The organism is Cohaesibacter intestini (genome assembly GCF_003324485.1).
GTDB classification, from domain to species: domain Bacteria; phylum Pseudomonadota; class Alphaproteobacteria; order Rhizobiales; family Cohaesibacteraceae; genus Cohaesibacter; species Cohaesibacter intestini.
On sequence record NZ_QODK01000003.1, the window covers coordinates 343,935 to 574,620 of the forward strand.

The 230,686-nt window shown below is 55.9% G+C and carries 185 protein-coding genes and 3 tRNA genes (2 of these 188 only partly in view); 100 read left to right on the forward strand and 88 right to left on the reverse strand.

What is annotated here, in order from left to right:
* The 7 genes from DSD30_RS12320 to DSD30_RS12350 all read left to right on the forward strand — a co-directional run.
* Positions 1 to 140, forward strand: the final stretch of a protein-coding gene (locus DSD30_RS12320; RefSeq protein ID WP_114009983.1) for an NADP-dependent oxidoreductase. Its footprint begins 895 nt before the window's first position; 140 of the gene's 1,035 nt are visible here — the last part of the coding sequence; the start codon falls outside the window, past its left edge; its stop codon occupies positions 138 to 140.
* Positions 141 to 286: 146 nt separating this feature from the next.
* A complete protein-coding gene (locus DSD30_RS12325) occupies positions 287 to 1,429 on the forward strand; it encodes a hypothetical protein (protein WP_114009984.1) in 1,143 nt (380 codons plus the stop codon).
* A 330-nt stretch (positions 1,430 to 1,759) separates the two neighbouring features.
* Positions 1,760 to 3,370, forward strand: coding sequence for a bifunctional metallophosphatase/5'-nucleotidase (locus tag DSD30_RS12330; RefSeq protein WP_114009985.1), 1,611 nt, complete (start codon positions 1,760 to 1,762; stop codon positions 3,368 to 3,370).
* Between the two features lie 173 nt (positions 3,371 to 3,543).
* The gene (locus tag DSD30_RS12335) at positions 3,544 to 4,209 is read left to right on the forward strand and encodes a cysteine hydrolase family protein (RefSeq protein WP_157967686.1); all 666 of its coding nucleotides are present in this window, start codon (positions 3,544 to 3,546) and stop codon (positions 4,207 to 4,209) included.
* Positions 4,210 to 4,391: 182 nt separating this feature from the next.
* A tRNA-Pro gene (locus DSD30_RS12340) sits at positions 4,392 to 4,468 on the forward strand.
* A 308-nt stretch (positions 4,469 to 4,776) separates the two neighbouring features.
* Positions 4,777 to 6,582: a vWA domain-containing protein gene (locus DSD30_RS12345; RefSeq protein WP_114009987.1), complete on the forward strand. Its 1,806-nt coding sequence runs from the start codon at positions 4,777 to 4,779 to the stop codon at positions 6,580 to 6,582.
* A 61-nt stretch (positions 6,583 to 6,643) separates the two neighbouring features.
* Positions 6,644 to 8,884, forward strand: coding sequence for a hypothetical protein (locus DSD30_RS12350; RefSeq protein WP_157967687.1), 2,241 nt, complete (start codon positions 6,644 to 6,646; stop codon positions 8,882 to 8,884).
* A 53-nt stretch (positions 8,885 to 8,937) separates the two neighbouring features.
* On the opposite strand, the gene DSD30_RS12355 is transcribed toward DSD30_RS12350, so the two are convergent.
* The 3 genes from DSD30_RS12355 to DSD30_RS12365 all read right to left on the reverse strand — a co-directional run bounded on the left by DSD30_RS12355 (position 8,938) and on the right by DSD30_RS12365 (position 10,773).
* A complete protein-coding gene (locus tag DSD30_RS12355; protein WP_114009989.1) occupies positions 8,938 to 9,681 on the reverse strand; it encodes an SDR family NAD(P)-dependent oxidoreductase in 744 nt (247 codons plus the stop codon).
* A gap of 57 nt (positions 9,682 to 9,738) precedes the next feature.
* The gene (locus DSD30_RS12360) at positions 9,739 to 10,215 is read right to left on the reverse strand and encodes a MarR family winged helix-turn-helix transcriptional regulator (protein ID WP_114009990.1); all 477 of its coding nucleotides are present in this window, start codon (positions 10,213 to 10,215) and stop codon (positions 9,739 to 9,741) included.
* Between the two features lie 144 nt (positions 10,216 to 10,359).
* Positions 10,360 to 10,773: a DoxX family protein gene (locus DSD30_RS12365; protein WP_114009991.1), complete on the reverse strand. Its 414-nt coding sequence runs from the start codon at positions 10,771 to 10,773 to the stop codon at positions 10,360 to 10,362.
* Positions 10,774 to 10,988: 215 nt separating this feature from the next.
* Between DSD30_RS12365 and DSD30_RS12370 the strand changes: the two genes are divergently transcribed.
* The 4 genes from DSD30_RS12370 to DSD30_RS12385 all read left to right on the forward strand — a co-directional run bounded on the left by DSD30_RS12370 (position 10,989) and on the right by DSD30_RS12385 (position 14,021).
* Positions 10,989 to 11,888, forward strand: coding sequence for a LysR family transcriptional regulator (locus DSD30_RS12370; RefSeq protein ID WP_114009992.1), 900 nt, complete (start codon positions 10,989 to 10,991; stop codon positions 11,886 to 11,888).
* A gap of 135 nt (positions 11,889 to 12,023) precedes the next feature.
* Positions 12,024 to 12,176, forward strand: coding sequence for a hypothetical protein (locus tag DSD30_RS21545; RefSeq protein ID WP_157967688.1), 153 nt, complete (start codon positions 12,024 to 12,026; stop codon positions 12,174 to 12,176).
* Between the two features lie 27 nt (positions 12,177 to 12,203).
* Complete coding sequence (gene ygiD / locus DSD30_RS12380; protein ID WP_114009994.1) at positions 12,204 to 13,028, forward strand: 4,5-DOPA-extradiol-dioxygenase; 825 nt, start codon at positions 12,204 to 12,206, stop codon at positions 13,026 to 13,028.
* A 24-nt stretch (positions 13,029 to 13,052) separates the two neighbouring features.
* Positions 13,053 to 14,021 (forward strand): glutathione S-transferase family protein, encoded by a 969-nt coding sequence (locus tag DSD30_RS12385; RefSeq protein ID WP_114009995.1) that lies wholly within the window; start codon positions 13,053 to 13,055, stop codon positions 14,019 to 14,021.
* A gap of 26 nt (positions 14,022 to 14,047) precedes the next feature.
* Here the strand turns inward: DSD30_RS12385 and DSD30_RS12390 are convergent, their stop codons facing one another.
* Entirely contained in the window at positions 14,048 to 15,016 is a 969-nt protein-coding gene (locus DSD30_RS12390; RefSeq protein ID WP_198662935.1) for a pyridoxamine 5'-phosphate oxidase family protein, read from the reverse strand.
* A gap of 24 nt (positions 15,017 to 15,040) precedes the next feature.
* Positions 15,041 to 15,667 carry a glutathione S-transferase family protein gene (locus DSD30_RS12395; RefSeq protein WP_114009996.1) on the reverse strand — a complete coding sequence of 209 codons (627 nt, stop codon included), beginning with the start codon at positions 15,665 to 15,667 and terminating at the stop codon, positions 15,041 to 15,043.
* A 151-nt stretch (positions 15,668 to 15,818) separates the two neighbouring features.
* Here DSD30_RS12395 and DSD30_RS12400 point away from each other — a divergent pair, with 151 nt between their 5' ends.
* Complete coding sequence (locus DSD30_RS12400; protein WP_114009997.1) at positions 15,819 to 16,733, forward strand: LysR family transcriptional regulator; 915 nt, start codon at positions 15,819 to 15,821, stop codon at positions 16,731 to 16,733.
* Between the two features lie 154 nt (positions 16,734 to 16,887).
* The gene (gene yghU, locus DSD30_RS12405) at positions 16,888 to 17,751 is read left to right on the forward strand and encodes a glutathione-dependent disulfide-bond oxidoreductase (protein ID WP_114009998.1); all 864 of its coding nucleotides are present in this window, start codon (positions 16,888 to 16,890) and stop codon (positions 17,749 to 17,751) included.
* Between the two features lie 73 nt (positions 17,752 to 17,824).
* Here yghU and adhE read toward each other — a convergent pair whose 3' ends face one another.
* A complete protein-coding gene (gene adhE / locus DSD30_RS12410) occupies positions 17,825 to 20,521 on the reverse strand; it encodes a bifunctional acetaldehyde-CoA/alcohol dehydrogenase (RefSeq protein WP_114009999.1) in 2,697 nt (898 codons plus the stop codon).
* 850 nt (positions 20,522 to 21,371) lie between these two features.
* Here adhE and iolB point away from each other — a divergent pair.
* Both iolB and DSD30_RS12425 read left to right on the forward strand, forming a co-directional pair.
* Positions 21,372 to 22,169 carry a 5-deoxy-glucuronate isomerase gene (gene iolB / locus DSD30_RS12420; RefSeq protein WP_114010001.1) on the forward strand — a complete coding sequence of 266 codons (798 nt, stop codon included), beginning with the start codon at positions 21,372 to 21,374 and terminating at the stop codon, positions 22,167 to 22,169.
* An 83-nt stretch (positions 22,170 to 22,252) separates the two neighbouring features.
* Positions 22,253 to 23,155, forward strand: a complete 903-nt coding sequence (locus DSD30_RS12425; protein ID WP_198662936.1) for a DMT family transporter — start codon at positions 22,253 to 22,255, stop codon at positions 23,153 to 23,155.
* A 126-nt stretch (positions 23,156 to 23,281) separates the two neighbouring features.
* Here the strand turns inward: DSD30_RS12425 and DSD30_RS12430 are convergent, their stop codons facing one another.
* From DSD30_RS12430 to DSD30_RS12440, 3 genes are all read right to left on the reverse strand, one after another.
* Positions 23,282 to 25,345 carry a putative bifunctional diguanylate cyclase/phosphodiesterase gene (locus DSD30_RS12430; RefSeq protein WP_198662937.1) on the reverse strand — a complete coding sequence of 688 codons (2,064 nt, stop codon included), beginning with the start codon at positions 25,343 to 25,345 and terminating at the stop codon, positions 23,282 to 23,284.
* A gap of 394 nt (positions 25,346 to 25,739) precedes the next feature.
* Positions 25,740 to 26,366: a GNAT family N-acetyltransferase gene (locus DSD30_RS12435; RefSeq protein WP_114010004.1), complete on the reverse strand. Its 627-nt coding sequence runs from the start codon at positions 26,364 to 26,366 to the stop codon at positions 25,740 to 25,742.
* The gene (locus tag DSD30_RS12440) at positions 26,297 to 27,223 is read right to left on the reverse strand and encodes a LysR family transcriptional regulator (RefSeq protein WP_198662939.1); all 927 of its coding nucleotides are present in this window, start codon (positions 27,221 to 27,223) and stop codon (positions 26,297 to 26,299) included. Before DSD30_RS12440 ends, DSD30_RS12435 begins: the two co-directional genes overlap by 70 nt.
* 146 nt (positions 27,224 to 27,369) lie before the next feature.
* Here DSD30_RS12440 and DSD30_RS12445 point away from each other — a divergent pair, with 146 nt between their 5' ends.
* On the forward strand, positions 27,370 to 27,957 hold the full coding sequence (locus DSD30_RS12445; protein ID WP_114010427.1) for a flavodoxin family protein: 588 nt from the start codon (positions 27,370 to 27,372) through the stop codon (positions 27,955 to 27,957).
* A gap of 206 nt (positions 27,958 to 28,163) precedes the next feature.
* Positions 28,164 to 29,051, forward strand: a complete 888-nt coding sequence (locus tag DSD30_RS12450) for a DUF1499 domain-containing protein (RefSeq protein ID WP_157967690.1) — start codon at positions 28,164 to 28,166, stop codon at positions 29,049 to 29,051.
* Positions 29,052 to 29,101: 50 nt separating this feature from the next.
* Here DSD30_RS12450 and DSD30_RS12455 read toward each other — a convergent pair whose 3' ends face one another.
* Positions 29,102 to 30,016 carry an MBL fold metallo-hydrolase gene (locus tag DSD30_RS12455; RefSeq protein WP_114010007.1) on the reverse strand — a complete coding sequence of 305 codons (915 nt, stop codon included), beginning with the start codon at positions 30,014 to 30,016 and terminating at the stop codon, positions 29,102 to 29,104.
* A gap of 472 nt (positions 30,017 to 30,488) precedes the next feature.
* Between DSD30_RS12455 and DSD30_RS12460 the strand changes: the two genes are divergently transcribed.
* Entirely contained in the window at positions 30,489 to 31,040 is a 552-nt protein-coding gene (locus DSD30_RS12460) for a PAS domain-containing protein (RefSeq protein WP_114010008.1), read from the forward strand.
* Positions 31,041 to 31,099: 59 nt separating this feature from the next.
* Complete coding sequence (locus DSD30_RS12465) at positions 31,100 to 32,260, forward strand: methyl-accepting chemotaxis protein (protein WP_114010009.1); 1,161 nt, start codon at positions 31,100 to 31,102, stop codon at positions 32,258 to 32,260.
* 215 nt (positions 32,261 to 32,475) lie between these two features.
* Here DSD30_RS12465 and DSD30_RS12470 read toward each other — a convergent pair whose 3' ends face one another.
* The 3 genes from DSD30_RS12470 to DSD30_RS12480 all read right to left on the reverse strand — a co-directional run bounded on the left by DSD30_RS12470 (position 32,476) and on the right by DSD30_RS12480 (position 36,622).
* Positions 32,476 to 34,107 carry an alpha-D-glucose phosphate-specific phosphoglucomutase gene (locus DSD30_RS12470; protein WP_114010428.1) on the reverse strand — a complete coding sequence of 544 codons (1,632 nt, stop codon included), beginning with the start codon at positions 34,105 to 34,107 and terminating at the stop codon, positions 32,476 to 32,478.
* A gap of 169 nt (positions 34,108 to 34,276) precedes the next feature.
* Positions 34,277 to 35,176 carry a DMT family transporter gene (locus DSD30_RS12475; RefSeq protein WP_114010010.1) on the reverse strand — a complete coding sequence of 300 codons (900 nt, stop codon included), beginning with the start codon at positions 35,174 to 35,176 and terminating at the stop codon, positions 34,277 to 34,279.
* A 75-nt stretch (positions 35,177 to 35,251) separates the two neighbouring features.
* Complete coding sequence (locus DSD30_RS12480) at positions 35,252 to 36,622, reverse strand: MATE family efflux transporter (RefSeq protein WP_114010011.1); 1,371 nt, start codon at positions 36,620 to 36,622, stop codon at positions 35,252 to 35,254.
* A 154-nt stretch (positions 36,623 to 36,776) separates the two neighbouring features.
* Between DSD30_RS12480 and DSD30_RS12485 the strand changes: the two genes are divergently transcribed.
* Positions 36,777 to 36,971 carry a hypothetical protein gene (locus DSD30_RS12485; RefSeq protein WP_114010429.1) on the forward strand — a complete coding sequence of 65 codons (195 nt, stop codon included), beginning with the start codon at positions 36,777 to 36,779 and terminating at the stop codon, positions 36,969 to 36,971.
* 126 nt (positions 36,972 to 37,097) lie between these two features.
* On the opposite strand, the gene nqrM is transcribed toward DSD30_RS12485, so the two are convergent.
* Entirely contained in the window at positions 37,098 to 37,352 is a 255-nt protein-coding gene (gene nqrM / locus DSD30_RS12490; protein ID WP_114010012.1) for a (Na+)-NQR maturation NqrM, read from the reverse strand.
* A gap of 111 nt (positions 37,353 to 37,463) precedes the next feature.
* Positions 37,464 to 38,525 (reverse strand): FAD:protein FMN transferase, encoded by a 1,062-nt coding sequence (locus DSD30_RS12495; RefSeq protein ID WP_114010013.1) that lies wholly within the window; start codon positions 38,523 to 38,525, stop codon positions 37,464 to 37,466.
* A gap of 352 nt (positions 38,526 to 38,877) precedes the next feature.
* Between DSD30_RS12495 and DSD30_RS12500 the strand changes: the two genes are divergently transcribed.
* The 7 genes from DSD30_RS12500 (at position 38,878) to DSD30_RS12530 (ending at position 45,761) form a co-directional block, all read left to right on the forward strand.
* Complete coding sequence (locus DSD30_RS12500; RefSeq protein ID WP_114010014.1) at positions 38,878 to 40,227, forward strand: Na(+)-translocating NADH-quinone reductase subunit A; 1,350 nt, start codon at positions 38,878 to 38,880, stop codon at positions 40,225 to 40,227.
* Between the two features lie 3 nt (positions 40,228 to 40,230).
* Entirely contained in the window at positions 40,231 to 41,439 is a 1,209-nt protein-coding gene (locus DSD30_RS12505) for an NADH:ubiquinone reductase (Na(+)-transporting) subunit B (RefSeq protein WP_114010015.1), read from the forward strand.
* Entirely contained in the window at positions 41,432 to 42,244 is an 813-nt protein-coding gene (locus DSD30_RS12510; RefSeq protein ID WP_114010016.1) for a Na(+)-translocating NADH-quinone reductase subunit C, read from the forward strand. The genes DSD30_RS12505 and DSD30_RS12510 overlap by 8 nt, the downstream gene beginning before the upstream one ends.
* Complete coding sequence (locus DSD30_RS12515; protein ID WP_114010017.1) at positions 42,244 to 42,903, forward strand: NADH:ubiquinone reductase (Na(+)-transporting) subunit D; 660 nt, start codon at positions 42,244 to 42,246, stop codon at positions 42,901 to 42,903. Before DSD30_RS12510 ends, DSD30_RS12515 begins: the two co-directional genes overlap by 1 nt.
* 2 nt (positions 42,904 to 42,905) lie before the next feature.
* Positions 42,906 to 43,514 carry an NADH:ubiquinone reductase (Na(+)-transporting) subunit E gene (gene nqrE, locus DSD30_RS12520; RefSeq protein WP_114010018.1) on the forward strand — a complete coding sequence of 203 codons (609 nt, stop codon included), beginning with the start codon at positions 42,906 to 42,908 and terminating at the stop codon, positions 43,512 to 43,514.
* Positions 43,515 to 43,526: 12 nt separating this feature from the next.
* Positions 43,527 to 44,747 carry an NADH:ubiquinone reductase (Na(+)-transporting) subunit F gene (gene nqrF, locus DSD30_RS12525; RefSeq protein ID WP_114010019.1) on the forward strand — a complete coding sequence of 407 codons (1,221 nt, stop codon included), beginning with the start codon at positions 43,527 to 43,529 and terminating at the stop codon, positions 44,745 to 44,747.
* A gap of 318 nt (positions 44,748 to 45,065) precedes the next feature.
* Positions 45,066 to 45,761, forward strand: coding sequence for a GntR family transcriptional regulator (locus tag DSD30_RS12530; RefSeq protein ID WP_280955313.1), 696 nt, complete (start codon positions 45,066 to 45,068; stop codon positions 45,759 to 45,761).
* A gap of 86 nt (positions 45,762 to 45,847) precedes the next feature.
* Here the strand turns inward: DSD30_RS12530 and DSD30_RS12535 are convergent, their stop codons facing one another.
* The 3 genes from DSD30_RS12535 to gcvP all read right to left on the reverse strand — a co-directional run bounded on the left by DSD30_RS12535 (position 45,848) and on the right by gcvP (position 51,175).
* Positions 45,848 to 46,318: a hypothetical protein gene (locus DSD30_RS12535; RefSeq protein ID WP_114010021.1), complete on the reverse strand. Its 471-nt coding sequence runs from the start codon at positions 46,316 to 46,318 to the stop codon at positions 45,848 to 45,850.
* A 466-nt stretch (positions 46,319 to 46,784) separates the two neighbouring features.
* Complete coding sequence (locus tag DSD30_RS12540) at positions 46,785 to 48,200, reverse strand: L-serine ammonia-lyase (protein ID WP_114010022.1); 1,416 nt, start codon at positions 48,198 to 48,200, stop codon at positions 46,785 to 46,787.
* Positions 48,201 to 48,304: 104 nt separating this feature from the next.
* Positions 48,305 to 51,175: an aminomethyl-transferring glycine dehydrogenase gene (gene gcvP, locus DSD30_RS12545; RefSeq protein ID WP_114010023.1), complete on the reverse strand. Its 2,871-nt coding sequence runs from the start codon at positions 51,173 to 51,175 to the stop codon at positions 48,305 to 48,307.
* A gap of 425 nt (positions 51,176 to 51,600) precedes the next feature.
* Here gcvP and DSD30_RS12550 point away from each other — a divergent pair, with 425 nt between their 5' ends.
* Positions 51,601 to 52,278, forward strand: a complete 678-nt coding sequence (locus tag DSD30_RS12550) for a helix-turn-helix domain-containing protein (protein ID WP_114010024.1) — start codon at positions 51,601 to 51,603, stop codon at positions 52,276 to 52,278.
* Positions 52,275 to 52,769 carry a GNAT family N-acetyltransferase gene (locus DSD30_RS12555; protein WP_114010025.1) on the forward strand — a complete coding sequence of 165 codons (495 nt, stop codon included), beginning with the start codon at positions 52,275 to 52,277 and terminating at the stop codon, positions 52,767 to 52,769. The genes DSD30_RS12550 and DSD30_RS12555 overlap by 4 nt, the downstream gene beginning before the upstream one ends.
* Positions 52,770 to 52,843: 74 nt before the next feature.
* Here the strand turns inward: DSD30_RS12555 and DSD30_RS12560 are convergent, their stop codons facing one another.
* Positions 52,844 to 53,644: a tellurite resistance TerB family protein gene (locus tag DSD30_RS12560; RefSeq protein ID WP_114010430.1), complete on the reverse strand. Its 801-nt coding sequence runs from the start codon at positions 53,642 to 53,644 to the stop codon at positions 52,844 to 52,846.
* 293 nt (positions 53,645 to 53,937) lie between these two features.
* Between DSD30_RS12560 and DSD30_RS12565 the strand changes: the two genes are divergently transcribed.
* A complete protein-coding gene (locus tag DSD30_RS12565; protein ID WP_114010431.1) occupies positions 53,938 to 54,180 on the forward strand; it encodes an RND transporter in 243 nt (80 codons plus the stop codon).
* Between the two features lie 16 nt (positions 54,181 to 54,196).
* Here DSD30_RS12565 and DSD30_RS12570 read toward each other — a convergent pair whose 3' ends face one another.
* Positions 54,197 to 54,784, reverse strand: a complete 588-nt coding sequence (locus tag DSD30_RS12570; protein ID WP_114010026.1) for a TetR/AcrR family transcriptional regulator — start codon at positions 54,782 to 54,784, stop codon at positions 54,197 to 54,199.
* Between the two features lie 128 nt (positions 54,785 to 54,912).
* Here DSD30_RS12570 and DSD30_RS12575 point away from each other — a divergent pair, with 128 nt between their 5' ends.
* Positions 54,913 to 55,542 (forward strand): NAD(P)-dependent oxidoreductase, encoded by a 630-nt coding sequence (locus DSD30_RS12575; protein ID WP_114010027.1) that lies wholly within the window; start codon positions 54,913 to 54,915, stop codon positions 55,540 to 55,542.
* A gap of 7 nt (positions 55,543 to 55,549) precedes the next feature.
* Here DSD30_RS12575 and DSD30_RS12580 read toward each other — a convergent pair whose 3' ends face one another.
* Positions 55,550 to 56,086, reverse strand: coding sequence for a cysteine hydrolase family protein (locus DSD30_RS12580; protein WP_114010028.1), 537 nt, complete (start codon positions 56,084 to 56,086; stop codon positions 55,550 to 55,552).
* A gap of 153 nt (positions 56,087 to 56,239) precedes the next feature.
* On the opposite strand from DSD30_RS12580, the gene DSD30_RS12585 reads away from it, so the two are divergent.
* Positions 56,240 to 57,232, forward strand: a complete 993-nt coding sequence (locus DSD30_RS12585; protein ID WP_245418461.1) for a helix-turn-helix domain-containing protein — start codon at positions 56,240 to 56,242, stop codon at positions 57,230 to 57,232.
* A 20-nt stretch (positions 57,233 to 57,252) separates the two neighbouring features.
* Here DSD30_RS12585 and DSD30_RS12590 read toward each other — a convergent pair whose 3' ends face one another.
* A complete protein-coding gene (locus DSD30_RS12590) occupies positions 57,253 to 58,059 on the reverse strand; it encodes a phosphodiesterase (RefSeq protein WP_198662940.1) in 807 nt (268 codons plus the stop codon).
* 657 nt (positions 58,060 to 58,716) lie between these two features.
* On the opposite strand from DSD30_RS12590, the gene DSD30_RS12595 reads away from it, so the two are divergent.
* The 7 genes from DSD30_RS12595 to DSD30_RS12625 all read left to right on the forward strand — a co-directional run bounded on the left by DSD30_RS12595 (position 58,717) and on the right by DSD30_RS12625 (position 65,588).
* Positions 58,717 to 59,346 carry a GNAT family N-acetyltransferase gene (locus tag DSD30_RS12595; RefSeq protein WP_114010029.1) on the forward strand — a complete coding sequence of 210 codons (630 nt, stop codon included), beginning with the start codon at positions 58,717 to 58,719 and terminating at the stop codon, positions 59,344 to 59,346.
* A 261-nt stretch (positions 59,347 to 59,607) separates the two neighbouring features.
* On the forward strand, positions 59,608 to 60,423 hold the full coding sequence (locus DSD30_RS12600) for a DeoR/GlpR family DNA-binding transcription regulator (RefSeq protein WP_114010030.1): 816 nt from the start codon (positions 59,608 to 59,610) through the stop codon (positions 60,421 to 60,423).
* On the forward strand, positions 60,420 to 61,493 hold the full coding sequence (locus tag DSD30_RS12605) for an ABC transporter ATP-binding protein (protein ID WP_114010031.1): 1,074 nt from the start codon (positions 60,420 to 60,422) through the stop codon (positions 61,491 to 61,493). Before DSD30_RS12600 ends, DSD30_RS12605 begins: the two co-directional genes overlap by 4 nt.
* Positions 61,494 to 61,633: 140 nt before the next feature.
* Positions 61,634 to 62,914: an ABC transporter substrate-binding protein gene (locus DSD30_RS12610; RefSeq protein ID WP_114010032.1), complete on the forward strand. Its 1,281-nt coding sequence runs from the start codon at positions 61,634 to 61,636 to the stop codon at positions 62,912 to 62,914.
* Between the two features lie 72 nt (positions 62,915 to 62,986).
* Positions 62,987 to 63,856, forward strand: coding sequence for a carbohydrate ABC transporter permease (locus tag DSD30_RS12615; RefSeq protein WP_114010033.1), 870 nt, complete (start codon positions 62,987 to 62,989; stop codon positions 63,854 to 63,856).
* Positions 63,853 to 64,686 carry a carbohydrate ABC transporter permease gene (locus tag DSD30_RS12620; RefSeq protein ID WP_425359465.1) on the forward strand — a complete coding sequence of 278 codons (834 nt, stop codon included), beginning with the start codon at positions 63,853 to 63,855 and terminating at the stop codon, positions 64,684 to 64,686. Before DSD30_RS12615 ends, DSD30_RS12620 begins: the two co-directional genes overlap by 4 nt.
* 80 nt (positions 64,687 to 64,766) lie before the next feature.
* Positions 64,767 to 65,588, forward strand: a complete 822-nt coding sequence (locus tag DSD30_RS12625) for a sugar phosphate isomerase/epimerase family protein (protein WP_157967692.1) — start codon at positions 64,767 to 64,769, stop codon at positions 65,586 to 65,588.
* A 113-nt stretch (positions 65,589 to 65,701) separates the two neighbouring features.
* Here DSD30_RS12625 and DSD30_RS12630 read toward each other — a convergent pair whose 3' ends face one another.
* On the reverse strand, positions 65,702 to 67,036 hold the full coding sequence (locus DSD30_RS12630) for an MFS transporter (protein WP_114010035.1): 1,335 nt from the start codon (positions 67,034 to 67,036) through the stop codon (positions 65,702 to 65,704).
* Between the two features lie 27 nt (positions 67,037 to 67,063).
* Entirely contained in the window at positions 67,064 to 67,339 is a 276-nt protein-coding gene (locus tag DSD30_RS12635; protein WP_280955314.1) for a metal-sensing transcriptional repressor, read from the reverse strand.
* 427 nt (positions 67,340 to 67,766) lie between these two features.
* Here DSD30_RS12635 and DSD30_RS12640 point away from each other — a divergent pair, with 427 nt between their 5' ends.
* The 4 genes from DSD30_RS12640 (at position 67,767) to DSD30_RS12655 (ending at position 71,939) form a co-directional block, all read left to right on the forward strand.
* Positions 67,767 to 69,659, forward strand: coding sequence for an acyl-CoA synthetase (locus DSD30_RS12640; RefSeq protein WP_114010036.1), 1,893 nt, complete (start codon positions 67,767 to 67,769; stop codon positions 69,657 to 69,659).
* A 285-nt stretch (positions 69,660 to 69,944) separates the two neighbouring features.
* Positions 69,945 to 70,733, forward strand: coding sequence for an energy-coupling factor ABC transporter ATP-binding protein (locus DSD30_RS12645; protein WP_114010037.1), 789 nt, complete (start codon positions 69,945 to 69,947; stop codon positions 70,731 to 70,733).
* The gene (locus DSD30_RS12650) at positions 70,734 to 71,363 is read left to right on the forward strand and encodes an energy-coupling factor transporter transmembrane component T family protein (RefSeq protein WP_114010038.1); all 630 of its coding nucleotides are present in this window, start codon (positions 70,734 to 70,736) and stop codon (positions 71,361 to 71,363) included.
* A gap of 30 nt (positions 71,364 to 71,393) precedes the next feature.
* The gene (locus tag DSD30_RS12655) at positions 71,394 to 71,939 is read left to right on the forward strand and encodes a biotin transporter BioY (protein WP_114010039.1); all 546 of its coding nucleotides are present in this window, start codon (positions 71,394 to 71,396) and stop codon (positions 71,937 to 71,939) included.
* Between the two features lie 85 nt (positions 71,940 to 72,024).
* Here the strand turns inward: DSD30_RS12655 and DSD30_RS12660 are convergent, their stop codons facing one another.
* Positions 72,025 to 72,441 carry a gamma-glutamylcyclotransferase family protein gene (locus DSD30_RS12660; protein ID WP_198662941.1) on the reverse strand — a complete coding sequence of 139 codons (417 nt, stop codon included), beginning with the start codon at positions 72,439 to 72,441 and terminating at the stop codon, positions 72,025 to 72,027.
* A gap of 50 nt (positions 72,442 to 72,491) precedes the next feature.
* On the opposite strand from DSD30_RS12660, the gene DSD30_RS12665 reads away from it, so the two are divergent.
* The 3 genes from DSD30_RS12665 to pgl all read left to right on the forward strand — a co-directional run bounded on the left by DSD30_RS12665 (position 72,492) and on the right by pgl (position 75,182).
* Positions 72,492 to 72,956, forward strand: a complete 465-nt coding sequence (locus DSD30_RS12665; protein ID WP_114010040.1) for a GNAT family N-acetyltransferase — start codon at positions 72,492 to 72,494, stop codon at positions 72,954 to 72,956.
* Between the two features lie 303 nt (positions 72,957 to 73,259).
* Positions 73,260 to 74,264, forward strand: a complete 1,005-nt coding sequence (locus DSD30_RS12670; RefSeq protein WP_114010041.1) for a glucokinase — start codon at positions 73,260 to 73,262, stop codon at positions 74,262 to 74,264.
* Between the two features lie 228 nt (positions 74,265 to 74,492).
* Positions 74,493 to 75,182 (forward strand): 6-phosphogluconolactonase, encoded by a 690-nt coding sequence (gene pgl, locus DSD30_RS12675; protein WP_157967693.1) that lies wholly within the window; start codon positions 74,493 to 74,495, stop codon positions 75,180 to 75,182.
* 91 nt (positions 75,183 to 75,273) lie between these two features.
* Here pgl and DSD30_RS21550 read toward each other — a convergent pair whose 3' ends face one another.
* The gene (locus DSD30_RS21550; protein WP_138149374.1) at positions 75,274 to 75,507 is read right to left on the reverse strand and encodes a hypothetical protein; all 234 of its coding nucleotides are present in this window, start codon (positions 75,505 to 75,507) and stop codon (positions 75,274 to 75,276) included.
* 136 nt (positions 75,508 to 75,643) lie between these two features.
* Between DSD30_RS21550 and DSD30_RS12685 the strand changes: the two genes are divergently transcribed.
* Positions 75,644 to 77,215, forward strand: a complete 1,572-nt coding sequence (locus DSD30_RS12685; protein WP_114010044.1) for a Re/Si-specific NAD(P)(+) transhydrogenase subunit alpha — start codon at positions 75,644 to 75,646, stop codon at positions 77,213 to 77,215.
* Between the two features lie 13 nt (positions 77,216 to 77,228).
* On the forward strand, positions 77,229 to 78,662 hold the full coding sequence (locus tag DSD30_RS12690) for an NAD(P)(+) transhydrogenase (Re/Si-specific) subunit beta (protein WP_114010045.1): 1,434 nt from the start codon (positions 77,229 to 77,231) through the stop codon (positions 78,660 to 78,662).
* Positions 78,663 to 78,748: 86 nt separating this feature from the next.
* On the opposite strand, the gene DSD30_RS12695 is transcribed toward DSD30_RS12690, so the two are convergent.
* A complete protein-coding gene (locus tag DSD30_RS12695) occupies positions 78,749 to 79,648 on the reverse strand; it encodes a LysR family transcriptional regulator (protein WP_114010046.1) in 900 nt (299 codons plus the stop codon).
* A 146-nt stretch (positions 79,649 to 79,794) separates the two neighbouring features.
* Here DSD30_RS12695 and DSD30_RS12700 point away from each other — a divergent pair, with 146 nt between their 5' ends.
* Positions 79,795 to 80,649 (forward strand): NmrA family NAD(P)-binding protein, encoded by an 855-nt coding sequence (locus DSD30_RS12700; RefSeq protein WP_114010437.1) that lies wholly within the window; start codon positions 79,795 to 79,797, stop codon positions 80,647 to 80,649.
* Positions 80,650 to 80,997: 348 nt separating this feature from the next.
* On the opposite strand, the gene nagA is transcribed toward DSD30_RS12700, so the two are convergent.
* From nagA to DSD30_RS12720, 4 genes are all read right to left on the reverse strand, one after another.
* Entirely contained in the window at positions 80,998 to 82,158 is a 1,161-nt protein-coding gene (gene nagA / locus DSD30_RS12705) for an N-acetylglucosamine-6-phosphate deacetylase (protein ID WP_114010047.1), read from the reverse strand.
* Positions 82,159 to 82,263: 105 nt separating this feature from the next.
* The gene (locus DSD30_RS12710) at positions 82,264 to 83,085 is read right to left on the reverse strand and encodes a GntR family transcriptional regulator (RefSeq protein WP_114010048.1); all 822 of its coding nucleotides are present in this window, start codon (positions 83,083 to 83,085) and stop codon (positions 82,264 to 82,266) included.
* A 3-nt stretch (positions 83,086 to 83,088) separates the two neighbouring features.
* A complete protein-coding gene (locus DSD30_RS12715; protein ID WP_114010049.1) occupies positions 83,089 to 83,985 on the reverse strand; it encodes a glucosamine kinase nucleotide-binding domain-containing protein in 897 nt (298 codons plus the stop codon).
* Between the two features lie 293 nt (positions 83,986 to 84,278).
* On the reverse strand, positions 84,279 to 85,691 hold the full coding sequence (locus DSD30_RS12720; RefSeq protein WP_114010050.1) for a vWA domain-containing protein: 1,413 nt from the start codon (positions 85,689 to 85,691) through the stop codon (positions 84,279 to 84,281).
* Positions 85,692 to 86,169: 478 nt separating this feature from the next.
* Here DSD30_RS12720 and guaD point away from each other — a divergent pair, with 478 nt between their 5' ends.
* Positions 86,170 to 87,477 (forward strand): guanine deaminase, encoded by a 1,308-nt coding sequence (gene guaD / locus DSD30_RS12725; protein WP_114010051.1) that lies wholly within the window; start codon positions 86,170 to 86,172, stop codon positions 87,475 to 87,477.
* On the opposite strand, the gene DSD30_RS12730 is transcribed toward guaD, so the two are convergent.
* Positions 87,474 to 88,703 (reverse strand): NAD(P)/FAD-dependent oxidoreductase, encoded by a 1,230-nt coding sequence (locus DSD30_RS12730; RefSeq protein WP_114010438.1) that lies wholly within the window; start codon positions 88,701 to 88,703, stop codon positions 87,474 to 87,476. The genes guaD and DSD30_RS12730 overlap by 4 nt on opposite strands.
* 98 nt (positions 88,704 to 88,801) lie before the next feature.
* The gene (locus tag DSD30_RS12735) at positions 88,802 to 89,878 is read right to left on the reverse strand and encodes an aminotransferase class V-fold PLP-dependent enzyme (RefSeq protein ID WP_114010052.1); all 1,077 of its coding nucleotides are present in this window, start codon (positions 89,876 to 89,878) and stop codon (positions 88,802 to 88,804) included.
* Between the two features lie 316 nt (positions 89,879 to 90,194).
* Here DSD30_RS12735 and purU point away from each other — a divergent pair, with 316 nt between their 5' ends.
* Both purU and DSD30_RS12750 read left to right on the forward strand, forming a co-directional pair.
* A complete protein-coding gene (gene purU / locus DSD30_RS12740) occupies positions 90,195 to 91,067 on the forward strand; it encodes a formyltetrahydrofolate deformylase (protein ID WP_114010053.1) in 873 nt (290 codons plus the stop codon).
* A gap of 563 nt (positions 91,068 to 91,630) precedes the next feature.
* Positions 91,631 to 92,251, forward strand: a complete 621-nt coding sequence (locus DSD30_RS12750) for a TetR/AcrR family transcriptional regulator (RefSeq protein WP_114010055.1) — start codon at positions 91,631 to 91,633, stop codon at positions 92,249 to 92,251.
* Here DSD30_RS12750 and pbpC read toward each other — a convergent pair.
* The 3 genes from pbpC to DSD30_RS12765 all read right to left on the reverse strand — a co-directional run bounded on the left by pbpC (position 92,226) and on the right by DSD30_RS12765 (position 101,587).
* Positions 92,226 to 94,379: a penicillin-binding protein 1C gene (gene pbpC / locus DSD30_RS12755; RefSeq protein ID WP_245418462.1), complete on the reverse strand. Its 2,154-nt coding sequence runs from the start codon at positions 94,377 to 94,379 to the stop codon at positions 92,226 to 92,228. The two genes, DSD30_RS12750 and pbpC, sit on opposite strands and share 26 nt — an antisense overlap.
* Before the next feature lie 14 nt (positions 94,380 to 94,393).
* Complete coding sequence (locus DSD30_RS12760) at positions 94,394 to 99,943, reverse strand: alpha-2-macroglobulin family protein (protein WP_198662942.1); 5,550 nt, start codon at positions 99,941 to 99,943, stop codon at positions 94,394 to 94,396.
* A 339-nt stretch (positions 99,944 to 100,282) separates the two neighbouring features.
* Entirely contained in the window at positions 100,283 to 101,587 is a 1,305-nt protein-coding gene (locus tag DSD30_RS12765) for a UDP-glucose dehydrogenase family protein (RefSeq protein ID WP_114010057.1), read from the reverse strand.
* A gap of 550 nt (positions 101,588 to 102,137) precedes the next feature.
* Between DSD30_RS12765 and DSD30_RS12770 the strand changes: the two genes are divergently transcribed.
* The 4 genes from DSD30_RS12770 (at position 102,138) to DSD30_RS12785 (ending at position 111,388) form a co-directional block, all read left to right on the forward strand.
* Complete coding sequence (locus DSD30_RS12770; protein WP_114010058.1) at positions 102,138 to 103,784, forward strand: SEL1-like repeat protein; 1,647 nt, start codon at positions 102,138 to 102,140, stop codon at positions 103,782 to 103,784.
* Between the two features lie 505 nt (positions 103,785 to 104,289).
* A complete protein-coding gene (locus DSD30_RS12775) occupies positions 104,290 to 107,736 on the forward strand; it encodes a pyruvate carboxylase (protein WP_114010059.1) in 3,447 nt (1,148 codons plus the stop codon).
* 146 nt (positions 107,737 to 107,882) lie between these two features.
* Positions 107,883 to 110,324: a beta-mannosidase gene (locus DSD30_RS12780; protein WP_198662943.1), complete on the forward strand. Its 2,442-nt coding sequence runs from the start codon at positions 107,883 to 107,885 to the stop codon at positions 110,322 to 110,324.
* A gap of 41 nt (positions 110,325 to 110,365) precedes the next feature.
* Positions 110,366 to 111,388 carry a Gfo/Idh/MocA family protein gene (locus DSD30_RS12785; protein WP_114010440.1) on the forward strand — a complete coding sequence of 341 codons (1,023 nt, stop codon included), beginning with the start codon at positions 110,366 to 110,368 and terminating at the stop codon, positions 111,386 to 111,388.
* Positions 111,389 to 111,408: 20 nt separating this feature from the next.
* Here the strand turns inward: DSD30_RS12785 and DSD30_RS12790 are convergent, their stop codons facing one another.
* The gene (locus DSD30_RS12790; protein ID WP_114010061.1) at positions 111,409 to 112,392 is read right to left on the reverse strand and encodes a TDT family transporter; all 984 of its coding nucleotides are present in this window, start codon (positions 112,390 to 112,392) and stop codon (positions 111,409 to 111,411) included.
* Between the two features lie 160 nt (positions 112,393 to 112,552).
* Here DSD30_RS12790 and DSD30_RS12795 point away from each other — a divergent pair, with 160 nt between their 5' ends.
* Positions 112,553 to 113,443, forward strand: coding sequence for a LysR family transcriptional regulator (locus DSD30_RS12795; RefSeq protein ID WP_114010062.1), 891 nt, complete (start codon positions 112,553 to 112,555; stop codon positions 113,441 to 113,443).
* On the opposite strand, the gene pfkB is transcribed toward DSD30_RS12795, so the two are convergent.
* The 8 genes from pfkB to DSD30_RS12835 all read right to left on the reverse strand — a co-directional run bounded on the left by pfkB (position 113,440) and on the right by DSD30_RS12835 (position 124,219).
* Positions 113,440 to 114,390: a 1-phosphofructokinase gene (gene pfkB / locus DSD30_RS12800; RefSeq protein WP_114010063.1), complete on the reverse strand. Its 951-nt coding sequence runs from the start codon at positions 114,388 to 114,390 to the stop codon at positions 113,440 to 113,442. The genes DSD30_RS12795 and pfkB overlap by 4 nt on opposite strands.
* Before the next feature lie 116 nt (positions 114,391 to 114,506).
* A complete protein-coding gene (gene pflA, locus DSD30_RS12805; protein WP_198662944.1) occupies positions 114,507 to 115,298 on the reverse strand; it encodes a pyruvate formate-lyase-activating protein in 792 nt (263 codons plus the stop codon).
* A 117-nt stretch (positions 115,299 to 115,415) separates the two neighbouring features.
* Positions 115,416 to 117,671, reverse strand: a complete 2,256-nt coding sequence (gene pflB, locus DSD30_RS12810; RefSeq protein ID WP_114010064.1) for a formate C-acetyltransferase — start codon at positions 117,669 to 117,671, stop codon at positions 115,416 to 115,418.
* Between the two features lie 480 nt (positions 117,672 to 118,151).
* Positions 118,152 to 119,048 (reverse strand): DMT family transporter, encoded by an 897-nt coding sequence (locus DSD30_RS12815; RefSeq protein WP_114010065.1) that lies wholly within the window; start codon positions 119,046 to 119,048, stop codon positions 118,152 to 118,154.
* Positions 119,049 to 119,241: 193 nt separating this feature from the next.
* A complete protein-coding gene (locus DSD30_RS12820) occupies positions 119,242 to 120,372 on the reverse strand; it encodes an S-(hydroxymethyl)glutathione dehydrogenase/class III alcohol dehydrogenase (protein ID WP_114010066.1) in 1,131 nt (376 codons plus the stop codon).
* A 156-nt stretch (positions 120,373 to 120,528) separates the two neighbouring features.
* Positions 120,529 to 121,518: a glutathione S-transferase family protein gene (locus tag DSD30_RS12825; RefSeq protein WP_114010067.1), complete on the reverse strand. Its 990-nt coding sequence runs from the start codon at positions 121,516 to 121,518 to the stop codon at positions 120,529 to 120,531.
* A 96-nt stretch (positions 121,519 to 121,614) separates the two neighbouring features.
* Positions 121,615 to 122,526 (reverse strand): pirin family protein, encoded by a 912-nt coding sequence (locus DSD30_RS12830; protein WP_114010068.1) that lies wholly within the window; start codon positions 122,524 to 122,526, stop codon positions 121,615 to 121,617.
* A 202-nt stretch (positions 122,527 to 122,728) separates the two neighbouring features.
* Positions 122,729 to 124,219, reverse strand: a complete 1,491-nt coding sequence (locus DSD30_RS12835; RefSeq protein WP_198662945.1) for a protein adenylyltransferase SelO — start codon at positions 124,217 to 124,219, stop codon at positions 122,729 to 122,731.
* A gap of 214 nt (positions 124,220 to 124,433) precedes the next feature.
* Between DSD30_RS12835 and DSD30_RS12840 the strand changes: the two genes are divergently transcribed.
* The 9 genes from DSD30_RS12840 (at position 124,434) to DSD30_RS12880 (ending at position 138,478) form a co-directional block, all read left to right on the forward strand.
* Positions 124,434 to 126,692: a molybdopterin-dependent oxidoreductase gene (locus DSD30_RS12840; RefSeq protein WP_114010069.1), complete on the forward strand. Its 2,259-nt coding sequence runs from the start codon at positions 124,434 to 124,436 to the stop codon at positions 126,690 to 126,692.
* 100 nt (positions 126,693 to 126,792) lie between these two features.
* Complete coding sequence (locus DSD30_RS12845) at positions 126,793 to 128,601, forward strand: sensor histidine kinase (protein WP_114010070.1); 1,809 nt, start codon at positions 126,793 to 126,795, stop codon at positions 128,599 to 128,601.
* A complete protein-coding gene (locus DSD30_RS12850; RefSeq protein ID WP_114010071.1) occupies positions 128,598 to 129,998 on the forward strand; it encodes a sigma-54-dependent transcriptional regulator in 1,401 nt (466 codons plus the stop codon). Before DSD30_RS12845 ends, DSD30_RS12850 begins: the two co-directional genes overlap by 4 nt.
* A gap of 144 nt (positions 129,999 to 130,142) precedes the next feature.
* Positions 130,143 to 131,153 carry a TRAP transporter substrate-binding protein DctP gene (gene dctP / locus DSD30_RS12855; RefSeq protein WP_114010072.1) on the forward strand — a complete coding sequence of 337 codons (1,011 nt, stop codon included), beginning with the start codon at positions 130,143 to 130,145 and terminating at the stop codon, positions 131,151 to 131,153.
* 78 nt (positions 131,154 to 131,231) lie between these two features.
* On the forward strand, positions 131,232 to 131,864 hold the full coding sequence (locus DSD30_RS12860) for a TRAP transporter small permease subunit (RefSeq protein ID WP_114010073.1): 633 nt from the start codon (positions 131,232 to 131,234) through the stop codon (positions 131,862 to 131,864).
* Between the two features lie 11 nt (positions 131,865 to 131,875).
* Positions 131,876 to 133,279, forward strand: coding sequence for a TRAP transporter large permease (locus tag DSD30_RS12865; protein WP_114010074.1), 1,404 nt, complete (start codon positions 131,876 to 131,878; stop codon positions 133,277 to 133,279).
* Between the two features lie 561 nt (positions 133,280 to 133,840).
* Positions 133,841 to 135,838 (forward strand): FAD-dependent oxidoreductase, encoded by a 1,998-nt coding sequence (locus DSD30_RS12870; RefSeq protein WP_114010075.1) that lies wholly within the window; start codon positions 133,841 to 133,843, stop codon positions 135,836 to 135,838.
* Positions 135,839 to 135,841: 3 nt separating this feature from the next.
* Positions 135,842 to 137,701 (forward strand): [FeFe] hydrogenase, group A, encoded by a 1,860-nt coding sequence (locus DSD30_RS12875; RefSeq protein WP_114010076.1) that lies wholly within the window; start codon positions 135,842 to 135,844, stop codon positions 137,699 to 137,701.
* Between the two features lie 141 nt (positions 137,702 to 137,842).
* On the forward strand, positions 137,843 to 138,478 hold the full coding sequence (locus tag DSD30_RS12880; protein WP_114010077.1) for a hypothetical protein: 636 nt from the start codon (positions 137,843 to 137,845) through the stop codon (positions 138,476 to 138,478).
* Positions 138,479 to 138,518: 40 nt separating this feature from the next.
* Here DSD30_RS12880 and DSD30_RS12885 read toward each other — a convergent pair whose 3' ends face one another.
* From DSD30_RS12885 to DSD30_RS12900, 4 genes are all read right to left on the reverse strand, one after another.
* Positions 138,519 to 139,280 carry an SGNH/GDSL hydrolase family protein gene (locus tag DSD30_RS12885; RefSeq protein ID WP_114010078.1) on the reverse strand — a complete coding sequence of 254 codons (762 nt, stop codon included), beginning with the start codon at positions 139,278 to 139,280 and terminating at the stop codon, positions 138,519 to 138,521.
* 217 nt (positions 139,281 to 139,497) lie between these two features.
* On the reverse strand, positions 139,498 to 139,758 hold the full coding sequence (locus tag DSD30_RS12890) for a hypothetical protein (protein ID WP_114010079.1): 261 nt from the start codon (positions 139,756 to 139,758) through the stop codon (positions 139,498 to 139,500).
* Positions 139,759 to 139,768: 10 nt separating this feature from the next.
* Complete coding sequence (locus tag DSD30_RS12895) at positions 139,769 to 141,175, reverse strand: MBOAT family O-acyltransferase (protein ID WP_114010080.1); 1,407 nt, start codon at positions 141,173 to 141,175, stop codon at positions 139,769 to 139,771.
* A 131-nt stretch (positions 141,176 to 141,306) separates the two neighbouring features.
* Positions 141,307 to 143,799 (reverse strand): GDSL-type esterase/lipase family protein, encoded by a 2,493-nt coding sequence (locus tag DSD30_RS12900; protein ID WP_114010081.1) that lies wholly within the window; start codon positions 143,797 to 143,799, stop codon positions 141,307 to 141,309.
* Positions 143,800 to 144,538: 739 nt separating this feature from the next.
* On the opposite strand from DSD30_RS12900, the gene DSD30_RS12905 reads away from it, so the two are divergent.
* Complete coding sequence (locus tag DSD30_RS12905) at positions 144,539 to 146,176, forward strand: CapA family protein (protein ID WP_157967695.1); 1,638 nt, start codon at positions 144,539 to 144,541, stop codon at positions 146,174 to 146,176.
* 374 nt (positions 146,177 to 146,550) lie between these two features.
* Positions 146,551 to 148,245, forward strand: coding sequence for a methyl-accepting chemotaxis protein (locus tag DSD30_RS12910; RefSeq protein WP_114010083.1), 1,695 nt, complete (start codon positions 146,551 to 146,553; stop codon positions 148,243 to 148,245).
* A 656-nt stretch (positions 148,246 to 148,901) separates the two neighbouring features.
* Here DSD30_RS12910 and DSD30_RS12915 read toward each other — a convergent pair.
* Entirely contained in the window at positions 148,902 to 150,470 is a 1,569-nt protein-coding gene (locus tag DSD30_RS12915) for a diguanylate cyclase domain-containing protein (protein ID WP_114010443.1), read from the reverse strand.
* 422 nt (positions 150,471 to 150,892) lie between these two features.
* On the opposite strand from DSD30_RS12915, the gene ggt reads away from it, so the two are divergent.
* Positions 150,893 to 152,629 (forward strand): gamma-glutamyltransferase, encoded by a 1,737-nt coding sequence (gene ggt / locus DSD30_RS12920; protein WP_114010084.1) that lies wholly within the window; start codon positions 150,893 to 150,895, stop codon positions 152,627 to 152,629.
* 70 nt (positions 152,630 to 152,699) lie between these two features.
* On the opposite strand, the gene DSD30_RS12925 is transcribed toward ggt, so the two are convergent.
* Both DSD30_RS12925 and DSD30_RS12930 read right to left on the reverse strand, forming a co-directional pair.
* Complete coding sequence (locus tag DSD30_RS12925) at positions 152,700 to 153,524, reverse strand: aldo/keto reductase (RefSeq protein ID WP_114010444.1); 825 nt, start codon at positions 153,522 to 153,524, stop codon at positions 152,700 to 152,702.
* A gap of 78 nt (positions 153,525 to 153,602) precedes the next feature.
* Positions 153,603 to 154,295: a GntR family transcriptional regulator gene (locus DSD30_RS12930; protein WP_114010085.1), complete on the reverse strand. Its 693-nt coding sequence runs from the start codon at positions 154,293 to 154,295 to the stop codon at positions 153,603 to 153,605.
* Positions 154,296 to 154,453: 158 nt separating this feature from the next.
* On the opposite strand from DSD30_RS12930, the gene uxaC reads away from it, so the two are divergent.
* From uxaC to kduD, 10 genes are all read left to right on the forward strand, one after another.
* Entirely contained in the window at positions 154,454 to 155,860 is a 1,407-nt protein-coding gene (uxaC, locus tag DSD30_RS12935; protein ID WP_114010086.1) for a glucuronate isomerase, read from the forward strand.
* Between the two features lie 29 nt (positions 155,861 to 155,889).
* Entirely contained in the window at positions 155,890 to 156,864 is a 975-nt protein-coding gene (locus DSD30_RS12940) for a TRAP transporter substrate-binding protein (RefSeq protein WP_114010087.1), read from the forward strand.
* Between the two features lie 177 nt (positions 156,865 to 157,041).
* Positions 157,042 to 157,551 carry a TRAP transporter small permease gene (locus DSD30_RS12945; protein ID WP_198662946.1) on the forward strand — a complete coding sequence of 170 codons (510 nt, stop codon included), beginning with the start codon at positions 157,042 to 157,044 and terminating at the stop codon, positions 157,549 to 157,551.
* A gap of 4 nt (positions 157,552 to 157,555) precedes the next feature.
* Complete coding sequence (locus DSD30_RS12950; protein ID WP_114010088.1) at positions 157,556 to 158,836, forward strand: TRAP transporter large permease; 1,281 nt, start codon at positions 157,556 to 157,558, stop codon at positions 158,834 to 158,836.
* Positions 158,837 to 158,947: 111 nt separating this feature from the next.
* Positions 158,948 to 159,265 carry a cupin domain-containing protein gene (locus tag DSD30_RS12955; protein ID WP_114010089.1) on the forward strand — a complete coding sequence of 106 codons (318 nt, stop codon included), beginning with the start codon at positions 158,948 to 158,950 and terminating at the stop codon, positions 159,263 to 159,265.
* A gap of 24 nt (positions 159,266 to 159,289) precedes the next feature.
* Complete coding sequence (gene kduI / locus DSD30_RS12960; RefSeq protein WP_114010446.1) at positions 159,290 to 160,114, forward strand: 5-dehydro-4-deoxy-D-glucuronate isomerase; 825 nt, start codon at positions 159,290 to 159,292, stop codon at positions 160,112 to 160,114.
* Between the two features lie 90 nt (positions 160,115 to 160,204).
* Positions 160,205 to 161,386: a mannonate dehydratase gene (uxuA, locus tag DSD30_RS12965; RefSeq protein ID WP_114010090.1), complete on the forward strand. Its 1,182-nt coding sequence runs from the start codon at positions 160,205 to 160,207 to the stop codon at positions 161,384 to 161,386.
* Complete coding sequence (locus tag DSD30_RS12970; protein ID WP_114010091.1) at positions 161,386 to 162,924, forward strand: UxaA family hydrolase; 1,539 nt, start codon at positions 161,386 to 161,388, stop codon at positions 162,922 to 162,924. The genes uxuA and DSD30_RS12970 overlap by 1 nt, the downstream gene beginning before the upstream one ends.
* A 55-nt stretch (positions 162,925 to 162,979) precedes the next feature.
* Positions 162,980 to 164,452, forward strand: a complete 1,473-nt coding sequence (locus DSD30_RS12975) for a tagaturonate reductase (RefSeq protein WP_114010092.1) — start codon at positions 162,980 to 162,982, stop codon at positions 164,450 to 164,452.
* A 15-nt stretch (positions 164,453 to 164,467) separates the two neighbouring features.
* The gene (gene kduD, locus DSD30_RS12980) at positions 164,468 to 165,226 is read left to right on the forward strand and encodes a 2-dehydro-3-deoxy-D-gluconate 5-dehydrogenase KduD (protein ID WP_198662947.1); all 759 of its coding nucleotides are present in this window, start codon (positions 164,468 to 164,470) and stop codon (positions 165,224 to 165,226) included.
* Between the two features lie 80 nt (positions 165,227 to 165,306).
* Here kduD and DSD30_RS12985 read toward each other — a convergent pair whose 3' ends face one another.
* The gene (locus DSD30_RS12985; RefSeq protein ID WP_114010094.1) at positions 165,307 to 166,344 is read right to left on the reverse strand and encodes a LacI family DNA-binding transcriptional regulator; all 1,038 of its coding nucleotides are present in this window, start codon (positions 166,342 to 166,344) and stop codon (positions 165,307 to 165,309) included.
* 287 nt (positions 166,345 to 166,631) lie between these two features.
* Between DSD30_RS12985 and DSD30_RS12990 the strand changes: the two genes are divergently transcribed.
* The 5 genes from DSD30_RS12990 to DSD30_RS21890 all read left to right on the forward strand — a co-directional run bounded on the left by DSD30_RS12990 (position 166,632) and on the right by DSD30_RS21890 (position 170,743).
* Positions 166,632 to 167,447, forward strand: a complete 816-nt coding sequence (locus tag DSD30_RS12990) for a TIM barrel protein (protein WP_114010447.1) — start codon at positions 166,632 to 166,634, stop codon at positions 167,445 to 167,447.
* 360 nt (positions 167,448 to 167,807) lie between these two features.
* Positions 167,808 to 168,794: an inositol 2-dehydrogenase gene (gene iolG / locus DSD30_RS12995; protein WP_198662948.1), complete on the forward strand. Its 987-nt coding sequence runs from the start codon at positions 167,808 to 167,810 to the stop codon at positions 168,792 to 168,794.
* A gap of 231 nt (positions 168,795 to 169,025) precedes the next feature.
* A complete protein-coding gene (locus DSD30_RS13000; RefSeq protein ID WP_198662949.1) occupies positions 169,026 to 170,066 on the forward strand; it encodes a restriction endonuclease in 1,041 nt (346 codons plus the stop codon).
* 9 nt (positions 170,067 to 170,075) lie between these two features.
* A complete protein-coding gene (locus tag DSD30_RS13005; protein WP_114010095.1) occupies positions 170,076 to 170,489 on the forward strand; it encodes a hypothetical protein in 414 nt (137 codons plus the stop codon).
* Positions 170,486 to 170,743 carry a hypothetical protein gene (locus DSD30_RS21890; protein WP_245418463.1) on the forward strand — a complete coding sequence of 86 codons (258 nt, stop codon included), beginning with the start codon at positions 170,486 to 170,488 and terminating at the stop codon, positions 170,741 to 170,743. The genes DSD30_RS13005 and DSD30_RS21890 overlap by 4 nt, the downstream gene beginning before the upstream one ends.
* A gap of 253 nt (positions 170,744 to 170,996) precedes the next feature.
* Here DSD30_RS21890 and DSD30_RS13015 read toward each other — a convergent pair whose 3' ends face one another.
* The 4 genes from DSD30_RS13015 to DSD30_RS13030 all read right to left on the reverse strand — a co-directional run bounded on the left by DSD30_RS13015 (position 170,997) and on the right by DSD30_RS13030 (position 174,927).
* Positions 170,997 to 171,191, reverse strand: a complete 195-nt coding sequence (locus DSD30_RS13015) for a hypothetical protein (protein ID WP_114010096.1) — start codon at positions 171,189 to 171,191, stop codon at positions 170,997 to 170,999.
* 139 nt (positions 171,192 to 171,330) lie between these two features.
* On the reverse strand, positions 171,331 to 172,356 hold the full coding sequence (locus DSD30_RS13020) for an ABC transporter permease (RefSeq protein ID WP_114010097.1): 1,026 nt from the start codon (positions 172,354 to 172,356) through the stop codon (positions 171,331 to 171,333).
* Positions 172,357 to 172,375: 19 nt separating this feature from the next.
* Positions 172,376 to 173,905 (reverse strand): sugar ABC transporter ATP-binding protein, encoded by a 1,530-nt coding sequence (locus DSD30_RS13025; RefSeq protein ID WP_114010098.1) that lies wholly within the window; start codon positions 173,903 to 173,905, stop codon positions 172,376 to 172,378.
* A gap of 83 nt (positions 173,906 to 173,988) precedes the next feature.
* Complete coding sequence (locus DSD30_RS13030; protein WP_114010099.1) at positions 173,989 to 174,927, reverse strand: substrate-binding domain-containing protein; 939 nt, start codon at positions 174,925 to 174,927, stop codon at positions 173,989 to 173,991.
* A gap of 29 nt (positions 174,928 to 174,956) precedes the next feature.
* On the opposite strand from DSD30_RS13030, the gene DSD30_RS21745 reads away from it, so the two are divergent.
* Complete coding sequence (locus tag DSD30_RS21745) at positions 174,957 to 175,103, forward strand: hypothetical protein (RefSeq protein ID WP_198662950.1); 147 nt, start codon at positions 174,957 to 174,959, stop codon at positions 175,101 to 175,103.
* Between the two features lie 795 nt (positions 175,104 to 175,898).
* Here DSD30_RS21745 and DSD30_RS13035 read toward each other — a convergent pair.
* From DSD30_RS13035 to DSD30_RS13045, 3 genes are all read right to left on the reverse strand, one after another.
* Entirely contained in the window at positions 175,899 to 177,035 is a 1,137-nt protein-coding gene (locus DSD30_RS13035; RefSeq protein ID WP_114010100.1) for a Gfo/Idh/MocA family protein, read from the reverse strand.
* Positions 177,036 to 177,116: 81 nt separating this feature from the next.
* Entirely contained in the window at positions 177,117 to 178,007 is an 891-nt protein-coding gene (locus DSD30_RS13040) for a sugar phosphate isomerase/epimerase family protein (protein ID WP_114010101.1), read from the reverse strand.
* A 116-nt stretch (positions 178,008 to 178,123) separates the two neighbouring features.
* The gene (locus tag DSD30_RS13045) at positions 178,124 to 179,227 is read right to left on the reverse strand and encodes a Gfo/Idh/MocA family protein (protein ID WP_198662951.1); all 1,104 of its coding nucleotides are present in this window, start codon (positions 179,225 to 179,227) and stop codon (positions 178,124 to 178,126) included.
* A 121-nt stretch (positions 179,228 to 179,348) separates the two neighbouring features.
* Here DSD30_RS13045 and iolD point away from each other — a divergent pair, with 121 nt between their 5' ends.
* Genes iolD through DSD30_RS13065 form a run of 4 tightly spaced genes read left to right on the forward strand, consistent with a single transcriptional unit; the run spans position 179,349 to position 183,892 of the window.
* A complete protein-coding gene (iolD, locus tag DSD30_RS13050; RefSeq protein ID WP_114010103.1) occupies positions 179,349 to 181,223 on the forward strand; it encodes a 3D-(3,5/4)-trihydroxycyclohexane-1,2-dione acylhydrolase (decyclizing) in 1,875 nt (624 codons plus the stop codon).
* A 2-nt stretch (positions 181,224 to 181,225) separates the two neighbouring features.
* Entirely contained in the window at positions 181,226 to 182,209 is a 984-nt protein-coding gene (gene iolC, locus DSD30_RS13055; protein ID WP_114010104.1) for a 5-dehydro-2-deoxygluconokinase, read from the forward strand.
* Between the two features lie 13 nt (positions 182,210 to 182,222).
* Positions 182,223 to 183,065 carry a 5-deoxy-glucuronate isomerase gene (locus DSD30_RS13060; protein WP_114010105.1) on the forward strand — a complete coding sequence of 281 codons (843 nt, stop codon included), beginning with the start codon at positions 182,223 to 182,225 and terminating at the stop codon, positions 183,063 to 183,065.
* Positions 183,062 to 183,892 carry a class II fructose-bisphosphate aldolase gene (locus DSD30_RS13065; RefSeq protein ID WP_114010106.1) on the forward strand — a complete coding sequence of 277 codons (831 nt, stop codon included), beginning with the start codon at positions 183,062 to 183,064 and terminating at the stop codon, positions 183,890 to 183,892. Before DSD30_RS13060 ends, DSD30_RS13065 begins: the two co-directional genes overlap by 4 nt.
* A 73-nt stretch (positions 183,893 to 183,965) precedes the next feature.
* On the opposite strand, the gene DSD30_RS13070 is transcribed toward DSD30_RS13065, so the two are convergent.
* Positions 183,966 to 184,964: a LacI family DNA-binding transcriptional regulator gene (locus DSD30_RS13070; protein ID WP_114010107.1), complete on the reverse strand. Its 999-nt coding sequence runs from the start codon at positions 184,962 to 184,964 to the stop codon at positions 183,966 to 183,968.
* Positions 184,965 to 185,229: 265 nt separating this feature from the next.
* On the reverse strand, positions 185,230 to 186,609 hold the full coding sequence (locus DSD30_RS13075) for a MarR family winged helix-turn-helix transcriptional regulator (RefSeq protein WP_114010108.1): 1,380 nt from the start codon (positions 186,607 to 186,609) through the stop codon (positions 185,230 to 185,232).
* A gap of 609 nt (positions 186,610 to 187,218) precedes the next feature.
* On the opposite strand from DSD30_RS13075, the gene DSD30_RS21555 reads away from it, so the two are divergent.
* Positions 187,219 to 187,356: a hypothetical protein gene (locus tag DSD30_RS21555; protein WP_157967696.1), complete on the forward strand. Its 138-nt coding sequence runs from the start codon at positions 187,219 to 187,221 to the stop codon at positions 187,354 to 187,356.
* Positions 187,357 to 187,613: 257 nt separating this feature from the next.
* Here DSD30_RS21555 and DSD30_RS13080 read toward each other — a convergent pair whose 3' ends face one another.
* From DSD30_RS13080 to DSD30_RS13130, 10 genes are all read right to left on the reverse strand, one after another.
* Entirely contained in the window at positions 187,614 to 188,726 is a 1,113-nt protein-coding gene (locus DSD30_RS13080; RefSeq protein WP_114010109.1) for an NAD(P)-dependent oxidoreductase, read from the reverse strand.
* Positions 188,707 to 191,397 (reverse strand): nitrate reductase, encoded by a 2,691-nt coding sequence (locus DSD30_RS13085; RefSeq protein ID WP_245418464.1) that lies wholly within the window; start codon positions 191,395 to 191,397, stop codon positions 188,707 to 188,709. The genes DSD30_RS13080 and DSD30_RS13085 overlap by 20 nt, the downstream gene beginning before the upstream one ends.
* Positions 191,394 to 191,729, reverse strand: a complete 336-nt coding sequence (gene nirD / locus DSD30_RS13090; protein WP_114010110.1) for a nitrite reductase small subunit NirD — start codon at positions 191,727 to 191,729, stop codon at positions 191,394 to 191,396. Before nirD ends, DSD30_RS13085 begins: the two co-directional genes overlap by 4 nt.
* Positions 191,726 to 194,167, reverse strand: coding sequence for a nitrite reductase large subunit NirB (gene nirB, locus DSD30_RS13095; protein WP_114010111.1), 2,442 nt, complete (start codon positions 194,165 to 194,167; stop codon positions 191,726 to 191,728). Before nirB ends, nirD begins: the two co-directional genes overlap by 4 nt.
* 5 nt (positions 194,168 to 194,172) lie before the next feature.
* The gene (locus DSD30_RS13100) at positions 194,173 to 195,930 is read right to left on the reverse strand and encodes an ABC transporter ATP-binding protein (protein WP_114010112.1); all 1,758 of its coding nucleotides are present in this window, start codon (positions 195,928 to 195,930) and stop codon (positions 194,173 to 194,175) included.
* A gap of 12 nt (positions 195,931 to 195,942) precedes the next feature.
* A complete protein-coding gene (locus DSD30_RS13105; protein ID WP_114010113.1) occupies positions 195,943 to 197,025 on the reverse strand; it encodes an ABC transporter permease in 1,083 nt (360 codons plus the stop codon).
* A 104-nt stretch (positions 197,026 to 197,129) separates the two neighbouring features.
* Positions 197,130 to 198,524, reverse strand: a complete 1,395-nt coding sequence (locus DSD30_RS13110; protein WP_114010114.1) for a CmpA/NrtA family ABC transporter substrate-binding protein — start codon at positions 198,522 to 198,524, stop codon at positions 197,130 to 197,132.
* 284 nt (positions 198,525 to 198,808) lie between these two features.
* A complete protein-coding gene (locus DSD30_RS13115; RefSeq protein WP_114010115.1) occupies positions 198,809 to 200,050 on the reverse strand; it encodes a CmpA/NrtA family ABC transporter substrate-binding protein in 1,242 nt (413 codons plus the stop codon).
* 8 nt (positions 200,051 to 200,058) lie between these two features.
* Positions 200,059 to 200,649 carry an ANTAR domain-containing response regulator gene (locus DSD30_RS13120; protein WP_114010116.1) on the reverse strand — a complete coding sequence of 197 codons (591 nt, stop codon included), beginning with the start codon at positions 200,647 to 200,649 and terminating at the stop codon, positions 200,059 to 200,061.
* Positions 200,650 to 200,857: 208 nt separating this feature from the next.
* Positions 200,858 to 200,932 (reverse strand) — tRNA-Gln (locus DSD30_RS13130).
* A 293-nt stretch (positions 200,933 to 201,225) separates the two neighbouring features.
* Between DSD30_RS13130 and DSD30_RS13135 the strand changes: the two genes are divergently transcribed.
* Positions 201,226 to 201,302: transfer RNA gene (locus DSD30_RS13135), tRNA-Pro, on the forward strand.
* 55 nt (positions 201,303 to 201,357) lie between these two features.
* On the opposite strand, the gene DSD30_RS13140 is transcribed toward DSD30_RS13135, so the two are convergent.
* The 3 genes from DSD30_RS13140 to DSD30_RS13150 all read right to left on the reverse strand — a co-directional run bounded on the left by DSD30_RS13140 (position 201,358) and on the right by DSD30_RS13150 (position 203,940).
* Positions 201,358 to 201,771 (reverse strand): MAPEG family protein, encoded by a 414-nt coding sequence (locus tag DSD30_RS13140; protein WP_114010118.1) that lies wholly within the window; start codon positions 201,769 to 201,771, stop codon positions 201,358 to 201,360.
* 151 nt (positions 201,772 to 201,922) lie between these two features.
* Positions 201,923 to 202,888, reverse strand: a complete 966-nt coding sequence (locus DSD30_RS13145; RefSeq protein WP_114010119.1) for an NAD(P)H-dependent flavin oxidoreductase — start codon at positions 202,886 to 202,888, stop codon at positions 201,923 to 201,925.
* 137 nt (positions 202,889 to 203,025) lie between these two features.
* Positions 203,026 to 203,940 (reverse strand): cation diffusion facilitator family transporter, encoded by a 915-nt coding sequence (locus tag DSD30_RS13150; RefSeq protein ID WP_245418465.1) that lies wholly within the window; start codon positions 203,938 to 203,940, stop codon positions 203,026 to 203,028.
* Positions 203,941 to 204,224: 284 nt separating this feature from the next.
* Here DSD30_RS13150 and DSD30_RS13155 point away from each other — a divergent pair, with 284 nt between their 5' ends.
* On the forward strand, positions 204,225 to 205,079 hold the full coding sequence (locus DSD30_RS13155; RefSeq protein ID WP_114010120.1) for a D-amino-acid transaminase: 855 nt from the start codon (positions 204,225 to 204,227) through the stop codon (positions 205,077 to 205,079).
* A 63-nt stretch (positions 205,080 to 205,142) separates the two neighbouring features.
* Here the strand turns inward: DSD30_RS13155 and DSD30_RS13160 are convergent, their stop codons facing one another.
* The 7 genes from DSD30_RS13160 to DSD30_RS13195 all read right to left on the reverse strand — a co-directional run bounded on the left by DSD30_RS13160 (position 205,143) and on the right by DSD30_RS13195 (position 216,423).
* Positions 205,143 to 206,375 (reverse strand): TIGR03862 family flavoprotein, encoded by a 1,233-nt coding sequence (locus tag DSD30_RS13160; protein WP_114010452.1) that lies wholly within the window; start codon positions 206,373 to 206,375, stop codon positions 205,143 to 205,145.
* 333 nt (positions 206,376 to 206,708) lie between these two features.
* The gene (locus tag DSD30_RS13165) at positions 206,709 to 207,365 is read right to left on the reverse strand and encodes a transglutaminase-like cysteine peptidase (protein ID WP_157967697.1); all 657 of its coding nucleotides are present in this window, start codon (positions 207,363 to 207,365) and stop codon (positions 206,709 to 206,711) included.
* Between the two features lie 733 nt (positions 207,366 to 208,098).
* Positions 208,099 to 209,691 (reverse strand): succinyl-CoA:acetate CoA-transferase ScpC, encoded by a 1,593-nt coding sequence (scpC, locus tag DSD30_RS13175; RefSeq protein WP_114010123.1) that lies wholly within the window; start codon positions 209,689 to 209,691, stop codon positions 208,099 to 208,101.
* Between the two features lie 346 nt (positions 209,692 to 210,037).
* Positions 210,038 to 211,360 (reverse strand): acetyl-CoA hydrolase/transferase family protein, encoded by a 1,323-nt coding sequence (locus DSD30_RS13180; protein WP_114010124.1) that lies wholly within the window; start codon positions 211,358 to 211,360, stop codon positions 210,038 to 210,040.
* Positions 211,361 to 211,674: 314 nt separating this feature from the next.
* The gene (gene cydC, locus DSD30_RS13185; protein ID WP_114010125.1) at positions 211,675 to 213,390 is read right to left on the reverse strand and encodes a thiol reductant ABC exporter subunit CydC; all 1,716 of its coding nucleotides are present in this window, start codon (positions 213,388 to 213,390) and stop codon (positions 211,675 to 211,677) included.
* Positions 213,387 to 215,267, reverse strand: a complete 1,881-nt coding sequence (cydD, locus tag DSD30_RS13190; protein ID WP_157967698.1) for a thiol reductant ABC exporter subunit CydD — start codon at positions 215,265 to 215,267, stop codon at positions 213,387 to 213,389. Before cydD ends, cydC begins: the two co-directional genes overlap by 4 nt.
* Before the next feature lie 142 nt (positions 215,268 to 215,409).
* Positions 215,410 to 216,423, reverse strand: a complete 1,014-nt coding sequence (locus tag DSD30_RS13195; protein WP_245418466.1) for an SLAC1 anion channel family protein — start codon at positions 216,421 to 216,423, stop codon at positions 215,410 to 215,412.
* Positions 216,424 to 216,801: 378 nt separating this feature from the next.
* Here DSD30_RS13195 and DSD30_RS13200 point away from each other — a divergent pair, with 378 nt between their 5' ends.
* Positions 216,802 to 217,281, forward strand: coding sequence for an RrF2 family transcriptional regulator (locus DSD30_RS13200; protein ID WP_114010127.1), 480 nt, complete (start codon positions 216,802 to 216,804; stop codon positions 217,279 to 217,281).
* A 16-nt stretch (positions 217,282 to 217,297) separates the two neighbouring features.
* Here DSD30_RS13200 and DSD30_RS13205 read toward each other — a convergent pair whose 3' ends face one another.
* Positions 217,298 to 218,239, reverse strand: coding sequence for a DMT family transporter (locus DSD30_RS13205; RefSeq protein WP_157967699.1), 942 nt, complete (start codon positions 218,237 to 218,239; stop codon positions 217,298 to 217,300).
* 151 nt (positions 218,240 to 218,390) lie between these two features.
* Between DSD30_RS13205 and DSD30_RS13210 the strand changes: the two genes are divergently transcribed.
* Together DSD30_RS13210 and DSD30_RS13215 are read left to right on the forward strand one after the other, a co-directional pair.
* Complete coding sequence (locus DSD30_RS13210; protein ID WP_198662952.1) at positions 218,391 to 219,260, forward strand: LysR family transcriptional regulator; 870 nt, start codon at positions 218,391 to 218,393, stop codon at positions 219,258 to 219,260.
* A gap of 261 nt (positions 219,261 to 219,521) precedes the next feature.
* Positions 219,522 to 219,770 carry a peptidase gene (locus DSD30_RS13215; RefSeq protein ID WP_114010130.1) on the forward strand — a complete coding sequence of 83 codons (249 nt, stop codon included), beginning with the start codon at positions 219,522 to 219,524 and terminating at the stop codon, positions 219,768 to 219,770.
* Between the two features lie 23 nt (positions 219,771 to 219,793).
* On the opposite strand, the gene DSD30_RS13220 is transcribed toward DSD30_RS13215, so the two are convergent.
* Positions 219,794 to 220,441 (reverse strand): class I SAM-dependent methyltransferase, encoded by a 648-nt coding sequence (locus tag DSD30_RS13220; protein ID WP_114010131.1) that lies wholly within the window; start codon positions 220,439 to 220,441, stop codon positions 219,794 to 219,796.
* 146 nt (positions 220,442 to 220,587) lie between these two features.
* Here DSD30_RS13220 and DSD30_RS13225 point away from each other — a divergent pair, with 146 nt between their 5' ends.
* Together DSD30_RS13225 and DSD30_RS13230 are read left to right on the forward strand one after the other, a co-directional pair.
* Entirely contained in the window at positions 220,588 to 221,772 is a 1,185-nt protein-coding gene (locus DSD30_RS13225; protein WP_114010454.1) for an aminotransferase, read from the forward strand.
* A 243-nt stretch (positions 221,773 to 222,015) separates the two neighbouring features.
* The gene (locus tag DSD30_RS13230) at positions 222,016 to 223,314 is read left to right on the forward strand and encodes an SDR family oxidoreductase (protein WP_114010132.1); all 1,299 of its coding nucleotides are present in this window, start codon (positions 222,016 to 222,018) and stop codon (positions 223,312 to 223,314) included.
* A gap of 3 nt (positions 223,315 to 223,317) precedes the next feature.
* Here the strand turns inward: DSD30_RS13230 and DSD30_RS13235 are convergent, their stop codons facing one another.
* Positions 223,318 to 224,376: a DmpA family aminopeptidase gene (locus DSD30_RS13235; protein ID WP_114010133.1), complete on the reverse strand. Its 1,059-nt coding sequence runs from the start codon at positions 224,374 to 224,376 to the stop codon at positions 223,318 to 223,320.
* Positions 224,377 to 224,658: 282 nt separating this feature from the next.
* Between DSD30_RS13235 and DSD30_RS13240 the strand changes: the two genes are divergently transcribed.
* From DSD30_RS13240 to DSD30_RS13250, 3 genes are all read left to right on the forward strand, one after another.
* Positions 224,659 to 225,825 (forward strand): acetyl-CoA acetyltransferase, encoded by a 1,167-nt coding sequence (locus DSD30_RS13240; protein WP_114010455.1) that lies wholly within the window; start codon positions 224,659 to 224,661, stop codon positions 225,823 to 225,825.
* A 162-nt stretch (positions 225,826 to 225,987) separates the two neighbouring features.
* Positions 225,988 to 227,025, forward strand: coding sequence for an asparaginase (locus DSD30_RS13245; RefSeq protein WP_114010134.1), 1,038 nt, complete (start codon positions 225,988 to 225,990; stop codon positions 227,023 to 227,025).
* 69 nt (positions 227,026 to 227,094) lie between these two features.
* Positions 227,095 to 227,895 carry a dimethylarginine dimethylaminohydrolase family protein gene (locus DSD30_RS13250; RefSeq protein WP_114010135.1) on the forward strand — a complete coding sequence of 267 codons (801 nt, stop codon included), beginning with the start codon at positions 227,095 to 227,097 and terminating at the stop codon, positions 227,893 to 227,895.
* A 12-nt stretch (positions 227,896 to 227,907) separates the two neighbouring features.
* On the opposite strand, the gene DSD30_RS13255 is transcribed toward DSD30_RS13250, so the two are convergent.
* The 3 genes from DSD30_RS13255 to DSD30_RS13265 all read right to left on the reverse strand — a co-directional run.
* Complete coding sequence (locus DSD30_RS13255; protein ID WP_157967700.1) at positions 227,908 to 228,540, reverse strand: response regulator; 633 nt, start codon at positions 228,538 to 228,540, stop codon at positions 227,908 to 227,910.
* A 380-nt stretch (positions 228,541 to 228,920) separates the two neighbouring features.
* A complete protein-coding gene (gene meaB, locus DSD30_RS13260; RefSeq protein ID WP_114010137.1) occupies positions 228,921 to 229,928 on the reverse strand; it encodes a methylmalonyl Co-A mutase-associated GTPase MeaB in 1,008 nt (335 codons plus the stop codon).
* A gap of 217 nt (positions 229,929 to 230,145) precedes the next feature.
* A protein-coding gene (locus DSD30_RS13265) for an RsiV family protein (RefSeq protein WP_114010138.1) crosses the window boundary here: on the reverse strand, positions 230,146 to 230,686 show its 3' portion. The gene runs 1,154 nt beyond the window's last position; 541 of the gene's 1,695 nt are visible here — the last part of the coding sequence; its start codon lies beyond the right edge, outside the window — the gene reads right to left on this strand; the stop codon is at positions 230,146 to 230,148.

The window sequence follows — 230,686 nt, forward strand, 5'->3', positions numbered from 1 at the left end:
TGACTGAATGGATAAAGCTCGGCAAGATCAAGTATCGCGAACATATGGTCGAGGGTTTGGAGAATGCGCCCTCCGCTTTCATTGATCTGCTTGAAGGCCGCAACTTCGGCAAGATGGTCATCAAGGTCGGGGCGCATTGACCGCCCTTTACCAAGCCTGAAAAGACCGTGTTAAGCCCACCACAAGGTGGGCTTTTCGGTATTGCGACAAGTGGTTGAGTTCCTTCTGGCTATTTCATAAGCTTCATCACAGAGATCAGTGCCCCCTCAGCAATGGAACTCATGCCTTGTCCCGTCCCTTGCCTTACCCGGATCTTTACACCTTGAAAGATCGCTCTCGCCTGCCTCCGGCGTTGCAGACAGCGCTATTCGAGTTGGGCAAGGCAATCCGGGAAGGAACCCTACATCCCGAGCAGATTGATGCCTTTCGTGTTGCACTGGCAGAGCTGCCCGCCTCGGCGGTCGTGGATGCAGCCGGGGTCATCTCCAAATGTGCAAAGCTCAATTGGCGGGTCGATTGGTCCACCTGCAGTCAACCCTCTGAGCAGTCGGTTTTTGATGAACTCAAGAGGGATCTGCCGGAGGGGTTGCTAAGTGTCAAAGCCCCTTTCCTCACCAAGGAACTGCGCTTGATGCAGACCCCCCCGCATCTATGTTGGTTGTTCGCCTATCACGATTCTGGCTATGTCCGGCAAATGGCGATGCACCTGATCAATATGCCACCTGCGTCTCCATTTGACGTCGGCACTCTTGTCTATCGGATGAATGACTGGGTCGCTGCTGTGCGCAAGGCAGCGCTTGATAGCGCCAAACGGCTGTTGCCGCTGACAGACACTGCGGTCATCGCCGACAGCGCTTTGTTCCTTCTTGACTATTCAAAGCACCTCATCCGATGGGATCCAGAAGCCAGAGCGTTGGTTGATACGGCAATGCAGAGATCCGAATGTCTGGCCGCCATCATAGAGCTGATCTGTGAAAGCCGTGATGGAACCGGAGCGAAAGGATTGAAGGCTCTTTTGCCCAACGAGGACCTCGACCCCCATATCCCGACATTGGCAGCAGAAGCCTCCCAGCCTCATCTGCGGGCTCTGGCCATGCAGATATTGCTCAGCGGTGAAGTCTCATGGATCGACGGTTACAAGCCGGGCCTGATCGAAGATTATCGTGGCCGCTTCATGCAGGAGCGCAATGTTGTCTGCCGTCCTCTCGGCCTGAAGGTCGATCTCGACTTCTGGATCGAGGCAGCCGCATCGGACAAATCGGCCAGTGTGCGCAAACTGGCGGCGGATGCCCTCATAGCCAGACGGGAGACTGCAAGCCCGGCACTGGATGCTTTGGCGCTCCAATTATGCACTGATCGCAATGAGGCTGTCGCGGAGCGGGCACGCTTTTACTTGGAAAAGCGGTCGAGCGAACCCGTGATGAACTGATTCAATGCTGTCTTGAAAGGCAGCTTGCACCTCTGATTGACTGGTTTTTGAGCGCTCAGAGACTACCAAAACGGGTATGTCGAGCTATTTCGACATATTTGTGGGGATCCTGATCGCGGGTCTGGTCTTCGCCCCATTGTCATGAAACAGTTGTCGCAGGCCGCTAACTTGGCTCGCACTTCAGACGGCTGACGGTGCGCTGAAGACGAAATTCCTTAAGCCATGCTGTCCATATCGCTCAGACACAAAGAAGCGGGGCTCACTTGCATGGCGGCTCTGGACGTGTCCAGACGAGGGGAGACATAGTTTCTTTTGGAGGTTTCAACCATTATGAAAACACTTTTCACTGGCGTGGCTGCCTTGGCTCTGACGGCAGGATTTGCCAGCTCTGCCAATGCGGATTTCTCTCTCAACATTCTCCATATCAACGATTTGCACTCCCGGATCGAGTCGATCAACAAGTATGATTCGACCTGCAACGCCAAAGGCGAAGAAGAAGGCAAATGCTATGGTGGTATCGCGCGCGTCAAAACGATGATCGACCAGCGTCGCGACGCACTGAAAGCCGCAGGCAAGAATGTTCTGACCATCGATGCCGGTGACCAGTTTCAGGGGTCGCTCTTCTATTCCACCTACAAGGGCGCTGCCGCAGTCGAGTTCATGAATGGCATTGGCTTTGACGTCATGGCCGTTGGCAACCACGAGTTTGACGATGGCCCGAAAGGCCTCTCTGACTTTGTTGACAAGGCCGAGTTCCCGGTCATTTCCGGCAATATCGACGTCTCCAGCGAACCGCTGCTCAAAGGCAAGATCAAGGGCTACATCGTCAAGGAAGTCGGTGGCGAGAAAATCGGTCTCATCTCCACCTTGGCAGAAGACACCGTTGAAACCTCGTCTCCAGGCGACAAGGTCATCTTCTCTTCGTCCGAGGATTATCTCAAACAGGCCGTGCAGGAACTGACAGAACAGGGCGTCAACAAGATCATCGCTGTCACCCATGAAGGTCTGCCAAAAGACATGGATCTTGCCTCCAAGGTTGCTGGCATCGACCTGATTGTTGGTGGCCATTCCCACACCTTGCTCTCCAACACCGACAAGAAGGCCGCAGCCCCTTATCCGGTGATGGTCAAGAATCCGGACGGCAAGGACGTGCCGATCGTGCAGGCCTATGCCTATTCGAAATATGTTGGCGACATCGAAGTGACCTTTGATGACAAGGGCGAAGTCGTCTCTGCCAAGGGCGATCCGATCCTGCTCGACAAGTCTGTCCTGCCGAACGAAGCCTTTGCCAAGCGCGTTGCTGAGCTGGGTGCGCCAATCGAAGAGCTGAAAGTCAAGGTGATCGGCTCCTCCAAGGCGTTGATCGACGGGTCTCGCGAAAAATGCCGCCAGATGGAATGCGAAATGGGTAACCTCGTCGCCGATGCCATGCTGGAGCGCATGAAGGGGCAGGGCATCTCCATCGCCATCCAGAATGGCGGCGGTTTGCGTGCCTCCATCAATGATGGTGAAATCACCATGGGCGAAGTTCTTACCGTTCTGCCATTCCAGAACACCGCTGCGACCTTCCAGTTGAAGGGGGCCGATGTGGTTGCCGCTTTGGAAAATGGCGTCTCTCAGGTGGAAGAAGTCAAAGGCCGCTTCCCGCAGGTCGCCGGTCTGAAATTCAGCTGGACCCGTGCCAAGCCAGTTGGCGAGCGCATCACTGCCGTTGAAGTGATGCAAGATGGCAAATGGGCCCCTATCGACATGGAAGCCACCTATGGTGTGGTCTCCAACAACTATATGCGCTCTGGTGGCGACGGCTATAAAGTCTTCAAAACCAACGGCATGAATGCCTATGATTATGGTCCGGGCCTTGAGCAGCTTGTTGCAGATTATCTGTCCAACAATCCCGATTATGCGCCCGTGATTGACGGCCGTATCAGCGAAGTCAAATAAGCGTCATTCGTTGTTTGGTATCGAACCCGGCAGGCCAATGTCTGCCGGGTTTTCTGTCGCTCGCCAAAGAGGCCAATTGGCGCACCGGCGTCATTTGGTTGAGACACGTCTGGCGAGGCTCTACAATGGCGGCGGCATTGCACCGGATGCACATCAAAAGGGGAGAAAGACGGATGAACCTGATACTGGGACTGACGCTAGCCTTGATCGTCTTTCTGATGGCCAACGGGCTTTATCGTGTGATCAATCGCCCACGGGCAAAGCCGATTGACAAGACTGCTCGACCCAACTCAGCTTTGTTGGTGATCGACATGCAGCATGATTTCACCCGTGCCAGCGGCAAGTTGGCCCATGATCCCGAGCGACGTCTTGTTGCTTTCCACCAGATCAATGAACTGGCGGCCGAGGCGCATCAGCTCGGTATCCCGGTGATCGAAATCAGTCATGCCTTCACCGATCCGCTGGAAAAACTTGTCGTCAAGATCATCGCAGGTGGCGCTGGCATCGAAGGCTCTCTGGGGCTCAAGCGAGACGATGCGCTGACCTATGAGGCCAATTATCATGTTTGGAAGCATGAGGGGGACAGCTTCACTGCACCCATGTTCACCCGCTATCTCGATGATCATGAAATCGGCCATCTCTACATCACAGGACAGGATGCAACGGCTTGCATCAACGCAACCGCCAAGGCAGCTCTCAAGCGTCATTATGACGTCACCCTGATCGACGATGCGATCCTTGCCCGCAATGGGGGAAAGTGGCAGGCAATGAAGGACAAACTCCTTGCTTCAGGGGCAAGGCTCGCAACCGGTTTGGGTTTGTCAGCAGGCCCAGTATAGCAGAGGTGATAGACCACGCCGCCGCCATTCAATCCGTGATTTCCTCATGCCACCAGCAGCCATGCGGTCAGGTCACATCCGCCTTGTTGAAATCGTCCAGCAAAAGGCAGGTAAATCATCAGCAAATTCATGCGATAAGCTTGAAAAAGTCATCGAATTGTCATACTCCAGTAAACACATGTCGGAGTGTAGCGCAGCCTGGTAGCGCACCTCGTTCGGGACGAGGGGGTCGGAGGTTCGAATCCTCTCACTCCGACCATTTTCCAAAACAGATGCCTCTTCAGAATGCCATCGGACGTGCATGCCTCAAGCCGCCGAGATGAGAATCCTTGTCTGTATTCCGTCTTGAAGAAAAAGCCGGGACATGACGGCCCACGCCTGATCATCAATCACATTTTTGTGAGCCGGTGCTTTCATACGTCCAGAAATTCAAGCAGTTACCTCTGCAGAGCCTGACCCACCTGCGGAAAGCAGTTCACTTGGTTTTACAACGACCAACTTTTCTCTATCATGAGGGAATATGCTTAGTTGTCTTGTTTGATATTGATTTGATCTCTGGGTGGAACAATGCCTTTTCCGAACCTGTTTTTCTTGCCCCGGTCGCTGGCCGTGGCAATCGTGTCTGTATGTGTCTCTTTCATCTCACTGTTTGGCCCATTGCAGGCGACGCGTGCACAAACCGCCGGGGAAGTGCTGTTCGTCCTTGACGGGTCCAACTCCATGTGGGGGCAGATTGATGGCATCGCCAAGATTGCCATTGCCAAGGATGTCATGAGTGATCTGATCACCGACTGGGATGCCAAGGTTCCCGTTGGCATGATGATCTATGGGCACAGGCGGAAAGGGGATTGTCAGGATATTGAAGTGGTGGCAATGCCCGGACAGGTCGATAGACCCCTGCTGATCGACAAGGTCAAATCCATTTCCCCCCGTGGCAAGACCCCGATCAGTCTGTCTCTGACCATGGCGTCTGCTCAGCTCCTTTTGAAAAATCTTGGCAAGTATCCCAAACCACGCTCTTCTCTGGTGCTGGTCAGTGACGGTCTTGAAACCTGTGGGGCCGACCCCTGCGAGACCGCGCGCAATCTCGATTTGGCCAATCCCGGTTTGGATGTTCATGTCATCGGCTTTGATGTCACCAACGAGGAATCCCTTGCACTTCAATGCATCGCAGACAATTCCGGGGGCAAATTCTTTCGTGCCAACAATGCCAGTGAATTGCAGGCGGCGCTGAAGGAAACCGTCAAGTTGGCCAAGGCCGAGCCCAAGCCCGCCCCGCCGCCAGCCCCACCTGCGACAGCCTCAAAGACTTCCGAGCCGGAGCCGGCGGACCCTGAGCCATCCCTGTTCCTCTATGCCAAATTGTGTGAAAGCTGCGATCGGCTCGCGGCCAACAAAGTCCGCTGGTCGGTCAAGGAAAGAGACGGAGGAAGCCTTTATGAAGGTCTCGGCATCCTTTATCCCTCTGACCCTGTTTTGGCTCCGGGACGGTATCCAGTGACCGCACGCTATGAATCAAGCGTACTGGTCCGGGACACCGAGCTGATCATCGGAGACGATGGCCAGCAAGTTGGCGCGGTCAATCTGATGGGTGGCACGGCCACACTTTTTGCCTATGCGACCGACGACAAGAGCATCGCCGCCGACCCGATACTCTATCAGTTCTTCCCCCTCAAGGATGGTAAGGCTGCGGCCAAAGCCTTGACCGAGGCGGCCTCGTCCAACAGCCTGACATGGTTGCCCGCAGGGCGTTTCAAGGTCGTGGCATCCCACGGCACAATCAAGGAAAGCGCTGAAATCGACATTCTGCCGGGAGAGAAAACCCGCCACGACTTCGACATGCGCGTGGGTTATATCCAGCCCAGCTCGGTTCTCAGCGCTGGCACCAAACCCTTGGGTGGCTTTGCGGATTATGCGGTGTTCAAGACCGAACAAGACGCCCGGACCAAACAAACCCTCGATAGCTTGCTTTTCCTGCCCGGATCGCAAAAAGCCAAGAAGCCGCTGAAACCGGGGCAGTATGTCATCAAGGCCTTCGTCAATTACAATCGCGGCGGCCCCTCGATGTCGCGAATCTTTCCGCTCGAGATCAAGGCCAACGAAACCGCAACGCCCCAGCTTGACATGCAAGCTGGATTGCTGAGCCACAAAGTCGGCAGCGCCAGCGGGCAGCGGATCATCAATATCGATTACATGCGCGCCAGCGATGACAAACGGGTCCATTACTTCAATCAAGGCACGACCAAGACGCTGGCTTTGCCACAGGATCGCTACTATCTGCGTGTGATGATTTCGGGCGGCAAGACCTTCAACACCGATGCATTCGATATCAAGGTCGGGCAGGCAACCAATCTGGATGTGGCCATTCCGTAACGTGGTCATTGCACGCGCTGGCAATGCGTCGGGGATCGGTATGAAATGCGGAGGTGGGATGATGAGTGGGACGGCAAGGGACGTGTCAAAGGGCGGGGGCAACGCCTTGGCTGCTCTCGCAGGGCTTCTGTTTGCCATGATGGCGACTGTCTCCCAGGTCGGGGCGGAGACCGGGGACAGGTTTCAAACCCTCCTGTCGCGGGTGGAAGCCTTGCAGCAGCGCGCAGGCAACAAGGCAAGCGACTGTTCCGAGGACGCATGTGGTCCCAAACAATGTCGTGGCGAAGCCCATATTCTGGCCGATCTCACCAATGTCAGAACCGCGCTGGACCGCTATGCGGAAACGCTCGAAGCCGAAGAGGCGTTGCTGGAGAAGGCCAATCTGGAGGCCATAACCAACAATGACCGCCTGTCCGGTCAACTCGAAGCCGCCCGGATTGCAGCCAGTTCATCGCGGGCAACTGACGAAATGCTCGGCACTGCGACCGAGGTTAATGGCGTCATCGACAATCTAAGGGGCATGGCCCAACAGTCCCTCACTGAGACACTCCGCAATCCGGCTGCCATCTGGGAGACGATCAAGGATCTCAATTCTCTGCTCAATCGCTTTGACCACAGCTACAACCATCTCCAGCATCAGGTGGAGTCCATCACCTACCAGCCGGATGTCAGTGATGCCGCGGCCAAAGACCGGATCAACCTCAAGGCATTGCTTGAGGATAGCCTGCTGATTGACAATTTGCCCTTGATCAACGAGGCAGGCAGGACCGCCATCAAGGAGAATAGCAGCAACGCGGTTGACGCTCTGAGCGCCCGTGACGAACTGGTCAAAATGCAAAAGGAGTTGAAGGAGCTTGGTGCAATGGCCGACACTTGGCAGAAGGAAGGCACAAAGGCCCTTTCCGACGCCAAGGCAAAAGTGCGGGCCAATGCGATGCGCAATGTCGCTTTCGCCATGACCCAGATTGCATCGCGCTATGTGAAGACCAAAATTTCCGAACCAGCCCTGACGGATTTTCGCGCCAAGATTCAAAAGGCACGTCAACAATTCGCAGCTCAGGGACATCCATATCTCAAACAAGTCGCCGCGCAGGAAGAGGTCCGCGATCAGCTCAGCCGCCTGTCAAAACTGGACGCCAAGCTGAAAAAGGCGATCGATACGATTGCGCCTTGCGCTCATAGCCGCTGCAATTCCACCACTGCGACCCGCGGGCTTGTCGATTTGCCACCGCTTGAACGCGATCCGCGCAATGGCAAAGTGCGGCTCCAAGAAGCGCAAACGGACTTGCAGGGCAAGCTCGACCAGATGGTCGGAGCGCTTGAAGGCCATCTTGAAACGGCGGCGGCAGAGCTTCACACCATCACGGATGATGATTTGATCTTCAAACCGCAATGCGCCCAGTGCCGCTCACTGGCTTTGGACCTCAAGGCCAATGGCGACAGGCTGGCTTTTGTTGGCAAACGCCTCGCCGCCTTGCCCGATACCAATGTCTCAGAATTGCGCGCCATGAAAAACAAGCGCGAGGCGCTATTGCGTGAGGCCGAAGAGGCCAATGCTCTCTACAAGGAGCGCACAGAAGGGCGCATCGGTCGCAAGTTCGGTAAGTTGCATGCGGACGGTCAGGCAGAGTTGCTTGAGATTGCACGCACCATGCGTCGTCTGGCCGGAGAGGCACGAACCCTGCGCCACAAAATCCGCCGTATCGAGGCGATCAACAATGAAAATACGGCCTTGATCCGCGCCCAGACGGCGGGAAAACAGGCCCAGAAAGCCCTGCTGGAACGCTTCTATGCCTGCAATGACAGGGTTTGTCGTGGGCAGGAAAAGCCAACACAGGCCGAGCTGATGCCAAACAATGGGGCGCAGCAAGGATCTGAATCCGTGGCAGACAGGCGCGATCCGGACTGTGATGAAGAGGCACCAGGTCGACCCGGCTCCAAAGGCGTTATGACCAAGGTCACCACGACACCGCTGGGTGCGACGCCGTCGGTCAGCACATCGGTCACGACCACCCCCCTTTCGGTGTCCGAACCATCCAGCAATCCCGCTCTTGTTGGCAAAATCACACCATCCGCCCCCCCAGTGAAACAGGAGAAAGGCGATGCAGTTCTGTTGAGCTTTCCGGGCATCTTCGAGAATGTCTATTTTTGCAACAAGCCAGGAAATGGCGGCAAATTAAGCAGATGTGTCGATGAAATCGAAACGAACGATGAGTGTTGGGTGCCGCGCTGGATCGCAGCCAAAGGCGTCAAAAGCTGCAAAGAGGCAATCGCGTTGGAGAAGAAAGGCCGTGATCAGTAGGGGAAAAAGCCACGTGTCAGACGGCCGTGAGACCATCTGACACGTGACGCTTTTTAGTGGAGATAGGCGCCACCACAAACCGGGTTATAGGTGCCGGTGACATGCCCACTTTTCGGATCAGCAAGGAAGCGAACCGTATTGGCAACATCGTCCGGTGTCGCAATCTTCTGGGTCGGAGTGAAGTTGCGGATCATCTCCTTGAACTCGTCAGGAGCGTCTTTCGTCGCATCGGTTTCCACCAGCCCAGGGGCCACAATATTGGCCGTGATGCCGTGCGGGCCGAGTTCCTGCGCGAGGTATTTGCAGAAGCTGTCCAACGCGCCTTTTGCCGTTCCATGGGCGATAAAGCTTGGCGCAGGGGCTTCCGAGAGCGTGCTGGAAATGAAAATCAGACGACCAAACCCTTTGTTCCGCATGGAATCCACGGCCAGTTTTGCGGCCTGATAGGATGCGTGCATTTCGTCGTTGAGTTTCTGGGAGAATTCTTCCCAGCTCTGGTCGACAAAAGGCTTTGCCGTGAAATGCATGTTGGCGTTCGACACCAGCACATCAACGCCACCATAGTCGCGGTCGATGGTGGCAAACATGTTGGCAAGCTCGGTATCGTCGCGCACGTCGGCACGAAGGGATACAGCCTCACCGCCTGCTTGCGTGATTTCAGCAACCAGAGCGTCGGCCGCTTCAACGCTGTTTACGTAATTGATGAAAACCCGGTAGCCATCTTCAGCCAGGGCTTTTGCACTAGCCGCACCAATACCTCTGGCTCCTCCGGTAACGAGCGCGTTGCGTTTGCTCATGTTTCATCTCCATTGTTTGATCAAGTTGTGGGAATGTTATTTGGCGCAGCTTCGCGATCAGGTCTCTGTTGAGGGGGCTGATGTCTTGTCGTTGCAACTGCGCAAATTCGTAACGATCTTGACGAGCAATTGTTTGGTGTTGACCAGCTCGTCCTTAGCGATCTCTGTCTCTGCATCGCGCAACACGGAGCGTGCGATTTCGGAGCATCGGGCGGCGAGTGCCTTGGCGTCTGGCGTGGCGATCAACACATGCTTGCGTCCATCGTCGGTGTCTTTTGTGCGTTGGACCCAGCCGCGCTTTTCAAGGCCGACAACAAGACGGCTGACGCTGGATTTTTCCAAATAGAGCGCTTCAGCCAATTCGGTTTGCGACAGGCCCTCCATATTGATCAGGACCAGAAGCGCACCCCATTGTTCGGCGGTCATGCGAATGCCCGCATGATGGAAGCGCGAAACCAACAGGTTGCTGAACAACCGGTTGGCAAGGCCCGTGAGGTGGCCCAAAGATTTTTCAATGTCATACAGCTGGGTCATGAAAGTTGTATATGCAACTAAATTCCTGCTGTCAATCGGAATGACACGATTGTCGCAGTGGTTTCCCCGGAATCGACAAAGGGGCAGGTGTTCAACCTGTCCCTTTGTTTGACGATGATGGGTCGCAAGCAAGTACGGATTGACCTACTGAGCCCAGCGCTGCTGCAATGGCAGCTTGAGGGCAAAGGCGCCGCTGCCCAGAAAGACAATGGCAATCTGAACGGCGATCCAGAAGGCAGGATATTCCCAGCCTCCGCCCTGACTGGCAAAGGAGAAGCCGTTGCCAGCATGCACAAATGTTGCGCCCAAAAGCGTCGGGATGAGCGCCAAAGCGGCGATCCGGGTGGCTGTGCCTGTGATCAGGGCGAGGCCACCGCCCAACTCGGCAAAGATGACGAGATAGGCAAACAGGGCGGGAAAGCCGAGGCTTTCGAAAAAACCGACAGTGCCGGGAATGGTGAAAACAAACACCTTGGTCAAACCATGGGAGAGGAACAGGGCACCAGAGGTGACCCGCAGGACAAAGGCGGCGAAGGGAGCGGTTTGGCTATCAATCATGGTCAGGGTCTTTCATAAAAGCTGTCGGGCGGAGTAGGGGCCACCACCTGGATTTGTGGGTATCGAAGGATGCGTCCCGTTCGGCGCTTGACTGTCTTGCGCTTCAGAGCGGGATGCCTTGGGATGGCGCCACTATGCCTCTTGACTAAATTCAATGAAATGGCGAAAAAGCGGAATGTCTATCCTTATTTTGTTCTTAATATAGGAGCCGCCCCATGGATCTCGTCGATTGCATGAAAGCCTTTGTTGCCACCGCGCAGACCGGATCCTTCACCGAAGCGGCCAACCGGCTGGGTATGTCGAACCGGCTGACATCGAAATATGTCGCAGAACTGGAAAGCCGCATAGGCACGCGCTTGTTGCAGCGAACCACCCGCAAGGTCGGTCTGACGCCGGCTGGGGAAGATTTGCTCGCACGTGCGCCTGCTCTACTGGATGAACTCGATGATCTCATCGGCTCGATGTCGGAACAGTCGAAAGGCTTTACGGGCTTGTTGCGTATTTCCGCACCCGTCACGTTTGGCGAGGTTTACATCCATGCCATGATCCGGCGGTTCGCGGCACAGCATCCCGCCTTGAAGATCGATCTGCGCCTCAGTGATGCCTATATCGATCTGGCCAAGGAGGGCATCGATCTTGCCTTTCGCATCGGGACGCCCAGTGTCTCGTCCCTCAAGGCCCGCAAGTTGGGCATGCTCGCCAGCCATCTGGTGGCATCGCCGGACTATGTTGCGCAATATGGAGCGCCCAGCCGACCGGAAGACCTTGTGGACCATCGCTGCATTGTCGATACCAATCGGCGCGATCCCTCCCGTTGGACGTTCATCAAAGCGGGAGAGACAAGCACGGTGCAAACCAACCGCCACTTCATGGTCAACAGCGCACGGGTGGCAAATGAATGGGCCATCGCCGGAGAAGGAGTTGCCTATTGTCCTGCTTTTGTGGTCGCCGATGCGATGGATAAGGGTGCTTTGGTGCCTTTGTTGCCGGACTATCAAATGGAAAGCCACCCGATCAGCGCGGTTTATCTGTCAGGCACTGTTCTGCCCCGCAAGGTCAGAGGCCTGATCGACTTTGCCCTTGCGGATATCCGCGACAAGGGGCTGCTGGAATAGCTTTTGATTAAGAATATTTCATGGATAGTTATTCTATATATACGCCATTTTGTTGACGAGTGTTAAGGCGCATAGTGGCTCCAGAAGAAAGGCAAGGGTTGGTTTGGCCGATCCTTTGAAGTTTGGAGCAAAGACATGAACAGCGCAAAAGATACCATGGTCGTCCTCGGGTCCAGAAGAGGGCCAATGCCAGCGAAGGTGATTGGCAGAGCCATTCTGTGCCTGCTGCGTGACGCCTCAACGCGCCCCTTTGCGTGGTCTGATTGCCTGTTTTCCTCCCGTGCCTGACAATTTCCGACAAGATTGGAGCCACTCATGAGTGCATCATATGCCCTTGAAAAACTCAAAGACCGCCTGACGCTGTCCGAACGTATGCCAGTGGTCTTTCTGGGTCATGGTAGCCCGATGAATGCCATAGAAGACACCCCCTATTCCCGCAGCTGGACCGATTTGGGCAAGAGCTTGCCCCAGCCTCAGGCGATTCTGGTGGTTTCGGCACACTGGATGACCCGAGGCCATACGCTGGTCGACATTTCCGCAATGCCTAAAACCATTCACGACTTTTATGGCTTCCCTCAACAACTCTATAACGAGACCTATCCTGCCAAGGGGGATCCGGAGTTGGCCCGCGAGGTGGTCTCCCTGCTTGCCAGCCATCATGCGCAAGAGGATGACCGCTGGGGCCTTGATCATGGGGCCTGGACGGTGCTGAAATTTCTGTTTCCAAATGCAGATGTGCCGGTCTTCCAACTCTCCATCGATCTTGCCATGCCATTTGAAGAGCATCTCGAGGTGGGCAAGACCTTGGCCAGCCTGCGCGATCGTGGGGTGCTGATCCTTGGCTCAGGTAACATCGTACACAATCTTCATGCCCTGCGGATGGACGGCAAGGCACATGACTTTGCCCTCGCGTTTGACGCCCATTTTGAACAGCGTTTAACGGCTCGGGACATGGGGGCCTTGGCCGATCGCAAGGCCATGGGCAACCTGTTCCAGCTCGCCCATCCCTCGAGCGACCATTATATTCCGGCCCTGACGATTGCCGGGGCGGCAAGCGAGCAAGACACGCTCACCTATTTGACCGAAGACCTGGCAATGGGGGCTGTTTCCATGCGCTCTTTTATTTTCCACGGCAGCTAAGCCCCAAAGCAAAGGAACAGAACCATGCTTGTAAATGGCAAATGGACCAAGGACTGGCAGCCGGTCCAGAAATCGGACAAAGAAGGCCGCTTCATTCGGCAAGTCTCGTCCTTTCGCAATTGGATCACCCCGGACGGACGCCCCGGACCGACAGGGAATGGCGGCTTCAAGGCTGAAGCCGGACGCTATCGCCTCTATGTTGCGTTGATCTGCCCATGGGCTTCGCGCACACTGATTGCCCGCAAATTGAAAGGGCTCGAAGAGATTATTCCGGTGACGGTGGTCAATCCGGTGCTGTCCGATGAAGGATGGCAGTTCGGTGGTTATCCCGGTGTCGATGAAGACCCTCTTTTCAAGGCCACCTATCTGCATGAGATCTATAGTCGGGCGGATACCAATTTTACCGGTCGTGCAACAGTGCCGTTCCTGTGGGACATACAGCAAAATGTCATGGTCAACAATGAAAGCGCCGACATTCTGCGGATGTTTGATTCTGCTTTCGATGCGATCATCCCGTCTGATTTGCGCCTTTATCCAGAAGCCTTGGGAGACGAGATCAATCGCCTCAATGTCGAGATTTATGACAAATTGAACAACGGGGTGTATCGCGCAGGCTTTGCCTCAAGCCAGCAAAGCTATGACGAAGCGGTTTCCGATGTCTTTGGCATTCTGGACAGGCTGGAAAGCCGCCTTGAAGGACAGGACTATCTCATTGGCAACCAGCTGACGGAAACAGATATCCGCACTTTCGTCACGCTCATTCGCTTCGATGCGGCCTATCATGGCATCTTCAAGACCAACCGCAGACAGATTAAGGATTATGCCAACCTGTCTGCCTATATGGAGCGCATCCTGCGTTTGCCCGGCGTGATCGAGACGGTGAATATGGATCATATCACCCGCGGCTATTACGCGATCAAGGCCCTTAATCCGCTGGGCATCAGACCAACCGGCCCAGCCCATATCGAGGCTTTGCTCGCATCGGTGGCCTGATCAGGCCCAACGCGAGCAAAGGCAAGTCAGGAAGCTGGCTCGCCTTGCCAGCTGCCAGTCTGATCGAGGGCTGGCCAGCGGTCGAGCAACTGCCCATGCCCGGGCAGTGCCTGCTCGACCAGCCAGACTTCATCCGGTATCACATCAATGATCCGCTCCGCCCCGGCAAAGGCCGATACCCTGTCTTGTGACCAATCCACCTTGCCGCGCCCGGTCAAAACCAGAGCTGCACCGGTTTCGAAGTTGGGCACGAACAAACCAACCCGTCCGTCCTCTTCGATGTTGCCGAGCGTATTGAAGAATTTGTTGCCGGAAAAATCCGGGAAAGACAGGCTTCCGTCGTCATTGATGCCAAGAAAACCCGGTTTGCCGCCACGATGGGACGCATCCACCCCGGCACGTGGGTCGCTGGTCAGCTCCTTTGACCGAGAGGCAATGAAGAAGGTGTCAGCTTGGCTGATCAGCGCTTTGGCGTCGGACGTCAGGCTATCGAGCTTCACAGCCATGGGCTTCAGATGATCCTGCTCCTGCCAATCAATCTCCCGCGTTTGGATATATTGCGGACAATTGCCAAAGCTCTGATCGACGGCCACCAGCAAGCCTTCATCGGATTCCAGCAATGTGCCGTTCAGCCTGTTGCGCCGTCTGGTGGTCAGTTGCAGTCCGATGGCTCCAACCTTGGCCCCGGCCGACACGTCCAGTTTGAGAATGTCCGTCAAAGGCGGTTTGCCATCCACGACAAGACGATCGGCGCGTGGTGAGGTCAGAAAGCCGGGTGCCCCAAAGACCGGCACGCTCCAGACCCGCCCCGCTTGATCCGTCAATCCAATGAACAGCACTGGAAGGCTGGCAAAAAAGCGCCGATGCTGATCGGGCATGGCGGAGCGGATCGCCCGGCTCACCATGTCGACATAGTCTTCCGATACTGCGGCGCGCGCCTGAACAGCACGCTCACCGGCATGGAAAACAGAACGAGGCTCTTTGAAAATAGTCACGGGGTCGGGTCCTTACTTGAGAAATTATGCCAGCTTGGGCAGGGGAGAGGCTGCCATTGCCACGAAATGCGGCTGCTGCTCGATACGGTCAAGCCAGCTGCGAATATGCGAATAGGCGTCAAGGCTGACTCCACCCTCGGGCGCATGGGCTATGTAGCTGTAACCCGCCACATCGGCAATGGAAATTGAATCGCTGGCGAGCCATTCGCGATCACTTAAATGTGCGTTCATGATCTCGAACAGGGCATGTGCCTTGCTGATCGCTCCCTGATGATCAATCGGAGCGCCGAACAGGGTGACCAGACGGGCCGCACAGGGGCCGGAAAAGATCTGATCGGCGGCAATCGTCAACCAACGCTGCACTTCTGCCGCTTGCTTTGGATCGCTTGGCAACCAGTTGGAGGTCGGTGCATAGGTCTGAACCAGATAAACAAGTATGGCGTTGGAATCCGACAGGGTAAAGCCATTGTCATCAATTGCCGGTACCTTGCCAAACGGGCTGAGTTTGAGGAAATCCGGCGCCTTGTGCGCCCCGTTGGCGAGGTCAACATCAATGGCCTCATAGGTCAGATCGAGAAGAGCCAACATCAGCTCAACGCGATGGGAGTGGCCGGATAGAGGATATCTGTAAAGCTTGATCGGTGTGGTCATGGGAGGATCCTGACGCGGTTTCTAGGAGACGGATTTGACGGGCTGGATGCGCTTGCATCGCTGTGACCACAAGATATATCTTCCATGCATTGATTATAATAATCGGCTTTTGCAATTGTTTGTTTCATAAAATAATAGTAATTTGACGATTATGGATCGCATACAAACGCTGGAAATCTTTGTCGCCGTGGCCAAAGCCGAGAGCTTTGTGGCTGGCGCACGTGCGCTTGGACTGAGTGCGCCTTCCGTTACCCGTGGCATCAATGCGCTGGAGGAACGGTTGGGCGTGCGGCTTTTTACCCGGACCACACGCAAGGTGCGGCTGACTGAGGTCGGTGCCGCCTATCTGGCCGACACGCAAGCTGTCCTTGCCCAATTGCAGGCCGCCGATGATGCGGCCTCCGGTGCCGCTGTCAGGCCACAAGGTCATTTGCGGATCACCTGCCCGTCAGAATTTGGCCGTCTCCATATCATGCCGGTTGTCACGGCCTATCTCGACGCTCACCCCGATGTCACCGCTCAGGTGCTGGTGGTTGACCGGATCGTCAATATCATCGAGGAAGGGGTAGATGTGGCCCTGCGCATCGGCCATTTGCCCTCTTCGGGCCTGACCGCCATAAGGGTGGGGGAGGTGCGGATGGTCATTTGTGGTGCGCCGGACTATTTCGCCCGCTGGGGCCGTCCTGACAAGCCAGAAGATTTGTCTGAGCATCGGATCATTGCCACTGCAACCGACGGTCCGACCACCGAATGGCGGTTCGGTCCGAAAGAGACCCAAAGCGTCCGTCTCAACCCGACCCTGGAAGTGACCAGTGTCGCTGCCTCAATCAACGTCGCCCGCGAGGGCTGGGGGCTTTGTCGGGCTTTGTCCTATCAAGTCTCGGATGATATCCGTGCCGGGCGTCTTGAGCCTGTTCTGGAAGCTTACCGTGCGGATCCTGTGCCCGTACATCTGGTGCATGCAGGCGGCGGACGCACCAGCGTCAAGCTGCGCAGCTTTCTCGATTTTGCCCGTATTGCATTGAGATCGGAGGAAACCCAGAGGAAGCTCACCTTTGATCCTTAAATCTGCAACATGGCTCGCACAGAATTGATCGGCCTGTGTCAGATTTCCCTCAATCCCATCTTTATTTCACCGCGCCACTTGCTACATAAATGCCAACAGCAAATGGCTGCACCGACGCCACAATCTGACGCTGAAGAGCGAAAAGGAAGCCGACATGACCGACAAGCACGACTATGTACCACCGAAAGTTTGGGTATGGGATCAGGAAAATGGCGGCGAATGGGCCAAGATCAATCGCCCGATTTCCGGTGCTACCCATGAAAAGGATCTGCCACAGGGCGCGCATCCGCTTCAGCTTTATTCCCTCGCCACGCCAAATGGCCAGAAAGTGACGATCATGCTTGAAGAGCTTCTGGCGCTTGGGGTCAAGGAAGCGGAATATGACGCATGGTTGATCAAGATCGGTGATGGCGAACAATTCTCCTCGGGCTTTGTCGATATCAATCCGAACTCGAAAATCCCGGCCCTGTTCGACAAAGATCGCGGCGTGCGGGTGTTTGAATCCGGTGCCATTCTGCTCTATCTGGCGGAAAAATTCGGCCACTTCCTGCCGACCGACATTGCCAAACGGACTGAGGTGATGAACTGGCTCTTCTGGCTGCAGGGCTCGGCGCCTTATCTCGGCGGCGGCTTTGGTCATTTCTACGCCTATGCGCCGTTCAAATTCGAATATGCCATCGACCGCTTCACCATGGAGGCCAAGCGCCAGCTCGACGTACTGGACAAGGAACTGGCCAACCATCGCTATCTTGGTGGCGACGAATACACCATCGCCGACATGGCAACATGGCCTTGGTATGGCAATCTGGCACTCGGCAATCAATATAATGCGGGCGAGTTCCTGCAGGTCGAGGACTATAAGAATGTCCGCCGCTGGGCCAAGGAAATCTTGGCGCGTCCAGCGGTACAGCGCGGTCGGATCGTCAACCGAGTGAACGGCGATCTGAGCGAGCAGCTGCATGAACGCCATGATGCGTCGGATTTTGACCTGCGCACGCAAGACAAGCTTGAAGGCTGATAAAGGTCTTCTGAATAGACAAGCCGCCGATCCATCCGGACCGGCGGCTTTTTCATTTCAGCGACAAGAAGACTTAAGACGCTTTCTTCTTGCTCGCGGCCTTGATCGGCACCACCTGCTCGGCAACCGCCTCGACAGTCTCATCAGTCTCAAGAGTCTCGTGCTGCTCGTCATAGACCTCGCGATAGGCCCGGCCATAGAAGCTGTCGAGCAGCAGCTGTTTGAGCTCGGTGATCAGTGGGAAGCGCGGATTGGCCCCGGTGCATTGATCATCAAAGGCCCAGACAGCCAGCTCATCCACCTTGGCAAGGAAGTCCGCTTCGCTGACGCCAGCGGCCTGAATGGAGGATGGGATTTCCAGATCGCTCTTCAGCTCTTCGATCCAGCTGATCAGATTTTCCACCTTCTCATCATTGTCCTTGCCACCAAGGCCCAGATGATCGGCAATTTCGCCATAGCGGCACTTGGATTTCGGCCGGTCATATTGCGAGAAGGCCGTCTGCTTGGTTGGATTGTCGTTCGCATTATAGCGGATCACGTTCGAGATCAGCAGGGCATTCGACAAGCCATGTGGCAGATGGAAGGCCGCGCCGATCTTGTGCGCCATCGAGTGGCAGACACCCAGAAACGCATTGGCAAAGGCAATCCCGGCGATGGTGGCAGCATTATGCACCTTCTCGCGGGCAACCGGATTGCTGGCCCCTTCCTTATAGGCGGCTGGCAGGGACCCCCGCAGCATTTTCAGCGCCATCAGCCCCTGACCATCGGAAAACTCATTGGCCATGACAGAGACATAGCTTTCGAGCGCATGGGTCACCGCATCAATGCCACCATAGGCGGTCAGCGATTTCGGCATATTCATCACCAGATTGGCGTCGACAATTGCCATGTCCGGCGTCAGCTGATAATCGGCCAACGGATATTTGATACCGGTGCTGTCATCCGTCACCACGGCGAATGGCGTGGCTTCCGAGCCGGTGCCCGAGGTGGTCGGAATGGCCACAAAGCTCGCTTTCTCGCCCATTTTCGGGAAGGGATAGATCCGCTTGCGGATATCCATGAAGCGCAAGGCCAGATCCTTGAACTTGACCTCCGGGTGTTCATACAGAACCCAGATGATCTTGGCCGCATCCATCGGCGAGCCGCCACCAAAGGCGATGATCACATCGGGATTGAAGGCAGCGGCCTTCTCAACCCCCTTGCGGACATCGGACAGGGTCGGATCAGCTTCCACATCGGCAAAGATGTCGACATCAATCCGGTGTGAGCGGAGCAGGGCGGTCACTTCATCCAAATAGCCATTGGAGAACAGGAACCGGTCGGTGACGATCAGCGCCCGTTGCTTGCCATTCAGATCTTTGAGGGCTTCTGGCAAACAGCCACGGCGGAAATAGATCGACTTCGGCACCTTGTGCCAGAGCATATTTTCTTCGCGCATGGCCACGATCTTCTTGTTCAGCAAATGCTTGGGACCGACATTCTCGGAAATCGAGTTGCCACCCCAAGAGCCGCAGCCAAGGGTCAGTGATGGTGCGACGCTGAAATTGTAAAGATCGCCGATGCCCCCTTGCGAGGATGGCATATTGACCAGAATCCGGCCCGTTTTCATCTTCTTGCCGAAATCCTCAATCCGGTCCTGACAGCGGTCCTGATCGGTATAAAGCACCGAGGTATGGCCAATCCCGCCCAGCGACACCAGCTCGGCGCAGGTGTTGGCTGCTGCCTCATAATCCTTGCGGCGATAAAGCGCGAGGGTAGGGGACAGCTTCTCATGGGCGAAATGCTCGTCTTCGACCCCGTCGACTTCGGCAATCAGCACTTTGGTGTCGAGTGGCACCTTGATCCCGGCCAGTTTGGCGATTTTCACCGCCGACTGTCCGACCACTTCATTACTCAGCCGGCCATTGGGGAAAACCGTCTGGCGCACAGCCCCAGTTTCATTGCCCGAGAGCACATATCCCCCATGTTGGGCAAAGCGTTCACGCACCTGATCATAGATCGCGTCAACCACCACAACGGCCTGCTCGGAGGCGCAGATCATGCCACTGTCAAAGGTCTTCGACATCAGGATCGAAGCCACCGCACGCTTGATATCCGCATGCTCGTCAATCAGCACCGGCGCATTGCCCGCGCCCACGCCAATGGCTGGTTTGCCCGAGGAATAAGCCGCTTTCACCATGCCCGGACCACCGGTTGCCAGCACAAGGCTGATGTCGGGGTGACGCATCAAGGCGTTGGACAGATCAAGGGTCGGCTCTTCGATGAAGCTGATAATATCTTTCGGCGCACCTGCGGCAACGGCAGCATCAAGTACAATGCGTGCGGCTTCACAGGTCGCCTTCTTGGCGCGCGGATGCGGGCTGAGAATGATACCATTGCGGGTCTTGAGCGAAATCAGCGCCTTGAAGATCGCTGTCGATGTCGGGTTGGTCGTCGGTACGATGCCGCAAATCACCCCCACCGGTTCGGCGATGGTCAGCGTGCCGCCCTCATTATCCTCCGAGATGACGCCGCAAGTCTTCTCGTCTTTGTATTTGTTGTAAATATATTCCGAGGCGAAATGGTTCTTGACCACCTTGTCCTCGACCACCCCCATGCCGGTTTCTTCAGACGCCATCATGGCCAGCGGAATGCGCGCTTCTGCGGCCGCAAAAGCGGCATAGCGGAAGATCCGATCGACTTGTTCCTGGGTGAAAGTGGCAAACTCAGCCTGCGCCTTGACGGTGCGGGCGACCAGAGCATCCAGCTCTTTGATTGTTGCAACTGCCATGGTTGCACTCCTGTAATTTGGACACAAAAACCCGTTCGGCGTCATCATCGATGATCCGTTGAATGCTTTTGTATCTGACCTGTGTCACGTGCCTCGGGTGAGGTGTCACGCGCTTCCCGAAAGCGTCGATCTTTGCTTGAAATCCCGCCAAAAGGTTGGAATTCCGCCTGTTTGCCAGACAGCGAAGACAGCACGGATCGCCTTTGTTCCAGAAGTCCTTTGCGGACTGAGGCAGCGATCGCCTTCAAGATGAGAAAATAGTAATGTTGCAAATTCCGTTGGGTCAATCTGCAAATATACGTGCATCATTACTTCAAAAGGCGAGGTTTATGTTGAAAAACATGCTTGATATAGAGCGATAACCGGAAATTAGGGGTGGGATTTATTTAATTTTATTCTTGAAATAAGTTGCACTTATTAATTGCACATTTCGTGCCAACCTCTAATCATTCGCGAAGTGAAAATGCTGAAGGTTGAAATATTCTGCAATCGGTTTCGGTGGATATCTTTTGATGGTCAAACGGTGCAATAGGCAAACAAATTACGGAAATATGCCTGATATTGCGATTCGAATGGGCATAGGCTGGCGACCAAAATGCGTCAAATATCCGACTTGGATATGGTCTTTTTGATCAAAAAATTGCAACCGGTCACAAAAAATGAGGAAAAGCCCGACGAAGTATGATAAATCTGATGGCAGGACTGGGAGGTCTGATCGACAAATACTTCGATTGGGCATAGTTACGAAATAGGGATCGGTATGACTGGATGGCTCTTGGGCGCTGTGTTGCCGCCACGCCAAGCCACCGATTGATATATATGGGCAACACAAGGCAGGGAGAGGCTCCACATGGCAAATCTACTTCATCGCCCTCAGGCGACCCATGGCAAAGTGCAAGAAATCACCCCGGAATCTGCCGGATGGCGCTATGTTGGCTTCGACGTCCACAAACTGCATGCCGGGGAAGTGGCATCCGGTGAGACAGGCGATCAGGAAGTGATGCTGGTCATGGTGGAAGGCAAGGCCCAGTTTGATGCTGCCGGGCAAAGCTGGGGCGAGCTCGGCGACCGGATGAATGTGTTCGAGAAGATCCCGCCACATTGCCTCTATATCCCCAATGGTGAAAGTTGGAAAGCGGTTGCGACCACCGACTGCACCATCGCTGTCTGCAAGGCTCCGGGCCTGTCCGGCCACAAGGCACGCCATATCGGCCCTGCTGACATCAGTCTTGATGAGCGCGGCGAGGGCGCCAATAAGCGCTTCGTCAATGTCATCGCCATGGATGAGCAGGATTTCTGCGACAGCCTGCTGGTGACCGAAGTTTTCACTCCGGCAGGAAACTGGTCTTCCTATCCGTCCCATCGCCATGATGAAGACAATTACCCGGACATCACTTTCCTTGAGGAAACCTATTATCATCGCCTCAATCCGAGCAACGGCTTTGGCGTTCAGCGGGTCTATACTGATGATGCCTCGCTTGATGAAACGATGGCGGTGCATGATGGGGATGTGGTCTGCGTGCCTCGTGGCTACCATCCTTGCGGCACGCCCTACGGCATCGAAATGTATTATCTCAATGTGATGGCAGGTCCTTTGCGCAAATGGCGCTTCATAGCCGCCCCGGAAATGGAAGATTTGCTTGTCTAGGCAGACAGTGGTTGCTATTGCTGTCGCATCTTTCACGAGCTCGGGACGATCTGTCCCGGGCTCGTCTTCACTTTGGAGATGCAATGAAAACCGCGCATATGGGCATATCCTCCGTCAATGCGACCCTGCTGCTGTTCCTCGCCTCCTTTCTGGCTGGTGCGGGCTGGATCTTTTCGATTCATGCTCTTGAGGGACTGCCTCCCTTACTCTTCATCGGCAGCCGCTTTTTTCTGGCAGGCGTCGCAGTTGCTGCCACGACAGGCCACCTGCGGTCCCTGATCGATCGGCGCTTCTTTTTTCAGATCCTGCCCGGTGCTCTGTTTTTTGCCCTGTCGATGATTTGCTGGACGCAAGGGTTGGCCCAGACCACCAGCCCCGGCGTGTCTGCCTTCATTTCCTCGACCAGCAATCTGATGGTGCCCTTTTTAGGGGTGATGCTGTTTGGTTGGGCCTTTTATCGCTCAACGGCAATTGCCATCGCCCTTGCTGCGATTGGTCTGGCGTGCCTTTTTCTGGGACCGGGAGCGCGGGTCGAGATGGCGCATCTCTATTTTACGGTTGCAGCTTTGCTCTTGGCCTTCGGACTTGCATTGGTCAAAAACAGGCTCAATAGCCTCAACGCCATGCAGACCACATCAGGCTTTCTGTTCTTTGCGGGCATCATCATCCTGTCCGCGGCTTTCCCAGTAGAAGGTCTGCCTGACCAGATGCCCGGTCTGGAAACATGGGGGTGGTTTACTGCCAGCCTCGTGCTGTGCACCTATGTCCGCTTTATCCTGCAATTTGCTGGGCAGCAAAGGGTCAGTCTTGCCAAGGCGGGCTTGATCATGAGCCTTGAGCCAGTCTGGGTGCTGGGCTTGAGCATTCTGGTGTTCGATGAACGCCCCGGACTGGCCCAAGCAGCAGGCTGTGCCTTGGTAATGACCGCTATTCTCTATGAAAATCGTCAGGATCGCCGCCGCTCTGCCATTGGGGTTACTGGCTGACCGATCATTCGCATTTCCATGCTGGCTTGCCACTTTCTGGCGCACCAAACAGGGCAGATGAAAGGCGCGAGTAGCGGGGGTGTCAGGGGAGATATGCCCTACCGGATCAATGGCGGGTGTGTCGGATCAAGCCCAGGAGATTTCCAGATCGCCATTCTCACCAGCCACAGCCAACTGGATGAATTTGGGTGGGTCCTGCAGGATCTTCAAAAAGGCATCAAGCGGTTGCGGTTTTGAGAAGAGGTAGCCCTGATATTGGTTGCAATGATTGAGCTGCAGCCATTCCAGCTGATCCATCGTCTCCACCCCTTCAGCAACGGCGGTGATGCCGACCAGCCGACAGAGGGACAGGATCATATTGACCACCGAGGTCTGATCTTCGATCATCTGAATGAAGGATCGGTCAACCTTGAGCACCGAGATTGGATATTGATGGATATAGGCAAGGTTCGAATAACCGGTGCCGAAATCATCAACGGCAATCGAGAAACCGGCCCGGCGCAGATCGAGCAGGGTTTGTTTGGCGTCGAAGCCTTCACCAACCAGCATGCTTTCGGTGATTTCGATTTCGATGCGGCTTGAAGGGCACTGGGTTTTGGCCAGATTGCTCTTCAGGCGCGAGACGAAATCGGGGCGCTCGAACTGTTTAGGCGAAATATTGATCGAAATTGGCAAATCGAAGCCTTCAGCGGCCATCCTGCGTTGATCGCGACCGGCCTGTGTCACAATCCAGTCGCCCACCTGATGGATCATGCCGGTTTCTTCAAGCGCTTCAATGAACATGCCCGGCGGGACGACGCCCTGCTCGGGATGATACCAGCGCATCAGGGCTTCGGCACCGAGGATTGTTTGCTTGAGACAATCGACCCGCGGCTGATAGTAAAGCCTGAACTCCCCTTCGCTCATGGCGCGGGTGAGGTCTTTCTCCAGCGTCTGCTTGAGGATCGCTGCCTGCTGTAAATCCTGACGGAAATAGCGATAGGTGTCACGCCCGGCGTCCTTGGCCTCATAAAGAGCAAGGTCTGCATGGCGCATCAGCGTGGAAACATCGGATCCGTGCTCAGGGCATATGCTGATGCCGATGCTGGCGCGGCTGTGGACCATGTGGCCGCCGATCATGCATTCGGATGAAAGCTCCTTGAGCAAGTCAACGCAAACCGTTTCCAGCTCCGTCTTGGTTTCAAACGGCAAAAGGACGATGAATTCATCGCCGCCCAACCGCCCGATCGAGGCACGGGCGCCCACCAATCGGTCGAGAATCAAGGCGATATGGACCAGCAATTGGTCGCCAGCCATATGGCCCATTGTGTCATTGATCGTCTTGAAGTTATCCAGATCGATCAGCAACATCGCCATCGGCTTGTTTTCGCGAATGCGCTTGCTCAGAATGCCCGGAAACTCGTTATTGACATAATTGCGGCTGTGCAGACCGGTCAGCATGTCATGATGGGCCATGAAGCTGATCCGTCGTTCCTGTTCCTTCAGGCCGGTAACATCGACCTCGGACAGGATGTAACTCGCTTCGCCAGTTTGCGCATCATTGCAGTTGCGTGCTGAAATCTCATGCCATCTGATCCCGTCCTGAACGGAAACTTCGCAGATTGCTGTGGCCTTGTTGTCATGCTCCAGTGCCTCAAGCAGGTGCGAATAGTCGGCCTTGTCCAGAAACCGGGCTTTGAGCGAAAGCTGATCATCGCCGTAAACATCGTGTGCATGCTTGTTTGCATAAATCGGCTCCCCATTCATTGAGAATAGGGTGATGCAAACAGGGATATTGTTCAGAGCCTTGACACTGTGCAGTCGATCTGTGCTCCGGGCGGGCACTTCTCGCGCCGTGCAAAGGGCACCAATCCGGTGATCGGACAGGGTGTGTCGCCGAAGTTGAACTTCGTAGCGCTGTTCTTCATCGTCTGGATAGAGCGTCCAGAGCTCCTTGAAGGTGTCGGATTCGGTTGCGAAGATTTTCTGATAGCCGGAAAGCCGATCGACAAGTTGGGGGCCGAGATCCTTGCTGACATCACGCTGATAGAGTGCCTCAAGGCTCTCTGCCTGCCAAAGGCGGCGGGCTGCATCATTCGCCCAGATGATCCGACATCTGTCGATATCAAAGACCCATATGGGAGCGCTTACAGCCATCACATCTGACAACGTAACAATGTCTCGCTCGCCTTGTGGGTGCTCGATTGGCATGAATCGCCCCATACAATTTGCCTGTTAAGCCTATGATTGGATCCACGATCCTTCTCGGGCGGAACAGGTTCCTTCGCCTCATCCTTGCCTTTTTTGCTCATTGCTTTTTTGCTGCAACTTAAACAAAATTAGACAGACTGATGCTCAAACAGGTAAAGCATCAGCAGTAAATATTGATTTAATAAGAAAGTCCTTGATAACAAGTTAAAGTTGCGATTGCCGAAAACAAAGGGGAAATGGATCAGTTATTGGTCAATAATCAAATATTGAAATAGGGAGAAATACGTACTCAACTTTGACAATTTGAATGGATGGAGCCGATTTACCAGATTTTGGCTGCGACTGACGAATTTACACTTTGATTAAGATGTTGAAATCGCAGAAACCTGCCATTTTACCAGTTTCCCATTGTATCGATGTCATTCCAGACAATGATGTCAACATTGACAGGATTGCCGAAAATTTCCTCTTTCTGCCGTTTTAAAGGGTTACCACCAAGTCGCAGATAAAAGTCTCGTGCTCTGACATTTTCAGTGATGACAGACAGTGCGACCGTTCGTTTCTTTCGCAATAAAAGCTGTTTAAAAGCAGCTGCCATCAAAGTTTTTCCAATGCCTTTGCCAGTTTCCGTAGGGTCACAATGCAGATTGTCGATGAACGGGTTCGGGCGACACCAGACCGCAATGAACCCCACCATTCGCTCCTCATCCTGCGTGTCGAATGCAACCAGCAATAGATCTTCCGGTCTGATGCGACACCGGTCCCAGTAGGCTCTGACATCCTGTTCCGCCCTGTCTCTGAGGTAGCTCGGCGGCAGAAATGATTTGTAGGCATCCCGCCAACTGGTCAACTGAAGGTTGGCAATCGCGGCAAGGTCCGATCGTCTGGCTGCGCGAATGAAGGGGGCTGACCCACATGCGTTATTCATGGGGACTGGATCCTCATGTTGGCTTATAGAGATGGGCTTTTTAGATCCGCAGGCAATGTCCGGGCCACAGACTTGACCAGATCGCGGAACCATTTGTGCCGAGGTGAATGGCGGTTGCGGACATGCCACACCATGTAGAAGTCGATTGGATCCAGCGGTACGGGTGTTTTGACCCAGGCGAAATCACGAAAGATCGAGTTGGCCATCCGCGACGGTGCCGTGGCCAGCATGTTGGAGCCGCGGACAAGCGTTGCTGCGGCCGAGAAATTCGGCCCCAGATAGGAAACCTTGCGGCTGAGGCCACGCGCCTTGAGATAGCGGTCGATATGGGTGTCTTCGTCATGACCAAGGCACAGAATGGCATGGTCTGCTTCCAGAAACTGCTCCAGAGTGTCAGGGGCATCTCGCACAGACGCATCATAGTAGGTGATCTGATGATCCGTGCAGATTTTCGAAATCACCAAATCCGCCGCGTCCTGCGGTGGATAGGGGCACAGTTCCAGATCCACCAAGCCATTGCATTGGGAGGAAGTCTGCGTCACATGCCGCTGATGAGTCCGCAGGCTGCTGTTTGGGGCTTCCTGTATCAGCCGTTTGAAAATTTCCGGCACCAACAAGTCATGCTCAAAATCGTTGCAAATGATCGAGAAACGGTCCTTGGACTGGGCCGGATTGAAATCACTCTGGCTATATAGGTCCTCAATCCCCTGCAAAACCTGATCAATGCCGTCCATCATTGCTTCGACACGCTCGGTCGGCACCATTGATCGCCCGACCTTGATGAAAAGCGGATCGCCGAGCAATCCGCGCAGCCGATCAAGCGAGTGACTGACAGAAGATTGCGTGACGCCAAGAAGGCGTGCCGTCTCTGTTACGGATCGCAACTCATAAATCTGCCGCAACATATAGAGCGAACGGCCGTCGAGGGATAAGTGATCGATATTCTTCATAATAGACATTACTCTAATGCACTTGAGTTCATGAGATCAATGAATATTTTCTTGACTATCAGCGGGCAGTCAGGACGTGCCAGACGATCATGGTGACCCGCCTCAAATTTTACTTTCCTCCCAAGTGAGCAATGAAGGAAAATATCATGTCTGATCATCGCGAAGTCTCTGTCATTCTCGTCTATCACAGTGGCTATGGCCACACTGAAGCCATCGCCAAATCAGTAGCCAAAGGGGTAGCCGACGTCGAGGGCGTATCCATCGAACTGATCAAGGCAGACGACGAAAACAAGGATTGGGACAAGTTGGCCGCCGCCGACGCCATCATCTTTGGCAGCCCGACCTATATGGGCTCCGTGTCGGCCCAGTTCAAAGGCTTCATGGATGAAAGCTCCAAAGTCTGGTTCGCTCATGGCTGGAAAGGCAAGGTCGCAGCCGGCTTCACCGTTTCTGCCTCGCAATCCGGCGATAAGCTCAATTCTCTCATTCAGATGTCTGTCTTTGCGGCCCAGCATGGCATGATCTGGGTGCCAACCGGCATGATGCCCGGCAACAACACCTCCGAAGCAAGCCAGGAAGATCTCAACCGCATCGGCTCCTATCTCGGCATGATGGCGCAGGCCAACGCCGATCAGGGGGCAGATGTGGCGCCCCCGGCAACCGATCATCGCACCGCCGTGCATTTTGGTGCGCATGTTGCCCAGAGCGCCAAACGTTGGGTTGCCGGGGCCTGATCCATCTGATGGATCCCCTCCAAGACACGCGAAGCAGAAGGTCATCGGCCTTCTGCTTTTTTTGTGCCTCTTCTGCCTAACGGCAATTGAGATTGTGCGCAATCGGCTCTAAGCTGCACGCCAGTTGACGGTGCGTCGTCAACGGCCAGATGCAAGGCCTATGGCCTGAATGGGACTGGCGAAACGAAGGCGACGAGAGCGGATTGATGTCGGGGAAATACAAGTTCAAGTCCTCCCGAATGGCGGTTTGGGCGCTGTGGTTGGCACGGTTGACCATACCTGTTGCGATCATCTCGTTCCTGCTGATGCGGTTTGGCGGGATGCATCCTTCCATCGCAGTCTATTGCTTTGGAGCTGCCATCGCTCTGTCTTTTCTGTCAATTCTCGCCAGTTTGGTAGCCTTTCCTGCCATCTGGTTTGAAGGCTATCGTGGTGGTCAACGGCTGTGGGGAACCTTCTTGCGCAGCCTCATCATCATCCTTCCTGCCCTGACTCTGGCCTATTTCTACTTTTCCCGTCCGGCCTTTTCCGACTTGTCGACCAATCCGGTTGAGCCACCAGAATTCAGCGCGGCCTGGACCTATCGCCATGATTCAGACAATTCCCTTGATGTTGGCAGTCTCGAAGTGCGCGAAAAACAGGCTTTGGCCTATCCGGACCTTGAAAGCCTTTACATCGATCATTCCAGCGAGCTGGTCTATCTGGTGGTGGAAGACGAGTTGAAGAAGGCGAAATGGGACATCATCCGGCAAACCGACCAGCGCGACAGCATTGATGGGGCGCTGTTTGAGGCTCATACCCGTTCCCTTGTCACCGGCTTGCACTATGTGATGGCAATCCGCCTAACTCCTGATAGCGAGTTTGCGACCATCGTCGATATGCGCTCCGCCTCGCTTTGGGGGCCGCACGATCTTGGCCTCAATGCTCGCCGCATTCAGGGCTTTTTTGCCTCTGTGCAGGAGCGGTTGGAACAAGGTGTGCAGCATTTCGAGTTGCAGCTGGAGGAAATCAAGCGACAGCGTCGGTTGGAGCAGGGGCCATTGCCTCGGCCAAAACCCAAACGTCGTCCTGATGCAACGGTGCGCACCGGCTGATCACCGTCAACGGCGGTGGAGAGTGAGGCAGCAGTGGGAAGGACCAGTGGCTAACCGATCAGTTTGAATCGGGCCCTTAGCGAGGGGACCGCATCAAGGCAGCGCACGCGACCCCGTTCGACCAGATATTCTATTTGGGCAAACATGGACAGACTTGCCGCCCCATGCAGGGATGGATCCGTATCCTTGTAGACCGTCGCGACCATGGCAGGGATCGTCTCATCTCCCGCATGCAGCCGATCGATCAGAGCCTGTTCACGAGCGAGCCTGTGCTCTTTCAGTCCCACCAGGAACGGAGCGGGATCGTGCAACACGCCCCCATGGCCGGGCCAGTAGACCGCATCATTCCGACCCATCAGTTTTTCCAGGCTATCCATGAACTCGGCCATCGACCCATCCGGTGGGGCAACGATGGAAGTTGACCATGCCATCACATGGTCAGCGGAAAACATCCCCGATCCATCGGTGAATGCAAAGGAGAGATGATTGGTCGTATGGCCCGGCGTATGAAGCACTTCAAGGCTCCAGTCCTTGCCGTTGATGCGATCACCATCCCCGACCCGATGATCAATCTGTAGCTCCAGATCCGCCGAGGCATCAAGCGGGTTCATCTCCCCCAGATGCAGCGCACGGGCCGGCCGGTGCGGACCTTCCGCATAGATTGGTGCACCACAATGCCGTTGCAACAGAGCGGCTCCGGGCGAATGGTCCACATGAGTATGGCTGATCAATATATGGCTGATGGTTTCCCCGTCGGTTGCCCGCAACAGAGCCTTGATATGGGCTTCATCTGCTGGACCGGGATCGAGAATGGCAACGTCTCCCTCGCCAATGATGTAGCTGTTGGTGCCCAGATAAGTGAAGGGACCGGGATTGTTGCAAGTCACCCGACGCACACCGGAAGACAGCTTTGTGGCCTGTCCATAGTCTGGGGTGAAATCTCTGTTGAAGTGCAAGGGTGCCATACAGCCGTCTCGTTCTGTCAAAGGGACTGGGTGAAGATTCTCATCCGGTATGCCCCAAACGGCGCATGCAGATCCATAGGATTCTCGACTAGCGGGTAAAAAGTCAGGTTTACACACCTGTAATGTACGTATCGGTACGAAATATGAAGGGTCGAAAAGGTTATATTCTTGGTAATAGGGTGATCTACTTATTGCAAGTATGGAAAATAGGTGTGCAAAACGATTTATTTTATCTAAGGTTGCTTACAATAATTAAATTATTGAAAATAAACGATAAAAATTTTCAATTCAGGTCAAGCAGTTCCACCGGAAGACGTGATCTATGTGCGTTGCACCGTGGTAAATCCGCTTATGTTTAGAGTTTAAAACTCTTTTAACCGCCGTGGTTAAAGCTGGTGATAGAGCTATAGCTACACTCGAAGCAACCGGACCGGGACGCCCGTGGATGGGATTGAAGTGGGGAAAATAAAGAATGGCAGTTGAGACCTTTCTAAGCGGCAATGAACGGTATTTCGGTGATGATGACATCATTGTCAGCAAGACCGACCTCAAGGGTCGTCTGACCTATGCAAACAAGATTTTTTTGGACATTTCTGGCTATCAGGAAAAGGAAGTCCTTGGCCAGCCGCACAGCTTGATCAGGCATCCGGAGATGCCTCGCTGCATTTTCAAGCTGCTTTGGAATACGCTCGAGCAGGGCAAGGAAATTTTCGCCTATGTCAACAATCGTTCCAAGAATGGCGACAATTACTGGGTCTATGCGCATGTGACGCCAAGTTGGGACAAATCGGGCAAGATTGTCGGTTATCATTCGAACCGCCGCGTACCGGATCGGGACATTCTCGATCAACATATCATTCCACTTTACAAGGACCTTGTGGCCAAGGAAAAGTCGACCGCAAATCGCAAGGACGGGATGCATCTGGCCGAGACAATGTTGAATGATCTTCTGGTTGAGAAGCAGGTCGCCTATGACGAGTTCATTGCAACAGTAGGGCAAAGAAGGCGGCGCGGGTATCGCTGATGTTTGACGTGAAATTGGTATTGATATCGGTGTGACCGAACCAGATTTGGAATGATCCCATGGTTTTCTCGAACAAAAACTCTTCTATCAAACGGGCAACTGAAGTTTGCAAAGCGGTTGCCGACGGCGATTTCGAAGCCCGAATTCTAAACATTACCGATAAAGGTGAAACGGGTGAGTTGATGCATGCCATCAATTTGCTCATCGACCGAACAGACGCCTATATCCGAGAATCCAAGGCTTGTCTGGACTATGTGTCCCGCAACCAGCATTTCCGGCTCATTGCGGAAAAAGGCATGGTTGGCAACTTCAAGCTGGCAGCGGAAAGCATCAATCGGGCAACCTACAAGATCAAGCAACGCCACGATGCCTTCTCCGAAATGGGGACGAAGTTCGAAACCAATCTCGATCAGATCACCACTGACATGAAAGAGATGATCGCCGAGCTGAAAACCTCGTCCGGCAAGGTCTCCAACGCATCCCATGGCGCGCAGGAACAGGCGGTCATCGTCGCCGCTGGTGCAGAAGAGGCCTCTGCCAACATGCAGTCCGTTGCTGCCGCCGTCGAGGAGTTGAGCGCTTCAATCTCCGAGATCAACCGGCAGGTTGTCAAGAGTTCCAGCATTGCGAAAACGTCGGTCGACAAATCCCATGATATGAGTGGTGAGATTTCCGGCCTTGCCTCCGCGTCCCAGCAAATCGGTGAAGTGGTTTCTCTGATTTCCGATATCGCGGCCCAGACCAACCTGCTCGCACTCAACGCCACCATTGAGGCTGCAAGGGCCGGAGATGCCGGCAAGGGCTTCGCCATTGTGGCGCAGGAAGTAAAGAATCTGTCGGCCCAGACGGCCAGCGCAACGGAAGAAATCTCCAATCAGATCGAGGGATTGCAAGGGGCAACGGGGCGCGCAGTGCGGGCAAATGATGAAATTTCGGCGACCATCGAAAAGGTCAGTGAGATTTCCACGGCCATCGCCGCTGCTGTCGAGGAGCAGAGCGCTGCGACACAGGAAATCGCCACCAGCGTCGAAGAAGCTGCCTGTGGCACCAAGGACGTCACCCGCGGTATCAATGAAGTGAATGATGCGACCGCCGTCACCGAACGCACCGCCGGTGAAGTGCTGGGTGTTTCTGATCGTCTTGTGCAACAGGAAGACAATCTTGACATCTTGCGCAAGGAGCTGGTCGAGTTCCTCGTCGAGGTTCGTAAGGTCGGATGACCGATGAAGGAACCTCAATGCAAGAGAAAGAAAGGAAACTTCAAGGATCTGTCATCCCCCATGACAGTCTTGGAATGCGCCAAGGGTAAGAATAATCTTCCTTCGGCGTGGTCAGCCGGTCCCCCAAACATGCTGACCTAAAGAGAAAGCGGCGCTGTCAATCCGGCGCCGCTTTTTACTTTTCACTGCTCATCTGTCAGAAAAGAGCAGGCCGATCAGGTGATCACGTCAGGCTTTTTGCGCCCGATATGCTGTTCCAATTGCGTCAGCTCCAGCATGGATTTGACCACCGGATAAAGAGCCACTTGCGTGTCCAGATCCAACTCTCCGGTCGGTGGCACGTAGCGCTCCAGATAAACGCGCAGGGTCGCCCCTTGCGTACCGGTGCCCGAGAGGCGGAACACCACACGTACCCCGCCCGAGAACCAGACCCGCAGGCCCTGACCGGCGCTGATGGAACCATCGACCGGGTCCTCATAGGAAAACTCGTCGGCCTTCTCGACAGTCTTGTCGGCAAAGACCTGGCCCGGCAGTTCGCTCAGTCGATCACGCAAGGACTGCATCAGATCTTCAGCGACCTTGCTGTCGATATCTTCATAATCATACCGGGAATAATAATCGCGGCCATAATGCGCCCAGTGGGATTCGAGCACGGTCTTTACCGGTTCTCGGCGCTCGGCCAAAATATTCAGCCACAGCAGAACCGCCCATAGACCATCCTTTTCCCGCACATGGTCCGAGCCAGTGCCCGCACTTTCCTCGCCACAGATGGTCACTTTGCCATCATCGAGCAGGTTGCCGAAAAACTTCCAACCGGTCGGGGTCTCGTAGCAGCCGATTTTCTTCTTGAGCGCCACACGATCACTGGCCGCGCTGGTCGGCATCGAGCGGGCGATTCCGGCGATGCCTTTGCAATAGGCCGGGGCCAGATGGGCATTGTCGGCCAATACGGCAAGGCTGTCCGAAGGGGTGACATAGATGCCGTGACCCAGAATCATGTTCCGGTCGCCATCCCCGTCGGAGGCAGCGCCTAGGCATGGTGCCTGATCGGACATCATCAAATCATAAAGAGGCTTGGCCCAGACCGGGTTCGGATCCGGGTGACCACCGCCAAAATCTTCACTTGGCGACCCATTGACAACCGTGCCTTTCGGCGCGCCGAGCGTGTCTTCCAAAATGGATTTGGCATAAGGTCCCGTGACCGCATGCATGGCATCAAACACCATGGAAAAGCCACCGGCAAACAGGTTGCGGATGGCAACAAAGTCAAACAGGGAGGCCATCAACTCCTTGTAGTCGGCGACCGGATCGACCACCGAGACTTCCATATCGCCCAACATGCTCGTGCCGACTGTGGCAAGATCAATCATCGGTGCGTTGGCCATTTTGTAGCTGGAGATCAGCAATGTCTCTTTGAAAATCGCTTCGGTCACGGCTTCTGGTGCAGGTCCACCATTGGCGACGTTGTATTTCACCCCGAAGTCGGCCTTGATCCCACCGGGATTGTGGCTGGCTGACAGAATGAAGCCACCATTGGTCTGGTTTTTGCGAATGAGATGTGAGGCCGCTGGCGTCGACAGAATACCATTCTGGCCGACAATCACCTTCTTGGCACCATTGGCTGCCGCCATCTTGAGTATGGTCTGAATGGCCTTGCGGTTGAAGTAGCGCCCATCGCCGCCCACGACGAACGACTTGCCTTCTCCTCCCCCGATCGCGTTAAACACCGATTGGATGAAGTTTTCGAGGTAGCCCGGCTCCATGAATATGCGTGTCTTCTTGCGAAGACCGGACGTTCCAGGCTTTTGCCCTGCTATCGTTTCGCAGGGAATATTCTCCACGATCATCATGATCCCTCCAGCTCGAAGATGGGGCCGACAATTGGTCCTATTTCAACCTATGGGCATATATGAGCAACAAATGGAAGAGGGGCGCTACATTTTCTGCTAAATAGACGCAATTTTGAGAATTTTATGTGATCAACCGGGGTAAAAGTTCGGAGTTTTCTATTGCAAACTAGGCCTTTATACGAGCTTTACGGCTATTGAGAAATATGCCTGCCGCGATGCAGGCAATGCCCAACAAATGATAGCTTTCCAGCCGTTCTCCCAAAAAGACAAAAGCCAGAATCGCAACCCATCCGGGCATCAGATGGATGGCTGGCCCCGCCTTGGAAGGGCCAATCAGGCTCACCGCCTTATTGTAGCAGACATAGGCCAGGAGCGAGGCAATGAGTGTGATGTAACCGACTGTCAGGAATGCGGTCGTTGAAACGGGCATTGCCTTGTAGGTGAATGTCTCCCAGAGATAGGGGCCCAGCAATAGCATCGACCCGGCGCCGGTGATCACAGTCAGCATGACCAGGGGATCCAGATCGGCAGGGCGCTTCTTGACCGCGATGGAATAGAAAGCCCAGATGATCGCTGCACACAGCATGAAAATATCGCCGATGGCGAACTGTACCTCTCGCAGCGTCTGCAGGTCCCCGTCGGTGATGACAATCGCAACACCGATGAAGGAGATCGCAATGCCGGCAATCTGAGCCAGCCCTAGACGGTCCTTTAGAAACAGCACCGACAGCAAGGCCATGAAGGCCGGGCAGGTCGCCAGAATTAGCGTCACATTGATGGCAGACGTGGTGTGAAGAGAGACATATTGCAATGGATTGAAGGTTCCGATGCCTGTCGCCGCCATCACCAGCAAAAGCTTCCACTCGCGCTTCAGGATCGGCAAAGAGGCCTTGAGACGCGGAGCGGTGAAGAAGAGAAGGATGAGGCAGCACAGGCTCCAGCGCCAGAATGTCATGCCCAATGGCGGCAGGTCACTGCGCACGGCGCGACCTATGACAATATTGCCACTCCAGCTCAGAGTGGCAATGGCAAGAAGACCATAGGCAAGAAGAGAATTGTTTCGCATGGGAGGCTCGGAAGGTTATTTCTTATTCTGTCTCAGCCATGGCATAAAATTTCCCGCCGCGAAAGAGCGCCGCCTCTACTTCTTGCTGTTCGCGACCAAAAGATGACGCAAACGCAGTCCCATAATGATCAGACGCAGCAATTCCTCGCAGAGCAAGAAACCGAAGGCGACAAAAATCGGCAGCTCAAACAACAGGATTGTCGCCAGCAACAGTGGCAGCCCAAAGCCCCATTGCAGGGCCAACTGCACCCAGAAGACCCATTTGGGCCGATCGGTTGATCGTAAAATCGCGGTGATTGTCACCGAAAGGGTTCGAATCAGCACCAGAAGCGCGGCTTCCGGTATCAGCAGCATGAAATTGATTCGCACGGCCCCTGATATATGCCAGGACAAGCCACCGGTCAGAAGGGTTGCCGCGACAAACAACAAGGCAAGGCGTGGTGCCAATACCCGCAAGGCCGCGAGATTGGAGCGGATTGCAGCATGGAGCGCATCGCTGCCCTTGGGCAGATCTGCGCAGGTGATTGTTGCCGACAGGGCGATAGAGCGGCCCAACACGTTGGAGATCGACAACCATGGAGCCATCAACGCCATCGCGGCAAAATGCAGGTAGGAAAGCTGGGCGAACAGCAACTGGTAGGCCTGAGCACCGACGATCAAGGCCGCTACATTCATCGTCACAGGCACGAGAACCGAACGGGGAAGGGGCGGGGTTGAACGGGCTTCCTGCTCAATGTGTGTGTCGGTATGGACAGAAGTCGTGCGAAAATAGGGATCGCGAGAAAGCTGCGACAGCAGGAAAGCCAGCCGGGCGGATTGGCTGATCAAGGTGGCAATCGCCGCCCCCTTGATGCCCAACTCCGGCGCTCCGAGCCAGCCATAGATCAACAGCGCATTCAGCGTGACATTGAGCGGCACCTCGATCGCAAAGCCCCAAAGCTCGCGCGATGCCTGCCGTCGCACATCGAACGATAGTGACAACAAATAGGCACAGAAGCTGATCGGCAGGCCATAGACCATCAGCTCCAGATACCGCTTGGCAGCAAACCCGACCCCGGACGTGCTGGCCAGATGATCAACCAGAAAATGGATGTTGAATCGGAACAACAGCACCAGCCCCAGACTGATGCCGAGCCCCAGACCGAGCAACAGCCGCAGGCGTTGGGCAAAGAGCTGGGGGCTATCCTCACCAAAAGCGCGTGTCAGCACAATCTGTGAGGCCGAACCAATCCCGAACAGCAGCGCCATGAACAGACCATAGAGGCTGCCAGCCAGACCAAGCCCCGCCAGTGTTTCATCACCAATCGGCCCGACCATGTTGGCGTCGATCAGAATGGCCGACGTGGCGAACAGGCCAGACAGCGACAAAAAGCCCGCCAGCCGCACAATGGACGGCGTGCCGCGGTCAAACAGATCCGGGTGATTGGGGGAAGCGGATACGGACAAAGTGGGCAGGGCTCCAAGGCGTTGGGCTTGACCAATGCATGCCTCGCGCGACCAGAGCCATGTGATCAGGCACGCATGCGCAAGACGGCTTGCATTGGCCGCACATTAGGATAAATTGGCGCCAAAACCAACGCCAAAAACCAAAGGTCTCACAGTGTCCAGCCTCGTGATTTCCAGTTCCTATCTCGGCATTGCCTTGCTCGTGATCTTCTGCCTTGCGGGCAAGGTCTTCCGCGACAATTGGAAACGCAAGGGCGACAACTGGAAACGCAATTGCTGGCTGTCCGGTCTGGTCGCAACCGCCTGCTTCCTTATCCTCGCTTTTGTGCCCTTCGTGCCTCAGGGGTGATACACCAGATCAGATTGCTGAGTCAGTCTGGTTATCGTAGCAAACCCCGCCAGTGCATTGGCAGGCAACAAAAAAGCCGCTCGGCAGTGGGCCAGCGGCTTGTTATCTCTTCTTTCAAACAGTGCTTTAGGCGGCCGAACTTGCGGCTGCCAGTTTTTCAGCTGCCTCACGGGCGGCTTTCTTGCGTGGGCATTCAAGGCGCTCTTTGAGCGGGCTGTTTGGGTCCACAGGCATGGAGCAGACAACGCATTTGTCACTGTCAGAGATCGCATTCAAACCGCCACAAGACCCGGTGATCGGCTTGCGCTTGAACATCACGCCAACGGACATGCCGATAAGAACGACAAGAAAGGCTCCGAATGCGACGAGAAAGGTTTCCATGTCTGTAATCCTTGAGTTGGCCCTTGCGGGCAGTCTATTCTGCTTCCTGCAGTCCCCGACCTTATGGATCAAGATGGGGCGCTTCGTCTTGGCAAATGTCAAGTCAGGCGATCAATCGCCCTTTGACGCAGCCTTGTTTTGTTTCGCCATCAAGGCATCAAAGGCCTTGCTGCTGGAGGTGGCGAAGCCTTCCTCTTCCCGCGTAATGAAATAGGCGGGTATATTCAAACGGTTGGCCATTTCCCGGCCTTCCTCTTCTCCAAGCACCAGCAGGGCTGTTGCCAGTCCATCAGCCCGCATGCCATCGGCTGCCAGCACGGTGACCGACGCCAGATTATGGGTCACGGGCCGCCCGGAAACCGGGTCGATGATGTGAGACATCCGCCGCCCTTCCTCATCGAGGAAGAAATTGCGATAATCCCCCGAGGTGGCCAGACCCATATCCGTAACAGAAACAACCAATTGAACCGCACGTCCGATTTCATTGGGTTTTTCAATGCCGACACGCCATGGTACACCCATGTCATTGACACCGCGTGCGATCAGATCGCCACCAATCTCTACCAGATAATCCGTAATGCCATGTTTCTCAAGAGTGCGGGCGATCAAATCTGCGCTATAACCCTTGGCAATGGCGCCCAGATTGACGGATACCGCACCACGCCGCTTGCGCAAGGACGGCGGGTCGTTGCGCAGTTCCAGCAGGCTGTCCTGCCCCACATTGGCAAGGGCGGCATCGATTTCGACTTTGCTGGGCAGGGTCTCGTTGTCTTCCGGCCCAAAGCCCCACATGTCGATCAGGGGCGAGAGCGTGATGTCAAACCGACCGTTGCTCTCTGCATGGATCCGTTGCGCTTCCTGCAAGACCTCAAGGAAGGTCGGTGAAATGTCCTGCCAGTTGGTCGACGGACTCGCATTGAACCGGGAAATCTCGGTGTCATCCGTCCAGTTGTTCAGTTTGTCGTTGGCATTATCCAGCGTCGCCTTGATATCGTTATAAAGTGCCTCCTTGTCGATTTTTCCGCGGGCCCTGAGGGCTTTGATCGTGTAGGAGGTGCCCATCGTGTTGCCGCGCAAAATATATTGATCTGTCTGGTCTGCCAGCAGATCACAACCGGCCAGCAGCAGGCTGCTCAGGATGAGCGACACAATGGGAAGGAAACGCAGGGACATGAGGGCTATTACTCTTTCGGCCTTAGTTGGCTAATTTGCCAAACTTGCAACATCACAAATCGCTGCCGACAGGATCGAGACGGCCCGCTGCAATTTGCTATAGCTCGGTGGTTTCATACCAAAATTGTCTTAAGTCAAGGCAAGAAAATCCTGAACCTGCCATTGAAACGGTGGAAATAACGGAAAAAATTTTCCATTTTTGGGCCTCCGCATTCGGTTCAATTGCAAAACACACCCAATGGCTTCCGATTGGGCTTGAATTGTTAAGATTCCATCGTTAGCAAGAGGACGCTGCTAAGCTCGACAAATGCTGCCACAACGGCGCAATTCACTTACGAAATCAAGGTATGCTATGAAGCTAAAAAAAGGATTGGATCTGCCGATATCCGGCGCTCCTGTCCAGACCATTCATGAAGGGCCAAAAATCTCCAAAGTGGCTTTGAATGGTCGGGACTTCATCGGCCTCAAACCCAAGATGCTCGTTGCTGAGGGGGAGAAAGTCAAGAAGGGTCAACCTCTCTTTTTACACAAAGCTTCAGAAGATGTGATGTATGTGGCGCCTGGTGGCGGAACCATCACTGCGATCAATCGTGGCGCACGTCGCGTGCTTGAAACGATTGTCATCTCTCTGGACGAAGTGGAAGAAGAAGTCACCTTTGAGGCAACCGACGCCAAGCAATTGGTGAATCTCTCGCGTGAAAATGTGCAGAAGCGTTTGTATGAGAGCGGGCAGTGGACCTTCTTCAAAACGCGTCCTTATTCCTACGTGCCGCAACAGGATAGCGTACCGCACTCGATCTTCGTGACCGCAATGGATACCGATCCGCTTTGCGCCGACGCGAAGGTCGTCATCGAAGCCAATGCCGCTGCATTCACGGCTGGTCTCGATGTGATCTCGACCCTTACCGAAGGTCGGATCTATGTTTGTCACCACGCCAATGACAAGCTACCGCACAGTGCGGCAGATCATGTCAGCTTTGAGAGCTTCGATGGTCCGCATCCGGCAGGCCTGCCCGGAACCCACATCCATTTCCTTGATCCCGTCAGCGCAGAGAAAACCGTCTGGTCGATCTCCTACGCTGATGTGATTGCCATCGGTAACCTGTTCACCACAGGGAAGATCGATACCAACCGCACGATCTCGCTGGCAGGCCCGATGGCCGTCAAGCCACGTCTGATCACCACGCGCGTTGGCGCTTCTACCGACGAGATCACCGCAGGCGAAGCCGAAGTCGGCATCGATTGCCGCGTGATTTCCGGCTCTGTTCTCTCGGGTAGCCATGCCCATGACCAGTTTGCCTTCCTCTCCCACTCTGCCCGACAGGTTACCCTGATCGAGGAAGATGAGAAGCAACGGGTTCTTGGCTGGATCAATCCCGCACAGGGCAGTTGGTCCTTCACCAATGTTCATCTCAGTTCGATTTTTGGTGCGGGCAAGAAATTTGCTTTCGGTTCCAACCAGCGCGGTGGCCGCCGTGCAATGGTGCCGTTCGGATCCTATGAACGCGTGATGCCGCTGGATATCCTCCCAACCCAGCTGCTGCGTGCGATCCTGACCGTCGATACGGATCTGGCCCAGAAACTGGGTGCACTGGAGCTTGCAGAGGAAGATCTCGCGCTGTGCAGTTTCATTTGCCATTCGAAATATGAGTATGGCGAAGCCTTGCGTATCAATCTCACCAAAATCGAAAAAGAGGGCTAAATCGTGGGTTTGCGCAATTTTTTCGACAGCATTGAGCCGCATTTCCATAAAGGCGGCAAGCTGCACAAGTATTACGCCCTCTTCGAGATGGTGGAATCCTTCATTTACACGCCCAAGACCGTGACCAAAGTCGCGCCACATGCGCGCGATGACATCGATCTCAAGCGTGTCATGTCCTATGTCTGGGTCTGCACCTTCCCGTGCATTCTCTTTGCCATGTATAATACCGGATACAACACCAACGCGGCGATCGCCCAACTTGGTCTGACCGACGTGCCCGGTATTCGTGCCATGATCCTGTCGATGCTTGGCATTGGCTTTGATCCCAACAACTTCATTGCCTGCATTCTGCATGGTGCGATGTATCTCGTGCCGATCTATGCCGTGACGATGGCCGTCGGTGGCGCTGTTGAGGTGCTGTTTGCAATTGTCCGCGGTCACGAGATCAACGAGGGTTTCTTTGTTACCTCGGTGCTCTATGTGCTGATCGTTCCTGCTTCAACCCCGCTCTGGATGGTTGGTCTGGGCATCGCCTTTGGTGTTGTTATGGGCAAGGAAGTGTTCGGCGGCACCGGCAAGAACTTCCTCAACCCGGCACTGGTTGCCCGTGCTTTCCTCTATTTTGCCTATCCGGCCTATATGTCCGGTGATGCGGTCTGGACCCCTGTCGATGGCTATACTGGCGCAACCGCGCTTGGTGTCAGCGCGCTTCAGGGCATGGAAGGTCTCGCAGCAATGGGCCTGACCTGGTGGGATGCCTTCTTCGGCTTCATGGATGGCTCACTCGGCGAAACGTCGGCTCTGGCCTGCCTGATTGGCGGTTTGGTTCTGATGGTTGCCAAGATTGCCAACTGGCGGTTGATCGTCGGTTGTCTGGCCGGCACCATCGTCTTCGCGACCCTGTTGAACCTGATCGGTTCCGACACCAACCCGATGTTCGCAATGCCATTCTGGTGGCACTTCGTACTGGGTGGTTATGCTTTCGGTCTGTTCTTCATGGTCACCGAGCCGGTAACCGCCTCTCACACCGACTGGGGGCGTTTCTGGTACGGTGTTTTGATCGGTTTCATGGTCATCATGATCCGCGTCATCAACCCTGCTTTCCCAGAAGGCATGATGCTCGCGATCCTGTTTGGGAATATCTTTGCGCCACTGATCGACTATGTCGTCGTGCGTGCCAACATCAAGCGGAGGGTTGCTCGCAATGCCTGAAGCGACTGAAAAAAATCTCGGACCTGTGGGTCGTTTTCTGGCGATGCCAGCGGACAACCCTGTCAAGACAGTCATTGTGGCTGTTGGCCTGTGTCTTTTCTGCTCCATGATCGTGTCGGCAGCTGCTGTTGCGCTCAAGCCCATTCAGGAACAGAACAAGGTGCTGGACAAGAAGCGCAACATTCTCGAGGTCGCTGGTCTCTACAAGCCCGGCATCAACATCTCGGAAGCCTTCTCCAATATTGAAGCACGCGTTGTCGATCTGGAAACCGGCAAGTTCACCGAGGCGGTGGATCCGGCAACCTATGACCAGCGTGCTGCAGCCAAGGATCCAGCTCAGTCCATCAAACTGGACGATGATCCTGCGAGCATTGGTCGTAAGGCCAAACTGGCCTCGGTTTACCTGATCCGTGATGATGCTGGCGAGATCCAGACGATCATTCTGCCAGTTCATGGCTATGGTCTGTGGTCGACCCTTTATGGCTTTGTGGCTCTGAAGTCCGATGGCAACGAAGTGTCCGGCTTCCAGTTCTACGAACATGCTGAAACGCCGGGTCTCGGCGCTGAGGTCGACAATCCGAACTGGAAGGCCCTGTGGCCCGGTAAAAAAATCTATGACGAGGATGGTGCAGTGAAAATCACTGTTGCCAAGGGTGTTCCGTCCGCCAACATGGCAGACTATCACATTGACAGCCTTGCCGGTGCTTCGCTGACAGCACGCGGCGTTGATAATCTCGTTCGTTTCTGGATGGGCGATCAGGGCTTCAAGCAATTCCTCGACAACCTTAAAGCGGGAGAGGCTTAATGTCTGAACCAAGCAAAAAGGAAATGATGCTGGATCCGTTGGTCGACAACAACCCGATCACTCTTCAGGTTCTGGGCATCTGTTCTGCGCTCGCGGTGACCTCTTCGCTGAAGGTGGCTGCTGTGATGTCGATCGCCGTGATTTTCGTGACGGCTTTCTCCAGCTTCTTCATCTCGGTTATCCGTAACCATATCCCGAACAACATCCGCATTATCGTGCAGATGATCATCATTGCCTCTTTGGTGATCCTGGTTGACCAGATCCTCAAGGCCTATGCCTTCGAGATCTCCAAGACCCTGTCGGTCTTTGTTGGCCTGATCATCACCAACTGCATCGTGATGGGGCGCGCGGAAGCCTTCGCCATGAAGAACCCGCCCGTCGCTTCCTTCCTTGACGGGGTGGGCAATGGTCTGGGCTACACGCTGATCCTGATGTTGGTTGGCGTTGTCCGTGAACTGTTCGGTGCAGGCTCGCTGTTCGGCGTCACCATTCTGGAAACCGTGAATAACGGTGGTTGGTATGTGCCAAATGGCATGCTGCTGCTGCCACCAAGCGCCTTCTTCCTGATTGGCCTCATCATCTGGGCCTTCCGCACCTGGAAACCAAAACAGGTCGAAGCCCGTGAATTCAAAATCGTTGAACAAGAGGGAGGCCACTAAGAATGGAAGGTCTCGTTTCTCTAGCCGTCAAGGCTGTCTTCATTGAGAACCTTGCGCTCTCCTTCTTTCTGGGTATGTGTACGTTTCTGGCCGTATCCAAAAAGGTTGAAACCGCGCTTGGTCTGGGCATCTCGGTCACGGTCGTGCAGGCCATTACCGTACCTGCCAACAACCTGATCCTGACCTACCTGTTGAATGACGGGGCGCTGTCATGGTTGGGTCTTGGCAACGTGGATCTCCGCTTCCTTGGTCTGATTTCCTATATCGGCGTCATCGCCGCGATGGTGCAGATTCTGGAAATGATCCTCGATCGCTTCTTCCCCGCCCTTTACAACGCATTGGGCATCTTCCTGCCACTGATCACCGTGAACTGCGCCATTCTTGGTGGCTCGCTCTTCATGGTGGAGCGTGATTACAACTTCGCTGAAGCCACCACCTACGGCATCTTCTCCGGTGTTGGCTGGGCGCTGGCAATCACCGCCATGGCAGGCGTTCGTGAAAAGCTGAAATATTCTGATATCCCGGCGGGTCTTCAGGGTCTCGGCATTACCTTCATCACCGCAGGGTTGATGGCCATGGGCTTCATGGCTTTCTCCGGCGTGAAGCTGTAAGGGAGATTTGAAATGCAAGAATTTACCCTAGGCATCACGTTCTTTACCCTGATCGTGCTGGCCCTGGTGTTCCTCATCCTGTTTGCCCGTGGCCGTCTGGTCTCGAGCGGCAATGTGAACATCACCATCAACGGCGAGCGTACGATTTCCGTACCGGCTGGTGGCAAACTGCTGGGCGTATTGGCTGGCGAAAAAATCTTCGTTCCATCTGCCTGTGGCGGCGGCGGGACCTGTGCCCAGTGTCGCTGTAAGGTCCTAGATGGTGGCGGCTCGATCCTGCCGACTGAGGAAACCCACATCACCAAGCGTGAAGCGCGCGAAGGCGATCGCCTGTCCTGTCAGGTGGCCGTCAAGCAGGACATGGTCATCGAGGTGCCTGAAGAAGTCTTCGGCGTCAAGAAGTGGGAATGCACCGTCAAGTCCAACGAAAACGTCGCGACCTTCATCAAAAATCTGGTGCTCGAACTGCCGGAAGGCGAGAATGTCAACTTCCGCGCAGGTGGTTACATTCAGATCGAAGCTCCGGCCCATGTCGTGAACTACACCGACTTCGACATCGAAGAGGAATATCGCGAGGACTGGGACAAGTTCAATCTCTGGAAATTCACCTCCAAGGTTGATGAGCCGGTCGAGCGCGCCTATTCCATGGCCAACTATCCGGAAGAAAAAGGCGTCATCATGCTCAATGTGCGTGTCGCTTCGCCACCTCCGGGTCAGGATCATCTGCCTCCGGGCAAGATGTCGTCCTACATCTTTAATCTCAAGCCGGGTGACAAGGTCACCATTTCCGGTCCGTTCGGTGAGTTCTTCGCCCGCGATACCAAGAAAGAAATGGTCTTTGTCGGTGGTGGTGCCGGTATGGCACCGATGCGGTCTCATATCTTTGATCAGTTGAAGCGGATCAAGACCGATCGCAAGATCACCTTCTGGTATGGGGCCCGCTCCAAGCGTGAAATGTTCTTTGTTGAGGACTTTGATCAACTGGCCGCGGAAAATCCAAACTTCGAGTGGCATGTGGCACTGTCCGATGCGCTGCCTGAGGATGATTGGGACGGTTACACCGGCTTTATTCATAACGTGCTGTATGACGAATATCTGAAGAACCATGAGGCTCCGGAAGATTGCGAATACTACATGTGCGGACCTCCGATCATGAACCAGTCTGTGATCAACATGCTGCTTGATCTGGGCGTTGATCGCGAAGACATCATGCTTGACGACTTCGGCGGCTAATCGCCTCCACTGAGCACAATTCGAAAAGGCCGGGATGCTGTCATCCCGGCTTTTTTGTATGAATAGATCAGAATGCCACTGCCGTGGATTGATCATATTGGACGCTTTACAACAATAGATTGCATTCATATTATTGATTCATAATATACTCTTTGCTCGGAATGAAATGACAGACGCGTTTGGGAAATTGCGTCCCACGAACTCGTCTCGACTGACCCTGTTGTCTGACCAGATTATCTGAATCGTTTGGTTGTGGGCCTTTTTCGAACTTCAGGGTGCAATTGGAAAGCTGTTTCCATCACCAGAGCTAGGACCATCGTGGCACCAAATATCGGATATCAGGAAATCAGAACACGGATTCTCGAAAGGATCCGGAGCAAGCAATGGCCGTTGGGATCGGCTTTGCCATCCGAGGTTGCCCTGGCTGCAGAATTCAAATGTGCCCGCGCAACGGTCAATCGGGCTTTGGTGCTGTTGGCAGAAGAAGGCATCATTGACCGGAAACGCAAGGCCGGAAGCCGTGTCAGTCGGTTTCCCAAAAAACTCTCGAAGATTGAACTGAAGCTCATTCGGACTGAACTGGAGGAGTGCGGTCAAAGCTATCAATGCAAACAACTGGCACGATCTTTTGGGGCTCCACCTGTCTGGTCGGTTGAGGATGGCAGCTTTGCTCCTCAGGAGCAGGTGCTCCATATCGAAAGCTTGCATTTTGGTGATGGCAAACCGGTTCAGCATCAGCGCTCATGGATTAACGCGACACAATTGCCTCAGGTTGTGGATCAGAGTTTCGACTGTGCAGCCCCATGCGAGTGGTTGTTGCAAGAGTGCCCGTTGTGCAACGGCACCTATTGGTATGAAGCTGTCGCTCTGGATGCAAGCACTGCCGATCACCTTGGGCTCGAAGAACGTGCCCCAGTCATTTTAATGAGCCTGCATTTGATATGTGATGGCGGAACCATTGCAAGAGTTGAGAAGGTCTATAGCGGTGGTTTTAGCTTAACTGGCTCTTTTTGACATCAGGCTGTTAATCATCAAGTGCCGTGTAACCTTCTGCCGCACGAAGAGCAGAGCCGCAAAGGGCAACTCCGTTGAACTCAGTTTCACTGACATGGGCCATCAAGCTTGCGTGCATAGCGTTCGATGATCGGCTCCCATCGTGGTTTTTCACTGCCAGGAAAGCTGAAATAGATGTGATGCACTGGACCACCCGTGCATCCTTCTGCCCGCAAATAATAGATCTCATCTCCGTCCCAACCGGACAAAACGAACCAGCTGTTGCCGCCCGCCTGATAGGTAATTGACTGGCCGCTATCAAGATAAATGCCGGTGAGATAGTCCCGGTAATCCGCCAACCGATCACCAGCAATGTTGTGAGCGCCATAAACAGAGACAGTGCCGCGCAAGACCGGATGGGAAAAGCTTCGTCCGTCTCCATTGGTCGGGGCAGGGGATGCACGAAAATCGGCTGGCAGCACAGCCGTTGTGCCAAAGCGGCTGTTTCGATATTGGACATCATCAGCCAGCGCCGGGCCAGTGAGCATCAAAAGGACAAAAGCAAACAGACGGATCATGGAACAGGCTCCCGAACACCGGAAATTATAACAGACGTGTTTTCAAGATTTATCACAGCAATAGCTTCAAGGCGAGCGGCCTTGATGCCGCGACTGGTGCGCAAACGCAAAGGCTATCGACCAGAATGAAGCGAGGTGGGCCCGAATGTCAGCATTCGGGCAAATTGACAGCGAGGCCGCCACAAGATAAGCCACCGGAGCGGAGCGCAGGTGATCAGCTTATCGACCAGAATGAAGCGAGGCGGGCCCGAATGTCAGCCTTCGGGCAAATTGACAGCGAGGCCGCCACAAGATAAGCCGCCGGAGCGGAGCGCAGGTGATCAGCTTATCGACAGAAATGAAGCGAGGCGGGCCCGAATGTCAGCATTCGGGCAAATTGACAGCGAGGCCGCCACAAGATAAGCCGCCGGAGCGGAGCGCAGGTGATCAGCTTATCGACAGAAATGAAGCGAGGCGGGCCCGAATGTCAGCATTCGGGTAAGTTCACTGCGAGCCCGCCGAGCGACGTCTCCTTGTATTTCTCGCCCATATCCTTGCCGGTTTCCCACATTGTTTTGATGCAATTATCGAGTGGCATGAAATGCGTGCCGTCGCCATGCAGAGAAAGCGAGGCAGCAGACACCGCCTTGATGGCGCCAAGGCCATTGCGTTCGATGCAGGGGACTTGCACGAGGCCTTTGACCGGATCGCAGGTCATGCCCAGATGATGTTCAAGGGCGATCTCGGCGGCATTTTCGATCTGCTCGTTGCTGCCGCCCAAAGCGGCACAGAGCCCACCAGCGGACATAGCTGCCGCTGAACCAACTTCGGCCTGACAACCTGCTTCTGCCCCCGAAATGGAGGCATTGTGTTTGATCAGCCCGCCGATGGCGGCTGCTGTCAGCAAAAAGGCGCGAATGCCCTCATCGCTCGAACCGGGGCATTGATCCCGATAATAGCGCAGCACGGACGGGATCACCCCGGACGCACCATTGGTCGGCGCAGTGACAACCCGCCCACCAGCAGCATTTTCCTCATTCACCGCCATGGCATAGAGGCTGAGCCAGTCATTGACCTGATGCGGCATGGGTTGATTGTTGCCCCGGTCGGCAATCAGCCGCTCGCGGATCGCTTTGGCGCGGCGCTTGACATAGAGGCCCCCCGGCAATTCGCCCTCTTTCTCAAGACCCCTGTCGATCACTGCCCGCATCGTGTGCCACAAGCGATCAAGACCCGACAGCAGGGCCTCGCGACTCAGCTCCACTTCCTCGTTGGCCTGTTTCATCTCGGCAATGGTAAGGCCTGATTTTGCTCCCATCTCCAACATTTCTGCAGCCGAACCGAATGGATAGGGATAGCCCGCTGCCGCCTGCTCCTTGTGCAGATCCTTGGGGTCGTGGCTGATCTGCTCGTCCAACTCGCTGGCCGTGACAATGAAGCCGCCGCCGATGGAATAATAGGTGGCGCTGGCCAGTATCCGGTTGCCCTCGCCATAGGCAAAAAGCTTCATGCCATTGGCGTGGCCGGGCAGGGGGGGGCCATAGTCAAAAACCAGATCTTCGTCCGGGTTGAAGCGCAGCCGCTCAAAACCATCCGGCTCAATGTGTTTTTCTTCACGGATACGCGCTTCCAGCCCTTCGGCTTTATCCGGATCGAGCTTGTCCGGCGTGATGCCAATGAGCCCGAGGATCACGGCCCGGTCCGTCGCGTGTCCCTTGCCGGTGAAGGCCAGCGAGCCATGTAGCGCGCAAGAGACACGCCGCACCTGTTGGGCACTGACGCCCATGAAAATACCGCTCCGCAGGTCGTCCATAAACCGCGCCGCCGCATTCATTGGCCCCATCGTGTGGGACGATGAGGGGCCAACGCCGATCTTGAAAATATCAAAGACGGACAGAAACATGCTTGGTCCCCCCCTTTGCCAACACAGTTAGAGCCATTTGCAGATGCCAGATACAAAACAGCCTGCTTCGGGCCTCATCCCAAAAGCAGGCTGCTTTTCGTTCGCTATTCAGCCGCCTCGTCGGCATAGTCTTCCATTGGCGGGCAGGTGCAGACCAGATTGCGGTCGCCATAGGCATTGTCGACCCGGTTCACCGGAGGCCAATATTTGTCGACCTCAAAGGCACCGGCCGGGAAGCAACCCTGTTCGCGGCTATAAGGCCGATCCCATTCGCCGACCAGATCCCGCATGGTGTGTGGGGCATGTTTCAGCGGGTTGTTTTCGCGGTCAATCTTGCCGTCTTCGATATCCTGCGCTTCGCGGCGGATGTCGAGCATGGCGGCAATGAAGCGATCCAGTTCGGCCTGTGGTTCGGATTCCGTTGGCTCCACCATCAAGGTGCCAGCCACTGGCCAACTCATGGTTGGCGCATGGAAGCCATTGTCCATCAGACGCTTGGCAACGTCATCGACGGTCACGCCGCAGCTGTCATTGAGGGGACGGGTGTCGAGGATGCATTCATGGGCCACCAGACCGGAAGCCGAGCTATACAGAACGTCATAGGCATCTTTGAGGCTCGCCGCGATATAGTTGGCATTGAGGATCGCCACCTTGGTGGCCTGGGTCAGGCCTTCGCCGCCCATAAGAAGGCAATAGGCCCAGCTGACCGGCAGGATGGAAGGCGAGCCAAATGGCGCTGCCGATACCGGACCAATGGTCGCATCCCGTTCCGGGTGACCGGGGAGGTAAGGCGCCAGATGCGCCTTGACGCCAATCGGACCCATGCCCGGACCGCCGCCACCATGGGGAATGCAGAAGGTCTTGTGCAGGTTCAAATGGCTGACATCGCCGCCAATGTCCCCTGGACGGGACAAGCCGACCATGGCGTTCATGTTGGCCCCATCAATATAGACCTGTCCGCCATGCTCATGGGTGATGGCGCAAACCTCTTGCACGGTTTCCTCAAACACCCCATGGGTGGAAGGATAGGTGATCATGCAGGCCGCCAGTTCATTGGCATGTTTCTCGGCCTTGGCGCGGAAGTCTTCCACGTCAATGTCGCCATTGTCTGCCGATTTGACCGCAATGACCTTCCAGCCAACCATCTGGGCCGATGCCGGGTTGGTGCCATGCGCCGAGGTCGGGATCAGACAGATATTGCGATGGCCTTCACCGCGCGACACATGATAGTTGCGGATGGTGATCAGGCCCGCATATTCCCCTTGTGCGCCAGAGTTTGGCTGCTGGGAAATGGCGTCATAGCCAGTCACCTGACACAATTTGACATTCAGATCGTCGATCATTTCCTTGTAACCAAGGGCCTGATCTTCCGGAACGAAAGGATGCAGGTTGGCAAATTCCGGCCAAGTCACCGGGATCATCTCGATCGTCGCATTCAGCTTCATGGTGCAAGAGCCAAGCGGGATCATCGCCCGGTCCAGCGCCAGATCGCGGTCAGCAAGGCGACGCATATAACGGGTGATCTCGGCTTCTGCGCGGTTGAGATGGAAGATCGGATGGGTCAGATAGTCGGTCTCGCGCAGATTGGCAGTCGGCAGACGATATTCCACATCTTCAATCCGCTCATGCTCCACCGCACCATAGGACAGATCGCCGCCAAAGCTCTTCCAGACCGCTTCCACGGTTTCCGGACGGGTCTGTTCGTCAAGGCTGATGCCGATCTTGGTCTCACCGATTTTGCGCAGATTGATGCCATTGGACACAGCAGCATTGAGGATCACCCCTTGCAAGGCACCGACGTTGACGGTCAGCGTGTCAAAAAACACATCTGGCTCCGGGTTGAAACCGAGTTTCTGCAGGCCACTGGCCAGACGCACGGTCATCCGGTGCACATATTGGGCAATCGCCTTGATGCCTTCGGGACCATGATAGACCGCATACATTGAGGCGATTACTGCGAGCAGCGCCTGCGCGGTGCAGACGTTGGAATTGGCTTTTTCACGGCGAATATGCTGCTCGCGGGTCTGCAAGGACAGACGGTAAGCCTTGCGACCACGGGCATCAATCGACACGCCGATGATGCGGCCTGGCATGGAGCGTTTGAAGGCATCGCGGCAAGACATGTAAGCGGCGTGCGGGCCACCATAGCCAAGCGGCACGCCAAAGCGCTGGGTCGAGCCAACGGCAATATCCGCGCCCATTTCTCCCGGCGATTTCAGCAAAGCCAGTGATAGCGGATCGGCGATCACAATGCCGAGGGCTTTGTTGTCATGCAGCTGAGCGATCAGGCCGGTAAAGTCGCGCACATGGCCATAGGTGCCGGGATATTGGAAGATCGCGCCAAAGACCTCAGTCGGGTCAAGATCATCCGGATTGCCGATTTTGACCTCAATGCCCAGCGGCTCGGCCCGTGTCTCGATGACGGCAATATTCTGCGGATGACAATTTTCGTCAACAAAGAAGATGTTGGCTTTGGATTTCGACGCCCGCTTGGCCATGGTCATGGCTTCGGCAGCAGCCGTTGCTTCGTCCAGCAGGGAGGCGTTGGCGATTTCCAGACCCGTCAGGTCAGACACCATGGTCTGGAAGTTGAGCAGGGCTTCGAGGCGACCCTGACTGATTTCAGGCTGATACGGGGTGTAAGCGGTGTACCAAGCTGGATTTTCCAGAATGTTGCGCAGGATTACCGGCGGCGTCGCGGTGCCATAATAGCCCTGACCGATCAGCGGGGTGAGAAGTTTGTTCTTTGACGCCACCTTGCGCATATGATGCAGTGTGTCGCGCTCGCTGAGCGCCGGACCCCAATGAAGCGGCTCGGTCTGACGGATGGAGGAAGGCACGGTCGCGTCAATCAGGGCATCAAGGTCGGCATAGCCGATCACCTTGAGCATCGATTCCATTTCCTTCGGCGAAGGGCCGATATGGCGTCGATTGGCGAAATCATAGGGGGCATACCGGGTCGGTTTGAAGGTCATCACGCGCTCCTCACTTCGTGCACCAACCAAACGTGGTGCATCGCGGCCGCATCGCAGCCAGTCTCATCCAGTCATGGACAGGCCTTGGTGCGCCATGGGGGTCAATCATGCCGGTGTGATGACCCTCGAAAATACCCCGTCCAAACGGGGGCACGCTGCGGACTGTCACTTGAGTTTCTTATAAGGGAAATTTCCATCATAGGCAATAATGTGGTATAGACTAAACAGCCCGACACAGAGGAATCACGCGCTTTTTTTCGCTTCGCAAGGTGAAAAGTGGTTGAATAGCCGTTGTGATAGACCGCGGATTTTGACGGTTTGTAGCCTTTTGAGGCTTCAATGAGGTCAAAAGAAGCGGCGAGTCGCACCCCATGGCGGGCGAAGCATGGCCATAGGCTGCCATTAAGTGAGAGAGGACGTTGGATATGGGTGATCTGGAACGCGGTGAACAGGGAGCCGTTGAAAGCTTGCAGAGCGACATCAGCGTCACTGAAAGCCTGCCCGGTGCAATTGGTCCGGCCGGTGCCTTGGCACCAGAGGCGCCGGGTCTCAATGAGCTGGGCCAATTGGTCCGCGAAGCCCGCAAGAAAAAAGGCTGGACGCTGGAAGAAACCGGCCGCCATGCGGGCATTGGTCGCTCGACCCTGTCAAAGATCGAAAATGGTCAGACCAGCCCCGGCTTTGAGATTGTCCGCCGCCTGACCCGTTCGCTGGAGCTGGAAACCCCGAACCTGTTCCTGCAATCGGGGACCAGTGATCTGTCCGGTCGTCGCGATGTGACCCGCATGGGTGAGGGCGAGCCAAAGGTTACCGCCACCTATAGCCATGAGCTTTTGTGTAACGAGCTGACCAGTAAATCCATGCTGCCCTATATCAGCACCATCAAGGCGCGGGATATCTCCGATTTTGGCGACTGGATCCGTCACCGGGGCGAGGAATTCATGTATGTTTTGTCCGGCGACCTCGAACTGCATACCGAACATTATCGCCCACTGACCATGAAAGCAGGGGACAGTGTCTATTATGACAGCGGCATGGGACATTGCTGTGTTTCCATCAGCGAGGACGACGCCGTTGTTCTATGGGTGAGTTTGGAACGATGAAGATAAGACCCGCTATTGCGGCAGATGCCTCCACCATTACGGCCATCTATAATGACTTGGTCGACAACAGCACCGCAGTCTGGAAGACCAAGCACTTCACCATGCAGGATCGTCTTGCATGGATCAAGGAACGCAATGACGGCGGTTTCCCGGTTTTGGTGGCAGAGCTGCCTGATGGTCAGATTGCTGGCTTTGCCTCCTATGGTCCCTGGCGGGCGGGTGAGGGCTATTGCCACACGGTGGAGCATAGCGTTCATGTGGCAGCCGAGAACCGCGGACAGGGCATCGGCAAAAGCCTGCTGCAGGCGCTCATCGATTATGCCAAGGGGACGGATCTGCATGTGCTGATTGCTGGCATCGAGGCCGAAAACCAAGCCTCGATCAAGCTGCATGCCAAGCTTGGTTTCATTGAATGCGGCACCATGCATCAAGTCGGCACCAAGTTCGGTCGCTGGCTCGATCTCACCATCATGCAACTGACGCTGGACTAGGGCAGCAAAAAGAAAAAGGCTGCCGACAGATCGTGTCCGCAGCCCTGTTGCTTACCGGCCTACTTTTATTCAGCCTATTCGTCGCGCGCCTCAATGACGGTCGCGTGAATGTGGCTGGTCAGATCTGGCTCAAGGTCCAGACGTGCCGCCAGCATGGCCAGATAGGCCTGCTCGGACGGCATGTCCGGCTCGATGGCCATCAAGGATGCAATATAGACCTCGACCGCCTGCTCTTTCGTCCGGGCCTGAGCGACGATGCTGTCAATGTCGAGTGGCTTGTTCAACTGATCGAACAGAAACCCTTTCTCTTCGACGCTCAGGTCCAGTTCCTCAATTTTTGCAAAAATTGCCTGATGTTCGTCGGTGTCGATCTGACCGTCCGCCTTGGCAGCTGCAATCATCGCACTGACGAGCGTTGCACCAAAGCCCGCAGCCCGTTCGGTCAACTCATTAACCTCAAAGCGAGAGCCGATCGGCACCACGGGCACATGGGTGACCTGTGGGTTGGTGCCATGGGGTGCATGCATGGTGGCGGGAATGGTCTTCTCACCGGTCCCGACATTGCCGTCGACAACCGGGACCCCGGCCTTTTTGCCCTGATAATCGGAATAGGCCTTGTAGGCGAGACCGGCCACCAGTGCGAGGCCGCCATAGGTGGCGGCCTTTTTGGCCATCTTGCGCCCCTTCTTGGAGCCCAACATGTAGCCCGCCAGACCTCCGGCCAACGCACCGCCACCAATGCCGCCCGCATTGTTGGTCAGATAGTCCTTGCCCTGCTGGAACAGATCGCCGCCAGCATTGGATCCACGCTGTGGGCTGGATGCTGGCCCGCTCGCGCCAAGAAATTCACTGATCAACTTTGATGCGTCAAACATATAGGTCCCCCAATTGCTGGTCTGGTGCTCGGTTAAGTAGGGCGCAAAAATGATCGCCTTGGTACTTTGTATCGGTTCCTTGAAATAGATATAAGGACATAGACGGAGGGCACAAGGTGCGTGCACAAGGAAAAGATTGTAAGCTTCCATCCGATAATGAAGGTCGCGTGGTTGCGATAAAGTGCAAATAACGATAAGCACGCACAAAGCCTGCTGCCCATCAATGTCTTTCCGACTTGTCAGGCCCCAAAGCAAAGCAACCGGCAAGCATGGCGCATAGGAGGAGAACCGCGATGTTTCAGTTTCTGGATCGCATTCCGGTCGCGACACTGGTCGTGATTGCCCTGACCCTCGGATTGGCGCCATTTCTACCCGAACCCCATGTCTGGGAAAAGCTGAAGATGCTCCATGCCGGGTCTCTGGAACGACCCATAGACATGTTTGATCTGGTCTTTCACGGTGTGCCATGGCTGTTACTCATCGCCAAACTAGGACGACTGGTGGTCCTGAAGCGGCGAGCGGGACACGTCGGTTGATCGTCAGAAGATCCCGTTACGCCTTGCAAAATACCCGCATGGCCGCAGCCTCGATCTGGTGCGCATAGCGCTCCTGCGTCCAGCCGCGTTGCTGGCATAACAATTCCCATTGCCGGATCGACAGCATCGACCAGAGCAGATCGGTGGCACTCGTCTCGTCATAATGGTCGGGCAGGTCACCGTCCTTTGACAGGGCGGCAATGGCGGCTTCGCACCCTTCGCGCATATCCTCCATGCGCCGACGCCAGGCATCAGACACTTCCTGATCGGTTTCCGCCAGATAGAGAATTGTCCGCGCCACCGGATAGATGATCGGGATATAGGCACACCACGCCTGCACAAAGGCCGACAGGCGCTCCCGTCCGGTTCGAGCGGTTCGACTGGCTGTCAGTCGCTCCTGCGCTCCTTCCTGCTCATCCTGAAGCAGGGTCGCCGCAATGATCAGCTCCCCTCGGCTCTGGAAGTGCAAATAGAGCGCCTGACGGGACACGCCGGCGCGCTTGGCAATGTCGGACATGCGGATCCCGCTTCCGGCGCCTTCAGCAAGCAGCATAAGACAGGCTTCCAGAATTTTGCGTCTGGTATCGCTTTTCTCACTTGACATGGTGTCAATCTATCATTACTTGACAGGGTGTCAACTTTACACTGTGTCAAGTTTGTGGATGACGGCAACCGCCGATCCCTTTGAAAGACACGTAACGAAACCATTCAAATGCAAGAAAGGCCACCATCATGAAACTCGCACTCTTCGGCGCCAGCGGCAAAGTTGGCCGCAATCTCACCCGGCAAGCACTGGACGCAGGCCATGAAGTCACGGCTCTGGTCCGGTCCTTGAAAGCTGATTTGCCCGAACATCCAAATCTGACCCTTGTGGTTGGTGACGTGCTGAATCCAGAGGATGTGGCCAACGTCGTTGACGCAAAGGATGCCGTTTTGGTCGCACTTGGTGCCCCATTGGGGAACAAGGAAGGCATACGCACCAAAGGCACCGCCATCATCGTCAAAGCGATGAAAGAGGTCGCGGTTGAGCGGTTGATATGCCTGTCGGGCTTTGGGGCGGGCGAAAGCAGAGGTGCCTTGCCGTGGCTCTATCGCTTCCTCATCATGCCGCTCATCCTGCGTCACGTCTATGCCGACCATGAACAACAGGAAGTGCTGGTCAAACAGAGTGCGCTAGACTGGACGCTCGTCCGTCCGACCAACTATGTAGAAGGTCCGCAGACCAATGACTATCGCATTGATTTCAAGGCGGTGGAAAAAGGCATGACGTTCAAGATCAGTTACGCCAATGTCGCCCATTTCATGTTGTCGCAGGTCAGGGATCGCACCTTCCTGCACGCAGCTCCGTCTCTTTCCTCGTAAGGGGCGACTAAAACACGTCCGTCGAAGCGGCGACCGTCAGCCTGGGTGCGATGGCATTCAGCGCGATTTTGTGGATCATCTCGCTCACGCTGGTAGAGAGGTCCGACAAAATGGTCACATCATAGTCGTTGGCCTGAGGGGAAATCGCGGTATGGGTGACACAATTCTGGGTCATCATGCCGCCAATCAGCAGCTCGCGCGCTCCGACTTTCGCAAGACAGGCGCTAAGGTCAGTTTCAAGGAAACCGTCGGCAAACCGCTTTTGTACGACGGGCACATGCTCGACTACGGCCTTCAGGCGCGGGTGGATCGCCACCCCGTCTGTGCCCGGATTGAAGAAGGGAGCGGGGCCCTTGCTGGCATCGGCCACATGCTGGATGAGCAGGATCGGCAGACCCGCAATCTTGGCGCGCTCCACCGCTTGCAGAATGCGTTCAAGCGTCTCTTCTGCCTGCCATAGCGGGAAGGCAAAACCGTCAAAATAGTCATTCTGAATGTCGACCAGAAGAAGGGCGCGGTTTGAGGTCTGGGTCTGTTGGGACATGTGCTTTTCCTTTCTTGGGGTAATCACTGACCCAAAACTAGGCGGCAAGAGAGAAATGAGTAAGTGGCCCATGGATGGAATTGTGTTAAGATCAGGCCAATCTCAAATGTCATGTCACTGGCTTGAGGAATTATAAGTTCCATAACAAAGATTATGACAAAGGCTCTGACCATGCAGCCACAGACCGATGCCATCCAAATTGCAGTCCTTGCCTTTGACGGCATGAGTCCGTTTCATCTCTGGGTGCCGACGACGGTTTTCGGCCGTATTTATGAATCCGATGGCCGCTACAAGGTCACCATTTGTGCCGAGCAGGCAGGCCCGATCATGACGTCGGATGGCATGATCCTGTCGGTGCCCCATGGTTTTGACAGGGTGGACAATCTGGGCCAAGGGGATATGGTCATCGTTCCCACCTGGCCAAATATTGACCAACAGCCATCTCCGGCCCTGATCACCTGCCTGCAAGCGGCCCATGACAGGGGTGCCATCCTTGTTGGTCTGTGTCTGGGGGCCTTCGTTCTGGCAGAAGCGGGACTTCTGGCCGGCAAGCGGGCCACCACCCACTGGGCCTATGCCGACGCCTTTGCCAAGCGCTACCCGGACATCGCGTGTGAGCCCGATCAGCTCTATGCCGATGAAGGCGATGTTGTTACCTCTGCCGGTGTTGCGGCTGGGCTTGATTGTTGCCTCTATCTGATGCGCAAGCAGATTGGTGTTGAAGCAGCCAATCGCACCGCCCGCAATCTGGTTGTCTCCCCCCACCGTGCCGGTGGGCAGGCCCAGTATATCGAGCGCCCCGTACCAAAGGATCTTGGTGAAAGCCGGGTGGCGGACGTGATGGTCTGGATTCGCAACAATCTCAAAGAACCACACAGCATTGACAAGGCTGCAGCCCGCGCCCGGATGAGCCGTCGCACCTTCACCCGCCACTTTGCCAATCAAACCGGAACCAGCTTCACCCGGTGGCTGCTGAGCGAGCGTCTGGCCCTTAGCCAACTGTTATTGGAAACCACCAGCCTGAGCATGGAGTCAGTGGCTTATGAGGCGGGTTTTGGCAGCACCATGTCTTTGCGTCATCACTTTCGGCAGGCTTTCGGGCTTCCACCGGGGGCATGGCGCAAGCAGTTCAAGGGAACAGCATGAACGATCCCCTTTTGCATTGATCACAAGGGGAAGGGATCGGAGCGGTCCGTGAAATCATGCATATGGACCATCACCTGATCCGCATCCGCAAGGACTATGCCATAGGCTGGTGCTTCAAAATTGCCGCTTTGGCCCGCTTGTTGGCGGCTGAGTTCCAGCATCACTTGATGATTGAGCCCGCGCATACCAGAGACCGAAATGCCGCGCCAATTGCCAAACATCACCCGATGGGCATGGCCGACAAAGATATGCCGGATGCGCTGTTTGTGCGGGGCCAGTACATGCCAGAATGCTTCGCTATCCTGCAACTTGCTGTCGTCAGTGTTTGGAATGCCGATGGCAAAGGGCGGATGATGCATGAACAGCATCACCGGGCCATCCGTTTCAGCCAAGGCATTGGTCAGCCAGCTGCGGCGCTTTTCGCAATAGACCCCCTTCGATGTGCCTTTCTCGCTGGTATCGAGAAACAGGCAAAGGCCAAAAGGCGTGCGCTTGGATCCCTGAATGAAGCCATGCTCGCAGCGCTGGGTTTCAGGGAACTGATAGGCAAAGGCCCGCGCGTCGTCGTGATTGCCTACCAGCAAATGCGACGGCACTGACAGGCGCCGCAACTCGCGCGCAAAAACTTCATAGGCATCCACATCCCCATGATGGGTCAAGTCGCCGGTAATAACGACAAAATCCGCATTGTCATGGTCCATATTGATGCTATCGATGGCCGCGCGCAGCCGCTCTGTGGGACGCCGCCCGTAAACAAGGGCTTCCTGTCCCGCGACATGCGGGTCGGTCAGATGAATGAATTTCAGTGCATTCGGGTTCTTAATCACGCCCAAACTCCGACGAAAAATGGAGCCGCTGTGAAACCGGGTCAGGCATTGCTGTCTGGGGACGGACAGGGATGGTCTGGAAAGACACCACCTTTTTGCAAGGGGACGCCGGTTTCTGCGGCTTGTTGTTTGTTTCAAAAACGCAAGACAAGAATTTGCCCAAAACATGCCTGCGGAAGATGACAGTTTGATAATGAAACGACGACTCTTCGCTGACGACTGTCAAAAAGAGTGCGCACCCGGTGCGCTTGAGCTGGCAATTCGTAATGGCAATCTGAACCGAGGTGCAGTTTGAATGAATGCCCGATCTGAGACCGGTTTTTGTGAAACATTGCCCAATTCTTCCTGAGTTGGGCATGCCTAACCGTCACGCGCTTGGGGCAGAGGGCATTGGAATGCCTTGAAATGATCTCGCGGACGCATGACATCATTGAAGATATGCGCGGTAGAGAGGTGTTGATCGCCATCGAACTGGTCTAGGATAAACCGCGAAAGCGACCGCAGATGCGCTGGCCGAGAACATTTTCTACCGAAGCCTTGAAAAAGGCTTGTCCTTCAGGATACCGATGGCAACATCCAGACTTGGACGCCATCGCAGGGGAAATGACCATCTCGCAAGCAACAGAATGACTGCGGGCAAAGGTTGGGAGAGAAAGCATGCCTATGAAAATTCGCGGCTATCGGCAAGAGGATCGCGAAATTCTCTATGATATCTGCCTACAGACAGGTGCAGCCGGGAAAAACGCGACAGCGTCTTTCGGCAACTCTGCGCTGCTCGGAGATATCTATGTCGGTCCCTATCTGCGCTATGCTTCCCAATTGATCTTTGTCGCCGAAGACAAAGAGGGCGTTGCAGGCTACATCGTGGGGGTGTTGGACAGCGAGGACTGGGCAAACCGTTTGGATCAGGACTGGTGGCCCGCCCTACGTGCCCAATATCCGCTTGACCCGCTTGATCAGCAGGATGGGCCTGATCGAACGGTAGCTGACCGCGACTGCATCAATGCGATCCATGATCCCCAACAGACGCCGCCGGAACTGGTCGCCCGCTATCCCGCTCATATCCATATGAACTTGCTGCCGCGCCTACAGGGCAGGGGGGTGGGAGGCCTCATGCTCAAACGCTGGTTTGATATTGCGGTCAATCACGGTGTCAGTTCGGTGCATATCGGTGTCAGCACGCACAATCGCGGTGGCATCGCCTTCTGGCAAAAACACAGATTTGCACGCATCGATACCAACTCCAAGGACGAGGGAACGCTCTGGATGGGACGGGATCTGCCCTGATCGCCTGATTGTGACGCTGGCAGTTCCATTGCCGCTGTTCAATTCAACAAGGCATGATCAATTGAACGTGCGACTTTCTGCCTGTTTGATTGAAAATGCCAGATTTTCGGTGTTTCAGGCACTGAGTCCTCATCACATTCAAGGCAAAACGGATTTCATTTGAATGTCATACAACGTTCAAATGGCTGATACATTCCGCTCCTAATTTGCCCCCCAACGCAAGACTGGCCTGTCAAAGAGCCATGGTTGGTGTGGGGAGGAATGAAGCAATATAGCGATCGACAGCTGCAAATCATCAAGACGGTGACCGAAAGTGGCTTCTCCGCCATCGAGGCCCTGTCTGAGCATTTCAGCGTCTCCACCCAGACCATCCGCCGCGATGTCAATGCGCTGTGCGAGCATGGAGAACTGCGCCGGGTCTGGGGAGGCGTAGAGCCGCCACCTGTCAGCGGCAATCTGCTCTATGCCAAGCGCCGTATTCTCAATGTCCGCGCCAAACGTCAGATCGCCGCAGAAGTCGCCCGCCACATCCCCGATGGCAGCTCCATTGCCCTGTCCATTGGCACAACGCCGGAAATGGTGATTGAGGCGTTGCAAGAGCGGGCCAATCTCAAGATTTTCACCAACAATCTCAACGTTGCCATGCAGGCCAGCGCCCGCCATGACTGGTCGGTGACCATCGCCGGTGGTCAGGTGCGGGCCGGTGACCGGGATATCTTGGGCAGTGAAGTTGAGGCCTTCTTCGATCGCTTTGAGGTTGATTTCGGTATTTTCGGCGTCGCTGGCGTCAGCCCCGATGGCGGCCTGCTCGACTTTTCCGAAGCCGAGGTCGGCGCAAGGCGGGCGATCCTCAAAAATTGCCGCACGTCTGTCCTCGTCATGGATCACTCCAAACTTGGTCGCGCTGCCCATATGCGCGGTGGCAATCTGTCGGAGGTTGACTGCCTCTTTTGCGACAAGCCGTTGCCCGATCATTTTGCCGCCAGCCTCGGAAGCGCCCGGGTGATCATCGCTCCGGCGTTTGAGTCAGATGGGGCAGATCTTGGCAACACACCCCGTGAAGGGACGTCTCAATGACTGCTATCCATCCCGCCCATCACGGTCGCGCCATCTCACTGGAAGGCATTTGCAAGGTCTGGGACCAGACGGTCGCCCTCGACCATGTCGATATTCACGTGCCCGCAGGATCTTTCACCGCCTTGCTGGGGCCATCGGGCTGTGGCAAATCCACCTTGCTGCGGATCATTGCCGGTCTGGAACAGGCAACCGAAGGCACCGTGCGGATCGGCGAGGAGGATGTCACCCGCCGCCCGCCAGACAAGCGCGACCTGTCGATGGTCTTCCAGTCCTATGCCCTCTTTCCTCATTTGAATGTGGCGGAAAATATCATTTTCGGTCTCAAAACCCGCAAGGAACCCAAGGCCCAGCGGGCGGAAAAGCTCGAAGCTGTGGCCGAACTGATGGAGCTGAGTGCGTTGCTGGATCGCAAGCCCGGCGCTCTGTCAGGCGGTCAGCAACAGCGGGTCGCCTTGGCCCGTGCGGTGATTGCCGAACGGTCTATCTGCCTGATGGATGAGCCACTGTCTAACCTTGACGCCAAACTGCGCCATGACATGCGGCTGGAGCTGCGGGCCCTGCAGCAAAAGCTTGGCTTCACCATGGTCTATGTCACCCATGATCAGGCCGAAGCCATCACCATGGCCGATCAGGTGGTGCTGCTCAATGAGGGGCGGGTCGAACAGATCGACACACCGCGCGCCCTTTATGAGCAGCCACGCACCACCTTTGCCGCCCGTTTCATTGGCACGCCCCCCATGAGCCTGTTTGAAGCCGAAGCGCTCGGTGCGCTTGGGGCTTCCCTGACCAAAGACACCAAAGCCGATCTGCTGGTCGGCCTGCGCCCCGAAGCCATTGCGCCTGATGCTGATGGTCCGCTAACGGGCATCATCGAAAGCGTCGAATATCTGGGCGCTGACACCATGCTGGGCTGCCGCATCGGCTCAGAGATCTTGCTCGTGCGCGCCTCGGGTCGGGCCGATTTTGCCACCGGTTCCACCATCTCTCTTTCTTTTGCTTCTGACGATCTGGCCTTGTTCGACAAAGCCACAGGAGCCCGTTTTGACCCGTCCTATCCGCTGGAGGCCTAGCCTTCACGACAACAAGGATCGAGGCGCCGTCGCCTCGCTCACGCTCCGATCTTTCGCTTTTCAAACCAATGAACCCGCGCTCGTTCCTCTGTTGAATTGCCTTCAAGGACAGCGCCAGACAGACAAGAAGGTCCATATCCATGGCTTCCCGTTTTCTGAAATCTACTGTAATTGCAGCTCTTCTGTCCGCCACTGCCATGCCTGCGCTGGCAGTGGATCTGGAATTCTATTTCCCGGTTGCTGTCGGTGGCAAAGCCGCTGACACCATCGAGTCTCTGACCGCTGACTATGTCAAAGCCAACCCGGATGTGAAAATCGACGCCATCTATGCAGGCGGCTACAACGACGCCCTGTCGAAAGCCATGACCGCAGCACGCGGTGGCAATCCTCCGCAGCTTTCCGTTCTGCTGTCGGCTGAAATGTTCACCCTGATCGACGAAGACCTGATCGAGCCATTCGACGCTTATGTCTCTGAAGACGAGAAAAAGTCCTGGTTCGGCGCTTTCTATCCAGCCTTCATGGAAAATAGCCAGACCGGCGGCAAAACCTGGGGCATTCCGTTCCAGCGTTCCACCCCGGTCATGTATTGGAACAAAGAAGCCTTCAAGGAAGCCGGCCTTGATCCAGACCATGCGCCTGCCAACTGGGACGAGCTGGTCGAGATCTCCAAAAAGCTGGTCAAGAAAGATGCCGCAGGCAATGTCACCCAGTGGGGCGTGCGCATTCCATCCGAAGGCTTCCCTTACTGGCTGTTCCAGGGTCTCTCCACCCCGGCTGGTGCCATCCTTGCCAATGCCGATGGCAACAAGACCAACTTTGATGACCCGAAAGTCATCGAAGCCACCCAGTTCCTCGTCGATCTGTCGAAGAAATATGGCGTGATGCAGGAAGGGGCGATCGCTTGGGGCCCAACCCCGAAAGCCTTCTTTGAGCGCGAAGCGGCCATCGTCTGGACTACCACCGGCAACCTGACCAACATGCGCGAGAATGCTCCGTTCGACTTCGGTGTCGGCTTCCTGCCAAAGAAAGAGCGCTTCGGTGCGCCGACTGGTGGCGGCAACTTTGTGCTGTTCAAGGAAGCCTCCCAAGAGCAGAAAAAAGCCGCTGTTGACTTTGTGAAATGGATCACCGCCCCGGAACAGGCTGCCAAATGGTCCATGGCCACCGGCTATGTTGCCCCACGCGCCGACGCTTGGGAAACCGACGCCATGAAGCAATATGTCAAGGATTTCCCGCAGGCCGCCGTGGCCCGCGATCAGCTGCAATATGCCGTGGCCGAGCTGTCCACCTATGAGAACCGCAAGGTCACTTCGATCCTCAATGACGCCCTGTCGGCTGCCATTGCCGGGGAAAAGACCCCTCAAGAAGCGCTCAAAGAAGCGCAGGAAAAAGCGGAAGCCATTCTGAAGAACTACCGCTAATCTCCACACCTAGCGCGAGGGGAGGGCAGGCAGACGCCTCCCCCTCGCATTTTGTTATTCCAGAGGGCTCTCATGCGACGGGAATGGATCTACGCGCTTTTGCTGTTGTTGCCAGCGATGATTTTGCTGATGGGGTTTACCCATATTCCGGCAATCGAAACCATCATTGACAGCTTTTACTCCACCCCGCGCGGCCGACGGGCGGCTCGCTTTGTCGAGCTGGAGAATTATCGCACTTTGCTCGCCGACGATGTCTTCCTTCGCGCTTTCTGGAACAATCTGATCTATGCGGCGGTCACCATTCCCGCCTCGATCATCATCTCGCTGGGGATGGCCCTGTTTGTCCATAGCCGCATTCGCGGGCTGTCCTTCCTGCGGATGGCCTATTTTACGCCGACTGTCCTGCCTTTGATTGCAGTCGCCAATATCTGGCTGTTTTTCTATACACCCGGTTTCGGCCTGATCGACCAGATCCGCGGTCTGTTCGACCTGCCGCCACAAAACTGGATGGGCCAGACCGACACCGCGCTCTACACCATGATCGCGGTTGCGGTCTGGAAAGAGGCGGGTTTCTTCATGATCTTCTATCTCGCGGCCCTGCAGACCATCCCGACGCCCTTGCGTGAAGCCGCCAAACTGGAAGGCGCGGGCCGCTGGACCTTTTTCCGCCGGGTGACCCTGCCGCTGATCATGCCAACCACAGTCTTCATATCGGTCAATGCAGTGATCAATTCGGTGCGTCTCGTCGACCATATCTTCGTCATGACCGAAGGCGGCCCGAACAACGCCTCCAAGCTGTTGCTCTATTATATTTTTGAAGTGGCCTTTCAGTTCTGGGACACCGCCTATGCCAGCACGCTAACGGTCGTCATTCTGGGCATGCTGTCGCTGCTGGCCATCGGGCAATTCTTCTTTCTCGACAAGAGGGTGCATTACAAATGACCGGCTATGACATGACTGTGGCTGATCGCCTTGACCGCGCCCTGTTCACCATCGGCGCTTGGATGCTCGCGCTTCTCTGGATATTGCCGTTGATCTATGCGATCTGGACGGCGTTCCATCCGGCAGCCTATGAGGTCAATTTCGACCTTACGGCACCGTTGACCCTTGAAAATTTCCCCAAGGCTTGGGTGCAAGCGCCTTTCGCGCGCTATTTCCTCAACACCATCATCCTTGTGCTGATGATTTTGGCGGGCCAATTGGTGCTGGGCACCTGTGCGGCCTATGCCTTTGCCCGGCTGTCCTTTCCCGGCCGCAATGTCCTGTTTGCGCTGGTGCTGGTGCAGTTGATGGTGATGCCTGACATTTTGCTGGTTGAAAACTACCAAACCATGCGGATGCTCGGTCTGGTAGACACCATTCTGGCGATTGGCCTGCCCTATATGGCTTCAGGCTTTTGCATTTTCCTGCTGCGCCAAACCTTCATGACCATCCCCAAGGAACTGGATGACGCCGCCCGGATCGAAGGGGAAGGGGTGATTGGCACCATGCTTCGGGTTTATGTGCCTTTGGCCAAGCCCACATATCTGGCTTTTGGTCTAGTCTCTGTTTCCGCCCACTGGAATAATTTCGTCTGGCCCCTTATCATCACCAACTCCGTGGAGACCCGACCACTGACTGTCGGTCTTTCCATTTTCTCAACCGCTGATTCTGGCCTCGAATGGTCGGTCATCAATGCCGCAACCTTGATGACCTCCGGCCCGTTGCTGATCGGCTTTCTGTTGTTCCAACGCCAGTTTGTCCAAAGCTTCATGCGGGCCGGGATCAAATAAACCGCTCTCGCTCCTTTCCCCCAAGCAGAGGCGGGAGCGGTGGTGCCTCCCCCACGCTCCGCCAGTCAAAGGAAACCGAAATGTCATACTTGCCTATTCTGGGTGCCGCGCTGAAATATGATCACGTCGATGCGCTCAAGGACTGGATTTTCGAGAAGAACCGCGCCCTCGAATTGCAGGATTTCTGCATGGTGGAGGTGGTTGATGACGAGCAAGACGATCTGATCACTGCCTATAAAACCTTGCTCGATGGCTATGAAGGCGAGTTTGGCATTCACGGTCCGTTTTTCAGCCTCGATCTGGCGGCTACCGATCCGTTGATCCAGAATGTCGTACAGGTGCGCCTGCTTGATGCCCTGAACAAATGCGAAAAACTCGGGGCGACTCATATGGTTGTCCATAGCCCCTTCACCTTCTGGCATTCGCTCAATTTTGCCAATTTTGGTTTTCTTCACGAGACCATGTTCGAGGCAGCGAAAACCATTCTTGAGCCAGTGCTGAACCGGGCCGAAAATATCGGCTGCACCTTGATGCTGGAAAATTGCGACGACGCCCATCCGGCCTACCGCAATCAGCTAGTGATGCATATGAACAGCCCGAATTTCAAGGTGTCGATTGATACCGGCCATGCCCAACTGGCCCATGGTCAATATAAAGCCCCTCCGGTCACCGACTTCATCACCATGGCAGGTGAATTGCTCGGCCATGTCCATTTGCAGGATGCAGATGGCTATGCTGATCGCCATTGGCATCCGGGCGAGGGCACCTTGCCATGGGGCGCAATCTTCAACACTTTGGCCAAAATCAATGCCAGCCCGCGTTTGCTGCTCGAAGTGAGGGACCGCGAGCATATGCTGCCCGCAACGGTCAAGCGCCTCGAAGACCTCAATTTGGCGCAATAAGTCCAAATCCTTGCAAATGAAAAAAAGCGGCGCAGATCTCTCTGCACCGCCTTTTTTTGCTCGCCACCATTTGCTGATTCTTACGACGCTTGAGCCGCTTTGGATCATCAAAATCACGCTTTCATATGCGGCCATTGCATATGGTGATCGTCAATCACGAAAATATGGGCGTGACCATGGGCATGATCGATATCCTGCAAATGCGGATGATTGTCCGGCAGGTCCGGATGGGTGTGGTAGGGTGAACGCATGGCGCCAGCGGGCCAGAGTTGGCGGGCGATGATCAGGCTGACAAAGCCGATCACTGACAGCACCAAACTTGCCACTCCGACACCAAAGCTCGTCTGCAAGAAACCGGCAAGCGGGTAGCAAATCAGCCAGCAGGCATGGGACAGCGCGAACTGGGCGGCATAGATGGCCGGGCGATCCTCCTCATGAGAAGAGCGTTGCAACAGGCGTCCCGATGGGGTCAGGACCGCCGAATAACCCGACCCGATCAGGAACCAGCAGACCAGCATCACACCCCAGACAAACAGTCCCGTCCATGCGGCAAGGCTAAGTGAGCTGAGGGCCAGAACCATCGCACCCGCACCGCTCAGCATCGCCACCCGGTCAGGGATGACATCGAGCAAGCGCGGCAGGATCAGCGCCATCACCATCGATCCAAGCCCGAAAGCGCCGATGGTGAAAGGCAGATAGATCTCATCAAGGCCCAACACCGCCTGCACCAGCACCACACTGTTGACCAACACCATCGCCCCGATGGATGCCACCACCATGCACAAAGCCAACAGGCCTTGCAGCCGCGGTGTCTTGAGATAAATCTTGATGCCGCGGGTCGTCCGCTCATAGATCGAGCGGCGCTTGCTGTCTCTCTTGGGTTTGGGCAGAGCAACCGACAGGATCAACAGGCCAGAACCGATAAAGCCGATGGCCGTGCCGTAGAACAGCTCATGATAGCTCGCCACCAGCAGAACCAGTGCCGCCAGAGTTGGGGTGATGATGCTTTCCATGTCATAGGCCAGCCGCGACAGGGATAGCGCACGCGTATAGTCTTTCTCTTCGGGCAGAATGTCAGGCAGCGTTGCCTGAAAGGTCGGGGTGAAGGCGGCCGAGGCAGCTTGCATCAGGAAAATCAGTACGAAGATCTGCCAGACTTCACCAACAAAGGGCAAAAGGCAGGCGACCACCGCCCGAATGCAGTCTAGCCCGACCAGCAGCTTACGCCGGGGGACAAAGCCTGCAAAGGCCCCGGCAATTGGCGCGATGCCCACATAGGCCACCATCTTGATGCCAAACACGGCGCCCAGCACCATCGAGGCATCACCACCAGTCAGGTCATAGGCCAACAGGCCAAGCGCGACGGTGGAAAGCCCCGTGCCCAACAGGGCAACGATCTGGGCAGAAAACATATGTCGAAAGGCTCTGTTCTGCAGAATTTTGAGCATGGCTAACTGTATCGCTCTCGGGCGTTGTCAGAGATATTTTGCAATCAGTTTGAAGTCGGCAAGGGTTGCCGCGCGCATGGTCTCATCCTCGGCCACGCTTCCCTCAAGGCAATGGTCGATATGATCCTGTATCAACTGCCGTTTGGCATTGGTGATCGCCTTTTCAACAGCATGCAGCTGCTGGGCAATATCGGCGCAGCCCTGATGCTTTTCGATCATGTCGATGACATGAGCAAGATGACCGGAGGCGCGCTTGAGGCGCTTGGCAATGGCCGGATGACTGGCATGCTTGTGCAGCGCTATTGATTCATTGATGGTCATGATCCGGCTTTCCTGCGCCATTGGGTACATATCGATGCCATAACGGAGACATTTCAGTGTCTATGGACTGGCATTGTGTGGATGACTTTCTCCAATTATATCCCCCGGGGGAGGATACGTAAAGGCTAACCATTGCCAAACGACACCAATTGGATCAGCGGCTCTCGTGGTTCTTGTTGGCGAGGAGGTGACCTGAGGGAAGGCCGAAATTTCGCCATTTTGGAAAGGGCAGATAGGGAATCAAACAATTGTTAGTTTAATACCAAAGTCTCTCTCCATCTTACGTAACGTTAATTGCTATAGTGCCAATTGAGGAATCGGTGCCTTGCCCTGTTAGGTTTGCCTGCCTATTTTCAAATAACAAAAAGGCAACCAGCCAATAACAAGCGCGCCCATTGGGAGGAAAAGAATGGTTACTTTTGCCACGCGAGAGAGCGTTCTCGCGATCGAAGAGGAAATGCCATATGAGGAGCGGGGCGTCGCGCGATCAATTTATGAACGCCTGTCACGTACAGAGGCCGACTATCCAGACAGTCCCGCAGTCAGCTTTCAGCTCTTTTCAGGGCCAACGGACAAGGCCGAGACCCTGACATGGCGCGAGGTCAAGGCCAAGGTCACTCAGACCGCCAATCTCCTGCGCCAGTTGGGCATTGGTGAGAAGGATGTGATTGCCTATGCCCTGCCAAACTGCAACGAAGCCTATCTGACGATGCTGGCGGGCATGGTCGCTGGCGTCGTCAATCCGATCAATCCGTTGCTGGAAACCGAACAGATTGCAGCCATCCTGCGCGAAACCGACGCGCGGGTTGTCGTGACCCTGAAGGCATTTCCGCAGTCGGATGTGGCTCAGAAGGTGGCAGAAGCGGTCAAGCATGCTCCCCGTGTGCACACGGTGCTCGAAGTGGATCTGTTGCACTATATGACGGGCATCAAGAGGGTCATCGTGCCACTGATCCGTCCGAGAAATCCCGGCGCCAAAGGGCATCATGCGGATGTGTTCAACTTCAACCGCGAAATTGCCAAACAGCCCTCAGACGCTTTGACCTTTGAAGACAATCTCGAAGATCGTGTTGCTGCCTACTTTCATACTGGCGGCACCACCGGCATGCCGAAAGTGGCCCAGCATACCGCATCGGGCATGATGTATAACGGCTGGCTTGGCAGTGCATTGTTGTTCAAGCGTGAGGACAATGTGCTGTGTCCTCTGCCTTTGTTCCATGTTTTCGCCTGCCATGTGATCTGCATGTCGACCCTGTCGTCAGGATCGCATGTCGTTTTCCCGACGCCGAAGGGTTATCGCGGTGACGGGGTATTTGACAATTTATGGAAGCTGATCGAGCGCTGGAAAATCTCCTTTATCATCACTGTGCCAACCGCCGTATCTGCCATGATGCAAAGGCCGGTGGATGCGGATATCTCCTCCGTTCGAATGGCCTTTTCCGGCTCGGCGCCCTTGCCACTGGAACTCTATCGGCGGTTTGAAGCGGCAACCGGTGTCGGCATCATCGAGGGCTATGGCCTGACCGAAGCCACCTGTCTGGTTTCCTGCAATCCGATTGTCGGGAAAAAGAAAGTAGGCTCCGTCGGCTTGCCATTTCCCTACACCACGGTGAAAATTCTCGAACACACCAAGCAAGGCCCGGTTGAACTTGCAACCGATGAGGTGGGTGAGATCTGTATCGATAATCCCGGTGTCTTCACGGGGTCGACCTACACCGAGGCCGACAAGAACCATAATCTGTTCCACCACGATATCTATTTGCGGACCGGCGATTTGGGACGCATCGATGAGGACGGCTATCTCTGGATCACCGGTCGCGCCAAGGATCTGATCATTCGCGGCGGTCACAATATCGACCCCGCCGAAATCGAGGAAGCCTTGGCCGGCCATCCTGCCGTGGCGATGGTCGGAGCCATCGGCCAGCCCGACAGCCATTCGGGCGAATTGCCTTGTGCCTATCTTGAACTGGTATCAGGCGCAAAGGTCGATAAGGATGAATTGATGGCCTATGCCAAACGCCATATCCATGAGCGGGCCGCCATTCCCAAATATGTCGAGATCTTGCCTGAATTGCCGAAAACGGCTGTTGGCAAAGTCTTCAAACCGGATTTGCGCAAGCTGGCCATTACCCGCGTCTATGACGAGGTGCTGGCTAAGAATGACCTCAAGACCCGCGTCGTATCTGTCATCGAGGACAAGAAGCGCGGTCTGGTCGCCCAGCTTGAGCGTAACGCGGACATTGATGAGAGCAAGTTGACCAACATTCTGGGCCAGTTCACCCAGCCGTGGGAATGGCAATAAGGCAGCCAAAAGACCGGGAATCTAACAGATGTTAGATTGCGGTTGATGTAAGTCAAGCATTGCAAGTTCAACCAAAGGAGGGGTGACTGCCCCTCCTTTGCTGTTTTCTGCGGTTTTTGGCGGTTGCTTGCCCCAAATTTGCGGTGTTTTCTCCACAAACCGGGCCTTTTGGATGGTTCGGGTTACTGGTTTTTACTGTAAAATCCCGGTATTACCTTGGCCAACTTTCGTAGGGCCCTTGCCCTCCAGCAGCGGAGTGGAACCATCGCTGACAAGATCATCGATATGAACAACCCACGCAAGAGCGATGGCATCGTTATATCAGGCCTGTCCCACACTCTCGACGGACAACCTTTTTACCAGAATCTGTCCCTGACCCTGACCGAGCAACGCATCGGTCTGATCGGGCGCAACGGTTCGGGAAAGTCCACATTGTCCCGGATGATCTGTGGCCTGACCGAGCCGAGTGAAGGCGAAATCCTCATCCACGGCGTCAACGTCTTCAAGGATCGCAAGGAAGCCATCCGTACCATTGGCCTGATCTTTCAGAACCCCGATCATCAGATCATCTTCCCAACCGTTGAGGAAGAGGTCGCCTTTGGTCTGGAAAGCCTGCTTGGTGACAAGAAAGCAGCCCGCCAAAAGGCCCGCGCCTTTTTGAAAGCCTTTGGCCGTGAAGACTGGGCCGAGCGTGGCACCTACACCCTGTCGCAAGGCCAGCGGCATCTGGTCTGCCTGATGGCGGTTCTGGCAATGGAGCCAAAGGCTATCCTGCTTGATGAGCCCTTTGCTGGCCTCGATTGGCCGACCTCACGCCGCCTGTTCAACTGGCTGACCAGTCTTGAGCAGCAATTGGTTCTTGTTACCCATGATATCAATCATCTGAAGGACTTTGACCGCATCCTCTGGCTTGAAAAGGGGCAACTGGTCGGTGATGGCCACCCTTCGGACATTTTGCCTGCCTATCATGACGCTATGGAAGCGTTGGTGCATGATGAAGATCCCTTCGCTGGCGAAGCCAAATTTGACCTTGGCGCCATGCCGGCCTTGGCTGCAGTCGGTGAGGGGGCTTAAATGCTTGCGCTGACTGTCGAGACCAAGACATGGCTGCATCGGATTCCGGTTCCTCTGAAACTGGCCATCCTGTGTGCGCTGACATTGGTGATCATGCCGCTGACCCAATGGCAGCCTGCTGTGGCGGCGACAATGGCGGTCGCCTCGCTATATCTCTCTGCCGGGCTGAAATTCGCCCGGATTGGTTTGACCCGCCTGAAGCCGATTGTCTATTTGCTCGTGGTGATTTTTGTCTATCATGTGGTCACAAGCCGCACCGAAGCGGGCCTAGCCATCAGCCTGAAACTGTTCGCCACCGTCGGTCTGGCCAATCTGGTCACCATGACCTCACGGCTCGATGACATGATGCAGGTGGTCGAAACCCTGACCGCACCGTTGAAATTCGTTGGGTTGCCTCCCCGTGCCTTTGGCTTTGCCATGGGACTGGTGATCCGTTTCACCCCGGTTTTCCTTGAAAAAGGCAAGCTGCTCAGTGAAGCCTGGCGTGCGCGCTCGGCCAAAGGGGTCAGCCCCAGATTGCTTGTCCCTCTCGCCCTTGGGGCGCTGGATGATGCCGATCGGGTGGCCGAGGCCATCAAGGCGCGCGGCGGACTGGTCCAAGCTCCGCAAGACTCAAAGAACAAAGTTTGAATTCTCCTCGTTATAAGGAACCTTCCCGTTATGGAAAGACAACTGACATTCATCGCTCTCTTTACTGCCCTGATTGCGGCCCTCGGCTTCCTGCCTAGCTTCATGCTGCCATTTGGCGTGCCAATCACGGCGCAGAATCTTGGCGTCATGCTCGCCGGTGCCGTTCTTGGGGCCCGTCGTGGTGCCTTGTCCGTTTTGCTGTTCCTCGCACTGGTCGCCATGGGCCTGCCACTTCTGGCTGGTGGTCGCGGTGGTCTTGGCGTGTTCGCCTCACCAACCGTTGGCTTCGTTGTTGGATTCCCGATTGCCGCCTTTGTCACCGGCCTGATTGTTGAGAAATGGAAGGCAGGCAATCTGTTTGTTGTTGGCACCGCCGCCAGCATCATCGGCTGCATTGTGGTTCTTTATGCCTTCGGGATCTTTGGTCTGGCCAAGATGATCGACAAGTCTCTCTTGGAAGCCACCCAGCTTTGCCTGGTTTACATTCCGGGCGACGTGATCAAGGCCGTTGTTGCCGGTGTTGTGGTTGAAGCCATTGCCCGCGCGCGTCCGGCAGCTCTGCTGTCCCGTGGCTAAGCCACGACACGCATAGCGACAAAGTGAAAAGGCCCTCGTCACGGACGGGGGCCTTTTTCTGTTCCAGTCTTGTGCAGGGTGACAGTCAGGCGCCTTGGTGAGCGAGAAAATCACCGTCGGCAATCCGCTCCAGCCCCTCAACCGGATAGCGATACAAATAGATCCAGCACCGCATCGTTTGCCCATTGGTCAGCGTCACCGGCAACAAGTAGCGTTCATATTCGTAAGGTTCTTCATAGGCCGGGCCAATGCCTTCATAATCATCAAGCTCTGGCAGGGTAACATCCGGCGATTGCAACTGGAACACATCGCCCACGACCAGATCTTCGGGATGATCGGACGCCACAACGCCGGGATAATAATCGATCCGATAAAGCTTGCCTTGAAAATGGGCCTCACCCAGATACGAGGCCGATCCGGACAGAAGGGCCGACATTTTCCCTTTGGCCTCATAGCGCAATGTGCCATAGACGAACAAAAAACAGTCCTGTTTGTCTTTCAAAGCATCTTCCTCTTTTGTCTCTCAATTCATAACCAGAAAGATATTTCCTCATGTATAGCGCAGCCCTGGCAGATCACAAATCCGCAATAGCTGCCATTACACGGTGGTTTGAGGCGGAATGGCCCAGCTGGTACGGTCCTGATGGCCCCGGGGATGCAGCTGCCGATCTTGAGAGTTGGTGTGATGAAACCGCCCTGCCGGTTGCCCGCATCGCGCTCGATGAGGCGGGGCATGTGATCGGCATCGCCGCATTGAAGACCGACGGGCTGGGGGAGGAGTTCGGCTTCAGCCCCTTTCTCTCTGCAATGTATGTTCTTCCCCAATATCGGGGATCTGGTGCAGGAACCCTGCTGACCGGGGCCATCGCCGAAGTCGCAAAAATGCACGGCTACGACATGCTTTATGCCACGACAGATGGTGCGCGCGGGTTGCTCTTGCGTCTGGGATGGAACGAAACCGGGTTTCGGTCGCTTTCGGATCGGGGCCCGCTTGCGATCCTTTCCAAGGCCCTGTAGGACAGGTGAGCAAAGGGATGCGTCAAGGCGCGGGGGCCGGTCCACTGCTGCAACATCCCGTTTGAGCTGCCATGCGGGAAATTTGTTGTCCAAGGGCACGAAAAACTGCTTACTTTCCACCCTGAATGGTTTATTTTATGGGTGAAAATAAATTGCCGCCTGTCGCACGCGGCCAAGCCCCCCCTTGGCCGCAAGACATGCAGCAGCCCTGCTTGAGTCTCGACAGGATCACGGCCGCCAAGTCTGCCAATGTCCTACCCCGTCCGTGGCTCAAGATCAAAAACTGACAGGTGAGGAAAATCGATGCTTTGGGATCTGGTGGCCGATGTCGGCGGAACGAACATGCGACTTGCAGCAGCCAGCGATGGGCAGATTGTTCGTCAGGCGACCTATGAGACCACCGGAGCAATGCACTTGACCGACGCGATCCGCAGCTTTGTTGGGGAGATCGGATCCGCACCGCGCTATGTCGAAGTAGCCGCTGCTGGTGTCATCGTCGATGGCTATGTCACACTAACCAACGCCAAACAGGGCTTTTCCACCGCCGATCTGATCGGCGCAGCTGGCGCTCAGAAGGCACGAATCCTCAACGATTTTGAAGCCGCTGCCTGGTCGCTTGTCACCGCCGATCCCAACGATCTGAGCCTGGTGCAGGGCGCACTGCCAGCCCCCTTGGAAACGCCGCCGGCCCCGACCCCGCCCCGTCTGATTATCGGTCCGGGCACCGGGCTGGGTGTCGGCACGCTGGCTTGGGCGGGTAACCAGCCAGAAGTGTTGCAGGGTGAAGGCGGTCACGTCCGTATCGCACCACGCAATCTCAGCGAGGTCGCCATTTTCGCCAAGCTAGCCGAGCTGTGGCCAGCCACCCGCATGGGAGATGCGGACAGTCTGGCTCTTGAAGCCGAGGCGATCATTTCCGGCACCGGTATTCCCTATTTGATGCGAGCACTCGAAGCGCTGGATGGCCGCGATCCAAGCAATATGTCAGCTCGCGACGTTTTTCAGGCAGCTGAACAACATGTGGACACCTTGGCAGAGCGTGCGGTTGATATGTTCTGCCATCATCTGGGGGCCGTGGCTGGCGACCTAGCGCTCTATATTTCCGCCTATGGCGGGGTCTTTTTGACCGGTGGAGTGTTGCTCAAAAATGCTTGGCTGTTTGGGCGCCCCGCCTTTATCGAGGGATTCAATCAGGGCGGACGTCACACGCGTTTCCGGGTCAATATCCCGATCTATCTGTATCGAAACGACAATTTCGGCTTGCAGGGCGCGATCAATGCCATGACCTACGACCCGGAACTGCAGTGATTGTTTGCAACAAAAGGTCCACTCGCTTCTTCGGGCTGGGTGCTTCAATCTAACACCAAAGTTCAATCATAAAACTGCAACATCCACTCCGTATCTCTCCGAATGGCCGCCTCAAGCACGATTCGGATCGATGCCGGGCGCGGTGGGCGCGTGGCAAAGCACTGTGATCATCCACTGTGCCCATCCACTGTGCCCATCCACTGTCAAAGCTCAATGCTGGAGACCAATGTGACTGAAACCAGAGTATATCCGGATCGCGGCAGCATGGCCGCAGGTCTTGCCGAGCAGGTCGCTTCAGAGCTGACCAACGCCATCAAGAAACGCGGTCGTGCAACGCTGGCAGTGCCCGGTGGCGAAACACCGCGCGCCTTCTATCAGCAGCTCAGCGAAATGGATATTGAATGGGCTTGCGTCACCGTGATCCTGACCGACGAGCATTATGCGCTCAAGGTTCCCGACAAAAGCAATGCCGCGATGATCCGGGAGCTGCTGGTCAAGGGGGCTGCGGCCGAAGCGCGCTTTCTGTCCTATCTCGATATCGAGGTTGCGGATGAAAGCGAGCGATTGACTGCCATTCTTGCCGAACTGGAAGAGGTGTTGCCGATTGACGTCTGCATTCTGGGCGTTGGCGTCGACAGTCACATAGCCTCGCTCTACGCGACTGCTGATAAAATCGAAGAGGCACTCGGGCTCTGGGCGCCAAACATCATGTTGATGGATGTACCGCAATTGCCCGAACAACGGCTGACCCTCACCGCCCCGGTTCTGGAACGGGCCCGCAAGGCCCACATTCTGCTTTATGGCGATGCCAAGAAACAGGTTCTGCGTGAAGCACAAAAACTTGGTCCGGTCGAGGAGGCTCCCGTGCGCGTAATTCTCAATCGGGCACGGGCCACAACAGTCCATTATGCGGATTGATGGAGCGGCTCTGCGACCGCGCTCTGTTTTTTGAATTCAACTGTCCAATTGATTCGAACGCAGCCGATCTGGGGTCGGATTCTTTGATTTATCAAGGTTGTTTCTTGAATCTGGCCAGATCAGAACAGGGGTTGATCATGAAAACCGGAATATTGTTCAATCCGCTTCTTAATGAGAGCAAATGAATGCTCTTTGTCGATGCGGTGAAATCAGAAAACACCTGCCCATGCGTCACCGATAGATATTTTCCACCGGTCACGTAAAAGCCCTGATGCATTTTGCCGCTGGCGGCGGAACTTTTCACAAATAACGGAAAGTTGCGCACTTTCTTGTGCCCGAAAGTGCCTTTGATCCACAGTCAAGGCTTGGCAATCACCCGTTTGTTTGCACTATAGTGGCCATCCTAGATACTCGCCGAAAGTAGGGGGAGTGTTAAATCGTGATAATGAAGGGAGTCTGTCGTGAAGATAGGTACACCTAGAGAGCTGTTTGAGGGAGAGGCGCGTGTCGCAATGACACCATCCTCGGCCAAGCTGCTCCAGAAGTTGGGATATGACTGCGTCCTGGAAGCCGGAGCGGGGGCATTGGCCGGTTTTTCAGATCAGGCTTACGTAGAAGCCGGCGTAGAGATCGTGGCCGATGCTCAGGCACTTTGGCAGACTGCCGACATTGTCGCTAAGGTTCGTCAGCCCGAACCCGCGGAACTGAAATATCTCCTCAAGGGCAAAACCCTGATTTCCTTCTTCAACCCGGCGGGCAATGAAGAAGGCATGGAAGCTGCCAAGACTGCAGAAGCCAACGTGATCGCCATGGAAATGGTGCCGCGCATTTCGCGCGCCCAGAAAATGGACGCTCTCTCATCGATGGCGAACATTGCCGGTTATCGCGCCGTGATCGAGGCTGGCAACAACTTTGGCCGCTTCTTCACCGGTCAGATCACCGCCGCTGGCAAGGTTCCGCCTGCCAAGGTGCTGATCGTTGGCGCTGGTGTGGCCGGTCTGGCCGCGATTGGTACGTCTGTCGCGCTTGGCGCTGTGACCTACGCATTCGACGTGCGTCCGGAAGTGGCCGAGCAGGTTGAATCCATGGGCGCAGAGTTCGTCTATCTCGATTTCGAGGAAGAACAGCAGGATGGCTCTTCGACCGGCGGTTACGCATCCGTTCAGTCCGAAGAATTCCGCAATGCGCAGCTCGCGAAATTCCGCGAGATTGCTTCGGACATGGACATTGTCATCACCACGGCGTTGATCCCGAACCGTCCGGCACCAAAGCTTTGGCTCGAAGACATGGTTGCGGCCATGAAGCCCGGCTCGGTGATCATCGATTTGGCTGCGGAACGCGGTGGTAACGTCGAAGGCACCGTCAAGGACGAGAAAATCGTCACCGACAATGGCGTAACCATTGTTGGCTATACTGACTTCCCATCCCGCATGGCTGCTCAGTCTTCCGAGCTTTACGCTTCCAACATCCGCCATATGATGACCGATCTGACCCCGGAAAAAGACGGTCAGGTGGTTCACAATATGGAAGATGACGTCATCCGTGGCGCGACCGTCACCTTTGAAGGCGACATCACCTTCCCACCTCCACCGCCGAAAATCGCGGCGATTGCGGCTCAGCCGAAAAAAGAGGTCAAGGAACTGACGCCGGAAGAAAAACGCGCAGCTGAAATCGAAGCCTTCAAGCAGCAGACCAAGAGCCAGATCAAGCTTCTGGCCGGTGGTGGACTGTTGATGCTGTTCATCGGTGCCTTTGCGCCAGCCAGCTTCATGCAGCACTTCATCGTCTTTGTGTTGGCCTGCTTCGTTGGCTTCCAGGTGATCTGGAATGTCTCGCACTCGCTGCATACCCCGCTGATGGCCATCACCAACGCCATTTCATCGATCATCATCCTCGGTGCTCTGATGCAGATCGGGTCTGGTTCGTCGCTGGTGATTGTGTTGGCCGCCCTGTCGATCTTCATGGCAGGCATCAACATCTTCGGCGGCTTCCTCGTCACCCGGCGTATGCTCGCCATGTTCCAGAAATCATAAGGAGGCCGGGACTATGGAAATCGGATTCACGACAGCGGCCTATGTGGTTGCGGCTGTTCTCTTCATCCTGTCTCTGGGCGGCCTGTCCAATCAGGAAAACGCAAAACGCGCCGTTTATTACGGCATGGTCGGCATGGGACTGGCCGTGCTGGCTACCATCATCGGACCGGGCTCGGGCCTGTGGCCACTCTCCATCCTGCTCATTCTGGGCGGCGGTGTGATCGGCTACTTCATCGCCCAGCGCGTCCAGATGACCGAAATGCCGCAGCTGGTTGCAGCCATGCATTCGCTGGTTGGTCTTGCTGCTGTCTTTATTGGCCTCAACGCAGATCTGGAACTGAACCATGTGCTCAGCCTTGATGGCGAAGCCCGCAAGGCGCTCGAAGGTTTTGCCGCCGTTCTGGCCCACAAGACCGTTGCAGAACAGTCCGTTCTAAAGGTTGAGGTCTTCCTCGGTATCTTCATCGGTGCGGTCACCTTCACCGGGTCTGTTGTTGCCTTTGGCAAACTGGCTGGCAGAATTGACGGCAAGCCAAAACAATGGCCGGGTGGTCATGCGCTCAATGCTGTCATGGCGATTGCGTCGCTGGTCATCGGCATCATGTATGTCTCTGGCGCTGGCATCTGGACCATGATCGCGGTTGCGATCCTTGCCGGTCTCATTGGTTGGCACCTGATCATGGGCATCGGCGGCGCCGATATGCCCGTCGTGGTCTCCATGCTCAACTCCTATTCCGGTTGGGCGGCAGCAGCCATCGGCTTTACGCTGGGCAACGATCTGCTGATCGTCGTTGGTGCTCTGGTGGGCTCCTCGGGTGCGATCCTGTCCTACATCATGTGTAAAGCGATGAACCGTCAATTTGTGTCGGTGATCCTGGGCGGCTTTGGCGGCTCCGGTGGTCCGGTTCAGGAAGTGTCTGGTGAAATGATCGCCATCGATGCCGATGGTGTGGTCTCTGCACTGGATGAAGCTGACAGCGTCATCATCGTACCGGGCTATGGTCTGGCTGTGGCACAGGCTCAGCAGAGCGTGGCAGAATTGACCCGTCGCCTGCGGGCCAAGGGCAAGGAAGTCCGCTTCGCCATCCATCCGGTTGCAGGTCGTCTGCCGGGCCACATGAACGTGTTGTTGGCCGAAGCCAAAGTGCCATATGACATCGTGCTCGAAATGGACGAGATCAACGAAGACTTCCCGGAAACGGATGTTGTCATCGTGATTGGCTCCAACGACATCGTCAACCCGGCCGCTCAGGATGATCCAAACTCTCCGATCGCTGGCATGCCGGTTCTCGAGGTATGGAAAGCCAAGCAGGTCTTTGTTTCCAAGCGTGGTCAGGGTACCGGCTATTCCGGCATCGAAAACCCACTCTTCTACAAAGAGAATACCCGCATGTTCTATGGCGATGCCAAGGCGTCTTTGAACACCTTGCTCCAGTCCATCGACTGAGCCATCAAAGCAAGCTGACAAAAAATGCCGGGCCCTTCGCCCGGCATTTTTCGTTTGGTCTTGTCTGTCGAGGATTTCGGAGACCTCTAGCGGTCAAACAGACGAAAACCAAGCAGATGATCAATCAGGGCACGGATGCGCAGCGGCAGCTGTTTGCGCGAGGGATAAACCAGCGAGAACAGCATCTGCGGTCCGGTCAGATCCGGCATCAGACGCACCAGCCTGCCGCTGGCGATTTCGCTGCGCACTGTCGAGGGAAACAGTTGGGCAATCCCCATCCCGGCCTCGCACATCTTGATCATCATCAGGGGCGAGTTGCAGGATTCATAATGCTGTGCCTCGATGGTCACCAGATTGTCACCGCGATAGAGGCGAAAGATCCCACCCGGAGTGATCTTGGCAAGCGAGATCCAGTGATGTTCGGCCAATGAGGCAAAATCCGTGGGGGTGCCATGCTCGGCAACATAGTCAGCACTGGCGAACAAGGCAAACCGGTCCTCATACAGAACGCGCCCAATCAGGCTGTCGTCGCGCGGCAGTCCAACCCGCAAGCCCACATCAATGCCTTCGGCTATAAGATCCAGCCGTTCGTCGCTGAGGATCACATCCAGTTCCACTTCAGGGTAGGAACGGCGAAAGGCTGTCAGGGCAGGCAGCAATTGCGACACACCCACATCATGGGTGGTGGTGATTGAAACCCGCCCCTTTGGGCTTTCCTGTGTCGCGATCTCTCGGGTCTCTTCCAGCACCCGCGACAGGGCTCTCGCCTTATCATGGATCTGCCGCCCTTCCTCTGTCAGAGACAGTTTTCGGGTGGAGCGCTGCAACAGCCGCACGCCGAGATCCTCCTCCAACTGGCTGATCTGTTCTGACACTCGGGATCGGCTGGATGCCAGTTGCCGCGCCGCAGCGGCAAAGCTGCCCGCATCCACCACCGTCGAAAAGACCGCCAGCGCCTTCAAATGCTGAATTCCGATTGTACTCATTTTCCGAACTTCAAATTCTAAATATAACCACTAGTGATAACAAAGCACAGAGATCATATTACAGTCAACGCAAACAGAAGATGCTGGCCAGAATGCGTCAGGACGACGATCGCCCCGCACTGAGCCAGCCCGAAAAGGAGAAAGTCATGATTGCTGTAACCGGTGTCACTGGCCATTTGGGCCGCCTTGTTGTCGAAGCCCTGCTTGCGAAAACCAAAGCTGCCAACATCACCGCCTTGGTGCGGAACCCGGACTCTGTGGCCGATTTGGCAGCGCGTGGCGTTACCGTTCGCAAGGCTGACTATGACGACCCGCAAAGCTATATCAATGCGCTCGATGGGGTCGACAAACTGCTTTTGGTTTCCTCCAGCGCTGTTGGCCAACGGGCTGCCCAGCACAAGAATGTGATTGATGCTGCCAAGACCAATGGGGTGAAGCTCGTTGCCTATACCTCGATCCTGCGGGCCGACACATCACCGATTATGCTCGCCGCCGAGCATAAGGAAACCGAGGCCATGCTCGCCGCATCCGGTCTGCATCATGTCATCCTGCGCAACGGCTGGTACAACGAAAATTACACCGAAAATCTCGCCCCGGTTCTGGAGCATAAAGCGGTCATTGGCCATGCCGGTGAGGGGCGTGTTGCTGCTGCCTCCCGCGCTGATTATGCCGCTGCTGCGGCAGCGGTTCTTCTGAGTGATGACGACCAGTCCGGCAAGATCTATGAACTGGCGGGCGACACCGATTTCTCCTTGGCAGACTATGCCGCAAAAGTGGCCAAGGCCGCGGGCAAAGAGATCACCTATGTCGACATGCCTCAGCAAGCCTATGCCGAAGCGTTGACTGGCGCAGGGGTCCCTGAAGGCTTTGCCAATGTGCTGGCCGATGCCGATGCGGCCTTGCGGGCCGGTTGGTTGAGCGATGACAGCAAAACCCTGTCCACTCTCATCCAGCGGCCCACCACGCCCATTGACGATAGCATCAAGGTTGCCTTGGCCTAAGCCTCATCTCAAACAAGAACACCTGCATCCATTGCGGCCCGAGGAAACCATCTCTTCGGGCCGTTGGCTTTTGAATCTGAATCAGAGCATGAATTTTGCCAATTGAATCAATGTCTCAGGGCCTTCAAGTGGCCCGAATCTATCTCTCAGGGATCCATTCCAAGAGTCTGAAATGACTCAGCAATCTGCCCGTTGTTAAAGTGCTTCAACAAAGCGAATTGCGTGCTTCCAGTCGTTCAACTTGAATCAAATCCTCAAGGCGCAGTGACGCAAAATGCTCCGTTGCTCGAAGGTGTTGAATCAAAGTCTGAGCGCAATGAAAAGGGGACGCAACAGGACCGAGCGGCTCTAGTGCGCCCGGTGATAGCCATTGATCCAGCTGTGTTTGACCACCCAGTTTTCAGGGTCGAAGGCGACAAGATCCGCCGCAAAGCCGGGGGCAATGATGCCATGAGTCATGTCCATGCGGATGAACTGGGCCGGATAGAGCGACGCCATTCTGAGGGCTTCCGAAAGGGGCTGGTCGAGCAGCTCCACTGCATTGCGGACAGCACCGATCATCGTCAGATGCGCGCCTGCCATCGTTCCATCGGCAAAGATGCAAACCCCGTTCCGCACCCGAATTCCTCGCCCCTGAAAGTCGAACTTTTCGCCATCCCAGCCGACGCTCGCCATGGCGCCACTGGTTAGAAAAACCTTTCCCTTGGCTTTCGCTTTGATGGCCATTCGCATGGCTGCGGGATGGACATGGAAGCCATCGGCCAACAGGCCACACCATAGCTCCTGATCATCCAGAGCGGCTCCTACCAAGCCGGGTGCCGTGGCTCCGATGGGAGGCATATGGGCAAACAGTTTGGTGACACCACGCAGGCCCGCGCGAATGGCTTGCAAGGCCTCCTGATGCGTGGCCGCACTGGATCCTGCACAAACCAGTACTCCGGCTTCGGTCAATGCCTTCAGGCTGTCGAGCCCGGCACGTTCCGGCGCCAGGGTCACCAACCGAATGCCGAGATCAGGATGGGACATTAGATCGATCAGCGCTGCATCCAGTCGTCTCAGGTGGGTGGTGTGATGAGGCGCTCCAATGGAAGGAGACAGGCAGGGGCCATCAAAATGGATTCCCTTGATCGCGGCAAGCGCACTATTCTCACCCCAATATTTGTGTGCCCTTCGAATGCAGGATGAGACATGGGCCATCACTTCCCATTCGTCGCTCAAAAGAGTGGGTAGCAAACTGGTTGTGCCAAACTGTCGATGGGTCTCGGCAATCGCCTCAAGCTCGGCCAGACCCATATCCGCTCCAACCATATGGCCACCACCGCCAAAGACATGAACATCGATGAAGCCCGGTGCCAGCACCAGCCCGGTCAGGTCATGCACCTCATAGCCGCCGGGGGAAACGCTGCGTTCCATGATATCGCCAATCAGACCGCCATCCAGTGTCACCGCCTTGCCAGCATGAAATTGAGTGCCGTCAAACAGGCGGGCATGCTGGAGGAGCTGTTTCATCGGATCGGGTCCATCTTGGCAGCGCGCAGATTGGTGCAGCGAGTCACTGGGTGGTGCCAACAATAGCCCTTTTGGTGGAAGGGGCCAATAGGGCCGCTCCCGCTCTCAGCTTTTGAGCTCAGTCACATGCTCGAACTGGTCTGCGCGATAATAGGTGCGGACAAATTCGATCGGCCGTTCACAAGACTTGCCATCAGTGCCCTGCGGGAGCGTTTCTGACTGATTTGACCCTCCACCCAATCGCTCGGAGGGCAGGAAGGACCGCTTCTCCATGTAGAGACAGGGAGAGCCTGTCGCCACCTCCAGTAAATGGGCATGGGAAACATCGAGCATCCGGGCTGACAGCCGCTGAATGGCCCGCGTTGGCCGCCGGTTACAGGCTTCAAGCCAGGCATACAGCGATAGGGTCACAAGCGATGGATCTGGCAGAATGCTGGCAGGCAGCACTGCATGTTCAAGGCACATCGGCACACCGTCAGCCTTGCGCAGACGATAGATGCGTGCAACTGGCGTTTCAGGCATCAACTCAAGAGCTTCGCATTCAGTCGGTGTTGGCAAGCCAACAGAACGGTCGAGCCACTTTGTTTCGGTCTCCACGCCGCGACTAAGCATGTCCTCCGTGAAGCTGGTCAACCGATTGAGCGGTGCATCAATGCGAGAGGCGACAAAGGTGCCTGCGCCATGGCGTTGCACCAACACACCTTTTTCCACCAGTGCGCGAACCGCATTGCGCACGGTCGCGCGCGACACTCCAAGAGAATTGGCGAATTCACGTTCTGCAGGCAGGGCGTCATTGACGTCGACAAGACCGGTTTGAATGGAATCCTCAATGCCTTTCTGAACCCGCAGATAAAGCGGCGTCGCACTATAGCCGTGAAGGTCTGATCGGGTGCGCACATGGTCGATCAGGCGTGCTAGATCACCCATGACTCAATGCTCCATTGTTGGGGGCGGTAGGCGACCACCTGCAAGCAGGATCGCCCCATCTTGCGCGTCATGCTTGCCATCCACCAGCAGGGCATTGACATCGGCTTCAAGCCACGGTTCGATTTTCTCGGCAAAGCTGCCCATGAGTGTGATGTCATTGATACCACGCCACGCTAACGCGCGCATAATTGCACTCGCTTCCGAACCGCACTGGCTCATAAGCTTGACAGCGACCGGATCATCCCGGTCGGCATATTCGACCACCAGCTTGGCGAATTCGCCATAATGAGCAGGTGTCGCTGAGGCGGTCCAAAGCACCATTTCTTCCTGACTGTCGCTGAATCGAAACATGATCTGATCGGTCATCGGACTCACTTCGTAAATGCCGTCGAGTGCCGCGATCGCATAGCGCAGAGCGCTGAGCCCCACCTGCGCTGCGCTCGCCAGATCCGACAAGGTAAAACCCCAGCCTCCGACATTGACCGAATGGCCAGAGACCAGCCCGTAGCCGCAGCTGCCCGTGCCAATGATCATGATGCCCCCGTCGCGTGCACCCTGATGGGCACCAAGACAGGCTACATGGGCATCACTTGAGATCTGGATGGCTCCAAAAGGATGCTCCCATTCCAGAAAGGCTTCCTTGTCTGCCAGAATGTGTAACCCGGCCAATCCGATCCCGGCGCTGGTTTTTCTCAAGGCTGCTTCCGGCAAGCCGGCCGCTTTGATCGCTTCACGCGCAATCCGGTCTACCTGCATTTGTGACTGCACGACGCCGAGCCGGGTATTGGCGGGACCGCCGGCCGCCTCACCAAGCAAAGTGCCATCCTTGGACCGTAGGCGTCCCCGGCTGCCGGTGCCTCCACCATCGATCCCCAAATAATAGTCGAATGCATCTGTCATCGCCGGATCTCTCTCAAGGTTCTGGCCGTGACCATATCAAGGCCAACAACAGGAAAGAGCCTGCACCGCAGCAGACTCAACTTGCCCTTAGTAGAAAACCAATCGAAACCAATTTCAATGCATCTTCTGGATATAGTGGGAATTACGGACAATTATTGCGCAAATATTTTGATTTATATCAAATTTGGTATGTAAGTGGTCCGTAATTTTGTGAATGCTAATGTATGAAGCTTCCCCTTATGCAAAAACAAGGGCAGACCATGTCTGCCCTTGTTCTTCATGGCGCGTGTGCATCAGTTCTTCTCAATCTTGACCCAATCCACTTCAACAAGGCCTTCGCCGTTTTTGGGAACATAGCCACTCGTCCCATGGCCGAACAGGAAGGAGAAAGCGTCGCCGGGCAGTTTCAGGCTGGTCAGTTTTTGCAACTCAACCCAGTTGGTGTTCGGTGCCTTGTCGCCAGCGCCTTCGGCCTCTTCCAGTTTAACTGCCGAAATATAATTGCGGCCCTGTTTGGTCAGGCGGAGCAGCGCAGAACCGGTCGACGCGGCCATCTTATCGGTGCGGGCGGTGACGTTGTTGTCGTCAAATTGCGCGATCTTGCTCACAAAGTGCGTGTTGGCGCCTTTGGCCAGTTTGTCCGCGCGTGCATTGAGCAGGGTCAAGGCATAATTGTAAGGATGCATTTGCAGGCTGGTCAGCATGGAATTGTCCTGATCCTTGGTCAGGCCCATCCGCAGCCACTCCTTGTGGGTCTGGGCGGTGAACAAGACGCGCATCGTCATCGTCCAATCACCCTTGGGGATTTTCTTATCCAGCCGGAAGATATTTTGCGTTGTCTTGTAGCTGCTGGTGTCATTGCCGGTATCGCCAAACAGGACAGTCAGTTTGCCATCTTCGACGATGTAGCTTTCAGCATTTTCCTTGTCTATGGTCCAATGAGTACCGAGCGCATCACCATCGAAATTGTCTTCAAAATAGACACCATCACTGGCCATCATGGGTTCGACCTTGGCTTGTGCCACCTTGATCGGTTTGGTCTCGACCACTTCGCGGACCTTCTCGAATGCCTTGACCAGACCGTCATTGTCCTTGGCATCGAAATATTGGCCATTGCCGTTGTCGGCAATGCATTGAATGCCGGAGCGCTGGTCATTGTTGAGATCAAAACCGACCACATGAATGCTGGTGGCAATGCCTGCCTTGTTGAGCGACGCTGCAGCGGCACATGGGTCGCCATCACAGCTTTCCAGACCATCGGAAACCAGAACAACCGTGTTGTCCTCCTCCAGATTGGGTTGCAGCCAGTTTCCGATTTCCATCAGCGTATTGGCGATGGGGGTTTGACCGTTCGGTTTGATGACAGCAAGGGAATCCTGGATCGTTTCATTGTTGACCGAGCCAACGCTGGAAACCAGTTCCATATCATCACAATCATTGAGCTTGTGATTGAAGCGATGGCCATAGGCAACAAGGCCCATCTTGGTTTCCTGCGGCATTTTCTTGACCAGATCAACCAACGCCTGTTTGGCAATGTCGATCTTCGGTGTGCCGTCAACCTGACCCCACATGGAGTTGGAGCTATCGATGACAAACAGGACATTTTTCTGCAGTGCCTGCGCCGCACCGGCCTGCAACGACAGGGCGGTGATGGCGGTGGCGGCAAGAAGGGTGAGACGAGAGATGGTCTGAGATTGGATGGTCATTGTGAGCCTCTTTGTTTTGACTGGGTGGGTGCGAGCATGGCGTTATGCTTGTTGGTCGCAGCCCACCGAAAAAGGTTCAAAATAAAATCATGTTTATTCTGTCTTCATGGTCGAGCGGCTAAAAATGAGGCTTGGCCGCTGGCTCGCGGTGAACCCCTCTACCGCAAGGTCTCAAGTGTAGCACGAGAAGTGCGTCAGAATGTCGCAGGCAAGGCGTGACAAAGAATTTGGTCTTCACAATTTTGTGAGGGCCTGATCGCACTGCTTGATTGTTCGGCTCTGGTTGAAGCAGCTTAGCCTGAAAAAACGCAATCGCCCCTTTCCCTGCTCCGGTCCTTTCGGCATACTGCGCGACGGTCTGCCTCAAGCCTTCGCATCGAACCCCATGCGGCAGGCCCGGGTGAAGCAATCGCCAATCGGGCAGAAATCTGACCATAAGCAAGCTAGCCGACGACTCACATCAACGACGGGACACACCATGTCGCAAAAAATCCTGCGCGGAAGGATCCTGACTTTCCATGCCGAACCGCAAACGCCTCACGATGAGAGCGCCCATCTTTATATCGAAGATGGTGCCTTGCTGATCGAGGCAGGCAGGATTGTTGCTTGTGACAGCTATGCTGCGGTGCGCCCGTTGGCCCGCGCGGAGGCAGAGGTGATCGATCACCGGCCTCATCTCCTGATGCCCGGCTTCATCGACACGCATCTGCATTTCCCGCAGGTGCAGGTGATTGCCAGTTGGGGCGCGCAGTTGCTTGACTGGCTGGAAAACTACACCTTCCCGGCGGAAGCGCGCTATGCCGACCCCGACCATGCCGCACTGATGGCTGGCCACTTTTTCGATCAGATGATTGCCAACGGAACCACTACCAGCGTTGCCTATTGCACCTCGCACAAAAGCTCGGCCGAGGCCTATTTCACTGAGGCCGCCCGGCGCAACATGCGGGTGATTGGCGGCAAGGTGCTGATGGATCGCAACGCGCCCGACGCCGTCTGCGACACACCGCAAAGCGGCTATGATGACACCAAGGCACTGATCGCCGATTGGCACGGCAAGGGCAGGGCGCTTTATGCCATCACCCCGCGTTTTGCCATCACCTCAACGCCGGAGCAACTCGAAGCCACGTCAGCTCTGGTGAAGGAGTATCCCGATTGCTACATCCAGACCCATCTCGATGAAAACCACGCTGAAATCGAGTTGACAACCCAGCTCTATCCCGACGCACCGGACTATCTAGGTATTTATGAGCATTATGGTCTGCTCGGCCCCAAAATGCTGCTCGGCCATTGCATTCACATGCAGCCGCGTGAGATCGACGTGATGATCGAAACCAAGTCGCGGCCTGTATTCTGCCCGACGTCCAACCTGTTTCTAGGCTCCGGTCTGTTCGATTATGAGGGTCTGAGGGCACGGGGCGCGACTTGCGCCGTGGCAACTGACATTGGAGGGGGGACATCCTATTCGATGCTGCAAACCCTAAATGAAGGCTACAAGGTGCTGGCGCTAAGGGGCCAGAAGCTCCACCCCTACCGCGCCTTTTACTGGATGACCCTGGGCAATGCGGTGGCCTTGGGGCTTGAAGACAGGATCGGCACGTTAGTGGCAGGATCAGAAGCCGATATTACGGTCCTTGATGCCCGTTCCACCCCGGCCATGGCCCTGCGCATGGAGACCTGCCAAAGCCTCGCCGAAGAGCTCTTCATCCTGCAAATCATGGCCGACGACCGTGCTATCGCCCAGACCTATATTGCGGGCGAGGCACAGAAAAAGCAGAGCGCCGTCTAGCGCTTCATCAGTTGTTTGAGGTCTGCGGTCGGGTCGGCGACAATGGCCGGGTCCGCGCTTTTGCCTGCATCGATCAGTCGTTTGCCGACCATATAGGCGCGCGGATCATTCATCGCATCAAGGGCAATCAACTGGTCGCCGCGATAGTACCAGAAGGATTTCACCGCTCCCCCGTCGCGGGTGACGATCTTGTCATAGCCCGCATTCAGCCCGGCAATCTGCAACTTGACATCATATTGGTCGGACCAGAACCATGGCTTCGCAACATAGTCTTTGAGGGGGGTGCCTTTAAGGCTCTGAAGCATGTTTTCCGCAACAGTCTTTGCCTGGTCGATGGCATTGCCGACACTTTCCAGCCGAATGCGATTGCCTTGATAAGGGAAAGACGCACAGTCGCCAGCAGCCCAGATATGAGGGTCGGAGGTCTGGGCGTGAACATCCACTGCGATTCCATTGTCCAGCGTCAGTCCGGCCATGTCAGCCAATACCGTGTTGGGCCGTATGCCGATGCCGCAAATGACGAAGTCTGCTTCCAGCATCGTGCCATCATCGAGCAACGCGCCCGTGACACGTTCATTGCCGACAAAATGCGCCAGCTTACTGCCTTCGAGCAATTTGACCCCATGGCGCTCATGCAAACTGCGGAAATAGTCCGAGGTTTCCTTTGCAGCGACCCGTTGCAGAATACGGTCTGCCGCTTCCACCAGCGTCACGTCGAGACCACGCTTGGCGCATACCGCTGCCGCCTCAAGGCCGATATAGCCTCCGCCGACAATCAGAACCCGTCGCCCGGCGACAATCTCCGGCTCGAGCCCATCAATATCGGCAAGACCACGCACCACATGCACCCCGGGCAATTGGCCGCCAAGTGCTTCGGGCATGCGGATAGGGTCGGACCCGGTGGTCAGTGCCAGATGATCATAGGCAAGCTGGTCGTCCCCGACCGTGATGATGCGGGACTGGGCGTCGATTCCGGATACCGGCACCCCACAGCGCACCGCGATATTGAAATCATCATAGAAATTCTGTGGTCGCAGGGTCAGGCCCTCAAGGCTCATGTCGCCCAACAGATAGGCCTTGGACAGAGGAGGGCGTTGATAAGGCAGGTAAGGCTCTGCCCCGATCAGGGTCACCCGCCCGGCAAAACCCAGCTCACGCAGGCGCTGCACCAGAGTGGCCCCAGCCTGTCCCGCACCGACAACGATGACGGTTTTTTCTTCAAACATGCCCATTCCTTTCAACGTCCTTGGCCGTCCTGCATCCTGTCGAATGGACGGGGATCAGACCCTGTTGCCAAGGTGGCGATCCGCAAAGGAAAGTCAAGTCAACAATCCCTCAACAGAACGGCAAGACGCTGAAGGATCAAATCTTCTTCGGCAACACTCAGCATGACGCTTTCGAGCAGGATCTCACCTTGGCTGGCCCGATCTTCCATCACCCAGATTGCAGGATTGGAGGCTTTCAAGGCAGCAATAATTGGAGCCGCCTCGCACGGCAAGCGCAGGCAAGCGCGCTCAAAGGGCAAATTGGTCGGATCGGCAACCGCATAGGCTGTCACGCCGGGCAGCAGATTGGCGCGCTCAAGAAAGGCCGCAAGCTTGGCTGCCTTGTCCTGTGCCCAATTGGCGAGATCCAGAGCCTGCCGTTCCTCAATCGCTGCCAGTACCCCCGTGATTGCCTCCTTCGAGGCTTTCATCCCGCGTCCGATTCCGGATTCTTGTGCGGCCACTGCCGCCACCATTTCCGCTTTGCCGACGACGATCCCAGCCGTAGGAGAAGCGAGATATTTCTGTCCACTGAGCAGCAACAGATCAGGATCAAGCGCCACCAGCTCGGCAACTTTGAAATCCTGCGCCGCCCCATCAAGGATCACCGGTACATTTTGGTCCTTTGCGAGCGAGATCATCGCAGCAAGGGAGGGGGTTACCCCCCGCACCAACCGGGAATGGACCAGCAGCAGCGCGCAGATGTCCGGCGCTTTGAGAGCCGATGCCAGATCCCCTTCGCTGCACGCATCTGCCTCTCCCACCATGAGCGGGGTTGCCCCTGAAAGGCGGATCGCCTGACGGACCGGATGGCCGTAATTGACATTGTGCCCTGCGGGCAAAACGACTTTGCTCGGCCCACCGGTGGGCAGTGGCAGACAGCGCACCAATGCCTTGTCCGTTCCCGTCATGCAGGCCGCAACCGACAAGGTGATGGCCGCCGCCGTACAATGAACCAGTGTCCCAGCCTCTGCACCCGACCAGGCTTTGAGTGCCAGATCAGCCTGGTGTTTGAGGTCCTCCATCACGGCATAGTGCCGCAGGCTTTCGCCAACTGCCCGGCTCACGCGCTCAGACGAACGTGAAACCCCAAGGGGAGTAAAGGTGCCTCTGGCATTGATTGGCTTTTTGGTCATCAACAATCTCTCCGGTATGGAACAGGGGGACAAGACCCGGGACTTTCATCGATAAAGAGGGGATTGTATTGGAGCAAGTGCTAATGACCACTTGTGGCTCAGCCCACCCCGAACCGAACCGCGCAAAGGCTAGCCCAGAGGCCCAAATGACAAACTTTTAACGCAAATTCGGTGTTTCCCGGTGCACCACTCCCTCTCCAAGGCTTTTCAGCGGCGTGTCACTTGGCTAAGGTCCGACCCGTTCCGGGACCGCCGCCTGACCGCGACCTGCCTCCCGGCCCTGTTATTTGTGACCGTATGAAAAGAAGCACTTCCCATGAGCATGATCCTGAAAATGACCTGCCCGGACCAACCCGGTGTCGTCGCTGACCTCAGCGCCCGACTGCTGGAGTTTGGCTGCAACATTCTGGAGAGCAATCAGTTCTTCCAGCCCGCCCCGAAATCGACACGGGATGATGGTCTGGGTACATTCTTCATGCGTGTGGTCCTGTCCAAGCCCGAAAGCACCGATCTGGCCGCCCTTTGTAAGAGCGTTGATGCTTTTGCCGACAAATTCAGCGCCACCTATTCACTCAATCGCAGTGATGCGGTGGTCAAAACCGTCCTGATGGTCTCCCGTTTCGATCACTGCCTGCTCGACATCCTTTATCGTGTGCAGAAAGGCGCGTTGCCGCTCGATATCGTTGCTGTGGTCTCCAACCATGCCGATAGCCGCAACAATGTGGAACGCCTTGGCATTCCTTTCTATCTCTGGCCAGTGACCAAAGAAAACAAGGAAGAGCAGGAAGCCAAGATCGACGAGCTGATCGAGCGCACCGGTGCCGAGCTTGTCGTGCTGGCCCGCTACATGCAGATCCTGTCCGACACCCTGTCGAGCCGCCATTTCGGCAAAATCATCAACATCCATCATTCCTTCCTGCCGGCCTTCAAGGGCGCCAAGCCCTATCATCGGGCATGGGAACGGGGGGTGAAGCTGATTGGTGCGACCGCCCACTATGTGACGCCGGATCTGGATGAAGGTCCGATCATCGAGCAGGATACCGAGCGGGTGACCCATACCGATGATCCAGATGAACTGGTCCGGCGTGGGCGCGATATCGAAGCGCGGGTCCTTTCGCGCGCTCTGCGCCTGCATGCGGAAGGACGTGTGTTCATTGATGGAAATCGGACTGTCGTCTTCCATCGCTGACATCAGGCGACTGCTTGCGGCCGCTCCTGCCCTTCAAGAAACAGGCCCGTGCAACACAGCGCGGGCCTTTCTTTTTGCCGCCTTTGTCTGCGTGATTGAAGTCTGGAACAGGCAACCATACCGCGCCAAATTGGGGGTATGGCGCGGTATGGTCTATGGCTTGCGTCAGCCTTGTGGGGACAGGGGTCCACAAGCCAATCTCGAAAACATGATCAATAAGCGACCATGGATGGTCTGATTGAATGGATTGAGCTGATTCTCTTGCCAGATTTCCGGCAGCAAACAGACACAAAAAGGAGAGGTGGAGAACAATATGCCGATGCAATTTGAGCGTTTTTGACTAAAAGCGCTTCCCCAAGACCGAAACTTGTACATTTATCCTTGCAAAACATCAGAATTAACCACTCCTCTTAGTTGTGAGGCCAATTTTGGTGTATCAAGGAGCTGTTGCATGTCTCTGGAGATGGATTGCATGGAGTTGGCGATGATTCATTGTGATCGATGGGACAGCGGCGTACAAATCATTACTAGACCGTTCGGTCAAGGGTTGTAAAGAGTGTGTCATGCCTCGTTCCACATATGAAAATCTGGTGATGGTGGCCGCTACGCTCTTCAGGCAACAGGGCTATTCCGCTTCCAGTATCTCAGACATCCTCACCGCAGCCGATACTGCCAAGGGGTCGCTCTATCACCATTTTCCCGGCGGTAAGCAGGATCTGGCGATTGCCGCCGCCCGCCATTCGTCTCAATGTGTTCTGGAGTTGATGACGGGATGCTTCGAAAGGGCACGCATTGGCAATGGTTGCTTTTACGACGGCGTACAATATCTGATCGAAGAGATTGCGCTTCTGTTTGACGCGATGGAAAGCCATGAATTGAGCCCGGTTTCTGCCACCCTGCTTAACGGGGCCTCAAACGAGGCTTTCCGTAAGGAGGCTGAGTCTCTGTTTGTCGAGTGGAAGGAAGCCTTCATCACCGAGGGAAAGCGGTTTGGCATGGCAGTGGACATCGTCCGCTATCTGGGTAACAAGCTGCTCTTGCTGATGGAGGGAGCATGGGTGATTGCGCGCGCTGTAGGCCATGCTGGCCCAATCCGTGATGTCGGCATCATCATGCGCGAAGACCAATGGTCAAACCCGAACATGTCCAGCCTGACTCTCATGGCAAGCGCAGAAACAGACTGACACTGTCCGCACGCCCCGCAGCATCGATCACCGTCAGCGTCGATTGACCCGCACCGTCCGGTGTCCAGTGGATCTGCCGCCGGTTGCCATTGGCGTCGAACACCTGTCCGTTGGCGAGCCAGCGGAAGGGCGGCCGACCATCCTGCAACTTGATCACCACCGGGAAGGGAGACATGTCGCTGGTTTGGGCCAGTTCGATCTGTGCTCCGCTGGGCGGATAGCTGATCCGTGGCGGAGGCTCTGGCAAGGCAGCGTCCTGATCCCACCGGCTCTCGATGTGAAATCGCTTCATGGTGGGGGGCAAGTCTGCTCGCGCTTGGTCAAGCGCCCCGAGGGGAGCTGAAGGCAATGGCTCCAAGGCAAGGCCGGATTTCGCAAAGGCTTCAAACAGGATCGGGGCAGCAGCGGACCAACCCGTAATTCCCGGCACGGCACCATTGTCTGCCTTGCCCACCCAGACCCCAATCACATGGCGGCCATCAAACCCCACGGACCAGGCATCCCGATAGCTGTAAGACGTGCCGGTCTTGTAGGCGATGGCCAGCTTGGCACTGCCCCTTGGCGGGCTGGCATCCTTGAGAATGTTGGCAATGTGCCACGTGGCGATTGGATCAAGGACCGAAGCACCGGATGCCTCTGGTGACGCCTCTGTCAGCTCGGATGGGACGGTGTCTTTGGCCTGAAGCCGCAGGGGACGCACCCGGCCATCATTGGCAAACAGGGTATAGAGCTGGGTCAGATCCTTGAGGCTGAGGCCCATGCCGCCCAGACCGACCGCCAACCCGATCGTCTCACCTTCGGGCAGTTCCGCTTTAACACCGCCCTGCCGGATTCTGCCCATCAGGCGCTGTGGACCGATGGCATCAAGCAGGGCAACCACTGGCACATTCAGCGACTGCAGCAAGGCCTCGCGGATGGTCACTTCCCCCTGATAGTCCATATTGAAGTTTTTGGGGCGATAGCCGCCAAAATTCACCGGTCGATCGTCAATCAAGGTTTGATCCCGCACAAGGCCTTCTTCAAAGGCCAACCCATAGATGAAGGGTTTGAGCGCCGAACCTGGCGAGCGCAAGGCACGGCTCATATCGATCCAACCGGCCCGCGCCGCACTGACATAGTCCGGCGATCCAATCTCCACCAGAATGTCGCCCGTCTTCGCATCTGCCATCACCAGAGCAACGGACAGGGTCGGCCCGAGACGACCCGCGGCGCGTTTGACCACAGTTTCCAGTTGCTGCTGGCTGTCCTTGCGCAACAAAGTGTGATGAATGGCTTTCTCTGGCGCCGCACGGATCAAGCGATCCGCCGCGTGCGCTGCCAGTTGCGGCAAATCCTGACGAGTGCCCCTGAGCGGTTGGGCGGTTGCTCGCGCCACTTCACCGATATCGATCACCGCCGCCTTGGCCATCCGTTCCAGAACGGTATTACGGGCTTTCAAGGCGCGCTCTGGGTGGATATCCGGTCGGCGGGCAACCGGCGACTGGGGCAGGGCAACCAGTAAGGCGGCTTCAGACAGGCTCAAGGCTCCCGGCTCCTTGCCGAAATAGGCGAGGGTCGCCGCCCTGACACCTTCGATATTGCCACCATAGGGCGCAAGCGTGAGATAGGCTGCCAGAATTTCCGGTTTGCTCATGCGGCGTTCCAACTGGATCGCACGCAGCATCTGCCACAATTTGGCACCGATGGTGCGATTTTCTCGGGGTTCCAACAACCGCGCCAATTGCATGGTGATGGTGGAGGCACCCGAAATGATCCGCCCATTGGTCAGCAATTGCCAACTGGCCCGCAGCATCGCCTCCGGGTCAATGCCATGATGGGCAAAGAAGCGTTTGTCCTCATAGGCCAGAAGGATCTTGATGAATTCCGGGTCAATCTGACCGAGATCTGCCTTCAGGCGCCAGTGTCCGGTTGGTGTGACATAGGCCCTGAGCAACGTCCCCTCCCGATCCACCACTTCAACCGACAATTTGGTCAGCGGTGACAGTGGTGGTGGGTTGGTCTTGTCGAATTGGACAAATCCAATCCAGCCACCAACAAAGAGCATCAAAAAAAAGCCAATGCCCAGCCCCATGCCGATAAAAAGCTTCGGCATGGGAATCTTGGTCAGGATGGATCGCAGCGGGGCCATAATGAGGGTGCCCCCTAACGGACGACCCGCATGAAGCCGCTGGCCGTCCGGGCTGAACGGTCCGGACGATACATGTCTTCAACAACCGCAGCCGGGTGCATATAGCTGCCCGGTGTTACCGCTCGCACCTGATAGGCCAGTGTGTAGGTGCGTGTCGCCCCACGATCATGGTTGATTGCCGCCAGCAATCGATCATCGCGGAACTCCAAATGAGCCACGTTGGTCTTTGGCAGCCAGCTGAAATCCTTGAGGTCGCTGTTTTTCAGCAAATGCGGATTCTCGATCTCGAGACCTGCTGGCAGCAGGTCACTGATCATGATCCGCGACGGCAGATCATCCAGTTGGTTGACGCTCAGAACGACGACAAAGCGCTCATTCTGACGGATTTCGGCCATCGAGGTCGGGCTGCCATCCAGCTTGTGATAGGAGCGGGCAATCACCAAACCATTCTCGCTTGCGGGCAAAGGCTCGGTTGGCGTGCCGATGGTCGTCACATTAACCTGCAGGGCCTTTGTCCCATCATTGTCGATGACAAGGGGTGCGTTGGCCAAAGACGATCCAGCCAAAGTCTGGCTGAGAGACCCCTTGAGGGGAGCCCCATTCACAGCGATGCCAAGATCCTGCGGATTGGCAAGGCTTGAGCGCGCTGCCATAACCATCCATGCCTGCTCCTGAGTGCTGAGGCGACGGCTGGGATCATACAGCTCGGCGGCCAGCGCCTTGATGCCTGACAGAGCGTCCGGTGCGGGTGACAGCTCACCTGCAAGGGCCTGCATTGCCGCCACATCCCTCTGCAGCGAAGCGAAGGCATAGACTTGCTCTTCCGGCATCGTTTGTTTGGCAGCCAGAGTGTTTGCCAGACTGAGCGCTGAGTTAAACGCCCGATCCGCGCGGTTGCGATCCCCATAGAGCGCCAGAGCGGCCCCCAATTGTGCCCGTGCCAGCGGCGTTTTGAACTCCGTCAGCTTGGTCTCGACATAATAGCGCAAGTCCCCGGCAGACACCGCCCGATTGCGGGCAAGCGCATAGAGCCCGTAGGCGAGCGAAGCGGAATCGCGGCCAAGATCGCTTTGATAGGCAAGACGGTTCTGCAGGCTGGTCAGCGCCCGCTTCATTGGTTCGGCGGCCACATCAAGCCCCCGTTCCTTGGCCCGGGTCAGGAAGTCGACCACATAGGCCGACAGCCATGCATCGTCCGGAGCATTGCCGCCCCAGAGGCTAAAGCCGCCGACATTGCTCTGATAGGACAGAAGTTTGTCGACCGCCTGTTGCAGACGCTTGTCCATTTCCTTGCCCGACAGACCCGCCAGATGCTCAGGCAAGGTCAGCGCAATATCGCGGGCATAAAGCAGAGGCAAAGCGCGACTGGTGATCTGCTCTGCACAGCCATAGGGATAGCGGTCCAGTTGCAACAAAAGGGATGCAATGTCATAGCCGCCCGGTTCATTGACGGCGACAGTCAACTGCGCCCCATCCACCTGAAGGCCTGCAAGCAGGCTTTGATCGACGGTGAAGCTGTCACCCTTGGCAAGCGGCAGGCTCATCACCCGTGTTACCGGCAGAATGCCCGAGCGGATTGGCAAGGACGCTTCGTGAATGATATCCGCCAGTCCATCAGTCTCTTCGGTGACCTGTGACAGGGTTATCGTCACATCGCCACGTCCTTCTGCCATGGCGACAATCGGCAGACTGAGAGACACCCGTTCATCCCGATTGAGTCGCACCACCTGCGGGATCTGGGTCAGATCCGGTTTCAGTGCCTTGTTGGTTTTAACCGAAATGACATAGTCGCCTTCATCCGCTTCCAGATTGGTGAGTTCGATCAGCGCGCGGCTATCATCGCCTGGCGCCAAAACCTTGGGCAGACTTGCATGCACAATGATCGGATCACGGATCAGCGCATCTTTGTCCGAGCCACCAACGGCCTGTTTGGTCCAGGCTGTGGCCATCAGACGGGCCGAGCCGTTGAATTGCGGAATGTCGAAAGCCACCTCAGCCTCGCCCTGATCATCAAGGCGCACAATCCCGGAGACAAAGGCAACCAGTTCCTGCGTCGGCTTGTCTCCCGCCGATTGCATGCGTGGACCAAGACTGTCGCCACCGGTTCTAAGCGCTCCCGTCGCCCCTTGCGAGCCATCGATTAGACGGCCATACAGGTCGCGAATGGCAACACCCAACTGCCGTTGGCCGAAATAGCGTCCTTTCGGGTCAGGGGACGGGTGATTGGTCAGCTTCAGAATGCCTTCATCGACAAGAGCGACCTGAATATAGGCTTCTTCGCCCGCCTTCACCCCCTTGACGGTCACCGGAATGATCATCTGCTCATTGGGACGCAGCCCCTCATCAAGTTTGACCTCCACTTGAAGTGCCCGGTCTTCAGGGTCGATCTTTAGCCATTGTACGCCAATGGCGCGGGCCGGATTGCGGGAGGCTTCCTTGTCAGCCGGCCGATAAAGCGTCGCCAGCAAGTAGGCCCCGGCACCCCAATCCTTGTCGACCGGAATGTCGATGGTTGCCCCTTCCTCAGGGATATCAACCGAGAGCGTGTCACGAATGCTGTCCGTGCCGATGGCAATCAGGAGACGTCCGGCAAAGCGTGGTGAAACCTGCAGCTTGGCGGTTTCGCCTGCCTTGTAGCTGGCTTTGTCGAGTGCCAGCTGTAGCCCGTCCGGAGAATCCAGTGATCCGCCAGAACTCCAGCCAGCGGTGAATTCGATGCTGGTTGTATCTCCGACTGCAAGGCGATAGCGGCCCCATTCCACAGGCAAGGACAAAGCGGCAGGGTCATTATCTGCTGACAAATCAATGCTCCCGTCAGCCACTTTGCGCTCGAGATCAACGCTTTCGAACCGCCAGCGGCCATTGTCGCGATACCATTGATAATGGCGCTCCAACTTGATCAACGCCCAGTCAAGGCCAGTGCGCGCCACCTGTGCGCCGTCTGGATCGATGGCGAGAAGCTGGAACCCAGCCTCGCTGTTTTCCGAGACCCGTTCATCCTCAAATAGCGGCTTGATGCCGACCATCACCGTGTCCGGACGCACCTGATAGCGCACCCGGCGTTCAATGGCGCGGCCCGAACCTTCGCGCATCCGCATCACCAGATCGGCAACTTTCGGTCGGGTGGATGCCTTCAATGTGTCAAGTGCGACCTCGTAGCGTCCATGCCCCTGCGCATCAAGCGGTGGCAATATATCGAGCGGAATCCGTTCGGTGCCTGCCTTGTCCTCTTCGGCCAGGCCGAAGACATAGCCATCAAAGCCCTTGCGTGAGCGGCTTTCGCGCACCAGCACTTCGCCCTCGACATCAAGGCCAGCAGCGGGGGCTCCGTAAAGATAACGCCCTTCGATGCTGCCCGTTGCGACCGAACCGGGGGCGATCACGTCGCTTTCGGGTTTCAACGCCATGTCCGTGCGGTCCGGAATGAAATCTTCAACGAGGAACCGCATTTCTGCCAATGCCGGTTCATCCGGGTCGGCCAAAACCTGCACCTGCCAGGTGCCGCGCGGCGCATTGCTGGTCAATGGCAGGCTGACCGCATAGCCACCCAAGGCGCGGCCATCGCCGACCAGTCGCTGCAATTCAACCCCATCCGGGCGATAGAAGGCAAATGTCAGCGGCAGGTCATCAACGGCGCGGGCACTGGCATCGCGTGCCAAGGCCGACACATGCACCTGTTCGCCGGGACGATAGACGCCGCGTTCGGTCCAGGCATAGACATCGACACCCTGCGGTGACGCACGTCCCGTCACGCCACGGTCGGAGAGATCAAATCCGGCCCGCGTCATATCGAGGAAGACGAAATCAGTATCATCCTTGGCCGCGGTCACCACCGCTGGTGCCAACCCTTCTTTGCCGCGCACCAGACCGGCGTCAAAACTCACCAGCCCCTTCGCGTCACTGGTGCCTCGGCCCAGCACATCATTGTTGCGGGCAATCAGTTCCACTTCGACGCCAGCCAAAGGCTCGGCAGTGGCCAGCGAGCGAACGAAGACCTGTAACCCGCCCATTGTCGTATCCTCGCCAGAGGCGGCTGGATTGCTGCTCATAAAGGTGGTCAACCCGATATCGGAAATCACGAACCATTGGCTCGCCAGCGCCTCATAATCGCGCAAATTCTTGGTCTTGGTTGAGGCGGTCATCAAATAGACCCCGGGCTGGCGCTCAGGTAGCGCTTCATCGATCGGGATCGAGGTCACCACATCCTGATTTTTCTTAGGGCGGATGTCGATGGCGCCCTTCCAGACTGGTGCTCCAAGATTATAGACGAGACTGGACAGCTCCCAGTCCGACAATTGCTTGAGAAAATTCGAGCCACGCATCAACTGCGCAAGGGAACGATCCGAGACACGATAAAGCGCCAGTTTGGCCTCGTCACTATTGACCGAGACCAGCGGAATGCCCCGACGGTTGCTGGCAGGCAGCACATAATTGTTGCCGGTAAAGCGCATGGATGGTGCCCGATCACGAACATAGAGATCAAGCTGGATGTTTGAGAGCAGCCGTTCGCCATTCTCTGCAGGCAATCCTTCGCGCAGATCGATCTGATAGCTCTTGCCATGGGCAAGCCCTTCGACACAGATCTGCCGTGTCGAGACATCAATCGATTGCGGTGGTTGCTGGTCGACCCGCACATAAGAGGCAAAGTCGGAAAAGCCCTTCTTGAGGTCTTCGGAAAATTGCAGACAAATGCGGGGCACTTTCAGGTCCGCATCCAGAGAATGGGTCAACATCCGGAAACCATGGGCCTTCAGAAGGCGCATATAATTATCACGATCCGCAGGATTTTCCTTCAAATCGAGGGCCAGCTTGAAGCTGTTGATGGACTCGCGATACCAGTTGGCAGCCTCGAGACTGTGCGCCAGACGCGACAGGGATGCCGCTCGATCGCTGCGTGTGCGCGAGGTGCCATAGGCATTGACTGCGGCACTCACCGCATCATTCCGCGCCCGGCGGGCCTCCGAGCGGTTCTGAACCGTGAGGGCCAAGCGTGCCGAGGCGTCGGCCAAGGCCAGCCACGCATCAGAGGAGTCCGGTCGAGTGGCAATGGCCGACTGGAACCAGCCGACTGCTCCTGCTGCATTGTCAAAACCCATTTCGTCCCGACCGCGTGCGAGCATTTCCTCAAAACCGGTGTCATTGCCCTGCATCTTGGTGATGGTCTGCTTGAGTTGCTCGGCTGAGCGATACCAGCTGGCCGACAGATAGGACAGGCGAGGGGCTGCCCCCAGATCCGGCTCGGCTGACTGGCTGACGATCCGGCCGGAAATGGCCCCGACGAAAGGTGTTGCGGTCTTGAAGTCGGATTTGAGGAAACAGAAGCGGGCCCGGACATTGTAGGTGAAGGCCCGGCATTCATTGAGGTGAAGACAGGCTTGCTGGCACTGATCGAAGGAAACCCGGCGCTGGGTCTTGATATCAAACCCGTAATAGTCGGTATCCTCCTCGATGATCACGTCGCGCATTTGACTGCCGCCTTGTGCTTGCGCCGTGACCACAGATGGCATGATGGATGGAATGGAGAATGCGAGCAACGCCGCAAGTGCCGTCAGAAACCGGGTCATGACCCCTCCCGAAATATCATCCAATATGGCCCCCAATGCCCGAAGCATGAGCACGCAGAAATGTTGCGCGGGGTTCCTTTAGGAAAAAAGTGGATGGACCGCTGGTGCCATTCTTGCGTGGGCGTGGACCTGACGGTAGCGATAAAATCGTCAAACAGTGGGGAATAGTTTACACCCGCTTTGCGGCAATTCTATGCAAATCGGGCGAGGGTGAGTGAAATAATCCTCGATCCCCGTTCGCAAGCTGCCTTAGAGGCGCGTCTATAAAAACAAAAATGCCGGACCGCATTGCGCCCCGGCATTGAACTTTGTCTTGGCAACTGTCCGATCAGGTTGCCCCTATGGGCGACCAACGGAAATATACTGGAAGCCGGCTTTCTCGATATAATCTTTGCGATAGATGTTGCGCAAATCGATCAGATTGTGGCTCTTCATGCTCGCTTTGAGGCGTGAGAGATCAAGCGCCCGGAAAGCATCCCATTCGGTGACAATCACCAACGCGTCGGCATTTTCTGCGACGCTGTAGGCATTGTCGCAATAGGTGACATTGCCCAGCAGCTTTTTGGCTTCTTCCATGCCTTCGGGATCGTAGGCATGGATGTCGGCGCCTGCATCCTGCAGGGCCTGAATGATCGAAATGGAGGGTGCGTCGCGCATGTCGTCGGTGTTGGGCTTGAAGGTCAGACCGAGAATGGCGATCTTTTTGCCTCTGACATCCCCATCGCAGGCTGCAATCACCCGGCGGGCCATGGCCCGTTTGCGATTATCGTTGATGGCAATGGTGGTTTCGATCAGCCGTACCGGATGATCGTAATCCTGCGCGGTCTTGGCCAAAGCCAGCGTGTCCTTTGGAAAGCAGGAGCCGCCATATCCCGGTCCGGCATTAAGAAATTTCGATCCAATTCGGTTGTCGAGGCCAATGCCACGCGCCACATCCTGAACATTGGCTCCAACGCTTTCGCATAGATCCGCCATTTCGTTGATGAAGGTGATTTTCATCGCCAGAAAGCCATTGGCCGCATATTTGATCAGCTCGGACGTGCGGCGGTTGACGAAAAGCAGAGGCGACTGGTTGAGGAACAAAGGCCGGTAAACCTCTTCCATCGCCGCCTTGGCGCGCTCGTCCTCGACGCCGACTACGATCCTGTCCGGGCGTTTGAAATCTTCAATCGCGGCACCTTCGCGCAAGAATTCGGGGTTCGAGACGACCGAGAAATCCGCATTCGGATTGGTCTCGCGGATGATCCGTTCCACTTCGTCACCGGTCCCGACCGGCACCGTCGACTTGTTGACCACCACCGTGTAGCCTTTCATCGCCTTGGCGATGGTGCGGGCCGCAGCATAGACATAGGACAGATCCGCATGCCCATCGCCACGCCGCGAAGGGGTGCCAACCGCGATGAAGACCACGTCGGTCTCTCGCACAGCGGCTTCCACATCGGTGGTGAAGGACAGGGTGCCATTGTTGCTGTTACGGGAAACGATTTGTTCCAGTCCCGGCTCGTAGATCGGGATCTTGCCACTATTGAGCGCTTCGATTTTCGAGGCGTCGACGTCGGCGCAAATGACGTGATGACCGAAATCGGTGAAGCAGGCTCCGCTGACCAATCCGACATATCCTGAGCCGATGACCGAGATTTTCATTGCATGCAGTCCTTGTTGTTCTCGTGACCCTGTGGTCTGGCAATGCGGCCAAAAAGGCGGCATAGGCTTTGACGGCACATTCCTTCTTTCAGCGCCGTGCTTCAACCCATTTATGCCGCTGGTCACCAGCTTTCAACCAAACCAATCGTCCTCTGGTGCATATCGGGTGCCTGCCAACCGCAAACCGGCTTTGAAGCACGGCCAAAGGCGAAAACAGGCGGCTGACAGCGGTGTCTGACCCCCTTTGTCAGGAATAAGTCAGCAAGATCAATGATGACCAGAGTGGGGATAGCGCAATTATGCTGCACTTTGATAACAGTCCAGCGTTCTGAAAAATCAGTACTCTTTCCACGGGTGCGTTTGTTCGGCCCGGTTTGGCCGCTTGGTGGTCACAACAAAGTGCCATCTGGTGATGCCCGTGTGCTTGAAACCGCCCCTGATATGACGGGGTTGTGAACAAAAATTGCCGTTTGATCATGCATGACAGGGGGTGAAATGCTATGGAATCGGGACTGACAGGATTCGGGTGGTTCGTTCAAGAGGGGATTAGATGGCTATCAGACTATTCAGCAAACAGGCTCTTGTGGCTCGCAGGGGACGCGTTCTGGCAAGTGCAGCGATGGCGATGATTGCTGCACTGACAATGTCTTTCTCTGCCCATGCATTCGAAATCAAGGCGCGTATCAAGACGGTGAACCGCACCGGCGCCATTGAGTTGACCTTGCCCAAAGGCAGCATGGTGGCCATCGGTGATAAGGTGCGTGTATCCGTGACCCCTGATACTATGTCCAAGGAGGTCAATAAAACCCGTTGGACCGTCAAGGCGTTGAATGGCGACGTGATTGTCGCCATTCCCGATGGGACTCCAATTGTCATGCCTGAGCCGGGCTTTGCTGCTGTGATCAATTCCATCGCCAACCAGCCGCCAGCAGAAAAAGAACCTGAAACAGGGGCGGATGTCGTTGCCAAGCCGGAAGCCAAAACACCTGATGATACCAAGCCAATGGTCGCAATGACCAAGGCTGAGGTGCCAGAAACCGATGGGGAGCCTGTCGAGGCAAAGCCGTCTGAGGAAATGAGCGCGGCACCTTCCGCCATTGACATGGAAAAGACGGAAGACCCCTCCCAAGAGCTTGCCAAGCAGCAGGAAACGGCTGACGACCCAATGACCCAGCAGGCTGATGGGACACCAAAGGCGCCCATGTCTGGCGAGGCAGAAGCTGAAGCGCCCATGAAAGAGGCTTCCAAGTCTCATGCCTCTGAGCAGGCAGAGCCAGCGTCCGCTGCATCAAAGCCCGAGACTGCACCAATGGCGGACAAGGTGCAGCAGTCTGAAGCACTGGATGGTCCCTCAGAAAAACTTGAACTCAAAGGCTCGATACCTGACACGGCTGTTGAAATGCCTGCGCCTGCAGATGCGGGCGCTGACGCTGTTGACGCAACGCCAATGGCACCCAAGGGCAATCCCGCCGACATTCATGATTGTGATCGCCTGGCCGCCCATTCCTTCGATCCCGATGCCAAGGTCGAGGGTGTTGCCTATGCCAGTCTCAAGGCGGGCGAGGTGATCGAAATTTGCCAGCAAGCGATCGACACATTTCCCGATGAAGCGCGCTTCTATTCCCAATTGACCCGCGGTCTCCACAAGGCGGGCAGGATACAGGAAGCCTTCGAGGCCACCCGCAAAGGAGCAGAGCTTGGCAGTGGTCATTCCATGGCCTTCCTTGCGGTGATGTTCCAGCAAGGACAGGCCGTTCCCAAGGATCTAGGCAAGGCGCTGGAATGGTTTGAAAAAGCCGCCGCGAAAGGCAATCCTGCCGCCATGGTTTTCGCAGCCGCGATGCATCGCGATGGCACTGGAACGGTTCAGAATTACGGAAAGGCAGCGATTTTCTATCAGCAGGCCGCCGATCTTGATGTCGCGGAAGCGATGACCGGCCTTGCGGTCTTTTTGGACCGGGGGCAGGGGGTGGAAAAAGAGCCGGATGAAGCCGCACGCTATTTCCTAAAGGCGCTCAAGGCTGACGATGTGGAAGCTCGTAAATTGCTCTATGAAGCACCGGGGGCCATCTCTCTTGAAACCCGCAAGCAAATTCAGGAACGCCTGAAATCGGACAACTATTATCGCGGACCGATTGACGGTGATTTTGGCACGGGCACACGCAACGCTCTGACACTGTTCCGCCGCGCGCGATAAAGCCGCAGGACAGAAAGGCGCATGTTTTTGCATCAAAGGGCATCCCGAAAGCGGGATGCCCTTTCTGGTTTTGGCATCCTCTTTTCCGCAACTGCGAAAATATTTCAATAAATTGAAATATCAATGCTAATTACCGCTTCTTGGTGGAGATTTATGCACAATACCAAAGTTTCTACTGCGACATCTTGTGCAGCGCACTCTCTTTTGGTAAAAAAATTTTACCAAAATGTCCGGTGGGACCCGCGCAAAACTGTGTCTGGTTCAACCACCCGCTAGACGCTTGTCTGATTGCGTGTATCATGAGGGCGAATGCGGATCCTGCGTCACCCGGTTTGAAACAAGGGGGCGGGGGACATTATCAGGAAGTGCCCTTGCGGCCTCTCCCAGATCACCGAAGCGATCAAACGGACACCAAGATCCGGATTGCAAACCCACCTTTGCCGCTTTCCTTCTGTCGCGCCATCAAGGCGGCTGCATGGAGAACGGCCAAGCTACAGGAACAGTTATGGCTGAATTCAATAAGATCCTGATTGCCAACCGAGGCGAAATTGCCATTCGTATCATGCGTGCCTGCAACGAGCTGGGCAAACGCACTGTTGCGATTTATGCCGAAGAAGACAAGCTCAGCCTGCACCGCTTCAAGGCCGATGAGGCCTATCGGGTGGGGGAAGGCCTTGGGCCGGTTGCCGCTTATCTGTCGATCGAGCATATCATTCGCGTTGCCAAACAATGTGGCGCTGATGCCATTCATCCCGGCTATGGTCTGCTGTCGGAAAATCCGCAATTTGTCGACGCCTGTGACGCTGCTGGCATCACCTTCATCGGCCCGAAGGCTGAAACCATGCGCGCCCTTGGCGACAAGGCATCGGCCCGTCGCGTTGCCATCGAGGCCGGAGTTCCGGTCATCCCGGCAACCGAAGTGTTGGGGGATGACATGGGCGAAATCGCCAAGCAGGCCGATGAGGTTGGCTATCCGCTTATGCTCAAAGCCAGCTGGGGCGGCGGTGGTCGCGGTATGCGCCCGATTCTGGGCCCCGATGAGCTGGAAGACAAGGTGCTTGAAGGCCGTCGTGAAGCCGAAGCCGCCTTTGGCAATGGCGAAGGCTATCTGGAAAAGATGATCATCCGTGCCCGTCACGTTGAGGTTCAGATCCTCGGTGACAAGCATGGTGGCATGTATCATCTCTATGAGCGTGACTGCTCGGTTCAGCGCCGCAACCAGAAGGTTGTCGAGCGCGCACCAGCGCCATATCTGACCGAAGAACAGCGCACCGAAATCTGCGAGCTTGGCTACAAGATCTGCAAACACGTCAATTATGAATGCGCTGGCACGGTCGAGTTCCTGATGGACATGGACAGTGGCAAATTCTACTTCATCGAGGTCAATCCACGGGTGCAGGTGGAGCATACGGTGACCGAGGAAGTGACCGGGATCGATATCGTCCGCGCCCAGATCAAGATCGCGGAAGGCAAGACCATTGCGGACGCCACGGGCAAAGAGAGCCAGGATGACGTGAAACTGAATGGCCATGCGCTCCAGTGTCGCGTGACCACCGAAGACCCGCACCAGAATTTCATTCCCGATTATGGTCGCTTGACCGCCTATCGCTCGGCGACCGGCATGGGTATCCGTCTTGATGGCGGCACCGCCTATGAGGGCGGCGTCATCACCCGCTATTATGACAGCCTCTTGACCAAGGTTACCGCTTGGGCACCGACCCCTGAACAGGCGATTGCCCGCCTTGATCGCGCCCTGCGCGAATTCCGTATTCGCGGGGTTGCGACCAACATTCCGTTCGTCGAGAACCTGCTCAAGCATCCGACCTTCCTTGATTATAGCTACACCACCAAATTCATCGACACCACGCCAGAATTGTTCGACTTCGCCGAGCGACGCGACCGTGGCACCAAGGTGTTGAGCTATATCGCTGACATCACGGTCAACGGTCATCCAGAAACCAAGGGCCGTCCGGAGCCGGCGCAAAATCTGCGTCATGCCCATGTGCCAGAGTTGAAAACCGAAGAACCGGCCGCTGGCACTCGCAACTTGCTTGAGGAAAAAGGCCCCGAAGGTGTCGTTGAGTGGCTGAAGGATCAGAAGCAATTGCTGCTGACCGACACCACCATGCGTGATGGCCACCAGTCCCTGTTGGCGACCCGAATGCGGTCGCTCGATATGGTCAAGGTGACGCCAGGCTATGCCGCCAACCTGCCGCAGCTCTTCTCGCTTGAATGCTGGGGTGGCGCAACGTTTGACGTGGCTTACCGCTTCCTGCAGGAATGCCCATGGCAGCGCCTGCGCGACATCCGTTCCCGCTTGCCGAATGTGATGACGCAAATGTTGCTGCGTGCGTCAAACGGCGTTGGCTATACCAACTATCCGGACAATGTGGTCGAGGCCTTCGTCAAACAGGCCGCCACCACCGGCATCGACGTCTTCCGCGTCTTCGATTCCCTTAACTGGGTCGAGAATATGCGCGTTGCCATGGATGCGGTGCTGGAGAATAACAAGATCTGCGAAGGCACCATCTGCTATACCGGTGATATCTTCGATCCGGATCGGGCCAAGTATGATCTGAAATATTATGTCCGGATGGGCAAGGACCTGCGCGATGCGGGCGCTCATATCCTCGGTTTGAAGGATATGGCTGGCTTGCTGAAGCCTGCTCAGGCGCGTGTGCTGATCAAGGCGCTGAAGGAAGAAGTCGGCCTGCCGCTTCACTTCCACACCCATGATACCTCCGGCATCGCAGGTGCCACGGTTCTGGCAGCCTCTGAGGCCGGGGCCGACATTGTCGACGCCGCTATGGATGCCTTCTCTGGCTCCACCTCCCAGCCTTGCCTTGGCTCCATTGTCGAAGCCCTGCGTCACACCGAGCGTGACACCGGCATCGACATCAAGGCCGTGCGCGAAATTTCTGACTATTGGGAAGCGGTGCGGGCGCAATATGCGGCCTTTGAAAGCGGCATGATGGCCCCTGCTTCTGAAGTTTATCTTCATGAAATGCCCGGCGGTCAGTTCACCAACCTCAAGGCACAGGCCCGCTCGCTGGGCCTCGAAGAACGCTGGCACGAAGTCGCCCAGACCTATTCCGACGTCAACCGGATGTTTGGTGACATCGTTAAGGTGACGCCATCCTCCAAAGTGGTTGGGGACATGGCCCTGATGATGGTCAGCCAAGGTTTGAGCCGTGATGAAGTTGAAGATCCGAAAGTGGAGGTTGCCTTCCCGGACTCCGTCATCGACATGATGCGCGGCAATCTCGGCCAGCCCGAGGGCGGTTTCCCGGATAATATTGTCTCCAAGGTGCTCAAAGGCGAAAAGCCGAACACCGAACGCCCGGGCAAGCATCTAGAAGCGGTCGATCTGGAAGAAGTCCGCGCCAAAGTCTCTGAAGAGCTGGAAGGCTTTGAAATCGATGATGAGGATCTGAACGGCTATCTGATGTATCCCAAGGTCTTCCTCGACTATATGGACCGTCACCGCACCTATGGTCCGGTGCGCACCCTGCCAACCCCGACCTATTTCTACGGCATGAAGCCCGGCGAACAGATTTCTGCGGAAATCGACCCCGGCAAGACCTTGGAAATCCGCATGCTGGCCGTGGGTGAGACGAACGAGGAGGGCGACGTCAAGGTCTTCTTCGAATTGAACGGTCAGCCACGCGCCATCCGGGTTCCAAATCGTCAGATCAAGGCAACTTCTGCCAAACGGCCAAAAGCGGAAGCCAACAATGCCAATCACATCGGCGCACCGATGCCCGGCGTTGTGGCATCGATCGGCGTGCAGGCAGGTCAAAAGGTCAAGTCCGGCGATCTGCTGCTGACCATCGAAGCCATGAAAATGGAAACCGGCATCCATGCCGAGCGCGATGCCACCGTCAAAGCGGTCCATGTCGCTCCGGGTGGACAGATCGACGCCAAGGATCTGCTGGTCGAATTTGAAGGCTGAGAAATCTGACTAAGAGTCTGACAAAGCGATAAAAAGCGCTATGATAGCCCCGACGCCGACGGTGTCGGGGCTTTTTGTTGGCAGGGTGCAGGCAACATCAGACAAGAAAGACGGGGGCTCGGATAACGATGACAGGGACAAACGCAATGCGCGGGACGCACAGTGAGTGGCTATTGCATGATGACTGGATTTTGGCGCGGATCGGAGCACCAACAAAGGTTCCCTTTGCCATTCCCGGCGATGTGCATTCCGCACTGTTGGCGGAAGAGGAAATCCCCGATCCCTTCTGGCGTGATACGGAAACCAGTCTCGATTGGGTGCATGAAAGCCAGTGGCAGGCCGAAACCACCTTCACCATGGAAGCAGACCCGACAGGGGCTTACTGTCTGACGCTTGATAGCGTCGATTGCCACGCCATCCTGTTCTTGAACGGCATCGAGATTGGTCGTTGTGAAAGTCAGTTTCTGCGCTACGATTTTGACGTGTCCAAGGCCTTGCAAAAGGGTGCCAATCGCCTCGCCATCCGGTTTTTGTCCAATTCTCGCGAGGCTCGCGACAAGCAGGATCAGTTCCCCTTCAAGGTGCCGCATATTTTCTGGAATTGTCGGTTGCCCCATTACAATTTCCTGCGTAAGGCCCAGTGCCATGCGGGCTGGGACTGGAACATCGCTCTTTCGCCACTGGGTATCTATGGCACGGTTCGGTTAAGGAAACTCAGCACAGTGCGGCTGGATGACGTCATGGTGCGCCAGCATCACGCGGATGGGGTGGTGCGGCTTGATATAACGGCCTTCTATCACGCCGATGAACCAGCTGAATTGACCCTGGCAGCCAGCCTCGATGGGCAGGTGGCCAGCCAGGCCATCACGGTCTGGCCGGGCGAGGGCAAGGCGGATCTGTCGATCACCATCGACCAGCCACGCCTCTGGTGGCCAATAGGGCACGGCGAACAGCCTCTCTACGATCTGACCATCATGCTTGATGGCCAGAGTATCGAGCGCCGCATCGGCTTGCGCCAGATCGAGCTGGTCACTGACAGAGATGAAATTGGCAATCGCTTTGCTTTTCGCGTCAATGGGCGTGAGATCTTCTGCCGCGGTGCCAACTGGATTCCCGCCGACGCCTTGCCCGCCCGCGCCACGCCTGACCATGTGCGCGATCTTCTGACCTCGGCCGTCGAGGCCAATATGAACATGATCCGCGTCTGGGGTGGCGGCCAGTATGAGCCGGACTGGTTCTATGACCTATGCTCAGAACTGGGCCTGTTGGTCTGGCATGATTTCATGTTTGCCTGCAATCTCTACCCTGCTTCGGATCCTGATTGGCTGGCCCTTGTGCGCCGGGAGGCCCGCCAGCAGATCCGTCGCCTGTCAAGCCAGCCTTGCATGGCTTTGTGGTGCGGCGACAATGAGCTGGTCGGCGCACTGACATGGTATGAGGAAAGCAAGAAGGATCGCGACCGCTATCTGGTGATGTATGATCGCCTCAATCACGCCTTGGAAGAAGCCATCCATGCCGAGCGGCCGGATAGTCCCTTCTGGCCATCTTCGCCTTCGGTCGGGCCTCTCAATTTTGGCGATGGCTGGCATGATGACACAGCCGGTGACATGCATTTCTGGGATGTCTGGCACTCGGCCAAGGATTTCGAGCATTATCGCAGCGTTCAGCCCCGCTTCTGCTCGGAGTTCGGCTTTCAGTCCTTCCCGTCAAAGCGGGTGATAGAAAGCTTCACCGAGCCACAAGACCGCAATGTCTCCTCGCCGGTTATGGAGACCCATCAACGCAATGAAGGCGGCAACAGCCGGATTGTTGAGACCATCGCGCGCTATTTCCGGTTCCCTGATGGTTTTGACGATCTGACCTATCTCAGCCAGATCAGTCAGGGCTTGGCAATGAAAACCGCCATTGAATATTGGCGCTCCGCCAAGCCCCGTTGTATGGGAACCCTCTATTGGCAGTTGAATGATACCTGGCCGGTGGCAAGCTGGTCGGGGCTGGAATATGGGGGCGGCTGGAAACTGCTCCACTATATGGCCCGCCGTTTTTATGCCCCTGTGCTGGTCACCGCTCAGCCTGACCGCGCATGCGGCGACATAATACTCACGGCGATCAATGACAGCCCGACGCCGCTTGACCTCACACTCTCGATTGCCAAAGTCGAGCTGCAAGGAGGCGTCAAAGCCTTTGGAGATGTTCATGTCACCTGTCCCATGGGGCGGGCGATGGAAGTAACACGCATCAAGCGTGAGGCGCTTGGAGAGGATGCCTTCTTGCATCTCAATTGGCTCAGCAAGGACGGTCTTCATCGTGGCGAGAATGATTATCTGCCAAAGCGGCCAAAGGATTTCAACCTGCCCACGCCTTCCATCAGCCTTGATGAGCATGTCAATGACAAAGGGGAGACCGAAATCACCTTGCTGTCCGACAAGCCTGCTTTTTTTGTAACCTATCACCATGGGGGCGATCGGATTTTCTCGGACAATTGCGTTACCTTGCTGCCCGACCGACCCAAAATTTTGACTGTAACGCGGCAGCGGCGCTCTCACCTGCCGCCGATTGAGGCTGAACTTAGCTATTTGAAACAATAAGGCCACACCAATTGGCTGGTCTTGCTACCGGGGGAACGAAATTGAAACTGGCAGTGATTGGCCTCGGCATGGCAGCAAAGCCCCATGTCGCGGCCTTGAAACAACTTGAGGGTCGCGTCGAAGTGACCGGCCTTCACATGCGCAACGAGGCCCGTCGGAAGGCCGCAGCGAAGGACTATGGCTGGCCAACATTTGACAGCATCGATGCCATCGCCGCAGATCCGAAAACAGATGCCGTTTTGATCCTCACCCCGCCCAACGCGCGGCGAGAGATCGTGGAAAAACTGACTGCTGCAGGCAAGCACATCCTGATGGAAAAGCCCATCGAGCGGAGCCTTGGGGCCGCCGTTGAGCTGGTCGAAATGACGGAAAATGCCAATGTCAAACTCGGCATCGTCTTCCAGCATCGCGCGCGGCAAGGCTCTCTGCGGCTGGCGCAAATGCTCAGGGATGGTGCTTTGGGCGAAATCGCCATGGTCCGCACCAATGTGCCTTGGTGGCGCGGGCAGGATTATTATGACCAGCCGGGGCGTGGCTCCTTTGCGCAGGATGGCGGCGGTGTGCTGATCACCCAAGCCATCCATGTGCTTGATCTCATGTTGTCTCTGTGCGGCCCCGTTCAAGCCGTGCAGGCCATGCTGACCACCTCGCGCCTGCACAGGATGGAGGCCGAGGATTTCGCCACTGCTGGCTTGATCTACGAGAATGGGGCTGTCGGCTCGGTTGTCGCCACCACCGCGTCCTTTCCGGGGGATGTGGAAAGCATCTGCATTGATGGCACACTGGGCAGCGCCAAGCTGGAAGCTGGAGAGCTGACCCTCCATTGGCGTGATGGCCGGATCGAGGCATTCGGTGAAGAAAGCCAGTCGGGTGGCGGTGCTGATCCGATGGACTTTCCATGCGACTGGCACCGCGCCATTATCGAGAATTTTGCCGATTATCTGGAGGGAAAAGCTGACTTGCTGGCCTCTGGCCGTCAGGCGCTGGAGGTTCATCGCCTGATCGACGCCATGACCCGCTCAGGCAATCGGGATGGCCAACGGGTTGATTTGCCCGAGATCTAGATCCCTTTTCCCCGAGCGTGTCAGTCTTGCGAAGACCGCACAGGTCCGGTGTGGGTTGCTGCACCACTATTGACGAAAAACAGGCCATAGTGAACCGCAACATAGCCAACCACCAGCGTTGCTATGGCCAACTCGAGCTGCGCCAGTCCGAGCAGGATGCTGAGCGAGGCGGTGTCCATGCCCCATGTTGCCAACAGGGGAGCAACCTTGAACAAGGCGGTGGCCCCGATCACCATCGGGAAAGTGAATGCCGCATAGGCCGGACTGAAGGGCAGCCGCATCAGCCGGAAAAAGGCCACATAGATCAATGTTGTCATCAACAAAGCGATGCCAAGCAGCAACATCACCAGCAGCATCGAAGGATTGGGCGTCATGGAGAGGTAGCCAGTCAGAGACAGGCTTGCCGGGGCTGCCAGAATAGCAATGGTCGGCTTTGCCGCGTCCGGGATATCCTCCAAAAAGATCAGGCGATACAGCATGACAGGCAGCATGACCGCATAGCATGCAAGGGCGAACCAGAACAGCCCATCAAGGAAGAGGCCAAGCACACTACCGGTGATAGCCGCAGGCGGTGCGCTGACATTGGCCACGATCAACCCCACCGGAGGCACGAACCAACTGGGCACCATCTGGCCAAGGGTAAAACCCGGTAGGCGCGCCTGCAGGAACATCACCAGAAAGCCCAGATGCAAGCCAACCGCCACCAACCACATGGTCAGTCGCAGACCGGGTTCAAGCCCCATCGAAACAATCATTAACGCCATCGCAAATGTCGGCACCACGCTGCCGACCACCGGGTGCTCAAGATCCTGCTTAAGAGCTGCCGGATGGAGCAAGAACTTGACGGCGATCAGCAACAGCAACGCAAAAGCAAGACCTGCTGAAAGGCTGCGCGCCCCCCCTGAAAACAGCCCTGTCATCTCCCAGCAATTCCCCAGACTGGCTATCCCGAGTGCCAGACCGGCAAGGGGGGTGGGAATGTCGTAAAAACGGATGTTGGTCATGGGGAACTCGTTTCGGAAGCAAGTCTTGGATTTTCAGGTGAGCGCTGTAGGAAAGAACAATTTGCTGCAAAAGAAGCCTTTTGCGCAATGAAGGCACCATAAACTTGTTTAGGTATTCGTGATATCTAAATGAATTAAACATAACGTTTGGAAAAACTAAATGCCTACATTGAAACAACTCAATGCCTTTGTCGCCATTGCCCGCAATGGAAATCTCGGGGATGCAGCCAACAGCATTCATCTGAGCAAGGGGGCTGTTTCACAGGCTCTGGCCGAGTTGGAACTGCGTCTGGGAACACGCCTGTTCGATCGGGTTCACCCCCGATTGCGGCTCAATGATCAGGGGCGCCAGTTGCAGGTTCTGGCAGAGGATATTCTTGATCGTGTCGAGGATGTGCGGCACATGTTCGATCACGGCGGCTCTCCGGTCGGCACCTTGCGGATCGGTGCCAGCCAAACCATCGGCAACTATCTTTTGCCCCGCTTGCTGGCCGATATATCCGGCCTTGACGCCAAGGTCAGTATTGCAAACAGCCAGCAACTGTGTGAAAGGCTTATCCGCTTCGAGCTGGATCTGGCCCTGATCGAGGGGCGTACCGATGATCCGGATCTGGAGACCCGTATCTGGCGCAGAGATGAAATGCTGCTGGTCGCCAGACCCGATCACCCCTTGGCGGGGCGGCAAGGGGTGGCGCTTGCTGATCTGTCCGGGTGCGACTGGATACTGCGCGAACCGAAATCGGGGTCGCGCGCCCAGTTTGATCGTGCCATCGCCCCGCATCTGGTATCAATGGGAAAAGTGCTGGAACTGAATTCCATTGAGGCTCTTATTCTCGCGGTTGAGCAGGGCCTCGGCGTGACGCTGGTCTCCCGTCTCGCGGTTGAGTCGCGCTTGCAGCAAAAGACGTTGGCAATCCTTGCAGTCGATCAATGCTTCACGCGCACGCTAAAGCTTGTTTGGCACCGCCAGAAATATCACAGCGCCCTGATGGATCATTTCATCGCCAGCATCGTGACCGACGATACTGCAACCACACCGCAAGAGACTTAGACAAGATCCTCAACCTCGACCTGATCGGCGATCGACAAAACGACCTCCTTGTGAGGCAGACGCGGCCCGATCTCACCGAGAGCCGCCACGGCAAAGGCGGTCGATTGGCGCGCGATCGTGTGAAGCGGCAAGCCTGAAAGCCGCCCGTGGATGATGCCCGCCACCATGGCATCGCCAGCCCCGACTGAACTGACGACCTTGGTCTCGGGGGCCTTGGCCAGCACGCAACGCGTCTCCGTGATAAACAGGGCTCCCTCTGACCCCATCGACACTGCCGCGAGCCCGATTCCGCCGTCGCTCAGTTTATGCACTTCGTCGATGATTTCGTGATGACTGGTGAGCGGTTTGCCGGTTACAGCACGCAATTCAGCCAGATTGGGCTTGATGACATCCGGCGTTGCCTTCAGCCCCCAATGCAAGGCTTCGCCGCTTGTATCGAGATAGACGCAAGCCCCCTTGGCTTTCAAAAGGTCGATCAGGTCATGAAACAGATGATCCGGTCCATCTTGCGGCATGCTGCCTGCCAGCACGAAATGTTCCATGCCTTCATCGCTCAGCCTGACGATCATGTCCTTGACGGCATTGTAGCCCGAAGCCGGAGCGGCAGCACCTGGATAATTGATATCCGTCACCTGATCACGCACGGCATCGACCAGTTTCACATTGACCCGCACCCGGCCGGGAATGCGAATGAAGCGATCCTCAATGCTCTTTTCCGCAAAAAGCCGCTCGAAAATCACTGCATTGTCCTGTCCCATCAAACCGGTGGCCGTGACCCGATGGTCGAAATGGGCCAGAAAGGACGCGACATTGACCCCCTTACCACCAGCATCGATCTGCACCGATTGGACGCGATTGACCGCGCCGGCCTGAAAGTCCTTGACCCGGGCGGACTGGTCAATGGCTGGGTTGAGGGTCAGGGTGACGACGGGGGGAGGGATACGCATGGGTCTTGTTCCAGAACTTAATGAGGCCCAAAAAGATAGCGCAAAAAAGATGCGTCAACGATGGGCTTTGAGACCCACAAGCTTACCCATGCCTGACCGCCTGAACAGGACATGGATCAAGTGACGGTGAAACCTCGACTGCGAAAAATGTCGCGGGCTGCTTCAGTCTCCGCTGGTGTCGGCGTGCGCAGGTCACGCAACTGATAAGTCATCCCCAGCTGGTCCCACTTGGATACCCCAAGCTGGTGAAAGGGCAAAAGCTCGATCATTTCGATGTCGGCCCCCAGATCATCCCTGAGATGGGCGACATAATCGGCCATGCCTGCTACCTCGTCCGGGGCGTCGCTCCAACCGGGCACCAGCACATAGCGCACCCGCATTGTCTTGCCCAGACGCGCCAGCCGTTCGGCAAAGTCGAGGGTTGGCTGCAACGGTTGCGCTGTCAATGCCTTGTAGCGATCCGGATCGATATGCTTGATGTCGAGCATGATCAGATCGAAATCATCAAACCATTCATCGGGCACATTGCCATGCAAATAGCCTTGGGTATCGAGCGCAATATGCAGTCCGAAGCGCTTCTTGATCGCATGAGCTGTCTTGCCGACAAATTCCGCTTGCATCATTGGTTCGCCACCGGAAAAGGTCACGCCACCGGAATTCTTCAGAAACCCTGCATAGCCATGCACTTCGCGAACCAGATCCTTGACGGTGACTTTCTGGCCATTGTGCAACTTCCAGGTATCGGGATTGTGGCAGTAAAGGCAGCGAAACAGGCAGCCAGCCATGAAAAACACAAACCGCATCCCCGGGCCATCCACCGCAGCGCCGGATTCAATCGAATGCAGATAGCCGTGCGTTGCATGGGCATGCACCTCTTGCAGGTGGGTTTCATGAATGCTGACAGTCAATCCGATGCTCCCGAAAGATGATAAGGGCTTATGCCTATAGATGGGTATAAAGAGAGCCGAAAAGCAAGGGCTTTCCGGCTCTCCATATCACTTCAATTGGTCTGAGCAGTCGGACCCTTACATGCCAGCATGGAAGGTGCGGCTCAGAATATCGAGCTGCTGTTCGCGGGTCAGCTTGACGAAGTTCACCGCATAACCGGACACGCGAACCGTCAGCTGCGGATATTTCTCCGGATGCTCCATGGCATCTTCCAGCGTTTCGCGGGTCAGCATGTTGACATTGACATGGAAGCCACCGGCATCGGTGAAGCCGTCAAGGCAGTTGGCAAGGTTGCGGATCTGCTCATTGTCATTGTGGCCCATCGAGTCTGGCGTTGCCGAAGCGGTCCAGCTGATGCCGTCCTGAGCAAACTCATAAGGCAATTTGGCAACCGAAGCGCCCGCAGCAATGAAGCCTTTCTTGTCGCGGCCATTCATCGGGTTGGCACCCGGCGCGAAGGGCTCGCCACCCTGACGACCACAAGGGGTCGAGCCGGTTTTCTTACCATAAACCACGTTTGACGTGATGGTTAGTACCGACTGGGTCGGGGTTGCATCGCGGTAGAAATATGGCTGGGCAGCCACTTTCTTCATGAAGACTTCGGTCAACCAGCTGGCGATGCTGTCAACCCGGTCATCATTGTTGCCAAAGGCTGGATAGTTGCCTTCGATTTTGTAATCGACCGCAATGCCCTGTTCGTTGCGAATGACGCTGACCTTGGCATATTTGATCGCTGCAAGGCTGTCGGCTGCAATGGACAGGCCAGCAATGCCGCAGGCCATGGTGCGCAGGATGTCGCGGTCATGCAAAGCCATTTCGATCCGCTCATAGGCATATTTGTCATGCATATAATGGATCGCATTCAGCGCCTTGACGTAGGTCTTGGCGAGCCAGTCCATCGACTTGTCGAATTTCGCAACGACCTCGTCATAGTCAAGCACATCAGCGGTGATGGGTTCGAGCCCTTCAGCCACTTTCTGGCCGCTCTTCTCGTCGATGCCGCCATTGATCGCATAGAGCAGACCCTTGGCAAGGTTGGCACGCGCACCGAAGAACTGCATCTGTTTACCGATAGCCATGGCGGAGACACAGCAGGCAATGCCATAGTCGTCGCCCCATTTCGTACGCATCAGGTCGTCATTCTCATATTGAATGGCGCTGGTGTCCTTGGAAACCTTGGCGCAGAAATCCTTAAAGCCGCGTGGCAGCTTGGAGCTCCACAGAACCGTCAGGTTTGGCTCTGGCGCAGGGCCCAGATTGTAGAGCGTGTTGAGGAAGCGCATGGAGTTTTTGGTGACCAAAGTCCGGCCATCCAGACCCATGCCGCCGAGCACTTCGGTCACCCAGGTTGGGTCGCCAGAAAACAGCTCATCATATTCAGGGGTACGCAGGAAGCGAATAATGCGAAGCTTGATGACCATATCGTCGATCATTTCCTGCGCTTCTTCTTCAGTCAGCAGACCGGCAGCAAAGTCACGTTCGATATAGATGTCAATGAAGGTCGCCGTGCGGCCGAACGACATGGCAGCGCCATTCTGTTCTTTCACGGCAGCCAGATAGGCCAGATAGGTGAACTGGATCGCTTCGCGCGCATTGGTGGCCGGCTGGCTCATGTCGATGCCATATTTCAGGCCCATCTCGCGCAACTCGTCCAGCGCGCGATATTGCTCGCTCAGCTCTTCACGGGTGCGAATGGTGTTCATGTCGAACACGGCATCATCCAGCTCGGTTTTCTCGGCCAGCTTCTGCTCTTTGAGGAAGTCGATGCCATAAAGAGCCACACGGCGATAGTCACCAATGATGCGGCCGCGGCCATAAGCATCTGGCAGGCCTGTGACAACGCCCGATTTACGGGCGGCCATAATGTCCGGGCTGTAAGCATCAAACACCGCCTGATTGTGATCCTTGCGATATTTGGTCCAGATCTCATGCACCTGTGGGTCTGGCTTGAAGCCAAAGGCTTCCATGCCACCTTCCACCATGCGCAGGCCGCCATTTGGCATGATGGCGCGCTTCAAAGGTGCATCGGTCTGCAGACCGACAATCAGTTCCAGCTGCTTGTTGATATAGCCAGCGTCATGGGCCGTGATGGAGGAAGGCACAGGCGACACATCGAGAACGCCAACCTTGCGCTCTTCTTTCAGCAGCTCGCCAAGTTCGTCCCAGAGTTTCTTGGTCCGCTCGGTGGCATCTGCCAAAAAGGCATCATCGCCTTCATAGGGGGTATAGTTTTCCTGGATGAAGCCGCGCACATCGACTTTGCTGCGCCACTCACCATCCGAAAAGCCCGCCCAAGGATCGACGACGACTGGCTTGTCACTCATAAAATTCATTTTGGCTTCCTCATGTCACGATTGGAACGCGGTTCCAATGTCTCAAGCATGGCTTCACGGCGCATCAGGCACAGCTTCACCGTTTCGAGCAGCGGGGGACCACTCGATTGCGTTTCTCTTCATGTTGCCTGGGGTTACCGGGCGCGGAATATGGTGTTCAGACTTTCGATGGCTTCGCTCATACTCCAGCATTGCCTTTCGACGTTAGTATATAAGAAGGTTATGGCCGGAAGCAAATTATACCCATTATAGGTCACTTCGAAAAACAATTATATTTCAATTGGTTGACGTGACGAATGCGCGGTTTGCATCAAACGCATAGCTCACAAATTATCTCTGCGTTCAAATCTTCTCAAAAAGATGTGTGAATTTGGAATTTTATTAGTACGCACAATTGCTTACAGATTGACCCAAGGGAAGTTGGTTGATTCTGTCGCAGGAAAACACCTTGCTGCCTTGGGTTTTGCTGGTGCGTTTTCCTCAGCCCTGCGTTGCGTCTGGCGCTTGGTTCTGTACCCGGCCGCGATGCAGCGAATAAAGACCGGCGGCGACAATCAGCGCGGCCCCCAACAGGGTCGACCAGATCGGTAACGTGCCGAAAATGACAAAGCCGATCGGAATCGACCAGACAATCTGCAAATAGGTATAGGGCTGGATCGCGCTGGCCTCGACCAGCGTCAGGGCCTTGATAACGAAGAAATGGGCCAATGTGCTGCTCATGCACACACCGGCCAACAGAGGCCAATTGATCACCTCCCAGTCGGGAATATTGGGCAGACCCAAAATCGTGCTCATCACCACGCCCACGATGCCCGCATAAAGAAAGGACGTCATGGCATCATCATGGCGACTGACTAGGCGGGTAAACAGCTGGTAGACCGCAAAGGCAGATGTCGCCGCAAGGCCGATCAGCCCGCCAACGCCCCATATGTTGCCCGTTGGTTGCATGATGATCAGCAAACCGGTCATGCCGACCAGCAGGGCTGTAATCCGTCGCCAGCCAACCTGTTCCCCAAGGAAGAGCGCGGCCAGCGCCGTCACCATCAGCGGGTGCACCATGATCAGGGTGGTGGTCTCTGCCAGACCGAGGCGCGCAAAGGTCATGATGATCAGCGCCACTTCGGTAAACAGCAACACGCCCCGCAAGACCTGAATGGCCCGGTGATTGGAGCGCAAAGCGCCCTTGATGCCGCCCGGTCGGGAGGCTGCCCAGATCAGGGCGACCGTCAGATGAAACCAGTAGCGGGCCATCATGATGAACCAGACCGAGTGATCCACCACCAGCGTTTTCGAGGCTGCATCACCGCAGGCAAAGATAACGGTGGCAAGGATGGCAAACACTATGCCGGCACGATGCGCTCGGTTGGACGGAACCATGATGAAAAGCCTTTGGATAGAGAAGGGCGTGTGTGCCCGATATGGTCAGTGGCGACCACAAGGATAGGAGTTCCAGTCTTTCACAAACTGGGATCCCAGAAAAGCCTTGCAACAGCTTCACCCCGAGCTGTGAACAGAAAAGCCAGCCCCCTTTCAGGCGCTGGCTTTGATTGTGTCTCGAAATGCAGAGCGATCAGAACTCGATCACAGCGCGGATCGATTTGCCCTCATGCATCAGATCGAAGCCGTGATTGATTTCGTCTAGCGTCAGTTTATGGGTGATCATCGGATCAATCTCGATCTTGCCATCCATGTACCAGTCGACAAATTTCGGCACATCGGTCCGTCCCTTGGCGCCGCCAAAGGCCGTGCCTTTCCAGACGCGACCGGTGACCAGCTGGAACGGACGGGTCGAGATTTCAGCACCCGCCGGTGCCACGCCGATAATCACCGAGACACCCCAGCCACGATGCGAGCATTCGAGTGCGTCGCGCATCACCTTGACATTGCCGGTGGCGTCAAAGGAATAGTCTACGCCGCCGATCTGGTCAGCGCCCCGTTTGGTGAGTTTGACGATTTCCTCGACCACCGAGCCTTCGATCTTGGACGGATTGACGAAGTGGGTCATGCCGAATTTCTTTGCCATCTCGGCTTTGCTGTCATTGAGGTCAACACCGATGATCATGTCAGCCCCGGCCATCCGCAGACCCTGAATGACATTAAGCCCGATACCACCAAGTCCGAAGACTGCGGCGGTAGAGCCGATTTCAACACCTGCCGTGTTGATCACAGCACCAATGCCCGTGGTCACGCCACAGCCGATATAGCAAATCTTGTCAAACGGGGCGTCGTCCCGCACCTTGGCCAACGCGATCTCTGGCATCACGGTGTGATTGGCAAAGGTCGAGCAGCCCATATAATGATAGATAGGGGTGCCATCGAGCATCTTGAAACGGGTCGTGCCATCTGGCATCAGGCCCTGACCCTGTGTATTGCGAATGGCCGTGCACAGATTGGTCTTGCCGCTCAGGCAAGACGGGCATTCCCTGCATTCTGGCGTATAGAGCGGAATCACATGGTCGCCGGGTTTGAGCGTTGTCACCCCTTCGCCGACTTCGAGCACAATGCCCGCACCCTCATGGCCGAGGATCGAGGGAAACAGGCCTTCCGGGTCAGCACCCGACCGGGTGAACTCGTCCGTGTGACAAAGGCCCGTCGCCTTGATTTCCACCAACACTTCGCCCGCCTTGGGGCCGTCCAGCTCCACGTCCATGATGGTCAACGGTTCACCCGCTGCCAACGCCACTGCTGCTTTGGTTCTCATCGAAAAACTCCCCGCTTGCGATTGGATATCAGTTTGATGGATAAGTGAAATCACGTCAATAAACAAACAGACCCGCCCTGACAATCAGGGCGGGTCAAAGTTTGGGGATAGCAGTCATGAGCAGAATTCATAAATGGCTTGGTCCGGGGCGAGCGGTCAGGCGGCATCCTTGAAACGCGCCCGATCATGCGGGGCAGAAAAGTCGATCTCTGGCCCCATTGGCACCACGCGCGTCGGATTGATCATGTCGTGGCTCGCATAATAGTGGTGCTTGATATGGTCCATCCGAACCGTCTCTGCGACCCCCGGCACCTGATACAGATCCCGGACATAGTTGGACAGGTTTGGATAGGAACCAATGGTTCTGAGATTGCATTTGAAGTGCCCGACATAGACTGGATCAAACCGCAACAAGGTGGTGAACAATCGCCAGTCGGCTTCTGTTGGCTTGGGTCCGTTCAAATAGCGCATGCGCGAGAGCCGGTCCTCAAGCCAATCAAGGGTTTCGAACAGGGGAACAACGGCCTCTTCATAAGCGGCCTGTTCGGTGGCAAAGCCTGCCTTATATACCCCGTTATTGACCTTGTGATAGACCGTCTCGTTGATGGTGTCGATCTCGCTACGCAGATCCTGCGGATAATAGTCCCCCGACTTGGCTCCGAGGCCGTCAAAGGCGGAGTTGAACATCCGGATGATCTCGGATGACTCGTTGCTGACGATGGTGCCGGTTTTCTTGTCCCAGAGCACAGGCACGGTTACGCGACCGGTATAGGTCGGGTCCGCAGCAGTATAGACCTGATGCATATAGTCTGCATTGTGGATCGGGTCGGGGATCATTCCATCCTGCGGATCAAAGGTCCAGCCATGTTCCACCATGTAGCTGTTGACCACCGAGACGGAAATCATTTCCTCAAGGCCCTTGAGGGCGCGGAAGATCAGGGTCCGGTGGGCCCATGGACAGGCATAGGAAACATAAAGATGATAGCGCCCGGCCTCTGCCTTGAAACCGCCGGTTCCGGTCGGGCCTGCGGAGCCATCTGCCGTCACCCAGTTGCGAAAAGCGGCATCCTTGCGGACAAACCGCCCACCGCTTGATTTTGTGTCATACCATTGGTCATGCCATTGGCCGTCAATGAGAAGTCCCATTGGAAGTGTCCTTTCTGTGCGCGTCAGGGAGGACGAGGCGAGGAAAGAAAAGGTGCCTCATCACTCCCGCGCTGCGATTGGTGTCTGTTGATCGCTCTAGTGAGCTGGCTTGATGAAGGTGCCATTGCGCAATTCCCGGATCGCCTGATGAATCTCTTCTTTGGTATTCATCACGATCGGACCATGCCAGGCCACCGGCTCCTGCAAAGGCGCGCCAGAGATCAGCAGGAAGCGGACCCCTTTCGGACCAGCCAGCACTTCCACTTCGTCGCCAGTGCCAAAATGCACAAGGGTGCGGTCGCCGGACATGTCGCGGATATTGACTTCTTCGCCGCGAATTTCCTTCTCCAGCAAGATGCCCCGTGGTTTGGAAGAATTGTCGAACAGGCCTGCGCCCTCGAACACATAGGCAAAAGCATTGCGATAGGTGTCGATCTTGAAGCGCTTGCGCACCCCTGCAGGCACGAAAATATCAAGATAGAGCGGATCCGCCGCAATGCCGTCCACGGGACCGCGCTTGCCCCAGAATTCGCCAATAACGATTTTCACGCTGGTGCCATCGTCATCGATCACCTGCGGAATTTCTCTCGATTCCACATCCTGATAGCGTGGTGCGGTCATTTTCAGGCTGGCAGGAAGATTGGCCCAGAGCTGGAAGCCATGCATCTGGCCCTTGGCGTTGCCCTTGGGCATTTCCTGATGCATGATGCCCGAGCCTGCGGTCATCCATTGCACATCACCTGCCCCGAGGGTGCCATGGTTGCCCAGACTGTCCCCATGCTCCACGGTGCCGTTCAGCACATAGGTGATCGTCTCGATCCCCCGATGTGGGTGCCACGGGAAGCCTTGAATATAATCTTCGGGCCGTTCATTGCGGAAATCATCAAACAGCAAATAGGGGTCTGCCATTTCCGGATTGTGAAAGCCGAAAGCGCGATGCAGTTTGACGCCTGCACCTTCCATCGTCGGAACAGCTTGTGACGTGGAAACAACGGGTCTGATAGACATGGTCTCTCTCCATCCTCTGTACAGCAAGAATACGGTCGGTGCGCCGTCTCGGCTTGCCGTTTATGAATGATAGCGCACAGCTGCCCCTTTGTTCGGAATCCGCTGACGCTTGGTTCGTTGTCTCTAAGGTAATTTCTTAATGCATGAATTCAACGCCATAAAATTGATCGTTCTAATGAGTTTTAGATCATGATTTGTGGAATTAGGTGCCGCAATAGGTGACATGCGGGCCAAATGTGTCCGGCGCCGGGCCTTCATAGGCCTCCTGTCCGTCACGCTTGAGAAACGGGTCGGTCACCACCGCCAACAAGGCTTTGAAGTCGCCCAGATCCATCTCTTCTTCTGCTTTCTCCAGAACCGCTTCGACCAGATGGTTACGCGGAATGTAAAGAGGATTGACGCGATCCATTGCCGCTGCCACGGCTTGAGTATCATCGGTCTCCGTCGCCAGCCGCTTTTGCCAGCGTTCGAGCCAATCGGCGAGCCTTTGCTGATCATTGAACAGACCGGTGAGCGGTGCGTCATTGCCGCGTAAGGCATCGGCCAGCGCCCGGAAGCAACTGGTGAAATCGACACGGCCCGCTGCCATTGCATCAAACAGATGCTTGACCAGGGCATCGTCGCCCTCTTCGATGCGCAACAGGCCGATCTTCTGTCCCATGCCGTTCAGCCAGGCCTGTTTGTGATCACGGACAAAATCCGCCAGCACGTCGGTGGCCTGATTGATGGCTTTGTCCTCATTGTCAGGGTCTATCAGGGGCACAAGGGTTTCGGCCAGTCTGGTCAGGTTCCAGCGCCCCATTATCGGTTGGTTGCCATAGGCATAGCGCCCGTGATGATCGATGGAACTGAAAACGGTATTCAGATCGAAGATATCCATGAAGGCACAGGGACCATAATCGATGGTTTCGCCGGAAACGGTCATGTTGTCCGTGTTCATCACCCCATGGATGAAGCCGACTTGCATCCAGCGGGCAATCAGCTCCGCCTGTCGTTTGCTGACCGCCGCCAGAAAGGCGAGATACTTGTCATCCCGGCCCGCAAGGTTGGGAAAATGACGGGCAATGGCATAGTCGGCCAGCTGCCGCACCTTGTCCCATTCGCTTCGGGCTGCGAAAAACTGGAAGGTGCCGACCCGCAAATGGCTTGACGCCACCCGGGCAAGAACCGCTCCCGGCTTCAGTCTTTTGCGCAGGATGCGTTCGCCTGTGGTCACCGCTGCAAGGGCGCGGGTGGTGGGAACGCCAAGGGCATGCATCGCCTCGCCCATCAGATATTCGCGCAAAACCGGTCCCAATGCTGCCTTGCCGTCGCCCCCGCGCGAAAAAGGGGTCGGCCCGGAGCCTTTGAGATGAATGTCAAACCGTTTGCCCCCCGGCGTGACGACTTCGCCCATCAGCAGCGCACGACCATCCCCCAATTGCGGAGAAAAACCACCAAACTGATGCCCCGCATAGGCCTGTGCCAGTGGCGCGGCACCGTCGGGCATGTCGGAGCCCGAGAAATAGGCCGCCAACCGCTCATCCTCGGCATCCAGAGACAGACCCAGCTGGGTGGCCAGACTGCTGTTGAAAATCTCAAGCTGCGGATGGACAAATTCCTCCCCTTGCCAAGGCGCATAAAAGCCTTCGAGCTCACGCGCATAGCTGTTGTCAAACGGAAAGGACAGGGAAGAGGGGGTCATTTCATCCATCGGGAACGGCTTTTTCTCGGCTGCTAAGGGTTACTTCTTATATGGGCAGGATAGAGCCTTATGTCACCCGCGCCAATCAAAATGACCAACGGACGGTGGCTGTTTGGCAGGGAAAGGCAAAAGCGGATTGCCAAGGCAAGGGGACAATGCTAGCCATTTGACTTCTTTTCTTCGGATCCGCTTGCTGATCCTGACTTCCAGAAATGAGGCCGACATGAAATTGACCGCAGCGCATTGGGGTACATATGAGATCAAGGGCGACCAGTTGCATCCTGTCAAGGATGACCCGGAACCCTCTCGTATCGGCAAGGGCTGGGTCAGTGCAGCGCGTGACACAAACAGCCGCATCCTGCGTCCGGCCATTCGCAAGGGTTGGCTGGAGGGTGACAAGGGCACCAAACGCTGTGATGACGTCTATGTTGAAGTCTCATGGGAGCAGGCCGCCAAGTTGGTCGCGGGCGAAGTCCGCCGCGTGGTCACTGATCACGGCAATGAGGCCATTTTCGGTGGCTCCTATGGCTGGGCCAGTGCAGGGCGCTTTCATCATTCCCAAAGCCAGCTGCGCCGGTTCCTCAATCTCGCAGGTGGCTCAATCACCTCGACCGAAACCTATTCCCACGCTGCAGCCGAAGTGCTGTTTCCCTACATCACCGGGCTGACACAGGCCCAGTTTCAGGAACAGACCACCAGCTGGCTGAACCTGATCGAGCATTGCACCCTGCTGGTCGGTTTTGGAGGCATTTCCGGCCGCACCGGTCAGGTCAGCTCCTCTGGCCTGTCGCGTCACGAAACCGAAAGCTGGATGGCCGCGCTCAAGGGTCGAAAGATCAACATCTCGCCGCAGCAAAGCGATATGACAAGTGGCGAATGGCTGTCGATCCGCCCGGGCACCGATGTCGCCCTGATGCTGGCTCTGTGCCATACCCTGCTGATCAACGAGTGGCATGACGAGGGGTTCCTTGAGCGCTGCACCAGTGGCTGGCCGACCTTCCGCGCCTACCTGTTGGGGGAAGGTGACGGTCAGGCCAAAAGTGCGGATTGGGCCGCTCCGATTTGTGACATTCCCACAGAACAGATCATCGCGCTCGCCAAGGACATGGCTACCAACCGCACCATGATCAATGTCTCCTTCTCGCTGCAGCGCTCGGACCATGGGGAACAGGCCCTTTGGGCAGGATGGGCGCTGGCGGCAATGATCGGCCAGATCGGCCAGCCGGGCGGTGGCTTCGGTTTTGGCTATTCCGGTGTCGGCACCATCGGCCGTCCAACCAAAATCACCCGCTGGCCGTCCCTGTCGCAAGGCAAGAATGCGGTCAAGCGGACGATTCCTGTTGCCCGCATCACCGACATGCTGCTCAATCCGGGCGGCGAATATTTCTACAAGGGCCATCCATACCAATATCCCGACATCAAGCTGATCTTCTGGTCCGGCGGCAACCCGTTCCATCATCATCAGGATCTGCATCGCCTTCAGAAGGGCTGGCAGAAACCTGACACCGTTGTCGTTTGTGATCACAGCTGGACGGCCACCGCCCGGCGCGCCGATATTGTGCTGCCGGCTACGAGCCCACTGGAGCGCACCGACATCATGATGCAAAAGACGGATCCGTCCGTCATTTATATGTCGCCGATGTTTGAACCGCTGGGGGACGCCAAGGATGACTTCGACATCATGCGGTTGCTGTCTGCCGAAATGGGCTATGAACAAGCCTTCTCTGAGGGCCAAGACGCCGAAGGCTGGCTTCGCATTCTATGGGAAAAGGTCCAGAAGCGCTTTGATAAAAACGACTTCGAAGTGCCGGATTTTGAAAGCTTCAAGGCTATGGGCCGCTTCGAGTTGCCCGACCATGGCGATGAGGATCGGGTGGCCTTGGCCGACTTTGTCAAAGACCCGGACGCCCATCAACTTGGCACGGAAAGTGGCAAGCTGACCCTGTTCAATGAAACCATTGCCGGGTATCGCCTGTCAGATTGTCCGGGCCATCCGAGCTGGATCCAGCCGATCGAAAATCTGACCAACGCGCCAGACGGTGCCTTGCATCTGATTTCTGCCCAGCCATGGACACGGCTTCACAGCCAGAATGATCGCGGCGCAGAGTCGGTTGGCAGCAAACGCGAGGGGCGTGAAATCTGCTTCCTGCATCCCGAAACGGCGAAGGAACGCGGCATAAAGGACGGTGGTTTCGTCCGCATTTTCAATGAGCGAGGCGCGACGCTCGCTGCCATTTCTGTGACAGATGGCATGCGCCGGGATTGCATTTCCCTGCCCACTGGAGCATGGCTCGACATTGCTCAGGTCGATGGTGAAGCCTTGGAAGTGCATGGCAACCCCAATGTGCTGACCATCGACAAGGGCACGTCCGGTTTGGCACAGGGCAACATTGCCCATACCACGCTGGTCTTTGTCGAAAGCTGGGACAAGCCGTTGCCGCCGCTCAGCATCGACAAGCCACCGCGTTTTGTTGATGCCTGAAACTGCCCGCTACCCGTCGGGCAGCCTTTGCTTGTTTCGAAAAAAGCCAAGATATATAGTCCCTCCAACACTCTCCAACATCTTGGCTGAAACAATCTAAATGCGCTGGCTGCCCCAAATCTCCGCCCTGTTTGCCGTCTTTGCCATCGCCACCGGCATTTTCTGGGGGTCTTTTGGCTATTTCCAGTCCGAAGAACAGAGCAAGGCCGAAGGACGTCTGTCGCTTTATCGCTCGTCGCTGATTGCCGAGTTGCAGCGCTTCTCCCATCTGACACACATTCTCGCCCGCGACCCTTATGTGGTGGAGATCAGCGCAGGCGGCGATACCGGTTTTCTTAACAATCGTTTCAAGGATTTTGTTGCTGCGACGGGGCTGGATTCCATCTATCTGATGAATGCCGACGGGGTGACCATCGCCGCGTCCAATGCGGGCACACCGACGAGCTTCGTCGGACAGGTCTATTCCTTCCGGCCCTACTTTCTCTCTGCCATGAAGGGCGAACAGGGCCACTTTTATGGCATTGGCGCAACCACCGGCCAACCTGGATATTTCCTTGCCGATGCGGTCAAGGACGAAGATGGAACCATCCTTGGCGTTCTGGCCATTAAGATTGTCCTCTCCAAGGTGCAGGAGCGGTGGCGCGATGCGGGCGAGAAAATCTTGCTGACCAACCGTTCCGGCGTGGTTTTGTTGGCCTCTGAACCAGATTGGCGGTTTCGTGTGCTCGACCCGTTGACCGACAAGCAAAAGGAACGCATTCGCCTGTCACGGCAATTCCCCGGTCAAGACCTTGAGCCACTGAATTGGCAACAACACCTGCATCCTGAGCCGAGCCGGGCCACCATTGATGGCATGTCCAGCCTTTATTTGTTCAGCAGCGATCTGCCCCATGACTGGAGCCTGCACTATTTCGCATCCGATGATCGGGCCGTCGCCCGGTCCATGCTTGTCACCGGGTTCGGAATCATGATCGCGGCGGCAATTCTGATCCTGTTCCAGTTGCAACGGACCCGACGTATTGGCGCAGCGCTGAAACGGTCCGAAGAGGAAGAAGCCCTGCTGCGTCAGGCCAATGAACGACTGGCTGTCGAGATCAGCGAACGGCGCACAGCAGAGCAGGCCTTGCAAAAGACGCAGGACGAGCTGGAGCGGGCCAGCCGTCTGGCGGCGTTGGGGCGGCTCGCCGCGCTCGTGACCCACGAGTTGGGGCAACCCATCGCAGCCATGCGCAATTATGTTGCCGCCGCAGAAATCAGTGGAACCTCCAATCTGTCTTCCACCCTGTCGACACGGATTGGCGGTTTGGTCGACCGGATGGAGGATATCACGCGGCAATTGAAGTTCTTTGCCCGGACGGATGAAGAGAATTTCGAGGATGTCGATTTGCGTGACGCAATGCAGATTTCCCTTGGTCTGGTGGAACCCAACCTCAAGGAAAGCGGCGTTCTGGTGCACTTCTCACCACCGGTTGAGCCGATCCTTGTGCGCGGCAGTCGGTTTCGCCTTGAGCAGACCATGACCAACCTTCTGCGCAACGCGATTGATGCGTGCGAGGAGGTTGATGATCCAACAATGACAATTGCAATGGGCCGAACGCGGCACACGGTCTGGTTCGAAATCATCGACAATGGCCACGGGCTTGGCGGCACAAGCCTTAAGGAATTGCAGGAGCCTTTCGTTACAACGCGCGAAAGTGGACGCGGTATGGGTTTGGGGCTGGCCATTTCCGCAGGCATCGTCAATGATCATGATGGCCAGATGTCCGCTTGGGATCGACCTGAGGGTGGGGCGGTGTTCCGGGTGGAACTGCATGCGCTCGAGACCGCTTGGCCGATCAAGGACGACCGGGCGGTTGGAGCCTTGCAAGAACACCCGTCAGACGAAGTGGGAGAAGACAGGGACGCATGAAGGAAGACCAGCAAATCAGTGTCTTGATCGTCGATGACGACAAGGCCATGCGCCAATCGCTGACCGACCTGATGGAAGCTGCTGGTTGGCGCGTCGAAGCGGTGGCCCGCGCCAATCTGGTGCCGGACCGGCTGGCCGAGTTCCAGCCCGACGCCATCCTGTCCGATGTTCGCATGCCCGGCATGTCAGGTCTTGATCTTCTGGCCAGTCTCGACAAGAGCATGTCGCCGCCCTTGGTGCTGATTTCCGCCCATGGTGACATTCCGATGGCCGTGCAGGCCATTCAGGACGGCGCCTACAGCTTCGTTGAAAAGCCCTGTGAGCCGCGCCGCCTGTTGACCATCCTGCGCAATGCCGCCAATCAATATCGCATCACCCTCAACAATGCCCGCTTGAAAGCCCGACTGAGGCGCCTGTCCGGTCTCGACCGGATGCTGCTGGGGCAAAGCGAGGAAATCGAGGCGCTGCGCCGCGATATTGTCGACCTTGCGGATGTCCCTGCCGCTGTGTTGATCAAGGGAGAAACCGGCACCGGCAAGGAACTGGTCGCCCGCGCGCTGCATGATCTGGGCCCCAATGCCGACGGACCTTTTCTGGCGATCAATTGCGCTGTGCTTTCGCCCGATACCTTTGAGAGCGAAATGTTCGGCACATCCGGTGGCAAGGATGGACGCCTGCTGGCCGCCTCTGGCGGGACATTGTTTCTCGATGAGGTCTGCTCCTGCCCGGTGCCGGTGCAAGCGCAGTTGCTGCGGGTAATCGAGAATAAGCGCATTATGCCGGTCGGAGCCTCCACGCCAATCCCGGTCAGTTTCCGCGTGGTGTCTGCCAGCAAGGAGGATATGTCCAAGGCCGTCTCCGATGGCCTCTTGCGGCAGGACTTCCTGTTTCGCATCAACACCTTTGTGATGACCGTGCCGCCGTTGCGCCAGCGGCGTGACGACATTGCCCTTCTGATGACCCACTTTATGGGGGAATATGCCCGTGTCTATGGTGCCGATTGGCCACAGAAGGGATCTGAGCAAAGGCCAGACAAGGATGTAGAGCAGGGGGCAGAAATGGGCTTCGCGCTGGGATCGGAGGATCTTGCTGCATTGATGAGCCACGACTGGCCGGGCAATGTGCGCGAATTGCGTTCTGTGGCCGAGCGGCGCGTGCTGGGGGCGCGTCGAGGTCGAACATCGATGATGCAGATCATCGAAAGCGACCAGTTGATCGCAGGCGTCCCAAGCACCCTGCGCGAGGCCGTCGCCGCCTTTGAGCGCGAGTTGATCGGCAAAGCCATTCGCGAGCATGAGGGCCGGATGGATGCCGCTGCCGAATCTTTGGGCATTGGCCGACGCACCTTGAACGAGAAGATCGTGAAACTTGGCCTCAACAAGGACGCTTTGCTCTGAATTTGGGCATATTCTTCTGCCCTGCGGGTTTCCGCAGGGCTTGTCCCACAGATCGCGCGAAAAGACTCATAGCCAAATCCAAACCAATCCGGGATGCTAGCTCCACATAAAAAGTGAGACAGCATGCAAATCGGGAGGATTACCATGCGCAAATTCCTAGGCCAGGCGGCTCTGGTCGCCCTTTCTGTCACCTTTGTTTCCGAAGCCTATGCCACGGAGTGGAACGTATCCCTCTGGGGTAAACGCCGTGCTTTCACCGAGCATGTCGAGAAATTGGCTGAGCTGGTCAGTGCCAAAACCAATGGCGAGTTTACCCTCAATATCAGCTATGGCGGTCTGTCCAAGAACCGTGAGAATCTCGATGGTATTTCCATCGGTGCGTTTGAAATGGCTCAGTTCTGCGCTGGCTATCACCGCGACAAAAACCCATCCATCACCGTTCTTGAGTTGCCTTTCCTTGGCGTTTCCACGCTCAAGCAGGAAACCGAGCTGTCGATGGCACTCTACAAGCATCCTGCTGTTGTCAAGGATCTGGCCCGCTGGAACGCAACGCTTCTGATGCCATCGCCACTGCCGCAATATAATATTGTCGGTGTGGGCGACGCACCTTCCAAGCTTTCCGACTTTGAAGGTCTGTCCGTGCGTGCCACCGGTGGCATTGGCAAGGCGATGGAAACCGTTGGCGCTGTCCCGACCTCCATGTCCGCAACCGAAGTCCGTCAGGCCATGGATAGCGGTGTGATCAAGGCTGCCAGCTTTGCACCGCATGCCCACATGTCCTTTGGCACCATCGAGAAAGCCAACTGGTGGACCACCAACCTCAATCCAGGCACCGTGAACTGCCCGGTCGTGGTCAACACCGACGCGCTGAATGATCTGTCCGATGCGCATCGTGACGCCCTGCTTGGTTCTGTTGAAGAGTCTCTGGCCTATTACATCGACTTCTACAACAACAAGACCATGAAGGCCTGGGGCCCTGCACTTGAAGAGCGTGGCATTAAACAGGTGACCTTCTCCGATGACCAGATTGCCGCCTTCAAGAAAGCTGCGGCTGCCCCGGCAGCAGAGGCTTGGGTCACGGAAAATACCGCTCGCGGGCTGCCGGCTCAGGAGCTGTATGACATGATCACCGGCATGATTGCCGAGACAAAATAACCCTCCAGAGGCAGCGCCTGTCCGTTCGCGACGGGCGCTGCTTCTTTTTTCTGGCTTTAAAGATGAAGGAGGTCTGCGATGGCAGGTTCCTCTTTGCTGTTGTCTGATGACAGCGCCCTTGGCCGCACCGACCGTTTTCTCGAGAAAATCGAAGCCTTCTTCGCATTGCTGAGCGGTCTCACCGTATTTGTTCTGATGGTGCTGGCTGTGCTCTCCGTAGGAGGGCGCAATATCCTGAATCAACCCTTGCCGGGCTATGTCGACTGGATCGAGCAGGCCATGCCGCTGATCGCCTTCATGGGCATCGCCTATGTCCAGCGTTCTGGCGGGCATATCCGCATGGATATGGTGGTCAGTACCCTGGGTGGCCGCCCGCTCTATCTGGTGGAACTGCTCACCACACTGTTCATTCTGGGCTTGATGCTGCTGCTTGTCTGGGGCACATGGTCCCATTTCGAACGCAGCTTCGACTTTGCCATGCCGATGTGGAGCCGTGACAGCTCGATGGACATCGCCTTGCCGATATGGCCGGCCAAGCTGTTGGCTCCGGTTGCCTTCTCGCTGCTCTGTGTGCGGCTTGTTGTGCAGGTTTGGGCCTATCTGCGTGCCTTTATCCGCAATGATACGTCCCCGATTGCTGTGCCGCTTGTTGCCGATGCGGCTCAATTGGCCGCAGAAGAAGCCGGACATGTTTCCGGCCATGACCAATAGGAGAGCCCCATATGGAACCGATTGATATTGGTCTGGCCGTCTCGGGCGGTATGCTCGTCATGGTCCTGTTGGGCATGCGTGTTGCGTTCGCGGCCGGTGCTGCGGGGATGGTCGGCCTGATCTGGATCTTCTGGGCGAAATTCGGCTACAACCCGGATCGTTTTATGAAGGCCGTTACCGTGGCCGTCAAAACCGCCGGGCAGGTGCCCCATTCGAAGGTCTCATCGCAGGCTCTCAGCCTCATTCCGACCTTCATCCTGATTGGCTATCTGGCCTATTATGCCGGCCTGACCCGCGCTTTGTTCGAGGCTGCCAAGCGCTGGTTCGCTTGGGTGCCGGGGGGCTTGGCCGTCTCCACCGTCTTTGCCACCGCTGGCTTTGCCGCTGTGTCCGGGGCTTCTGTTGCGACCTCGGCGGTCTTTGCCCGCATCGCCATCCCCGAGATGCTCAAAATTGGCTATGACAAGCGCTTTGCCGCCGGTGTTGTGGCCGCTGGTGGCACCTTGGCGTCGCTCATCCCACCCTCAGCGATCCTGGTGATCTATGCCATCATCGTGGAACAAGATGTCGGCAAGCTGCTCTTGGCTGGCTTCATTCCCGGTGCTTTTTCTGCGGTCATTTATGGGCTGCTGATCATTGGCATGGCCATGACCATCAAGGGCTTTGGTCCTCCTGTGTCAGGCTTCACTTGGAAAGAACGCTTTGCCGCTTTGCCACCGGCTCTGCCGATCTTGTTTGTGGTCTTCACCATCATCTTCTTCGTCTATAACCCCTTTGGCGGCGATGCCTTTGGAACGCCAACCGAGGGAGGGGCGATTGGGGCCTTTGTGGTCTTCTTGATGGCCCTCAAGCATGGCATGCGCTGGTCAGAATTCAAGGACGCTCTTCTTGAAACCGCTAAGCTCAGCGTGATGATCTTCACCATCATTTGGGGTGTGCTGATCTATGTCCGCTTCCTTGGTTTTGCCAACCTGCCGGGAGCCTTTGCCGATTGGATCACCTCGCTGACCATGTCGCCGATGCTGATCCTGATCTGCATCCTGCTGGCCTATGCGGTGCTTGGCATGTTCATGGATGCCATCGGCATGCTGCTGCTCACCTTGCCCGTCGTCTATCCGGCAGTCATGGCTTTGAATGGTGGCGAGTTCGTCTCCGCCGCTGACAGCACCTTCGGGATGTCAGGCCCGATGTGTGCCATCTGGTTCGGTATTCTAGTGGTCAAAATGGCCGAATTTTGCCTGATCACCCCGCCCATTGGCCTCAACTGCTTCGTTGTGGCCGGGGTTCGGGATGATCTGTCTGTGCAGGATGTGTTCAAGGGCGTTACCCCCTTCTTCATCGCTGATGCAGCCACCATCGCTTTGCTGGTTGCTTTCCCGGCCATTGTGCTTTGGTTGCCAAGTCAGGCCGGCTGACGGCCAAAAGGGATTGAGAAAGACATCAAGGGCGGGAACCAAAAGCGGTTTCCGCCCTTTTTACTTGCTGACAAAAGTAAGAGTGCGTTTTTGTCGCAGCCCGCTGCCTCGGCAGGAATGCCGGGACTCAGGCTCGGCAAAATCCACGAATTGGTCGCAATTTTTGCGGGTTAGAACGATGTAAATAAGTCCAATTGCCCATAAATTAACTGCTATCTGTCTGATCTTAATCCGGTTTTTCGCCTATTAGCTGTTGCTGATACCCAACAGGCCGGTTTCGGATGTTATTTATTTAAAAGTATAAATTTATTATGAAATAGAATTCACTCAACAAAATACGGATTTCTACGCTGTGTATACATGACTTACCTTACGGAAAGGTCTTTGACCTAATGCATGGATTCTTGCGCCTTGTGAAACTAAAGTTGAGCATGTGTAGACTCGCGTTCAAAGGGCGTCGGAGGACCTGATTGTTGAGGCCGAAAGCAGACCTTGGCGATCTGAAAGGCGATTTTGGGAGTGGGTTGCGCATCGACAACCGACACAAGGATCAAGGTCGCAATGGCACAGGTTGTGTATGGCGTCTGGGATGGAGTGGTCCATGATGCGCGCAATGGCGCGATCGCTGAGGAAACTCCTCTCTCGCAACTGAAGAATTTCAATGAGTTTGACGATGGCAACGACATCCGCGCCTTCTTTGCGGACAGGGGCTTTTTCGTCTTTGATGAGACAGTCAGTCTGATCGACTCCCTTTATCGTTATATGGACAAGGCAGCGACACAGTCCTGCGGTGCCTGTACCCCCTGCCGGATGGGCACGGTGCTGGTGCGTGATGCGCTCGACAATATGCGACGGGGCCTCGACTCGGCACTGACCTTTGACGATATCGAGATGCTGGCCGAACAAATGACCGAAACCTCGCTTTGTGGTCTTGGTCAGACCTGCTCGGTCGCCTTGCTTGACGTCCTGCATCATTTCCGCGACAAGCTCGAGGCCGAAGTCGCCAGCCACATGCCGATCCGCGCCCAGCATGGCATGGTTTACATGACCGCTCCTTGCATCGAGGCCTGTCCCTCCAAGGTCAATGTACCCCGCTATATCGACTATATCCGCGATGGACGCCCGAAAAGCTCACTGGCGGTCGTGCTTCAAAAATACCCGATGGCCGCGACCTGTGGCCGGGTTTGTGTGCGCTATTGCGAGCAGGCTTGCCGCCGCAAGTTTGTTGATGAGGCAGTCGGCATCAAATTGCTCAAACGCTATGTCGCAGACCAGCAAAAGGGACCCGCAGCCCTGAAATTCAGCCGCGACATGATCAAGAAACCCCTTGATGACAGCATGAAGGTGGCCGTTATCGGCGCGGGGCCTGCCGGGATTTCCTGCGCTTACCACCTGTTGCTGCATGGCTACAAGGTCGACGTGTTTGAAAAGCTTGAACAGGCCGGTGGCATGGCCCAGATCGGTATCCCCAGCTACCGATTGCCCAAGGACACGCTGGCAATGGAAACCGACATTATCGTCGATCTCGGCGGCCGCTTCCTGTTTGGCCAGCAATTGGGCCGAGATTTCACCATCGATGATCTGTTTGCGCGTGGTTACAAGGCGGTCTTTCTTGGGCTGGGTTGCCAAAAAGGCACGACCCTTGGCGTCAAGGGCGAGGACACCAAGGCGAAAGGCTATTTTAGCGGCATCGAGTTTTTGCTCAAGGTCCACGATCATGTCAACGAGACAGAGGATCTGCGCCTCAAGGGCAATGTCGTTGTTGTCGGAGGCGGTAATGTGGCGATGGATTGCGTCCGCTCGGCCATCCGGTTGGGCGCTGACGACGTCCATTTGATCTACCGCCGCACCCGTGGGGCGATGCCTGCCGACACCGAGGAGGTGGATGCCGCCGACGAGGAAGACATCCACTTCCACACTTTGTGCAATCCAACCCGCATTCTGACCGAACATGGCAAGGTGGTTGGCATAGAGCTGATCCGAATGGAGGAAACCGAGCCGGACGAGAGCGGGCGGCGCAGCGTCCGCCCGGTTCCGGGGACGGAATTCACCATGCCTTGCGACACGGTGATTGCCGCCATCGGCCAGCAGGTCGAAGATGGGGCAATCATCGAGCAGGGGGGGATCAATCTGGATCGCTGGAACTGCATCGAAGCGGCCAAATCGATGGCCACCTCACGGCCCGGCGTCTTTGCGGGCGGTGATTGCGTTACCGGACCATCAACCCTGATCTATGCCATGGCGGCTGGCCTGACGGCGGCCCGCAACATCAACGATTGGATCCAGCTCGGCACCATCCGCTTTTTCAAACGCTCCCGGATGCGCCATCTCCTCTCGGACAACAAATTCCTTGCCGATGATGTGGTTCAGACGCCGGTTCGCGCGGCCTATCGGGTGCATAATCCGGAACTCGACCCCGACTTGCGCAAGCATATGTTTGGAGAAGTAGAAGGCACTATCTCCAGTCAGGATGCCTATGCCGAGGCCCAGCGCTGCATGCGTTGCTATCGGGTCTATTCTGTTGTGACCAAACATTCCATCCCCGAAGGAGCGGACTGAGCCATGTGTACACGCGATCTGACGCACCATGCCCACCGCGACCCCGATGAGGCGACCATCTCGCTGACCATCAACAAAAGCCAGTGCAAGGCGTTCCCGGACGAGACGATCCTTGCCTGCGCACGGCGTCATGACATTTACATCCCGACCCTTTGCGAGCTGGATGATATCGACCATACACCGGGCACCTGTCGTGTCTGTGTTGTCGAGATCACACAGGCTGGTAAGGACAAGACAAAAATTGTCACCGCCTGTGACACCCCCGTGCGCGAGGGACTCGATGTCCAGACCCGGACCCAACGGGTCCGCGACATGCAAAAGCTGCAGGTCGAGTTGCTGATGGCTGACCATTTGCAGGATTGTGCCACCTGCAACCGGCATGGGGACTGCGAGTTGCAGGATCTGGCGCAGTTTGTCGGTTTGAAGGAAAACCGTTTCTTTGATCGCGCCAAGGTCGAGGCCCGCGAGGTTGATCGCTCATCACCTGCCTTGGTGCGTGACATGCGCCGCTGTGTGCGATGCCAGCGATGCGTCGCGGTCTGCCGCCAGCACCAGCAAGTCGATGCTCTCGTCATGGCGGGGGTCGGGGTCAACCGGCTGGTCCAGATGCGCGATGGGGTGGATGCCGCCAATTCCATTTGTGTCTCTTGCGGTCAATGCGTGCTGGTCTGCCCGACCGGAGCTTTGGGCGAGCGGGATGAAACCGATCGGGCATTGGACTTTATTTGCGACCCCGAGCTGACAACGGTGGTCCAGTTTGCACCAGCCGTCCGCGTCGCCTTTGGTGAGGAATTTGGTCTGCCCGCCGGTACCAATGTGGAAGGCCAGATCATCGCCGCTTGCCGCAAGATCGGTATCGACATTGTACTCGACACCAACTTTGCAGCCGATGTGGTGATCATGGAGGAGGGGATCGAGCTTTTGAACCGCCTGAAGGAAGGCAAGAAGCCCACTTTCACCTCCTGCTGTCCCGCATGGATCAATTTCGCCGAGATGCATTATCCCGACATCCTGCCAATGCTATCCTCGACCAAATCACCGCAACAGGTTCTCTCTACCCTGTCCAAGACCTACCTGCCTGACAAGGTCGGCGTGCCTGCTGACAAGATCCGCGTCATTTCGATCATGCCCTGCACGGCCAAGAAAGAAGAGGCGGCGCGGCCGCAACTGGCGACCAATGGTATGCCCGACACCGATGTGGTTCTGACAACCCGCGAGTTTGCACGCCTGCTGCGGCGCGAGGGGATCGATCTCAAGACCATCAAACCCTCAAATTTTGATAATCCCTATATGAGCGAATATTCCGGTGCCGGGGCCATTTTCGGCACCACTGGTGGCGTCATGGAAGCGGCTGTCCGCACGCTTTATGCGGTGATCAATGACAAGGAACTGGACCAAATCGAGCTGGAACAATTGCGCGGCTTCGATGGAGTTCGCTCAGCCAACGTCGATCTCGGCGGCCCATTCGGCAAGGTCAAGGTCGCCATGTGTCATGGCTTGGGGGAAACGCGGGCATTGGTCGAGGCAATCCGCAAGGGAGAGGTAGATTTTGACTTTATCGAAATCATGGCCTGTCCCGGTGGCTGCGTCGATGGTGGCGGATCCCTGCGGTCCAAGAAAGCCTATCTCGACAAGGCCATGGCGCGCCGTGCGACGATCTACAACGTGGATCGGAAGCAGCTTGTTCGCCAGTCGCACAAGAATCTTCAGGTTCAGTCGCTCTATCGCGATTTTCTTGAAGCGCCCAACTCGGACAAGGCCCATGCCTTGCTCCATACCCACTATTCAGATCGCAGGCGCGACATCCACCAGACGGTGCGCGAAATGTGGGATCGGCTGACCATGAGCACCATTGTCTACTGAAAAGGCGATGCAACCCGGCAAACAGGCTGCCGGGTTGTTTTGTCTTCTTGGCAATGGCTTTGCGCGGTTGCATGTGGGCCACTTTTCTCCCACACTGCCACTCGACTGCAATTGCGCTTTGAAGTCAGGAGCTGTTCCCGCATGCGCCTTCCGTTCTTCCGTTCAAAAAAGAGGATATCCAACGAACCTGGAGCCAAGGATACGCTTGTTGTCATCGGTGTGCATCGGGAAGAAGCGGCATTTGGTGAAGAGGTTGCCAAGCTGCTGCAAGGGAAGAATATCGATATCCTGCGGGTAGGTCATGGGCTGTCTGCGCGGCGGCCCCGACCCGATCAGTTGCAAGCCTATCTCGATGGTCACGACCGGCTTTATCGTCGCATTGCGGAGGATATTAGCGACAACTGTCAGCTGATGATCGACCTGCATTGTCGCCAGAAAGATCGTGCCGATGCGGATCTGTTTGCTGCCGATGCCGCCTTTTTGGACCATTGTCTGAAAGCCCATGAAGAAGATCCGCTCATGACGGGCAAATATCTGCGGCCGATCCGCATGGTTTCGGATGCGGACTTGGATGAACTCAGCATGGAGGCCCTGCGTTCACAGCTCTTCTCCAAGCCTGAATTGCCTGAAGCGATCTGGCGTGCCGAACAACCGGTCTATGTCGGATTTGAAATCTATCTTCAAAAGGAAGGAACAGGACATCCCGATGAATGGCTTTTTGCCTGCCGTCTCATCGACATGGTCCGGCGGGTTTTTCTGAAAACCAGACCAGATTGAAAAAGGGGGCCTGAGCCCCCTGATCGTCTGTTTGGCAGGTTCACTTGGTCAGTTCGATCTCGCGCGCTACAAAGTGACTGAGATCGCGATAGCCAGCCGCAGTGAAATGCACTTTGTCCTTGGCGCGCAGCAACCGTTTCTTGCCATCCGCGCCCGGACCGCTCATCTGGAACTTGCCATTCTTGGAGGCGAACCAGGACCAGCTTTCAATATAGGTCACCCCATTGGCCTTTGCCCGTTCGGCGAAAATACCATTGAGATATTGATAGCCTTTGGCGAAGTTGGATTTTCCAACAATCGGCAGGCCGACCCAATAGACCTTGCGCCCCGGCTGCTTGACCGATTGCAGCACCGTGTCGATCCGCTCCTTATAGGCTTTCAACCATCCTTCGGATTGATAATGGTGGCGTTTCTTGCTGCTGCGTATTGTCTGAAGATCGTTGGCACCGAACATCAGGATATAGATCGTAGACTTGTCTTTTTTGCTGATCTTTTTGGCAGCACTCGACCAGTCATAGCGGTCATAACGGACAAGTCCGGTATTGACGCGGCTATACTTGGTCACTTTCAGATTGACCGATTTATCATGGCGAGAAAGTTGCACCAGACCAGCATATAGTCCGTCTGCAAGGGAATCTCCGAGCACCGCTATCGACACCACTTTGGGTGGGTTCTTGTCTTCAGCCGAAGTATCACTGGTCTTCTCTGCTGCCACGCCAAGGCTCATGGTGACGAGGGTCAGCAGGGTGATGACAATCCGCGCCAAAGGGCGCAGAAACATGCCATTCTTCAAGTCGCTCATGTCGCAATCCCGGTTAACAATATGCTAAACATGGTGCAGCAGCCTATGTCCGATTGATGCAGCGTGCAAGCGGTCCGAAGCGAATATTTTAGATAGTGTTAATCCTGCATCAGGTTCATTTCAGATCCGGTATCAAACCTGTCTGGTCAGCTGGGTCTGATCTTGGCCTGTCGTTGTGAAAAAGCCTTTTGCATCAAGGATTCCGTGGCTCATTGCCTCAGAATTCATGATCCTTCAGCGACTGGACCCAATCCTGTACGGTCTCGCTAATTGTCGTGGTGCCCAGCGCTTCCATCCAGCCATTCCAAGTCTCACAGGCCACAACAATTTGCTCGCTGAGGGGAGAGATCGGCAAATCATAGGACCAGCTCACCAACCCGTTTGACTGGAACAGAGCCAGCGCCAACGTGGCGAACACCAGAGCGATCAACGCGCTGCGGACACGGAGCATGGTGTGGTCGGGATGGGACTTGGCCATAGGTCTGCTCCTAGAACTGGAAATAGATGAAGGGGGCTGTGCCCGATGGTGCGATCCATTGGATCACCAGCAATCCTGCGGCAAAAGCCAAGGCCATGCCGACGGTTCCCAGTCGCGACAGCATCACATAGCTGCGCTCATAAGTACGGGCCGGGACAAACTGGCCAATGGCGCAGGTCAGGATCAACCCGACAATGAAGGGCGTCAGCATGGAAATGTCAGTGGTGCCTTGCAGGATCAGCGCCAGATAATCCGTCGCCAGCTGAAGGTTTGGTGCGCGAAAGAAGATCCAGGCAAAGCAGACGACATGAAAGGTGAACAGCACGCCAACAATCCGCCCCACGCCCCGTCGGGTGAGGCGAGACAGACCTGTCAGACGCTCTACGATCAAGGCCGAACCATGGATGATGCCCCAGATAACAAAGGTCATCGCGGCCCCGTGCCAAATGCCGCCCAGCAGCATGGTCAGGAACAGATTGCGATAGGTCCCCACCACGCCGCCGCGATTGCCTCCGAGCGGAATATAGAGATAGTCACGCAGCCATTGCGACAGCGAGATGTGCCAGCGGGTCCAGAATTCCTGCAAACTCGCAGACCGATAGGGCTGGTTGAAATTGCGCTTGAAGTGATAGCCAAGCAGGGCCGCAATACCGATGGCTATGTCGCTATAGCCGGAAAAGTCGCAATAGATCTGCCCCGCATAGGCATAGACCCCCATCACCAGCTCTAGGCTCGACGCCTGTTCAGGGGCCAGAAACACCTCGTCGACATAGAGAGTGGCGAGATAGTTGGCCAAAACCATCTTCTTGAACAGGCCGATCAAGATCAGGAAAAAGCCCTTGCCCATCATCAATCGTGTCAGAACCGGCTTGGTGTCCAGCTGTGGCATGAAGTGGGCCGCGCGCACAATCGGGCCTGCGACCAGCTGTGGGAAGAAAGAGATGTAGAGCGCCAGATCAACAAAGGAACGCGTTGCATGGATCTGCTTGCGGTAAATGTCGACAACGTAAGAGATGCTCTGGAAGGTGAAGAAGGAAATCCCCACCGGCAAGATGATTTCAAGGAACGGCAAATCCCGCTCAAGGCCGATCATCACAAACAGCTCCCTGAGGCTGTCCATGAAGAAACCGGCATATTTGAAATAGCCCAGCAAGCCCAGATCGATCACGACCACTGCCGCAAGGACCCGTTTGCGGTGGCGATCATTGTCGCTGCTGTCGATCAACAGGCCGCCGATATAACTGATCACCGCATTGAACAGCAGCAGCAGACAGAAGGACCAGTCCCAATAGCCATAGAAGAAATAGCTGGCCACCAGTAAAAACAGCTTGCGCATGGACGCCTGTCCGCGCATCAGCCACGAAAGGGAAAAGACGACAAGAAAGAAAAGGCCGAAATCGACGGTTGGAAACAGCATGAATGATCTTGACTATCGCAGAAATAAACAGGAGACCCGTCCCGTCATTGAACAAATATAATCAGACGGGACAGGGCCGAAATCGTGTCGGAAGCGGCGAGATTCTGGCGCTTCGTTGCAACCATAGAGGATTAATTCGAAGCGATTTTCAAGCTGTTTTTGATGGTCCGTTCCAGATAGTCAACAAAGGCCGCAGCACTGCGATCATAGCCTTTGCCGGTCAGGTGAACCCGGTCCTTGGCGGCCAGTTTCTGCCCAGCCCAGCGGGTCACGCCACAGCGCCCGCCCATTGCCGAGGACCAATCCCAATAGAAGCCGGAATAGTCTTTTGCCATGTCTTTGAGCGTGTTGCGTACTGCGGGCAGTTTGTTGGGGGTGTACCAGCCACCGCCGCAAGACAGTTTGCTGGACCGGCGGCGTGCACCATCGGCAGGGCCAATGAACATCATTGCTGCATTTGGCGCGGCATCCTGCATCTTGTCGACCAGACCGCCAGCCATCCTGCGATAGGAAGCCATGTTTAGATTGTCGTTATAGCCTTCATTGGTGCCATAGCCATAGATGATCAGATCTGGATCAAGACGTTTGATGTCGTTGGCCAACAGCCCATCCGACCAGCGGTTGGTGACGGCCACGGTCGCCCCGGCAATGCCGAAATTCACATATTGAATGCCGGGCTTGTCCTTGCCAGTGGCCCAGTTCAGAATGGTGGTCTTGCCCCCGCCATTATGGGTGACGCTCAAGCTCGAGGAGCGACCATCAATGCGGACAAGTTTTGAGCCCGGCTTGGAGGCTCGTGCCGAAACCTTCTTCGAACCACCATCGGTCCGAATGGTGGCGCTGCCCTGACCCGGTCCGACATAAAGGGTAACGGTTGCCCAATCGAACGCGCCCTTTTGGGAGGTCAGAGTCATCTTCGCCCCCGGAGACGAGGAACTGACCCGCACCCCGGAAAGGCCATAGGGGCCGCTCTTGGTTTTAAGGGAGTTGGCCGACGACCAGCCGCGTCCGGCGCTGAGTTTCAAGCCATCCGCATGCGCCCATTTGTAAGCCTTGGCCGGAATCACCGCCCCGCGACCGGCATCGCCATACATCGCCTGCAGGCGACGGCGAATGCCTCGGGTGAAACTATCCGACGCAATGTGACTGTCTCCAACATGCAAAATGGTGATCGGTTGGTTCAGGCTGCCTGCTTTTAAAGCACGCATCTTTGCCAGGAACCGGTTGCTATTGCCAGAGATCGGCCCAACTGGCTGCGGTTGCGGGTCTGCTTCAAAGCCAGCAGGAGGCGCAATCGAGGCGACCTTGTTATCGACAGCTTCGCTCAGATTGGCCGGCCGCGCCTTTGGCAGTTCGTGTAAAAGCGTCTGCTTGTTTTCTTCAACCTGTACCGCAATCGGATCGGAAGGCGCCAGCGCTGCGACCTTGATCGGCACGGTTTCAACCTTGGTTGGCTTCAAAGCCTCAGACGCATTTGCTTCGGAGGCATCCGCCTCACGGGCATCGACCTTGCGAACGTCAACAGTCGCTGGTGTCTGGGTTTGGGCGCCAGGAAGCGCATCCGTCAAGGCAAGCTTTGGTGCATCCGGTTTCAGGCTCGGGGCCAACGTTTCGACTTTTTCACGAAATGCCAGTTCGGACTCTGGTGTCACGCCAATGGCTGGCAGATTGCTTGCGATCACAATCGAGCCGGTTTCAAGTGGCACGCTGAGATAAAGAGAGGGATCTACCGCCAAACCCGCCGGATAGATCGGCTCGGCCTGCTTCATGTCCAGTTGCGCCAAGGTCCAGCTATTGCCGATCCGTGCTTGTGAATAGAGGCTTTTCAGATCCGCAATGGACTGCGACATGTCGCGGTTCTTTTGCCGCAAATGTTGCAGTTCCAGCATCATCGAATGATTGAGCGCTTCCAGCTTCGAGATCTTTTGGGCACTCTGACGCAGAGCATCGAGAGGCGCGCGATCCGATAGCGGTGCAAATTCCTGACTGCTCTGTTTGGTCGGGGCGGTGAGGCCTGGAATTTCCTGCCCATTATTGAGCATGTACAAGCCCGTGATCGACACGCCTGCCAGCACGCTAAGCGAGAGCAGCCCTGTCATCAGCATTGCTGTCAGACCACGCTCCTGCGGCGCAGGGGCTGATCGGTGCGGCGGGCGCACGGCCGCGGTCGCCCGAGGCTGCTGCGAACGCTGCAGACGCTGTTGCTGTGGGTGAGGGGCGTGATGCTGGGCCTGAGGACGCGTTTGGGGCCGCATCTGTGGCTGATGCTCAACAGGGCGATAGCCATGACGGGCATGTTCGACCGGTGCACCCGGATTGGGTGCATAGGCATGGCCCTGAATAGGCGGATGGCCGTGCGCACTTGGCATCGCTGCTTGCTGGTGTGCCCGGGGGTGGCCCTGAGGCTGGCCCTGAAGTTGGCGTTGAGCACCGGGCAGGTGATGGATTTGCGCCGAGGGAGCAGGTCCCTGCTGGCCGTGACCCTGTTGTCCCTGAGGGAAAGGATGATTGCCTGCGGAATGTTGTCCAGTTGTCGGGCCCTGTGGATGCTGCTGCGCTCGTTCGGCCATGGCCGGGTGAGCGGGATCGACGGGTGCCATCTGTTTGAACTGGGTCTGAGACATAAGCTCTGATCTCTACGCTGGCTGCACATATGGGCAAACTGAACCCGAAAACCCGACCGGGCTAGAACGCGTGCAAATACTGAAAGTAAATCAAAAGTGACTGTTTATGCTTAATTTTCCCTAAATATTGCCCGGAGCTCTGTCCATTTTTCTGATGTCATACCCCTGCCTGATCAAGCTATGCGCCTCAGTTTAGGTGTTAAGTGATTGAAAGGACAAAGAAAGGTGAGCGTAGTAGAAGGCAGCTCTCTATAACCTGCCAACAGTGTAGCCTATCTCTCTATCGGTGTCTTTACTTGATCATTGTGACTGAACTATGAGCCTTCTTCCAAGAAGAACCCGGATGCGAAGGGCATGGTTGCTGATCTTGCTGCGCAAGCAAGAGCCAAATATCCGCAGGATAGTGGGGTTTTTCGTCTCTTGTTGCCTGTCATTTCGCAATTTGATCCACCTTTGGGTGTTCGCTAGCGGATTTTCTGTATGGGTTGTAGCAAAATATTTATTTCTTACCGCCAGTATCCACTTGGGTATTTAAGTATTGTGTGTCGCGTGTGGGGAATTTGTTATGGTTCTATTGTCATCCCGACAGAGTTTTTTCGTTGGTTGCAGTCGGCGTCGGTCCTTGTTGATCGCCGTTGCTCTCATTCCCGCTGCGACTGGTGTGGTTGCAGCAGATAACCAACCGGCCGATTTGAACCCGTCCGGCCTTCAACTTGCAAAACTGGAACCTGTGGCCCCCGTGAACTTGCAGACAGCGCCGCGTGCTATGGTTGAGCATCTCTCCTTACTGATGGTTGGGGATACGGGCTTTGCTCCCAGTCGTGCCAAGCCCCTGCCGGATCGGGTGTATAAATATGGTCGCAAGCTGTCCTTTGCCGAGACGACAGAGAAGATCAAGGCAGACATCAATGGCGATATCAATTTTGCCAACATTGAAACCGTGATTTCGGACCGGGCTAATCTGGTGCCGCGTTCCAAGAAATACAATTTCGTCACCCATCCCAACGGCATCAAGCATTTGGTCAAGGCGGGGTTCAATCTTCTCTCGATGGCCAATAACCACGCCTTTGATTATGGCGCATTGGGCGTGCGGGAATCCTTGCGTCACTTGAAACCATTCGAGGGAAGGGGCTTGCTCGCCCACGCGGGGATCGGGTTGAATCGCGCTGCAGCGGGCAAAACACCAGTCTTTGAGAAAAAGGGCATCAAGGTGGCTTTTGGTGCCATCGGTATCGGCGCCAATGGTGGTGGACTGCCCCGTGCAACCGACAATCGTCCCGGACAATTGAGCCTATACCTGAAACAGGATCAGCAGTTTCTTGCAGATAGCTTCTCCCGGTCTGGCGCCGATTTGCGGCTCTTGTCGGTTCATCACGGCCCGGAAAGGGTGATCCGCCCGTCCGGTTATGAAGTCGCAATGTTGCGCAGCCTTGTTGCCCAGACCGATGCCGATGTGATGATTGGCCATCATGCTCATGTCAGCCGGGGTATCGAAATCCGCAACGGCACGCTGATGGTATACGGCCTTGGCAACTTCAACCATCAGGGAACCGCCAACATGAATGGCAAAAATGGGTGCCATAATTACTCGCTGATGGTGCGCGCCCATTTCGTCCGGGAAAGCGGTAAAAAGCCGGTTCTGGCCGCTGTGGAGGCCTTGCCTATCCAGTCAACCCACATGCAGCCAGAGCGCATCGACGGGGTGCGTGGCGCACGTCGCATTGCAATTCTCAACGGGTTGGCTGCTCAACTGGACCAGCCCAAAACGGGCTCCCAAGGGGTTCGCTTCATGGCTCAGGATGATGGGTCCGGACTGCATTGCACCAAGGCCGCGCGGAAGCATCCTTATACCGCACAGCTATGCTCAAACTATAGCGAGCAGCATCTTGCCAGCAACCAACAATATCGCCAAGCGGTCGCTACGTGTGGTGGCCGGGCACCGACGCGGATGATTGCCAAGGTGAAGCTTGCACCGACCCTGCGGCTCGCCAGTTTGGCGCCTGTGGCACCAAATGTCGCCATGGTGGAGTCTCAGCCCGAGGTCACCGGCTCTGGGCAAGAGGCCGCTAACGCGAAACCGTTCAGCAAGCAATTGGGTGCGCTCCGCTCGTCCATCGACCTGCCAACGCCGCAAGATAAACCTGCAACCGAGGCCAAGGCCCGGACGATGCATGAAACAGACACCAAGCAGCAACCTGTGATCACCAAGCTCTCGCGCCTCGAAAGCAATCCTGACCATTGGCCCGCCGGTATGCCGCTCGCATGGGCGGTGCCGGAAAATGAAACGTCCAAGGCCCGCCTGCTGCGCTGGAAGAAACATCGCTATTCCGTTGCCGAAGTTGAAAAGCTTTTGCGCAAGAAAGGCCTGATCCGATAGCAGAGGTTCGGATGACCGCTGGGGGACAGGAAGGCTTATTATTGTGACCCCATGCTGCCCGAGCGGCAATGCCGTGTCTTCAGTGTTTGGGGAGCGTCTGGATCTGATGCTGGTGATGCAACTCTTCTCGTCATTGCTTGATTGCTCGCAAAGGTGGAGTTGAGGGATGTAGTTGTATTTAAGGTTTTATTGCTAGGTACAATCGTTTATTTGAGGTCTCTAATATATCAGTTTAAAAGCTTAGAAAGCTTACATACAATGAAGGGAAAGCTCACCTAAAAGCGAGTAAATGTGTAGATTATTAACCAAAATTTATTTCTATTCATGTCTCTTGGTTACAAGACAATAATGTTTCAAGAAACGGACCAACCGACATGAAACTCTCTCAACTCTCCTTGAGCTGGAAAATCGCGCTTCCTACTTTGGTGGTTTTTCTGCTCAGCGCCGTTATTGCGACAGTTAGCCTGTCCGAACTCCATTCCAGCATGGAGAAGGAACGCCTTGCGAGCCTCAAGCATATCAGCAGTTCTGCCAAAGCGATTGCTGTGAGCTATTATGAAAAAGAGCAAAAGGGCGAACTAACCCGCGAAAAGGCACAGGCTGGGGCCAAAGCAGCCATTAGCGCCATTCGCTTTGACGGTGGAACGGGCTATGTCTTTGTTTATGACTGGGATGGTACTTGCGTTGTACTGCCCACCAACAAGTCGCTTGAAGGCAAGAATCTGATCGGTCTGAAAGATGACAACGGTGTTCAGATCGTTGCCGGCCTGATCGAACAGGCCAAGAATGGCGGCGGCTCTCTGGATTATATCTGGCCAAAGCCGGGCGAGGATGGCCTGTTTGCCAAGAGCAGTTGGGCCGAAGGCCTGCCAGCTTGGCAATGGATGATTGGCACAGGGGTTTATGTCGACGATCTGCAAACCGCTTTCTGGAAGCAGGCCAGCTTCATCTTGATCCTCAGCCTTGTTGGTCTTGGGCTGGCAGCCGCCACTTCCTTTGTCATCATTCGCTCAATCAACCGGCCAATTGCCAAACTGGTCACCAATATGGGTGAGCTGGCTGATGGCAACAGTGACATCCGTATTGAAGGCGGAGATCGCGGCGACGAAGTCGGTGACATGGCCCGCGCCATGGAAGTCTTTGTCAGCAATGAAAATGCGCGCAAGTCGATGATGATCGAGCAGCAGGCACGACAGGATGATGCCTTGCGACGCGGCGAAAGTGTGCAGCGACTCTGTCAGGATTTTGACCAGACCGTATCCAGTATGCTGTCCACCGTGACCGGTTCTGCCCAGAGCCTGCAGTCCGCATCCGAAGCCATGAACCGGACGGCTCAGACCACTTCGTCCCAGTCGGTTCAAGTGGCTGCTGCCTCCGAGGAAGCCTCAGCCAATGTGGAGGCGGTAGCCTCTGCCGCTGAAGAACTGGCCGCCTCGGTCGCCGAAGTGGCCCGTCAGGTGGAAACCTCCAACGATATTGCATTGAAGGCATCGGACGAGGCAGCATCGACCAACGAACGGGTCGGGCGTCTGGCCCAATCGGCCAAACAGATCAGTGAGGTCATCTCGCTTATTCAGGCCATCGCCGAACAAACCAACCTGCTGGCACTGAACGCCACCATTGAGGCCGCACGGGCAGGGGAAGCAGGCAAGGGCTTTGCAGTCGTGGCCTCCGAGGTGAAGGAACTCGCCAGTCAGACCTCACGGGCAACCGAAGAGATCGACAAGCAGATTTCCCAGATCCAGACGGATACCAATGATGCAGTGTCCGCCATTGCCAGCATTGCCGAAACCATCCAGTCCCTGTCGGGTATTTCCAGTCAGATCGCCACTGCCGTCGATCAGCAGCGGCTTGCGACGCAGGAAATCGCCAACAATGTCACCCAGGCTTCATTGGGGACACAGGAAGTGTCTGCCAATATTGTGCAGGTGACCGAAGCAGCCCGCAATACCGGTGAAACGGCAACCAGCGTCAATCACTCCTCTGAAGAGCTGAAGGATCAGGCAGCCCATCTGAGAGATCAGGTCAACAACTTCCTGTCCAGTGTCAAGCGCGAGTCCGCCGCCTGACATAGCCCGCAACCGGGACGACTGACCGGCAATCCAAAAAAACAAGGCCGCTCGTTAGAGCGGCCTTGTTGCGTTTTAAAACCAACAATTACCGATTGGGCCGGTCACGGCCTTCTCGTGGTTCCTTGACCCATTTCAGGAAAAGCCAAAGACCACCGGCTGCAATGGTCGCTCCGAATGCGATCCAATAGATATTCTCAAGCATCTCTCATCTCCGTGCATTGGCAGACCATGATCGGACGGGAGCCATTCAAACCCGATAGTCCTTGCTCGATCCGGTTTGATCTCTTGGTCCGGGTAGCGAGGCGTCTTGGCAATAGACAGGGTGATACGATAGCCCTGACATGCATCTGCTGCTGGTGTCATTAAGGCATGATTCCCACGCGGAAACCATGCTTTGCCTCAAATATGAGGTGGGTTTGCGTGCGAAAAATGCAAGTCAGGGCTGCATTTTTGGGATGAGACCAAGGGGACAAGACCATCATTTGAACGAAGCCTGCCTTGGGGCGGAGATAGTCGCTGCGCGATACGGTTCCAGTGCCTTCCGGCCCGCGCGCAAGTTACACACGCGCCACAAGAGCAGGATACGTGGTTGACCCCAGCCATCAGAGTTACAATGAAGGGTGGGAACAGGGCATAGAAAGCCTGATGCGGGGTCAGGCTGCCTTTTTGGATCTCTTCACCTGATAAAGGGAACTGTCGGCCTTCTTGAACAGGTCCGCGAAAGTGTGTGCAGACAGGGCAGCTGTTCCAACACCGACGCTGGCTGCAATATTGGTATGAACAAAATTCTGGGCAATATGCCGATCAAAGGCAGCGAGCAGTTGGGCAACACAGGCATTAAGAGCATTTGGATCGCTGATACTGGGCAGCAAAATGGCGAACTCATCGCCACCAAGCCGGAAGATATGCTCTGAGGGATACATTTGCTTCAGCAAGCGGGCAAAGGCGATCAGCACCCTGTCCCCTTCATCATGACCGAAGCGGTCATTCACTTCCTTGAAATTGTCCAGATCCACCAATATCAGGGCCGTATCCGATGCGATGGGCTTTTCCTGTAGATAGGTCTGCAAGCAACGCCTATTGTTCAGCTTGGTCAGGAAATCGGTGTTGGCATCGACCTGCAGCCGTGTCCGCTCCCGATGTTCGTGGGTGATGTCGAGGAACAGATAGATTTGTCCTGTGCAATTGCCAAACACATCCATCAGTTTTTCGTCATGCAGCTTGAAAATCTTGTCTTTTGCCTGCAGCAGGATCTGGCCGTCTTCTTCGTTCAACGTCCATTCCCGCTGACCGTCATTGTTTTTTGTAATTTCGAAGAGATCGATCACCGAACTGCCGATCATGTCATCGCGATTATGAGCGAAGATATCGACAAATTTCTGGTTGACGTTGGTGATGACCCGATGTTTGTCGGTCACCATGACCGCGAAGGGTAGGCCTTCGAGCAGAATGTTCAGTTCCACCATCAGATTTTGCAGATCGGTAGCGTCATGGGCAAATCCCACCGTCCCGATGACGGATCCATCGGTGTCAAAGACAGGTGACTTGTAGGTCTTGAACTTGCGCATCTCACCGCTGCATTTGACGGTTTCGTCGAACAGGCAGGTTTCCTTTTTCTCGAGCACGATTTCTTCTGACTCAAGACAGATATACTCGCCATCAGCATATTCATCCGGTTCGATGTCCCAGATATAATAGTGGCCACGCCCCTCGATCTGCGCCTTGCTTTTGCCAACAGTCCGGCAAAAGCTCTCATTGACCTTGAGATGAGCTCCGCGAGCATCCTTGAACCAGATCAGTTCTGGCAGACTGTCGATCAGCGTATCAAGATAGGTCTTGTTCAGTTGAGCCTCTTCGCGCTGCTTGATCCGTTGCAGAAGACTGGCAAAGCTTTCCTGTATCTGCTCCGCATCAAGAGGCTTGGGCCAAATGGCATCAAAGCGGTGCAAGTGAGGAGCAAAGGAATTGAAGTCGCTTCCCGAACAACAGGCCACCATCAGCGTGGACGGGTCTCGTTGCTGGTCAATCAGACGGAGGTTGGCGGGAGATTGATAACTCAGATCAAGGATGATGATGGAAAAGCGTGACAGTCCGGCATCCAGGGCAGAGGCCTGTGTCGTGAAGGCATGGGAGAAACGATCGTGCGAAGGCACTGCCTCAAGCATCGACTCCACGGCCCTGTCGGGCATTGCGATCAAAATGTTAAGGGAGCGTCTAAACACCACCGAGCTCCTTTGCCAGTTTTGGTTGGCGTCCGATTGTCAGCTGAAATGTGAAAATCAACGTCACATTTGTTGCGGTCATCATCTGAGTCGGAGGTATACAAAAGCCTAATAGAACCGGCTTTGCGACAAGCTGTAGCAGCTTAAGGATCAATTTCTCCTGTTACCAATAAACCGGTGTTAACAACTGCAACCAATGGAAAACGGCACCGCGCACTGCAATTCAATTCTTTGATTTTCAAGGGCTTGGGGGAAGGACGTAGCCATGGCGGTGGAGTTTGTCACCCGCCACCGGAAATGTGCAGGACCGGTCTGACGGGATAGCTGCATTCCGCCCGCAGGATTCGCTGCTGTCAAGTCTTTCCATTTGGCACCAAGCATAGCAAGGTTTCTTTTCAACCAAGGGGAGAAAGGAAAATACTATGATCGGAAAACGAACAATAATCCCTCTGATCGTGTCAGGTCTGCTGGGGGGGACCAGCGCAGCCGTCGCGCAGGAAGCGATGCAGCCTGAAAGCACCATAGCCATTGCCGAGAGGAAATCGGTCACTGCCGAGCGCTATATGGTCTCCGCTGCCAATCCGATCGCCAGCCGGATTGGTGCTGACATTCTGGCCAAAGGTGGCACGGCCATCGATGCCATGGTGGCGGTTCAACTCGCTCTGAATTTGGTCGAGCCGCAGAGTTCCGGTATCGGCGGTGGGGCATTTCTTGTTTACTGGGATGCCAAAGAGAAGAAACTGACGACCTTTGATGGTCGGGAAAAAGCGCCAATGGCTGCCACGCCACGCTATTGGTTCGGTGCGGATGGCAAGCCGGTGGGCTGGTTTGAGGCCGTTGTGGGCGGTCGCTCGGTTGGTGTACCGGGGACGTTGAAACTTCTCGATGTCACTCATCAGCGCTATGGCAAACTTGACTGGGCCAGCCTGATTGAGCCGACCCGCAAGCTGGCAGACGGGGGCTTTCAGGTTTCCCAGCGGCTCGCCGGTTTGATCAAGGCCTCGATGGGCAAGCGCCAGCTTGACCGGTTCGATGCAGCCAAGGCCTATTTCTTTGATAAGGATGGCGCGCCCCTCAAACAGGGACATCTGCTCAAGAATCCGGCCTTCGCAGCCACTTTGGCCGAAATCCAGTCCCAGCGATCGGACCATCTCTATCAGGGGCCGCTGGCTGAGCAGCTTGTCGCTGCGGTCAAAACCGACATCAATGCGGGTATTTTGACACTGGACGACTTGAAAGCCTATCAGGTCGTTGAGCGAGACCCGGTCTGCATAGATTATCGTGGTTTTGATGTTTGCGGCATGGGGCCACCATCTTCCGGCGCGCTGACCGTTGGTCAGATTTTGGGAATTCTGTCCAACTTCACGGCAGAAGCCGGCATTGCAGGCGAACATCTTTTCCTTGAAGCGGCCAAGCTGGCCTATGCAGATCGCGGCCTTTATATGGCAGACAGTGACTTTGTCAAAATGCCCGAGGGCTTGCTCGACAAAGACTATTTGCGGGATCGTTCAGCGCTGATCGATCCGGCGAAAAGCATGGGGAAGGCACAGGCAGGCACGCCGCCCTGGAAAGAGGCTACACGCCTGTCGCCGGACACTCAGCTCGAACGCCCCGGCACCAGCCATGTCTCGATTGTCGATTCTTATGGCAATGTGGTCTCCCTGACCACCACCATCGAAACCGGTTTTGGCTCACGCGTCATGGTGGGTGGATTCCTGCTCAACAATGAGCTGACAGATTTTTCCCGGACACCAGAAAAGGACGGCAAGCCCATCGCCAACCGGGTGGAAGGGGGCAAGCGACCGCGTTCGTCAATGGCACCGACCATTGTTCTGAAACACGGGGCGCCAGTGCTGGCCATTGGCTCGCCGGGCGGCTCGCGCATCATCAATTATGTTGCCCGCCCGATCATCGCCATTCTCGACCATGGCATGGATCCGCAGGACGCAATCAACATGCCGCATATCGTCAACCGCAATGGCAAGACCGATTTGGAGAAGGATACGTCTGCGACCACGCTCGGTACTGCTTTGGAGGCCAAGGGGCATGAGATCAACATCACCGATCTCAATTCTGGTCTGCATGCCATTCAGATCAAGGATGGCAAACTGATCGGGGCAGCAGATCCACGTCGCGAAGGCGTCGCCCTTGGTGAGTGATACGGGCCCGCTTCTCAAAATGAAAAGGGGCCTTGATGGCCCCTTTTAACCGTTTGATCGATGGTTGGGACTATTCGAACTGCAAAGGATCGGGACCGGTACGCATCCCTGCTTCCAGTGCCTTGAACGCCTGCATCTCTGCATCTGTCAGTTCGAAGTCGAACAGATCGACATTTTGCGCCTGACGCTGAGCATTGGACGAGCGCGGAATGACAACACGGCCCGATTGCAGGTGCCAACGCAGAATGACCTGTGCGGGGCTTTTGCCCACGCGTTCGGCAATTGTCCGGATCGGATCCTCATCAAAGGAAGCGCCATTTCCCAACGGGGTCCAGGCCTGCGAAATGATGGAGCGCGCCTCATTGGCAGCGCAAAGCGCGGCTTGTTGAAGCTTCGGATTGACCTCGATCTGATTGACCACTGGCACGACATCGGTCTCGGCAATCAGTCGGTCCAGATGGTCAGCATTGAAGTTGGACACGCCGATCGAGCGGATCAGTCCTTCTTCGCGCAGACCGATCAACGCTTTCCAGGTCTCGACATACAAATCCTGCTTTGGTGCAGGCCAATGGATCAACACCAGGTCGAGCTGGTCTACGCCGATCGCCTTGAGGCTGCGTTCGACCGACATTCGGGTCTTGTCCTTGCCCTGATCACTGTTCCACACCTTGGTGGTGATAAAAACACTGTCTCGGGACAGTCCCGATTGGCGAACACCTGCGCCCAGACCTGCCTCATTGCCATAGATATAGGCACCGTCTATCAGCCGGTAGCCGACCTTCAGAGCACTCGCCACGACATCAGCCGTGTCCTCCTTGGGGACATTCCAAACACCGAAACCGAGCTGCGGGATAGGGTGGCCATCATTCATTGTGAGAGAGGGGATGGGTGACATCTTGATCTCCATTCGGGCTAGGTGCACGGTCTCTAAGCTCAACCGGAAGCATCTGCCCTGAAGGGCCATTCGTCAAACCTATTCGACAAAGAAATCCGGAAATTCCTCCCGCACATTCTTCAGCAGCTCGAAGATTTCCGACAGATGCTGGTCCATCTGCCGCGAAGCCTCCGACTTGTCACGATTCTTCAGCGCTTCGAGTATGCGAACATGGGCCTGAAAGGCATTGTCGAGATTGAGCGGCAAGGACCGATAGCGCACCCGATCCATGTGCGCCTTGTGTTCCTTGATCAGGTCCCACGCAAATCCAACACCGGAGCGGTTGTAAATTTCTTTGTGAAAGTCTTCATCAAGAGTGTGAAAAAGGTCGGAATCATGATCTTGCACAGCCTTGCGCTGCGTTTCGATATGATCGGAGAAGTAGTCCAAGTCCTCTTCACTCAACTTCTCGCAGGCCACCTTGATGGCTTTTGATTCGAGCGCGCAGCGAATGAAACGCGCTTGCAGAACGGCATTTTCCGATATGAAGGAAATCCGCGATGCAACCTGAGGACGAACATCCAGAAATCCCATTCGAGACAGTCTGAAAAAGACCTGTCGAACCGGTTGTCTTGAGATTCCAAAGGCTTTCGCGACATCCGCCTCGGACATCTTGGTGCCCGGCTTGAGGTCAAGCGACAGGATCTGGCGCTGCAATTCATCAAACACCCGGTCCGCAATCGCGGTACGGTTGAGAGAGATTGGCGCGGCTTGCAGGGGATCGTTCGGCATTTCACACTCCATTTGAAGCCATACTAGTGTCAGCGGACTTTACAAACAAGTATAACTGGGATATTAGGATCCTAGCAATAGAATACTAGGATCCCAGATTTTGGTAGCATGGCCTGTCTGAAGCTGCTATCTTCTATGAGGACAACCCGGAGGAAGCGATGCGCAAGCTCAACAATGATCGTTTGTTTCCATTGGACAAAGAGACCAGATCGATGGCTCGGGCGCTCTATAGCAGCGTCAAGTCCCTGCCGATCATCAGTCCGCATGGTCACACGGACCCGCGTTGGTTTGCCGAAAACGAAGCTTTCCCCAACCCTGCTCAACTGTTCATAACGCCTGATCACTATGTCTTCCGCATGCTTGGCTCGCAGGGGGTCTCGATGGAAGATCTGGGCGTGCCGCGTATAGATGGTGGCTGGACCGAAACGGACGGACGCAAGATTTGGCGCCTCTTTGCCAAGCACGCTTATTTACTGCGGGCAACGCCATCGAAACTATGGTTGAGCCACGCCTTCGAAAATGTCTTTGGCTGGACCAACTGGATCAACGAAGACAATGCAGATGCGGCCTATGATCATATCGCCGCCTGTCTGGAAAAACCGGAATTCCGTCCACGCGCCCTGTTCGAGCGTTTCAATATCGAAGTGCTGTCGACAACAGAGTCTCCACTTGATGACCTCAAATGGCACCGTGCCATGCGTGACAGTGGCTGGCAGGGCAGGGTGGTGACTGCCTATCGACCCGATCCGGTGGTTGATCCCCACTTCAAGGGCTTCGTTGAGAATGTCGAAACCTTCGGGCAGTTGACCGGCGAAGACACCACCACATGGCAGGGCTATCTCAAGGCCCATCGGGTCCGCCGTGCCTATTTCAAGGAGTTCGGTGCAACATCGTCCGATCATGGACATTTGACGGCACGCACCGAAGACCTCACCACGGCAGAAGCCGAAGCTCTGTTCCAGAAAGCACTCAAAGGGGAATGTTCAGCGGAGGAGGCTGACATTTTCCGGGGCGCCATGCTGACCGAGATGGCCCGTATGAGCCTTGATGATGGGCTGGTATTGCAGATTCATCCTGGCAGCTATCGCAATCACAGCAATCCGGTTTTTGAAAAATTCGGGCTCGACAAGGGGTTCGATATTCCCACCCGCACCGACTATGTTCGGGCACTGAAGCCTTTGCTTGATGCGGTCGGGATGGAAAAGGCCCTTACCATCATTCTTTTCACCCTTGATGAGAGCGTTTATGCGCGTGAGCTGGCGCCGCTTGCCGGTGTGTATCCAGCCTTGCGGCTGGGGCCTGCTTGGTGGTTCCATGACAGCGCCGAAGGGATGCGGCGCTATCGCGAAATGACGACAGAAACCGCCGGCTTCTACAATACGGTCGGTTTCAATGATGACACACGGGCTTTCTGCTCCATTCCTGCGCGCCATGACGTTGCGCGCCGGGTGGATAGTGCATTCCTCGCCACATTGGTCGCTACGGGACGGCTAGATGAGGATGAGGCTTTCGAGGTCGCACACGACCTTGCTTATCGGCTTGCAAAGCAAGCTTACCGGCTCTGACGGGCCACTTTCTTGGAGGAACCAATATTATGCTCAAGTCTCTGTCTGCCGCACTCGTCGCCAGCGTCGCCATGGTTGCCACAGCATCCGCATGCGAAATCACGCTGAAGTCTTCCGACACCCATCCTGATGGCTACCCAACGGTTGAAGCCGTGAAATATATGGGTGAGTTGCTCAAGGAACGCACCGACGGCCGTATCTGCGTCGAAGTCTTCCATTCCGCTCAGTTGGGTGAAGAAAAAGACACCATCGAACAGACCAAATTCGGTGTGATTGATCTGAACCGCGTCTCCTTTGGCCCATTCAACAACATCGTTGAAGAATCCAAGGTTGTCTCTTTGCCATATATCTTCAAGGGCGTGGATCACATGCACCGCGTTGTTGACGGCGAAATCGGTGATCAGATCCTCGCAGCCTTTGAGCCACACGGCTATGTTGGTTTGACCTTCTATGATGGTGGCGCACGCAGTTTCTACAACAGCGTCAAGCCAATCAAATCCATGGATGACCTCAAAGGCATGAAAATCCGCGTCATGCAGTCAGACATCTTCGTTGACATGATGACCGCTCTTGGCGCCAACGCCACCCCAATGCCATATGGTGAGGTATATTCCTCCATCCAGACCGGCGTTATTGATGGTGCTGAAAATAACTGGCCATCCTACGAGTCTTCCGGTCACTTTGATGTTGCTGGCTACTACACCCTTGATCAGCACCTGATCGTGCCGGAAATTCTCGTTATGTCGAAAATCTCCTGGGACAAACTGTCCGCTGAAGATCAGGCTGTCGTTCGTCAGGCTGCCAAGGATTCCACTCCGAAAATGCGTGAATTGTGGGCCGCTCGCGAAAAAGCATCCGAAGAAAAAGTTATGGCTGCTGGCGTAAAAGTCGTTACCGACATTGACAAGGCACCATTTATGTCTGCCATGGATTCGGTTTACGAAAAACACGTTACCTCCGATAACCTGAAAGATCTGGTCAAGCGCATTCGTGCAACCGACTGATCCTTTCATCAAGTGCAATGTCCGCGATTCTGCATCGCGGGCATTGCCGCCATCATTGATGTGAAGCGGCCGCTTGCTGATTTGGCGAGACCCCGAAAAGCCACTTCTTTGTCGGTGCCGGTGTCCCCGCATCCGGTGCTGTTTCCCATGGGTTCGGAGTGAAACGTGCAAGATTTCATGAAATCCGTCGCGAAGGTGATGAGGCCACTCTCTCAACTCTCGCTTTGGCTGGCCGGTGCCGGGTTGATCCTGATGACTGTTTTTGTCGCCGCTCAGGTGTTTGTCCGCTACGTCCTCAATGACTCCATCGTTTGGAGCGAGCCTGCAGCCGTCATTCTGATGGGCTGGTTCATTTTCCTTGGCGCCGCTGTCGGCATCCGCGAAGGCAATCACCTCAGCTTTGACGTGCTGGTGATGTTCATTCCCGAGAAAGCCAAGCTCATTTTCTACAGTCTGTCCGATCTGGTTGTCGTGGCCTTCGGGTTCGGCATGGCCTGGTATGGGGCACAATTGATGATTGCGGGTTGGCACATCAAGATCCCGTCTCTGGGCTTCAGCGATTCTGTCAATTTCATGCCACTGGTCGGTGGCGGAATATTGATGGTGATTTTCTCCATTGAGCGTCTGGCCCGTAGAGCCGCCGGATTGCCGACCGCCCGTTTCGGCGAAACCAGTATCGAGGATTGATGCAATGGAAGTCTGGGTTCTTTTTGGCACATTCTGTGTGCTGCTTCTCATCGGTACCCCTGTTGCCTTCTGCCTCGGGGTCGCCTCATTTGCCACCATCCTCTATCTCGGCATTCCGCCGGTGGTGGTGTTCCAACGGCTCAATTCCGGCGTGTCCGTGTTCGCGCTGATGGCCATTCCCTTCTTCATCTTTGCCGGTGAAATCATGGTTCGGGGTGATATTGCCCGAAGGCTGGTCGGACTGGCTGGCGGTATGGTTGGCCACTTAAAGGGTGGTCTTGGTCAGGTCAACATCATGGCATCCGTCATGTTTGGTGGCATTTCCGGTTCTGCTGCGGCCGACGCCACCGCCATCGGCGGCATCATGATCCCGCAGATGAAAGAGCGCGGCTATGATGTCAATTACGGTGTCAATGTTACCGTGCTTGCGGCGCTTATCGCCCTGATGCTGCCCCCATCCCACAACCTGATCATCTATTCCATTTCTGCAGGCGGCAAGATCTCCATCGCCGACCTTTTCACCGCTGGCATTTTGCCCGGTCTGTTGCTGGCTCTGGCCCTGATGGTCACCGCCTACTGGGTTGCCAGAAAGCGCAATTATCCCACCGAGCCTTTTGCTGGTTGGAAGGCCCTTGGCTGGATGTTCATCAATGCCTTCCCTGGCATCATGTTGATCGTCATCATCTTTGGCGGTGTCCGGTCCGGTATCTTCACCGCCTCTGAAAGCTCCTGCATTGCAGCGGTTTATGCGGTTCTCGTCACCACGCTGGCCTATCGCACCATGAAGTGGAATGAGTTCGTCGCGGCCACCAATGCAGCGGTGCGGACCACGGCGATGGTGTTGCTGGTGATCGGCTGTGCCGCCGCCTTCGGCTGGCTGTTGGCCTTCCTGCGCATTCCGGCTCAGCTGGTTGAAACCCTGCGCACCCTGTCGGACAATCCGCTGGTCATCCTGCTGCTGATCAACCTGCTGCTTCTGATGCTCGGCACCTTTATGGATATGTCGCCGCTGATCGTCATCACCACGCCGATCTTCCTGCCAGTGGCCACGGCCTTCGGCGTTGATCCGGTGCATTTCGGTGTGATCCTCATTCTCAATCTTGGCATCGGCCTGTGCACACCGCCTGTTGGCACCGTGCTGTTTGTCGGATGTGCCGTCGGCAAGATTCCGGTCTGGGAAGTCATCAGAACCATTTGGCCCTTCTACTTCGCGGCCTTCGCGGTTCTGATGATGGTCACCTATATTCCGGCTCTGTCGCTCTGGTTGCCAAGCATGTTCCACTAAACTCGTCCGCGGCCTTGGTGCCGCGGATCTTGGACCCGAAATCCCAGCCACCGGGCGGTCAACCATTCGCCCGGTTCGGCACTCTTACGCAAAATGAACCCGGAGTATTCCATGCATATCCAGTCCTTTCCCGAGGTTGATGCAGACAAGCCCGTCAGTCGTCAGGTGCTGGCAGACAGCCCGGAATTGATGGTGGTGGTCTTCCGCTTCAAGGAAGTCGGAGCCGAAGGGGCGCTGCATTCCCATCCCCATGTCCAATCGACCTTTGTCGAGGCGGGTCGTTTCCGTTTCACAATCGACGGGGACGTTCTTGAAGTCGGTCCGGGAGATAGTTTCGTCATTCCCTCCCTCGCGGAACATGGCTGCGTTTGTCTTGAGCCGGGCACGCTCATCGACAGTTTCACGCCGCGACGGGCCGACTTCCTTTAATTCTTCAACGCTGAGGAGCATATGATGCTGACTGTAAGAACCGTCCACGCAGTGGACCCAGAAGCCGCCAAGGCTTATGACACCGAGAAGCTCAGAGATCGTTTCCTGGCCGAAGGCATGTTCAAGGAAGGCGAGATCCGCCTGACTTATACGCACTATGACCGGATGCTTGTCGGCGCGGCCGTGCCCAATGGCGGCGATCTGCTGCTTGATGAAGTCAAGGAATGTGGCACCAAGTCGGTCCTTGATCGCCGCGAAATGGCTGTGGTCAATATCGGGGATGCGGGCAGCGTGGCTTGCGGCGGCGAAACATATGCTATGGATCACGGCGATGTGCTCTATCTCTCCAAAGGCCTCGGCGCAATCACATTCTCCGGCATGGGCCGCTTTTACATTGCCTCCGCACCAGCGCATAAGGTCTTCCCGGCGCGCCTGATCAAGCTCGAAGAAGCTGCAAGCGTCAATATGGGTGCCGCAGAGACTGCGAACGAGCGCACCATTTACCAGTTTGTCCATCCAACCGTTATGGAAAGCTGTCAGTTGGTTCTGGGCTACACCAAATTCCACGGTGGCTCGGTCTGGAACACCATGCCAGCCCATCGGCACGATCGCCGCATGGAAGCCTATTGCTATTTCGACATGGACGAGAAGACCCGTGTCTTCCATTTCATGGGCGAGCCAGACCAGACCCGCCACCTTGTGGTGAAGAATGAAGAAGCCATCTTCTCCCCGCCATGGTCGATCCATTGCGGCGCGGGCACCGGCAGCTACACCTTCATTTGGGCGATGGCTGGCGACAATGTCGACTATACAGACATGGATTTCATTGCCATGGAAGACCTGCGCTAAAGCGTCAGGCTAAAGGGGCCGGAGGCGCACTGCGCCTTTGGCCTGCGGCTTTAACAACCCCAAGAGATGAAGCCAATCGGGAGGACCATCATGTTAGAAGGCTGGCGCTGGTACGGACCCTATGATCGTATTTCTCTGCCTGAGATTGCCCAAACCGGGGCGCGGGAAATCATCACTGCCCTGCATGAGGTGCCCTATGGCGAGGTATGGCCACAGGCGCGGATCGCTGAAATTCGCAGCACCATAGAACAGGCTGGCTTCAACTGGCCGGTGGTTGAAAGCCTGCCAATCCATGAGCGGATCAAACGTGGTGAGGGTGATCTGACCACGCTTTTTGCCAACTATCGCCAGTCTATGGCCAATCTGGCAGCCGAAGGCGTCAAGGTCATTTGCTACAATTTCATGCCGTTGCTCGACTGGACCCGCACCGACCTTAAAGCCCCCGTGGCCCGTGGAGGCTCTTGCCTGCGCTTCTCCGCCGAGAAGATGGCTGCTCTCGAAATTCACATGTTAAAGCGCGAAGGTGCTGAAGCTGACTATTGCCAAGAGGCGCAGGACAAAGCCAAGGTCTGGTTCCAAGCCGCCAGTGAAGCCGACAGGGAAGAGCTGATGCAGTCGGTCATGGCCGGTTTGCCCGGCGCCTATGATCGCTATGACATTGAAGGCTTGCGTGCTGGACTGGCGCTCTATGATGGCATTTCTCGAGACGATCTGCGGACCAATTACAAGCGGTTTTTGGATGAAGTCATCCCGGCAGCAGAAGAGTTGGGCTTGTCCTTTGCGGTCCATCCCGATGATCCGCCGCGCGATATTTTGGGCCTGCCGCGGATTGTTTCGACCGCAGCCGACATCGAATGGGTGCTCGCGGCCCATGACAGCCCGGCCAATGGTCTGACGCTGTGCTCTGGCTCGCTTGGTGCCCATCCGGACAATGATGTGCCAGCCATCGCCAAAGCTTTTGCCGACAAGATCCATTTCGTCCATTTGCGCAATGTCCGCAAATTTGCCGACGGGTCTTTTGAAGAAGCCGCCCATCTGGAAGGCGACACCAATATGGCCGCGCTCGTGACCGTGCTGTTGGCCGAGCAGGAGCGGCGACAGGCTGAGGGGCGTGCTGATGCCGACATCGTGTTCCGCCCTGACCATGGCCATGAATTGCTCGATGATGCTGCAAAGCAGACCCATCCCGGTTATCCGCTGGTGGGTCGCCTGCGCGGTCTGGCAGAACTGCGCGGACTGATGGCTGGCATCCATTTCAGCAGGACCAACTGATGACCAAAGCAACCCCGATCATCCTCAATCCGTCTGACACCATCGCCATCCTGCCAAGCGGGGCGCGTGCGGGTGACGATCCGTTGCAGCTCGGCGCGCCATTGGCCGTCAATATCATGCCCGGTCACAAGATCGCCCGCGTGGCTCATAAGTCAGGGGACGCGATCTTGAAATTTGGCGAGAAAATCGGCGTGGCAACTGAAGACATCACCCCCGGTGCCCATGTCCATTCGCACAATTGCGCCTTTTCCGACCATGACCAATCTTACCAGATCGGGTGCGATCTGGATACTGCGCGGGCGGCAGTCCCCAAAGTCAGCCCGCGCAGTTTTATGGGTTACAAGCGCCGCAACGGGCAGGTGGGGACACGCAACTTCATTGCCCTTTGCGCCACGGTCAATTGCTCAGCCACCGTCATCCGTCAGGCCGCCGCTGAACTCAATGCGTCGGGTATTTTGGAGCAATATGCCCATGTCGATGGGGTGGTGGGCCTGACCCACAGTACCGGCTGCGGAATGAGCGGCATGCGAGACTTTGGCCTCCTCGAGCGCGTGCTCTGGGGCTATGCCACCCATCCCAATGTCGGCGCGACCATTTTTGTCGGCTTGGGCTGCGAAATGATGCAGGTCGCCCGGATGAAAGAGATCTTTCAGGCCGAAGGACAGAAGACCAATCTTGATCATTTTCACAGTCTGGCCATTCAGGAAGTCGGCGGCACCCGCAAGACCATCGAGGCCATCAAGGCCAAGGTGCTGGACCTGCTGCCCGAGGTGAACAAGGCACGGCGCGAACCATGCCCGGCTTCGGCCCTCAAAATCGCTTTGCAATGCGGCGGCTCAGATGGCTTTTCCGGCATCACCGCCAATCCGGCTCTGGGCAAGACCGCCGATCTGCTGGCCGGTCTTGGGGCGACGGCCATTCTGTCCGAGACGCCGGAGATTTACGGCGCTGAACAGCTGTTGCTGCGCCGGGCCGCCAGCCAAGAAGTGGCCGACAAGCTGATCGCCCAGATCAAATGGTGGGAGCATTATGTCGAGATCAACAATGGCAGCCTAGACAACAATCCAAGCCCCGGTAACAAGGCCGGTGGCCTGACCACTATTTTGGAAAAATCCCTTGGTGCAACTGCCAAGTCCGGCTCAACACCCCTGACTGCGGTCTATGATTATGGCGAGCAGGTCACCGAACCGGGCTTTGTCTATATGGACACGCCCGGCTATGACCCGGTCTGCGCCACAGGCCAGATTGCGGGCGGGGCCCATATGGTGGTCTTCACCACCGGGCGTGGCTCGGCCTTTGGCTCCAAACCGGCGCCAACCATCAAAGTCGCCACCAATGACCGTCTGTTCGAAGCCATGCCCGACGATATGGACATCAATTGCGGTGACATCCTAAGCGCGGGCATCTCGCTCGACGCCAAGGGTGCGGAGATCCTCGATCTGATCCTCGCGGTGGCCTCGGGCGAGCCAACCAAATCCGAATTGCTGGGGCTGGGGGACCATGAATTCATCCCTTGGCAGGTCGGCGCGGTGATGTGATCCGCCCCCTCTCTCTCGACCCAACTTCTGAACGAACTGTAAGAGGCCCAATGCCATGCAACGCATCAATCAAAGCCAGCTAGAAGGCAGACCCCGCCCGAGCGAACGGGTGATCCAGTTTGGCGAAGGCAACTTTCTGCGTGCCTTCATGGACTGGAAAATTGACCGGATGAACGAAGCCACGGGCAGCGACTTTGGCATTGTTGTGGTGCGCCCCATCGATGGCGGCATCCCACACAGCCTCAATGACAGCGATGGAGTCTATACGGTTCTGTCTCGCGGGGTCGGAAGCGATGGCAAAGCGGTCAGCGAAAGTCGCGCCATTGCCGCAGTTCGGCGCGAAATGTCAGCGGTCGCCGACTGGAACGACGTGCTGGCCTTGGCCCACAATCCTGATATCTCTGTGGTCATTTCCAACACCACCGAAGCAGGCATCACCTACAGCCCCGATTGCCAGCGCGACGATGCACCGCCAGCGACCTTTCCGGCCAAGGTGACGCGCCTGCTAATGGAACGCTTCGAGAGCCTAGGCGGCAGCGAAGCGCCGGGCTTTCAGTTTCTGCCATGCGAGTTGATCGACCACAATGCCGATGAATTGAAACGCTGCGTGCTGGCCTATGCCGATCAATGGCAGCTTGGGGCGGATTTTATCGACTGGGTCCATAATGCCAACGCCTTTTACAACACGTTGGTCGACCGCATCGTGCCGGGCTTCCCCCGCGATGAAATCAACGAAATCGAACAAAGCCTCGGTTATCATGATCCACTGTTGGTGACGGCGGAATTATTCCATTTTCTCGTCATCGAACAGCGCGAAGGCCAGCCGGACCTCAAAATCCCGATAGCAGAAGCCGACGAAGGCACCATCATTGTGCCCAATGCCGATGGCTATAAAGAGCGCAAGGTGGCGATCCTCAACGGGGCTCATACCGGCCTGTGTCCGCTCGCGTTGCTTGGCAACAGCCTCGCCGTGCGTGAAACCATGCAAAGTGCCCCGGCCAAGGCCTTTTTGCGCGCTATGTTGGAGCGGGAAATCCTGCCCTATCTCTCGCTGCCGCGCGAAGAACTGGAAGCCTTTAGCGCCGAAGTTTTGCGGCGCTTTGAAAATCCCTTCATCCTGCATCGCTGGCACGATATTTCGCTCAATGGCATTGCCAAATTCCATACCCGCAATCTGCCCCGCTTTAAGGCCTGCTGGCAGGCGACAGGCGCGCCATCACGCCTGATGAGCCTGTCGCTCGCCGCGTGGCTGGTTTTCTATCAGGGCGACTTTGCTGGCAGCGAAACCCTGCCACCACGCGATGATCTAGAGGTCATCGATCACTTTGATGTCTTCAAGCAAATTGGCGAACAGGATGGTCGCAAGGCGATGATCCGCGCTTATCTGACAGAGGAAAGCTTCTGGGGCGAAAGCCTCGCATCCGACGATCTCGTCGCCATGGTCACCGAGGCCCATGCCTTCTTGACCAATCATCCCTTTACGCTCGACCGTCTGGACGCTTGGTCGACCTCCAACCCTTCCGCCTAAACAGGAGCCAAATGCATGCAGAACTTTATGGATCTATCCGGTAAAATTGCCATTGTAACTGGTTGTGACACGGGTCTTGGCCAAGGCATGGCCGTTGGTCTGGCAAAAGCCGGCTGTGACATTGCCGGAGTGAACATCGTTGAACCATCTGAAACAAAGGACATGATCGAGGGCTTGGGGCGCAAGTTCCTTGATATCCGCGCCAACCTGATGAAGACGGATGACATTCCATCCATCGTTGAGAAGACGGTGTCGGAATATGGTCGTATCGACATTCTGGTCAACAATGCCGGGATCATTCGCCGTGAGGATGCGATCAATTTCTCCGAGGCAGACTGGGATGATGTGATGAACATCAACATCAAGTCGGTCTTCTTCCTCAGTCAGGCTGTCGCAAAGCAATTTGTTGCGCAGAATGAAGGTGGCAAAATCGTCAACATTGCCTCCATGCTGTCTTTCCAGGGCGGAATCCGGGTGCCTTCATACACCGCATCCAAAAGCGCCGTTATGGGCGTCACCCGTCTGTTGGCCAACGAATGGGCAAAGCATGGCATCAATGTCAATGCCATCGCACCGGGCTATATGGCGACCAACAACACTGCGGCCTTGCGGGCAGACGAAGCGCGCAACGCGGAAATCCTTGGTCGCATCCCCGCAGGTCGCTGGGGCTTGCCGAGTGATCTTGAAGGCCCAGTTGTCTTTCTAAGCTCCGATGCGTCCAGCTATATCAATGGCTACACCATCGCGGTGGATGGCGGCTGGTTGGCACGCTAATCCCCATTGTTTGATAAGGGGAAACGGCCATTGACTGCCCCTGAAAAGATGGCTGTTTTCTCTGCAATGATCCGGCAAGGTCAAATGTTGAACTTGCACTTGATGACGGGCTTGAGCAGTTGGTGGCTGGGTGTCCTGTCTGGTGTCTGAGCCTCTTCATGCGCATGATGTGTCTTCAAGCGACACTTTGCACGCAGCAGCTCGGCCTCCAGATTATGGGTGATGACAAAATCCATCGCGTTGCTTTCGAGCAGTTGGCGCGATGTGTCATTCAACTCATGGCCGACAAACAACACCTCCTCGCGCAAGCCCGCTTCGTGCAAGGCGCGGGCAATGCCTGCATTGCCGCCCGCCATATTATAGACAGCGATTGGCGGATCATCCCGTCTCAAAGCCTCTCGCAACAGATGATAGGAGCTTTCGGAATTGTCCGTCGCATTCAAAAGCTCGACCACTGACAGGTCCGGATAGGCACTGCGCAACAGACGGCGAAATCCCAGCTCTCGCTCTTCCTGACAGCGATAGGGTGCGCTGACCAGCATCAGAACGTCGCCCTGAGGCTGCCTGCCATAGCGACCGATCAGATGGGCGGCACACAGGCCCGACGCCACCTGATCCATGCCCGCATAGCTGATGCGGCGAGTATTCTGCTGATCGGTCGTCAGGCAAACCACGCCTTTGCCTTGCTCGGCAAGGGCCTCAATGGCGCGGGAGATCGCCGGATGCTCCCGGCTGACAATGATAATGCCATCCAGCGCCTCACCCCAATCCAGCACCTTGTCGGAAAAGGCCCCGGCATCGAACTGGTTGGTCAGAGTGGAGTGAAGTTGGAAGCAGATGCTTTTGTCCGTCTGATTGCTCTGATGCGCCAGAGCCTTCAGTGTGCCGGTGAAGGATGAACCAGAATCGATCAGCATGCCGATGGTCAGCTGGTGCCCTGTCTCCCGATCTCCGCTTCTCGAAGCATCCAGCGCCTTCAGGGCCTCATTTACCCGCAGCGCCTTGGCGGCAGACACCCCGCCACGATCATTCAACACCCGATCAACGGTCGCCGTCGATACGCCCGCCTGTCGTGCAATATCCGCGATCGAGGGAGCCAGTTTGCTTGCGCGTCTCATGCTCTTTCTTTTCTTGATCGAACTTCCTTGTGAATAGCTTCATTTGATATCAAGTATGATGGTAATTCAATCAAGTTTCTAGCGCAATGCATCATTGGGCAGAAGATGGCTCATCCGGTGATAAACAAAGACAATTAAAAACAACAGGTTGTAGAATATTCTTTGCTTCCGAAATTGGGTTGATGCCTGCGTTGACAGGTGAAGATCTGCGAAACTAGAGTGCAGAACAAGGAAAGATGTTGATGGCAGTTCCATCAAATTCTGACATCTTCTATTGGAGGACTTCCCTGATGAGCATTCGCTTTTCGATCAATCACATGATCGCGCCCAACATGCCACTTGCCGACTTTTTCGCCTTTGTCAAAGCCCAGAATGTGGGACTGGTCGAAATCCGCAACGACATCGCCAATGACCCGATGGCTTTGGGACTTGATCCGGCAGAAGTGAAGGATTTGGCGGCCCAAAATGGCGTGGAAATCTGCACCATCAACGCCCTGCAGCGCTTCAATGAATGGAATGATACCCGCGCGACTGAAGCCAAAGCATTGATCGATTATGCGGCCCAATGCGGGGCCAAAGGGCTGGTCATGTGCCCGGTCAATGACCATGATTATGGCAAGAGCGAACAGGAACTCGACGACACTCTGCGCCAGTCCCTGACCGCTTTAAAGCCAATGTATGAAGAGGCGGGCATCATCGGTCTGGTCGAGCCGCTCGGCTTCCCGCAATGCTCCCTGCGGCTGAAAGAAAAAGCCGTCGCCGCCATCCGTGACGTGGCAGGTGAGGGCGTCTTCCGCCTCGTGCATGACACCTTTCACCATCACCTCGCCGGTGAGCAGAGCTTCTTTGCCGATATGACCGGCCTTATTCACATTTCCGGTGTCGAAGATCCGGCCATTGCTGTTGCCGACATGCTCGACGATCATCGCATTCTGGTCGGTGAAGCGGACCGCCTCGACAATATTGGCCAGCTGAAACTGCTGCTCGCAACCGGCTATGACGGCCCGGTCTCGTTTGAGCCATTTGCCGCCGAAATTCACCAGCTCGACGATGTTGCCCCGCTGCTGAACCAGTCGATGGATTATATCAAAGCAGCGCTCTAAATCTGCTCCCAAACCAGTTCGGAGCACTATCCCGGCGGGGGATCACGGCCCCGTCGGGATATTTTGCAAGGCCAATTGCAATCGGTTTCAAAAATATGAGGAAAACTGACCTCATGCCGCCGTGCGGCGTGATCTGGTGATTAAAAATCCCAACGAGATAGGCTATCCTAAAAATGGAAAAGACTAAGGGAATAGTGGGGAGGAAATCCGCTTTTCACGTTTATTTAAGCCAGGGCAGTCGGCTTTGCTTATCTGTCGTGACCGGTTGCATCAACAGCCGCAAATGACACCTCTTTTGCCCCATAATTGCAGGGAACCCACCCCTCGGGGCCTCATTTTGTTAAGATAGGGAAATTGATCATGATCTCCATCGGACTGATCGGTGCCGGACGCATCGGAAAACTGCATGCAGCCAACATCGCGGCGTCTGCCAAAGCCAAACTTGCCTGCGTCGCCGACGCCATTCCGGCCGCCGCTGACGCATTGGCCGCAGACTATGGCATCCCGGCTATCACTGTCGAAGCCATGCTGGCAGACCCGTCTGTCGACGCCGTCTTTGTTTGCTCCTCCACCGACACCCATGCCGACTTCACGGAGCAGGCTGCGCTGGCTGGCAAGCATGTCTTTTGCGAAAAGCCCGTCGACGCCTCCACCGACCGCATTCGCGCCTGCCTCGACACCGTCGAAAAAACCGGCAAGCAACTGATGATCGGCTTCAACCGCCGCTTCGACCCCAACTTTGCCAGCGTTCGCGCCCGCATCGAAGCCGGTGAAATCGGCGAAGTCGAGCTGGTTCAGATCACCTCCCGCGACCCGTCCGCCCCGCCGATTGACTATGTCAAACGCTCCGGCGGCCTGTTCCGCGACATGATGATCCACGATCTCGACATGGCCCGCTTCCTGCTGGGGGAGGAGCCTGTGTCCCTGTTCGCCCGTGGTTCCTGTCAGGTGGATGAAGAAATTGGCAAGGTCGGCGATGTTGACACCGCCGTGGCCGTGCTCGAAACCGCCAGCGGCAAAATCTGCCAGATCTCCAACTCCCGCCGCGCCACCTATGGCTATGACCAGCGCATCGAAGTGCATGGCTCCAAAGGCATGCTGAGCGCCGGCAACTGCCGCGCCACCACCGTGACCTATGCCAACGCCGACGGCTATCAGGTCGACCCGGCCCTCGACTTCTTCCTCGAACGCTATGGTCAGGCTTTCGTCAACGAACTGAACAGCTTCGTCGATCTGTGCGAAGGCAAGGATGTCGCCGTCCCACTCGGCTATGACGGCCTGCGCGCGCAGTTGCTCGCCGACGCCGCCGACGCCTCCGTGAGAGACGGCCAACTGAAGCAGCTCTGATTGAGCGTCAAATTGTGAGACAGAAAAGCCGGGAGCCAAGTGCTTCCGGCTTTTTTGTGGGTGGGGGATTGAGCGAGAATGGCAGAGCTGTCATTCGCCACGCGTTCAAAGCCGACACTCTGAAAGAAAAAGCATTCGTTTGCGTCCTCACAAACGTCGAATATAATCCTAGGTTTTTATTTATTCGAGTGCTACTAATCCCACAAGATAACTAATAGAAGGCCAAGCAAAATGACAAGCGATCTAACGGTTTGGGGTATCCACATGGGAGCTCATGTTGCTGACCGCCCAATCGAGGGAGGCTATGTTGCCATCGGTTGGAAGGAAATGGGCGATTTGCGGAAAATTGCTCCCAACCGTGAAGCGTTTAAAGATGCTGTTGCCAAAACCTACCCAGATCGGAAAGCTGGTGCGATTCCAGTCGATGCAGGCACAATGTTCAAATTCCTGCATGAAATCAAATCTGGTGATATCGTGATCTATCCGTCCAAAACGGATCGAATGGTAAATCTTGGGCGGTTCATGGGAGAATTGTCTTACATCGAAGACAATGAGGATGATTACCCAACCCGTCAGAAAGTGGAATGGCTTGGGCATTTCCCCAGAGATGAGTTTAGTCAGAGTGCGTTGCATGAAATTGGATCATTCATCACGGTTTTTCGCGTCAGAAAACACGCTGAAGAGTTCTTGACCAAGGCTTCTCTTGGTGGCGCTCCGGTGTCTCTGCTACCGAAGCAGGCTCCATCTGAAAATCAGGACGAAATAACAGACGACGATAGAGCTACGCTTTCTGCTACAATGCAGGCGGAAGCCAGTGCAGATGATTTTGTCATAAAGCGTTTGATGACCGAGCTATCTGGCCACCAATTTGAGGAATTTGTGGCCCATCTCTTGGAATGTATGGGGTATACGGCCCGCGTGACGCCAAAATCCGGTGATGGAGGCGTCGATGTCATCGCGCATATGGATCCACTGGGATTCCAGCCCCCAATCGTCAAAGTGCAATGTAAAAGGACAACCAACCAGACGCCTCGACCAGATGTTGATCAATTGCTTGGAACTCTCGGCGATGGTGAGTATGGGCTGTTTATTAATCTTGGCTCGTATGCGCGGGGCGCTGTTGAACTTGAGCGAAACAGAGCAAAACTGAGATTGATTAACGGTGAGCAATTGGTCGAACTGATCTTCGAGCACTATGGGAAATTAGTTCCCCGGTATCGAGCCATCATACCCCTTAAACAGATATTTGTTCCCGATCTCCCGCAAGGTTAGGGCCGTGCGATGAAAAAACTTGCCCACCAACAAGCCGGAGAACTGGGTGAAGCTCTAGCCCTAGCTAAACTTAACAGTCTTGGTTTTGCAGCCTACGCTAGTCCTGCAGGAGCGCCAGGACACGATCTTATGGTCGTTGTGGATGGAAAGGCTTTGTCTGTTGAGGTGAAAACGCGACAATATATTGATCGAGAGAGTGAAATTACCCGCTGGCCGGTCTTGATGGCAACAAAGGGGGATGCTGATTTGTTTTTATTTGTTGCGCTAAACATCACATCTTTGTCACCCACGTTCTACCTTTTGACAAACGAACAGGCACTCGCTTGCCACAGGTCGGACCCAACTCGCGAGAAGTCGGGTAATTGCTTGCCTAGCGCCGTGCGACGCACCGTCAAAGCAAATGACTTTGGAGCATTGCAATGAAGCATCAGATGACCGGGAATGCAGGCTTGTTCCATATCGCTTGGGAACTAACGCGGCGCGGTTGGATTGTGATGCCAACAGTGCGCAATGCAAGAGGCGCTGATTTATATGCAGCTCCGATTGACAACGAAGATGCGGTAATACCTATTCAATCAATCAAAAGCGCTTTCAAAACGTGCGGCGGTTCCTCTTGGGACAGATTTAAGCCGACTTCGGTCGAAATGGTGGATCATAACCCTACGAGCGAACGATGATCGCCCTGTTTGCTTCATACTAACCCTTGACGAAGTAAAATCACTTGCTTCGCGTGACAACGGTAGGAACCGAGCATATTGGCTCGAGGCCAAAAACTATGATCAACCTGATTTTCGCGAAGCGTGGGACCGTCTGCGGTTCTAATGCTTCTCGAAAAGTTGAAGGAAAGTGGGCGCGGAGTTTGCTGTCGTGGTTCGTGGTTCCCAGTTTCCCATTATTGCGTCACAAAGTGACGAGGTTTTCTTCGCCCATTCACTCCTCCTTAGCCTTCTCCGGGTCAAATGTCACGAACAACCGATAGGCCGCGTAAAATCCGGCGGATAGGAAGATCATGGCGAAGCCAACGGAGTTGCCCATCAGCTCGAACAGGCCCCAGCCAATGCAGATTGTGACGACGATCAAGCGGACCCAGAGCGGGCGGAAGAAGGGGATGTCAAAATCGAACATGGGTATTCCTTTGCATCGCACGCCAGCCGGGTCTGACGCGGGCTTTGTCTGGCGTTAGTCTGAACATTGTTGCGGATAAAAAACAAGGGGCCGAAGCCCCTTGATAGTGTTGTGGTCTGTCTTGGGAGACTTGGGCGACCTACTTGGCAGTCTTGCCCTTTTTCTGGCGGTAGGTATCGATGACAACGGCACCGACAATGATCACACCCTTCATCATTTCTTGGTAATAGGCGTCAAGACGGAGGAAGGTGAAGCCTGAAATGATGACACCGAAGATGACCATGCCGATGGCCGTGCCAATGATCGACCCGCGACCACCCGTCAGTGAGGTGCCGCCGATCACCGCCATGGCGATGGCATCCAGCTCATACATCAAGCCCATGCCCGGCTGGGCGGTCTGTCCACGAGCGGCCACCACGATGGCTGCCAGAGCGGACAGGGTGCCAGCGATCATGTAGATCTTGACCTTCTGGCGCTCCACATCGATACCGGAGACGCGGGCTGCGGTCTCGTTTGCCCCGATGGCATAGGTGAACTTGCCATAGCGGGTATATTTCATCAGCACGTGGAAGATGAGGGCGACGATCACGAAGATCACCACTGGCATCATGCCCGAGCCAATGAAGGCAAAGGAGTCGGTCGGGAAGGAAATCGGCGCGCCTTTGGTGAACCATTTGGCAAAGCCGCGGGCTGCCACCATCATGCCGAGCGTGGCAATGAAGGGCGGGATTTTGGTATAGGCAATCAGCCAGCCATTGATGAAGCCCGCACAGGCCCCCACAAACAACCCGACTGCGACCGGCACCAAAACCGGCAGGTCAACCAGAGCTGGGAAGAGAACCCGATCCAGACCATAATCGGCGGTCTGGGCAAAGGACATGGACACCATCGCCACGGCGCCCACCAGCGAGCCGGACGACAGGTCAATCCCGCCGGTGATGATGATCTGGGTCACGCCGACCGAGATGATGCCGATCACCGACACCTGCAGGATCATGATTTTCAGGCGCGCGACATTGCCAAGGAAGGATTGGCCCTGAAACATCCAGCCAAGCACTTCGAACAGAATGGCGATACCGAACAGAACCAGAAGAATATTGACCTCTGGAGCGAGTTTGCGGCCTTTGGGTGCGGCCTCTGCCGCTGTGACATCTGCGTTAGACATTGTGAATTTTCTCCCGGTCTTACTTCGCTGCCAGTTGCATGACGCTCACCTGATCGGCCTCGGACCGATCGAGGAAGCCACTCACGCAGCCTTCATGCATGACCATGATGCGGTCGGACATGCCCAGAACTTCAGGCAGTTCCGAAGAGATCATCAAGATGGCCACCCCCTGACCCGCAAGCTGGGTGATCAGGCGGTGAATTTCGGATTTCGCCCCGACATCGATACCGCGTGTCGGCTCATCGAGAATGAGGATTTTCGGATTGGTCAGAAGCCAGCGGGCGATCAGCAGTTTCTGCTGGTTGCCGCCTGATAGATTCTCGACGGTCTCCGCCAGACTAGGCGTCTTGATCCGCAGCTTCTCGACATATTCCTCGACCATCTGGGTGACCTTGCCCTGCTCGACAAAGCCGGTCTTGTTGACCATGCCCTGCGTGATCAGAGCCATCTGGATATTCTCCAGACAGTCAAGGATCAGAAAGCAGCCGCTTTCCTTGCGGTCTTCGGTCAGAAAGGCCAGACCATGCGCCGTGGCATCCGATGGCTTGGTGATGGTGACCTTTTCGTCATTGATCAGAATGTCACCTGAAGCGGCCGGCTTCACCCCGAAGATCGCTTCGGCAACCTCGGAGCGACCCGAGCCAACCAGCCCGGCAACACCCAAAATCTCGCCGCGACGCAGCTGGAAGCTGACATCCTTGAAGTGACGGCCGTTGCTTAGGTGCTTGACTTCCAGCGCAACGTCGCCAATCTCGCACTCGATTTTCGGGAACATGTCGGTGATTTCGCGCCCAACCATCATGCGAATGACGTCATCTTTGGTGACGTTGGAGGCGGGCTCTGTGCCGACATATTGGCCGTCGCGGAAGACCGTCAGCTCGTCTGCAATTTCAAACAGCTCGTCCATCTTGTGGGTGATATAGACGATACCAACCCCCTTCGCCCTCAGGTCGCGAATGATCGTGAAGAGGCGCTCCACTTCGCTTTCCGTGATGGCGGATGTTGGCTCGTCCATGATCAGAACGTCTGATTTGTAGGACACGGCTTTGGAAATCTCGATCATCTGCTTCTGGGCGACCGTCAGGTCTCCGACCATGGCTTTCGGGTCGAGATTGAGATTGAGCTCATCAAACAGGGCCTGTGTCTGCTTGTTCATCTGATCATGATCGATCAGGCCCAGCGCGTTTTTCGGTTCGCGTCGGATCCAGACATTTTCTGCCACCGTCATCGTGTTCATCAGGTTGAGTTCCTGGTGAATCATTGCGATGCCGGAATTGAGGGCGTCGATCGGGGTCTTGATATCCAGCTGCTTGCCGGCAAACCGGACTTCGCCTTTGTCTGGATTGTAGATCCCGGCGATGATCTTCATGAGGGTCGATTTACCGGCTCCATTTTCGCCCATCAATGCGTGTACGGAACCGGGGCGGATCCTGAGTTGGACATCATCAAGGGCTACGACCCCTGGAAATTCCTTGCGCACATTGTCGACTTCGAGAATGTATTCGCCGGTATAGGTATTGCGCGCTGAACCCGCGCTTTCATCAAGCATGGTTTTCCTCCCTTGCTTGCGCTGAAAGGCAACATTGCTTGCGAGGGCAGGGTGCCGCCCTCGCAGTGATCAGATCAGAATGATCAGTTGGTCTTGGCGAATTCGGCCAGATTTTCCGGCGTGATCAATTCGAATGGAATATAGTTGACTGCTTCAGCTTTTTCGCCACGTGCGAACTTCAGAGCAGCTTCAACAGCACCAGCGCCCTGACCTTTGGCATTCTGGAAAACAGTGTGGTCGATTTCACCCGTTTCGATCATGGCTTTGGCATCGATCGTGCCGTCCACGCCAGCAATCACGACTTTGTCGAAGTCAGCGCCAGCATTTTTGAGAGCCTGAGCTGCACCAACGGCCATTTCGTCGTTGTTGGACATCACGCCATCAATTTTCAAGCCAGCGGACAGCCAGTTGGTGACAAGGTCGGTACCAAGGGTACGCTGCCACATGCCGGTCTGTTTCTCGACCACCTTGATGAAGTTGCAATCGTCTTTGGCGAATACATCTTCCACACCTTTGGTGCGCAGACGCGCAGCCTGGTTGGACAGATCACCCATCAGAACCACGACCTGCGCTTCGGTTTTGCCCATTTTCTTGAACAGGTCACAAGCATGCTGACCCTGCAGGTTGCCTGCCTGAATTTCAAGAGAACCGACATAGGCCTGTTTCTCTGGCAGTTTTTTGAGGTTGACAGGCTCGCGGTTGACGTAGATCAGCGGAATGCCAGCATCTGCAGCCAGTTTGGACATCGGGATAGTGGCGTCGGTGTCAACCGGGTTGACGATGATCGCATCCACGCCGGAAGCCACAAAGTTCTGAATCTGGTTGAGCTGTTTGCCAACTTCGTTCTGCGCGTCTTCGAGCTGAAGATCTGCACCCATTTCCTCGCCTTTGGCGATCATGGCGTTGCGCAGAACAGTCAAGAAGTTATCATCGAATGCAGCCATGGTGACGCCGATATTTTCGGCCATCGCAGACGAGGACAACAACGTGCCAACAACTGCTGCCATAACAAACTTTTTCATCTCAATTTCCTCCGTTTGAAAAAGCCGAAATGCAAGAATTCCTGCTTTTGCATGCCGCCCCAAAACAGCCAAAACTGCGGCGCGGCGAAATGATGGTGTCCGGCAAAGGAGAAGAGAATGCAGCGCTCGCCAAATTCAATTTCAACCCAGACCAAACCGGTGGCCAGGTGCATTGATGCGTGCGGCAGGCCCTCCCAAGATGCCTGATCGGTGACTGGTCAATAGCTCCTCTTTTGACTAGCACCGTGCTGCAACTGTACCAATATTGCAATCGGTTGCAACACAAATTTTCAAAAAAATTCATTTGACAGATTGCTGACCAAATTCCGGCTTCTTGAAAGTTCGAAAAGCGCCTTTAGAATCAGAAAGGTCCATGGTTTGGACCCGTTGGAGGTTGGAACCCATATATTGCTGTTGATTGTCATTCCATCAGGCCAAGGCATTTTTTAAGCATGGGAAAAATTCAGCTTGAGCGGTTCAAGGTCTTTTGCTGTCAAGATAAATTGTCAACACACTCGGAATTTGTCTTTGTTGGTGATGGTTCTATTTTGTTGCATCTAATCAATAACATCTAAGGAAAATAGCTAAGGAGTTCTGTGCTGAAAGGCACGACTTTACTTTACCAATTGATCCGATTGATGGGTGGGGCTACTGCGTGGCAAAAATATTCGGAAATAAAAATCGATGAAATTTATATTCTATTGATTGAATTGACTTTTTTAGGACAGAAGGTGCTGGAAGCCTGTTTTCAATGACCTTCAATGACGGAAAAAAGGGCCAGTCTGTCGGCCAATAAGGCTGCGTTATTAAGGTGCAAAGATAAGGACTTATTGGTCCTATCATGGTTCCTTTTGACAAATTATGGAAGAAAAAGTGAAAACCGATTTCAATTAAAACTGCGTCTTGGCTCATGCCTGATTGTACGAAAATTGCCCTCGCAAATTAATGCGAGGGCAGGGGTTAATCCCTGTTTATTTTCGGAACATAGGCGGGCGAGCATCAAGCCATGTGCCCCCCTCTTTGGCTGACTGCACCGCATAATGCACCGCTGCCATCGAGCGGGCGCCTGCTTCAGCGGTTGGTAGGGACGGTCTTACTTCGCCCCGAATGGCATCGGCGATGTCGCAATAGATGTTGGCAACGGCCAGAGGGAATCCTTCCGGATGGGCGATTGCCACACGCGACAGGCGAGTCGCCTCATCATGCAGACCGCCTTCGCCCTTCTCGATGATTTCGGTGCGACCGCCAATCTTGGTGTAAAGCAGCTGGTTTGGCTGCTCAGAGAACCATTTCAGGCCACCGGTTTCACCGAAAATCTGGATGGTGAAGCCATGTTGACGGCCAATCGCCACCGACGAAGTCCAGAGGCGGCCAACGGTTCCTTTGCTCATCCGGAAATTGATCATCGCATCATCTTCCAGCTCGCGGCTTTCGATGCAGGAGGCAAAATCAGCAGAGAGCTTTTCAACCTCATCATTGCAAATGAAGCTGGCCATATTCAGCGCATGAATGCCGCAATCGGCAAACTGCCCCGACACGCCTGCCAGAGCCGGATCATACCGCCAACGTACCCGCGGATTGTCGGCGTCCGTTGCGTCGCCATGATGGCCGTGGCTGAACTCGGTGACCACCAGACGCACCTTGCCGATTTCACCATTGGCCACCATGGCGCGGGCCTGTCGGACCATTGGATAGGCGGTGTAGCAATAATTGACGGCGCAAATCTTGCCGCTCTTCTCAGCCAGGCGAACGATCTCTTCACCTTCTTCCACGCTCACCGTCATGGGTTTTTCGCACAGTACATGAAAGCCTGCTTCGAGAAAGGCCTTGGTGATTTCAAAATGGGTCGAGTTCGGTGTGGCAATCGTCACCAGATCAATCCGGTCTTCGCGATTGCGCTCCCCTGCAAGCATTTCCTTCCAGTCGCCATAGGCTCGGTCGGCGGCAATGCCGAGCCGTTGCGCATAGGCGCGGCCTTCTTCCGGGCGATGATCAAGCGCACCGGCGGTCAGGTCAAAATGCCCGTCGGCCAAAGCGCCGAGCCGGTGGGCCGGGCCAATCTGGCTGCCTTCGCCGCCACCAATCATGCCCCATTTGAGTTTTGCCATGTGATTTCCTCCAGGAATGGGGACGTGCCCCAATCGATCAAGTTGGCCCAAACACTCCCGTCGCTTGGGCAATCGGATGGCTTATTGAAAGCCGATGGATTCGAGATATTCGCGGTTCTTGCGTGCGTCGCCGACCGGATCCGGGTCGAGATTGGGGTCGCAATCCTGCTCGATGGTGCACCAGCCTTCAAAGCCTGCCTCGATTAACAGGTCGCGCACGGCTGGGAAGTCGACTTCCCCTTCGCTCAAATTGCAGAAAATGCCCTGACCACAGGCATCATAAAAGCCCGTGCGGTTGGCAATCGCGTACGCTTTCACCTTGGCGTCGGTCGATTTGAAATGGACATAGGTGATGCGATCCATATGCCGCTTCATAAAGGCGACCGGATCAAAGCCCGCATAGGTGCAATGGCCAGTGTCGATACAAAGCTTGAGCAGATCCGCATCCACTTCCGCCAAGATGCGCTCCACTTCCGGCTCAAAGTCCATGAAGCCGCCCGCATGGGGGTGCAATTCCGGAATCAGACCATGATCGAGCCCCATTTTGGCGATCTCTTCGATCCGGCTTTTGAACCCTTCCCATTCCGTGTCTGACATCTGCACCGCTTCCAATGGACGACCGGCGGTCGGGGCGCGGGCTTCCGCAATGGAATCGATCAAAACCAGATGCTTGGCCCCATGGGCCACCAAGGCTTCGCAGGTGCGTTTGGACGCATCAACCACTTCGTCCCATTTGTTGGCGTCATGGAAGGGGCGGAAAATCACCCCGCCTATCAGCTCCAGACCAGTCTTGTCCAATTCAGCCTTGAGGATCGCCGGATCCTCAGGCATGAAGCCAATCGGCCCCAGCTCAATGCCTTTATAGCCCGCATCCGCACAGTCTTTCAGGACGCTCTGCCATGTTGGATTGCGCGGATCCTGCGCAAATTCTACACCCCATGAGCAGGGGGCATTGCCTATTTTGATCGCCATGATAATGGTCCTCTCCTTGCAAGAAAGAGCCCAGTGACAGGCATACTCCTCCCTGGGACTTGGCTCTCTGATTTTGTTGGAAATTGGTTCTTGGGTGCGGGTTGCTGTCCGCCAACTTAGTCCTGAATGACGCTTTGCCACCTTCGCGATGTATTGGACTTAGTCACCGCTTCAACGACGCGAGCGGCGGCAAGGCCGTCCCTGAAGGTTGGGAAACGGGGTTGGCCTTCATGGATCGCTTCCAGGAAATCCTTGGCCTCAATGACAATCAGGTCATTATAGCCCGTGCCATGGCCGGGTCCGAGGCAGAAAGCCTTATAGTCCGGGTGCGCCGGGCCGGTCAGGATCTTGCGAAAGCCGCGTTCTGCCTCTGGCCCTTCCATGCGATAGAGCCACAGGGCGTTCTGATCTTCCTGATCAAAGCGGATCGCCCCCTTTGTGCCGTGGATTTCGTAGGCGTAACCCATTTTGCGACCGGTTGCAACGCGAGACGAATGAAGATGCCCCATCACGCCGCTCTGAAAGCGGCACATCAGATGGACCTGATCGTCATTATCAACGATCCCACCCGGGCGTTCTTTATGAATGGTTTCTGTCTCGGCAATCAGGCTGTCGATCGGCCCCATCAGTGCCAAGGCCCCATTGAACAAATGCACCGCCAGATCACCCAGCGTGCCATTGGCCGCGCCCGTGCAGCGCCATTCCCATGGATCATTGGCGTCGGCCAAAAAATCTTCCGTATGTTCGGCGCGAAACCACGTAATATCCCCGATGGCGTTTTCCGAAAGCAACTTGCGGGCAAACTGGGTCGCAGGCGAGCGCACATAGCAAAAGGCCGTTTGGTGAACTAAACCGCTGGATTCTGCGGCTTTGACCATGGCCAAAGCATCGTCAATGGAAGCGCCAAGGGGTTTTTCGCACATGACATGCTTGCCTGCGGCAAAGGCGGCTTCCGCAATGGCGCGGTGATGGCTTTGAGGCGCGGCAATCACCACCGCATCGACCGAGGGGTCATTAACCAGATCACGCCAGTCCCCTGTGCTGCGGCGATAGCCATAAGCACGCCGATAGCCTTCCGCTTTTGCAGCGGAGGCAGAGCAAATCATTTCAAGGCGCGGCTTGAGGCTGGTTTCAAAAATAGTGCCGACGGCTGCAAAGGCAGCAGAGTGCGCTTTGCCCATATAGCCACCACCAATCATACCAATTCCGATCTCTGTCACAGCATCCCCTCCCAAAATGAAATACTATTTGCAATCGGTTTCAAGATCTGTATCATGAGCCTCAATCTTTCGCAAGCGGCATTCGATAAGGATGCGCGCATTTCCCAAGGGAGGCGCCTAAATGACAGAGGCACAAGGGACATGCCGCCTTACGACGGCTCAAGCCATCGTAAAATGGCTGGTAAATCAGTATATTGAGATTGACGGGCAGGAATATCGGCTCTGTGGAGGCGGTTTCGGTATCTTTGGTCATGGCAACGTGACGTGCCTCGGCGAAGCTCTATACAACTATCAGGAAGAATTGCCGCTTTATCGTGGTCAGAATGAGCAAAGCATGGGCTTTGCTGCTGCAGGCTATGCCAAGCAATGGCTGCGCCAGCGCTTTATGTTTTGCACCGCCTCTGCTGGGCCGGGCACTTCGAACCTCGTCACCTCTGCGGCCTTGGCCCATGCCAACCGTCTGCCGATGCTGATGCTCTGCGGTGACGCCTATGTCACCCGCCTGCCGGATCCGGTTCTCCAGCAGATGGAAAATTTTTACGATCCGACCCTCGGCGTTAATGATGCCTTCAAGCCGGTCACCCGTTTCTGGGATCGCATCGTTCATCCCGCCCAGATCATCCAGTCTCTGCCAAATGCTCTGGCGACCATGCTTGATCCGGCTGATTGTGGTCCGGCTTTCCTCGGTCTGCCGCAGGATGTGCAGGGCTGGGCCTATGATTATCCGGAAATCTTCTTTGAGAAGAAAGTCCATCGCATCCGCCGTCAGGCCCCTGATGCCTATGAAATTGCCGATGCGGTTGCTTTGCTGAAGGCGTCCGAACGCCCGATGATCATCGCCGGTGGCGGTGTGCAATATAGCGGCGCGGTCAAGGAACTGACCGACTTTGCCGAAGCTCACCAGATCCCGGTTGTTGAAACCATCGCTGGCCGTGCCAACCTGCTCAATGAGCATGCACTCAATATCGGCCCGATCGGTGTGACGGGCTCGGATTCGGCCAACATTATCGGCGAGAAAGCGGATGTCATTCTTTGCGTCGGCACCCGTCTGCAGGATTTTACCACCGGCTCTTGGACTGCCTTTGCCCACGAAGCCAAGCTGATCGGCGTCAATGTCGCCCGCTTTGATGCTGGCAAACATATGGCCGCTCCCGTGGTCGGTGACGCCAAACTGTCGCTCCTCGCTTTGACCGAAGCTCTGGGGGACTATCAAGCGCCAAACGACTGGGTCTCCTTCGCTCAGGCCGAGCGCAAGACATGGGATGCGTATGTCGCCAAGAATGTTTCCTATGGCGGCAACAAACCGAATTCCTATGCGCAGGCCATTGGTGTGGTCAACGAGCTTTGCGATCCGCGCGACCGCGTGCTAACCGCATCCGGCGGCTTGCCTGCCGAAGTCACGGCCAACTGGCGGACGCTGGATATCGGCACGGTTGATGTGGAATTTGGTTATTCCTGCATGGGCTATGAAATTGCCGGTGGCTGGGGTGCCCGTATCGCTCAGGCCGAGCGTGAGCCGGATAAGGACACCATCGTCTTTGTCGGCGACGGCGCTTACATGCTGATGAATTCCGACATCTATTCCTCGGTCCTGACCCAAAAGAAAATGATCGTGCTGCTGCTCGACAATGGCGGCTGGGCTGTCATCAACAAGCTGCAAAATAATGTCGGCTCGGAAAGCTTCAACTGCCTATATGAAGACACCCCGACCATCCCCAACCCGTTCGATGTGGACTATGCAGCCCATGCCGCCTCGATGGGGGCCAATGTCGAAACCGTGGCGGATGCGTCCGAGTTGGGCGATGCCTTCAAGCGTGCCAAGGCGTCGGACAAGACCTATGTGATTTACATGAAGGTCGCTGCCTATGATGCCTGGACCGCGCAGGGCCATGCATGGTGGGAATGCGGTACGCCGGAAGTCTCCGACAGCGAGAAAGTCCGCGCCGCCCATGAAGACTGGGAATCGGCGCGCCCCAAACAGCGCAAGGGTGTGTAACAATGACAGCCCTTCTTGATGCGATCAAAACCAACCGGTTCGGCGTGTTTGGCCGGGCAGGCATGGACATGTATGCCGACCCGATCGGGGTCAAAAGCGAGCATGCGGACACATTCAAGGCAGATCTTGGCGGCTCGTCCGCCAACATCTGCGCCGGCCTCTGCAAATTGGGCAGCTGGTCGACCTTGGTCACCTCGGTCTCGGACGATGCCATTGGCCGCTTTTGCGTCAATCGGCTGAAACATTATGGCGTCGATACCGGCAATATCCGCATTGTCGGCGGAGAGCATCGCATTTCGCTGGCCGTCTATGAAAGCGTGCTGGAAGATTTCCAGAATGTCATCTATCGCAACGGGGCCGTTGATTTTCAGGTCACCGAAGAGGATATGGACAAGGTCGATTATGCCAGCTTCGGGGCGCTGATCACGGCGGGTACGGTCTTTGCGAGCGAGCCATCGCGCAGCGCCACCTTCCGCGCTTTCGAGAATGCCCGCAAGGCCGGCATCCCGGTCATCTTCGACATCGATTATCGCCCCTACAGCTGGCCGTCGCCTCAGGTGGCCGCAGATGTCCTCTCGCGCGCAGGCGAGGAAAGCGATATGATCGTCGGCAATGACGAAGAATTCGGCTTCATGGCAGGCGGCATCGAAAAGGGCCTTGATAAAGCCCGTGAGCTCGCGCAAAAGCCCGGTCGTCTGGTTATCTACAAGATGGGGCAAGAAGGGGCGCTCACCCTGTTTGAGGGCGAGGAAATCCGCACCGGCATTTATCCGGTCACCGCGATCAAGCCCAATGGCGCTGGCGACAGCTTCATGGCGGGTCTGCTGGCCTCACTGGCCAATGGCTTCTCGTTGAAAGAGGCTGTGTTGCGCGGTTCTGCCTGCGCTTCCATGGTGGTTAGTCAGCCCGGTTGTGCGCCCGCCATGCCGACCGTGCCACAACTCGACGCCTTCATTGCCGATCATCCCGGCCCAACAGACGCCTGAGGAAGGAGGAGCCATGCATATCGCTCCCCATGATAACCAGAACATGCCCATCGTGGATGCTGGCCATGATCTGGTGCCATTGAATTACTTCAATATCGTCAAGCTTAACAAGGGCGAGACCTTTGACTATGCCGTTCCCGGCTATGAAACCTGCATCGTGCCAGCCACGGGCACCGTGCATGTGGATGTTGAGGGGGCGGCCTTTGATCAACTCGGCAACCGGACCGTCGATGTCTGGGATGGTGACCCGGAAGGGGTCTATGTCCCGGTCGGTGCCAAGGCCCGCATCACTTGCCTCAGTGACGCAACCGAATGCTTCATTGCCGGGGCCAAATTTGACAAGATGCTCGAGCCGTTTGACGTCCGCGTCGCCGATCTCGACATTGTCCAATATGGCTCTGACGAGACCAAGACCCACCGCAAGATCAAGCATATCCTTGGGGCCAATTATCATGACAAGGTAGGCCGCCTGTTGGTCAGCGAGCTTTTTACTGTGGGTGAGGGCGGCTGGTCCGGCTTCCCCAGCCACAAGCATGATACGGATCGTCTGCCCGACGAAAGCCGCCATGACGAGACCTATAATTTCCGCTTCAAGCCCAATTATGGCTCTGGTCTGCAAATGCTCCAGCGGGTCGACAATGAACCGGGCGAGGCCTATCACATCATGGATGGCTCGACAGTGCTGATCGACAAGGGCTATCACCCTTGCTGCGTTCTGCCCGGCTATCAGATGTATTATTTCACGATCCTTGGTGGTTTGTCCCAGCGATCGCTGAAGCAATATTTCCAGCCGACCCATGCCGAGCAACTGCACACGATCCCCGGGATCATGGATATGGTGGCCAAGTTCAAATGAGCCTCGTCACGCTGAAGGACGTCCTTCAGCCAGCAATGCAGCAGGGCCATGCGGTGGCTGGCCTTGTGACGCTGGGCTGGGAGGATATGCGCGCCTATGTGGCCGCAGCTGAAGCGGAGAATTGCCCGGTCATTTTGCAGGCCGGGCCTTCTTGCCGCGCCCATACGCCACTACCAATCTTGGGCAAGATGTTCCGGCATCTGGCTGAAGGGGCAAACGTGCCGGTCGTTGCTCATCTCGATCATGGCTACACGCTGGAGGAGTGCAAGCAGGCGATTGATTGCGGTTTCACCTCTGTGATGTTTGATGGCTCCCGCAAGCCACTGGAGCAGAATATCGCCGAAACCGCCCAGATCGCCGCCTTGGCCCATGCGGCCAACGTCTCCTGCGAAGGTGAAATCGGCTTTGTTGGTTATTCCGGTGGTGAAAGCTCCGCAGGCACCGACCCGGAAGACGCGGCGCGGTTCGCCCGCGAAACAGGGGTGGATGCCATGGCCATCTCGGTCGGCAATGTGCATTTGCAGACGGACCGAGCAGGGGGGCTGGATGAAGCCCGGATCCGGGCCATCGAAGCCGTGACCGATATACCCTTGGTCATCCATGGCGGCTCCGGCGTGCCGCTGGAACAGCGAACCCGTCTCGCCAGACAGTCGAAGATCTGCAAATTCAACATCGGCACCGAGCTGCGCCTTGCCTTTGGCACCGCGTTGCGAGAGGCCGTTAATGGCGATCCGGACTGCTTTGATCGAGTGCAAATCTTGAAGCAGACCCATGATCCGGTGATGGAAGCCGCCAGAGAAGCCTTGCACGCCCTCAAAGGCGCGTGACCGAAGGCCCAAACAAAAAAGCCTGCCAGACATCATGCTGGCAGGCTTTTCATTTCTCACAAGGCGGGAGCCCCTACGGCAGCGGTCTCAAGGTGCTGCGCTCAGTAATCGAGCATGGGAAAATGCGGGTTTCGGGATAACGGTCCGGATCGGCCAGCATCGCTGCCATCAGTTCGATCGAGCTGTTGACGATCTGAGAAATCGGCTGATGGATGGTCGTCAAATCGATATTCTGCCAGCCTGCCATTTCCATGTCGTTGAGACCAATCAGACCGATATCATCCGGCACCGACATGCCACGATCTTTGATTGCCGACAAGGCACCAATGGACAAGACATCATCGCCGCAGAAATAGGCTTGTGCCGGTGCATTGTCCAGAAGGCGCATCATCTCTTCGCGACCGGCAGCAAAGCTGTAAGTGCGTGCGAAAGAGTAGCTGCATTTAACCTCGGGATTGGCCGACATTTCACTCATGAAGCCGGTATAGCGATCCTGCGTTGAGGTTGCACTTTCGGGGCCACCAAGAAAGCCGATATTGTCATAGCCTCTGGCGACAAGGGTTCTGGCCGCCATGCGGCCGCATTCGATATTGTCGATCCCGACCACGTGCACCCGCGCATTGCTTGACGGGCGACCAAAGGAATGGACCACCGGAATGCCAGCATCGCGAAAGGCCTGCGCAAATTCCGGCAGCAGGGTAGAGGAGGCGACCACAACGCCGTCCACCGAATATTGCCGCATCATCCGAACAGAATGCTGCGGATCAGTTTCCTCTGACAAGTTAACCAGCAAGGGGCGCAGTCCTTTTTCCTGCAATCCGCGAGTGAAGCGGTCAAAGACATCGAGAAACAGGGGGTTGCGGAAGTTGTCAGAGACAAGGCCCACCAGCTTGGTGCGGCCCGTGGTCAACGAAGAGGCGAGCGCATTGGGGCTATAGCCCAGCTCATTGGCGGCTTTCTCGACTTTCTTGCGCATCTTGTCGGAGACCGAGGCGCCATCGGTAAAGGTGCGAGAAACGGCGGACCGGCTGACGCCTGCTTTTGCGGCGACGTCCTTCAATGTAACAGCCATGCTGACTGGGCCTCCCAAACCCACTAGATCAGGCCCGTGATATCAGGCCTTGTTTATCGGGGTTTTGTGCGTGTTGTTCCTTCATAGAATAGCAGCAGAAATTCTTTTGCAACCCCTTGCAAATCTATTTCATTTTTATACATGGCCATCCAGCCACAATCCTTTGTGATTCGGGCATTTTAGATGGTTGCAAAATGCTGCAACGCAGTTCGGTTCGGACTGTTTTAGAGCCTGAACCGAGCCGTGTGGCTTTGGCGTGCGGCCGTTATGACTTGGGCAGACTGCGTGACCAAATGGTAGCCACAACCGTTTTTGGATCCTCAAGGCATGGCTGCTCGATTGTTTGTTGGTCGAGTTGAATCACAAGAGTGTAGAACTGTCCTGAACCGGGTGCTGGAGTCCCGACGACCGTGCAGGATGTGATCCGGTTGTAGGGAATGAAGAGATCATTGCCAGCAAACCAGGCTTCCCCGCTCGGGTGGCACGGATCACCGCGATTGATGATCACCAACTCCCCACCACCGTCAAGCATTAGCACACCTGTCGAGATTGCTTCATTGCCTTGCGCATCAAGGCAAGGCTGTCCTTGCGGCTCGAAATGCAGGGGCGTGAATGGTCCCCCTTCCCGGCGACGCAGTTCGAGCAGGGTTGAGCCGAAAAACAGATCCTCGTCGGAAAACTCAAACTCATCCGTATCTGTATTGGAGGCTTTGGCCTTGTCCGTCAAATGGCTGCGGACAAAGTCTGTGACCACTTCGATCAAATCGCTTGATACGCGATTGAAGGAAATGCTGGGTCGATTGCCATCCTTGAGATACAGCGTCCATATACCCTGCAATCGGTCGCCAAAGCTGCAGATGGCAGCAATATCGTCCCATGTGGCCTTAAGGGTCCATATGCTTGTTTCTTCCAGACGGGCAAGAGAAACACCCGCCTCGTCCACTGCAATGACCGCCTCATAAAGATCCATCCCGGGCCGCAAATTGCGCCGGTCGGCATTTCTTGGCACCTTGATCAAATAGGTTGCGTCGCGATACTCCGAGTAGAGAGAGCGGAAGCGCCGCGGCATGTCGGCCTCGGATTTGACCTCCGTCAGCCATGGGCCAAAGGCATCATATTCCTTGCGATCTTCCGGGCTGGCAGCGTGATACCAGTTCAGAGACTTTGCATAAGCAGTTCGAGCTTGGGCCATCTTCTCCTCCTCCAGTTTCCGAAAATGCTGGGCCATCAGATCAAGTCCAGTGGCAGCAGCCTGTCTATCCGCAAGCGCCATGGTCTCGAACAGCGCTTTGAGGTCGCGTTCCATCCTTTGCTTCAGTCGGTGCGCCAGAGCGACGCCTTCCGACGACAATTCAACAACATGGCTGCGATCATCCGCAGGGTGGGCCCGACGTGCAATCAGACCGAGCTTTTCAAGTCGCTTCAATACCGACGTCAGGCTCCCTTTCTGCATATTCAGCAGCCGACTGATGCTGGTCGGTGACAGGGGGCCGCGGTGGGTCAGTGTCATCAGTGCCATCAATTCGCTTTCAAGCAACTGCCGATCGTTGTAGGTCGCTCGATAAAGGATGGGCGCGACATGGCTCGGAACATAGCGCATGAAAGCCATCAGGCTCTTGTCGAGCCGCCCCAGTTCTTCAGTCATCACACCGCCCCACCTTCAAAACCACGTCATCTTTTAAACTAGTATGATTTCTAACTATATCTTCGCAGGTATTTATGCGTCAAGGGAAGCCATCAGGCTTGGCTGTCGATTGTCTGCTAATATATTAGTTTAACCTACTGACATTACTTGTTAAAATATGGCGAAGACAAGATGTCACTCCCGACGAATGGATGAGTTTTCGGCGAGGAAAATATACTCTGATCCCAAATTCAGACGCGAATAAATTCGATCTTCAAACAATCTAAAAAAGCCTGCATTCGGGCTGACTGCGGTCTGCTTCCTAGGGTTTTGAAACAGCAAAGACGAAGCTATTTGCGCCGAGCTATGCATAGACCGCGTATGAATTGGTCTGTTTGGCACAAGTTCACTTTATGGCGAGCTGTCGAAATGTTCGAAAATATCGTCTGTTTGTTTGTAAGTTAAGTTATTGAATTAGATGATAAAATATGCATGGACTAAGCTATTGGTATAGGTATTTTTTGAGCTATGCAAAAATGTATGAGGTGGCCTGACAAACCAGCGCTTCAAGGAAAAGCAATTTCCCTTATATACGTTGGTTGTAAGCCACACTCTAACGGAGTTATCAAAATGTTCGACGAACTGAACGCAAAATCTCTCTTCGGTGCCTTCGGCAAACTGCCTGGTCTGAGCATCACCAAAAAACGCTATGAACTGAATGAGCGCGAACAGGAAGCCTTGAAACTTCTGCGCGGCATCGATCTTTGAGGCCAATGGCCTCAAAGTCCGTTTGGGCTTGCAGCGCGTGTTGGCGCTGATCTGATCCCGAACGAAGGCACTGCAAACTGATCGCTGCAGCTTGATCATTTGTCTTGCCCGGCAGCCTATGCCGAAACAGGAAGGATGAGGACAAAGTCACTCATTTCGATCTGACCGGACTGGCAAAAAGCGACATCAATCCGCCACAGCCTGTCGATAAGAACGCTGCACCATTCATTCAGACATATCGCTATCAGCACAGCGCTTCATTCAGCCGCAACCGCGTCGAAGCCGTGCCGAAACTGCTCCTCCCTTGCCAAGGGTGGAATGGCTGCGGTCGGGATATGTCGGTCAGTGAGGGACTGCAACTCGCATTGCATCTGCTGGCTATCGCGCGGATCGGTCGCCAAAAGGCGGACCACATGTTTGCCGGATTGGCTCAATGCCACCATTCGGTCCACGGTGCTGACAAACTCGCCGTCCGCGAAGCTCTGTGCTTCATCGATCGTCTGTCGCTTGGCTTCGCGTCGTGCCAACTCCAGAATGTCAAGGTTGGTTGCAGGGCCATGCAAGATCACATCAGCGCCTTGCAGTGCACGGATTGCCCGCATTGGCAGCAGATCGCTTTCTCCATGACTGGCATCAATGAATGTGACTGTTCCCGGCTTTCCTTTGAGTCGAGCCACTTCCGCGATGAAGCCGTCGAAGTGAGAAACATCCGGAACCTTGCGACCCGAAAAGGCCAAATCAACGAACCGCTCCCAAAAGCGACGGCGTGGCGCACCAGCCGTCAGGTGCCTGAGAACGGCAGGGCGAACCCGTCGCGCCAGATCAGCCCAATCGGCCATTGTGGACGATAACAAGCTTTCAATCCGTCGGCGAATGGCTTGTCCCAGAATGGGCGCAGCTCCATCAGTTGATATCCCGATCACCACAGGTGAGCGATTGACAATGGAGCCAAACTGAAACTGGCAATAGGCCGGTTTGTCGATGATATTGACCACCGCTCCCGCCGCGTTGGCCTGAAGTCTGAAGCGCACGCACTCATGAGTGGTTTCAAGATCGCCAATCGCCATCACAGCCCCGTCAAAGCTTGTCTCATCCCATTGCTTTCGATGCCAGATCAACTGGCCTGAATGACACTTGCCGTTGGTCAGAAGGTCGAGCATGTCTTCTTCCGGTGCAGGGGCATGGACATGAACCTCGGCACCGCTGGCTGCCAGCAGTTCGGCCTTCCACGCAGCCCCATCTCCGTCGCCTGCTACAACCACTTTCGCACCCTTGAGGTTGAAGAAAACGGGCAAGGTCGCAAGGCAGCCAACCCGCTCACGGCGTGTGCGTCTTTTGCGTCGTCCGGCTTCATTCAGCAGCAATGTCATGGAGCATCTCCGCGATTTCCGGTTTGCAGGAGCCACAATTGGTTCCTGCCCGTGTCATGGCGCCGACCGCATCGGTGGATTGGCAACCTGCAGCGATTGCGGCCGCGATTTCATTCTGCCCCACCTGCATGCAGGCACAGACGATCTTGCCTTTGTCGGGCAGGGCGGCGCTGGGCGCGCTGGCAAGCACTTGTGCCCGTTCAGAGAAAGTGCGCCGATGCCCGTCGAGCAACCCGGCGGCAAAATCACGCGACACCGATACAGGCTCTGCCGCGAGAAAGATGGCAGCGACCAACTGATCTCCTTCAAACTGGGCCAATCGCATCCGCTCCTTGCGCTGGTCCAGAAAGACGAGAGGGGAGGCGTCTGACGGAAGGTCAAACAGGCCGGCCATCTGATGCGGCGCAATAGCAGCAGGTCGCTCAGACAGGGCAAACTCCACCCGCCAACCATCCTTGCACTTGGCGATTGCCCAGTAAGGCAGCGCCAAGGCGACCGGCTTGTCTCTCAGGATCGCAAAGCCATAGCTCTGGATGGGGGCCGGGGTGAGGGTGACCCGTGCCGACTTGGATGCTGGCTGACCTGAAAAAGGGTCTGTGACCGGCGGTATCAAGACATCAACGCGGGCCTTGGCGCTTACCTGATCGGTCCAGTGGATCGGAACGAAAACCTCCCCCGGCCTGACACGGTCGGTGATCAGGGCACGGACAACAATCTCGCCTCGGTCGTTGCTGACCGAAACGAGAGACGCATCAGTAATGCCGCGCGCCTTGGCGTCCTCAGGGGAGAGCTCGCAAAAAGGTTCGGCCAGATGCGCCGACAACCGGGCGCTACGGGCGGTGCGGGTCATGGTGTGCCAGTGATCCCGAACCCGGCCAGTATTGAGAATGAGCGGCTCGATCCCGGCCTTGCCAACGGCTTTGAGCTGTTTTGGCAATGCAACGTCAATTGCTCGCGCCCGTCGATCCGGGGTGAAGAAGTTACCATTGGAAAAGAAACGAGTGGCCTTGGAAGATGAGGGTTTCTCTTCGGTTTGAGGCCAGTAAAAGGGTTGCATGGCGTCATAGTCGGCGGCATCGCGTCCCGCCCATGCGCCAATGTCAAAATCACGGCTGCCATCATTGTCCTGCTGGCTGAGTGCCGCATATTCGCTGAAAATATCCGCTGCATTCTGCCATGGGAACAAGGCCCCGTGACCCATCCTGCGGCCCACTTCGGCCATTTGCCACCAATCGGCCTTTGCCGCACCGGGTGCGGGCAGGAAGCTTCGTTGGCGGGAAATGCACCGTTCGGAATTGGTTACACTGCCCGCCTTCTCGCCCCATGCCAAAGACGGCAGCTTGATGTCGGCCAGATCGAGTGTATCGGTGCGGTCCTGCACATCTGAGACAATCACCAGCGGGCAGGCCTTGATCGCAGCACGCACCGCATCGGCGTCCGGCATGCTGTCGACCGGGTTGGTCGCCATGATCCAGAGGGCCTTGATTTTACCGTCGCCGACCGCTTGAAACAGGTCAATCGCCTTCAGGCCCGGCTTGTGCGGCAGGCGATCCGTTTGCCAGAAGTCACCCACCAAGGCCCGATGGCTGTCATTTTCGATATCCATATGGCAGGCCAGCATATTGGCAAGGCCGCCCACTTCACGGCCCCCCATGGCGTTGGGCTGGCCGGTGACCGAAAAAGGCCCCATGCCGGGACGGCCAATTCGCCCTGTTGCCAAATGGCAATTGATGATGGCATTGACCTTGTCCGTGCCACAGCTTGATTGGTTGACCCCCTGACTGTAAACCGTCACCACCTTTTCGGTTTTCACGAACAGGCTGTAAAAGGCTTCAAGGTCGCGCTCGCTGAGGCCAGTGGCTTGTCTGATTGCCTCAGGGGTCAGCGCATTGGCTGCCGCAAGTGCTGTTTCCATTCCATTGACATGATCGGCAACATAGGTGGCATGATAGGCCGGGGACGCAGCTAGCCTTTGAAGAAGACCAAGGAACAGCGCAACGTCCCCGTCTGGCCGGATGGCCAGATGCAGGTCGGCTAGATCGGCAGTGCGGGTGCGACGCGGGTCGATCAGCACCACCGTCAAGTCCGGATTCTTTTGTTTGGCAGCAAAGATCCGCTGATAAAGCACCGGGTGGCACCAGGCCAGATTGGTGCCCGTGAGCACGATCAGATCTGCCTGTTCCAGATCCTCGTAACAACCCGGCACCGTATCGGCCCCAAAGGCCCGTTTGTGTCCGGCGACTGATGACGCCATGCAAAGGCGGGAATTGGTGTCGATATTGGCCGACCCAATCACCCCCTTCATCAATTTGTTGGCGGCATAATAATCTTCAGTCAGGATCTGGCCCGAAACATAAAAGGCGATGGCGTCCGGGCCATAGTCCGTGATGATCTGGTTGAAACGGTTCGCAATATGGTCAAGGGCCTTGTCCCATGTGACCTGTTTGCCATTCATTTCTGGCGACAGAAGGCGCTCTTCCAATCCGATCGTGTCCGCCAGCGCTGTTCCCTTGGAACAGAGCCGCCCATAATTGGCCGGATGATCAGGGTCGCCCTTGACCTTGACGCTGCCATCCTTGCCTTGCCGGATCAGAACACCACAGCCCACCCCGCAATAGGGGCAGGTGGACCGGGTGGTTGTCTCCTCTGCTGTCGCCACCATTTTTGTCATGCACTCAATCCCGTCAGATCGATCAGAATGTCCTGATCGGACAGCTTCACCGGGAAGCTTTTGGTGGCGCCTTCATCGGCACCCTGCGCCTGACCGCTTTCAAGGGAAATGACCCAATTGTGCAATGGGCAGGTGACACAGCCGTCATGAACGATGCCTTCGCTGAGCGGCCCTTTCTTGTGCGGGCAAGCATCTTCCAGTGCAAAGACCTGATCGGCGCTGGTGCGGAACAGGGCGATGGTTGTCTCCCCCACCGTCAGCTTGCGGGACCCGCGAACCGGGATGTCGTCAAGGGTGCCAACACGCACCCAATTGTTGCCAAGCGCGTTCATTCTGCGGCCTCCATCAGCACCAGTGGATTGAATTCATGCTTGTCCTTGCCCGAAACCCGTTCGGACCATGGGTCGACCTGAGCAAATTTCTGACTGAAAACGAAACGGTCATAATAGTCTTTGCGGCGCTCGGCATCGTCGACAATCTGGGTCCGGACCTCGTCAAGACCAATCCGCTTGGCCCATTTATAAATGCGCTCCAGATAGAAGCCTTGCTCGCGATACATTTGCAGGAGGGCGACGCAATATTCCATTGCTTCCGCTTCGCTAGAGACATTGCAGAGGATTTCTGTGCCCTTGATTTCAAGGCCAGCCGCCCCGGCAAAATGAATCTCATAGCCGGAATCGACGCAAATGATGCCGATATCCTTGCAGGTCGCCTCGGCGCAGTTGCGCGGGCAGCCAGAGACTGCCAGTTTCACCTTGGCGGGGGTCCAAGACCCCCACATGAATTTTTCAAGCTTGATGCCAAGCCCGGTGGAATCCTGCGTGCCAAAGCGGCACCAGTCCGAGCCGACACAGGTCTTCACCGTGCGCAGCCCCTTGGCATAGGCATGACCGGAGACAAAGCCGACCTTGCCCAGATCCGCCCAGACAGCGGTCAGGTCTTCCTTCTTGATGCCCAGCAAATCGATGCGCTGACCACCGGTCACCTTGACCGACGGAATGTCGAACTTGTCGACCACATCGGCAATCGCCCGCAATTCGGTCGAGGAGGTCATACCGCCCCACATCCGTGGCACGACGCTATAGGTGCCGTCTTTCTGGATGTTGGCATGCACCCGCTCATTGATGAAGCGGGACTGATAGTCATCCGCATACTCTTCGGGCCAATCGGCCACCAGATAGTAATTGAGCGCCGGGCGGCATTTGGCGCAGCCGCACGAGGTCTTCCATTCCAGAGCTTGCATCACTTCAGGGATGGTTTTCAGTTCCTTTGCCTTGATCAGGCGGCGCACATCGCCATGCCCCAGATCGGTGCAAGGGCACATGGCGGCAACCGCATTGGGATTGTAGGCATCGCCGAGGGTGGCAGCCATCAATTGCTCGACCAGCCCGGTACAGGTGCCGCACGAGGCCGAGGCCTTGGTGTGGGCGCGGACATCATCAAGGCTGGTCAGGCCCTTGTCATTGATCGCGCCAACGATCTTGCCCTTACAAACGCCGTTGCAGCCGCAGATTTCTGCGTCATCGGGCAATGCTGCAACGGCTGCCATAGGGTCCAGCGGCGACCCTCCCTGATAGGCCTGACCAAAGATCAGCGTCTCGCGCATCTCGGAAACATTGGTCGCCTTTTTCAACATGTCGAAGAACCAAGGTCCATCGGCGGTTTCGCCATACAGCACCGCGCCAATGATCTTGTCCCCTTCCAGCACCAGCCGCTTATAGACCCCTTTGGAACCATCCCTGAGGACGATCTCTTCGCGGTCTTCTCCTTCCGCAAAGTCACCGGCGGAATAGAGGTCGATCCCTGTTACCTTCAGCTTGGTGGCCGTCACCGAGCCATGATATTCCGACGCACCGCCGATCAGATTGTTGGCAATGACCCCGGCCATGTCATAAAGCGGGGCCACAAGGCCATAACACTGCTGACGATGCTCAACACATTCCCCAAGGGAGAAAATATCCGGGTCGGAGGTGCGCATGTCGTCCGAGACTACAACACCACGATTGACCTCCAGACCGGCCTCTTTGGCCAGAGCCGTGGAAGGGCGAATGCCCACTGCCATGACGATGATCTTGGCATCGATTTTGGTGCCGTCCTCAAGCCGAATGCCTGTCACCTTGCCGTTGGATCCGAGGATCTCCTTGCTGTTGGCCTCGGTCATCACGTCAATGCCACGATCCGTGAAGGCTTTTTCCAGCAAGTAACCTGCAGTCGGGTCAAGCTGGCGCTCCATCAGGGTTGGCATCAAATGCAGCACGGTGACATCCATGCCTTGTTCTTTGAGGCCAGCGGCGGCTTCCAGCCCCAACAGACCGCCGCCAATCACCACGGCTCTGCCGCCCTGCTTGGCAACCTCAAGCATGCGTTCCACATCATCGAGATCGCGATAGGTCAGCACGCCATCCAGATCATGGCCGGGCAGGGGGATGATGAAGGGAGAGGAACCCGTAGCGACCACCAATTGGTCATAGGAGGCGCTGATGCCGTTTTCCGACGTCACAATCTTGGCGTCGCGGTCAATCTCGGTCACCTTTGCACCCTTGTGCAGGGTCACGCCATGGGTCTCATACCAGGTATCATCATGGGTGATGATGTCTTCATAGGTCTTCTCGCCGGACAGGACCGGGGACAGCATCAGGCGGTTATAATTGACCCGTGGTTCGGCATTGAAGATGGTCACGTCAAAGGCATCAGGAGCCTTGTCGAACAGATGCTCCAGCATCCGTCCCGGTGCCATGCCGTTGCCAATTACGACTAGTTTCTTTTTCATAGGTCTTACTCCGCTGCAAAAGTCGGTTGCGAGCCGCGCTGGCGTGCCAATCGGGACGCCCTTTTTTGCTGGATTGATTGAAGTTGATCTGCTGATGGGTCTGCGCCACCCTCATAGGCTTCAAGGAAGTCGAGCAGTTCTTCGCGATAGGCGTAATAGTCAGGGTGGGCCAGCAGCTCCTTGCGCGAGCGTGGCCGTGGCAAATCCACTTCCATGATGTTGCCAATCCGGGCATTGGGGCCGTTTGACATCATCACCACCCGGTCAGCGAGCAAAATGGCCTCATCGACATCATGTGTGACGCAGATGGTTGTCACGTTGGTCCGGTCCCAGACCTCCATCAACACATCCTGCAACTCCCAGCGGGTGAGGCTGTCGAGCATGCCAAAGGGCTCGTCAAGCAGCAGCAGCTTGGGCGAAAGGGCGAAGGCCCGGGCAATCCCGACACGCTGTTTCATGCCGTTGGAGAGGTCAGACGCATAGCGGTCGAGACTGTCACCGAGACCCACTTTGGAGAGATAATAATCAACGATATCTGCCCGTTCCGCCTTGCTGGCCTTGGGATAGACCTGATCAACGCCGAGGGCGACATTCTCCCGAGCGGTCATCCAGGGCATCAGGGAAGGGGCCTGAAACACCACCGCACGCTCTGGTCCGGCTCCGGTCACCTGCTTGCCATCCAAAATGATGCCTCCGCCCGTGATCGGATTGAGGCCCGCGGCCATCGACAGAACCGTGGATTTGCCGCAGCCGGAATGGCCGATCAGGGTGATGAACTCGCCCTTGTTGAGATTGAGCTCAAAGCCGTCGACCACGGTGAGTGGCCCTTTGGGGGTCGGATAAACCTTGGTCAGCTGCGAGAATTGCAGATATTTCTCGCTGCGTGGCGACTGGGCCGCCTCCTGATAGGCCTGCGGCAACGGCTTTGACCGGCTCGAGGGCAAGATATTGGGCAGTTCGATCAGATTGTCCGCATCACTGTGATGGCGTTCGCTGCCCACATTCATCAGATAATCGGTGATGGCGGCACGAAGGGCGATGAAATCATCGTCATGGTTCATTTCTCCGCGCTCCCGCGGCCGTGACAGATCGACCTTGAATTCCGGTCCCAAGGTTGCCTTTGGTCCCGGGGTCAGCGGAATGATCCGGTCTGCCAGCAAAATCGCCTCATCCACATCATTGGTAATGAGAATGATGGTTTTCTTTTCCTGCTCGGAAATGGCAGCGAATTCGTCCTGCAACTTGGCGCGGGTCAAGGCGTCAAGGGCAGACAGAGGCTCGTCCATCAGCAACACTTCTGGCTGCATGGCGAGCACGCGTGCCACGGCCACACGTTGCCGCATGCCGCCGGACAATTCAGCCGGCTTGCGGTCGCGGGCATGGGACAGGCCGACCATCTCGATATATTTGTCGATGATCGCTGCCCGGTCCGCTTTCGATTTGCGTTTGTGGACGCTGGAGACGGCCAGCTCGATATTGCCATAGACCGACAGCCACGGCATCAGCGAGTAGGACTGGAACACCAGTCCGCGCTCCGGGCTTGGGCCTGCAATTTCCTTGCTCTTGAAGATCACGCCCCCCTGATCCGGAGCGATCAATCCGGCCAGCAGGGAAATCAGAGTGGTCTTGCCAGAGCCGGAGAAGCCGACAATCGCAATGAATTCCCCTTCTTCTACCTTCAGGTTGATGTCGCTGAGGACATCGTTGCGGCTGGCCCCTTCGCCAAAATGCTTCGATAGGGCGGAAATTTCCAAAAAGGACATGAGATCGGCTCCCTATCGATTGGCGCTGAAGGTGAAGGCGCGCTGCAGGGCATACATCACCCGGTCGAGCATGAAGCCAACGAGGCCAATGGTCAGAACAGCGACCATGATCTTGGCCAGCGATTGGGAAGAGCCATTCTGGAACTCATCCCAGACGAACTTGCCCAGACCCGGATTCTGCGCCAGCATTTCAGCGGCGATCAGCACCATCCAGCCCACACCCAGCGACAGACGCAGACCGGTAAAAATCAGCGGCAAGGCAGACGGCAGCACCAGCTTGGTGATGGTCTTGCTGGTTGGCAGTTGCAGCACGCGCCCCACATTCATCAGGTCCTTGTCAACCGACGCCACACCAAGCGCTGTGTTGATCAGGGTGGGCCAAAGCGAGCAGAGCGTCACCGTGATCGCGGATATCAGCAGGGATTTTGGCAACCAATCGAAGGTGTCGACATAAAGGGCAGAGACAATCATTGTCACCAGTGGCAGCCATGCGAGCGGCGAGACCGGCTTGAAGATCTGGATCAGCGGATTGATCGCGCCATTGACCGTCTTTGACAGGCCAGAGGCGATGCCGAGCGGCACGGCGATCAGGGTGCCAATCAGAAAGCCAACACCAACGGTCACCAATGAGGTAACAATCTGGTCTAGATAGGTTGGTTTGCCAGTGTAAGAGCGCCACTTGACCTTGTCGGTCTTGCCGGCAGCTTCGAGCTTGGCGTTGCGCTTGTCCTGCCGTTCATAAAATGCAGCGGCTTTCTCTCGTTCGCGGATATGATCGTCCCACAGATTGCCTGCTTGTTCCCACACCTGAACCGGGCCGGGAATGGCGCCGAGAGAGGTCTTGACCTGCGGTGCAAGGCCTGCCCACAGCAGAAGAAAAAGCATGATACCCATCAAGGGGATGATCAGAACCCGTTTCAGTTCAGACAATTGCTCTTTGACATTGTCACCTGCGGCCAGTTTCAGCAAGGGCGTCAACCAGGACAGGCCAAGCGCATCAAGCCAGCCGCTGGCCTTGTTGATTGCCGCAAATAGGCGCTGTTGACGCGGACTGGGGCCGGACGGGGCCACGGGGTTGGAAGTTATGTCGGTCATTGGTTCGGTCCCTTATCTGACAGTCAGATTGGTCGTCTGGCTGGTTGCCTGACAGTGTCGCTGGACCGCCCGCCCATCATTGGCGGACGATCCGTTGCGTGGCCTCACTTTTTGATGATGTCGCTGCCTTCGACCATTTCTCCGGTCTTCAGGCCGATGGTCAGAGCGTCGAGATAGGCATTGGGCTTCTTGCCGTCATAAGCCACGCCATCGATGATGTCGGCGGCTGGTGTCGGTGCGCGATAGCCATCGCTCTCCCATGGGAAATCCGCTTCGGCAACATGGCCTTCTTCGACCAGCATCTTGGCGGCTTTCAGATAGATGTCCGGACGATAGACAGACTTGGCAACCTCGTCATACCAGCTGTCAGACTTGGCTTCCGGGATCTGGCCCCAGCGGCGCATTTGCGAGAGATACCAGACCGCATCCGAATAGTAGGGATAGGTGGCGAAGTAGCGGTAAAAGACGTTGAAGTCCGGCACGTCGCGTTTGTCGCCTTTTTCATACTCGAACGTACCGGTCATCGAGTTGGCGATGACTTCCGCATCCGCGCCGACATATTCGGACCGCGACAGGATCTCCACGGCTTCCATGCGGTTGGCATTGTCGTTTTCGTCGAGCCACTTGGCCGCTCGGATCAGCGCCTTGGTGATGGCGAGGGTGGTATTCGGGTTTTCCTCGGTGAACTCTTTGGTCATGCCAAAGACCTTCTCGGGATTGTTCTTCCAGATTTCAAAGTCGGTAATCACCGGTACGCCGATACCCTTGAACACCGCCTGCTGGTTCCATGGCTCACCGACGCAATAGCCATAGATGGTACCTGCTTCCAGTGTGGCAGGCATTTGCGGTGGAGGGGTCACAGACAGCAGGGCGTCAGCCTTGATCTGGCCCGAAACGTCGGTCGGGGAATAGAAACCGGGATGAATGCCGCCCGACGCCAGCCAGTAGCGAAGCTCGTAATTGTGGGTGGAAACCGGGAAGACCATCCCCATATTGAACGGCTTTCCTTCGGCCTTGAATTGCTCGACAACAGGCTTCAGGGCATCGGCCTTGATTGGGTGCACCACCTTGCCATCGTCGCCGACGGGAATGTTTTTCTTCATCATTTCCCAGATTTCATTGGACACGGTGATGCCGTTGCCATTCAGGTCCATCGAAAAGGGAGTGACGATATGGGCTTTGGTGCCAAAGCCGATGGTGGCGGCCAGCGGCTGACCGGCCAGCATATGGGAGCCATCCAGCTCACCGGTAATGGTGCGATCAAGAAGAACCTTCCAGTTGGCCTGTGCTTCGAGGGTGACAAACAGGCCCTCATCCTCGAAATATCCCTTTTCATAAGCAATCGCCAACGGTGCCATATCAGTCAGCTTGATGAAGCCGAACTTCAACTCATCCTTCTCGACATCAAGCATTTCCGCGTAGGACGATGACGCAAAGGTCACCGCGAGGGCGGTTGCGGTCATGAGAAGAGATGTTTTGATCTTGCGTGCTGCTGGCATAAATGCCTCCTGTTTGGTCCATAAAAAAAGCCATACCGGTGGGGACATTCCGGGAGGAGGAGAATGTCCAGACCAATATGGCTGCTTTGCCTTTTCATGACCCATCATTGGGCCAGCCGCATCGCCGCGGCATGTGAAACCTTCACTGCAATCAGCGTGCCAGTTTCAGGGGTTGATAATTAAGGCATTGAAATATAGGGAATAATTGTCACGAAAATGATTTTGAGATGCTTTGGGATGCTAATTCATTTGATGCCTAAAATGTCATCAATACGTGCAAATGCTTAATTTTTGCCCACTCTTTGCCCGGCGACATAGGCGGCCAATGCATCAGGATCGAACGGAATCCGATCAAAAAAGACATCAGGTCCCAGCGACCCCAATCCCTGATCGGATGCGATTGGGGACTGGATATCCTGGGCACTCAGGATGTCTTGCTGAGTGTCGGGAAGGGCGATGTCCAGAGGAGCCAACGCCGCTCTGAGCATCTCGGGATGACAGGATGCCCGCACACGGGCAATATGGTCGTCACTCAGTTCCACATGCCCCCAGCGCACCATTTGGGAATAGAACCACAAGGCATGGCTTTCTTTCGGAAAGAGCGCAGCACGAGACAGTGGCAAATAGAAGTCCGGCATGTTCAGGCGCTCGGGATCTGCAAGTCCCGTCTCGATGGCTCCGTTAAAGCCCGGCTTGAGGCGTGTTTCACTCAGCCCGATATAGCCGGGTGCGCTGAGAATGCGGCAAAGCTCCTCTTTGTTGGCCGGGGATTCGATCCATTCTGCGGCTTTATACAAGGCACGCAGGAGCGCATAGTGTGCTTCCTGCTGATCAAGGGCAAAGGACCGCCGCACGCCAAGCACCTTGTCTGGACTGTTTTGCCAGATATGACCCTTGGTGGTCAGCAGGACGCCATCGCCATCCAGAATGGCTGCGCTGTTCCATGGCTCTCCGACACAAAAGGCATCCAACGCACCGGACCGCAACGCATCAGGCATGGTGGAAGGGGGCAGAAAGACAATGTCGGTATCCTGATCCGGATCTATGCCACAGCCTGCGAGCCAATAGCGCAACTCATAATTATGGGCTGAATAGGGATGCACGGCCCCAAGGCGCAACTTGGGATTTCCACGTGCGCGGCGATCCTCGATCATTGCTTTGAGCCGCGCCCCTGCCGCCCCGGCATCGAAGGAAACCGGCCCGGAGGCCGGAGCATGGCCATCCCATATCGACCGTGCCATCGTGACCATATTGCCGCCCAGCCCCAGAGCCATGGGCACAACGATATCCAGCGGCAGGGGAAACAGTTTGCAACTGGCGGCAACCGAAATGGGAGCCAACAAATGGGCAACATCGAACAGGCCAATCGCCAGTTTGTCCCGCAAGGTTGCCCACGAGGTTTCCTTGTGCAGATGCAGATCAATGCCTTCGGCCTCCGCAAAGCCGCACTCCCGCGCGATGATCAAGGGAGCTGCATCATTGAGCGCAATGTAACCTGCCTGAATATGGGTTGCTTTACTGGTCATGATTGCTCCTACAAATCCATTGCTTCCGCAGCTAGGACGATGCTGCTGGCAATCTCTGACATTTTTTTTTGTTTGTTCATGGCGGTGGTGCGGATTTGTCTGTGCGCCTCGCTTTCGCTCAGACCCTTGCGATCCATCAGGATTTCTTTGGCCTTGGTGACCACCGACTGGTCCTTGAGCTGGGATTTGGCCTCGAAAAGCTCATCCTCCATTCTCGAGAAGGCCCGGAAGCGGGCAATGGCCATCTCCATGATTGGACGAATGCGATCCTTCTTCAGCCCGTCCACCACATAGGCCGACACCCCTGCATCAATTGCTTCTTCCATGGCGGAGAGGTCCGATTGATCGACAAACATCGCAATCGGCCTTTTGATGGCGCGCGACAGGGCAAAAAAGGCCTCAAGCGTGTCGCGTTGCGGGTTTTCCAAATCTACAATGATGACATCAGGCTGGCTGGTCTGTACCAGCAGCGCCAGACCTGAGAAGCTGTCAACGATCTCGACATTCAGATAGCCGCTTTCGATCAGCCCCAACTTGATGATGGAAGCGCGCGTGCGGTTTTCGTCTGCGACTAGAATTTTGAGATCCGATGGTGACATGTCCGCACTTTTGCATATTGCTGCAGCGCGGAAAAGCGCAAACAAACAGCGTATTTTCTCAAACAATGGCGCAAAAATAGGCAGTTTTGATCGAGCAAATCGCACCCGTTACGCCAACGATCGAACGTCGAACCAGGCGCAGACCATGCCAGAGGAGACAGCTTGGAATCACGAAAAGAGGGAGACTGATTGGATCAGGGAGAATGAATGGCTGGGGTGGTAGGATTCGAACCTACGGTACACGATACCAAAAACCGTTGCCTTACCACTTGGCTACACCCCAGCAGGTCGAAGCGCTTGGCTGCGACGCGAAGTAGGCTTTCTATACAGAAGCGATATCAGCGGTGCAATGCCCTTCCTGCTTTTTTCACAAACAAAGCGCAGCAAAAGAACGGTCTGGCACGGGGCTGGTTTCAAGGCAGAAAGCGATGTTGCTGACACATACGCTGAACTTTCGAATAGGTTTTGCTGCCTGTCGAACAATGAGCGTGGAAATCTTCAAAAGTTTCGCACAATTGCCTTGAGAGACCCTTGCCATCACCGATTAGGAAGGCTATAAGCCGCCCACCAACGGTACGGAGCGTAGCGCAGCCTGGTAGCGCACCTGATTTGGGATCAGGGGGTCGGAGGTTCGAATCCTCTCGCTCCGACCATGGTACTTCCCCGAAAATTTGAAGTATGCTGCTGAAAAGCCAGTCTTTTCACTGCTCAGCTGAGCAGTGTGAGAATATACTGGATCAGCACGAATATGGCTGCGCTGACGGTGCAGACAAAGGTCACGATCATGCCTCTGGTTCGGTAGGCAAGATTCTCGACCCCAGTCAGGGAATAGCGTTCGCGGAAGGCCACCCCGTAGGCATGGGACAGGCGACCCAGCAAGAATGTCGCGCCTAGCAGATGCACCCCCCAAGCCGGTAGGCCCTGATATTCTGCCAGCCCCAGAAGCAACAGAAAGATCGGTGCATATTCCGCCAGATTGCCGTGTGCCCGAACCGCTTGCCGCATGGCTTCTTTGCCGCCATCTCCCAAAGCGACTCTCAATTTGAGGCGATTGCGAACGACGTTGACGGATAAGGCAAGGAATAGAAAAGCAATGAGGGACGCATAAAGTGCTACAGTCATGGATTGATCTTTCGTGATGGAAAAAACAGAATGTGTCTATGTTGGAAATAAGAGTGCCTGTTTCTGCAAACAAGGCAAGGTTGAAAAATTACAAAAGGGAAGCACTCTTCATGCTTCCCTGAATTTGCCTGAATTTGCCTGAACTTTCTCTCTATTCCCGAGCAAGCAACCGTTGTCTGGTGGCCGCATATTCGACCTTCAGTCGGTCGACAATCGCCTGAACCGGTTCGACACGATCCACAGTACCAATGCCTTGCCCCGAGCCCCAGATATTCTTCCAGGCCTTGGCGCCTTCATTGGTGGCCTTGGCAAAGTCCATTTTGTTCCGTTCTTCCTTCATCAGTTCTTTGGGATTGATGCCTGATGCGACCAGCGAGGGCTTGAGATAATTGCCATGCACGCCGGTAAAGCGGTCGGTATAGATGATGTCATCGGCACCGCAATCAACGATCATCTGCTTGTAGGCTTCCTCTGCATTGGCCTCGCGTGACGCGATGAAGGCCGAACCGATATAGGCAAGATCAGCCCCCATGGCCTGGGCTGCCAGAATGGAGGCACCGGTCGAAATCGACCCCGAGAGCAACAAGGGGCCATCAAACCATTGCCGGATCTCGCCGATCAGCGCCATCGGCGACAAGGTCCCCGCATGCCCACCGGCACCAGCTGCCACTGCAATCAGCCCATCGGCTCCCTTTTCAACCGCCTTCTTGGCATGACGATTGTTGATGATGTCATGCAGGATCAGCCCTCCGTAGGAATGCACTGCCTGATTGACCTCTTCCACGGCACCAAGCGATGTGATGACGATCGGGACTTTGTGTTTGACACAGGTTTCCATATCCGCCATCAGCCGATCATTGGATCGATGCACAATCTGGTTGACGGCATAAGGGGCAGCCGGATGATCCGGGTGTGCCTGATTGTGGCGGTCCAATTCTTCCTCAATCTGGGTCAGCCACTGATCCAGCTTTTCTTGCGGTCGAGCATTCAGGGCGGGAAAGGATCCCACAATCCCGGCCTTGCATTGGGCGATAACCATCTCCGGATTGGAAATGATGAACATTGGCGACGCCACAGCGGGCAGGGTGAGTGTGTCGAAAAGAGCTGGCAGGCTCATGGGAGTCCCCCTTGGAGAATGTTTGGCACATTACGTTAAGGTGAGGTTAGCGAATGTTCGAGCCTCTGTAAATGACTTCGAAAGGCGGAGAGCACTTGTCCACCTGACCGACGGTCAAACACAGTCAGGCGGGAGGGTCAGAAGACCATGCTGCCCTCGGAATGGGGTTCATGCGCCATGTCTTCCGGCTCGATGTGAATGATCACGTCGGCATGTGGCATATTGTCCATCAGCGCATGCTCGATCCGGTCGCAAATGGCATGGGCGGTATCGACCGACATGGCACTGGGCACGACCAGATGGAACTCGACAAAGATGACCCGCCCCGAATGGCGGGTTTTCAGGTCATGCGCCTCGATCGCCCCATCGGCATTGGCCATGATGATGGTGCGGATCTGTTCTTGCTCTTCTTCATCGATCGCTTCGTCCATCAGGCCGCTCATCGAGCCTTTGAGCAAACCCCAGCCGGTCCACAGAATGCTGACCCCCACCGCAAAGGCGAGCAGAGGATCAAGCCAGTGCAGACCCGTCAGGGCTGCAATACCAACGCCGGCCAGCACACCGACCGAAGAAACAATGTCAGTGAACAGATGCTTGCCATCGGCAATCAGGGCAGGGGACCGCATGCGCGTTCCCTGACGCACGAGCACAGCTGCCCAGATGCCATTGACCACACCGGCCCCGGCATTGAGTGACAGGCCGAGCCAATGAATATCGAGCAATCGGGGATTCATAAATCCCGCATAGGCTTCACGGAAAATCGACAGGGCCGCCAGCACAATGAACACCCCTTCAGCCACTGCCGAGAGATATTCGGCCTTGTGATGGCCAAACGGATGGTTGTCATCGGCAGGTTTTGCGCTGAGCCAGACAGCAATCACGACCCCAATCGCCGCCGTCAGATTGACCACCGTCTCCAGCGCATCCGAATACAGACCGACAGAATGGGTCAGCAGATAGGCTGCATATTTCATTGCCAGAACAACGAGCGAAATGAAGATGGAGCCAATGGCAAGATGCATGGCGGTCAGTTTTGAAGGGGAAAAGGGCATGATCGGACAAATTATAAGAGGGGAAGCGAAGGGGTGATCGCCTTCTTCTTGCATATCAGAGACAGGAATCCCACCCCGACAGATCACCCAGTCCAAAGCCGTGTATAAGTGGGCGAAGCGCCCTCCAATCCCGGAGCGATGATTGTCAGTCTGCATCGCACCACCTACACTGCCCGCAACAAAGCCAGCTGTTCAGGCTGAGCCCCCGCCTCAAGCTTCCCAGACCCACGCGCGGCATTGTCCCGGCGCGATTCCATGTTCCCCGTTTGAAGAAAGGCTTTTCGATGTCCCGTATCGTGTATGTGAATGGCGAATTTCTGCCAGAAGAAGACGCCAAGATTTCGGTCTTTGATCGTGGTTTCCTGTTTGCAGATGGCGTTTATGAAGTCTCGACCATTATCGATGGCAAACTGGTCGACAATGGTGCCCATCTCGCCCGTCTGGAACGCTCGATGAAAGAGCTGGAGATGGATCAGCCGTGCACGATGGAAGAGCTGGAAGCCGCCCAGCATGAGCTGCTGCGTCGCAACGATGTCAAGGAAGGCGGACTTTATCTGCAGGTCACCCGTGGTGCGGCCGATCGTGATTTTGCTTTTCCCAAAGAAGCAAAATCCTCGTTGGTCATGTTCACTCAGGCCAAAGCTGTGATCGACAATCCTGCCGCCAAGACCGGGATTAGCGTTGTTACGGTGCCGGATATTCGCTGGCAGCGCCGCGATATCAAGGCCGTTGGCCTGCTGCCCGCTTCGATGGCCAAACAAGCTGCGCTGAAGGCTGGGGCCGACGACGCATGGATGGTTGAAGGTGGCTATGTTACCGAAGGCTCGTCCAACAATGCCCACATCGTCACCAAGGATGGCGTGCTGGTAACCCGGGCCTTGTCCAACAAGATTCTGCACGGCATCACCCGCAAGGCTGTACTGGCCTTGGCTGAAGAAACCGGCATCACGGTTGAAGAGCGCAGCTTCACGCCCGAGGAAGTGGGTGAAGCGTCTGAGGCCTTCATCACCTCTGCTTCGATGTTCGTCATGCCAGTGACCAAGTTTGACGGCGAGCCCGTTGGCGATGGCCAGCCGGGACCGGTCAGCACCCGCCTGCGTGCGCTGTATGTGGCCTTTGCTCGCGACAGCCTGAGTTAGTCTCAAGCGACTAATGTGGAATAGTTGAACCCCGTGCCATATGTCTGTGGCGCGGGGTTTTTATCAGGCAAGATAACTGGCGATGCCGTCTGCGGCCCATCGCCCCTGAGACAGACAGGCGGTCAGCAAATAGCCACCCGTTGGCGCTTCCCAGTCGAGCATTTCCCCGGCAACAAACAGACCAGGCTGAGACCGCACCATGAGAGACGCATCCAGCGCATCCAGCGCAACGCCGCCTGCGGTGCTGATCGCCTCCGCCATCGGCCGCGTTCGAACCAAAGGCAAGGGAAGAGCCTTCAGGCTTCTGGCCAGCTTCTGTGGATCCTGCATAGTCTCGCGATCTACCAAGGCTTTCACCAATGCCGCTTGCAGCCCTTGCAGATGGATCGTTTTGCGCAAATGGTTCGACAATGACTGTTTGCCCCTTGGGCGAGACATCTTGGCAGCAAGCTGGTCATCACTTTGATTGGGCCGCAAATCGATCAATAGAGTGGCTTGGCCATCTTGCTCGATCGCATCGCGTAATGAAGCGCTGAGACCATAGACAGGCCCTCCCTCGATGCCATGGCGTGTGATGATGAAGTCGCCCGCCACTTCATTGTCGCCAAAGGACAGGCGCACCGATTTGACCGGTTGACCCGCCCACTGCTCGGCAAAGGCCTCAGGCCAGTTGGCATCAAAGCCGCAATTGGCCGGGCGAAAGGCGCGCATCGCAAGACCACGTGCTTGAAGGACGTCCACAAAGTCGCCATCGGTCCCGAGCCGTGGCCAGCTTGGCCCACCCAAAGACAACAACGTTGCGTCAGCACGAACGGCCTGTTGTCCCTGTGGGGTGGCAAAGAGCAGCGCTCCATCGTTGTCCCAGCCGCTCCAGCGATGCCGTGCGCGTAGTGCGACACCGCGTCCGTCAAGCCGGGTCAGAAGGGAACGCAGCAACGTTGAAGCTTTCATGGTGCTGGGAAAGAGCCGACCTGACGAGCCAACAAAGAGAGTTTGTCCAAGCCCTTCCATCCATGTGATCAGTTCGGCCGTCCCAAAGCGATCCAGCATGGGTGCCATGAAACCTGCTGCCTTTCCATAGCGAGCCAGAAAGCGCTCGGGAGCATCGATTCCGCTCTGATGGGATATATTCAAACCGCTCTTGCCTGCCATCAGGATTTTGCGAGCAGGGCTCGGCATGGCATCATAGAGCGTGATGGCCAGATCAGGCCGTTCGCTCGACAGCCGGTCTGCCGCCATGAGGCCAGCTGCACCGGCCCCGATAATGGCCACTTGTTTTTTGCGATGCGCCGTCATTGCCTCATATCCATTCTTGATTCCAATCTGCGAAACTGCTTCTTCATAAGCCTTGAAGCGCTGCTTGCAAATGCGAAGTGAAAAGAAAAGCCTCCGAAGTGGGGGCTTCGGAGGCCGTTGGGACAGCATGTGAGTAAAACCGTCCGGCTCAAGTTGGATTGGTCTCCCTGAATATGGCCCGGACTCGCTTCGCTCCTCCGCTTGGTGTGCCAAGGGTCCATATTCCAGACACCGTGCCCCGCACGGCTTGTCTTATACCTCCGGGAGTGGGAGGTCGTGATGCATCGCATCACAGATCTATTCTTGCGGACCAGTGCGCCGGTCCCGGTTCATTTAGGGCTCAAGCGCGGGCCTCAGACGCGCAACCGACTGGCCGTCACGTGCTTTCGGAGCACCCACGATCGTCTGCCAGATGTGCGGATTGCCGACCGCCTGACGTTTGTTCCAGCGATATTTGACCTTCTGCCAAGGCAGGATCAGCGGATCGAGATTGTCGAGCACAAATTCGCCGCGATCCGTGCGCACCACCAACACCGCATGATAGGTGCCGTCGGGCAGATAGGCGGTGGTGACCAGCAGTGCATCTGAAGGCCAGCCCCGGCTCAACAGCTCGCGCTGTTTCGTCAGGGCGTAATCTTCGCAGTCCCCCGCAGACACATAAACAGACCATTGGTCGACACGGCCATCGGCTTTCGGGGCAATGCTCTTGTTGATCACGCTGTTGATCGTGACCAGCTGTTGCCAACTGGTCTGAGTCAGAATGACCGCTCCCTGACCATAGCGGGCACAGGCGTCGGGTTCCCGGGCGCAATAGTGGACATGACCGGCTGGTGGGCTGGTCCGCTCAACCACGCGCATCCCAAGACCCGACAGGGACACATCTGTCGCGCCGGTCGCTGCAGCATGGCTTGCACCAACCAACAGGCCAGCGACAAGGGTGGCTGCCTGCAAAATGCGGGATTGATTTCGATATGAACGAAGTCGAAACAAGATCGGCCCTCCATAGATTTCGGGACCGAGGCTAGGCTTCGCTTTTAAATATGCGCTTTGAAACTATTGGAGATTTAAGATCGTTAATTCACAGATGCTTAATCATGACAGCGAAAAAAACGGGTCGGCGAAAGGGCCTTGCGAGATCGAATTTTTGCCACGGATTGGCAAATCTCTGCTGGATTGACAAAATCCGATTTGCTGATCAATTCCCGAAAGACTTTGTTAGGCATGATCGAGAAAGACACCCCGACTTGCCATTCGTCAGAAGGACTTGCCATTCGTCAGAAGGTGGAAAAGAAATGAGCACTTTCAACCACATCTATCGATCAGCCTTAAAACGGCCTAAAGCCAGACGCCGCATTTACGTCTTTCGCGCAAGACTTTGTTCACCATGATGGCTCCGGAAAAGAACGGCCTAGCGAATGAGGAAGAGCCCTGCAATACAACAGCATCACGGGCAAGACGGTGAATCAATGTTCGAACAACTTGAATCACTCTGTGAGGCAACGGAATCATTTTCTCAGCCAGATGAATCTGTCTCTTCGCAATCCCCAGCAAGCCTCTGAAATGACTCTCGCTTCCAGTCTACTTAAAGTGGAATTTGCTTAAAGTGAGATCTTGGCTACATGGTTCGATAGGACAGACAAAAAGGGCGGACCCCGAAGGACCCGCCCTTGATATATGCTGAATTGATGAGCCGCTTGACGCCCATCACCGGGAAAATTCTCGATTAAAGAAGGTCGAGTTTAACGTCCCAGTTTTTGATCTTCATGGTGCCGTTCTGGGCATTGTTCAACTGCATCTTGAAGACGCAATCCCAAAGCTGTGGTTCGTGGCCAACGCCGCGAGCCAGGCAGTCTTTTTCAGCCTTGTCGAAATAGGCGTTCAGGATGTCTTTGTAGTCCGGATGCGCACAATTGTTGATGATGGCATGTGCACGGTCACGAGGAGACAGACCACGAAGGTCAGCCAGACCCTGTTCGGTTACGACGATGTCCAGATCATGTTCGGTATGGTCAATATGCTGTGCGTGCGGCACGATGCAGCTGATACCGGTTGGATCGGTTTTGGTTGGACGGCTGGATGGGGTATGCATGATCTTCAGGAAGCCGGAGCGCAGGAAGTCGCCCGACCCACCGATACCGTTGACGATACGGGTACCGTTGATCAAGGTCGAGTTTGCATGGCCATACATGTCGATTTCAACCGGCGTGTTCATGGCGATAACGCCGAGACGACGGGCAACCTCAGGGTTGTTGGAGATCGACAGAGGACGCAGGACGATTTTGTCCTGATACAGCTCGCGGTTTTTAATGAAGCGTGGCATGCCTTCATTTTCCGACAGGGAAAGCGAGCAGGCAGATGCACGTTTCAGACGACCGGAGTCGAACAGGTCAAGCATACCGTCCTGAAGAACTTCGGTGTAAACCGACAGATCGTAGAAAGGACCGTTGGCCAGACCAGACACAACAGCGTTGGCGATGGAGCCCACACCGGACTGCAGTGGCAGCAGGTTGCCCGGCAGACGGCCAGCTTTTACTTCAGCGCCGAAGAAGTCGAGCAAATGGTTGGCGATAGCGATGGAATCTTCATCAGCACCGGCCAAAGAACGGCCTTTATCGGTATGCTCGGATTCGACGATTGCGACGATCTTGGAAGGATCGCAAGGCACATAAGTGGAGCCAATGCGGCTGTCAGCTTTGGTGACACCGATGATTTCACGATGCGGAGGCGCATGCAGAACCATCACGTCATGCATTCCTTCGAAGGAAGGCATGGCGGTGTTGACTTCGATGATGATGTTTTCGCAGGTCTGAACGATTTCAGGGATCACACCAACGGAAGCGGAAGGAATAAGGCCACCATCTTCGGTGATGCCAGACACTTCGATGATCGCCAGATCGAGTTTACCGGACTGGGTGTCTTTGGTGTAGTAACCATAGGCCAGATCCTGAGCAAACAGGGACAAGTGCTTGTCACCCATGCGGATGCGGCCTTCGTTAATGGCCTTGGCGATGTTTTTACCGGTCTGGTAAGGCCAGCGACGGTCGATCATGTCGAGGCTTGCCCAACGGTCTTCGGTTTCTGCACCAACAGAAGCACCGATGAACAGGTTGAAGCGCATTTTGCCCTGAAGATTGTTCTCTTCAACATAATCGGCAAGAGCGATCGGAACCGCTTTAGGGTAACCGGCAGGGGTAAAACCTGACCAGCCAAGGTTCATACCGTCTTTGAACATCGGAAGGACTTCTTCGACGGTTTTAACTTTGTTCATCAGGAACGGACAGCGGACGCGTTCTTCCAGTGTTCCATACGTACCCATTCTTCTTTTTCTCCTGTTAAGCTGTTGCTCTGTTGCGAGCAACGAATTCAAGGGTCATTTCCCGTGCTTGGTTCCCGATATGCGTGATCGAGCAGAGGAAAGTCACCAAATCAGTTTTGAATAATTGAAGTGAAAGTCTGGTCTCTTGTGCAGTGGTTCTTGCGTTCGAATTGGATAGGGCAGGGGCAGCCTTGCAAGAAGCTGCCCCGATTGATGGGTCGGTGCGTTCGATCACATCCCGGCCACAGCACAGGCTGAGGCCTCTGGATTGGCCCCCAAGGCCTTGTTTGATCATAGCCAGTTGCGCTTTGGCAGTTTGCGTCACCGATTGAAACTCTCGTTGATCCTACAAAAGGTTTGACTTCCGAGCCGCCACACGGAGGCCTTCGCGGAATTTTGGATGGGCAATCTCAATCAGAGCGGCGGCCCGCTGCTGCATGCATTTGCCCTTCATTTCGGCGACACCATATTCCGTCACCACATTCATCACTTCCATGCGCGGACCCGTCACTGCGCAGTTTTCCAGTCTTGGCACGATCCGCGAAACCGTATCATTCTTGGCGGTCGAATGCAGGGCAAGGAACGATTTGCCCCCTTCCGACGCATAGGCACCGCGGACAAAGTCGAGCTGTCCACCTGTGCCCGAAAACTGCAGTCCACCCACCATTTCCGAGTTGATCTGACCGCCCAGATCCATCTCGATGGCCGCATTGACCGAAATCATGCCTTTGTTCAGGCGAATGTTTTTCGGGCTGTTCGTGAACGACGCCGGATAGCCGACAACGGATGGGTTATCGTCCATGAAGTCGAACATTTCGCGATTGCCCAATGCCAGCGTGTAGACATGTTTGTAGGGCAGGAAGGTCTTCTTGCGGCCATTGATGACACCTTGCTGGATCAGCTTAGCCATCGCGGGCGAGAAGAGTTCCGAATGAAGGCCAAGATCGTTCTTGTCACCCAAGAACCGCATCACGGCGTCCGGAACCGCGCCAATCCCCATTTGGATTGTCGCGCCATCCTGAATTTGTTCTGCAATCAGTTTGCCGATGGCTTCATCCACCTCGGAGCCGCTTTCCACCTCGTACTCCATGAGGGGGTGGTCATATTCGACCACTTGGTCGACGTCATTGACATGGACCAAACATTCACCAAATGTCCGCGGCATTTGCGGATTGACTTCCACAATCACATGCTTGGCCTTGCGGATAACACTCACCGAAACATCAGGGTTGGTGCCAAGGGAGAAGTGGCCCGATTTGTCCATCGGAGAAACGGTCACAATATGCACGTCCGGGCGCACATGTTCGGTCAACAGGCGCCCGGCCTGATGGAACATGCAAGGGACGAAATGCACCCATTCTTCACCCTTTTCATGGCCTCTGCGCGCCAGTTCGCGGTCGGCGCGGGACATAAAGAGCGGATGTGGCTTGATGAAGGGAATCGTGTCCGGGGTGAAGATCGTGTTCAGATGTTCATCATGACCGTGCAGATAATAGACATTGAGGCGGGCATAGGCACCATCACGAGCGCGGTCTCCAACTGCCTTCATCAAGGCCAAAGGTTGCCCGGCACCCGATCCCATAATCAGGTTCATATGGTCTTTGATGGCTTCGGCTGCCTTGGCTGGAGTGGTCAATTTGGCCTGATATTGCGCTTCAAATGTGGACATACCCGGTTCCTCTTCCCTGAAACGGATCGAAGGTCGACCTTCAATCGAAAGTATAACACCGGGTTTTGGGTTTCCCTATCGGACCAAAAGAGAAAAATGCGGGTCGAAGGCGTCCGAAAGGCCAATGTTTTTGAGGAAAATCTGGCGATTTTTTCAGCAATTTGGGCTGAATCAATGTGGCGATCCACGAGTCGATCTCAGGCGGTGCTTTGCCTGAGCTCGACGATGTGCTCTGTCTGGTAACAAAACAGGCTAGTTGGGCAGCAGCCTCTGCCTGTCCGCCATGCTGCGAGACCGGGCGTCAAATATGGATCCTAGCGCAAGCCATTTACCGCTGCCTGCCATTGATCAGAATCAGCGCGGCTGATCAAGTTGGGCGGTTGGTCCTCATGCATGATCAGCAGGCGGTCGGCCAGTTCGGCTTCGGCCTGTTTGTGGGTGACGAACAACAAGGCCTTGTTGGCGGTCTCAGAACGCAAAACTGACAGGATCGCAGCCGCCGTCTCACTGTCGAGACCTTCCGTGGTTTCATCCAGCAGCCACAGATCGGGCTTGAACAGCAGCAGCCGTGACAGGGCGAGTCGTCGGCTTTCGCCACCAGACAGGCCAAGGCCATCATCCCCGAGCGTCTGCTCAAGCCCGGCATTCGAGCGTTCCAGCACCTTGGCCAACTGGGCTTTTTGCAACGTTTGCCTCAGCAGTGTGTCGCTGCCTGAAGCATCGGCAATGCGCAAATTGAAGGCCAGCGACTCGCGGAACAATTCCGTGCGCTGGGTCAATAGTCCGATGCGAGGCTGCAAATGGGCGGCCCGCCCATCTTCGTAATCCAGTCGGATGCGCCCGCATTGTGGATCCAGCAATCCCGAAACAAGCCCGAGCAGGGTCGATTTGCCCGCTCCGGATGCGCCCACAATGCCGATGGCCTCGCCTGAGCGCAGCGACAGGGAAAAGTCGGAAAAGATTAAAGCCGCCTTGTCGGAATAGGCAAAGTCCACGCGGCTCACCTCCAGCAGGATGGGGCCATGGTCGCTCAAATCCGTGCTTTCGTCCTCAAGAGGATCAGCCACCAAAGGCAGGATTCGCTGCCCTGCATAAATCGCTTTGCCGATTTCCAGCAAGCCGCGGCGGATGGGAGCCATCAATTCGGTGAGTGCCAATGTTGCCAGTACCGCCATCAACAAAACAGACCCGGATATCGCCTCTTGTTCATAGGCATATGCCCCGGCCAGCAGCACCGCCACCAGAGCCGCTCCGCCAGCGAGACTGATCAGAGCCCGACCAACCAGATCATGTTTGGCCAACCGGTCCTGCAAGATGTGAATGCGATCAGCAGCACGCTGAATCGCATCCACCTGATCGGTCAAGCGCCCTGCCATGATCAATTCGACCTGACCGCGCAGTAAATCGATATAACGCAGCCGCAGGGCTTCGGACGAAAAGGCCAACCTGCGTCCCAGACCGACACCAACCCGCCCCGCTTGCAGCGGCAGCAGGATCAGCGCCAGCAGCAAAATACCGCCAACAGCCAGCGCCATCGGGACATTGATGGTATGCAAGGCGACCAGAACCACGAGGGTCGACAGAATGGCACTTGCCAGAGGCAGGACCACCTTGAGATAGATGCCATCAAGCGCGTCGATATCCGCAGTCAAACGGGCGAGCAGTTCCCCGGAGCGGAAGTCGCGTAGCCGCCGGAAGGTCAACTGAGAGATGCCGTCAAATACATAAAGCCGCAATCGAGCAATGAAACGGAAGGTGGCGTCATGAGTGATCACCCGCTCCCCATAGCGCCCGAAAGTACGGGCCAAAGCCGCCGTGCGAATGAGAAAGCCGGGATACAGTGTGTTGAAGGCCAGCGCCACACTGGCACCACTGAGCCCTGAAATGGCTGTGGCGCCAAGATACCAGCCCGCTGTTGCCATCAGCGCGATGCTGGCCAGCGCTGCCATCAATCCGATCAGCAGCCCCCACAGGAACCAGTTGGGATAATGCCGCCAGTAAAGCGAGAGCACAGACATCAAGGTCTTCATGATGCGTCCTCCTTTGTGTGGAGGGGGCTGTCGGCCGTTCGCTCAGCAAGCGCTGCTTCATCAAGGGCAGCCAGCTCTGCATGTGAGATGGCTTGCACGCGACCGTCATGCACATACAGGATTCGGTCGCAGCATTCGGCAACCGAGCGGTCATGGGTGGCAACCACCAGCAACCGTCCTTCAGCAATCTGCATCAGGCTGTCGGTGACCAGAGACGCAGTCTCGGCATCGAGATCCGCGGTCGGTTCGTCGCATAGAATAAGACTGGCGTCGCTCAGCATCGCCCGTGCAATCGCCAGCCGCCGCACCTGTCCCCCGGAAATGCCAAAGCCGGTTTCCCCGAGTATGGTCAGCAGATCGCGCGGCAGCTGGGTGACGAAGTGATCCCCGTGGGCGTGCTCAAGTGCTTTGCGCACCGCATCGCGATCTGCCTTCGGTGCAGCCAAGCGGACATTCATCAAAACCGAGCCATGGAATATGTGTGGCCTCTGGCCAATCCAGCCAATCGTTGGGCGCAGCGCGGCCCACTGTTCTGCATCAAGCGCCTGTTGATTGATCTCAAGATTGCCGGCAAGAGGGGACAGAAAACCGCACAGGGCTCCTAGAACGGTTGATTTACCCGAACCGGACGCCCCGAGAATGGCGATCTTTTCACCCTTCTCGAAACGAAAGGAAACGTCTTTCAAGACAGCGGGTGCGTCTTCCAAATAGCCAAGGTTTGCAGACTTGAACACAACGCTATCGATTGTGATCGGTTCAGATGCCGTGGAGGACGGCACCAAAGCGGTCTCCATCTCAGATCTTTGGGCCGTGATCCAGTCTATCGGCAACACCTGCATCAGGCGGTCGGCGGCCGCTTGTGCCGTTGCCTTGTCATGATAGGCGACGGCGAACTCCCGCAAGGGAGAAAAGAATTCCGGTGCCAGCAACAATAAAAACAAGCCGGTGCCCAGCGTGATCGGGGCACCATAGGTGCCATAGTCGATACTGCCCAAATAGTGATAGGCGGCGAAAATGGCGGTAAGGGCAATGCCAAGCGCGGCGAACAATTCAAGCGCCGCAGAGGACAGAAAGGCAATGCGCAGAACCCGCATTGTTGCCTTGCGATAGTCCGTGGCCAGAATGTCAAACTCCTCTCGGGTGCGGCCTACGGCGCGGAACAGTTTCAGCGTCGTCATGCCTGACAGGCGGTCCAGAAAGAGGCTGCTCATGTCTGACAGGGCAGAGATCTGGTCGTCCGAGGCTTTCTTGGCGCGGATGCCGACAATGGCCATGAACACGGGCACCAAGGGACCACAGACCATGAGGATCAAGGCCGCCGCCCATGATATGGAGGCGGACGCGATGAGGATCATCAGCGGAATGACAATCAGTTGCCGCTTCAAGGACAGATAGCGTGCCGTATAATCATTGAGTGCCTCGATCACATCCGATCCGAGCGCAGCCACTTCTCCTGCCGCTTTGCGCTCCTTGTCGAGCGGGGGGTGGTTGGCCAATCGCAAAGCCAATAAACCGCGCAGATCCCGACGCACCGCACTGGACACATGATGGCCGAGGCGCCCCGCCAGATACGCCAACAGCGCGCGCAGGCCGATGGATGCAAACAGAGCCAAGGCATAGGGGAACAGACCCGAAAGGCCGCTTTTGTCGGCGACAAGGGCATCAATGCCGAAGGCCAAAGAGAAGGCTATGGGAATGGCCATCAGGCCCGATGCCACGTCAAGCCAGGCCTTGCGGGACAGAGTGGAGGCGTGCGGTAACAGCACGGCGGCCAGCCATTGATCTGCTGGTCGCTTTTCCTTCCGTCTCTTGGCTCTTTCCTGCTTTGGCGCTCGGTCCTTGAACGTCTTGTCGTTAGCTGCCAGATCCTTGGTCATAAAGCGATATGCAATCCTTCCCTTGACAGATTGCATGGCCCGAATCCGGTAAAAAATCCGACAAATTGATGGTCCTCAATCTGTCAGGGTCTGCCATTGATCGGTCCCGAGGATCGTATCCCTAGGGTAGCAGACGCCGGAATCATTCGGGCTTGCAGATCTGTCGATTTGCTATGGCCTTTGCCGTTCTGAGCAGCAGACCGACAATAACTGGAATTAGTAGACCAAATAGACCAATGCCTGCAATGAGATGAAGGTCTGATTGCGCTTTTTCCGCAAACAATAATGTTGCGATGGTCAGGGCAGCCAAGGGGAAGCTGTAAGCCCACCACGACATGGCAAAGGGAATCCGCGACAGTTTTGGCAATTGGGTGAGAATGATCAGGAAGAAGACAATGCCGGTATTGTAGAGAATCCGCGCAAAGGGATCGAGCCCTCCGGTCAGGCTGACATAAGCCACAAAGCCCACCGCAGGCGGGGCGATCAGGATCATCAGGGTCGGCAGCAGCCGCTCGGGCAGGGGATTGTGAAAGACCAGCCGGTTGAAGACCAGTGTCAGCAGTACGATCCAGAAGACGATCCCGACCGAGAAATAGAACCAACCCAGCTCGATCAGGCCAAAGCGGCTCGCAGCGATTGGCACGATGATGTTGCCAACCACCGGAATGAACCAGGCCGGGTTGAGGGTCAGGGTTTCAAATGTCCGGTGGCCGATCCAGGCTGTTAACACCGCCAACGTACCCAACAGATGCAGCCCGGCCCCCAGCGCCCACACGCCTACAGCCAGCCCATGGGAGAAGGGTTCCATCGCCGTACCCACAAGAATGATGCCGATCGAGGCGGCTGGAAAGAAGCAGATCCGCACAGGATGATTCCATTCCCAGACAACCTGCTCGGGATAGCGCACAGCCTTCAGCCCATAGAGTGCCAGCAGGGCCACCAGTACCGCCACAGTGCCGATCAACAGCCCCAAACTGGCTCCATGCGCCACCCCTAGGCTTTTCTCAAGTCGTTCGGCGGCCAGAGTGAGCCCCGCCAGTCCCATCACCATGGCAAAGAAGGCATTGGGAAAGTGCGCTAATCTTGATGTGTCCGCCGGTTCCGGTTTTGCTGCCTCGACCTGTTTGGGCAATTCACTGGTGACCATCTGCGTCATTGTGCCTCTCCGTGGGCGTACAGTGTTTAAACAAGTAAACTTGATGCTTGTTATATTAAGTGCTAAAAGATATGCAACAAATGATCACGTTGATCACGGGAAAAAGTCAAATATATTCGAAAGTATAAACATACTTCGACCCATCATCGCTTTCCGACGAGGAGAGACGATGGCACTGCCATCCGGGCTTGTCACCCCGGTCTCTAGCTGGCTTGGGTGGCAGTGCACTTTACTTGACAACAGACAATCGGATTATGTCGGTGAAATTTGAAGAAGCAGCTTCGCAGGCTGGTTGACGAGATGCTTTTTACTGTGTGAGATGATCCGTAAAACAACGAATAAAATGAGAAGCGTGCACACACGCACCTGGGAGGTTTCATGCGACTGACACAGCATTCCAATTATGCCATGCGGCTGCTGATGTATTGTGCCCTGAAGCCAGACCAACCGGTCCGTTTGGCTGAAATTGCCGATGCTTACGATATTTCTGGACATCATATCAACAAGATAGCCCAGAGATTGACCCATATCGGCGCGATTCAGGCAATCCGCGGACGCAATGGTGGAATTCGTCTAGCCAAGGATCCCAAGGACATCAATATCGGCGAAATCCTCCGCCAGACCGAAGAGAATCTGGTGATCGTCGAGTGCTTTTCAGAGGAAAGCAATACCTGCCCGTTGATCAGCGAATGCAAATTCCGCTTGTTGTTGATGGATGCCTTGGCCGCTTTCCTGAAGGTGCTCGACGCCCACACATTGGCAGACCTTGTCAGCCACCCGGACTGCCTCAAGCCGCTTTTGGGGTTGAGCGATCAGATCGGAGCTTTGTCGGACATTCACCAGCCCGCCTGCAACTGAGCATGCATGCCGGGCGTCATGCCACCTTGCGCAGACGTGCCGGCAGGTAACGCAGCAAAGACCGGGATGGATCCGCAGGCATTGGTACAATCCGGGCAAGTTTGGCACCACCAAACAGGATCAGCAAAGCACCGAGCAAAGTGAACGGGCCCGGCACTTCCTCAAAGACCATCCAGCCCATCAATGTGGCAAACAGAATCCAGCTGTAATTGACTGGCCCGAGGATCGCTGCATCCGCCAGACGGAAAGCCTTGATGTTGAACAGCTGGCCGATGGTTGCCAAAGGGCCGATCCAGAGCAGGGGGGCTAGATCGGCAAAGGTCAGGGACGAGGTCATGAAAACATACCCGGCAGGAACCAATATCAGAAGGCTGCTGATGCCGGTGACATGCAAAATGACGCTGTAGGCCGTGTCCCGACGGGCGACAACCTTGAGAACCAACACCTCAAGACCCAAAATCACTGCCCCGGCCAGTGCCGCCGTTGCGCCCATCCATTCTTGCGCGGTGAGGGCAAGGGAAAACCCACTGTCTCCGAACAGCACGATATAGGCCCCGATGGCACAAAGGAAACCGGCCACCCAATGGGCGCGCCGCACACGTTCCCCCAGCAGCAAAGCCGCCAGACCTATAACGATCAAGCCTTCGAGCAAACCAATCGCCGTTGCATCGGCAAGCCGCATATTGGCCGCAGCAAAGATGGTTACACCCACGCCGCTGAGTGCCAGCATGGCCCGCATCAGATGGGTTGAAGGATTGGACGCTTTGAGACCACTGAGCGGTGTTCGCGTGATCAGAGCAAGACTGGCAATCGAGACAAAGCCACCAAGAAAGCGCATGAAAACGATCAGCAGGATCGGCACCTCTGCCCCCATCAGCTTGCCCGCGGCAAAGATCGGTGTGAAGCAGGCCGTCCCGACCAATGAATAGGCGATTGCCTTCACTACATCTCTGTCCATGCCTGCCATCCCGCCACGCTCTTTTTAACATCCGTATCCGTTTTGAATAGCGCGGACAATGACCGATTTAGCGATGGAAATGCAGCCGCCATTTTGGCATTATGGGCATGCGTAAATGCATGCAGAAAATAGTGAGAATGCGGAAATGAATATGAACTGGGATGATATGCAGCTTTTTCATGCCGCAGCGGTGGCTGGTTCAATGACCGGGGCCACCCGTCGCCTGAATCTGTCGCAACCGCAATTGTCCCGCCGCCTGCGCCAACTGGAAGATGGCATTGGTGCGCGTTTGTTCGACCGGACGCCGCAAGGCCTCAAACTGACTCGGGCCGGAGAAACCCTGTTGCCCCACGCCGAAGATATGCGCAAAGCGGCCGACGCGGTCTCCCGCGTGACGCCCAACCTGTCGACCAGAGGTTTGCGAAAGATCCGTCTCTCCGTCGACGACATGCGAATCCAGTTCATCAACCGGCATTTGACCGAACTGGTGGACGCGGTGGGGGATGTCGAGTTGGAGTTCTTCTCCACTCACCAGCATCTCAATCTGGTCGACCGAACCAGCGATTTGCAGATTCGCACCTGCCTGCCAGACACTGACACGGTGATCATGCGCAAACTCGCAGAGCAATCCTATGCGGTCTATGGTCAAAGGGACTGGCTCGCCAAATTGCCCGAACGCAGCATGGCCGAGCATCTCGCCGACACGCCATGGATCGGTTTTTGTGCCGATACCAAATGGTATCCGCAGGAGCATCTCTGGATGGAGGCGCATGTCACAGCGCCCGTGCGCCTGCGTTACAACTGCATTGCCGATTGTCTGGCGGGAACAAAAGCGGGGGTCGGGCTGGCCATTCTGCCGCGCTTCGTTGGGGAGGCTGACGACGCACTGATCAACCTGTCCGGCACTTTGGACGAGATGACCGGGCCGGAGCATGTGATTGTCAATCGGGATTTGCTACGGGAACCGGCGGTCCGCAAGACCATCGACGCTTTGGCAAAGATCTATCGTCACATGATCTGAAGCCTTCGGTTTCGCGCCACTTGCCAGTAAATCATTGAGTGGTTTGCATTTTGAGCCCAGATCGCTATGATGGCGCTGTCCCACTCTGGGCCTTGGCCTAGCCGATCCGTCATGGAAACGGATTGCGCGCCGCCTTTTCAAAAAACCAACAATTGCGCTTCAGCCCGATCTGACTGGGTCTGCTGTGCGCTGAATGGACGTGTCTTCAGACCCGGCTTGTTGTCGTGTCTGCGGGATAGACGTCAATTGAATAGGTGACCGATGACAAGACTTCGTTTGTCCAACTATGAACAGCATCTCAAATGGTTCGCCCTCATGTTGGGCGTGGTCAGCACGATTGGTATCGTGCAGGACTGGTATCCCTATACGATGTTCATCAATCTGCCCTTCTGCATGATCTGGATCTATTGCGCCTGGTTGCATACAGAACGGCAGCTCAAATACATCAATATCGTTTTCAGCTTGCTCTATATCTATGGCATTGGCCGTTACTTCATGCTGGACGCATGATCGTGTCTTGCCGCGGGGAGGGGTTAAACCTCCCTGCGATAGACCAGAAAGGCATGTGGAATCATGCCGCTGCGGCCCGGCGCATCAAAATGCACTTCACTGACCATACTCAGTCCTGCCGCCTCAAAAGCCTTGAACTCTCCCAGCATCACAGGCCATGGCACCGTTTCCCATGCTGAACCATCGGGCCGCACACGGGCATAAACCAGCAGGGTTCCTCCGGGTTTTACCAAATCGGCAATCGCTGCAAAGGCAGGTTCCCGCAGGGCATCAGGCAGGGACTGCAACGTATAGCATTCATGCACCAAATCGAAACGGCCAAAATCGGCTGGCAGATCGAACATGTCGGCGACATGGTACTCTACCTTGCTGTCTGGATAACGCTTTTGCGCCCATTCAATTGCATCCTTGCTGACATCAAAGGCGAGGGTCTGATAGCCAGCCTTGGCCAATGCTTCGGCATTTTCTCCCAGTCCACAGGCGACATCAACGGCCCTTGCGCCAGTGGTTGCCGGGTTGGCTGCCAGCCACTCCAGCACCTCCGGTTTGGCATCTTCACTGGTCCATGGTATCTCGGCTTGGTTGCCTGCCGCACGCTGATAGACCGCCTCGAAAAAGGCAATTCGCTCCTCAAGGCTATAACCATCTTCAATATCTTCGAACCGCACCATCGTAATCTCCCACTGGTCTCAGCACAGCCATTTTGGTCACCGGCTTTCCATCCGGGCTGAAATCATGTAGGCCTCATGGTCGGCCCGTCAAGATGCTTCGGTCAAGGGCTGGTCTGTTTGAGGCAGGGCGATCGCTGGAGGATTTCATGAAACCGACCAATTCCATTTATACAGGTTTGCCGACCACGATTTTTGAAACCATGTCCAGACTGGCCATCCAGCATGGCGCGATCAATCTGGGGCAGGGCTTCCCGGATGAAGATGGCCCGCTCGACATCCGGCAAATGGCCGCTGAACTGCTGATCGATGGGCCAAACCAATATCCCCCAATGCTCGGTCTGCCAGCGCTCAGAGAAGCCGTGGCAGAGGCGAACCGCCGTTTCTATCAGTTGGATATGGATCCGGCCACCAATATTCTGGTCACCTCTGGTGCAACCGAGGCTTTGTCCGATTGCCTCAACGCGTTGATCGAGCCGGGGGATGAAGTCATTCTGATCGAGCCGCTTTATGATTGCTATCTGCCACTGGCCGAGCGGGCAGGTGCGCACGTGAAAAGCGTGCGTCTTGTCCCTCCGGGCTGGAAGCTGGACCGCGCCGAGCTTGAAGCCGCCTTCAGCGACAAGACCAAAGCGATTCTGCTCAACAATCCGCACAATCCGGCGGGCAAGGTCTTTGACCGCGCCGAACTCGAACTGATTGCAGAGCTGGTCACAAAGCATGATGCCTATGCCATTTGCGACGAAGTCTATGAGCATATCCTGTTTGACGACCGGACCCACATCCCGCTGATGACCCTCGATGGCATGGATCAGCGTTGCCTGCGGATTGGGTCTGCTGGCAAGACCTTTTCGCTGACGGGTTGGAAGGTCGGCTACATTTCCGGACCGGCACAGTTGCTTGACCCTGTCGCCAAGGCCCATCAATTCACCACCTTCACCACGCCTCCGGCTCTACAGGCGGCTGTTGCTTTCGGTCTCGCCAAGGAGGATACCTATTATCGGTCGCTGGCCCGTGAGCTGCAAACCAAGCGCGATCATTTGAATGCCGGCCTTGCCGCAATCGGCTTTGAAATGATTCCCTGCGCCGGAACCTATTTTCTCACTGCCGACATCGCCGCCCTGTGCCGTCACAAGCAGTTGCCAATCGATGATGTCGCCTTCTGTCAGGCCATGACCGAGCAAGCGGGGGTGACCGCTGTTCCCGTCTCGGCTTTTTATCGGCCCGGACAGCAAAGTGATATCCCCAGCCAATTTGTCCGCTTTTGCTTCTCCAAGCAGATCCCTGTTCTTGATGAAGCCATCGCCCGGTTGTCAAAATGGATCAAGGGGTGAAACCTGCCCCTTGCCTGTCCACAATCGGTTGCGTAAATTGGTCGCAACCGGTCAAAAGACCAGCATAGGGGCAATTGTCTAATGCTAATTGAGGTGGTGACCCGCGCGTCAGCCCCGATTAAAGTCCACACGACTTGATTTCCATTTTTGGCACGTCCGGGCGAGTTGCCCGTCATGAATACAACCATTTGAACAATCGGGCTTTTTCGCCCGAAATCTGAATATAGGAGCAGTAGGCGACCCATGCGAGTTCTGGTGCTTGGTGGCTTTGGTCTTATCGGATCGGAAATCTGCCGAACTCTGCTCAAGGCCGGGCATGAGGTCGTCAGTCTGTCTCGCACGCCCAAAGATGCCTCTCGCCTGTTGCCGCAGGTGGAATGGCATACCGGAGACATGCGCCGCCTACAGGATCCCGGTGAGTGGCACCACATGCTCATTGGCGTTGATGCGGTGATCAATGCTGCCAGCGCCCTGCAGGATGGACTGTTGGCTGATCTGGAAGCCGTCCATCACCATTCAGTCAAGGCCTGCCTTGATGCCTGTATCGAACGTGGCATCATCCGCTTTGTGCAGATTTCTGCTACGGGCGCCGAACCAAATGCCCCGACACCTTTCATGCGCACCAAGGCTGCCGGTGACGATGCCATCATGGACTCGTCGATTGACTGGGTGATCTTGCGCCCCGGTCTGGTGCTGGCCCCGTCTGCTTATAGTGGCACGGCCTTGTTGCGCCTGCTGGTTGCTTTTCCCTACTGGCAACCGCTGGTCATGGCAGATCGCCGCATGCAGACCGTCCATGTTGAAGAGCTGACCGAAGCCGCCTTGATGGCTATCGAAGGCCGTATTCCGGCCCATGCGGACATCGATCTGGTGGAAGAGGAAACCCATTCCTTCGAAGATCTGGTGCGTGGCATGCGCGCTTGGCTTGGCTTCTCGCCTGCGCGCTACACCATCCGCATGTCGGAAAAATGGGCCGGAGTGATCACGAGCATTGCCAATGGGCTGGGACATCTGGGCTGGCGCTCGCCGCTCCGCTCAACCGCCCTGCAGGTGCTGGAAGGTCATGTCGCTGGTGATCCCACTCTGTGGCACGCCATTTCAGGTCGCTATTGCCGGTCCTATCAGGACACGCTGGGCATTCTGCCAAGCACCACACAGGAGCGTTGGTTTTCCAAACTGTCCCTGATGCTGCCGGTGCTGGTATTGACCTTGTCACTTTTCTGGGTGCTGACCGGGGTGATAACCCTGATCCAGATGCAGGATGCCACCAATCTTCTGGCTGAATCCGGCACCACTTTGTTGCAATCACAGTTCCTGTTGGCCAGTGCCGCGATGATCGACATCGTGTTGGGGGTGGCGATCCTTGTGCGAAATCTTGCCCGACAGGTCTGTCTGGCAATGGTGCTGATGACCATCATCTATCTGATTGCGGCCACTATTCTGGTGCCTGATCTCTGGGCCGATCCGCTCGGCTCGTTGCTGAAAGCCGTCCCTGCCATGATGCTGGCCCTGATCACCCGCAGCCTGCTGACCACCCGCTAGATGTCAGTCTTTCTTCAAAGGAAGAGAAGGCCAAAGGTCCGCAAGGCTTTCGCGGCAGCGGCCGTGTTTGCCTTCCGTCCGCTCGGCAGCAAACATCGCCGTTAGGATCGCCTCTTCGGTGGCTTCAATCGTCGCACGGAAGAAGGGATCAAGCGCGTTTTCGTGCAAATGCTCAACCCTTTCCACCGGATCCTGCGGCATATCATGCGGGATGCGGTTGGCCGTCGTGAAGGCCAGCACGATATCCCCGCTGCCCGAGCCAAACTGCGTGCCGGTCCGTGCCAATCCGGCGCTGGCTCGGACGCAAAGCCGTTGCAATTGCCGTGCGGTGAGGGGAGCGTCGGTGGCAAGGATAATGATGATCGAGCCTTTTTCCTCATCAGCACCCTGCTGTCGTTCAAGCGTCCGCCCCACCGGCTGGCCATCAACCACCAGATCACACAGCAAACCCATATTGCACAGGGTCAGAGCCGCAAGGCGATAAGAATGAGGCCCAGCAGGCACTAGGCGCGAAGCAGAGCCAATGCCGCCTTTCAGCTCATAGGCGCTCATGCCCGTGCCCGCGCCAATTGCCCCATGCTGACAGTGGCTCAAGCGCTGCACCAAGGCGTCCGCGACATGATCTTGCGTGACATGCAGGCCACGAATATCATTCAGATAAGCACCATCATTGCACTCCATCACCAGTGGGTTAACCGTTCCGGTGGCCTCGCCAATGGCCGGATGGTCGGCCAGCATATGCCGGACCAGCGCCGTTGACGCGGTGCCGACAGACAGCGTGTTGGTGAGGACAATCGGTGTCTCCAATTGACCCAGCTCGGTCAATTGCATCAGGCCGACGCTTTTGCCAAAACCATTGATCACATGGGCAGCAGCAACGCACTTTTCCTCAAACAGTGAGCCTCCATGGGGGTGGATCACCGACACCCCGGTTTGCACCGCACCGTTTGACAAAGTGACATGACCAAAGGACAATCCAGCAATGTCGGCCATGCTGTTGGAAGGGCCGGGGGTCATTGTTCCGATTCGGATACCAAAATCTGCCGCGTTGCGTTCACTCATCGTCTTGTTGCCCTTTCGGCCTTCAATTGTCTTTCATTTGCGGCGACCCTAGGCAACTGGGCGGGGACGTGCAAGCCAAGGTAAGACAAAACGCACGATTAGTGACACCACACATTTCTCTGGGGACGGATCACAGAAACTTTTGTTGCGGAGGGCCGTGAAAGAACAAAATTACTTTGACGTTTACGTCAAAACGCGATTGTATGGCGGTCAAACAAATCAAGTGTGACTGGCCTTGGCCTTGATGAGGCGGCGCAGTCCGGAATGGTCGGGGAGGACCTTATGTCAGCAAGTATTGTTGGTTGGGCGCATAGCAAGTTCGGAAAACTCGAAGGTGCGACCGTTGAATCTTTGATCGTCGACGCAGCAACCGAAGCCCTGGCCCATGCGGGCCTTGCGCCTGCGGATGTTGATGAAATCTATTTGGGGCATTTCAATGCCGGTTTCTCGCATCAAGATTTCACCTCTTCGCTGGTTTTGCAGGCGAGCCCCGACTTGCGCTTCAAACCTGCGACCCGCGTTGAAAATGCCTGCGCCACCGGCTCCGCAGCCATCTCTCAAGGCATCAAGGCGATTGAAGCAGGGCGTGCCCGCAAGGTGCTGGTTGTCGGTGTCGAGCAAATGACCACGACCCCCGGCCCGGAAATCGGCGCGAATCTGCTCAAAGCCTCTTATCTACCCGAGGATGGGGACACCCCGATGGGCTTCGCGGGTGTCTTTGGCAAGATTGCCCATCTCTATTTCGAGCGCTATGGCGACAAGACAGAAGCCTTGGCAATGATTGCTTCCAAGGCGCACAAGAATGGCATGTCCAATCCTTATGCCCAGATGCGCAAGGAATTCCCGTTTGAATTCTGCCGTGACGAAAGCGAGAAAAATCCGATTGTTGCCGGCCCACTCAAACGCACTGACTGCTCGCTGGTGTCTGATGGGGCCGCTGCCGTGGTTTTGTCCGACAACGACTCTGCCAGAAGCCATGATCAGGCCATTCAGTTCCGCGCCAACATTCAGGTCAATGACTTCCTGCCCATGTCCAAACGCGACATTCTGAAATTTGAAGGCTGCCGCACTGCTTGGGCCCGTGCCTTTGAGACAAGCGGATTGACGCTAGCTGATTTGGCTTTGGTGGAAACTCATGACTGTTTCACCATTGCCGAACTGATCGAATATGAAGCCATGGGCCTTGTGGCGGAAGGCGAGGGCGAACGGGCCATCAAGGAAGGCCTTGTGCTCAAGGATGGCAAGCTGCCGGTCAATCCATCCGGCGGCCTCAAATCCAAAGGCCACCCAATCGGAGCGACCGGGGTTTCCATGCATGCCCTGATGGCGATGCAGCTGACCGGAAAGGCGGGCGACATGCAAATTGCCGACGCCAACATTGGTGGCATTTTCAACATGGGCGGGGCTGCGGTCGCCAACTATGTTTCGATCCTTGAGCGTGTGAAATAAGCCAGCAGCTCCAAGACTCAAAAGCTCCGCTTCTTGCCTGCTTGCGGAGCCTTTTTGTTCAAACCGTCTCAATCGCGCTTGTTCTGGAATACGGTCACCGTTAGTCTCCCCGGACTGCAGCTCTGCAATGCTGCCATGATCCCTCACCAAGGAGACCCTTCTATGGCTGTTCTGGTTGAAGTCACACGTGGCGCACGCGTGGAAAGCTGGCATATGGGCGCGATTGCCGTTGTCGATACCACCGGAAAACTCGTGACCTCTATCGGCGACATCGAAAGCCCGGTTTACCCGCGTTCGGCCATCAAAGGCTTGCAGGCGCTGCCATTTGTCGAATCCGGTGCCGTTGATGCCTATGGTCTGCCGACTGAAGCCGTCTCGATTGCCTGTGCCTCTCACAATGGCGAGGAAAGCCACGTGCAGACTGTCCATAGCATGCTAGCGGCGTGCGGTCTGACGCTGGACGCCATGGAATGCGGTGCCCACAGCCCGAAATACGAGATTGATCAGGCGATCCTGCATCGTGCAGGCATCGAACCAACCGCTGCTCACAACAATTGCTCCGGCAAGCATGCCGGTTTCTTGTGCTTTGCGCAGAAGGCGGGGCTCGATCACCACGGCTACATCAAGGCCGAGCATCCGGTCCAACGGGAAATCCGGGCCGTTGTCGAATCCATGGCCAGCTTCCAGATGGACGAGCATAGCGTCCATGATCTGTGCGGCACGGATGGTTGCTCGATCCCCACCTACGCCATGCCGCTTAAGAACCTCGCACATGCCTTTGCCCGGTTTGGCACCGGGCAGGATCTGTCGCCAGAGCGTGCCAAGGCAGCCAGCCATATCCGCCAAGCGGTGGCAAAGGCGCCTTACATGGTTGCAGGGCATGATCGGTTCTGCACCGGCGTGATGGATATTTTCGGTGAACGGGCTTTCGTCAAGGTTGGGGCTGAAGGCGTCTTTTGCGCCACTCTGCCAGAGCAGGGGATCGGCGTTGCACTCAAATGCTGGGACGGGGCGTTCCGAGCCGCAGAAGTGATGATGGCCGCTGTCATTGATGCCTTCCTGCCAATGAGCGAAGGCGAGGCCGTAGCGCTAGATCGCTGGCGTAGAGACAAGATGATCAACTGGAATGGAATCCATGTCGGTGATGTTCAACTGGCCGAAGGTGTCTTGAGTCATCTCATGCAGAGAAAAACCGCCTAGCCAATTGGGGACGATCGGTTGGGTACGACGCTGAAAAACAGCGTGCAGAAAAACAGGAAAGCAAGATTAATGTTGTCAGAGGTCGGATATCGCTTCACTCATACCATCAGCCGCACGCCGGGCAGCTCGATTGCTGACGGACTGAGGGCTGGCAGCGGACCGGACCCGGATCCAACCTTGTTTTTGGCCCAGCATCAAGCCTATCTCGATGCGTTGGCCGAGGCCGGGGTGACGACACTCTGTTTGCCTGCGCTTGAAGCCTTCCCGGATTCGGTCTTTGTTGAGGATCCTGCCCTTTGCTTCCCCGAAGGTGCGATCCTGCTCAGGCCTGGTGCGCAGACACGCCTCGGAGAAGCTGAAGCCATTCTGCCGGTGCTGCAAGAGCAGTTTCCAACGGTGATCCAATTGCAGGGGCCGGGCTATGTTGATGGGGGAGACATCATGGTCACTGATCGTGAGGTGCTTGTTGGTCTGTCTGCCCGCACCAACGAAGAAGGATTTGAAGAACTCGCCAAGCATCTCAAGGCGTGGGGTTACAGGCCACGTATGATGAAGACCCCAGAAACCATTCTGCACTTCAAGACAGCCAGCTCATATCTGGGCAATGAAACGGTTCTGTGCACCCGTGACATGGCCGAAAGCGGCTTGTTTGAAGGCTACCAAACCGTCGTGATACCTCAGGGGGAAGAGGTGGCAGCCAATGCTATTCGAGTCAATGACACCATCCTGATGTCAAAGGGCTTTCCCAAAACTGCAACCTTGTTGCGCAAAACCACGCCTGATGTGCGTGTTGTCGAACTCGACACCAGTGAGGCGGCCCGCGTGGATGGCGGCTTGTCCTGCATGTCCCTGCGCTACTTCAAAGGCTAGCGCCTCGTTCATTCAGACCAGAATATATTCACGCTCGTCTTTCCCGGGGTCCTTGGACGGTTCAGCTGCATCTTTATCACCCACAAAGTCGGGGTCTGCCAGATTGGGCTGTTCCAAACCGAGAAACTCGTGAAGCAGTCGATTGATATCCTTTGGATAGAAGGGCTTTGGCAGGAAGCAGGCCAAACCGTTCTCGGCAACCTTGTCGTCCATATCAACGTTGCTGGTCGACATCAGCACGATGCGGCATTGGGGCTGCAATCTGAGAATTTGCTTTGCCGTTTCCAACCCGTTCTGAACAGGCATGTTGAGGTCAAGGAAAACGCAGTAATAGGGAATTTTGCGGCAAAGAGACACCGCCATTTCACTGGAATCGGCCTCCGAGATCGCCAACGCGAACTGGCTCTCGCCAAGGACCTTCATCACGACTTTGCGCATGACGCGCGTATCATCGACGATCAACGCTGGGAGGGGATCTCTGGAAAGACTGGCCCGTTTCATCACGCGCTCGAGGCTGGGCAGATCAACCGGTGCGACAAGGCAGTCATAGACGGAAGATTCAACAGCATTGACAAACAGGTCAGGGTTCGGAGCATCGACGATCAGTGCAATCACCGTTTCCTCGCCGATGTCGTACAATTGCATCGGCAAGTTCGTTTGATCAACCTCTTCAAAGCTACCGATCAACGCAAGATCATACGGCTGCTTTTGGGCTTTTTTAAACTTGCCCAAACAGTCTTCAAACGTCGTAACTTCTGTCAGGTCAGCAGTCACGTCCAACTGTCTGACAAGCTGTGTCAGCTTGTTTCGGTTGGTCGCGGATTGATCCGCGACCAGAACACGTTTGCTTTGTCGCACCATTGAAACCTGACCCTCTCTGCATGGGTCACACATATAGGTTGAATGCAAACCTATGGTGACTTGCAGATGTCTAAGCTTAGTCCCCCTCTCAAACGATACACGTCTTTTTGGTCAACTTGTAAGAAAAAAATGTCCGCCCAGCGGGCAAAATGTACCAAATAAGATTAGGACCGTTCGCTTCGTAAGCTTGTCAATAGCTGGTTGATGACATTTTCTACCGCGACAGACGCAGGCAGTTCACCAATCTCGACGGCATGCTCAACCTGTTTCAGCAACCCTTGAACGCTGTCATTCTCGTGCAGCATGGCGCGCATGCGATCTTCCAGCATGGCCCACATCCAGCGCACTTGCTGTTCGCTGCGCTTGGTTTGGAACTCGCCGGTTTCCGACAATTTCTCCTGATGCAACTCGACCTGCTTCCACATTTTGTCGAGGCTTTCATTGGCCAGACCGGAAATGGTCATCACCGGAGGGCTCCAGTTGGGGCTGGTTGGCTTCATGATGTGAAGAGCGGTGCGATATTGGGCTGCAGCCTTGCGTGCCCGCGTCCATCCGTCGCCATCTGCCTTGTTGATGGCGATCATGTCGGCAATTTCCAGCACACCCTTCTTGATGCCCTGAAGCTCGTCGCCTGCTCCTGGCAGCATCAGAACGAGGAAAAAGTCCACCATGTCGGCAACGGTGGTTTCTGATTGGCCGATGCCGACGGTCTCAACAAGAATCACGTCATATCCGGCGGCCTCGCACAGGAACATCGATTCCCGCGTCCGGGCTGCCACACCGCCCAGTGTGCCGGCAGATGGGGAGGGACGGATAAAGGCGTTGGTGTCAGTGCAAAGCTGCTCCATGCGGGTCTTGTCGCCAAGAATCGAACCACCTGTTCGGGTCGAGGACGGATCAACCGCCAGAACGGCAACCTTGTGGCCAGCTGCAGTCAGGTTCGAACCCAACTGGTCGATCGTCGTCGATTTGCCAACCCCGGGCACACCAGTGATGCCAACGCGGTGCGCTTTCCCAGAATAGGGCAGCAGTCGGGTCAAAAGATCATGGGCAATCATTCTGTGATCAGGCTTCCGGCTTTCGACAAGCGTGATGGCGCGCGCCAAAGCCGATCGGTTGCCTTCCAGAATTTGCTCCGTCAGTTTCTCCGCATTCAGACGATCAGGTACCATAGCAGTGCTTCCTTGGCCCGCTGCAGCGAGCTTTCATTCGTTTCGGACATCGATAAGGTCGGGTTACGGGGAACCCCTTTCCAGCGAGGGCGTTGAATCGCCTCCCAATGGATGTTCCCTATTGGTCTAACGTATAAAAGAACGATTGTCTGCCTGACCAAATGGACCAAGTGCCTCAAGGGTGTCAGGGGAAAATTCAGGAGATGAGTGGATAAAATCAATAAGTAACTGGAATAGCGATAGAATCGCGTGTCGGGTCGGGTACGGTCATTGCACTGTCCACGTCACAGGCACTTTGGGGACGCATAACGACCCGATCCCCTTCGGTTGCGACCGCATAGGGTTCAAAAATCAGTTGGCCCTGCTGGCCGCCATTGCCAGAAACCGGCAATTCAGCGCGGAAACGCATCATGTTACCCGCCAGACCATAAGGTGGTAGTGACGGCAACAACTCAATCAGTGCTTCTGTGACGATTTGACCGGTCTTGTTATCAACAAGAGTGAGGTGGAACCCATCACACCAACTGCCCGGAACCTCCCCTTCAATCAGCATGTCGCCCCCCAGCTCGGCATTCTCCCTTACCCCGTCCAGATTGACGCTGGCCGTTGAAAAACCGGTTGCCGTATGACGCGAGACCAACATGGCATCGCCTTCAAACAGATCAGCATAGGAGGCATCAAGGGAGGCGGCAAAGATCGCTGTCGGAATATAGACCGCATAGGGGCCATCAGCCTCGGCCCCGAGCAGACCGGGATTG

Bases quoted from the DNA above. Each gene is read 5' to 3' on its own strand.
- DSD30_RS13235 (WP_114010133.1), bottom strand. From the start codon at position 224,376: ATGAGTGAACGCAACGCGGCAGATTTTGGTATCCGAATCGGAACAATG.
- DSD30_RS13215 (WP_114010130.1), top strand. From the start codon at position 219,522: ATGACAAGACTTCGTTTGTCCAACTATGAACAGCATCTCAAATGGTTC.
- DSD30_RS12890 (WP_114010079.1), bottom strand. From the start codon at position 139,758: ATGGCCAAGTCCCATCCCGACCACACCATGCTCCGTGTCCGCAGCGCG.
- DSD30_RS13140 (WP_114010118.1), bottom strand. From the start codon at position 201,771: ATGACTGTAGCACTTTATGCGTCCCTCATTGCTTTTCTATTCCTTGCC.
- DSD30_RS13100 (WP_114010112.1), bottom strand. From the start codon at position 195,930: ATGTCCTTTTTGGAAATTTCCGCCCTATCGAAGCATTTTGGCGAAGGG.
- DSD30_RS13245 (WP_114010134.1), top strand. From the start codon at position 225,988: ATGGCTGTTCTGGTTGAAGTCACACGTGGCGCACGCGTGGAAAGCTGG.
- DSD30_RS12550 (WP_114010024.1), top strand. From the start codon at position 51,601: ATGGGTGATCTGGAACGCGGTGAACAGGGAGCCGTTGAAAGCTTGCAG.
- DSD30_RS12335 (WP_157967686.1), top strand. From the start codon at position 3,544: ATGAACCTGATACTGGGACTGACGCTAGCCTTGATCGTCTTTCTGATG.
- DSD30_RS12455 (WP_114010007.1), bottom strand. From the start codon at position 30,016: ATGGCACCCTTGCACTTCAACAGAGATTTCACCCCAGACTATGGACAG.
- cydD (WP_157967698.1), bottom strand. From the start codon at position 215,267: ATGACCAAGGATCTGGCAGCTAACGACAAGACGTTCAAGGACCGAGCG.
- DSD30_RS13145 (WP_114010119.1), bottom strand. From the start codon at position 202,888: ATGAGCCTGCCAGCTCTTTTCGACACACTCACCCTGCCCGCTGTGGCG.
- uxaC (WP_114010086.1), top strand. From the start codon at position 154,454: ATGCGCAAGCTCAACAATGATCGTTTGTTTCCATTGGACAAAGAGACC.
- DSD30_RS12940 (WP_114010087.1), top strand. From the start codon at position 155,890: ATGCTCAAGTCTCTGTCTGCCGCACTCGTCGCCAGCGTCGCCATGGTT.
- iolB (WP_114010001.1), top strand. From the start codon at position 21,372: ATGGCAAATCTACTTCATCGCCCTCAGGCGACCCATGGCAAAGTGCAA.
- DSD30_RS13030 (WP_114010099.1), bottom strand. From the start codon at position 174,927: ATGAAAAAGTTTGTTATGGCAGCAGTTGTTGGCACGTTGTTGTCCTCG.
- DSD30_RS13110 (WP_114010114.1), bottom strand. From the start codon at position 198,524: ATGCCAGCAGCACGCAAGATCAAAACATCTCTTCTCATGACCGCAACC.
- kduD (WP_198662947.1), top strand. From the start codon at position 164,468: ATGCAGAACTTTATGGATCTATCCGGTAAAATTGCCATTGTAACTGGT.
- DSD30_RS12945 (WP_198662946.1), top strand. From the start codon at position 157,042: ATGAAATCCGTCGCGAAGGTGATGAGGCCACTCTCTCAACTCTCGCTT.
- DSD30_RS12730 (WP_114010438.1), bottom strand. From the start codon at position 88,703: ATGTTTGAAGAAAAAACCGTCATCGTTGTCGGTGCGGGACAGGCTGGG.
- DSD30_RS21745 (WP_198662950.1), top strand. From the start codon at position 174,957: ATGCAAGAATTCCTGCTTTTGCATGCCGCCCCAAAACAGCCAAAACTG.
- DSD30_RS12575 (WP_114010027.1), top strand. From the start codon at position 54,913: ATGAAACTCGCACTCTTCGGCGCCAGCGGCAAAGTTGGCCGCAATCTC.
- yghU (WP_114009998.1), top strand. From the start codon at position 16,888: ATGACCGACAAGCACGACTATGTACCACCGAAAGTTTGGGTATGGGAT.
- pflB (WP_114010064.1), bottom strand. From the start codon at position 117,671: ATGAATTTTATGAGTGACAAGCCAGTCGTCGTCGATCCTTGGGCGGGC.
- DSD30_RS12385 (WP_114009995.1), top strand. From the start codon at position 13,053: ATGCTTGTAAATGGCAAATGGACCAAGGACTGGCAGCCGGTCCAGAAA.
- DSD30_RS12765 (WP_114010057.1), bottom strand. From the start codon at position 101,587: ATGAAAATCTCGGTCATCGGCTCAGGATATGTCGGATTGGTCAGCGGA.
- DSD30_RS12860 (WP_114010073.1), top strand. From the start codon at position 131,232: ATGGCAGGTTCCTCTTTGCTGTTGTCTGATGACAGCGCCCTTGGCCGC.
- DSD30_RS12760 (WP_198662942.1), bottom strand. From the start codon at position 99,943: ATGACCCGGTTTCTGACGGCACTTGCGGCGTTGCTCGCATTCTCCATT.
- DSD30_RS13040 (WP_114010101.1), bottom strand. From the start codon at position 178,007: ATGGCGATCAAAATAGGCAATGCCCCCTGCTCATGGGGTGTAGAATTT.
- DSD30_RS12895 (WP_114010080.1), bottom strand. From the start codon at position 141,175: ATGCTGTTTCCAACCGTCGATTTCGGCCTTTTCTTTCTTGTCGTCTTT.
- DSD30_RS12975 (WP_114010092.1), top strand. From the start codon at position 162,980: ATGCAACGCATCAATCAAAGCCAGCTAGAAGGCAGACCCCGCCCGAGC.
- DSD30_RS12515 (WP_114010017.1), top strand. From the start codon at position 42,244: ATGTCTGAACCAAGCAAAAAGGAAATGATGCTGGATCCGTTGGTCGAC.
- DSD30_RS12700 (WP_114010437.1), top strand. From the start codon at position 79,795: ATGATTGCTGTAACCGGTGTCACTGGCCATTTGGGCCGCCTTGTTGTC.
- DSD30_RS13200 (WP_114010127.1), top strand. From the start codon at position 216,802: ATGCGACTGACACAGCATTCCAATTATGCCATGCGGCTGCTGATGTAT.
- DSD30_RS12840 (WP_114010069.1), top strand. From the start codon at position 124,434: ATGAAATTGACCGCAGCGCATTGGGGTACATATGAGATCAAGGGCGAC.
- DSD30_RS12365 (WP_114009991.1), bottom strand. From the start codon at position 10,773: ATGATTGATAGCCAAACCGCTCCCTTCGCCGCCTTTGTCCTGCGGGTC.
- meaB (WP_114010137.1), bottom strand. From the start codon at position 229,928: ATGGTACCTGATCGTCTGAATGCGGAGAAACTGACGGAGCAAATTCTG.
- pfkB (WP_114010063.1), bottom strand. From the start codon at position 114,390: ATGCGTATCCCTCCCCCCGTCGTCACCCTGACCCTCAACCCAGCCATT.
- DSD30_RS13085 (WP_245418464.1), bottom strand. From the start codon at position 191,397: ATGACAAAAATGGTGGCGACAGCAGAGGAGACAACCACCCGGTCCACC.
- DSD30_RS12570 (WP_114010026.1), bottom strand. From the start codon at position 54,784: ATGTCAAGTGAGAAAAGCGATACCAGACGCAAAATTCTGGAAGCCTGT.
- DSD30_RS13195 (WP_245418466.1), bottom strand. From the start codon at position 216,423: ATGACGCAGATGGTCACCAGTGAATTGCCCAAACAGGTCGAGGCAGCA.
- DSD30_RS13250 (WP_114010135.1), top strand. From the start codon at position 227,095: ATGTTGTCAGAGGTCGGATATCGCTTCACTCATACCATCAGCCGCACG.
- DSD30_RS12900 (WP_114010081.1), bottom strand. From the start codon at position 143,799: ATGTCTCAGACCCAGTTCAAACAGATGGCACCCGTCGATCCCGCTCAC.
- nqrM (WP_114010012.1), bottom strand. From the start codon at position 37,352: ATGGAAACCTTTCTCGTCGCATTCGGAGCCTTTCTTGTCGTTCTTATC.
- DSD30_RS12360 (WP_114009990.1), bottom strand. From the start codon at position 10,215: ATGACCCAGCTGTATGACATTGAAAAATCTTTGGGCCACCTCACGGGC.
- DSD30_RS12815 (WP_114010065.1), bottom strand. From the start codon at position 119,048: ATGGTTCCGTCCAACCGAGCGCATCGTGCCGGCATAGTGTTTGCCATC.
- DSD30_RS12510 (WP_114010016.1), top strand. From the start codon at position 41,432: ATGCCTGAAGCGACTGAAAAAAATCTCGGACCTGTGGGTCGTTTTCTG.
- kduI (WP_114010446.1), top strand. From the start codon at position 159,290: ATGCTGACTGTAAGAACCGTCCACGCAGTGGACCCAGAAGCCGCCAAG.
- DSD30_RS12735 (WP_114010052.1), bottom strand. From the start codon at position 89,878: ATGACCAAAAAGCCAATCAATGCCAGAGGCACCTTTACTCCCCTTGGG.
- DSD30_RS12985 (WP_114010094.1), bottom strand. From the start codon at position 166,344: ATGAGACGCGCAAGCAAACTGGCTCCCTCGATCGCGGATATTGCACGA.
- DSD30_RS12795 (WP_114010062.1), top strand. From the start codon at position 112,553: ATGCCTACATTGAAACAACTCAATGCCTTTGTCGCCATTGCCCGCAAT.
- DSD30_RS12880 (WP_114010077.1), top strand. From the start codon at position 137,843: ATGCGCCTTCCGTTCTTCCGTTCAAAAAAGAGGATATCCAACGAACCT.
- DSD30_RS12670 (WP_114010041.1), top strand. From the start codon at position 73,260: ATGCTTTGGGATCTGGTGGCCGATGTCGGCGGAACGAACATGCGACTT.
- DSD30_RS13150 (WP_245418465.1), bottom strand. From the start codon at position 203,940: ATGCCCTTTTCCCCTTCAAAACTGACCGCCATGCATCTTGCCATTGGC.
- DSD30_RS12475 (WP_114010010.1), bottom strand. From the start codon at position 35,176: ATGCGAAACAATTCTCTTCTTGCCTATGGTCTTCTTGCCATTGCCACT.
- DSD30_RS12665 (WP_114010040.1), top strand. From the start codon at position 72,492: ATGTATAGCGCAGCCCTGGCAGATCACAAATCCGCAATAGCTGCCATT.
- DSD30_RS13020 (WP_114010097.1), bottom strand. From the start codon at position 172,356: ATGTCTAACGCAGATGTCACAGCGGCAGAGGCCGCACCCAAAGGCCGC.
- DSD30_RS12615 (WP_114010033.1), top strand. From the start codon at position 62,987: ATGCGACGGGAATGGATCTACGCGCTTTTGCTGTTGTTGCCAGCGATG.
- DSD30_RS12355 (WP_114009989.1), bottom strand. From the start codon at position 9,681: ATGAGCAAACGCAACGCGCTCGTTACCGGAGGAGCCAGAGGTATTGGT.
- DSD30_RS13035 (WP_114010100.1), bottom strand. From the start codon at position 177,035: ATGGCAAAACTCAAATGGGGCATGATTGGTGGCGGCGAAGGCAGCCAG.
- DSD30_RS12470 (WP_114010428.1), bottom strand. From the start codon at position 34,107: ATGATCGTGGAGAATATTCCCTGCGAAACGATAGCAGGGCAAAAGCCT.
- DSD30_RS12825 (WP_114010067.1), bottom strand. From the start codon at position 121,518: ATGGGACTTCTCATTGACGGCCAATGGCATGACCAATGGTATGACACA.
- DSD30_RS12580 (WP_114010028.1), bottom strand. From the start codon at position 56,086: ATGTCCCAACAGACCCAGACCTCAAACCGCGCCCTTCTTCTGGTCGAC.
- DSD30_RS13025 (WP_114010098.1), bottom strand. From the start codon at position 173,905: ATGCTTGATGAAAGCGCGGGTTCAGCGCGCAATACCTATACCGGCGAA.
- DSD30_RS12610 (WP_114010032.1), top strand. From the start codon at position 61,634: ATGGCTTCCCGTTTTCTGAAATCTACTGTAATTGCAGCTCTTCTGTCC.
- DSD30_RS12820 (WP_114010066.1), bottom strand. From the start codon at position 120,372: ATGAGAACCAAAGCAGCAGTGGCGTTGGCAGCGGGTGAACCGTTGACC.
- DSD30_RS12445 (WP_114010427.1), top strand. From the start codon at position 27,370: ATGTCTGATCATCGCGAAGTCTCTGTCATTCTCGTCTATCACAGTGGC.
- DSD30_RS12715 (WP_114010049.1), bottom strand. From the start codon at position 83,985: ATGACAGATGCATTCGACTATTATTTGGGGATCGATGGTGGAGGCACC.
- iolD (WP_114010103.1), top strand. From the start codon at position 179,349: ATGACAGAGGCACAAGGGACATGCCGCCTTACGACGGCTCAAGCCATC.
- DSD30_RS12565 (WP_114010431.1), top strand. From the start codon at position 53,938: ATGTTTCAGTTTCTGGATCGCATTCCGGTCGCGACACTGGTCGTGATT.
- DSD30_RS13105 (WP_114010113.1), bottom strand. From the start codon at position 197,025: ATGACCGACATAACTTCCAACCCCGTGGCCCCGTCCGGCCCCAGTCCG.
- DSD30_RS12350 (WP_157967687.1), top strand. From the start codon at position 6,644: ATGAGTGGGACGGCAAGGGACGTGTCAAAGGGCGGGGGCAACGCCTTG.
- DSD30_RS12630 (WP_114010035.1), bottom strand. From the start codon at position 67,036: ATGCTCAAAATTCTGCAGAACAGAGCCTTTCGACATATGTTTTCTGCC.
- DSD30_RS12970 (WP_114010091.1), top strand. From the start codon at position 161,386: ATGACCAAAGCAACCCCGATCATCCTCAATCCGTCTGACACCATCGCC.
- DSD30_RS12950 (WP_114010088.1), top strand. From the start codon at position 157,556: ATGGAAGTCTGGGTTCTTTTTGGCACATTCTGTGTGCTGCTTCTCATC.
- DSD30_RS12775 (WP_114010059.1), top strand. From the start codon at position 104,290: ATGGCTGAATTCAATAAGATCCTGATTGCCAACCGAGGCGAAATTGCC.
- DSD30_RS12955 (WP_114010089.1), top strand. From the start codon at position 158,948: ATGCATATCCAGTCCTTTCCCGAGGTTGATGCAGACAAGCCCGTCAGT.
- DSD30_RS12790 (WP_114010061.1), bottom strand. From the start codon at position 112,392: ATGACCAACATCCGTTTTTACGACATTCCCACCCCCCTTGCCGGTCTG.
- DSD30_RS12930 (WP_114010085.1), bottom strand. From the start codon at position 154,295: ATGCCGAACGATCCCCTGCAAGCCGCGCCAATCTCTCTCAACCGTACC.
- scpC (WP_114010123.1), bottom strand. From the start codon at position 209,691: ATGGGTACGTATGGAACACTGGAAGAACGCGTCCGCTGTCCGTTCCTG.
- DSD30_RS12710 (WP_114010048.1), bottom strand. From the start codon at position 83,085: ATGGGTGATCTAGCACGCCTGATCGACCATGTGCGCACCCGATCAGAC.
- iolC (WP_114010104.1), top strand. From the start codon at position 181,226: ATGACAGCCCTTCTTGATGCGATCAAAACCAACCGGTTCGGCGTGTTT.
- DSD30_RS12450 (WP_157967690.1), top strand. From the start codon at position 28,164: ATGTCGGGGAAATACAAGTTCAAGTCCTCCCGAATGGCGGTTTGGGCG.
- DSD30_RS12845 (WP_114010070.1), top strand. From the start codon at position 126,793: ATGCGCTGGCTGCCCCAAATCTCCGCCCTGTTTGCCGTCTTTGCCATC.
- DSD30_RS12535 (WP_114010021.1), bottom strand. From the start codon at position 46,318: ATGATCCGTCTGTTTGCTTTTGTCCTTTTGATGCTCACTGGCCCGGCG.
- DSD30_RS12625 (WP_157967692.1), top strand. From the start codon at position 64,767: ATGTCATACTTGCCTATTCTGGGTGCCGCGCTGAAATATGATCACGTC.
- DSD30_RS12695 (WP_114010046.1), bottom strand. From the start codon at position 79,648: ATGAGTACAATCGGAATTCAGCATTTGAAGGCGCTGGCGGTCTTTTCG.
- DSD30_RS12650 (WP_114010038.1), top strand. From the start codon at position 70,734: ATGCTTGCGCTGACTGTCGAGACCAAGACATGGCTGCATCGGATTCCG.
- DSD30_RS13070 (WP_114010107.1), bottom strand. From the start codon at position 184,964: ATGGCTGTTACATTGAAGGACGTCGCCGCAAAAGCAGGCGTCAGCCGG.
- DSD30_RS12430 (WP_198662937.1), bottom strand. From the start codon at position 25,345: ATGCCAATCGAGCACCCACAAGGCGAGCGAGACATTGTTACGTTGTCA.
- DSD30_RS12720 (WP_114010050.1), bottom strand. From the start codon at position 85,691: ATGACCATCCAATCTCAGACCATCTCTCGTCTCACCCTTCTTGCCGCC.
- DSD30_RS13180 (WP_114010124.1), bottom strand. From the start codon at position 211,360: ATGTCCACATTTGAAGCGCAATATCAGGCCAAATTGACCACTCCAGCC.
- DSD30_RS12910 (WP_114010083.1), top strand. From the start codon at position 146,551: ATGAAACTCTCTCAACTCTCCTTGAGCTGGAAAATCGCGCTTCCTACT.
- DSD30_RS12395 (WP_114009996.1), bottom strand. From the start codon at position 15,667: ATGACCACACCGATCAAGCTTTACAGATATCCTCTATCCGGCCACTCC.
- cydC (WP_114010125.1), bottom strand. From the start codon at position 213,390: ATGAAGACCTTGATGTCTGTGCTCTCGCTTTACTGGCGGCATTATCCC.
- DSD30_RS12850 (WP_114010071.1), top strand. From the start codon at position 128,598: ATGAAGGAAGACCAGCAAATCAGTGTCTTGATCGTCGATGACGACAAG.
- DSD30_RS13115 (WP_114010115.1), bottom strand. From the start codon at position 200,050: ATGACCAGTAAAGCAACCCATATTCAGGCAGGTTACATTGCGCTCAAT.
- DSD30_RS12645 (WP_114010037.1), top strand. From the start codon at position 69,945: ATGAACAACCCACGCAAGAGCGATGGCATCGTTATATCAGGCCTGTCC.
- DSD30_RS13005 (WP_114010095.1), top strand. From the start codon at position 170,076: ATGAAAAAACTTGCCCACCAACAAGCCGGAGAACTGGGTGAAGCTCTA.
- DSD30_RS12605 (WP_114010031.1), top strand. From the start codon at position 60,420: ATGACTGCTATCCATCCCGCCCATCACGGTCGCGCCATCTCACTGGAA.
- DSD30_RS12440 (WP_198662939.1), bottom strand. From the start codon at position 27,223: ATGAAGAATATCGATCACTTATCCCTCGACGGCCGTTCGCTCTATATG.
- DSD30_RS13120 (WP_114010116.1), bottom strand. From the start codon at position 200,649: ATGTCACCATCGGATCTCAAAATTCTAGTCGCAGACGAAAACCGCACG.
- DSD30_RS12750 (WP_114010055.1), top strand. From the start codon at position 91,631: ATGCCTCGTTCCACATATGAAAATCTGGTGATGGTGGCCGCTACGCTC.
- DSD30_RS12345 (WP_114009987.1), top strand. From the start codon at position 4,777: ATGCCTTTTCCGAACCTGTTTTTCTTGCCCCGGTCGCTGGCCGTGGCA.
- DSD30_RS12555 (WP_114010025.1), top strand. From the start codon at position 52,275: ATGAAGATAAGACCCGCTATTGCGGCAGATGCCTCCACCATTACGGCC.
- dctP (WP_114010072.1), top strand. From the start codon at position 130,143: ATGCGCAAATTCCTAGGCCAGGCGGCTCTGGTCGCCCTTTCTGTCACC.
- DSD30_RS12585 (WP_245418461.1), top strand. From the start codon at position 56,240: ATGACAAAGGCTCTGACCATGCAGCCACAGACCGATGCCATCCAAATT.
- DSD30_RS12560 (WP_114010430.1), bottom strand. From the start codon at position 53,644: ATGTTTGACGCATCAAAGTTGATCAGTGAATTTCTTGGCGCGAGCGGG.
- DSD30_RS13080 (WP_114010109.1), bottom strand. From the start codon at position 188,726: ATGACATTGCTGCTGAATGAAGCCGGACGACGCAAAAGACGCACACGC.
- nirB (WP_114010111.1), bottom strand. From the start codon at position 194,167: ATGAAAAAGAAACTAGTCGTAATTGGCAACGGCATGGCACCGGGACGG.
- DSD30_RS12330 (WP_114009985.1), top strand. From the start codon at position 1,760: ATGAAAACACTTTTCACTGGCGTGGCTGCCTTGGCTCTGACGGCAGGA.
- iolG (WP_198662948.1), top strand. From the start codon at position 167,808: ATGATCTCCATCGGACTGATCGGTGCCGGACGCATCGGAAAACTGCAT.
- DSD30_RS13220 (WP_114010131.1), bottom strand. From the start codon at position 220,441: ATGGTGCGGTTCGAAGATATTGAAGATGGTTATAGCCTTGAGGAGCGA.
- DSD30_RS13255 (WP_157967700.1), bottom strand. From the start codon at position 228,540: ATGCAATTGTACGACATCGGCGAGGAAACGGTGATTGCACTGATCGTC.
- DSD30_RS12770 (WP_114010058.1), top strand. From the start codon at position 102,138: ATGGCTATCAGACTATTCAGCAAACAGGCTCTTGTGGCTCGCAGGGGA.
- adhE (WP_114009999.1), bottom strand. From the start codon at position 20,521: ATGGCAGTTGCAACAATCAAAGAGCTGGATGCTCTGGTCGCCCGCACC.
- ygiD (WP_114009994.1), top strand. From the start codon at position 12,204: ATGAGTGCATCATATGCCCTTGAAAAACTCAAAGACCGCCTGACGCTG.
- DSD30_RS12780 (WP_198662943.1), top strand. From the start codon at position 107,883: ATGCGCGGGACGCACAGTGAGTGGCTATTGCATGATGACTGGATTTTG.
- DSD30_RS12495 (WP_114010013.1), bottom strand. From the start codon at position 38,525: ATGTCCCTGCGTTTCCTTCCCATTGTGTCGCTCATCCTGAGCAGCCTG.
- DSD30_RS12875 (WP_114010076.1), top strand. From the start codon at position 135,842: ATGTGTACACGCGATCTGACGCACCATGCCCACCGCGACCCCGATGAG.
- DSD30_RS12500 (WP_114010014.1), top strand. From the start codon at position 38,878: ATGAAGCTAAAAAAAGGATTGGATCTGCCGATATCCGGCGCTCCTGTC.
- DSD30_RS12460 (WP_114010008.1), top strand. From the start codon at position 30,489: ATGGCAGTTGAGACCTTTCTAAGCGGCAATGAACGGTATTTCGGTGAT.
- DSD30_RS12600 (WP_114010030.1), top strand. From the start codon at position 59,608: ATGAAGCAATATAGCGATCGACAGCTGCAAATCATCAAGACGGTGACC.
- nirD (WP_114010110.1), bottom strand. From the start codon at position 191,729: ATGAACGCGCTTGGCAACAATTGGGTGCGTGTTGGCACCCTTGACGAC.
- DSD30_RS13155 (WP_114010120.1), top strand. From the start codon at position 204,225: ATGTCCCGTATCGTGTATGTGAATGGCGAATTTCTGCCAGAAGAAGAC.
- DSD30_RS13230 (WP_114010132.1), top strand. From the start codon at position 222,016: ATGCGAGTTCTGGTGCTTGGTGGCTTTGGTCTTATCGGATCGGAAATC.
- purU (WP_114010053.1), top strand. From the start codon at position 90,195: ATGAGCATGATCCTGAAAATGACCTGCCCGGACCAACCCGGTGTCGTC.
- nqrE (WP_114010018.1), top strand. From the start codon at position 42,906: ATGGAAGGTCTCGTTTCTCTAGCCGTCAAGGCTGTCTTCATTGAGAAC.
- DSD30_RS12620 (WP_425359465.1), top strand. From the start codon at position 63,853: ATGACCGGCTATGACATGACTGTGGCTGATCGCCTTGACCGCGCCCTG.
- DSD30_RS21555 (WP_157967696.1), top strand. From the start codon at position 187,219: ATGTTCGACGAACTGAACGCAAAATCTCTCTTCGGTGCCTTCGGCAAA.
- DSD30_RS13225 (WP_114010454.1), top strand. From the start codon at position 220,588: ATGAAACCGACCAATTCCATTTATACAGGTTTGCCGACCACGATTTTT.
- DSD30_RS12435 (WP_114010004.1), bottom strand. From the start codon at position 26,366: ATGGTTCCGCGATCTGGTCAAGTCTGTGGCCCGGACATTGCCTGCGGA.
- DSD30_RS21545 (WP_157967688.1), top strand. From the start codon at position 12,024: ATGAACAGCGCAAAAGATACCATGGTCGTCCTCGGGTCCAGAAGAGGG.
- DSD30_RS13015 (WP_114010096.1), bottom strand. From the start codon at position 171,191: ATGTTCGATTTTGACATCCCCTTCTTCCGCCCGCTCTGGGTCCGCTTG.
- nagA (WP_114010047.1), bottom strand. From the start codon at position 82,158: ATGAAACAGCTCCTCCAGCATGCCCGCCTGTTTGACGGCACTCAATTT.
- DSD30_RS12690 (WP_114010045.1), top strand. From the start codon at position 77,229: ATGGAAATCGGATTCACGACAGCGGCCTATGTGGTTGCGGCTGTTCTC.
- DSD30_RS21890 (WP_245418463.1), top strand. From the start codon at position 170,486: ATGAAGCATCAGATGACCGGGAATGCAGGCTTGTTCCATATCGCTTGG.
- ggt (WP_114010084.1), top strand. From the start codon at position 150,893: ATGATCGGAAAACGAACAATAATCCCTCTGATCGTGTCAGGTCTGCTG.
- DSD30_RS13000 (WP_198662949.1), top strand. From the start codon at position 169,026: ATGACAAGCGATCTAACGGTTTGGGGTATCCACATGGGAGCTCATGTT.
- pbpC (WP_245418462.1), bottom strand. From the start codon at position 94,379: ATGGCCCCGCTGCGATCCATCCTGACCAAGATTCCCATGCCGAAGCTT.
- DSD30_RS12425 (WP_198662936.1), top strand. From the start codon at position 22,253: ATGAAAACCGCGCATATGGGCATATCCTCCGTCAATGCGACCCTGCTG.
- DSD30_RS12865 (WP_114010074.1), top strand. From the start codon at position 131,876: ATGGAACCGATTGATATTGGTCTGGCCGTCTCGGGCGGTATGCTCGTC.
- DSD30_RS12885 (WP_114010078.1), bottom strand. From the start codon at position 139,280: ATGAGCGACTTGAAGAATGGCATGTTTCTGCGCCCTTTGGCGCGGATT.
- DSD30_RS12830 (WP_114010068.1), bottom strand. From the start codon at position 122,526: ATGTCTATCAGACCCGTTGTTTCCACGTCACAAGCTGTTCCGACGATG.
- DSD30_RS13060 (WP_114010105.1), top strand. From the start codon at position 182,223: ATGCATATCGCTCCCCATGATAACCAGAACATGCCCATCGTGGATGCT.
- DSD30_RS12870 (WP_114010075.1), top strand. From the start codon at position 133,841: ATGGCACAGGTTGTGTATGGCGTCTGGGATGGAGTGGTCCATGATGCG.
- DSD30_RS12595 (WP_114010029.1), top strand. From the start codon at position 58,717: ATGCCTATGAAAATTCGCGGCTATCGGCAAGAGGATCGCGAAATTCTC.
- gcvP (WP_114010023.1), bottom strand. From the start codon at position 51,175: ATGACCTTCAAACCGACCCGGTATGCCCCCTATGATTTCGCCAATCGA.
- guaD (WP_114010051.1), top strand. From the start codon at position 86,170: ATGTCGCAAAAAATCCTGCGCGGAAGGATCCTGACTTTCCATGCCGAA.
- DSD30_RS13065 (WP_114010106.1), top strand. From the start codon at position 183,062: ATGAGCCTCGTCACGCTGAAGGACGTCCTTCAGCCAGCAATGCAGCAG.
- DSD30_RS12370 (WP_114009992.1), top strand. From the start codon at position 10,989: ATGGATCTCGTCGATTGCATGAAAGCCTTTGTTGCCACCGCGCAGACC.
- DSD30_RS13205 (WP_157967699.1), bottom strand. From the start codon at position 218,239: ATGGACAGAGATGTAGTGAAGGCAATCGCCTATTCATTGGTCGGGACG.
- DSD30_RS12835 (WP_198662945.1), bottom strand. From the start codon at position 124,219: ATGGATGAAATGACCCCCTCTTCCCTGTCCTTTCCGTTTGACAACAGC.
- DSD30_RS12465 (WP_114010009.1), top strand. From the start codon at position 31,100: ATGGTTTTCTCGAACAAAAACTCTTCTATCAAACGGGCAACTGAAGTT.
- DSD30_RS12925 (WP_114010444.1), bottom strand. From the start codon at position 153,524: ATGTCACCCATCCCCTCTCTCACAATGAATGATGGCCACCCTATCCCG.
- nqrF (WP_114010019.1), top strand. From the start codon at position 43,527: ATGCAAGAATTTACCCTAGGCATCACGTTCTTTACCCTGATCGTGCTG.
- uxuA (WP_114010090.1), top strand. From the start codon at position 160,205: ATGTTAGAAGGCTGGCGCTGGTACGGACCCTATGATCGTATTTCTCTG.
- DSD30_RS12540 (WP_114010022.1), bottom strand. From the start codon at position 48,200: ATGTTTCTGTCCGTCTTTGATATTTTCAAGATCGGCGTTGGCCCCTCA.
- DSD30_RS12655 (WP_114010039.1), top strand. From the start codon at position 71,394: ATGGAAAGACAACTGACATTCATCGCTCTCTTTACTGCCCTGATTGCG.
- DSD30_RS12640 (WP_114010036.1), top strand. From the start codon at position 67,767: ATGGTTACTTTTGCCACGCGAGAGAGCGTTCTCGCGATCGAAGAGGAA.
- DSD30_RS12400 (WP_114009997.1), top strand. From the start codon at position 15,819: ATGGATCGCATACAAACGCTGGAAATCTTTGTCGCCGTGGCCAAAGCC.
- DSD30_RS13075 (WP_114010108.1), bottom strand. From the start codon at position 186,609: ATGACTGAAGAACTGGGGCGGCTCGACAAGAGCCTGATGGCTTTCATG.
- DSD30_RS13160 (WP_114010452.1), bottom strand. From the start codon at position 206,375: ATGACGGCGCATCGCAAAAAACAAGTGGCCATTATCGGGGCCGGTGCA.
- DSD30_RS13240 (WP_114010455.1), top strand. From the start codon at position 224,659: ATGTCAGCAAGTATTGTTGGTTGGGCGCATAGCAAGTTCGGAAAACTC.
- DSD30_RS13210 (WP_198662952.1), top strand. From the start codon at position 218,391: ATGAACTGGGATGATATGCAGCTTTTTCATGCCGCAGCGGTGGCTGGT.